160 protein-coding genes, 11 tRNA genes, 1 pseudogene and 1 riboswitch are annotated in these 192,529 nt (G+C 66.1%); of the genes and pseudogenes, 62 read left to right on the top strand and 110 right to left on the bottom strand.

Translation table 11 applies throughout. The annotated features are described in order from the left end of the window. From ACWCIA_RS13045 to ACWCIA_RS13025, 5 genes and pseudogenes are all read left to right on the top strand, one after another. Nucleotides 1-404, top strand: a pseudogene (locus ACWCIA_RS13045) (hypothetical protein); the annotation flags it as partial. A 90-nt stretch (nucleotides 405-494) separates the two neighbouring features. Next, entirely contained in the window at nucleotides 495-950 is a 456-nt protein-coding gene (locus ACWCIA_RS13040; protein ID WP_454163845.1) for a hypothetical protein, read from the top strand. Beyond that, nucleotides 947-1,627 carry a C39 family peptidase gene (locus ACWCIA_RS13035; RefSeq protein ID WP_454163844.1) on the top strand — a complete coding sequence of 227 codons (681 nt, stop codon included), beginning with the start codon at nucleotides 947-949 and terminating at the stop codon, nucleotides 1,625-1,627. Before ACWCIA_RS13040 ends, ACWCIA_RS13035 begins: the two co-directional genes overlap by 4 nt. Before the next feature lie 11 nt (nucleotides 1,628-1,638). Then, nucleotides 1,639-2,157 carry a hypothetical protein gene (locus tag ACWCIA_RS13030; protein WP_454163842.1) on the top strand — a complete coding sequence of 173 codons (519 nt, stop codon included), beginning with the start codon at nucleotides 1,639-1,641 and terminating at the stop codon, nucleotides 2,155-2,157. 24 nt (nucleotides 2,158-2,181) lie between these two features. After that, nucleotides 2,182-3,645 carry an acetate kinase gene (locus ACWCIA_RS13025; protein ID WP_454163840.1) on the top strand — a complete coding sequence of 488 codons (1,464 nt, stop codon included), beginning with the start codon at nucleotides 2,182-2,184 and terminating at the stop codon, nucleotides 3,643-3,645. A gap of 118 nt (nucleotides 3,646-3,763) precedes the next feature. Here ACWCIA_RS13025 and ACWCIA_RS13020 read toward each other — a convergent pair whose 3' ends face one another. Continuing rightward, nucleotides 3,764-5,665 (bottom strand): glycosyltransferase family 2 protein, encoded by a 1,902-nt coding sequence (locus ACWCIA_RS13020; protein ID WP_454163838.1) that lies wholly within the window; start codon nucleotides 5,663-5,665, stop codon nucleotides 3,764-3,766. Between the two features lie 419 nt (nucleotides 5,666-6,084). Between ACWCIA_RS13020 and ACWCIA_RS13015 the strand changes: the two genes are divergently transcribed. Beyond that, entirely contained in the window at nucleotides 6,085-6,768 is a 684-nt protein-coding gene (locus ACWCIA_RS13015) for a hypothetical protein (RefSeq protein WP_454163836.1), read from the top strand. A 24-nt stretch (nucleotides 6,769-6,792) separates the two neighbouring features. Here the strand turns inward: ACWCIA_RS13015 and ACWCIA_RS13010 are convergent, their stop codons facing one another. The 29 genes from ACWCIA_RS13010 to ACWCIA_RS12870 form a co-directional block, all read right to left on the bottom strand. Continuing rightward, nucleotides 6,793-7,044: a hypothetical protein gene (locus tag ACWCIA_RS13010; RefSeq protein ID WP_454163834.1), complete on the bottom strand. Its 252-nt coding sequence runs from the start codon at nucleotides 7,042-7,044 to the stop codon at nucleotides 6,793-6,795. 71 nt (nucleotides 7,045-7,115) lie between these two features. Further along, nucleotides 7,116-7,189 (bottom strand) — tRNA-Cys (locus ACWCIA_RS13005). Between the two features lie 76 nt (nucleotides 7,190-7,265). Next, nucleotides 7,266-7,341: transfer RNA gene (locus ACWCIA_RS13000), tRNA-Gly, on the bottom strand. A gap of 28 nt (nucleotides 7,342-7,369) precedes the next feature. Further along, a tRNA-Gly gene (locus tag ACWCIA_RS12995) sits at nucleotides 7,370-7,445 on the bottom strand. A gap of 49 nt (nucleotides 7,446-7,494) precedes the next feature. Continuing rightward, a tRNA-Gly gene (locus ACWCIA_RS12990) sits at nucleotides 7,495-7,570 on the bottom strand. Between the two features lie 87 nt (nucleotides 7,571-7,657). Beyond that, a tRNA-Gly gene (locus ACWCIA_RS12985) sits at nucleotides 7,658-7,733 on the bottom strand. An 88-nt stretch (nucleotides 7,734-7,821) separates the two neighbouring features. Continuing rightward, nucleotides 7,822-8,400 carry a CDP-diacylglycerol--glycerol-3-phosphate 3-phosphatidyltransferase gene (gene pgsA, locus ACWCIA_RS12980; RefSeq protein WP_454163832.1) on the bottom strand — a complete coding sequence of 193 codons (579 nt, stop codon included), beginning with the start codon at nucleotides 8,398-8,400 and terminating at the stop codon, nucleotides 7,822-7,824. A 355-nt stretch (nucleotides 8,401-8,755) separates the two neighbouring features. Continuing rightward, nucleotides 8,756-10,648: an excinuclease ABC subunit UvrC gene (gene uvrC, locus ACWCIA_RS12975; protein WP_454163853.1), complete on the bottom strand. Its 1,893-nt coding sequence runs from the start codon at nucleotides 10,646-10,648 to the stop codon at nucleotides 8,756-8,758. Between the two features lie 367 nt (nucleotides 10,649-11,015). Next, nucleotides 11,016-11,417 carry a holo-ACP synthase gene (gene acpS, locus ACWCIA_RS12970; protein ID WP_454163830.1) on the bottom strand — a complete coding sequence of 134 codons (402 nt, stop codon included), beginning with the start codon at nucleotides 11,415-11,417 and terminating at the stop codon, nucleotides 11,016-11,018. Further along, nucleotides 11,414-12,202: a pyridoxine 5'-phosphate synthase gene (locus ACWCIA_RS12965; protein WP_454163828.1), complete on the bottom strand. Its 789-nt coding sequence runs from the start codon at nucleotides 12,200-12,202 to the stop codon at nucleotides 11,414-11,416. Before ACWCIA_RS12965 ends, acpS begins: the two co-directional genes overlap by 4 nt. A gap of 16 nt (nucleotides 12,203-12,218) precedes the next feature. Continuing rightward, nucleotides 12,219-13,103 (bottom strand): DNA repair protein RecO, encoded by an 885-nt coding sequence (gene recO, locus ACWCIA_RS12960; RefSeq protein ID WP_454163827.1) that lies wholly within the window; start codon nucleotides 13,101-13,103, stop codon nucleotides 12,219-12,221. Nucleotides 13,104-13,127: 24 nt separating this feature from the next. After that, nucleotides 13,128-14,144: a GTPase Era gene (era, locus tag ACWCIA_RS12955; protein ID WP_454163825.1), complete on the bottom strand. Its 1,017-nt coding sequence runs from the start codon at nucleotides 14,142-14,144 to the stop codon at nucleotides 13,128-13,130. Nucleotides 14,145-14,147: 3 nt separating this feature from the next. Next, nucleotides 14,148-14,948, bottom strand: coding sequence for a ribonuclease III (gene rnc, locus ACWCIA_RS12950; RefSeq protein ID WP_454163851.1), 801 nt, complete (start codon nucleotides 14,946-14,948; stop codon nucleotides 14,148-14,150). A gap of 213 nt (nucleotides 14,949-15,161) precedes the next feature. Then, a complete protein-coding gene (locus ACWCIA_RS12945; protein WP_454163823.1) occupies nucleotides 15,162-15,572 on the bottom strand; it encodes a DUF4845 domain-containing protein in 411 nt (136 codons plus the stop codon). A gap of 27 nt (nucleotides 15,573-15,599) precedes the next feature. Next, the gene (gene lepB / locus ACWCIA_RS12940) at nucleotides 15,600-16,514 is read right to left on the bottom strand and encodes a signal peptidase I (protein WP_454163850.1); all 915 of its coding nucleotides are present in this window, start codon (nucleotides 16,512-16,514) and stop codon (nucleotides 15,600-15,602) included. After that, nucleotides 16,511-18,304 (bottom strand): translation elongation factor 4, encoded by a 1,794-nt coding sequence (gene lepA / locus ACWCIA_RS12935; protein ID WP_454163821.1) that lies wholly within the window; start codon nucleotides 18,302-18,304, stop codon nucleotides 16,511-16,513. The genes lepB and lepA overlap by 4 nt, the downstream gene beginning before the upstream one ends. A 507-nt stretch (nucleotides 18,305-18,811) precedes the next feature. Continuing rightward, nucleotides 18,812-19,087, bottom strand: a complete 276-nt coding sequence (locus ACWCIA_RS12930; RefSeq protein WP_454163819.1) for a glutaredoxin family protein — start codon at nucleotides 19,085-19,087, stop codon at nucleotides 18,812-18,814. Then, the gene (locus ACWCIA_RS12925; protein WP_454163817.1) at nucleotides 19,084-20,538 is read right to left on the bottom strand and encodes a DegQ family serine endoprotease; all 1,455 of its coding nucleotides are present in this window, start codon (nucleotides 20,536-20,538) and stop codon (nucleotides 19,084-19,086) included. Before ACWCIA_RS12925 ends, ACWCIA_RS12930 begins: the two co-directional genes overlap by 4 nt. 405 nt (nucleotides 20,539-20,943) lie before the next feature. Continuing rightward, nucleotides 20,944-21,387 carry a sigma-E factor negative regulatory protein gene (locus tag ACWCIA_RS12920; protein WP_454163815.1) on the bottom strand — a complete coding sequence of 148 codons (444 nt, stop codon included), beginning with the start codon at nucleotides 21,385-21,387 and terminating at the stop codon, nucleotides 20,944-20,946. 85 nt (nucleotides 21,388-21,472) lie between these two features. Continuing rightward, a complete protein-coding gene (gene rpoE, locus ACWCIA_RS12915) occupies nucleotides 21,473-22,078 on the bottom strand; it encodes an RNA polymerase sigma factor RpoE (RefSeq protein ID WP_454163813.1) in 606 nt (201 codons plus the stop codon). A 194-nt stretch (nucleotides 22,079-22,272) separates the two neighbouring features. Further along, nucleotides 22,273-22,761, bottom strand: a complete 489-nt coding sequence (locus tag ACWCIA_RS12910; protein WP_454163811.1) for a protein YgfX — start codon at nucleotides 22,759-22,761, stop codon at nucleotides 22,273-22,275. A 259-nt stretch (nucleotides 22,762-23,020) separates the two neighbouring features. Next, nucleotides 23,021-24,268 (bottom strand): beta-ketoacyl-ACP synthase II, encoded by a 1,248-nt coding sequence (gene fabF, locus ACWCIA_RS12905; RefSeq protein WP_454163809.1) that lies wholly within the window; start codon nucleotides 24,266-24,268, stop codon nucleotides 23,021-23,023. Nucleotides 24,269-24,294: 26 nt separating this feature from the next. Continuing rightward, a complete protein-coding gene (acpP, locus tag ACWCIA_RS12900; RefSeq protein WP_020653257.1) occupies nucleotides 24,295-24,534 on the bottom strand; it encodes an acyl carrier protein in 240 nt (79 codons plus the stop codon). A gap of 191 nt (nucleotides 24,535-24,725) precedes the next feature. Further along, nucleotides 24,726-25,463 carry a 3-oxoacyl-ACP reductase FabG gene (gene fabG / locus ACWCIA_RS12895; RefSeq protein ID WP_454163807.1) on the bottom strand — a complete coding sequence of 246 codons (738 nt, stop codon included), beginning with the start codon at nucleotides 25,461-25,463 and terminating at the stop codon, nucleotides 24,726-24,728. A 45-nt stretch (nucleotides 25,464-25,508) separates the two neighbouring features. Then, the gene (gene fabD / locus ACWCIA_RS12890) at nucleotides 25,509-26,447 is read right to left on the bottom strand and encodes an ACP S-malonyltransferase (RefSeq protein ID WP_454163805.1); all 939 of its coding nucleotides are present in this window, start codon (nucleotides 26,445-26,447) and stop codon (nucleotides 25,509-25,511) included. 86 nt (nucleotides 26,448-26,533) lie between these two features. Continuing rightward, on the bottom strand, nucleotides 26,534-27,517 hold the full coding sequence (locus ACWCIA_RS12885) for a beta-ketoacyl-ACP synthase III (RefSeq protein WP_454163803.1): 984 nt from the start codon (nucleotides 27,515-27,517) through the stop codon (nucleotides 26,534-26,536). A 49-nt stretch (nucleotides 27,518-27,566) separates the two neighbouring features. Then, on the bottom strand, nucleotides 27,567-28,589 hold the full coding sequence (gene plsX, locus ACWCIA_RS12880; RefSeq protein WP_454163801.1) for a phosphate acyltransferase PlsX: 1,023 nt from the start codon (nucleotides 28,587-28,589) through the stop codon (nucleotides 27,567-27,569). A 209-nt stretch (nucleotides 28,590-28,798) separates the two neighbouring features. Next, nucleotides 28,799-28,981: a 50S ribosomal protein L32 gene (gene rpmF / locus ACWCIA_RS12875; protein ID WP_028104096.1), complete on the bottom strand. Its 183-nt coding sequence runs from the start codon at nucleotides 28,979-28,981 to the stop codon at nucleotides 28,799-28,801. Between the two features lie 167 nt (nucleotides 28,982-29,148). After that, the gene (locus ACWCIA_RS12870) at nucleotides 29,149-29,646 is read right to left on the bottom strand and encodes a YceD family protein (RefSeq protein ID WP_454163798.1); all 498 of its coding nucleotides are present in this window, start codon (nucleotides 29,644-29,646) and stop codon (nucleotides 29,149-29,151) included. Nucleotides 29,647-29,875: 229 nt separating this feature from the next. Between ACWCIA_RS12870 and ACWCIA_RS12865 the strand changes: the two genes are divergently transcribed. Both ACWCIA_RS12865 and ACWCIA_RS12860 read left to right on the top strand, forming a co-directional pair. Further along, a complete protein-coding gene (locus ACWCIA_RS12865; RefSeq protein ID WP_454163796.1) occupies nucleotides 29,876-30,484 on the top strand; it encodes a Maf-like protein in 609 nt (202 codons plus the stop codon). A gap of 10 nt (nucleotides 30,485-30,494) precedes the next feature. Then, a complete protein-coding gene (locus ACWCIA_RS12860; protein ID WP_454163794.1) occupies nucleotides 30,495-31,244 on the top strand; it encodes an SAM-dependent methyltransferase in 750 nt (249 codons plus the stop codon). 232 nt (nucleotides 31,245-31,476) lie between these two features. Here the strand turns inward: ACWCIA_RS12860 and ACWCIA_RS12855 are convergent, their stop codons facing one another. The 8 genes from ACWCIA_RS12855 to aceA all read right to left on the bottom strand — a co-directional run bounded on the left by ACWCIA_RS12855 (nucleotide 31,477) and on the right by aceA (nucleotide 39,523). After that, complete coding sequence (locus ACWCIA_RS12855) at nucleotides 31,477-32,748, bottom strand: EAL and HDOD domain-containing protein (RefSeq protein ID WP_454163793.1); 1,272 nt, start codon at nucleotides 32,746-32,748, stop codon at nucleotides 31,477-31,479. Nucleotides 32,749-33,015: 267 nt separating this feature from the next. After that, nucleotides 33,016-34,347: a 23S rRNA (adenine(2030)-N(6))-methyltransferase RlmJ gene (rlmJ, locus tag ACWCIA_RS12850; protein ID WP_454163791.1), complete on the bottom strand. Its 1,332-nt coding sequence runs from the start codon at nucleotides 34,345-34,347 to the stop codon at nucleotides 33,016-33,018. A gap of 145 nt (nucleotides 34,348-34,492) precedes the next feature. Further along, nucleotides 34,493-35,191, bottom strand: coding sequence for a hypothetical protein (locus ACWCIA_RS12845; protein ID WP_454163789.1), 699 nt, complete (start codon nucleotides 35,189-35,191; stop codon nucleotides 34,493-34,495). Further along, nucleotides 35,188-35,634, bottom strand: coding sequence for a hypothetical protein (locus ACWCIA_RS12840; RefSeq protein ID WP_454163787.1), 447 nt, complete (start codon nucleotides 35,632-35,634; stop codon nucleotides 35,188-35,190). Before ACWCIA_RS12840 ends, ACWCIA_RS12845 begins: the two co-directional genes overlap by 4 nt. 1 nt (nucleotide 35,635) lies before the next feature. Beyond that, nucleotides 35,636-36,802 carry a hypothetical protein gene (locus ACWCIA_RS12835; RefSeq protein ID WP_454163785.1) on the bottom strand — a complete coding sequence of 389 codons (1,167 nt, stop codon included), beginning with the start codon at nucleotides 36,800-36,802 and terminating at the stop codon, nucleotides 35,636-35,638. Then, complete coding sequence (locus ACWCIA_RS12830) at nucleotides 36,783-37,415, bottom strand: penicillin-binding protein activator LpoB (protein WP_454163784.1); 633 nt, start codon at nucleotides 37,413-37,415, stop codon at nucleotides 36,783-36,785. The genes ACWCIA_RS12835 and ACWCIA_RS12830 overlap by 20 nt, the downstream gene beginning before the upstream one ends. Nucleotides 37,416-37,430: 15 nt before the next feature. Further along, nucleotides 37,431-37,946 (bottom strand): hypothetical protein, encoded by a 516-nt coding sequence (locus ACWCIA_RS12825; RefSeq protein WP_454163782.1) that lies wholly within the window; start codon nucleotides 37,944-37,946, stop codon nucleotides 37,431-37,433. A gap of 278 nt (nucleotides 37,947-38,224) precedes the next feature. Then, nucleotides 38,225-39,523, bottom strand: a complete 1,299-nt coding sequence (aceA, locus tag ACWCIA_RS12820) for an isocitrate lyase (RefSeq protein ID WP_454163780.1) — start codon at nucleotides 39,521-39,523, stop codon at nucleotides 38,225-38,227. 443 nt (nucleotides 39,524-39,966) lie between these two features. Between aceA and ACWCIA_RS12815 the strand changes: the two genes are divergently transcribed. Further along, nucleotides 39,967-40,674 carry a PEP-CTERM sorting domain-containing protein gene (locus ACWCIA_RS12815; RefSeq protein WP_454163778.1) on the top strand — a complete coding sequence of 236 codons (708 nt, stop codon included), beginning with the start codon at nucleotides 39,967-39,969 and terminating at the stop codon, nucleotides 40,672-40,674. Nucleotides 40,675-40,720: 46 nt separating this feature from the next. Here ACWCIA_RS12815 and ACWCIA_RS12810 read toward each other — a convergent pair whose 3' ends face one another. The 8 genes from ACWCIA_RS12810 to ACWCIA_RS12775 all read right to left on the bottom strand — a co-directional run bounded on the left by ACWCIA_RS12810 (nucleotide 40,721) and on the right by ACWCIA_RS12775 (nucleotide 52,540). Next, a complete protein-coding gene (locus ACWCIA_RS12810; protein WP_454163776.1) occupies nucleotides 40,721-41,929 on the bottom strand; it encodes an MFS transporter in 1,209 nt (402 codons plus the stop codon). Between the two features lie 265 nt (nucleotides 41,930-42,194). Continuing rightward, nucleotides 42,195-44,456 carry an aldehyde oxidoreductase molybdenum-binding subunit PaoC gene (paoC, locus tag ACWCIA_RS12805; protein WP_454163774.1) on the bottom strand — a complete coding sequence of 754 codons (2,262 nt, stop codon included), beginning with the start codon at nucleotides 44,454-44,456 and terminating at the stop codon, nucleotides 42,195-42,197. 3 nt (nucleotides 44,457-44,459) lie between these two features. Beyond that, nucleotides 44,460-45,422, bottom strand: a complete 963-nt coding sequence (locus ACWCIA_RS12800; protein ID WP_454163772.1) for an FAD binding domain-containing protein — start codon at nucleotides 45,420-45,422, stop codon at nucleotides 44,460-44,462. Continuing rightward, nucleotides 45,419-46,078: an aldehyde dehydrogenase iron-sulfur subunit PaoA gene (gene paoA, locus ACWCIA_RS12795; protein WP_454163770.1), complete on the bottom strand. Its 660-nt coding sequence runs from the start codon at nucleotides 46,076-46,078 to the stop codon at nucleotides 45,419-45,421. The genes ACWCIA_RS12800 and paoA overlap by 4 nt, the downstream gene beginning before the upstream one ends. Nucleotides 46,079-46,222: 144 nt before the next feature. Continuing rightward, nucleotides 46,223-48,262 carry a hypothetical protein gene (locus ACWCIA_RS12790; protein ID WP_454163769.1) on the bottom strand — a complete coding sequence of 680 codons (2,040 nt, stop codon included), beginning with the start codon at nucleotides 48,260-48,262 and terminating at the stop codon, nucleotides 46,223-46,225. Between the two features lie 149 nt (nucleotides 48,263-48,411). Next, entirely contained in the window at nucleotides 48,412-51,024 is a 2,613-nt protein-coding gene (gene clpB, locus ACWCIA_RS12785; protein WP_454163767.1) for an ATP-dependent chaperone ClpB, read from the bottom strand. A gap of 130 nt (nucleotides 51,025-51,154) precedes the next feature. After that, nucleotides 51,155-51,589 (bottom strand): inner membrane protein YiaA, encoded by a 435-nt coding sequence (yiaA, locus tag ACWCIA_RS12780; protein WP_454163765.1) that lies wholly within the window; start codon nucleotides 51,587-51,589, stop codon nucleotides 51,155-51,157. A 90-nt stretch (nucleotides 51,590-51,679) separates the two neighbouring features. After that, a complete protein-coding gene (locus ACWCIA_RS12775; protein WP_454163764.1) occupies nucleotides 51,680-52,540 on the bottom strand; it encodes an oxygenase MpaB family protein in 861 nt (286 codons plus the stop codon). A 161-nt stretch (nucleotides 52,541-52,701) separates the two neighbouring features. Between ACWCIA_RS12775 and ACWCIA_RS12770 the strand changes: the two genes are divergently transcribed. Continuing rightward, entirely contained in the window at nucleotides 52,702-53,325 is a 624-nt protein-coding gene (locus ACWCIA_RS12770; RefSeq protein WP_454163762.1) for an exopolysaccharide biosynthesis protein, read from the top strand. Between the two features lie 26 nt (nucleotides 53,326-53,351). Here the strand turns inward: ACWCIA_RS12770 and crcB are convergent, their stop codons facing one another. The 5 genes from crcB to ACWCIA_RS12745 form a co-directional block, all read right to left on the bottom strand. After that, nucleotides 53,352-53,735, bottom strand: a complete 384-nt coding sequence (gene crcB, locus ACWCIA_RS12765) for a fluoride efflux transporter CrcB (RefSeq protein WP_454163760.1) — start codon at nucleotides 53,733-53,735, stop codon at nucleotides 53,352-53,354. Next, nucleotides 53,732-54,190: a molybdopterin synthase catalytic subunit MoaE gene (gene moaE, locus ACWCIA_RS12760; protein WP_454163758.1), complete on the bottom strand. Its 459-nt coding sequence runs from the start codon at nucleotides 54,188-54,190 to the stop codon at nucleotides 53,732-53,734. The genes crcB and moaE overlap by 4 nt, the downstream gene beginning before the upstream one ends. After that, the gene (locus ACWCIA_RS12755; protein WP_454163756.1) at nucleotides 54,187-56,958 is read right to left on the bottom strand and encodes a DUF349 domain-containing protein; all 2,772 of its coding nucleotides are present in this window, start codon (nucleotides 56,956-56,958) and stop codon (nucleotides 54,187-54,189) included. The genes moaE and ACWCIA_RS12755 overlap by 4 nt, the downstream gene beginning before the upstream one ends. 99 nt (nucleotides 56,959-57,057) lie before the next feature. Then, complete coding sequence (locus ACWCIA_RS12750) at nucleotides 57,058-57,597, bottom strand: hypothetical protein (RefSeq protein WP_454163754.1); 540 nt, start codon at nucleotides 57,595-57,597, stop codon at nucleotides 57,058-57,060. A gap of 303 nt (nucleotides 57,598-57,900) precedes the next feature. After that, a complete protein-coding gene (locus ACWCIA_RS12745) occupies nucleotides 57,901-59,139 on the bottom strand; it encodes a winged helix-turn-helix domain-containing protein (RefSeq protein ID WP_454163752.1) in 1,239 nt (412 codons plus the stop codon). Between the two features lie 130 nt (nucleotides 59,140-59,269). Here ACWCIA_RS12745 and ACWCIA_RS12740 point away from each other — a divergent pair, with 130 nt between their 5' ends. The 9 genes from ACWCIA_RS12740 (at nucleotide 59,270) to ACWCIA_RS12700 (ending at nucleotide 69,875) form a co-directional block, all read left to right on the top strand. Next, nucleotides 59,270-60,511: an exonuclease SbcCD subunit D C-terminal domain-containing protein gene (locus ACWCIA_RS12740; RefSeq protein ID WP_454163751.1), complete on the top strand. Its 1,242-nt coding sequence runs from the start codon at nucleotides 59,270-59,272 to the stop codon at nucleotides 60,509-60,511. Further along, nucleotides 60,508-64,269, top strand: coding sequence for an AAA family ATPase (locus ACWCIA_RS12735; RefSeq protein WP_454163749.1), 3,762 nt, complete (start codon nucleotides 60,508-60,510; stop codon nucleotides 64,267-64,269). The genes ACWCIA_RS12740 and ACWCIA_RS12735 overlap by 4 nt, the downstream gene beginning before the upstream one ends. Nucleotides 64,270-64,420: 151 nt before the next feature. Further along, nucleotides 64,421-64,630, top strand: coding sequence for a hypothetical protein (locus tag ACWCIA_RS12730; protein WP_454163748.1), 210 nt, complete (start codon nucleotides 64,421-64,423; stop codon nucleotides 64,628-64,630). A 1-nt stretch (nucleotide 64,631) separates the two neighbouring features. Then, nucleotides 64,632-65,771, top strand: a complete 1,140-nt coding sequence (locus tag ACWCIA_RS12725) for a methyltransferase (protein ID WP_454163746.1) — start codon at nucleotides 64,632-64,634, stop codon at nucleotides 65,769-65,771. A gap of 65 nt (nucleotides 65,772-65,836) precedes the next feature. Further along, nucleotides 65,837-65,913, top strand: a tRNA-Met gene (locus ACWCIA_RS12720). A gap of 67 nt (nucleotides 65,914-65,980) precedes the next feature. Continuing rightward, the gene (locus ACWCIA_RS12715) at nucleotides 65,981-66,229 is read left to right on the top strand and encodes a hypothetical protein (protein ID WP_454163745.1); all 249 of its coding nucleotides are present in this window, start codon (nucleotides 65,981-65,983) and stop codon (nucleotides 66,227-66,229) included. 33 nt (nucleotides 66,230-66,262) lie between these two features. Further along, nucleotides 66,263-67,669 carry an ATP-dependent RNA helicase DbpA gene (dbpA, locus tag ACWCIA_RS12710; protein ID WP_454163743.1) on the top strand — a complete coding sequence of 469 codons (1,407 nt, stop codon included), beginning with the start codon at nucleotides 66,263-66,265 and terminating at the stop codon, nucleotides 67,667-67,669. A gap of 133 nt (nucleotides 67,670-67,802) precedes the next feature. Further along, the gene (locus ACWCIA_RS12705; protein WP_454163741.1) at nucleotides 67,803-69,353 is read left to right on the top strand and encodes a hypothetical protein; all 1,551 of its coding nucleotides are present in this window, start codon (nucleotides 67,803-67,805) and stop codon (nucleotides 69,351-69,353) included. A gap of 9 nt (nucleotides 69,354-69,362) precedes the next feature. After that, nucleotides 69,363-69,875: a TssQ family T6SS-associated lipoprotein gene (locus ACWCIA_RS12700; protein WP_454163739.1), complete on the top strand. Its 513-nt coding sequence runs from the start codon at nucleotides 69,363-69,365 to the stop codon at nucleotides 69,873-69,875. Between the two features lie 207 nt (nucleotides 69,876-70,082). Here the strand turns inward: ACWCIA_RS12700 and ACWCIA_RS12695 are convergent, their stop codons facing one another. The 14 genes from ACWCIA_RS12695 to apbC all read right to left on the bottom strand — a co-directional run bounded on the left by ACWCIA_RS12695 (nucleotide 70,083) and on the right by apbC (nucleotide 83,157). Next, complete coding sequence (locus ACWCIA_RS12695; protein WP_454163738.1) at nucleotides 70,083-71,684, bottom strand: amidase; 1,602 nt, start codon at nucleotides 71,682-71,684, stop codon at nucleotides 70,083-70,085. A gap of 152 nt (nucleotides 71,685-71,836) precedes the next feature. Then, entirely contained in the window at nucleotides 71,837-72,412 is a 576-nt protein-coding gene (locus ACWCIA_RS12690) for an elongation factor P (protein WP_136218665.1), read from the bottom strand. A gap of 48 nt (nucleotides 72,413-72,460) precedes the next feature. Then, nucleotides 72,461-73,648 (bottom strand): elongation factor P maturation arginine rhamnosyltransferase EarP, encoded by a 1,188-nt coding sequence (gene earP / locus ACWCIA_RS12685; protein ID WP_454163737.1) that lies wholly within the window; start codon nucleotides 73,646-73,648, stop codon nucleotides 72,461-72,463. 76 nt (nucleotides 73,649-73,724) lie between these two features. Further along, nucleotides 73,725-73,800, bottom strand: a tRNA-Glu gene (locus ACWCIA_RS12680). Between the two features lie 43 nt (nucleotides 73,801-73,843). Next, nucleotides 73,844-73,919, bottom strand: a tRNA-Glu gene (locus ACWCIA_RS12675). A 29-nt stretch (nucleotides 73,920-73,948) separates the two neighbouring features. Then, nucleotides 73,949-74,024: transfer RNA gene (locus tag ACWCIA_RS12670), tRNA-Ala, on the bottom strand. 99 nt (nucleotides 74,025-74,123) lie between these two features. After that, nucleotides 74,124-74,199: transfer RNA gene (locus ACWCIA_RS12665), tRNA-Glu, on the bottom strand. Nucleotides 74,200-74,228: 29 nt separating this feature from the next. Then, nucleotides 74,229-74,304, bottom strand: a tRNA-Ala gene (locus tag ACWCIA_RS12660). A 173-nt stretch (nucleotides 74,305-74,477) separates the two neighbouring features. Then, entirely contained in the window at nucleotides 74,478-75,881 is a 1,404-nt protein-coding gene (gene gltX, locus ACWCIA_RS12655) for a glutamate--tRNA ligase (RefSeq protein ID WP_454163735.1), read from the bottom strand. A gap of 95 nt (nucleotides 75,882-75,976) precedes the next feature. Beyond that, nucleotides 75,977-77,407 carry an aminotransferase class I/II-fold pyridoxal phosphate-dependent enzyme gene (locus ACWCIA_RS12650; RefSeq protein WP_454163734.1) on the bottom strand — a complete coding sequence of 477 codons (1,431 nt, stop codon included), beginning with the start codon at nucleotides 77,405-77,407 and terminating at the stop codon, nucleotides 75,977-75,979. 42 nt (nucleotides 77,408-77,449) lie between these two features. After that, nucleotides 77,450-80,002, bottom strand: coding sequence for a diguanylate cyclase (locus tag ACWCIA_RS12645; RefSeq protein ID WP_454163732.1), 2,553 nt, complete (start codon nucleotides 80,000-80,002; stop codon nucleotides 77,450-77,452). Nucleotides 80,003-80,221: 219 nt separating this feature from the next. Then, nucleotides 80,222-80,863 (bottom strand): uridine kinase, encoded by a 642-nt coding sequence (udk, locus tag ACWCIA_RS12640; RefSeq protein WP_454163730.1) that lies wholly within the window; start codon nucleotides 80,861-80,863, stop codon nucleotides 80,222-80,224. A gap of 66 nt (nucleotides 80,864-80,929) precedes the next feature. After that, complete coding sequence (locus tag ACWCIA_RS12635; protein ID WP_454163728.1) at nucleotides 80,930-81,952, bottom strand: RNA methyltransferase; 1,023 nt, start codon at nucleotides 81,950-81,952, stop codon at nucleotides 80,930-80,932. A 116-nt stretch (nucleotides 81,953-82,068) separates the two neighbouring features. Beyond that, nucleotides 82,069-83,157: an iron-sulfur cluster carrier protein ApbC gene (gene apbC / locus ACWCIA_RS12630; protein WP_454163727.1), complete on the bottom strand. Its 1,089-nt coding sequence runs from the start codon at nucleotides 83,155-83,157 to the stop codon at nucleotides 82,069-82,071. A gap of 147 nt (nucleotides 83,158-83,304) precedes the next feature. On the opposite strand from apbC, the gene metG reads away from it, so the two are divergent. The 7 genes from metG (at nucleotide 83,305) to ACWCIA_RS12595 (ending at nucleotide 92,800) form a co-directional block, all read left to right on the top strand. Further along, entirely contained in the window at nucleotides 83,305-85,428 is a 2,124-nt protein-coding gene (gene metG, locus ACWCIA_RS12625; protein WP_454163726.1) for a methionine--tRNA ligase, read from the top strand. A 144-nt stretch (nucleotides 85,429-85,572) separates the two neighbouring features. Continuing rightward, on the top strand, nucleotides 85,573-86,889 hold the full coding sequence (locus tag ACWCIA_RS12620) for an enoyl ACP reductase FabMG family protein (protein WP_454163724.1): 1,317 nt from the start codon (nucleotides 85,573-85,575) through the stop codon (nucleotides 86,887-86,889). A gap of 74 nt (nucleotides 86,890-86,963) precedes the next feature. Beyond that, nucleotides 86,964-87,164 (top strand): DUF3460 family protein, encoded by a 201-nt coding sequence (locus ACWCIA_RS12615; protein ID WP_454163722.1) that lies wholly within the window; start codon nucleotides 86,964-86,966, stop codon nucleotides 87,162-87,164. Nucleotides 87,165-87,176: 12 nt separating this feature from the next. After that, nucleotides 87,177-88,058, top strand: coding sequence for a segregation and condensation protein A (locus ACWCIA_RS12610; RefSeq protein ID WP_454163720.1), 882 nt, complete (start codon nucleotides 87,177-87,179; stop codon nucleotides 88,056-88,058). A gap of 43 nt (nucleotides 88,059-88,101) precedes the next feature. Beyond that, nucleotides 88,102-88,941 (top strand): pantoate--beta-alanine ligase, encoded by an 840-nt coding sequence (panC, locus tag ACWCIA_RS12605; protein WP_454163718.1) that lies wholly within the window; start codon nucleotides 88,102-88,104, stop codon nucleotides 88,939-88,941. 123 nt (nucleotides 88,942-89,064) lie between these two features. Beyond that, nucleotides 89,065-89,820: a PilZ domain-containing protein gene (locus ACWCIA_RS12600; protein WP_454163716.1), complete on the top strand. Its 756-nt coding sequence runs from the start codon at nucleotides 89,065-89,067 to the stop codon at nucleotides 89,818-89,820. Nucleotides 89,821-89,962: 142 nt separating this feature from the next. Next, entirely contained in the window at nucleotides 89,963-92,800 is a 2,838-nt protein-coding gene (locus ACWCIA_RS12595) for a M16 family metallopeptidase (RefSeq protein WP_454163715.1), read from the top strand. A 177-nt stretch (nucleotides 92,801-92,977) separates the two neighbouring features. On the opposite strand, the gene ACWCIA_RS12590 is transcribed toward ACWCIA_RS12595, so the two are convergent. From ACWCIA_RS12590 to flhD, 16 genes are all read right to left on the bottom strand, one after another. Then, nucleotides 92,978-94,609: a methyl-accepting chemotaxis protein gene (locus ACWCIA_RS12590; protein ID WP_454163713.1), complete on the bottom strand. Its 1,632-nt coding sequence runs from the start codon at nucleotides 94,607-94,609 to the stop codon at nucleotides 92,978-92,980. A 332-nt stretch (nucleotides 94,610-94,941) separates the two neighbouring features. Continuing rightward, nucleotides 94,942-96,147, bottom strand: a complete 1,206-nt coding sequence (locus ACWCIA_RS12585; protein ID WP_454163711.1) for an EAL and HDOD domain-containing protein — start codon at nucleotides 96,145-96,147, stop codon at nucleotides 94,942-94,944. A gap of 56 nt (nucleotides 96,148-96,203) precedes the next feature. Continuing rightward, nucleotides 96,204-96,839, bottom strand: a complete 636-nt coding sequence (gene cheZ / locus ACWCIA_RS12580; protein WP_454163709.1) for a protein phosphatase CheZ — start codon at nucleotides 96,837-96,839, stop codon at nucleotides 96,204-96,206. Nucleotides 96,840-96,841: 2 nt separating this feature from the next. Beyond that, nucleotides 96,842-97,234, bottom strand: a complete 393-nt coding sequence (gene cheY, locus ACWCIA_RS12575; protein ID WP_379785642.1) for a chemotaxis response regulator CheY — start codon at nucleotides 97,232-97,234, stop codon at nucleotides 96,842-96,844. A 153-nt stretch (nucleotides 97,235-97,387) separates the two neighbouring features. After that, entirely contained in the window at nucleotides 97,388-98,449 is a 1,062-nt protein-coding gene (locus tag ACWCIA_RS12570; protein WP_454163707.1) for a protein-glutamate methylesterase/protein-glutamine glutaminase, read from the bottom strand. Nucleotides 98,450-98,460: 11 nt separating this feature from the next. Beyond that, nucleotides 98,461-99,063, bottom strand: coding sequence for a chemoreceptor glutamine deamidase CheD (gene cheD / locus ACWCIA_RS12565; protein WP_454163705.1), 603 nt, complete (start codon nucleotides 99,061-99,063; stop codon nucleotides 98,461-98,463). A gap of 12 nt (nucleotides 99,064-99,075) precedes the next feature. Next, nucleotides 99,076-99,942, bottom strand: a complete 867-nt coding sequence (locus ACWCIA_RS12560; protein WP_454163703.1) for a CheR family methyltransferase — start codon at nucleotides 99,940-99,942, stop codon at nucleotides 99,076-99,078. A gap of 176 nt (nucleotides 99,943-100,118) precedes the next feature. After that, a complete protein-coding gene (locus ACWCIA_RS12555) occupies nucleotides 100,119-100,613 on the bottom strand; it encodes a chemotaxis protein CheW (protein WP_454163701.1) in 495 nt (164 codons plus the stop codon). Nucleotides 100,614-100,640: 27 nt separating this feature from the next. Beyond that, nucleotides 100,641-102,782 carry a chemotaxis protein CheA gene (gene cheA, locus ACWCIA_RS12550; RefSeq protein WP_454163699.1) on the bottom strand — a complete coding sequence of 714 codons (2,142 nt, stop codon included), beginning with the start codon at nucleotides 102,780-102,782 and terminating at the stop codon, nucleotides 100,641-100,643. Between the two features lie 54 nt (nucleotides 102,783-102,836). Beyond that, nucleotides 102,837-103,202, bottom strand: a complete 366-nt coding sequence (locus tag ACWCIA_RS12545; protein WP_136218645.1) for a response regulator — start codon at nucleotides 103,200-103,202, stop codon at nucleotides 102,837-102,839. A 57-nt stretch (nucleotides 103,203-103,259) separates the two neighbouring features. Then, nucleotides 103,260-103,808: a chemotaxis protein gene (locus ACWCIA_RS12540; RefSeq protein WP_454163848.1), complete on the bottom strand. Its 549-nt coding sequence runs from the start codon at nucleotides 103,806-103,808 to the stop codon at nucleotides 103,260-103,262. 26 nt (nucleotides 103,809-103,834) lie between these two features. Next, on the bottom strand, nucleotides 103,835-104,785 hold the full coding sequence (gene motB / locus ACWCIA_RS12535) for a flagellar motor protein MotB (protein ID WP_454163697.1): 951 nt from the start codon (nucleotides 104,783-104,785) through the stop codon (nucleotides 103,835-103,837). Nucleotides 104,786-104,825: 40 nt separating this feature from the next. Then, entirely contained in the window at nucleotides 104,826-105,686 is an 861-nt protein-coding gene (gene motA / locus ACWCIA_RS12530; protein ID WP_454163696.1) for a flagellar motor stator protein MotA, read from the bottom strand. A gap of 150 nt (nucleotides 105,687-105,836) precedes the next feature. Further along, nucleotides 105,837-106,601, bottom strand: a complete 765-nt coding sequence (locus ACWCIA_RS12525; protein ID WP_454163694.1) for a class I SAM-dependent methyltransferase — start codon at nucleotides 106,599-106,601, stop codon at nucleotides 105,837-105,839. Between the two features lie 28 nt (nucleotides 106,602-106,629). Beyond that, nucleotides 106,630-107,232, bottom strand: a complete 603-nt coding sequence (gene flhC / locus ACWCIA_RS12520) for a flagellar transcriptional regulator FlhC (RefSeq protein ID WP_454163692.1) — start codon at nucleotides 107,230-107,232, stop codon at nucleotides 106,630-106,632. Between the two features lie 102 nt (nucleotides 107,233-107,334). Next, a complete protein-coding gene (gene flhD / locus ACWCIA_RS12515; RefSeq protein WP_379748362.1) occupies nucleotides 107,335-107,652 on the bottom strand; it encodes a flagellar transcriptional regulator FlhD in 318 nt (105 codons plus the stop codon). A gap of 618 nt (nucleotides 107,653-108,270) precedes the next feature. On the opposite strand from flhD, the gene kynU reads away from it, so the two are divergent. The 4 genes from kynU to ACWCIA_RS12495 all read left to right on the top strand — a co-directional run bounded on the left by kynU (nucleotide 108,271) and on the right by ACWCIA_RS12495 (nucleotide 112,165). Beyond that, a complete protein-coding gene (gene kynU, locus ACWCIA_RS12510) occupies nucleotides 108,271-109,530 on the top strand; it encodes a kynureninase (RefSeq protein WP_454163690.1) in 1,260 nt (419 codons plus the stop codon). Nucleotides 109,531-109,537: 7 nt separating this feature from the next. Further along, complete coding sequence (gene kynA / locus ACWCIA_RS12505; RefSeq protein ID WP_454163688.1) at nucleotides 109,538-110,380, top strand: tryptophan 2,3-dioxygenase; 843 nt, start codon at nucleotides 109,538-109,540, stop codon at nucleotides 110,378-110,380. 39 nt (nucleotides 110,381-110,419) lie between these two features. Beyond that, entirely contained in the window at nucleotides 110,420-110,965 is a 546-nt protein-coding gene (locus ACWCIA_RS12500) for an RBBP9/YdeN family alpha/beta hydrolase (RefSeq protein WP_454163687.1), read from the top strand. Between the two features lie 75 nt (nucleotides 110,966-111,040). Further along, entirely contained in the window at nucleotides 111,041-112,165 is a 1,125-nt protein-coding gene (locus ACWCIA_RS12495) for an acyltransferase family protein (protein ID WP_454163685.1), read from the top strand. Between the two features lie 163 nt (nucleotides 112,166-112,328). Here ACWCIA_RS12495 and htpG read toward each other — a convergent pair whose 3' ends face one another. The 3 genes from htpG to ACWCIA_RS12480 form a co-directional block, all read right to left on the bottom strand. Next, nucleotides 112,329-114,248: a molecular chaperone HtpG gene (htpG, locus tag ACWCIA_RS12490; protein WP_454163684.1), complete on the bottom strand. Its 1,920-nt coding sequence runs from the start codon at nucleotides 114,246-114,248 to the stop codon at nucleotides 112,329-112,331. 120 nt (nucleotides 114,249-114,368) lie between these two features. Further along, complete coding sequence (locus ACWCIA_RS12485; protein ID WP_454163682.1) at nucleotides 114,369-115,025, bottom strand: DUF3592 domain-containing protein; 657 nt, start codon at nucleotides 115,023-115,025, stop codon at nucleotides 114,369-114,371. A 2-nt stretch (nucleotides 115,026-115,027) separates the two neighbouring features. Continuing rightward, on the bottom strand, nucleotides 115,028-115,816 hold the full coding sequence (locus ACWCIA_RS12480; protein WP_454163680.1) for a hypothetical protein: 789 nt from the start codon (nucleotides 115,814-115,816) through the stop codon (nucleotides 115,028-115,030). 172 nt (nucleotides 115,817-115,988) lie between these two features. Here ACWCIA_RS12480 and ACWCIA_RS12475 point away from each other — a divergent pair, with 172 nt between their 5' ends. The 4 genes from ACWCIA_RS12475 (at nucleotide 115,989) to ACWCIA_RS12460 (ending at nucleotide 120,640) form a co-directional block, all read left to right on the top strand. Further along, nucleotides 115,989-117,173, top strand: a complete 1,185-nt coding sequence (locus ACWCIA_RS12475) for a hypothetical protein (protein WP_454163679.1) — start codon at nucleotides 115,989-115,991, stop codon at nucleotides 117,171-117,173. 109 nt (nucleotides 117,174-117,282) lie between these two features. Next, entirely contained in the window at nucleotides 117,283-117,744 is a 462-nt protein-coding gene (locus tag ACWCIA_RS12470; protein ID WP_454163677.1) for a RidA family protein, read from the top strand. A gap of 93 nt (nucleotides 117,745-117,837) precedes the next feature. Then, complete coding sequence (locus ACWCIA_RS12465; protein WP_454163676.1) at nucleotides 117,838-119,031, top strand: aminotransferase-like domain-containing protein; 1,194 nt, start codon at nucleotides 117,838-117,840, stop codon at nucleotides 119,029-119,031. 253 nt (nucleotides 119,032-119,284) lie between these two features. Beyond that, nucleotides 119,285-120,640, top strand: coding sequence for a diguanylate cyclase (locus tag ACWCIA_RS12460; protein WP_454163674.1), 1,356 nt, complete (start codon nucleotides 119,285-119,287; stop codon nucleotides 120,638-120,640). An 88-nt stretch (nucleotides 120,641-120,728) separates the two neighbouring features. On the opposite strand, the gene ACWCIA_RS12455 is transcribed toward ACWCIA_RS12460, so the two are convergent. The 4 genes from ACWCIA_RS12455 to ACWCIA_RS12440 form a co-directional block, all read right to left on the bottom strand. Further along, nucleotides 120,729-122,480, bottom strand: a complete 1,752-nt coding sequence (locus ACWCIA_RS12455; protein ID WP_454163673.1) for a hypothetical protein — start codon at nucleotides 122,478-122,480, stop codon at nucleotides 120,729-120,731. Nucleotides 122,481-122,733: 253 nt separating this feature from the next. Continuing rightward, nucleotides 122,734-123,333 carry an SCO family protein gene (locus ACWCIA_RS12450; RefSeq protein ID WP_454163671.1) on the bottom strand — a complete coding sequence of 200 codons (600 nt, stop codon included), beginning with the start codon at nucleotides 123,331-123,333 and terminating at the stop codon, nucleotides 122,734-122,736. A gap of 49 nt (nucleotides 123,334-123,382) precedes the next feature. Next, nucleotides 123,383-125,098, bottom strand: coding sequence for a multicopper oxidase family protein (locus ACWCIA_RS12445; protein WP_454163669.1), 1,716 nt, complete (start codon nucleotides 125,096-125,098; stop codon nucleotides 123,383-123,385). A gap of 751 nt (nucleotides 125,099-125,849) precedes the next feature. Further along, nucleotides 125,850-127,436, bottom strand: coding sequence for an FGGY-family carbohydrate kinase (locus ACWCIA_RS12440; protein ID WP_454163667.1), 1,587 nt, complete (start codon nucleotides 127,434-127,436; stop codon nucleotides 125,850-125,852). A gap of 176 nt (nucleotides 127,437-127,612) precedes the next feature. Between ACWCIA_RS12440 and dapC the strand changes: the two genes are divergently transcribed. From dapC to ACWCIA_RS12405, 7 genes are all read left to right on the top strand, one after another. After that, nucleotides 127,613-128,857 carry a succinyldiaminopimelate transaminase gene (gene dapC, locus ACWCIA_RS12435; RefSeq protein WP_454163665.1) on the top strand — a complete coding sequence of 415 codons (1,245 nt, stop codon included), beginning with the start codon at nucleotides 127,613-127,615 and terminating at the stop codon, nucleotides 128,855-128,857. A gap of 16 nt (nucleotides 128,858-128,873) precedes the next feature. Beyond that, nucleotides 128,874-129,698: a 2,3,4,5-tetrahydropyridine-2,6-dicarboxylate N-succinyltransferase gene (gene dapD / locus ACWCIA_RS12430; RefSeq protein ID WP_454163664.1), complete on the top strand. Its 825-nt coding sequence runs from the start codon at nucleotides 128,874-128,876 to the stop codon at nucleotides 129,696-129,698. 143 nt (nucleotides 129,699-129,841) lie between these two features. Continuing rightward, complete coding sequence (locus tag ACWCIA_RS12425) at nucleotides 129,842-130,975, top strand: PilT/PilU family type 4a pilus ATPase (protein ID WP_454163663.1); 1,134 nt, start codon at nucleotides 129,842-129,844, stop codon at nucleotides 130,973-130,975. A gap of 287 nt (nucleotides 130,976-131,262) precedes the next feature. Further along, on the top strand, nucleotides 131,263-131,622 hold the full coding sequence (locus ACWCIA_RS12420; protein WP_454163662.1) for an ArsC family reductase: 360 nt from the start codon (nucleotides 131,263-131,265) through the stop codon (nucleotides 131,620-131,622). After that, nucleotides 131,619-132,758 (top strand): succinyl-diaminopimelate desuccinylase, encoded by a 1,140-nt coding sequence (gene dapE, locus ACWCIA_RS12415; RefSeq protein ID WP_454163661.1) that lies wholly within the window; start codon nucleotides 131,619-131,621, stop codon nucleotides 132,756-132,758. Before ACWCIA_RS12420 ends, dapE begins: the two co-directional genes overlap by 4 nt. 45 nt (nucleotides 132,759-132,803) lie before the next feature. Beyond that, the gene (gene prmB, locus ACWCIA_RS12410; RefSeq protein ID WP_454163660.1) at nucleotides 132,804-133,694 is read left to right on the top strand and encodes a 50S ribosomal protein L3 N(5)-glutamine methyltransferase; all 891 of its coding nucleotides are present in this window, start codon (nucleotides 132,804-132,806) and stop codon (nucleotides 133,692-133,694) included. A gap of 18 nt (nucleotides 133,695-133,712) precedes the next feature. Then, the gene (locus ACWCIA_RS12405; RefSeq protein ID WP_454163659.1) at nucleotides 133,713-135,710 is read left to right on the top strand and encodes an ATP-binding cassette domain-containing protein; all 1,998 of its coding nucleotides are present in this window, start codon (nucleotides 133,713-133,715) and stop codon (nucleotides 135,708-135,710) included. A gap of 126 nt (nucleotides 135,711-135,836) precedes the next feature. Here the strand turns inward: ACWCIA_RS12405 and ACWCIA_RS12400 are convergent, their stop codons facing one another. From ACWCIA_RS12400 to ACWCIA_RS12390, 3 genes are all read right to left on the bottom strand, one after another. Further along, complete coding sequence (locus ACWCIA_RS12400; protein ID WP_454163658.1) at nucleotides 135,837-136,307, bottom strand: chemotaxis protein CheW; 471 nt, start codon at nucleotides 136,305-136,307, stop codon at nucleotides 135,837-135,839. A gap of 96 nt (nucleotides 136,308-136,403) precedes the next feature. After that, nucleotides 136,404-138,287 (bottom strand): flagellar assembly protein A, encoded by a 1,884-nt coding sequence (locus tag ACWCIA_RS12395; protein WP_454163657.1) that lies wholly within the window; start codon nucleotides 138,285-138,287, stop codon nucleotides 136,404-136,406. Between the two features lie 210 nt (nucleotides 138,288-138,497). Further along, nucleotides 138,498-138,920: a hypothetical protein gene (locus tag ACWCIA_RS12390; protein ID WP_454163656.1), complete on the bottom strand. Its 423-nt coding sequence runs from the start codon at nucleotides 138,918-138,920 to the stop codon at nucleotides 138,498-138,500. A gap of 281 nt (nucleotides 138,921-139,201) precedes the next feature. On the opposite strand from ACWCIA_RS12390, the gene ompR reads away from it, so the two are divergent. From ompR to ACWCIA_RS12365, 5 genes are all read left to right on the top strand, one after another. Then, nucleotides 139,202-139,903 (top strand): osmolarity response regulator transcription factor OmpR, encoded by a 702-nt coding sequence (ompR, locus tag ACWCIA_RS12385; RefSeq protein ID WP_229425647.1) that lies wholly within the window; start codon nucleotides 139,202-139,204, stop codon nucleotides 139,901-139,903. A gap of 65 nt (nucleotides 139,904-139,968) precedes the next feature. Beyond that, the gene (locus ACWCIA_RS12380; protein ID WP_454163654.1) at nucleotides 139,969-141,294 is read left to right on the top strand and encodes an ATP-binding protein; all 1,326 of its coding nucleotides are present in this window, start codon (nucleotides 139,969-139,971) and stop codon (nucleotides 141,292-141,294) included. Nucleotides 141,295-141,317: 23 nt separating this feature from the next. Continuing rightward, nucleotides 141,318-142,277, top strand: a complete 960-nt coding sequence (locus ACWCIA_RS12375; protein ID WP_454163652.1) for a threo-3-hydroxy-L-aspartate ammonia-lyase — start codon at nucleotides 141,318-141,320, stop codon at nucleotides 142,275-142,277. A gap of 10 nt (nucleotides 142,278-142,287) precedes the next feature. Beyond that, on the top strand, nucleotides 142,288-142,671 hold the full coding sequence (locus ACWCIA_RS12370; protein WP_454163650.1) for a RidA family protein: 384 nt from the start codon (nucleotides 142,288-142,290) through the stop codon (nucleotides 142,669-142,671). A gap of 159 nt (nucleotides 142,672-142,830) precedes the next feature. After that, on the top strand, nucleotides 142,831-143,232 hold the full coding sequence (locus ACWCIA_RS12365; RefSeq protein ID WP_454163648.1) for a DUF4124 domain-containing protein: 402 nt from the start codon (nucleotides 142,831-142,833) through the stop codon (nucleotides 143,230-143,232). Nucleotides 143,233-143,352: 120 nt separating this feature from the next. Here the strand turns inward: ACWCIA_RS12365 and ACWCIA_RS12360 are convergent, their stop codons facing one another. From ACWCIA_RS12360 to ACWCIA_RS12345, 4 genes are all read right to left on the bottom strand, one after another. Continuing rightward, nucleotides 143,353-146,295, bottom strand: coding sequence for an EAL domain-containing protein (locus tag ACWCIA_RS12360; protein WP_454163646.1), 2,943 nt, complete (start codon nucleotides 146,293-146,295; stop codon nucleotides 143,353-143,355). A gap of 97 nt (nucleotides 146,296-146,392) precedes the next feature. Beyond that, complete coding sequence (locus tag ACWCIA_RS12355; protein ID WP_454163644.1) at nucleotides 146,393-147,157, bottom strand: N-acyl amino acid synthase FeeM domain-containing protein; 765 nt, start codon at nucleotides 147,155-147,157, stop codon at nucleotides 146,393-146,395. Between the two features lie 176 nt (nucleotides 147,158-147,333). After that, entirely contained in the window at nucleotides 147,334-148,185 is an 852-nt protein-coding gene (locus ACWCIA_RS12350; RefSeq protein ID WP_454163642.1) for a PhzF family phenazine biosynthesis protein, read from the bottom strand. Nucleotides 148,186-148,454: 269 nt separating this feature from the next. Next, a complete protein-coding gene (locus ACWCIA_RS12345; protein WP_454163640.1) occupies nucleotides 148,455-149,375 on the bottom strand; it encodes a pirin family protein in 921 nt (306 codons plus the stop codon). Nucleotides 149,376-149,830: 455 nt separating this feature from the next. Here ACWCIA_RS12345 and ACWCIA_RS12340 point away from each other — a divergent pair, with 455 nt between their 5' ends. After that, nucleotides 149,831-150,403, top strand: coding sequence for a manganese efflux pump MntP (locus ACWCIA_RS12340; RefSeq protein ID WP_454163638.1), 573 nt, complete (start codon nucleotides 149,831-149,833; stop codon nucleotides 150,401-150,403). Between the two features lie 41 nt (nucleotides 150,404-150,444). Here the strand turns inward: ACWCIA_RS12340 and ACWCIA_RS12335 are convergent, their stop codons facing one another. Together ACWCIA_RS12335 and ACWCIA_RS12330 are read right to left on the bottom strand one after the other, a co-directional pair. Further along, nucleotides 150,445-150,909 carry a VOC family protein gene (locus ACWCIA_RS12335; RefSeq protein ID WP_454163636.1) on the bottom strand — a complete coding sequence of 155 codons (465 nt, stop codon included), beginning with the start codon at nucleotides 150,907-150,909 and terminating at the stop codon, nucleotides 150,445-150,447. Nucleotides 150,910-151,047: 138 nt separating this feature from the next. Next, nucleotides 151,048-151,944 carry a LysR family transcriptional regulator gene (locus ACWCIA_RS12330; RefSeq protein WP_454163634.1) on the bottom strand — a complete coding sequence of 299 codons (897 nt, stop codon included), beginning with the start codon at nucleotides 151,942-151,944 and terminating at the stop codon, nucleotides 151,048-151,050. Between the two features lie 102 nt (nucleotides 151,945-152,046). Between ACWCIA_RS12330 and ACWCIA_RS12325 the strand changes: the two genes are divergently transcribed. Both ACWCIA_RS12325 and dkgB read left to right on the top strand, forming a co-directional pair. Then, the gene (locus ACWCIA_RS12325) at nucleotides 152,047-153,264 is read left to right on the top strand and encodes an MFS transporter (protein WP_454163632.1); all 1,218 of its coding nucleotides are present in this window, start codon (nucleotides 152,047-152,049) and stop codon (nucleotides 153,262-153,264) included. A gap of 18 nt (nucleotides 153,265-153,282) precedes the next feature. After that, nucleotides 153,283-154,083: a 2,5-didehydrogluconate reductase DkgB gene (gene dkgB / locus ACWCIA_RS12320; protein WP_454163631.1), complete on the top strand. Its 801-nt coding sequence runs from the start codon at nucleotides 153,283-153,285 to the stop codon at nucleotides 154,081-154,083. A 1-nt stretch (nucleotide 154,084) separates the two neighbouring features. Here dkgB and ACWCIA_RS12315 read toward each other — a convergent pair whose 3' ends face one another. Then, nucleotides 154,085-154,783, bottom strand: coding sequence for a glutathione S-transferase family protein (locus ACWCIA_RS12315; protein ID WP_454163630.1), 699 nt, complete (start codon nucleotides 154,781-154,783; stop codon nucleotides 154,085-154,087). 305 nt (nucleotides 154,784-155,088) lie between these two features. On the opposite strand from ACWCIA_RS12315, the gene ACWCIA_RS12310 reads away from it, so the two are divergent. Together ACWCIA_RS12310 and ACWCIA_RS12305 are read left to right on the top strand one after the other, a co-directional pair. Further along, on the top strand, nucleotides 155,089-156,048 hold the full coding sequence (locus ACWCIA_RS12310) for a DUF535 family protein (RefSeq protein WP_454163629.1): 960 nt from the start codon (nucleotides 155,089-155,091) through the stop codon (nucleotides 156,046-156,048). 72 nt (nucleotides 156,049-156,120) lie between these two features. Further along, nucleotides 156,121-156,219: riboswitch (TPP riboswitch) on the top strand. An 86-nt stretch (nucleotides 156,220-156,305) separates the two neighbouring features. Then, on the top strand, nucleotides 156,306-158,429 hold the full coding sequence (locus tag ACWCIA_RS12305; protein WP_454163627.1) for a TonB-dependent siderophore receptor: 2,124 nt from the start codon (nucleotides 156,306-156,308) through the stop codon (nucleotides 158,427-158,429). A gap of 136 nt (nucleotides 158,430-158,565) precedes the next feature. On the opposite strand, the gene ACWCIA_RS12300 is transcribed toward ACWCIA_RS12305, so the two are convergent. Both ACWCIA_RS12300 and pnuC read right to left on the bottom strand, forming a co-directional pair. Next, nucleotides 158,566-159,093, bottom strand: a complete 528-nt coding sequence (locus ACWCIA_RS12300; protein WP_454163626.1) for an AAA family ATPase — start codon at nucleotides 159,091-159,093, stop codon at nucleotides 158,566-158,568. Further along, a complete protein-coding gene (pnuC, locus tag ACWCIA_RS12295; protein WP_454163624.1) occupies nucleotides 159,090-159,683 on the bottom strand; it encodes a nicotinamide riboside transporter PnuC in 594 nt (197 codons plus the stop codon). The genes ACWCIA_RS12300 and pnuC overlap by 4 nt, the downstream gene beginning before the upstream one ends. A 255-nt stretch (nucleotides 159,684-159,938) precedes the next feature. On the opposite strand from pnuC, the gene ACWCIA_RS12290 reads away from it, so the two are divergent. The 8 genes from ACWCIA_RS12290 (at nucleotide 159,939) to ACWCIA_RS12255 (ending at nucleotide 169,810) form a co-directional block, all read left to right on the top strand. Continuing rightward, nucleotides 159,939-161,186: an efflux RND transporter periplasmic adaptor subunit gene (locus ACWCIA_RS12290; protein ID WP_454163623.1), complete on the top strand. Its 1,248-nt coding sequence runs from the start codon at nucleotides 159,939-159,941 to the stop codon at nucleotides 161,184-161,186. A 22-nt stretch (nucleotides 161,187-161,208) separates the two neighbouring features. Further along, entirely contained in the window at nucleotides 161,209-161,871 is a 663-nt protein-coding gene (locus ACWCIA_RS12285) for an ABC transporter ATP-binding protein (protein ID WP_454163621.1), read from the top strand. Nucleotides 161,872-161,884: 13 nt separating this feature from the next. Further along, entirely contained in the window at nucleotides 161,885-163,132 is a 1,248-nt protein-coding gene (locus ACWCIA_RS12280; protein ID WP_454163619.1) for an ABC transporter permease, read from the top strand. Continuing rightward, the gene (locus ACWCIA_RS12275; RefSeq protein WP_454163617.1) at nucleotides 163,132-164,328 is read left to right on the top strand and encodes an ABC transporter permease; all 1,197 of its coding nucleotides are present in this window, start codon (nucleotides 163,132-163,134) and stop codon (nucleotides 164,326-164,328) included. The genes ACWCIA_RS12280 and ACWCIA_RS12275 overlap by 1 nt, the downstream gene beginning before the upstream one ends. Nucleotides 164,329-164,343: 15 nt before the next feature. Beyond that, the gene (locus ACWCIA_RS12270) at nucleotides 164,344-165,804 is read left to right on the top strand and encodes a sigma-54-dependent transcriptional regulator (RefSeq protein WP_454163616.1); all 1,461 of its coding nucleotides are present in this window, start codon (nucleotides 164,344-164,346) and stop codon (nucleotides 165,802-165,804) included. Next, nucleotides 165,801-167,210, top strand: a complete 1,410-nt coding sequence (locus ACWCIA_RS12265; RefSeq protein WP_454163614.1) for a sensor histidine kinase — start codon at nucleotides 165,801-165,803, stop codon at nucleotides 167,208-167,210. The genes ACWCIA_RS12270 and ACWCIA_RS12265 overlap by 4 nt, the downstream gene beginning before the upstream one ends. Nucleotides 167,211-167,460: 250 nt before the next feature. Next, nucleotides 167,461-169,059, top strand: a complete 1,599-nt coding sequence (locus ACWCIA_RS12260) for a BCCT family transporter (protein ID WP_454163612.1) — start codon at nucleotides 167,461-167,463, stop codon at nucleotides 169,057-169,059. Nucleotides 169,060-169,108: 49 nt separating this feature from the next. Next, nucleotides 169,109-169,810, top strand: coding sequence for a MarC family protein (locus tag ACWCIA_RS12255; protein ID WP_454163610.1), 702 nt, complete (start codon nucleotides 169,109-169,111; stop codon nucleotides 169,808-169,810). A gap of 63 nt (nucleotides 169,811-169,873) precedes the next feature. Here ACWCIA_RS12255 and ACWCIA_RS12250 read toward each other — a convergent pair whose 3' ends face one another. Then, the gene (locus tag ACWCIA_RS12250) at nucleotides 169,874-172,021 is read right to left on the bottom strand and encodes a S46 family peptidase (protein WP_454163608.1); all 2,148 of its coding nucleotides are present in this window, start codon (nucleotides 172,019-172,021) and stop codon (nucleotides 169,874-169,876) included. Nucleotides 172,022-172,201: 180 nt separating this feature from the next. Between ACWCIA_RS12250 and ACWCIA_RS12245 the strand changes: the two genes are divergently transcribed. Continuing rightward, a complete protein-coding gene (locus tag ACWCIA_RS12245; RefSeq protein WP_454163606.1) occupies nucleotides 172,202-173,191 on the top strand; it encodes a bile acid:sodium symporter family protein in 990 nt (329 codons plus the stop codon). Between the two features lie 216 nt (nucleotides 173,192-173,407). On the opposite strand, the gene ACWCIA_RS12240 is transcribed toward ACWCIA_RS12245, so the two are convergent. Both ACWCIA_RS12240 and ACWCIA_RS12235 read right to left on the bottom strand, forming a co-directional pair. After that, nucleotides 173,408-174,049, bottom strand: coding sequence for a redoxin domain-containing protein (locus tag ACWCIA_RS12240; RefSeq protein ID WP_454163604.1), 642 nt, complete (start codon nucleotides 174,047-174,049; stop codon nucleotides 173,408-173,410). A gap of 52 nt (nucleotides 174,050-174,101) precedes the next feature. After that, nucleotides 174,102-176,213, bottom strand: coding sequence for a protein-disulfide reductase DsbD family protein (locus ACWCIA_RS12235; RefSeq protein WP_454163603.1), 2,112 nt, complete (start codon nucleotides 176,211-176,213; stop codon nucleotides 174,102-174,104). A gap of 301 nt (nucleotides 176,214-176,514) precedes the next feature. Between ACWCIA_RS12235 and ACWCIA_RS12230 the strand changes: the two genes are divergently transcribed. Beyond that, nucleotides 176,515-178,371, top strand: coding sequence for an ABC transporter ATP-binding protein/permease (locus ACWCIA_RS12230; protein WP_454163601.1), 1,857 nt, complete (start codon nucleotides 176,515-176,517; stop codon nucleotides 178,369-178,371). A gap of 110 nt (nucleotides 178,372-178,481) precedes the next feature. On the opposite strand, the gene ACWCIA_RS12225 is transcribed toward ACWCIA_RS12230, so the two are convergent. From ACWCIA_RS12225 to ACWCIA_RS12200, 6 genes are all read right to left on the bottom strand, one after another. Beyond that, on the bottom strand, nucleotides 178,482-179,894 hold the full coding sequence (locus ACWCIA_RS12225) for an efflux transporter outer membrane subunit (protein WP_454163599.1): 1,413 nt from the start codon (nucleotides 179,892-179,894) through the stop codon (nucleotides 178,482-178,484). A 7-nt stretch (nucleotides 179,895-179,901) separates the two neighbouring features. After that, on the bottom strand, nucleotides 179,902-183,201 hold the full coding sequence (locus ACWCIA_RS12220) for an efflux RND transporter permease subunit (RefSeq protein ID WP_454163597.1): 3,300 nt from the start codon (nucleotides 183,199-183,201) through the stop codon (nucleotides 179,902-179,904). After that, the gene (locus ACWCIA_RS12215) at nucleotides 183,198-186,296 is read right to left on the bottom strand and encodes a multidrug efflux RND transporter permease subunit (protein ID WP_454163595.1); all 3,099 of its coding nucleotides are present in this window, start codon (nucleotides 186,294-186,296) and stop codon (nucleotides 183,198-183,200) included. Before ACWCIA_RS12215 ends, ACWCIA_RS12220 begins: the two co-directional genes overlap by 4 nt. A gap of 28 nt (nucleotides 186,297-186,324) precedes the next feature. Beyond that, on the bottom strand, nucleotides 186,325-187,695 hold the full coding sequence (locus tag ACWCIA_RS12210) for an efflux RND transporter periplasmic adaptor subunit (RefSeq protein ID WP_454163593.1): 1,371 nt from the start codon (nucleotides 187,693-187,695) through the stop codon (nucleotides 186,325-186,327). 467 nt (nucleotides 187,696-188,162) lie between these two features. Continuing rightward, the gene (sppA, locus tag ACWCIA_RS12205) at nucleotides 188,163-190,019 is read right to left on the bottom strand and encodes a signal peptide peptidase SppA (protein ID WP_454163591.1); all 1,857 of its coding nucleotides are present in this window, start codon (nucleotides 190,017-190,019) and stop codon (nucleotides 188,163-188,165) included. Between the two features lie 35 nt (nucleotides 190,020-190,054). Next, nucleotides 190,055-191,524 carry a sodium:solute symporter gene (locus ACWCIA_RS12200; RefSeq protein ID WP_454163589.1) on the bottom strand — a complete coding sequence of 490 codons (1,470 nt, stop codon included), beginning with the start codon at nucleotides 191,522-191,524 and terminating at the stop codon, nucleotides 190,055-190,057. 266 nt (nucleotides 191,525-191,790) lie between these two features. Between ACWCIA_RS12200 and ACWCIA_RS12195 the strand changes: the two genes are divergently transcribed. Then, nucleotides 191,791-192,360 (top strand): PEP-CTERM sorting domain-containing protein, encoded by a 570-nt coding sequence (locus tag ACWCIA_RS12195; protein ID WP_454163588.1) that lies wholly within the window; start codon nucleotides 191,791-191,793, stop codon nucleotides 192,358-192,360. A gap of 74 nt (nucleotides 192,361-192,434) precedes the next feature. Here the strand turns inward: ACWCIA_RS12195 and ACWCIA_RS12190 are convergent. Next, nucleotides 192,435-192,529: IS3 family transposase (locus ACWCIA_RS12190; RefSeq protein WP_454161710.1), on the bottom strand; the 95-nt coding region annotated here is incomplete at its 5' end.

Here is a 192,529-nt window from a genome sequence, read left to right as displayed (position 1 = left end):
CGGGCGGCTCGACCGGCCTGGCCTCGAACACCGGCGGCGCAGGCGCGGCCGGCGGCGCGGCCACCTCGGGCAGCGCCACCAACGGCTCGACCACCTCGGGCGCGGCGACGGCCGGTGACGGCGGCGCGGGCGGTACCGGCGGCACCGGCACCGGCGGCGCGGGCGGCACCTCGGGCGCCAACACTGCAGGCACCGGCACCGGCGGCGCAGGCGGCGCGGCCACCGGCGGCGCAGGCGGCACCAACACCATCAATGCCGGCGCCTTCGACATGTCGAACGCCATGACCAGCGTCGGCCAGTCGGCGGCCGGTGTGATGGTGATCAGCCAGAACAACGGCTTCTCGTCCCTGATCCAGCAGAGCGTCAACGTGCAGAGCAACCTGGCGGTCGGCAGCGGCCAGTAATCCCCTGCCTGCAAGCCGTACTGTGTAAGAAGTGACTCCCGAAGACGGCCGCGCCCTCCGGCGTGGCTGTCTTCGGCTTCAGGAGAGACGATGAACAAGACTTTTGCACATGCCCGCCCGGGCCGGGCCTGGGCCCTGGCGCTGGCCGCTACCCTGGCCTTACCCGCCGTCGCCTCCGAGCCCGTCGCGCCCGCCGTGCTGGACGCGGACGAACTGAGCGTGCCTGCCGTGGACGCGTCGCGCGAACTGCGCACCCTGCCTGCCGTCCAGACGCGCGCTCCGGTATTGGCCATCGGCGGCGCCGCCGTCGAAGCGGTCGACCTCGAGCAGCTGGAGCACGAACGGGGACGCGCCGACACGGTCGTCAACGACACCAAACTGAACGGCGACGTCGCCAACAACAGCGCGGTCAACGTCCAGACCGGCTCGAACACGATCGACGCCGGCTCGTTCGCCAACATGTCCGGGATTCCGGTCGTGATCCAGAACAGCGGCGCCAACGTCCTGATCCAGAACGCCACCGTCATCAATTTGCAATTCCAATGAAACTACGCGCACTCGTCCTCCCCGCAGCGCTGCTGCTGGCCCCCGCTGCGGCCGGGGCCGCCGAGCTGTCCCTCCCGAGCGGCATGCGCGTCGGCATGCCGGTCAAGAGCATGAAGGACCTGCGCTTCCAGGCGACCCTGCGCCAGCAGTACGACTTCAGTTGCGGCTCGGCTGCGCTGGCCACGCTGCTGACCCACCACTACGCCACGCCGACGAGCGAGCAGGATGCTTTCCAACATATGTTCACCAGCGGCGACCAGCAGAAAATCCGCCGCGAGGGTTTTTCGCTGCTGGACATGCAGCGCTTCCTGAAGAGCCGCGGCTTCACCGCCAACGGCTTCCAGCTGCCGCTCGACAAACTGATCGAGGCAAAGCTGCCGGCCATCGTCCTCATTTCCGACAACGGCTACCACCATTTCGTGGTCATCAAGGGTTTCGACGACGGACGCATCCTGCTGGGCGACCCTTCGCGCGGCACGCGCGTGATGCCGCGCGAGCGCTTCGAGGCGATCTGGGCCAACCGCATCCTGTTCGTGGTCCATGAAGGACCGATCCAGCCGGGCTTCAACCTGGCCGCCGACTGGCGCAACGCGCCGCGCGCACCGATCGGCGAAGGCGTCAGCCGGGCCGTCGAAAGCACCTACGGGCTGCCGAAATTCGGCCCCTCCGATTTTTAAGGAACTGCACCATGCCGCTTCATCTTTCCCTGCCGTTCCTGCCGCTCCTGTTATTGCCGCTCGCCGGGCTGGCCATGGCCGCGCCGGAATCCGGTGCGCAGCCGGACCCGTTCCAGTCGGCGAACGCGGTCGACAGCGCCACGCTGGACGCAGCCCGCGGCGGCTTCATCACCCCGGGCGGCCTGGTCGTGACCCTGGGCCTGGAGCGCCTGGTCAGCATCAACGGCAACGTTGTCGAGCGTACCGAAATGCAGCTGGGCGACATCGGCAAGCTGGCCAACGGCGAGGCCAGCCTGTCCAGCGAAGCGCTGGGACAATTACGATTGATCCAGAACGGCGAGTCCAGCCTGGTCACGCCGAATACGCCCAACCTGCTGGGCGGCACCCTGATCCAGAACACCCTGAACGACCAGTTGATCAAGAACCAGACGTCCATCAATGCCACGGTGAACACCGCAGGAATGTTACGTGCGCTCAATTTCGGCACGAGCCTGAATAATGCTTTGTCAACAGCCGTCGCACCCCGCTGACGGCTCCTCACCATGGAGCGATTTATGCAGAAGATTCCGGCGCTGTGTGTGGGCGCCCTGGCCGTCAGCGCGGCGTTTGCCGTCCTGCCGGCCAAGGCGCAAACCGTTGCCGAACTGGTCGAGCAGGTCAAGGCGATGCGCCAGCAGCTCGAATCGCAGCGCGCCCGTATCGACGAACTCGAACGCGACGTGCGCAGCGCGCGCCGCACCGAGCCCGTCCCCGCGCCGGCTGCGCCGGCCTCGCCCGCACTGGCCGGCACGCAGCTTCCTGCCGCTACCCCGGACGAGCTGGCGGCCACGCGCGGCGCGGGCGCGGCGCCGCCGAATCCGGCCGCGGCCTCGCCGCTGGCGGCCGGGCTGGCGCTGCCGGCGCCAAGCGCCCGGCTCGAGCTGCTGCGCGGCACCGGGGGCGCTCCTGCCGGCGCCCCGCAGACCCCGGCCGCACCGGCCGCCCCCGTCGGCGGCCCGGCCAGCGCCCCGACGGCGGCCACCAACACGGCGGCGGTCGGCCGTGCCCCGGCGCGCGACAGCCGTACGCCCGAGGTCGCTCCAATTTTCGAACAACCCGGCGTGCTGACGCCGCGCGGCAAATATGTGTTCGAGCCGGCCATCCAGTACGGCTATTCGTCGAGCAACCGGGTGGCCCTGGTCGGCTACACGGTGATCCCGGCGCTGTTGATCGGCCTGATCGACGTGCGCGAAGTCAAGCGCAACACCACCACCGCCACCGTCACCCTGCGCCGCGGCCTGAGCAACCGCTTCGAGGTCGAGGCCAAGCTGCCCTACGTGTACCGCAGCGACGCCACGGTAAGCCGCGAGGTATTCACCGGCACCGCGGTCGAGCGTGCTTTTGAAACGAGCGGCAAGGCGGTCGGCGACGTCGAGCTGGCTGCTCGCTACCAGTTCAACGACGGCGGTGTCGACAAGCCCTACTTCATCGGCGGCCTGCGCTTCAAGTCGCGCACCGGCAAGGATCCCTTCGAAGTCGTCACGGATTGCCAGCGGCGCTGCATCGGAGAAAACATCACCGGCAGCGGCCTGCCGCTCGAACTGCCGACCGGTTCCGGCTTCTATTCCCTGCAGCCCAGCCTGACCTGGCTCTTCCCGTCCGACCCGGCCGTGTTCTTCGGCAGCTTCAGCTATCTGCACAATTTCAAGCGCGATGTCTCGCGCACCGTGCTCGGCGGGGTACTGGAGTCGCTGGGCGAAGTCGCGCCCGGCGGCGTGTTCGGCTTCAATTTCGGCATGGGCCTGGCGCTCAACGACAAGGCCTCGTTCAGCGTCGGCTACGACCACAACTCGGTGGCGCGTACCAAGCAGTCGGGCCGTACGGTGCCGGGCTCGGTGCGCACCCAGCTCGGTACTTTGCTGATCGGCTACTCTTACCGGCTGAGCGACAAGAAAACGCTGAGCGTCGCCGTTGGCGCAGGTCTCACCCGCGACACGCCGGACGTGACGCTGATGGTGCGCGTGCCGATGTCGTTCTGATCGGGCTTTTGCCGGCAGTGTCGCGCCGACGCGTGTGGTGTGGCGCAGCCCAGCCGTCGCAGCGGCATGGACAGTCGTGTCCATGCCGTTTTTTTTCGCGCGTCCGCTCTGTGCCGTTTCAGAACGCGACCCCGGGCCGCTCCACCTCGCGCCGCCTGTCCGTGCGCGGGCCGGCGCGCGCCCAGGCGATCGTCTGGCGGAAGAATGCGACCAGTTCGGGCACGTGCGGATCGAAGGTGAATCGGTCCCGGCTGGCCTCCACCCGCGCGCGGACGGCGTCGAGCGCGGGACGGTCGCGCAGCCTTGCGGCCAGCTCGGGGATGCTGTCGTAGAACACGCCGATGCCCAGGGCCTGCGCCAGCGACTGGGTGGCGACGATCGCGCCCGTGTTGTCGCGCTGGATCATCGGCAGTCCGGCCGCCGCCAGGGTTGCCACGCGCGCCGGCGTGTTCAGGTCGTCCCAGTTCGCGCGGCGCAGCTCGCCCTCGTTGCTGCTGGCAAAGGCGTGCAGCCAGCCGGCGTCGTAGCGCGAGAATTCGCTGCGCCAGGCCGCCTGGTCGACGTTGGCATGCAGGTGCAGGTGGCGCGGGGCCAGCTTCTGCGCATCCGCTATCCAGCCGCGCCACTGGCCCTGGGTGAAGTCGCCATAGAAATGCAGGTGGATGCCCTCGCCCGCCAGTTCCGCCACCGTGTGCGGATGCAACCCGATCGGGCGGCCGGGGACGACCGTGTGGAGTTCGCCATCGCCCTCGGACAGCCGCGGCGAGCGCGCGCCGGCGACCGAGGCCGCCAGCGGCAGATCGCCGTCGAGGACGTGCGCGGGGCCGCTGCCGGACAAGCCCGGCACCGCCGTATCGAACCAGTCGCGCATTTCCGGGTTGCTGAACAGGCGCCCGTCGGCCTCGCGGTACAGATCGACCAACTGCGGCCAGAGCCCCTTCTCCAGGCAGATGAAGGGCCCTTCCTTGAAATGCCAGGCGAAAGGAATGCCGGGCGTGGCCCGCATGACTTCGTGCACAAAGGCGACCGCCTGCCAGTTCAGGAGGCCGTAGATGATGTCGGGCTGGAGCCGCTCGATCGCGGCGCGCCAGTCGTCGGCCGGCAGGTCTTCGACATGGCCGAAGGGCAGCGGCCCCACGGTGTTGAACCAGTAGGGCCGGGGCGTCCAGAGGCCGTACAGGCGGTGCCCCGCCTGTTCCAAGGCCAGCACGCGCTCGGCGTTGTAGGCCAGCTCGCCCACCAGCAGGATGCTCAGCCCGTTGGCGGCGCGGGGCGCGGCGGCGCGCTCGCGCGCCTCCCGGTACTGGCCGACCTCGTCGATGGCATTGCCGACCGAGGTGCGGAAGCGCAGCGGCGTGGCGATCCGGTAATGCCGGCGGAAGGGATTGATGCCGCCCAGCGGCTCCTGCATCAGCTTGTGGCGCTGCAGCGGATGGTCGACCCACTCGCAGCTGACGAGGCCGCTGCCGGCGAAGTCGCCGAACGCGCGCAGGCGCTGCCAGAACAGTTGCTCCAGGTCGTCGGACTCGCACTCGCCGCGCTCGGTCCAGCGCGCGGCATTGCGCCGGTGCAGGCATTGCACGAGCTGCAGCCAGGAGCCGGGCAGCTGGCCGGGCGCGCTGCGGTTGGTGTGGTGGCGCAGGCCCGAATAAGCCAGCACGGCGCCGGGCCGGGCGTCGAGCACGGCGCACAGCCCGGCCAGGTGGTCGCGGTAGTAGACGTCGTCGCTCGGCAGGTAGGCGATCAGCGGCGTACGGGCGTGCTCCAGGCCGATGTTGAGCGCGCGGCCCAGGCCTTCATTGCGCTCGTTGCGCAGGTAGTGAATGCGTGAGTCCGGAGCGTGCAGGCCGGCGCGCCAATGGAGCAAGGTATCGCGTGTCGCGCTGCCGGAACCGTCATCGATGACGATCGCTTCCCACTCGGTCATGGATTGCGCGATCAGGCTGTCGAGCGCCCGCGGCAGGAAGGCGGCCTGCTCGTAACTCGGGATCAGCACGCTGACGCGCGGCGCGGGGCTCATCGCCGCTCTCCAGGCCGGGATGCGCCACGCCGCCACGGTTCGGCCTCGCCGTGAAGGAACTGGTGCAGGGACTGGTGCAAGGGCTGGTACCTGGTCGCGTGCATGGTCTCGGTTCGCCGTCAAGGGACTACGTCAGGAGATTCGCCTAGCTTATGGCCGGGCGACCGGCATCGTTTGCGCGAAATCAGGCGTGTTCGAGGAACTGTTCAGTTGCTTGCGACTCTGACTTGACAGGCTGATCCACTTTCATGACGCCCGGCGGGAAAGTCCCGCGAGGATCGCCTGACACGGCACATGCCGTTACGTGGAGCCTCGGCCCTGCCCTGCAATCCTTCAGCCGGCGGCCCTTTGCGGGACAACCGTTCCAGCGCCTGACATGAGGATAACTTATGGAAACGCCTGAACTATTTGCAAAGCTGATGGATCGCGCACGCGTCGTGGCGCAACTAGCGCGCCTGCCGGTGGCCCGGCTCCGTTTCGAGCAGCGCCTGCACCCGGAAGACATCCGCCGCGCCCACGCCAACTTCACCCGGCGCCATCCGCGCCTCAAGATATTCCGCAACAAGACCATGGGCATCGCGCTCATCGACCTGGCGGCCTTCGGCGGCGAACCCGGCAACTACCTGCACAGCGTGCGCCGCGACGGCTACGCCGGGTCGAAGAGCAGGAAAGCGACCGCGCGCGGCTACCGCCTGCGCCCGATCGACCGCAACGAGCACATCGACGAGATCCACGCCATCCATACCTCCTGCGAGGAACGCCAGGGCCGTCCAATGGACGGCGCCTACCGCATCCGGAAAACGCACTACGACAACCCGCCCCACAGTGCGTGCTACGGCGTGTTCGACACCCACGGCCGCCTGTCGGCCTATTGCAGCGTGCTGCGCTACGGGAATTTCGTGTCGACCGATCAGTTGATGGGCTACAAGAACAACGACGGCATCATGTATTTGCTGCTGTCGGCCATCGTTTGCCGCCTGATAGAGGAGCGCGATGTCGATTACTTCATGTACGACACCTTCCTCGGTGCCCAGCCGGGCCTGCGCGACTTCAAGCGGCGTATCGGATTTCGCCCCTACCGGGCGCGTTACGAGCTGGTGTGATTGCCCGGGTTCCGGGCGCTGCGCTCAGATGAAGGGCCAGCTGAGGATGCGCTTGACGTGCAGCACCGAGCGGGTGACGACGTAGGCGATTGCAAAGCCGAAGGCGAGGACGCTGCGTCCATCGCCCAGGGCGGCGAGCCACACGCCGCCGACGGTGGCGCCGGCGACCAGCACCATCAGCCAGAGTTCGATGCTGAGGAAGAAATGAATGGCCTCGCGCCAGACGCGCAGCGTGAGCGCTCCGGCTTCCTTGATGGTCTTGATGTCGTGACCCATGGTCTGTTCGCTAAGAAGTGGAGCCAGAAATGCAAAATCGCCGGCGGGCGGCGATTTTGTGTCATGCATTCTGGAGGCGAGGACGGGAGTCGAACCCGTCTAGACGGCTTTGCAGGCCGCTGCATAACCGCTTTGCTACCTCGCCAGAGTATATAGTACGACTGCTGAGCTGGAGGGTTATGTTCCAAATCAACATGAGAAGCAATGTCTTCTCTGAATTCTGGAGCGGGAGAAGAGTCTCGAACTCTCGACCTCAACCTTGGCAAGGTTGCGCTCTACCAACTGAGCTACTCCCGCTTAGGAGTCCTGCTATCGACACGCCTGATGGAGCGGGAGAAGAGTCTCGAACTCTCGACCTCAACCTTGGCAAGGTTGCGCTCTACCAACTGAGCTACTCCCGCACGGAGTGTGTTCCAACTAGTTTTACACCTTACTGCTGCCCCAGAGAACTGGAGCGGGAGAAGAGTCTCGAACTCTCGACCTCAACCTTGGCAAGGTTGCGCTCTACCAACTGAGCTACTCCCGCATTCTGGAAACATCGATTATCGCAGAAATTGTTTCAACTTCCAAGACAACCCGTACTGCATCTGTTACTGCCGACTTCTTGCAAACTTGGAGCGGGAGAAGAGTCTCGAACTCTCGACCTCAACCTTGGCAAGGTTGCGCTCTACCAACTGAGCTACTCCCGCTTTGTCTGTCGTTTGCTGCGATGTCGTCGCAACAGGCAAGCATTATAGATGATCTGATCCGTACGTCAAGGATGCGAAAGAATTAATCTTACGAATTCCCGCTCTTTTCCTTGATCAGCGGCCACGCACGGCGCAGGTAGTAGAACATCGACCACACGGTCAGCACGCCCGCCACCCACAGGAAGACCTGGCCCCAGTAGTACATGTCGATGCCGAGCAGGCGGTCATGGAAGAGCAGCATCGGGATCGCGGCCATTTGCGCGGCGGTCTTCACCTTCCCCAGCGAGCTGACGGCCACCGACTTGCGCGCGCCGATTTCGGCCATCCATTCGCGCAGGGCCGAGATCGTGATCTCGCGGCCGATGATGATGAAAGCAATGATGGCGTTGACGCGGTCGAGCTGGATCAGCACCAGCAAGGCGCCGGCCACCATCAGCTTGTCGGCGACAGGGTCGAGGAAGGCGCCGAAGGCCGAGGTTTCGTTCCAGCGCCGCGCGAGGAAGCCGTCGAACCAGTCGGTGACGGCCGCCACGATGAAGACCAGGGTCGCCGCCAGGTTGCGGTCGGCCAGCGGGAGCCAGTGGGTGGGAAGGTAGTAAACGCCGACAACGAGAGGAATCAGTGCTACACGTAACCAGGTCAGGAGAATCGGGATGTTAAAAGGCATAGGGGCTTGAACTGGCTTACCGTTGGAAAAATGCGTGCGCCGCTAGTCTACATGGGTATTGCTTTTTAAACCAGTTGAGCTCAGCGGTGGAGAACGGGAGCCCGATCGAGGGGATGCGCAGACCCGTAGGGTGGACGGCTATACCTTCACAATTTGCATATGGCAGGTGTTTGTGCCGTCCACGCGTTCAATGGGCGGGTGCGCTGTCGCGTGGTTTCTTCTGATGGTTGAACGCGTGGACGGCGGTCAGGCAGCTGGTCCGCACGCGTTCGGGTGGAGCCGACTACCCTACGTCCCTTGCCGATGTCGCAGGACGTGTCGAGCGAGGCGGACTGGCCGGCCTCGCTACCGGACCTCAATGCAGCTGGCGATAAATCTCTTCCGCCAGCGCCGTCGAGATGCCTTCGACCTGGCACAGGTCTTCGACGCTGGCGTCGATCACGCCGCGCAGCCCGCCGAAGCGGGCGAGCAGGCGCTGGCGGCGCTTGGCGCCGATGCCTTCGATTTCCTCCAGGCGCGAGGCCTGGCGGGCCTTGGCGCGCTTGGCGCGCATGCCGGTGATCGCGAAGCGGTGCGCCTCGTCGCGGATCAGGGCGACGAGCATCAGGGCGGCCGATTCCTTGCCCAGTTCCTGCGGCGCGCGGCCGTCGGCGAAGATCAGGGTCTCGAGGCCGACCCGGCGCCCCTCGCCTTTTGCCACGCCGACGATCAGGCCGATGTCGAGGCCGAGCTCGGAAAACACCTGGCGCGCCATTTCGACCTGGCCCTTGCCGCCGTCGACGAGCACGACGTCCGGCATGACGCCGTCGCCGCCGGCGACCTTCTCGTAGCGGCGCATCAGCACCTGGCGCATGGCCGCGTAGTCGTCGCCGGGCGTGATGTCGTTGATGTTGTAGCGCCGGTACTCCGAGTTCTGCATCGTGTGGTGGTGGAACACGACGCAGGATGCCTGCGTCGCCTCGCCCGCCGTGTGGCTGATGTCGAAGCATTCGATGCGCAGGCTTTCGAGGTCGGTCGCGTCCAGCGACAAGGCCTCGGCCAGCGCGCGCGTGCGCGACTGCTGCGACCCTTGTTCAGACAACAGACGTGCCAGCGAGATCTCGGCGCCCTTTTGAGCGAGCTCAAGCCATTGGCGGCGCTGGCCCTGGGGCTGGAAGATCAGGTTGATGCGGTGCCCGCACTGCTCGGTCAGCGCCACCATCAGTTCCGGCTGGTCGAATTCGATGTTCAGGATCAGGGTGCCGGGGATAAACTTGTCGGTGTAATGCTGCACCAGGAAGGCCGCCAGCACCTCGCATTCGATCGAGGCCTCGGCGATCGCCTCCCCGACCTGGGTCGGAAAATAGGCGCGGTCGCCCAGGTGGCGGCCGCCGCGCACCATCGCCAGGTTGACGCAGGCACGCCCGCCCTGCACCACCACGGCGATCACGTCGACGTCGGCGTCGCCGGTCGTTTCCATGCTCTGCTGGTGCAGCACACGCGAGAGCGACTGGATCTGGTTGCGCACGCCGGCTGCCTGCTCGAACATCAGCTTTTCGGCAAACCCGTGCATCTTTTGCTGCAGGTCTTCCATGACCTCGGTCTGGCGCCCGCGCAGGAACTTCGCGGCGTTCTCGACATCTACCTTGTACTCATCCTTGTCGATGAGGTTCACGCAGGGCCCGCTGCAGCGTCCGATCTGGTGCAGCAGGCAGGGGCGCGTACGGTTGGTGAACACGCTGTCCTCGCAGGTGCGCAGCTGGAATACCTTTTGCAGGATCTGCATCGATTCCTTCACCGCCCAGGCGCTCGGGAAAGGACCGAAGAACTGGCTCTTCTTGTCGAGGGCGCCGCGGTAATAGCCCATGCGCGGGAAGTCGCCGCCCGACAGTTTGAGATACGGATACGATTTGTCGTCGCGGAACAGGATGTTGTAGCGCGGCTTGAGGGCCTTGATCAGGTTGTTTTCCAGGATCAGGGCTTCGGCTTCGCTGTGCGTGATCGTCGTTTCCAGGTTGGCGATCTGCGACACCATCATCGCAATGCGCGGGCTCGACAGGTTTTTCTGGAAATAGCTCGAAACCCGCTTTTTCAGGTTGCGCGCCTTGCCGACGTAGAGCACGTTCTGGTTGGCGTCGAAATAGCGGTACACGCCGGGCAGGTCCGGCAGCTTGGCCACCGTCGCCAGCACCTGCTCCCTGGCCGAGGGGCTGGGCTGGACGGGGTCGGCCGCGTCCCCTTTCAGGGTCGCGGTCAGCTCTTCCTTCATCACCTGCCAGGTGTCGGGACGCGCGCGGGGCGCCGGCGCCTCGGAGGCCTTGGCCCTGGTTTTGCCCGTGCGGGCCGGCTTGCCCTCGACCGGATGCGGGGCGGGCATGGCAGCTCCGCCGGCTGCCACATAAGCCACCGGCGCTTCCGCCACCTGATTGGCGACGCTGTTGTCTGGCGCCGGGGTCTCCGGCAGTTCGGGGGATTGCACTTCCTTGGTCACTGGCGTATCGCTTGCGTAGTAGTTACTGGCTGATTAAAGCGTCAAATAAAACCCGGGTGGCGAGGCCTCGGGACGATGGCGACATCGTCGAAGACAGTACGCCTGTTCGGCGGAGCAAGGCGCGCGTGCAAGGCGCGGCAGGTTGTCAGGCGCCCAACGGCTCCTGCGTCACGATCACGAAGGCGACGCCGTAGTCGGCTTCGTCGCTGATCGTCACCTGTGCGCTCAGGCGGTTCTGGCGCATGAATTCTTCCAGCGCGCCGCTGCACACGATGACCGGCTTGCCGCTGGGCGCATTGAGCATCTGCGCCGAGCGCCAGGTCATCGGCATGCGCATCCCCAGGCCGATGGCCTTGGAAAACGCTTCCTTGGCCGAAAAGCGGGTGGCCAGGAAACGCAGGCCGCGCACTTCGCTGCGCGCGCGCCGGGCGCGGAATTTTTCCAGCTCCTCGGGGCCAAGGATTTTCTCGGCGAAGCGCTCGTTGCGCGCCAGCGCCGCCTCGACACGCGAGATCTGAACGATGTCGGTGCCGATTCCGTAAATCATTGCGCCCCCTGTGCCAGGGAGCCCCCCAGCGACACGCCCAGGCGGGCCGCCACCATGATCGCCTTCATCTCGCGCACCGCATTTTCCCAGCCGGCGAACAGCGCCTGGGCGACGATCGCATGGCCGATGTTGAGTTCGGCGATCTCGCGGATCGCGGCCACCGGCTGCACGTTCGTGTAATGCAGGCCATGGCCCGCATTCACCACCAAACCATGGCGCATGCCCGCGAGCGCGCCGGCCTTGATCCGCTCCAGTTCATGCGCTGCCTCCGCGCCTTCCGCTTCCGCGTAACGGCCCGTGTGCAGCTCGATCACGGTGGCGCCCGTACGGCCCGCCGCTTCGATCTGCGCCTCGTCGGCATCGATGAAGAGCGACACGCGGATGCCCTCGTCTTTCAGCTGTTTCACCGCCGTCTCGACTTCCTTGAAGTAACGGATGACGTCGAGTCCGCCTTCGGTCGTGACTTCCTCGCGCCGCTCGGGCACCAGGCACACGTCCTGCGGGCGCACCTGGCAGGCGAAATCGATCATCTCCTGCGTGACGGCCGCTTCCAGGTTCATGCGCGTGGCCAGCTGCGGGCGCATCGCCAGCACGTCGGCATCCTTGATGTGGCGGCGGTCTTCGCGCAGGTGCAGCGTGATCAGGTCGGCGCCGGCCTGCTCGGCCAGCAGGGCCGCGCGCAGCGGGTCCGGATAGACGGTGCCGCGCGCATTGCGCACTGTGGCGATGTGGTCGATGTTCACGCCCAGGTCGATGACCGGGCCGGCGGGTTGCAGGAAGCTCATGGTTTTTTGGGAAATGTTATAACTGCATCAAATCGATCAAAATCTGCCGGGTATTGAGCGGCGTGCCGCCCAGGTGGTGCGCCAGCAGGAAGCGCATCAGCTGCTTGCTCTGTGCCTGGGTCGCCGGATCGCCATAATCCTCGCGCTCCATGTCGAGCAGGGTTTTGCCGGAGACCACGGGCCAGACATCCGAAACCCGCGCCTCGCGCGCGCCGCGCTCCGGGTCGACAACGTAATCGCTGGCGGCGACCACCGCCTCGCGCGTGGTCGTCGAGCGGCCCAGGTCGGCGGCGACGCCTGTTTCCTTAAGTAAGGCCCGTTCGAATTTTCGCAAGGCGATTTGTGCCGGTTCGCCGTGCGCCAGCTCGTTAAGCGTGGAAATGTAATGGTCGAACAGGGCGCGGTGCGGGTCGTCGCGGGCCAGCAGCTTGACCAGCAATTCGTTCAGGTAAAAGCCGCACAGCAGCGCGGTGCGCTCCAGGGGCAACATGCCGCCCACCCATTCGGCGTCGATCAGGGTGCGCAGCTCGGACTTGCCGCTCCAGGACACCGACAGCGGCTGGAAGGTCTGCAGCACGCCGCGCAGCTTCGAGAGCGGCCGCTTGGCGCCCTTGGCCACGACCGCGATGCGGCCATGGTCGCGCGTAAACAGGTCGACGATGAGGCTCGTTTCCTTGTAGGGATAGCTGTGCAGCACGAACGAGGGCTGGCCGTTGATGCGGACGTTGCCGACCGGGGCGCGGTTGCGCCGTACCGGCGCCGGCGGGCCGGGGGGCACGACCGCAGAAGGAACGGCGGGGGCTGCCACGGCCGGCACGGCCACGACGGGCATGTCCGCATCCGGCGCCCCGGCTTGCGCCTGGGCGTCCTGGGGCTTGAGGTCGGCGTCGGGGCTCGTCATGCGGGCTGGCTGTGCTCCGGGCGCTTACTCGTAGCCGTAGGCGCGCAGGCCCGCTTCGTTGTCGGCCCAGCCGGACTTGACCTTCACCCAGATCTCCAGGTACACGGGTCCGCCGAACAGCTTTTCCATGTCCAGGCGCGACTGGGTCGAGATTTCCTTCAGGCGGGCGCCCTTGTTACCGATGATCATCGATTTATGGGTGTCGCGCTCGACCAGGATGGCCGCGAAGATGCGGCGCAGGTTGCCTTCCTGGAGGAACTGCTCGATCAGCACCGTGCTCGTGTAGGGCAGCTCGTCGCCCAGCAGGCGGAACACTTTTTCGCGCACGATCTCGGCGGCGAGGAACTTCTCGCTGCGGTCGGTGATGTCGTCCGGGCCGAAGACCGGCGGATTTTCCGGCAAGTGGTTGCGGATCTCGCGCTCGAGGGAGTCGACCTGGAAACGCAGCTTGGCCGACACCGGCACGATGGCCGTGAAGTCGCGCAGCGCCGCCACTTTCTGGGCGAACGGCATCAGGGTCGCCTTGTCCTTCATGCGGTCCGACTTGTTGATCACCAGGATGACCGGGACGTTCTTCGGCAGCAGGTCCAGCACCTGCTGGTCGGCCGGGCCGAAAGTGCCGGCCTCGACCAGGAAGAGGACGACGTCGGAGGCGGTCAGCGTGTTCGCGACAGTCTTGTTCAGCGTTTTGTTCAGCGCATTTGCATGACGCGTCTGGAAGCCCGGCGTATCGACGTAGATAAACTGGGCGTCGTCATGGGTCTGGATGCCGGTGATGCGGTGGCGCGTGGTCTGCGCCTTGCGCGAGGTGATCGACACCTTGGCGCCGATCAGCACGTTCATCAGCGTCGACTTGCCCACGTTCGGGCGGCCGACGATGGCGATGTAGCCGCAGCGGAAGCCTTCGGCCGAGGCGCCGCCGCTGGCGTCGCGCCGGTCGGCGAAGAAGGCGTTGACGTCGACCGCCGGCTTGTCGCTGGAGGAGGTATGTTCAGCCGGATCGTTGTCGTCTTGTTCGGCGGGGTTGTGTTCGTTATTCATGCTTCATGCCTGTTTGGTGGGGGCGGCGGCTTGCGCATCGGCTGCGTCCTCGCCCTGGATGGTGGCGATGCCCGCCAGCTTGAGCTGGGCGGCGCGCGGCTTGGCCTTGCGTCCGGCCACCGGGGTCTTGCGCAGCGCCTGTTCGGCCGTCTCGAGCGCGAGGCGGGCCGCGGCCTGCTCGCCGGCACGGCGGCTACCGCCGCGGCCGAAGACCTGGATGCCCAGTTTCGGCACCAGGCATTCGATCTCGAATTCCTGGTTGTGGGCGGCGCCGTGGGTAGCGATCACGTTATAGGTCGGCAGCGCGATGCGGCGGCTTTGGAGGAATTCCTGCAGCAGCGTCTTGGCGTCCTTGCCGAGCGTGCGCGGATCGACGGTGTCGAGCAGCGGGATGTAGAAAGCGCGGATGACGTCGCGCGCGGCTTCGAAACCGGCATCGAGGAAAATCGCGCCGAGCAGGGCCTCGAGGGTGTCGGCCAGGATCGACGGGCGGCGGAAGCCTCCCGACTTCAGCTCGCCCTCCCCCAGGCGCAGGAACTGCGACAGTTCCAGCTTCTGGGCGATCTCGAACAGCGACTGCTGCTTGACGAGGTTGGCACGCAGGCGCGACAGGTCGCCCTCGTCGAGGTGGGTGAAGCGCTCGTACAGGATCGAGGCGACCACGCAGTTGAGGATCGAATCGCCGAGGAATTCGAGGCGCTCGTTATGCAGGGCGCTGTGGCTGCGGTGCGTCAGGGCCTGCTGCAACAGGGCGGCATTCCGGAACGTATAACCTAAGCGCGTTTGCAATAACTGAAGATTCATCATGGGTTCATTCTAGTACGAACGCCGCAGTCGGCGGCGCTTGCCCCGCCGGAGCGGGCCGGTATGGCCGCGCCGGCGGGGCACGGGGTGGCGCGCAATGAGGGGGCCGGCACGCGGCGGACCGCGCTTGCGAGGCGCCGTGTTGCAGTCGGACGGACATCGGCGGCGGCCCGGCGCGGCGGCCGGGTCACCTGCCGTTGCGGCCTGCCCGGCTCAGTCGGCCGTGGCAGACTTGGCTGCGACGACGCCGCCGGCTTCGGTGGTGCCGTCGTAATCGATGACCAGGGTGGCGCGCTCCGTCAGTGGAATGCGCTTTTCGTAGGCGAAGCTGATCTCGGGATTGGCGCCGTCACGGGTGATGACGAGGTCGCGGCCGCGCACGACTTCGACGTTGTTGACTTCGGCAAACTTATCGAAGGCCTGTTGCATTTCAGCATTTGAACCGCCCGCCGCCTTGGCGCGGACGATGCCGTCCTGCACCGACCGGAACTCTAGCCAGGACGGTACGATCTTGATGGCCAGCACCGCGAGCAGGCCCAGCACCATCAACACCAGGATCAGCCCGGTCAGCGACATGCCCCGCTGCCGCGCCAGTCCCATTTCCTTATGCATATTCACTCGCATCTTGCCTCCTCAGCGACGACGGCGGCGTTACTTGATGCTGCCGATGCGCTTCGGATCGCCGAAGTTCATCCACACCAGGAACGCCTTGCCGACGATATTTTTGTCGGGAACAAAACCCCAGTATCGGCTGTCCGCACTGTTGTCGCGGTTGTCGCCCATCATGAAGTAATTGCCTTCCGGTACGATACAGGTAAATTTATCGTACGAATAGTCGCAGGCTTCGCGCATCGGGAAGTTCTCGACGGCGTCGAGGTTGAACGAGCGCGCCGGTTCCGAATTGAGGATGCGGTGCTGGCTGCCCGGCAGCTTTTCGATGAACTGCTTGTGGTAGACCGGCTTCTCGTCGTCGAGGTAATCGTCGAGCGGCGTGTAGTCGACCGGGGTGCCGTTCACCGTCAGGCGCTTGTTTTCATAGACGATCTTGTCGCCTGGCACGCCAATGATGCGCTTGATGTAATCCTGGCTCATGTCCTTCGGATACTTGAACACCATGACGTCGCCACGCTGCGGATCGTTCACCTCGATGATCTTCTTGTTGATGATCGGCAAGCGGATACCGTAGGTGTACTTGTTCACGAGGATCAGGTCGCCCACCAGCAGGGTCGGCACCATCGAGCTCGACGGGATCTTGAAGGGCTCCCACAGGAAGGAGCGCAGGAAGAACACGAGCGCGATGACCGGGAAGAAACTGCCCGAATACTCGACCCAGGTCGGCTGGCGCAGGTGCGCCGCTTCGATCGCGGCGCGCTTGTTGCTGTCGACCTTGATGCCTTCGCTGGTGAGCTTGGCCATGCGTGCATCGTACTCGGCCAGTGCGGCGTCGGCCGCGGCGCGGCGCCGTTTGGACAGGACCAGGACATCCCAAAACCAGATGACGCCCGTGATCACCATGAGCACGAGCAGAATGAGCGCAAAATTCGCCAGGATTGGTTGCATCGTTATTTGTCTTCCACTTGAAGGATCGCGAGGAAGGCTTCCTGCGGAATTTCCACCGAGCCCACCTGTTTCATGCGTTTCTTACCGGCTTTTTGTTTCTCAAGCAGTTTCTTCTTACGGCTGATGTCGCCGCCATAGCACTTCGCCAGCACGTTCTTGCGCAGCGCCTTGACGTTTTCGCGCGAGATGATGGTGGCGCCGATCGCCGCCTGGATCGCCACGTCGAACATCTGGCGCGGGATCAGTTCGCGCATCTTGGCCGCCACCTGGCGTCCGCGGTAAGGCGCGTTGGCGCGGTGCACGATGATCGCCAGCGCATCGACCTTCTCGCTGTTGATCAGCATGTCGACCTTCACCACGTCGGCCGCGCGGTTTTCCTTAAACTCGTAGTCCATCGAGGCGTAGCCGCGCGAGGTCGATTTCAGGCGGTCGAAGAAGTCGAGCACAATTTCCGCCATCGGGATTTCGTAGTGCAGCTTGACCTGGCGGCCGTGGTAGGCCATGTCCATCTGGATGCCGCGCTTGCCGTTACACAGCGTCATCACCGAGCCGACATATTCCTGCGGCATGTAGAGATTGACGTCGACGATCGGTTCGCGCACTTCGTTGATCTTCGACGGTTCCGGCATCTTCGACGGGTTGTCGACGCGGATGACGCTGCCGTCGCGCATCTCGACCTCGTACACCACGGTCGGGGCCGTCGTGATCAGGTCCATGTCGAATTCGCGCTCGAGGCGTTCCTGCACGATCTCCATGTGCAGCAGGCCGAGGAAACCGCAGCGGAAGCCGAAGCCCAGCGCCTGCGACACTTCCGGCTCGTACATCAGGGCGGCGTCGTTCAGCTTCAGCTTCTCCAGCGAGTCGCGCAGCGCGTCGTACTGGTTGGCTTCGACCGGGAACAGGCCGGCGAACACCTGCGGCTGGACTTCCTTGAAGCCCGGCAGCGGGCTTGGGGCCGGCTTGGAGGCCAGGGTGACGGTATCGCCCACCTTGGCGGCGGTCAGTTCCTTGATGCCGGCGATGATGAAGCCGACCTGGCCGGCCTTCAGTTCCGGCAGCGAGACCGAGCGCGGGGTGAAGACGCCGATGTTCTCGACCAGGTTCACGGAACCGGTCGCCATCAGCAGGATCTTGTCCTTCGGGCGCAGCGTGCCGTTGACGACGCGCACCAGCATCACGACGCCAACATACGGGTCGTACCAGGAGTCGACGATCAGCGCCTGCAGCGGGGCGTCCGGATCGCCCTTCGGCGGCGGCACCTTGGCGATCAGGGTTTCCAGCACGTCCTCGACGCCCAGGCCGGTCTTGGCCGAGCAGACGGTCGCGTCGGACGCGTCGATGCCGATGACGTCCTCGATTTCCTTCTTCGCGTTGTCCGGGTCGGCGTGCGGCAGGTCGATCTTGTTCAGGATCGGCACGACTTCCACGCCCAGGTCGAGCGCGGTGTAGCAGTTGGCCACCGTCTGCGCCTCGACGCCCTGGCTGGCGTCGACCACCAGCAGCGCGCCTTCGCAGGCCGACAGCGAGCGCGAGACTTCGTAGCTGAAGTCGACGTGGCCGGGCGTGTCGATCAGGTTCAGATTGTAGACCTGGCCGTCGCGCGCCTTGTATTGCAGGGCGGCGGTCTGCGCCTTGATGGTGATGCCGCGCTCGCGCTCCAGGTCCATCGAGTCGAGCACCTGTGCGTCCATCTCGCGGTCCGACAGGCCGCCGCACAACTGGATGATGCGGTCGGCCAGGGTCGATTTGCCGTGGTCGATGTGGGCGATGATGGAGAAGTTACGTATGTTGTTCATTAGCAAAGCTCAAAACCAAAAAGGGGCGAAGCCGCAGGCGGGTGGCCGGCCGGCGCCGAACTGCCGGCGCAATACGAAAAAAGCGCTGCGTCGGGGCGTGTCTACCCCAAGCGAGCGCCTTAGTTCCAACTGAGTTCAAGCGAGTTCAACTGAGTGCAACCTGGCTCAACGTGCAGAGCTCCCGGGACAGCGACGGAAGCTTTTTTCAAACCAGGCATTTTACCGGATTTCAGGGTAGAAAGCCCGGTTTCTGAGGGAAATTGGCCAGCAGGTGGGCGGTTTTCGGCGTCGCAGCCCATGATTGAGCGCCGGCGCGTGCCGAAGGGACGTAGGGTGGACGGCTTTGCCGTCCACGCGTCGATAGGCGAAGGTGGTCCATTCGCATCCGCACTGGTGAACCCTGTCGCCTGCATTGCGTGACGGCCGAGGTGGCGGGTTACGTTCTGGATGTGCGGCTGCGCATCGGCTGGTTGAACGCGTGGACGGCAGAGCCGTCCACCCTACGTCCTACGCAGCGTTGGCTGACTCCCGGTCGAGGTAGCGCCGCACCGCCGCCTCATCGAGGAAGTAATGGCACAACTCTGGTTCGTCGAGCCGGCCGTACAGCACCGGCACCAGCTCGTCGAAGCGCTCCACCAGGGCCGGGTCGGCGTCGACGTCGATCACGGCGACCTCGAACGGCTGCCCGCCTGGTGCAAGCGCCTGCAAGGCGGCCAGCATGTCCTCGCAGAGGTGGCAATAACTGCGCGAGTAGAGCGTAAAACGCGGAGCCAATGCGGTCATCGGGCCGCCACCGGCTTGATGACGAGATACTGGGTGACGTTGTCGCGCCGCACCAGCACGGCCACGCTCTTCTTCGGGTCGAGCTTGGCTGCGAGGGCGTTGAACTGGGCCGCGTCCTTGATCTCGACGTTGTTCATTTGCAGGATCAGGTCGCCGGCGCGGACGCCGGCCGTGGCCGCCCTGCCCTCGGCGGCGTCGACTGCGACGCCGCCCTCGATGCGCATCGCCTTGCGCTGTTCGGCGCTCAGGTTCGATACGTGCAGGCCGAGCGGATTGGGCGCGGCGCCGGGCGTCGGCTTGTTCGGCTGCGGCTTGGCGGTGGCCGTCTTTTCGTCCTCCAGGGCGACGATGGTGACCGGCACGTCGAGCTGGGCGCCGCGGCGCCATACGGTGACGCTGGCGCGGGTGCCGACCTTGGTGGCGCCGACCAGGCGCGGCAGGTCGCGCGTGGTCTCGATCGGCTGGCCGTTGAATTTCAGGATGATGTCGCCGACCTTGATGCCGCCCTTCTCCGCCGGACCGCCGGGCTCGACCATCGACACTTCGGCGCCGCGCGCCTTGCCCAGGCCCAGCGATTCGGCGACGTCGCGCGTCACCTCGCTGATCTGCACGCCGAGGCGCCCGCGCGTGACGGTGCCGGTTTTCTTGAGCTGGTCGGCAACGCGCATGACTTCGTCGATCGGCACGGCGAACGAAATGCCGTTGTAGGCGCCGGAAAGCGTGGCGATCTGCGAATTGATGCCGATGACTTCGCCGCGCATGTTGATCAGGGGGCCGCCCGAATTGCCGGGGTTGACGGCGACGTCGCTCTGGATCAGCGGCAGGTATTCGCCGGTGTCGCGCGACTTGGCCGAGATGATGCCGGCGGTCACCGTATTGTCGAGGTTGAAGGGCGAGCCGATTGCGATCACCCACTCGCCGACCCGGATCTTGCTCGAGTCGCCAGTGCGCAGGTAAGGCAGGTTGCCGGCGCTGACTTTCAGCAGGGCGACGTCGGAACGGCGGTCCGCACCCAGCACCTTGGCCTTGAATTCGCGGCGGTCGGTCAGCGTGACAGTGACTTCGTCGGCGCCCTCGACCACGTGGGCGTTGGTCAGCACGTAGCCGTCGTCGGAAATGATGAAGCCGGAACCGACGCCGCGCTGCACTTCCTGTTCTCCCTGCGGCTGCTGGGGCGAGCGCCGGCGCGGGATCGGCTGGCCGAAGAAGCGGCGCAGGAATTCCTGCATTTCCTCCTCGCCCGGACCGCCCTGCCCCATGCGCACCCGCTCGGTCGTGCGGATGTTGACGACCGCCGGCCCGGCCTTGTCGATCAGGTCGGAAAAGTCCGGCAGGCCGGTGACCACAGGCGTGGGAACCGGCGCCGCGCCGATCGCCGCGCCAGGGAGGGACAAACCGGCACACGCCAACAGCAGGGCCGACAGGACTACGCTACGGGTTTTGCTTGTCATGGGAGTCAGGAATGAGGACGGAATTGACGTTATGGTAAGCCAAAATAGGCCGGTTTGTCGCGTCGTCCTGTTGCGCAGCGAAGGCGATGAAAAAAGACGGAGCTGAAGGGCAGCCGAGGGGTGGCTGCGGGGTGGCTGCGGGGTGGCCGGGAGCTAGCGTTGGGCCAGCCGAGGCAAGGCCTGGGAGACCGCCGGGAGACATCTGTGGTGAGCCAGGGCGGCAGCCGGAAAGCAATTGAAAGGCAGCCTAGGCGCCTACGAGACGCGGCGGGCACGGACCCCAATCAACGCTGTGCCTGCCGGGACAACCGGCAACCTGAGCCGGCGTGCGCAGAAGGCCGGCATCGGCCGACAGCGGGGCCGTGGCCGCGCGGCGCGCGGTCTACGGGTCGGCGCGTGGCCGCGTCAGGAGGATGGAGAGGAGGCGGCGAGCGCGGCCGGCTTGGCGTGCTCGACCTCGATGCCGGCCGGGCGCCGCGGGTGCAGCGGCTCGGCGGCCAGACGGGCCGCCAAGCGGCTGGAGAAGCCCGGCGAGAGATCGGCGGACTCTCCCGTGCGCAGCATGTCGCCAATGAGGTGGTAGACTTCCCACGCTGCCTGGCCCTCGTCCGTGCGGAGCGCGGCGCTGGCCAGTTCATGGTCATCTTTTGGCAGCGCGTCGTCGCACAGGGCGGAAATACGCTCGCGGTTTTTTTTGTTCGTGTCCATCTGTGGTTCCATCACAGTAGCTGCGTGATCCAAATTACCAAAAATACCCAGGTTGCCGAGCACCTCTGAAGAGCGCCTAACAAAACTTCCATGGCTGCGTTGCGGCGTCTTGCCGTACAGGCGTACTGTCTTCGACGCCACGCTTTGCTTCGAGGGCCCCGCCCTCAAAGCTCCTGAAAATTTTGTTAGGCCCTCTAAAGACGAGGCGCCCGCCTTGCGATCATCGCTACTGCCGACGTTTGTCAGCCGGAAAGTCAAGCAAGGGCTTCAACTTCTCGGCTATGACTTCGCGCGCCCGGAAGATCCGGCTGCGCACTGTGCCAATTGGACAAGCCATCACTTCGGAGATTTCCTCGTAGCTCAAACCCTCAATCTCGCGCAGGACGATCGCTGTCCGCAATTCCAGCGGTAGCGCTTCCATTGCTGCATTGACCGTGTACGCGATTTGCTTGCTCGCCAACACCGACTCAGGTGTATTAATGTCGCGCAAGCTGTCCGCATCGTCAAACCCTTCAGCGCGTTCCGTATCTGCCTCGGTCGAGGTCGGTGCGCGCCTACCCTGTGTGACAAGAAAATTCTTTGCTGTGTTAATTCCTATTCGATACAGCCAGGTATAAAACGCAGACTCGCCGCGGAAATGGCGCAGGGCGCGGAAGGCCTTGATAAAGGTTTCCTGCACCACGTCTTCCGCTTCGGCGGGGTCATGCACGAGGCGCGACACCAGCCGCATCAGCCTGCGCTGATACTTTGCCACCAGCAGATCGAACGCCTGCCGGTCACCGGCCTGGACGCGTTCAACCAGCAGTTGATCACCCTCGCGTTCTGTCGTCACTGACGGCGCCCCTTGGGCCTGCTCCTTTCGGGGCACCTCGATCCACCTGCCGGGCGTCGACTGTTCGGCCTGCGATGCTCGCCGTACCTGAGTAAGGCAAGCGGCGCCCCGTCGGGGGCTCGGCCAAATTCACTTCAGCTCGCTGCGGTTTCTCGAGGCCTTCCCATCCTAAGAGTTGGCCTGCTGCAATAAGTTCAAAGTATTTTATTTGTCGTTTCTGCTGGCGCCACCTGCCTGGCGTGGCGGCCCAGCGCGACCCGCAGGGCCCGGTACTCGGTTGGCGCCAGGCTGTCGCGCAGCACCGGCACCACCGTTTTCCTTCCGTGCACATCGGCGAGATGCAGCAACAGGAGGTGCGACCAGACCAGCGTTTCGGGCAACACCGTGACGGCGATCGATTCCGGCGCCACCGCATCGGCTTCCATCTCCTGTTGTACCGTCAGGCGCACGGTGCCGGTTCCAGATACATCAATCCGGTGCGTCTTTGTCGCGCTAACGCATCCATGCAGGGAAAACAGGCCTGCAAGGAGGAAAAACGCGGCACAAAAAGGGGCTGAAATGAAGCGTTCAGGCAACACAAAGGCAATGGTGCCGGCGGCACCAAAAGCGGCGAGCGCGGACAGCGCAAGAATCGCGCGCAGGCTGCGTGACGGCGCGACAAGCGCGGACACGGCGATCGACATAAAAGGAGGAAAAGAGAAGCGGAACGCCTGCCACGCGCGGAATGCGGCAGGGTCAGGCGTCCAGTTCGTTAGACACGACCGGGCGCGACAGGTTCAGCGAGCGTGTGAAAAAGCTCTATAGCTGCGTTGCGTCGTCTCGCCGTACCAACGTACTGTCTTCGACAACGCGCCTTGCTCTAGAGCTTTTTCACAAGCTCGCGGTTGAACGTGAAAAAGCCTCCATGGCGAACCATGGAGGCTTCCTTCCTTAGCCAGCGTCTCAGACCTTGGCGAAGACCAGCGTACCGTTGGTACCGCCGAAGCCGAACGAGTTTTTCACGGCGTAGTCGATCTGCATGTCGCGGGCGGTGTTCGCCACAAAATCCAGATCGCAGGCCGGATCCTGGTTGAACAGGTTGATCGTCGGCGGCGAGACCTGGTTGTGGATCGCCAGCACCGTGAACACCGACTCGAGGCCGCCGGCGCCGCCCAGCAGGTGGCCGGTCATCGACTTGGTCGAGTTGACCACCAGCTTGTGCGCATGGTCACCGAAGGTGCGCTTGATGCCCTGCACTTCCGCGAGGTCGCCCAGCGGGGTCGAGGTACCGTGCGCATTGACGTAATGCACCTGGTCGGCATTGATGCCGGCATTCGCCATCGCCGAGACCATGCAGCGGCTCGCGCCACTGCCGTCTTCCATCGGCGCGGTGATGTGGTTCGCATCCGCGCTCATGCCGAAGCCCAGCAGCTCGGCGTAGATCTTCGCGCCGCGCGCCTTGGCGTGCTCGTACTCCTCGAGCACCATGACACCGGCGCCCTCGCCCAGCACGAAGCCGTCGCGGTCGCGGTCCCAGGGACGCGAAGCCGTAGCCGGATCTTCGTTGCGCGACGACAGCGCACGTGCCGAGGCGAAACCGCCCAGGCCCAGCGGCGAGATGGTCGACTCGGCGCCGCCGGCGATCATCACGTCGGCATCGCCGTACTCGATCAGGCGGCCGGCCGCGCCGATGCAGTGCAGGCCGGTGGTGCAGGCCGTCACGATGGCGAGGTTGGGGCCGCGCAGGCCGTATTTGATCGAAAGATCGCCGGAGATCATGTTGATGATCGAAGCCGGCACGAAGAACGGCGAAATGCGGCGCGGGCCGCGCTTGTCGTACTCGTCCTTCTGCTCTTCGATCCGCGGCAGGCCGCCGATGCCCGAACCGACGATCACGCCGATGCGGTCGGCGTTTTCTTCAGTAACTTCGAGGCCCGAATCCTGCAGCGCCTCAATGCCCGCTGCCATGCCGTAATGGATGAAGGTATCCATGTTGCGGGCTTCTTTGGCGGGGAGGTAATCCTCGATATTGAAGCCTTTGACTTCGCCCGCAAAACGGGTCGAAAACGGCGATGCATCGAACTTCGTGATATTGGCAATGCCTGACTTGCCGGCCAGTGCCGCGCTCCACGCGTCGGCAATCGTGTTGCCGATTGGTGAAATGCAGCCCAGGCCGGTAATGACAACGCGGCGGTTGCGTGAACGGCTCAAGCGAATCTCCCGAAAACTAAAACTGCTTAGGCCTTGACGTGCGCGGTCGCGTAGTCGATGGCTTGCTTGACGGTGGTGATCTTTTCAGCCTGCTCGTCAGGGATTTCCATTTCGAACTCGTCTTCCAGGGCCATCACCAGTTCAACGGTGTCCAGGGAATCTGCGCCGAGGTCGTCAACGAACGAGGACTCGATTTTGATGTCGGCTTCTGCAACACCCAGTTGCTCAGCGACGATTTTTTTAACGCGTTGTTCGATATCCGACATGTTATGGCTCCATTAGGTATGTGTTGCGGAAAGTGCGCGCATTTTATCAGGTTTGCGCGCTGAAAAACTATTTTCGGCGTCTGACGCTAATTCGGCCGAAACTCCTGCTAAAAGATGAGATTCTGCCGCCATTCAAAACAGGACATAAGCAATCGTACGCCCATTCCAGCTCGACCGGCGCCAGCTCGGCATTAATTCATGTACATGCCGCCGTTCACGTGCAGCGTCGTGCCCGTGACATAGGCGGCCGTCGGACCGGCCAGGAAGGCCACCGCATGGGCGATGTCTTCCGGCTGGCCGAGGCGGCCCAGCGGAATCTGCGTGAGCAGCGCTTCGTGCTGGCCTTCGCCAAGCCCTTTGGTCATGTCGGTGTCGATGAAGCCCGGCGCCACGCAGTTGACGGTGATGTTGCGGCTGCCGATTTCGCGAGCCAGGGCGCGCGTCATGCCGGCCACGCCGGCCTTGGCGGCGGCGTAGTTCATCTGGCCCGGGTTGCCCGAGGAGCCCACCACCGAGGTGATGTTGATGATGCGGCCGTGCTTGGCCTTCATCATCCCGCGCAGGACCAGGCGCGACAGGCGGCCGACGGCCGTCAGGTTGGTCGCGATCACGCTGTCCCACTCCTCGTCCTTCATGCGCATGGCCAGGTTGTCCTGGGTGATGCCGGCATTGTTGACCAGGATGGAGAGGTTGCCGACAGTCTTTTGCACGTCGTCGATGACGGCCGCGCAGCCTGCCGCGTCGGTGACGTTCAGCACGATGCCCTTGCCGCCGAATTCGGCCAGGTAGGCGCCAATCGCCTCGGCGCCGGCTTCGCTGGTGGCGGTGCCGACGACCTTGGCGCCCTGGCGGGCCAGTTCGAGTGCGATGGCCTTGCCGATGCCGCGCGAGGCGCCGGTGACGAGGGCGACTTGGTTTTGCAGATTCATGTGATTCCTGTTCCTCTTAAAACAAATGGGTCGTGCGTCCGGCGCTCAGGCGCCTTTGACGCTGGCCAGCACGCGCTCGAGCGAGGCCTGGTCGACCAGTGCCTCGCCGACGAGCACCGGATCGATGCGCTTGGCCATGCCGATCAGGGTCTTGCTCGGGGCGCATTCGATGACTTGCGTGACGCCGCTGGCGGCCATCTTCTGCATCGTCTCGACCCAGCGCACGGCGCCGGCGGCCTGGCGCACCAGGGCGTCCTTGATCGCTTCCGGATCGTTCACGATGGCGACGTCGACATTGTTGATCAACTCGATCTGCGGCGCATGGAAGGTGAGCTTGGCCATGTAGTCGCGCAGGCGGTCCGAAGCAGGCTTCAACAGCGACGAGTGGAATGGCGCGGAGACGGCCAGCTTCATGGCGCGCTTGGCGCCTTTCGCCTTGGCGATCTCGCAGGCGCGGTCGATCGCGGCGGCATGGCCGGCGATCACGATCTGGGTCGGCTCGTTGAAGTTCACGGCCTCGACCACTTCACCTTGGGCCGCCTCGGCGCAGACGGCGCGCACGTCGTCGGCCTGCAAGCCCAGCACGACGGCCATGCCGCCCTGCCCGACCGGCACCGCTTCCTGCATCGATTGGGCGCGAAAGCGCACCAGCGGCACGGCGTCCTTGAAATCGATGACGCCGGCGGCGACCAGGGCCGAATATTCTCCCAGGCTGTGGCCTGCGACCAGGCTCGGCGCCGGGCCGCCCGCGGCGATCCAGGCGCGGTACACGGCCACCGCCGCGGTCAGCATGACCGGCTGGGTGTTGGTGGTGAGGTCGAGTTCTTCCTTCGGGCCTTCGGCGATCAGCTTGCCGATGTCCATGCCCAGCGCTTCCGACGCTTCGGCAACGGTCTGGTCGACGACCGGGTTGCCGGCGAAGCCGTTCAGCATGCCGACCGCCTGGGCGCCCTGGCCGGTGAACACGAATGCGAATTTGCTCATCTTGTTGTTGTCCTTCTCTGGTGATTGCCGGCCCTGCGCGGGCCTGGTTCGTATCGACGCCGGGTTCGGCTCCTGGTACGCAGCGCTTACATGCGCGCGAGCACTGCGCCCCAGGTAAAGCCGCCGCCCACGCCTTCCATCAGCACATTGTCGCCCGGCTTGACGCGGCCGTCGCGCACGGCAAGGTCGAGCGCCAGCGGGATCGAGGCCGCCGACGTGTTGCCGTGCTCGTCCACCGTCACGACCATGCGCTCGATCGGCAGGCCGAGTTTCTTGGCGGTGCTCTTCATGATGCGGATGTTGGCCTGGTGCGGGATCAGCCAGTCGACCTCGGAGGCCTGCACCTGCGCCGCATCCAGCACCTCGCTTGCCACTTCCTCGAGCACGGTGACGGCCAGCTTGAAGACGGCCTGGCCATCCATGTGCAGGAAGCCGCCGCTGGCCGCGCTGCCGGCCGGATTCGCCGGGATCGACAGGATGTCGGCATGGGTGCCGTCCGCATGCAGCTTGGTGGCGAGGATGCCCGGCTCGCTCGATGCGCTCATGACGACGGCGCCGGCGCCGTCGCCGAACAGCACGCAGGTGGTGCGGTCCTCGAAATTCAGGATACGCGAGAACACTTCGGCGCCGATCACCAGCACGGTCTTGTGCATGCCCGACTTGATGAAGGCGTCGGCGGTGGCGACCGCGTACACGAAGCCGCTGCAGACGGCCTGCACGTCGAAGGCCGCGCTGTGGTTGAGCATGCCCAGCTTTTGCTGGACGATGCAGGCGGTGCTGGGGAAGCTGCCCTGGAAATCGGGGGTGGAGCTGGCCACGATCACCATGTCGATGTCGGCCGCCGTCTTGCCGGCCATCTCGAGCGCCTGGCGCGCCGCATGCACCGCCAGGTCCGAGGACTTCTCGTCGGCCGCGGCGTAGTGGCGCGCGGAGATGCCGCTGCGCGAAACGATCCACTCGTCCGAAGTCTCGATGCCCTTGGCGGCCAGTTCGGCCGCCAGCTCGTCGTTGGTGACCCTGCGTGCCGGCAGGTAGCTGCCGGTGCCGATGATTTTGCTGTAGACAGTCATTGCATCTCCACCCATCTTGCGTCGTATTTCAGCCGCGTTCCGTGATCTATCAACCCTGGCGCTCGGCGCCGGGCGTGTCTGGCATCAAATCGGCGATCATCGTCGACAGTTGCTCTTGTACATTATATTTCGCCGCGTCGAAAGCGCGCCGGATTGCCCATTCGAAGGCATAGGCATTCGCGCCGCCGTGGCTCTTGAATACCAGGCCCTTCAGGCCCAGCAGGCTGGCGCCGTTGTAGCGTTCCGGGTTCAGCTTTTTCAGGGCGCCGCGCGCCAGCAGCGCGCCCATCATCGACAGCGCGTTCTGCTTGAACACCGACTTGAACAGGCGCGACAGCCCTTCGATGGCCTTCAGGGTGACGTTGCCGACAAAACCGTCGCAGACGACGACGTCGGTGGTGCCCTTGAAGATATCGTTGCCTTCGACGTTGCCGTAGAAATTCAGGGCGCCGCGTTCGTGGTCGGCACGCAGCAGGACTGCGGTTTCCTTCACGACTTCGTTGCCCTTGATCTCTTCGGTGCCGACGTTGAGCAGGCCGATGGAGGGCTTCCTGCCTTCCATGGCCGAGAACAGGACCGCGCCCATGATCGCGAACTGGTGCAGGTGATGCGGGGTGCAATCGACGTTGGCGCCGAGGTCGAGCATGTAGGTCGGGCCGTTCTTCTGGTTCGGCAGGATCGAGCAGATCGCCGGGCGGTCGACGCCGGCCATCGTTTTCAGGATATAACGCGAGACAGCCATCAGGGCGCCGGTATTGCCGGCCGAGACGCACACATGGGCGTCGCCCTCCTTGACCAGCTCGACCGCGACCCGCATCGAGGAATCCTTCTTGCGGCGCAGGGCGACCTCGATCGGATCGTCCATCGCCACCACTTCGGAGGCGTGGCGGATCGACAGGCGTGGGGTGGCCTCGGCGTGGTGTTTTTTCAGTTCGGCACGCAGCACGTCTTCGAGGCCGACCAGGATCAGTTCGGCTTCGGGCTGCTGTTTCAGGAACGATAACGCTGCAGGGATCGTAACGGAAGGACCGTGGTCTCCGCCCATGCAGTCGATGGATATTTTAATTGTCATCTGTGGGGTATTGCCGCGGCGCGCACAACCTGTACGAGGTGGGCGACTGGATGCGTGCGTCCCGGGACGCGATGCCGGTGTCAGCGAAGATCCACCGGGACGGCGCACGCAAGGTGCTGCCAATTACAAAGGGACTGCGAAAGAAAAAGCGGCGCCACGCACTCAACATACGTTGCACCGCTTTCATGGTACGAAAAACAAGACGGCGATTACTCGTCGTTCTTGGTCTTCAGGACTTTGCGACCACGGTAGAAGCCGTTCGGGCTGATGTGGTGACGCAGGTGGGTTTCACCGGTGGTTGGCTCGACTGCCAGGTTTGGGGCAACCAGGAAATCGTGCGAACGGTGCATACCGCGCTTCGATGGGGACTTCTTATTCTGCTGAACTGCCATGATGACTCCTAATACTAAAGTTCTAAAATTCTAACACAATCGATTTGCAAAAACATGCACATCGAGTATCCCACCGGCAATCTTCCGATTGCCGGCATGTTTTAAAACGCTGCCCTGACATACTCGACTGTGCACGCGTTTGACTACAACTGCTCAACTACAATTGCTTATTCGGATTTCAGGTTCTTCAAGCCGGCGAAGGGCGAGACCTTTTCAGACTTCAGGCTGTCCAGCAGCTCGGTGCTCGGGCAAACCTCGTGTTTCGGCGCCTGCGGCAGGGCCAGCAGGGCTTCGTCCTCGAGCAGCTCGCGGATATCGGCAGTGTGGCTGCCGACGATCACGTCGATGCTGTCGTCGTCGAGGACTTCCTCGAACTGATCGGCTTCCTCGTCGTCGCGTCCCAGCACCAGCTGGGTCGACGAATCGATATGGTAGTCGAACGGGGCCAGGCAACGCTGGCATACCAGCTGGACCGGGCCGGCCACCGACAGGGTCATGGTCGGATAACCTTGCGGGGTGCTGCCGCCCTGGATGGACCAGGAAATCTCGCCACTATTGTTGGCGCAATCGGCTGCCAGGCGGGTCATTTCCGTGACCGGGGTCACCCCTTCGCGATAGCCACCCGTGCGGCAGAATTCAAAGGCGTCGATGACAAAAGCGCTCATTGCAGAAAACGTCCCCGGAAAACCTGCGATAATAACAGGCTTATCCCCGCGTAGTCAAAGACTTGGCGCGTTTTTTTGCCCCGCGGCGGCCCAGCCGTTGCAGGAGCACGAAACCTGGCCCGACCTATCGGCTTTGCTTGCCGGGATGCCATATCTATCTGTTTTACTTATACTTTATCGACGACGGCCCGACATGATACCAAGTTCTGCCCCGCCGCGCCCGCCTTCCATGCATTCGACTTCGCGCTTGATCCTGGCCTCGAGCTCCGCCTACCGCCGCGAATTGCTGGGCCGCCTGCAACTGCCCTTCGAAGCCATCGCCCCGCACATCGACGAAACCCCGCTGCCCGGCGAGGCGCCCGAAGCGACGGCGCTGCGCCTGGCGCGCGCCAAGGCCGGGGCGATCGCCGCCCTGCATCCGGGTGCGCTCGTGATCGGCTCGGACCAGGTCGCCACGCTCGACGGCGCCCAGATCGGCAAGCCCGGCGACCACGCACGCGCGCTGGCGCAATTGCAAACGATGCGCGGGCGCGAAGTCGTGTTCCATACGGCGCTCTGCCTGTGGGACGGCCGCGGCGCCGAGCCACAGGTACAAGTGGAAAACGTGCAGGTCTTCGTGTGTTTCCGCGACTTGCCCGATGCCGAACTCGACGCCTACCTGCGCATCGAGCAACCCTACGACTGCGCCGGCAGCGCCAAGAACGAAGGCCTCGGCATCGCCCTGCTCGAACGCATCGAGTCGAGCGACCCGACCGCCCTCACCGGCCTGCCCCTGATCGCCCTGACCGGCATGCTGCGCCGCGCCGGCGTGGCCTTCTTCGGCACCCAGAACAATTAACCAGAATCCTATGCCCGGCACCCTCTACCTGATCCCGAATACCCTCGGCCCCACCGAAGCCGTCCCGAACGCCCTGTCCCACGTCCTGCCCGGCCAGGTGCAGGCGATTACCTCGCAGCTTGGCTATTTCGTCGCCGAAAACGCGAAGACCGCGCGTGCCTTCCTGAAGCTGGTCGCGATCGACCATCCGCTCGCCAGGCCGCTGCAGGAAATCCGCATCGCGGAACTGAACGTGAACACGCCCGCCTCGGCCCTGGCGCAATTGCTCGAACCGCTGCTGAACGGCGAAGACGCCGGGCTGGTCTCGGAAGCGGGCGTGCCCGCGGTGGCCGATCCCGGCGCCGACCTGGTGCGCCTGGCGCACACGCACGGCATCACGGTCCGCCCGCTGGTCGGCCCCTCCTCGCTGCTGCTGGCCGTCATGGCGAGCGGCCTGAACGGCCAGAGCTTCGCCTTCAACGGCTACCTGCCCACCGACGCGGCGGCCCGCACCAAGCGCATCCGCGACCTGGAGGCGCGTTCGCGCAGCGAGAAGCAGACGCAGTTGCTGATCGAGACGCCTTACCGCAACGGGCAGATGCTGGAAGCCCTGGTGGCAAGTTGCCAGCCGGGCACGCTGGTGTGCGTGGCGACGGATTTGTCGCTGACCAGCGAATCGGTGCGCACCTTGACGGCGGCGAAGTGGAAGGCGCAGCTGGCGGCCGGGAAGGTGCCGGATTTTCACAAGAAGCCGACGGTGTTTTTGTTTTTGGGACAGTAGCAACGCTCTAAGCCGGCCTGTGCGCTAGTAGGGTGGACGGCTCCGCCGTCCACGCGTCGATCGTTAGCGGCAAGATCATCCGGATCGAAAACGGAGCCGCCAACGATCGACGCGTGGGCAGCGCATGCCGCACGACGGCTCGCCGGCTCGCCGGCCTCGGGTGGAGCTGACCACCCTACCGATTGCCTCCGCAGCAGCGGACCCTTCCGAACAGGTTGCGGGCGACCGCGTCTTACCCTTCGCTCACCAGCTCCCTCACCCAATCGAACGCCGCCAGCTCGATCTCGCGCACCTGCTTCGAGGTCAGCTTGAGCTTGCGCAGCGCGCCCGTGAACTGGCGGCCGGTGTCGGCTTTTTCCAGGCGCTCGACGACCTCAAGCATGGTACCGAGGTCGCCCGTGCGGCCCAGCAGGGCGGCGCGCACGTCGTCGGCGAGCTCGACGTTGTCGAGGATGTCGGCCATCGGCATCGAGAACAGCGCGTCGGCCAGCGACATGATCCCCACCGTAAAGGCGCGCTCGGCGCCGACCACGTCGCCCGGGCGTACCTGCAGCGACATCAGTTCCAAAAGCTTGCCACGGGTCGTGGCAAGCTGTAACAACGGCGAGGCCAGTTCGACCGGGTTGCCGGCCGTCGTGTAGAGCAGGATCTGCAGCCAGCGCCGCAACTGCTTGCGGCCGAGCTTGTTCAGCGCCTCGGCGACCGATTCGATCCGCTCGCCCGGCCCCGCCGCGCGGCTGTTCACGAGGCGCAGCAGGTTCAGGCTGATCAGCGCGTCGCGCTTGACCGCCGTCTCGATGGCGGTATTGTCGGCCTCGCTGTTGATCAGTTCGAGCAGGCGCAGGGTCACCTGTTCCGAAGGCGTGATCTTGCGCCCACTGAGGATCACGGGCCGCGCAAAGTAATAGCCCTGGAAATAATCGAAGCCCAGCTCCATGCAGAGCCGGCATTCGCTCTGGGTTTCGACCTTTTCGGCGAGCAGCTTCTTGCCGGCCGCATGCATGGACGCGACCAGGGGGCCGAGGGCCGCCTTCTCCACGCCTTGCAGGTCGATCTTGACCACGTCTACCAGGTCGAGCAACTGGCGCACCTCGTCGGTGTGGTCGACGACATCGTCGAGCGCGAATTTGAAGCCGAGTTTCTTCAGCTCGGCCACGCGGGCCAGCAAGGGCTGTGTCGGCTTGACGGTTTCGAGAATTTCGAGGATAACCTTATTTGGAGGCAGGAAACGGACAAAATCGCTCATCAGGACGACTTCATCCACGTTGACGAATGCCAGTTTTTCCCCCACCACTTGCGCCAGCCCGAGTTGCGACGCATGTGAAATGACGGCCGCGGTCGCGGCGGCGCCATCGGTGAGGCGGGCGTCCTCGTGCTCGCCCGCAGCGCGGAACAGCAGCTCGAAGGCAACCAGGTGCTGGTCGCGTCCGAGGATGGGCTGGCGCGCCAGGAAAAATTCGTCGGACGGTATCGTGGCCGATACTGCCCTTACTTCGGCATGCATGTAAGCTCCTGAAAACAATTGCTGCGCAGCAGGCGCGGCAACAGGCGCGCGCATTCGCGCACCTTCTCCGACTATACACCAACTGCTCAATCTTTACATTTTTACATCGAAACGAACGTGGGATGCGTGCGCGGTGTTGCGCGCACGCGCCGCATTTCATGCAGTGTGTTTAGCCGCGGCAAAAACATTCGCCGGCCGTTTTACCTGGGGTCAAGTTTGATGGGGACGCGGCCACCGGGCAGGCCGGCGGCGCGCGTCCGAAGCGCCTCAGCGCGGTTTGCGCGAGCGCGCCGGACCGTTGCCGGTGCGGGCGGTGCCGGCGCCATCCGGCCGGGTCGCCGATGGGCGGCCGCTGGCGGCCTGAGGACGGCTGCCGGCGCCGCGCGGACGCTCGTCGGCATAACGCGCACGCGGCGCTGCCGGGCTGCGGTTCGGATCGAAGCGCTCGTCCGGACGGTTGCTGCTGCCCTCGCCCGCGGGACGCGAAAAGCGCTTGGCGCGCGCCGCGGCGCCGACCTTGGCGGCCACCTTGCCATCCGACGCAGCCTCGCCAGGACGGCGTGCGGCGCCCTCCCCGCCTTCGGCAGTACGCGGAACCGCGGCCTGGCCCGGCAGGCGCAGGCTGCCCGCGCCCGACAGCGGGCTGGCGCGGCGCGCATTGCCGACCGGCTGGCGCGCGCTGCCGCCGGCGCCCACGCGACCCGCGGCCGCGCCGGTCACCTGGGTGCCGCGCTCGATCACGAAGGTCGCGCCCGCATCCTTGCCCAGCACCTTGACCAGGTAAGGCAGGGTTTCGCGCAGCAGCGGCTCGAGCGTGTACGGCGGGTTGAAGATGAACATGCCGCTGCTGTGCAGGCCGAAGCCGTCCGGGCCCGGGGTCGACACCGTCAGCGTCACGTTCAGCCATTCCTTGGCCGGCAGGCGCTTGAGGCGGTCGGCGAACTGGCGCGACTCCATGCGCTGCAGCAGCGGATACCAGACCGCGTAGATGCCTGCCGGGAAGCGCCCGAGCGCCTCCTCCAGTGCATCCTTCACCTTGCGGTAGTCGTCCTTCATCTCGTAGGGTGGATCGACCAGCACCAGCGCGCGGCGCGAGGGCGGGGGCAGCAAGGCCTTCAGGCTGAGGAAGCCGTCGCCGCGCTCGATCATCACGCGGCGTCCGCGCGCGCGTTCGCCCTGCTCGGCCTTGTGCGCCTCGGCCTTGCGGAAGTTTTCCGCCAAAATCTTGCTGTCGGCCGGGTGCAGTTCGAACAGGCGCAGGCGGTCTTCCATGCGCGTCATCTGGTCGGCGACGTAGGGCGAGCCCGGGTAGTAGCGCATCTTGCCGCTCGGGTTCATGGCTTTCACCAGGTTCACGTACTCGGCCAGGGCCGGTGGCAGGTCGGTGCGGGTCCACAGCGGGCCGATGCCGGTATCGAACTCGGCATTCTTGGAAGCGAACGAACTGTCGAGCGCATACACGCCGGCGCCCGAGTGGGTGTCGATGTAGGTGTAGGCGGTGTCCTTCTGGTTCATGTACAGGTGCAGTTGCACCTGGACGAAATGCTTGAGGACGTCGGCATGATTACCCGCGTGAAAGGCGTGGCGGTAGCTCAACATAATTGGGGAATCCTAAAATAAAAAGCGCCGGCACGGAGCCGGCGCAGGGGCGCGGTTCCGGGAAACGGCTTTGACAGCCGCCATTATCTCCCAGAACCGCCGGGCCGCCCAAATCGGCGGCCGCGTAGCGGGTTTCACCCGGTCTTCAGGCCACGTTCGAGGCCAGCAGGCGCGCCACCAGCATACGGCTGAGGCGGTCCATCGTGGTGCGCGAGTCGATGCCGTCGACCGGCAGCGTGACGGTGGCGACCAGGGCGCCGCTATGGATGTCCTTCAGCGCGCCGACCAGCTCGACCTTGCCGTTCAGGCTCAGCAGCTCGACTTCGAAGACCAGGCGTGCCGCGCCCTTGAGCGACTTGTACTCGACGTCGCCGCCGGCGCCGCCGCTCGAGAGCTTGCGCTGCAGTACCGAGCCGTCGAGCACCGTGAATTGCTGGCGCTTCATCTCCTGCTGCAGCGACTGCTGCAACAGGGCGACGAATTGCGGCACCGGGCCGGCCGTTTCGGCATTGCGCTCGACGCCGACGGTGACGCTGCGGCTCGATTCCTTGCCGTCCACCAGGCGCTTGTCCTCGATGTGCAGGCGGCTGGAACCGCGCCAGCCCGGCGGCAGCGCTTCGAGCTTGCGCTCGACATACAGCACCACGCCCGGACGGCGCTGGGCGGCATACCACTTGCGCAGGCTGCCCGCATCGCTTGGTGCAGCCATGACGCCGGTGTCGGCCGGATCCGAGACGCTCACCGGCGCCTGCACGGCGCCGATGGCGCGCGGGGCTTCCAGGTGCTGCGCCGAAGCGATCGCGGATGCCGCCATCCATGCGGCGAACAGGCAAGGCTTGATCACCGCGCCTCCCGCACTTCGACGTAGTAATGGGCGACGTTGGCGGCGCCCATCGAGCTTTCCTGGTAGTGGCCGACGCCGTTGCCGTCCAGGTGCAGGCGGCTCCAGGCCGACGGCTTCTCGGTCGGCCCGAAGCCGCTGTCGAAGTAGCTGGTGCGCAATTCCAGCACCTGCGGGAAGTCGGTGCGGTTGCGCACGGCGACGGTCACCTTCAGGGTGCCGGTCGGAGTGCGCGAAGCGCCCTGGCCTTCGATGGCGATCTTGCCGGTCTTGCTGTTCTGCAGAACCTTGTCGATGATGACGACCTGGTCGTACATGATGCGGGCGGTCGGCGCATTCGCGTCTTCCACGCGCACGCCCATCTGGGCGCCTTCCTGCGACACGGTCTGGCAGCCTGCCAGCAGCACGAGGCAGCCAGCGGCGATGACGGTTTTAAAGTGGTTCATTTCAATTCCTCGTTTTGATCCAGACGAGCACGTTGCCGCGCTTGTCGATCCATTTGTGTACTTGCACCGCGTTCGAGTCGACCGGCTGGCCGGCTTCGTCGAACAGCGCGACCTTGACCTGTTGCGGCAGGCCGTTGTGGCGCAGCGTCGCCATGTGCATGGTTTCCGGCAGGTTGTTCCAGTAGCGCACGTCCGCGCGCGGCTTGACGTTGGCCGAGAAGATCCCGGCGATGGCGCCCACGGCCGCCACGGCGCCCAGCGCATTGCCGCTGCCGCCACCCGCCGCCGCATTCCACACGCTCAGGTCCGACGCGAGCGTGCCGGCCACGTCGGCGATGCCGCCGGTGACGTTCTGGAACTGGACCTTGCCTGCGATCAGGCGGTCGACCGGGCGTCCGCCGCGGGTCGCGGCCTGGTAGAACAGGTCCTCGGCCAGCACCGGGGTCACCGGCTTGCCGTCGAGCTCGATGCGGATGCTGCGCTCGGGCATGCGCTTGGCCTTGCGGTAGACGATCTCGTGGTTGCCGATGCCGTCGCCGACCTTGCGCGGGCTGCCGCCCAGCTCGGCGATGACGAGCAGGTTGGCATCCTTCTGCGGCGCCTTCCAGTTCGGGCGCAGGCGCGCCACGTCCTTGTACGCGTCCTCGGCCAGGCCCTTGTCGCCGTTGAGCTGGCTGGCCCAGCCGTCGAGCATCATGAGCGAGGCGAAATCGCTGCGGTGCTGGTCTTCCTCGACGAAGGCGTCCTGCAGGATGCCGCCGCGGAAGGAGGCACGCGCGTTCTCGTAGTCGCCGCCGGCCAGGTACAGCAGGCCGCGGTACCAGAAGGCCATCGCGCGCTCGTAGGGTTCGCCCTTGTAATCCTTGGCGCCCTCCTCGTACCACAGCGAGCGCGCCTTGGCGGCGTTCTCGGTGTTGGCGTACAGGTCTTCGATGCTGTCGAGCGCTCCGTCGAACAGCTCGCCCGATTCGGCCTGGCGGTTCTCGGCCAGCGCCGCGACGCCGGCCTGCAGCTTGTGCAGGGTCGCGTCCTTGGCCGGCGCGGAACGCAGCTTCGCGGCTTCCGCCGCGAAGTCCGCATGCGCGGGCGCGGCGCCGGCGCATGCCAGCGCCAGCAGCAGCGCTTTCAGACGGGGCGTCGGCTTCCGCTTAGCGGTAGAGGACGTCATCCTGTCCTTCTTTCTTGAATTCGAACAGGCCGCCCCAGGCGATCGTTTCGTATTCGAGGTCGATCAGCTCGAAGTTGATCTGGTGATGGCGCGACACGGTGCCGTTCGAACGCGAGCTCGCATCCGCCGAGGTGATGCGTCCACCCAGGCGGAAGTCGGCGCCGGCCTTGGCCTTCGTGCTGCGGATAGTGCCGCGGTCGGTCTCGCCGCTGCGCTTGGCGTCGCGCTCCTTCGAGACCATGTCGCCGTAGTGGCGGGCGACGAACACGAGACGGCCCTGGGCTGCGCGGGTCAGTTCGGCGCGCAGGCGGTCGGTGATCATGTTCTTGTTGATGCGCGACGAGCTTTCGTTCTGGAAGTAGTCGGAATCGATGATGATGCGCGGCGGCGTGGCGCGGCCCGCGATCTGCGGCGTGGCCAGGATCTCGCGCACCATGCGGTCGGTCATCGACACGATGTCCTGCGACTCGACGCCGACGCCGGCGACGCGCTGCGAGGTGGTCGACACGTCCTGGTAGACGACGCGGCGGCCGGCCGAGTTATCCAGGTTCGGCGTGGCGCAACCGGCCAGCGCCAGCGCGGCGAAGGCCGCGGCAAACAGTTTGATGGTCATGAACGGCCCCTCTTCTTACTTGCCGGCCGAGGCGTTGATGATCGCCGGGTAGTAGGCGGTCTTCAGTTCCGGGTAAATGTCCTGGGCCAGCTTCAGGGCCTGGGCGAAATCCTTGTGGGTCGAGTTCTTGGCGTACATGTAGACGGCCATGTCGTTGATGTTGTTGAACGACAGGTCCGAATTGGCGCGGATGAATTCTTCGCCGCCAGCCATCTTGATGGCGAGCGCGCGGCCGGCGGTTTCGCCGATCTTCTGGCCGAGGAAGCCGCCGACGAACGGGATGTTCTCCGCCACTTTCTGGCCGGCCTGGGCGCCCACGAAGCCGCCGATGTTGGCGCCGATGCCGGCGTTGCGGCCCTTCTCGACCCAGGCGGCGACGGTGCCGTCTTCGGTGTACGGCGACATGTACTTGCCGGTGTTGCCGACGATCGGCTGCGGGGCCTTGATCAGGTTCGGGGCGGCGATGCGCGGGCCGCTGGTGGCGCAGGCGGTCAGCATCAGGGCGAAGAGGATGGCGGAGATTTTTTTCATGGGAAATCCAAAGTTTGGGAAAGGCGTGCCCGTCGATTGCGGGCCGCTCATTTATGCCAGGAGGCGGAGCGCCTCCATCTGTATGCAAACAAAATATTTTGTTTGCGAAGCGGCAATTTACATAAAGAAACTTTGGAAAGCAAATTGATATTTTTACGATGTTGTAATGGAACAACCGACAACTTCTGATGCCTTAGGGATATGTTTAGCGCAAAAAAAAGCACCCGCGAACGGGTGCTAGGATGGGCATTTCGTTCCCGCTGCTGCAGGAGCTTGTTTTAGGCCACTTTCTTCTCGTCGAAGAACTGTTCATCCTCGGTCGAGCCGTGCAGCGCGGTGGTCGAGCTCTGGTTTTGCTGGATGGTCTGGGTCACCGCATCGAAATAGCCGGTGCCGACTTCGCGCTGGTGCTTGACAGCCGTGAAACCCTTCTCGGCGGCGGCGAATTCCGCTTCCTGCAGCTCGACGAAGGCCGACATCTGGCGGCGCGCATAGCCGTGGGCCAGGTTGAACATGCCGTAGTTCAGCGCGTGGAAGCCGGCCAGCGTGATGAACTGGAACTTGTAGCCCATCGCGCCCAGCTCCTTCTGGAACTTGGCGATCGTCGCATCGTCCAGGTTCTTCTTCCAGTTGAAGGATGGCGAGCAGTTATAGGCCAGCATCTTGCCCGGGAACTTGGCATGCACCGCGTCGGCGAACTGCTTGGCGAAGTTCAGGTCCGGCTTGCCGGTCTCGCACCAGACCAGGTCGGCATACGGTGCATAGGCCAGCGCGCGCGAAATCGCCTGCTCCAGGCCCGGACGCACTTTATAGAAACCTTCGACCGTGCGCTCGCCGGTGCAGAACGGCTGGTCGATCGGGTCGACGTCCGAGGTCAGCAGGTCGGCCGCTTCGGCGTCGGTGCGGGCGATGACCAGGGTCGGGGTGCCCATCACGTCGGCCGCCAGGCGCGCCGCGGTGAGTTTCTCGACGGCTTCGCGCGAAGGCACCAGCACCTTGCCGCCCATGTGGCCGCATTTCTTCACGGATGCCAGCTGGTCCTCGAAGTGCACGCCGGCGGCGCCCGCCTCGATCATCGACTTCATCAGCTCGAAGGCATTGAGCACGCCGCCGAAACCGGCTTCTGCATCGGCCACGATGGGCGCGAAGTAATCGATGTCGTCCTTGCCCTCGGACCACTGGATCTGGTCGGCACGCTGGAAGGTGTTGTTAATGCGGCGCACCACCATCGGCACCGAATTGGCCGGGTACAGCGACTGGTCCGGATACATTTCGCCGGCCACGTTGGCGTCGCCGGCGACCTGCCAGCCCGACAGGTAGATCGCCTTCAGGCCGGCTTTGACCTGCTGCATGGCCTGGTTGCCGGTCAGGGCGCCGAGGGCGTTGACGAAGGGTTCGTTGTTGACGAGGCCCCACAGCTTTTCGGCGCCGCGCTTGGCCAGCGTGTGCTCGATCTGGAGGGAACCGCGCAAGCGCACCACGTCTTCGGCGGTGTAATTGCGCACGACACCTTTCCAGCGTGGATTGGTGTCCCAGTCGGTTTGCAGGGCTGCGATCTGCTGTTCACGAGTTGCCATTTGATTCTCCTGATTGGATAAGAAAACTGGTTTAAAGCTGAGCTGCGAAACGAAATCCGTTAGACAAATCATAGATCAGGTTGTGCAGAGCACAATCACTCTTATATAAGACATCTGATTATTTTTATTCGCTGTGAAAACAATGGCTTGCGCGCCATGTCTCATGATGTGGAATGAAATTTCTTAAAACGGAAGCCGACTGGCCATCCTTTGTGCTGCAGCTTCCCATCCAATGAGAACTGCATTTCATATGGTGAAAAATCGAACAGGAAATTCGTGTCCTGTTTCATCCGTCGAATTTGCAAAACGTTGCAAACCAGCTCAATTTCTTTCTTTCGTGCATAATTTATTTACTGATAGCATTAAAACAGGCACCATCCCTTCCTGATGTCATTACAAACAACAAAGCGCCCGCCATTGCCGGCGCACAGAGGGAGTGTGTTTTGAAAACGACTTTTCGCAAACTGGCCTTGGTGCTTGCCGCAAGCGCCGCATTGAACCCTGCACAGGCGGGCATGTTGACTTTCCAGGACGTGGTCTTCACGACCGACTGGACCAATAACATCCTGACGCTGGAGATCGATGCGGCCAAGCCGGGCGGCAACTGGGCCGGGACCACCGGGCTCGGCGCCATCGGCATCAAGGACTTCGGGCAATTCGACAGCGTGTCGCTGCTCTCCGCACCAGGCGGCCCGTCGGCCTGGAAGCTGGACTCGCACGAACTGACCGCCAACGGCTGCGACGGCGGCGGCAACGGCAACTCGGCCACGAAAGTGCTGTGCCTGTACGGCCGCGGCGCCCCGCTGGCGGACAACATGGTGTTCCGCTTCGCCCTTACCGGTCTGACGAACTACAGCGAGCCGCACCTGAAGGTGAATTTTCTTAGCAGTACTGGCCAGCAGACCGGCGACCTGATGTCGGAAGACGTCCTGGCGTCGACCACGGTCGTGGTGCCGCCACCGGGAACCCCGCCGGGAACGCCGGGCGGAACGCCAGACACGCCGCCGCCGGTGGTCGTGCCACCACCGGTCGTCGTCCAGCCGCCGCTGCCGGAAGTGCCGGCCTCGAACCAGGTGCCGGAGCCGCAGACCATCGCGCTGACCCTGGCCGGCCTGTTTCTGATGGGCACGGTGCTGCGCAAGCGGCGCTAAGGAAAGAAGTTTTAATAAAAAACGCGGGCTCACGGCCCGCGTTTTTTTATGCCTTGTGCGGCACCGGCGCCCGTCCGTTGGCCCCCGCCCCCACCGCGGTGGCGATGGCCAGCGTCTGGAACAGCGCCACGCCGATAAAAAGCGCGGCCGGGTGGCCGTCGTCCATCAGGGTGCCGAACAGCAGCGGGCCCATGGCCATGCCGCTGTCGAGGCCCGAATAGACGATGCCGAATACCCGTCCGCTCGCACCCGGCGGCGCGGCGGCGCGGATCAGGAGATCGCGCGAGGGACCGGCGACGCCCATCGCCAGTCCCATGGCGCCCATCACCAGGATCACCATCGCGCCCGGCACCAGCGAGGCCGAGACCAGCAGCGCCAGACCGGCCGCGAACAGGAAGGCAATTGCGATCGTGCGTCCGTGGTTGTGGGCACGCGCCGCGAGGAAGCCGCCGGCCACCATGCCCGCGGCCGAGGACAGCATGAAGGTCGTGTAGGCGGTCGCGGCGGTGGCCAGCGAAATGCCGTACAGGGCCGTCAGGCTGGTCGACGAAAAGGCCTGGATGCCGCCCAGCGCCACCGAAGTCAGGAAGAAGAAACCGAAGCACAGCCACACCTGGGGCAGGCGCAGGAAGGCGAAGGAGCCGCCCTGGGCGCTCCCGGCCTGGGGCTGGGGCGCGGCGGCCACGGCCAGGGCCTTGCGGTTGAGCAGGAGCACGGTCAGCATGCAGAACGGAATCGCGGCGGCGGACAGCAAGGCGATGCGCCAGCTGGCGAGCGTGGCGACCGCCGCCAGGAACAGCGGCGCCGCGGCCCAGCCGATATTGCCGGAGATGCCGTGCACGGAAAACGCGTGCGGCAGGCGCTCCTTCGACACGTTCTGGTTGAGCAAGGTGTAGCCGGCCGGGTGGAACACGGCGTTGCCGCAGCCGGCCAGCAGCGAGCCCAGCATCAGCATCGCGTAATTCGGGGCGCTCGCCAGCAGCAGGGCCGCGATTCCCAGCAGCGCATGCCCGGAAAACAGCACGCGGCGCGCGCCGACGCGGTCGACGATAAAGCCCGACAAGGCCTGGCCGATGCCCGAGACCACGAAGAACACCGTCATCAGGAGGCCCAGCTCGGCATACGAGAGCGCAAAGGCGGTCTTGAGCCAGGGGAACAGGCCCGCCAGGATCAGGTGGAAGAAGTGGGACACCCCGTGCGAGACGCCGACCAGGCCGATCACGCGCGCATCCTGGCGCAGGCTTGTTGTGCTCATTGTGTTGCCGGCCATGAAAAGCCGTTGAAAGCTGGAGAGCAGCCAGTGTAGTCAAAAGCGCGCGACCTTGCTGGCGGGCTGTCGCCGATGACCTGTAGGGTGGACGGCTCCGCTCGGCGGGGAGAACCCATGCGGCTTGTGCGCCGTCCACGCGTTCAACGCGCGGTCGATCCGGCGCGAGGTTTCCAAGGCCGGTTGAACGCGTGGACGGCGTCCAGGCAGCGTGACCGCCAAGACCCGGGTATAGCCGTCCACCCTACCGGGTTCAGACCGACAGCGGCATCTTCGTGATCAGCTTGTCAAGCGTGATCGGATAGCTGCGCACGCGCACGCCGGTGGCGTTGTAGACCGCGTTGGCCACTGCCGCCGCGACGCCGCAAATGCCCAGCTCCGCGATGCCCTTGGCCTTCATCGGCGAGGACATCGGATCGGTCTCGTCGAGGAAGATCACTTCCTGGTGCGGGATGTCGGCATGCACCGGCACCTCGTAGGTGGCGAGGTCGTGGTTCACGAAAAAGCCCAGGCGCGTGTCGACCGCCAGTTCCTCCATCAGCGCCGCGCCCACGCCCATCGTCATCGCGCCGATCACCTGGCTGCGCGCCGTCTTCGGGTTCAGGATGCGCCCGGCCGCGCACACGGCCAGCATGCGGCGCACGCGCACCTCGCAGGTGGCCGCATCCACGCCCACCTCGACGAAGTGCGCCCCGAAGGTCGACTGCTGGAAGCGCTTGTTGATGTCGCCGTATTCGATCATGTCTTCGGCCACCAGCTCGCGCTCGCCCACCGCCTGGGCCAGCGGCAGGCTCTGGTCGCCGGCGCGCACCAGGCCGTCGGCGAAGATGGCGCGTTGCGGATCGAACCCGGCCTGCCGCGCCACCGCTTCGCGCAGTTTCATGCAGGCGGCGTAGACGCCCGCCGTCGAGTTGTTGCCGCCCCACTGCCCTCCCGAACCGCAGGACGCCGGGAAGCTCGAGTCGCCCAGGCGCACCTTCACCCGCTCGAGCGGAATGCCCATCATCTCGCTGGCCGTCTGCGCGATGATGGTGTAGCTGCCGGTGCCGATGTCGGTCATGTCGGTTTCCACAGTCAGGAAGCCGCGCCGGTCGAGACGTACGCGCGCCGCCGATTTCGTCAGCAGGTTGTCGCGGAAGGCCGAGGCCATGCCCATGCCGACCAGCCAGCGCCCGTCGCGCACCTGTCCCGGTTTCGCGGAACGCTTGTTCCAGCCGAAGCGCTCGGCCCCGAGCTGCAGGCACTTGACGAACTGGCGCTGCGAGAACGGCGGATGCGGGTTGTGTTTCGTTTTCTCCTCGGGCTTCTTCGACTGCGGATCGGTCGCGTCGGGCTTCTCGGGATTGTCCGGCACCACCTGGGTGTCGTTCAGGATGCGGAACTGGACCGGGTCGATGCCGAGTTTTTCCGCCATCTCGTCCATCGCGATCTCGAGCGCCGCCATGCCCGGCGCCTCGCCCGGCGCGCGCATCGCGTTCGCTTCGGGCAGGTCGGTCAGGGCGACCTTGTTCGCCGTCATCCGGTGCTCCCCCGCGTACAGCGAGCGGGTCTGGGTCGCGGCATTTTCCGGGCTCCCTTCCGGGAGGTTGCCCGACGCGCTTTCATGGGCGATGGCGGTGATCTTGCCCTCGCGCGTGGCGCCGATGCGGATGCGCTGGTAGGTTGCCGAGCGGTGGGTGGTGTTGTTCGGGATGAGGGCGCGCTGCAGGCTCACCTTCACCGGGCGCCGCGCAGCGCGCGCGCCGAGGGCGGCCATCAGGGCGTCGGCGCGTGTAAACAGCTTGGAGCCGAAGCCGCCGCCGATGTAGGGCGACATGACGTGCACCTTCTCCTTCTTGATGCCGAGCGTCTTGGCCAGGTCGCTCGCATTCCAGCCGATCATCTGGTTCGAGGTCCAGACCGTCAGCCGGTCGCCGTCCCAGGCGGCGATGCTGGCATGCGGTTCCATCATCGAATGCGATTCGTAGGCGGTGTGGTATTCGGCGTCGAGCCGTACGGGCGCTGACGCGTAAGCGCCGGTAAAATTGCCGACCTTGCTCTCCGCGGCTTCCTTCTTCGGCGCCGTGGCCTTGTTGCGCGCCGCATGGAGGTCGAAGGTTCCCTTGTCGCGCTCATACTGGATGCGCACCAGGTGGGCTGCGTCGCGGGCCTGCTCGAAGGTCTCGGCCACGACCAGCGCCACCGCCTGGTGGTAATGCTCGATGCGCCGGCCCGCCAGCAGCATCGCGGTATTGAAATTGCCCTTGTTGATCTTGCCGGCATTCTGCTCGGTGACGATGGCGATCACGCCCGGCGCGGCCTTTGCCGCCGCCAGGTCCATGGACACGATGCGCCCCTTCGGGATCGCCGAACCGATGATGTAGCCGTGGGCCTGGTTCGGCACCACGTCGTGGCGGTCCATCGCATAGGGCGCGGTGCCGGTGGTCTTGAGGGGGCCGTCGATCCGGTTGACCGGCTGGCCCACGACCTTCATCTGGTCGATCGGGTTGGTGGTGGCTGGTTCGTTGAATTTCATGGCTTACCCTTTTTTTGCAGTCTGAGCCTCGGCGATGATCGACGCCAGCGTGCGTTCCACCAGCGGCAGCTTGAAGGCGTTGTCTTCGGTCGTGCGGGAACCGGCCAGCAAGGCGCCGGCGAAGGCCTGGGCGCCGCGCGGCATGGCGGCTTCCGCGCTTTCCACGCGCCAGGGCTTGTGCGCGACGCCGCCCAGCGCGGCGCGGCCGCTGCCGTCGGGCTGCACGATGGCGGCCACCGACACCAGCGCAAAGGCGTAGGAGGCGCGGTCCCGCACCTTGCGGTAGACCTGCATGCCGCCCACCGGCGGAGGCAGGGTGACGGCCGTGATCAGTTCGCCCGGCGCCAGGTTGTGGTCGATGTGCGGGGTCTTGCCGGGCAGGCGGTGGAAGTCGGCGATCGGGATCACGCGGGTGGCGCCCTTCGGGTCGATGGTTTCGACCTGGGCGTCGAGCACCCGCATGGCCACCGCCATGTCGCTCGGGTGGGTGGCGATGCACATGTCGCTCTGGCCGACGATGGCGTGCAGGCGTGAGAAGCCGCCGATCGCGCCGCAGCCGCTGCCCGGTTTGCGCTTGTTGCAGGGCTGGTTGGTATCGTAGAAATAGGGACAGCGGGTGCGCTGCAGCAGGTTGCCGGCGGTAGTCGCCTGGTTGCGCAGCTGGCCCGAGGCGCCGGCCACCAGGGCGCGGGTCAGCACGCCGTAGTCGCGCCGCACGCGCGGGTCGCTGGCGAGGTCCGCGTTCCTCACCAGGGCGCCGATGCGCAGGCCGCCATTCGGCGCCGCCTCGATGCGGTCGAGCGCGAGGTCGTTGACGTCGATGAGGTGGGCCGGCGTTTCGATCTGCAGCTTCATCAGGTCGAGCAGATTCGTGCCGCCGGCAACGAAGCGGGAATTCGGGATGCGTGCGGCCGTGGCGGCAGCTTCGGCCGGCGATTTGGCGCGCTCGTAAGTAAATGCTTTCATGACTTCACTCCTGCCACTTCCGCAATCGCTTCCTGGATATTGGAATACGCCCCGCAGCGGCACAGGTTGCCGCTCATGCGCTCGCGAAACTCGATCGGGGTCGGCTGGGGCGCGGCGTTCAGGTCGGCCGTTACGTGGCTAGGCACGCCGGCGCGCATCTCTTCCAGCATGCCCACGGCCGAGCAGATCTGGCCGGGCGTGCAGAAGCCGCACTGGAAGCCGTCGTGCTTGATGAAGGCGGCCTGCAGCGGATGCAAACTGTTCGGCGTACCCAGGCCTTCGATGGTGGTGATCTCGTGGCCTTCCTGCATCACGGCCAGGGTCAGGCAGGAGGTGACGCGGCGGCCGTCGACGATGACGGTGCAGGCGCCGCACTGGCCCTGGTCGCAGCCCTTCTTGCTGCCGGTGAGGTGCAGGCGCTCGCGCAGCGCGTCGAGCAGGGTGGTGCGCGGATCGATCATCAGCTGGTGCTCGGCGCCGTTCACGCGCAGGCGGATGCTCATCAGGGCCGGGGTGGCAGCGGTGGCCGGGGTGGCCGGCTGCGCAACGGCGGCGGCCTCGGCATTGGGGGCAAGCTGGGCGGCAGCAGCGACGCCGCCCACGGCCACGGCGGAGGCTTTCAGGAGCTGGCGCCGGTTCGAATCGAAGTCGGACATCGTTCTTCCTTCTCGGAGAATTGGGGCATGTCAGATCGTAACGGCATCCGCCGAACCCGAGCGCGCATTAGCCGATTGCGCCGCCGGCATGAAAAAAGGGCGCATCGCTGCGCCCTTCCCCCTTCCTTGCCCCCGCGAACCGGCTTACTTCTCCAGCCAGACAACCGTGGTGGTCAGTTGACCGCCGACGCTGTTGCCGAGCAGCAGCAAGCGATTTCCCAGCTTCACGATGGAAACCAGCTGACCGGTCGGCTCGCGCAGGCGCGCCAGCAGCACCGGCTCGCGTGCCGCCAGCGCGCCGCCGGCGCTGTCGGTACGCAGGACCGTCGTGAAGCCCGACTCGAATTCGCCGGGCCAATACGGCGCGTACTGGCCGACGGTAACGTAGAGCTCGCCCGCACCGCCGCTTGCCAGCGCACCGCCGCTGACCCTGGTGAGCCAGGGCGCCTTGAAAGCCTCCCCCGCCAGCGTCGTGCCGTTGGCCAGCACCGGCTGGCCGTTCGCGCCGATGCGCGCGCCGCCCAGGGACGTGAGCGTATTGTTCCAGCAGGTGATGGCCAGTCCCGGCTGCAGGCCGAGCATGCCGGCGTTGAGGCAGGTTTCAGGCGGGAGGTCGAGCGTGCCGCGCGACAGCGCCGTGCTCGCGGTGTCGATCGTGGCCAGGCGGCGGATGGTGGACGGAAGGTTGCCCTCGTACCACGAGAGTCCGACCCGGCCGCCGTCGACGGCCATGCTGAAGTCGTGGATGTCGGCATTGACGGGCTCGATCACGAACCGCGCCGGCGCTTGCATCTGCCCGTTGCCGTCCACGCGGGCCACCATGGCCGACCTTGGGTAGCGCCCGTCCGCTTCCTGGGTCGTGCGCAGCCAGGCGATCCAGAAATTGGCGCCATCGGCCGCCACACGGTAGCTGGTGCTGTCGCTGGCGGGATACAGTGCGGTGTCGGTCACCATGGCGACCGCCGGGCGCAGGATGCGCTGGCCCGTGGCGTCGAGCGACGCCATGCCCACGGCCTGGCCGACGCGCGCGAACAGGCGCAGCTCGTCGCCGCTGCGTACCAGGCGCGGTTCGGTGACGTAGCTTGCGCCGGGGAAGAGCTCGGCCATCGCATAGTTACGCGCGGCCACCATCGCGCCGCGCGCGTCGAGCTGGGCCAGCATGATGCCGTTCGCCATCGGGGTGCCGGCCTGGTGTCCGGCCACGACCGCGTGGGTGTCGAAGCCGACGGCCGCCGAGGCGTACTGCAGCGCGTTGCCCGCGGCGGGCGACGACGCCGGCGCGACCGTCGTTTGCGTCGGCAGGTAGCCCAGGCCCTCGCTCAGGCCGTCCCAGTTTTCCAGCACCTCGGTGACCACGCGGTTGGGGAGGCCCGCCGTACTGTTTGGCTCTTCCAGCCGCTGCTTGACCACGCCGATTCCCGGCGCATACCAGTAGCTGCGCACGGACTCGTAGACAGGCAAGGCGGTGCGGGCGGCGCTGGTAGTCACGCGCACGCGCATCGTCATGTCCACGCGCACGGCCTCGAGGCCGCGCCGGTTCGGCAGGTCGAGGCTCTCCCTGCCCACCACGCGCGAGTACATCGCGACGCTGGCTGTCTCGTTGATGCGGTCGCCGTCGAAGTCGGTGCCGGTATCGACATTCCTGCGTTCGACGATGCCGTACAGGTCGTTGACCCTGACCGGCGAGCGCAACTCGGCCATCCGTTCGGAGACGCGCGAACCCGATCCCGAAAATTCGACGTTGGCCCCGGTCGTCCAGGCGCCCCCTTCGAACCGCAGCTCAGGATACACACTGGCGCCCAGGTTGAACTCGTTCGTGTGCTGCTGCGCATAAGCCTGCCCGTCCGGGCCCGTGATGCTGACCTTGTTGGCGTAGACGATGTTGTCGGTGCCGGCGCTGCCCTGGGGCTGGACGGTTCCGCGATAGGTCCACGTCGCGCCGGGGCGCAGGACACGCAGCGGCGCCGCGTCCGCGTAGAGGATGGCCCCGACCGGGCCCGCATCCGGAACCAGCGAGGTTTCGGCAGGGAGCGGGGTCGACGGCGCCGGGTTCGCGGGCGCCGGGCTCGATCCAGCCAGGGGCACCACGACGGCTGGATTGACCTCTCCGCCCCCGCCGCCGCAAGCGCCCAGCAGGGACAGGCAGGCCCAGGCAAGAACCGGCACGATACGCTGTTGATTCATCGAGAGTTTCCGAGTCGAGGGTTAATTTCAGAAGGGCAACAGCCTACCCGAAATCGGCTCGTCAATTCTCTCCATTTCCCACATCCCTTCTGCACACAAAAAAAGGGCGCATCGCTGCGCCCTTCCCTGCTGCTTCCTTGCGAGCCCGCTTACTTCGCCAGCTCTACCTGCGGCTCTTCGCCGAACACCAGCTGGCCGTGCCGCACGCGCACCGGGATCGTGTCCTTGGGCCCGAAGCGGCCCGAGAGGATCGCTTTCGACAGCGGGTTCTCGATCTGCTGCTGGATCGCGCGCTTGAGCGGCCGCGCGCCGTACACCGGATCGAAGCCGGCTTCCGCGATCTTCTGCAGCGCTTCCTCGTCGATGTCGAGCGTCATCTCCATCTTGCCCAGGCGCTCCTCGAGGCTGCGCAGCTGGATGCGGGCGATCGCGCCGATGTTGCGTTCGTCGAGCGCATGGAACACGACGATGTCGTCGATGCGGTTGATGAACTCCGGACGGAAGTGTCCGCGCACCTCGGCCATCACGGCCAATTTGACCACTTCGGGCTCGTCGGTGTCCATCGACTGGATCTTGTGCGAACCCAGGTTTGAGGTCATCACGATCACCGTGTTCTTGAAGTCCACGGTGCGGCCCTGGCCGTCGGTCATGCGGCCGTCGTCCAGCACCTGCAGCAGCACGTTGAACACGTCCGGGTGCGCCTTCTCGATCTCGTCGAGCAGGATCACGCTGTAGGGCTTGCGCCGCACCGCCTCGGTCAGGTAACCGCCCTCCTCGTAGCCGACATAGCCCGGCGGCGCGCCGATCAGCCGCGCGACCGAATGCTTCTCCATGAATTCGCTCATGTCGATGCGGATCATCGACTCCTCGGTATCGAAGAGGAAGCTTGCCAGCGCCTTGCACAGCTCGGTCTTGCCGACGCCGGTCGGGCCCAGGAACATGAAGGAGCCATAGGGGCGGTTCGGGTCGGACAGGCCGGCGCGCGAGCGCCGAATGGCGTCCGACACGGCTTCGATCGCCTCGTCCTGGCCGACCACGCGCTCGTGCAGCTTTTCCTCGATGTGCAGCAGCTTGTCGCGCTCGCCCTGCATCATGCGCGAGACCGGGATGCCGGTCGCGCGCGAGACCACTTCGGCGATCTCCTCGGCGCCCACTTGCGTGCGCAGCAGCTTGGGTTTGTCAAGCTCCCCATCGTCGCGGCCGGCAGCTTCCTCGGCGTGCCGCAGCTGGGCTTCGAGTTCCGGCAGGCGGCCGTACTGCAGCTCCGAGACCTGCTGCCAGTTCGACTGGCGCTTGGCTTCCTCCATCTGGTGGCGGATGCGCTCGATCTCTTCCTTGATGTGGGTCGTGCCCTGCACCGCCGCCTTTTCCGCCTTCAGGATTTCCTCGAAATCGTTGTACTCGCGCTCGAGGCGGGCGATCTCCTCGCCGATCAGCTCGAGGCGGCGCAGCGAGGCCTCGTCGGTCTCCTTGCGCACGGCTTCGCGCTCGATCTTCAGCTGGATCAGGCGGCGCTCGAGCTTGTCCATCACTTCCGGCTTGGAGTCGATCTCGATCTTGATTTTCGAGGCCGCCTCGTCGATCAGGTCGATGGCTTTATCGGGCAGGAAGCGGTCGCTGATGTAGCGGTGCGAGAGCTCGGCCGCGGCGATGATGGCCGGGTCGGTAATCTCGACCTTGTGGTGCAGCTCGTATTTCTCCTGCAGGCCGCGCAGGATGGCAATCGTCGCCTCCACGCTCGGCTCGTCGACGATGATCTTCTGGAAGCGGCGCTCGAGCGCGGCGTCCTTCTCGACATACTTGCGGTACTCGTCCAGGGTGGTCGCGCCGACGCAGTGCAGCTCGCCGCGCGCCAGCGCCGGCTTGAGCATGTTCCCCGCGTCCATCGCGCCCTCGGCCTTGCCGGCGCCGACCATGGTGTGGATTTCGTCGATGAAGACGATGGTCTGGCCCTCGTCCTGGGCCAGTTCCTTCAGCACGGATTTGAGGCGCTCCTCGAACTCGCCGCGGAACTTGGCGCCCGCCAGCAGCGCCGCCATGTCGAGCGAGAGCACGCGCTTGCCCTTCAGGGAATCGGGCACCTCGCCGTTGACGATGCGCTGGGCCAGGCCCTCGACGATGGCGGTTTTGCCGACGCCCGGCTCGCCGATCAGCACCGGGTTGTTCTTGGTACGGCGCTGCAGGACCTGGATTGCGCGGCGGATCTCGTCGTCGCGGCCGATCACGGGGTCGAGCTTGCCCATGCGGGCGCGCTCGGTCAGGTCGAGCGTGTATTTCTTGAGCGCCTCGCGCTGGCCTTCGGCGTCCTGCGAGTTGACGTTCTCGCCGCCGCGCACGGCCGAAATCGCGGATTCGAGCGATTTGCGGGCCAGGCCGTGTTCGCGCGCCAGGCGTCCGGCGTCGGATTTATCTTCCGTCAGCGCCAGCAGGATCATTTCGCTCGAGAGGAACTGGTCGCCGCGCTTCTGCGACTCGCGGTCGGCCAGGTTCAGCAGGGACATCAGCTCGCGTCCCGGCATCACTTCGCCGCCCGTGCCGGAGACTTTCGGCAGGCGCTCGAAGGCGCTGTTCAAGGCATTGGTGAGCCCGCCGACATTCACGCCGGCGCGCTGCAGCAGCGAACGCGCGCCGCCGTCGTCCTGGTTCAGCAGGGCCTTGAGCAGGTGCACCGGCTCGATGTACTGGTTGTCGTTGCCGACCGCCAGGCTCTGGGCATCGGCCAGCGCTTCCTGGAGTTTGGTCGTCAATTTGTCTTGCCGCATATTCTTGCTCCCTGAAAGAAGAAGAGGATTCTTAACTAGGAAACAAAATTGGGACGGGCGCACCTTTTTCAAGATGCGCCCGTCCCGCGGTAAGGATTCTCCTACATCGGCTGCCCTGCCAGGCCAACGCTCAGGCGTGGTCCGCCACCGGCGCCTTCGGTTCGGCCGTGCCCAGGTCGCGCACGTTCTTCTGGACGGCGACCACCGCAAACAGGCTCAGCACGAAAGACATCGCATAAAAGCCTTTCTCGCTGGCCGCCAGCGTCGCATTCCAGAGGCCGATGGTCAGCAGCACGAGCACGGCGCACAGCGACACCCAGCACAGCCCGAAATACAGGCCGGTCACGGCGATGCCCTCGCTGCGGTCGCGCACCGATTTCTGCAGGGAGATGGCGGCGAACAGGCCGTAGAGCAGCAGGCTCAGGTAATAGCCCTTTTCGTTGAGCTGCATTTGGGCATTCCACAGGCCCCACAGGAAGGCAAAGGCGCCGATCAGCAGCGCACCCCAGGAAGCGCCGACGAAGGCGGCGGTCGGGCGTTGAACGGTTGTCGCAGCAGGTGTCATGCCAGGCTCCACAAAGTTGTCCAGCGGAAAATGTAGCACTGGGCGGACGCGGCGAATTGCGAAACGGCAGAGTCTGCTTCGGAAGGCGCTTCACTTCCTTCCGGCACCCGCCGCCAGCCGCCGCGCGGCCTGCAGCGGCGGGGTATCGCCCAGCGGCAGCAGCGGGGCCGCCCGTGCCAGCCCACGCACCAGTCCCGCTTCGCCGAAGCGCAGGCCCCGTCCGCGCAGTTGCGGCAGGGAGCGTACGGGCTCCGGCACGATGTCCACGGCGGCGCGCACCAGCAGGCGCTGGAGCGGGCGCAGAAGCGCGGGAACGATGGGCGTGTCGGTCATGATCGCCAGGAACTCGGCCAGGATGCCTGAACCCTCCAGCACGGGCGCGGTGGCGCCGAGCAGCGCTTCCCAGCCGGCCCACGAGCGCGGCAGGCCGGTCGCGCCGTACAGCCGGGCGGAAGCTTGCGCTTCGACGAAGATGGCATCCTTGTCAAACGCCGACAACGGGCGCACGTAGCGATGGAACGCCTCGGCGAATCCGAACACGGCGGTGGCCTGCACCCAGTCGAGCAGGCGCGGGTCGTTGGCGTAATAAGGCGTGCCGTCCGGCGTGGTGCCGCGCACGTGTTCGTGCATCCGCACTACCCTGGCGATCAGCTGTTCCGCCGCCGGGCGCGGGCCGTAGACGGTCATCATGGCGGCAAAGCCGGTGCGCCGCAGGCGCATGCCGGGATCGCGCTGGAAGCCGCCCTGGCTCCACACGCCCGAGCGCACCATGGGTTCGGCCAGCTCGAGCAGCACCGCCGCCACCCCGCCGATGAACAGGGCGACCGGATTGGCGAACACCTGCCAGGACACGCCGTCGGGCGGCGCCAGCGCCGGCTCTCCCGGCGGCTGGCTGAAGTCGAAGGCCATCCCCGGGGGCGGGCGCATCAGCTCGCGTAGCGCTTCCAGCATCCTTCCTCCCCGATTGTTTGCCGCTGCGCGCCTGCGGCGCCGAGTCGCATTTTTACCTCATGCGGGCACATTTTCTCCGGTACACGCTATCTGAGGCGCCGCGGTCGTTATACTGTCGCGCCGGCGCCCTAGTTAACCCCATGCCCTACCTGAAGAACACCATGCACAGTGAACCCATTTCCCAGCGGCTCCGCTCCCTGGTCCGCGCCCTGCCGCCGACCGGCATCACGCTCAGCGAACTGATCCACCGCGTGGGCAACGACGGCCTGCTGCTGCTGACCGCCTTGCTCACCCTGGTGTTCCTGATCCCGGTGTCGATCCCCGGCGTGAGCACGGTGTTCGGCGCGGCCATCCTGCTGATCGGCCTCTCCCGCCTGTTCGGGCGCGAGCTGTGGATTCCGGCGAAGATGAAGCACCGCACCATCGGCACCAGGAAACTGCGCCCGCTGCTGCGCAAGGCCCTGCCCTGGCTACAGAAGATCGAACGCGTGAGCCGCCCCAACCGCATCCAGTGGCTGGTCGCCAACGGCCCGATCGACCGCCTGAACAGCGCCTCGCTGGTGCTGGGCGCCGTGCTGCTGATGATGCCCTTCGGCCTGATCCCGTTCAGCAATACCTTCCCGGCCGTGGCCCTGCTGTTCTTCGCCATCGGCCTCCTGCAGCGCGACGGCGTCTGCGTGCTGCTGGGCCACATCAGCAACGTCGCCACCATCGTCTATTTCGCCGTGCTGATCGGCGGCGGGGGGCTGGCGGCGCGCGAGGTGTTCCAGCGCATCACAGGTTGACCAGCGGCTGACCAGCGGCTGACCAGCTATCCCCGAAGCGCGCGCCAGGTCGCAAAGCCGGCGACGCACAGCAGGATCGACCCGAGCAGGTGCAGCAGCGTGTGGGCGAGCGCCCAGCCGTATTCCCCGCGCTGCAGCAGCAGCACCGATTCGCCCGAAAAGCTGGAGAAGGTGGTCAAGCCGCCGAGGAAGCCGGTGATCGCGAACAGGCGCCACTCGGGTGACAGCTGCGGCGCGTCCGAGAAAAAGCCGAGCGCGATGCCGACCAGGTAGCCGCCGGCCAGGTTGGCCGCCAGCGTGCCGGCCTGCACGTGGGCATGCGCGTTCGCCAGCCACAGGCCGAGTCCCCAGCGCAGCCAGGCGCCGAGCGCGGCGCCGGCGCCCACGGCTCCCACCGCGAGCCAGCTCAAGCCGCTGCCCACTTGGCCTTGGCGCTGTCGTCGCTCAGGCGGGCGTCGACCCAGCGCGCCCCCTCGGGGGTCTGCTCCTTCTTCCAGAACGGGGCGTCCGTTTTCAGGTAGTCGATGATGAACTCGCACGCGGCGAAGGCTTCGCCGCGGTGCGCCGCGCTGCAGGCGACCAGCACGATCTGCTCCATCGGCGCCATCGGGCCGACGCGGTGGATCACCAGCGCGTTGTAGAGCGGCCAGCGCGCCCTCGCCCGCTCGACGATCTCTTCCAGCGCGCGCTCGGTCATGCCGGGGTAGTGCTCGAGCTCGAGCTCGGAGACCTCGGCGCCCTCGTTCATGTCGCGCACGGTGCCGACGAAGCTCACCACGGCACCGACGCGCGCGTCGCCTTCGCGCAGGCGTGCCAGTTCCCGGCCGAGGTCGAAGTCCCCGGTTTGCACTCGGACCATGCTCATTTGGCCCCCTGGACGGTGCGCATGACGAGTTGCTCGACGCGCAGCGCCGTGCGTTCGTCGACCAGCGCCGGCAGCGCGCACAGGGCGTGCAATGCGCCCTGGGGGCGGCCCCCGCCGTGATCGCCGTGCTTGCCGGCGCCCGCCTGCAGGGTCGACTGCAGGGCTTCGACCTGCAATTTCAGGCGGTCGCGGGCGAACTCGGCGCCGCTGTCGATGCCGGCCGCCACTTCCTGGCGCAGCAGTTCGCTCAGCAAAGTGGCGCGGTTGGCTTCCAGCAGGCGCGCATAGCCGGCGCGGTCGGACGCGAGCGCACCCAGGGCCGCCTCGAAGCGGGCGTCGAGCACCGGGTCGTATTCCCGCCCGGCGGGCAGCAGCGCCGCCCAACGATTGCGCCAGTCGTTTTCGGATACCTGCTGGCCGGCGTCGGCCAGCGAGGCTTCCAGTTCCTGGCAGGCGCGCAGCTTGTCGCGCACGGCGCCCGCCAGCGCCATGCCGGCGGCGCGGCGCGCAATGTCGGCGTGGTGCTGCACTTTCGCGATCGCCTCGTGGTAGCGCTTGTCGACGCGGGCTTCATGGGCGCGCGGCACCGGGCCGATCGCATGCCATTCGGCCGCCGCTTCGCGCAGCAGCTTGCCGGCGGTGGCCGGGGTGGCGTCCGGCGCGGCCGCTTCGAGGCGCGCGCTGATCGCTTCCTTGGCCGCCTCGTGGGCGCGGCGTTCGGCATCGAGCGCGTGGGCGCTGTCCTTGCGGCTGGCAAACAGCTTGTCGCACTCGGCCCGGAAGCGCGCCCACAGCGCCTGCTCGGCCTTGCGTTCGAGCGGCAACGCGCGCGCATGCTCCTGCCAGCGCGCCTGGATGTCGCGCAGGCGGTCGATCGCATGGCGGTCGTGCGGGTCGAGCGCGGCCACCTCGTCGATGAGTTCCTCGCGGCCCGTCACCTCTATCTTGCGCTGCTCTTCCAGCGGTCCCTGCAGCGTGGTGAGGGCGGCGGCGAACTGCTGGTCGAGGCGTTTCTTGTCCTTGCGGTCGATCGCGCCCAGGTGGCTCCAGGCCAGGCGCAGGCGCTGCACGGTGCCGGCCACGTGCTTCCAGTCGGCTTCCCCGGCCTGCAGGCGCGCGATCTCCGCGTTCGCCTCCTGCACCAGGGCCTCGCCGCGCGCGGCATTCGCATGGCGCTCGTCGGCCAGGTGCTTGAAGTGGGCCGCCGCCGGGGCGTAGGCCACCGTGCAGGCATGGTCGAAACGCTCCCACAAGCTTTTCGGGGCGGCGCCGGACAGGCTGTCGAGCGCCTTCCAGCGTTCGCGCATGCTGCCGACCTTCTTCGCCAGCTCGGCCATCGCCAGGTTCTGGGTCGGCAGCGCTTCCACAGTCTTGATCAGTTCCTCGCGCGAGACGTTGCCGCCCCAGCGCGCCCAGTCCGACAGGCGCTTGAGTTCGGCGCGCAGGTGGGCCAGGCGGTCCGCCTGCGGGCTTGTGAGGCGCATGCCCTTGCCCTTGGTGTCCTTCAGGGTCTTGTCGAGTTCGGCGGCGTGGGCGAGCGAGCCCTGCTGCAGGGCCGCTTCCAGCGCATCCATCGTGTCGAGGAAGGCCTGGTCGGCGCCGCGCGGGGGTTTCGGCTGGCTGGGGCGTGCTTCGGCGGCCGGCGTGCCGGTTTCGCCTGCGTCACTGACGGCAGCGGCGCCGGCCGGGACAGCTTGTGGAGGAGCGCTGTCGCGTGCACCTTCGCGCGGCTTGCGCACCGGCTGCGGCAAACTCGCCAGCAAGGCGTCGAAACGCGCCTGCAGGGCTGCCGAGGCCGCCCCTTCCGGCAATGCCGGCAGTTTCTGCCAGGCCTTGCGCAGGGTTTCCGCATGCAGTTCTTCGACCGGCTGGGCCTGCCATTCGGTCAGGGCCGCTTCGCGCGCGGCCAGCGCCGCCTGCGCCTGTTCGAGCGTGCCCAGCAGTCCGGACAGGCGCGCGTGCTCGGCGGCGAACTCGGCCACCAGGGCGCGCGGCAGCGAGACCCGTTCCGCGTGGCCGAGCGCAGCCTCCTGTTCCTGCGCCATGCGCTCCAGGCTGGCCGCCAGCTTGGCCGCGTTCAAGGTACCGGGGTCGAGGCGGCGCAATGCAGCGAGGCGGTCGATCATGGCGCGCTGCAATTGCACCTGCGCTTCCAGGCGCGCGCCGAGGGCGGCGCGTACCGGGGCGAAGTCCTCGGCCAGTTCGGGCGCAGCGATGACCGACCATTTGCGGTCGAGATCGGCCACCTGGTTCGGGGTCAGGTGTTCGTCCTGCAGCAGGGCGCGTGCGCCGTCGAGCGCCGCCTGGCCGCGCGCCAGTTCGGCGTCGTGGTGGCGGATCGCGTCCAGGCGCGCCTGCGTCAGCTTGGCGACACGGCGGTCGATGTTGCGCATCGCCGTGTGCACGCGCTCGAGGGCGGCGCGGCTGTGCACCAGCTCGGCCGCGGCGAGGCGCAGTTCGGAGTATTCGGATTGCAGGATGAAGTCGACCGCGCGCGCCTCGTCGCCGTCGAGCGACTTGAGCTGTTCGGCCTGCTGCTCGCGCGCTGCCTTGGACGGGCGATCGCCGCCCGCGCCGCCATTGCCCTGGCCGGGCGCGGCGCTTCCCGCCCCGGCCGAGGCGGCGGGCGCAGTCGCTGCCTTGCCGTCCGGCTTGCCGGTGGGCTTGCCGGCGGGTTTACTGTCCGGCTTGCCGGCGGGCTTGCCGTCAGCCTTGGCGGCCTGCTTGCCGGCGTCCTTGCCCTGCCGCTTGAAAAGAAATTCGAACATGATGAAGTCGCATTTCCAAAACCCCCATCATAGCAAAGAACGATGAGGGCTTTTCTGCCGCACCCGGCAGGCGCGCTCGCAAGTGCCGGTGCGCGAACGTCAGTGGGCGAAACTCAGCGGCGGTCCCTGCCGATGCGCATGGTCGGCGCGGGCGGCGCGGCTCGCCGCGGGCACATGGCGGCCGCGGTGTTCCTCGACGTAGGCGTCGTGGGCGAGCATCTGGTTGGCCACCGCGAACCAGGCGTCGCCGGCGATGGCGGCACGCGCGACCGGGAACAGTTCGCGCTCTTCGCGCTCGAAGCGCAGCGTCAGCGCCGCGCAGAAGCGCTCCACCGCGATGCAGAAGGCGTCCACGCGCTCCTCGTTGTCGACGCCTTCGCGCAGCAGGCCGCAGGCAGTCTCGAGCGCTTCGGCCGCGCCGCGGCTGAGCATGTCGAGTTCGCACAGGAGCGGGTTGGCCCCGGCGCCGGCGCGGCGCAGCGCCGGCATCAGGAACTTGTCGAGCTTGCGGCGATGACACTGCTCGTACAGGCGGCGCAGGGTGTCGCAGACGTATTCGGCCTGGCCCGCCGTGAGCGCGCTCTGGCGCATGAAGCCTTTATGCACGAGTTGCTGTACGGCGTGCAGGCTGACACGCATGTTTGTTTGCTCAACAGAAAGCGCAACGAGCGTGTAGGTCGCGGTAAGCATTCGGTCTCCTCTCGACGTCGTCAACGCAGGCGCACGGCTCCATTGCAGGAAACCGCAATAAAGGCGGCCTGGCTGGACATACTGGTTTTTGGAACAGGCTCTTGTCTGTTTTTCTATTCTTCAGCCTGAAAGAACTAGTAGTTTAGGGAGCGCTGGCGTGCCGGGTTTGATCTGGCACAAACTCTTGGGATAGCGTCGAGCGGCGCGCGTCAACCGCCCGGAGCGCCGTGCGTTGGCGCCCGCGGGGCAGACTCATGCCGCGGCCGGGGTGTCGGGAAGGCTCTCGGCAGCGCCCAGCGCCGCCTCCAGCCCGGCAGGCTCGGTGCGTCCGATCTGGACAACTGGGCAGCCGTGCCAGCGCGCGCAGCGCTGCAGCGCCTGCGCCACGTCGCGCAGCAGCGCTTCACCCAGCCGCACGCCCGGCTCGAACCACACCGCCTTGACCTCGAAGATGCCGGTGCGCCGGTGCGCCTTGGCGTCGATGCGCCCGACCAGCCGCCCGCGGCGCAGCAGCGGCAGCGTGAAGTAGCCGTAGCGGCGCTTGGGTGCGGGCGTATAGCATTCGAGCCGGTAGTCGAAATCGAACAGTTCCAGCGCGCGGCGCCGGTCCCAGACCACGGGGTCGAAGGGCGACAGGATGGTGGTGAGCGTCGGGTTCAGCGTGCCCGCCGCGGCCTGGCCGGCCAGCGCGGCATGGTCGGCGTGGATGTAGACCGGATCGTCCCAGCCCTCGACGCGGGCCGTCAGCAGCAGGCCCTCCTCGACCAGCGGCGCCAGGTCGAGGTGCGGGCGCCGGGTGCGGTGATAGTCGGGAATCCAGCCGGCGCGGGCCACACCCAGGGCCTTGACCGCCTGCAGCGCGAAGCTGCGCCGCACCTGCGGCAGGCTGGGCATGCGGGCGTCGTCCCAGCCTGGCAGCACGCGCTCGGCCAGGTCGTAGACGCGCTGGAAGTTGTGGCGGCGCGCGATCATCAGCGCGCCCGAGGTAAACAGGACTTCGAGCGAGCGCTTTTCCGGCTTCCATTCCCACCAGCCTCCCGCCTTGCCGTCGGTGCGTTCGAAATCGGAGGAGCGCACCGGGCCGCTGGTGCGGATGTGGGCCAGCAGCGCCGCCACTTCGCCGGCGCGCTCGCGCATCCAGGTACTCGAGTATTTCCAGCCCATCGCGGCCGGGTCGAGCATGCGGTGGCGGTAGAGGCCGTAGTCTTCGGTCGGGATGAAGCAGGCTTCGTGGGCCCAGTACTCGAACAGCCGCCCTTCGGCCAGCAGCTCGTCCAGCCACGCGGGCGTGTAGTCGCCGAGCCGGCTCCACAACACAAAATACGGGCTGCGCGCCACCACGTTGATGGTGTCGATCTGCAACAGTGCCATGCGGCGGATCGCATCCAGCACATCGGCCTTGACCGCCTTGCGCCGGCGCGGCTGCAACACTCCCTGGGCCGCCAGGTGCAGGGCGCGCGCGGCGCCAATCGACAGGTTTAGTTCGCTCATGCAATGATTGTAATGACATTCCGGCATGCCGCAGCCTAGGGCGGGATTTTTTTTGAAGCGCGGGCACGGCTGCGTTATAGTGCAGCCGGTTGTTCGTTCTCCCCTCTTTCATTTCCGGCTACTCACTTCCATGCGGCTGTTGCACACTTCCGACTGGCACCTCGGCCAGACCCTGCACAATTACGACCGGACCTACGAGCACGAGTGCTTCCTCGACTGGCTGCTCGACACCATCGTGGCCGAGGAGATCGACGCGCTCCTGATCGCGGGCGACATCTTCGACAACGCCAACCCCTCGTCCGCCGCCCAGCGCCAGCTCTACCGTTTCCTGCAGCGGGCCAAGGCGCGCACGCCGCACCTGCAGATCGTCGTGATTGCCGGCAACCACGATTCGCCGGGCCGGCTGGAAGCGCCGGGCCCGCTGCTGGAAGCGCATGGCACCGTCGTCATCGGCAACGTGGTGCGCACCCGCGAAGGCGCGATCGACCTCGAACGCCTGGTGGTGCCGCTGCGCGATAAGGCGGGCGAGATCAAGGCCTGGTGCCTCGGCATCCCCTTCCTGCGCCCGGGCGACGTGCCCAAGGCCGAGGTCGAAGGCGACGCCTACCTGAACGGTATCGCCCTGCTCTACAACCAGGCTTTCCAGCTGGCGCAGGCGCGCCGCGAACCCGGCCAGGCCATTCTCGCCATGGGCCACTGCCACATGGTCGACGGCCAGTCGTCCAGCGACTCCGAGCGCCGCATCGTGATCGGCGGCACCGAGGCGCTGCCGGCCTCGATGTTCGATCCGGAGATCGCCTACGCCGCCCTCGGCCACCTGCACCTGGCCCAACGCGTCGGCAAGAAAGAGCACCTGCGTTATTGCGGCAGCCCGCTGCCCCTGTCCTTCGCCGAAGTGGGCTACCAGCACCAGGTGCTGCGCATCGACCTCGACGGCCCGATTGCGCGCGAGGTCACGCCGCTGCTCGTTCCGCGCGCGGTCGAGCTGCTGCGGGTACCGGCCAAGCCGGAACCGCTGGCCGAAGTGCTGACCGCGCTCGAAGCGCTGGAACTCGACGCCGAGCTGCCGCCCGAGTGCCGTCCCTACCTGGAGGTGCGGGTGCTGCTCGACGGGCCCGAGCCCGGCCTGCGTGCCCAGGTCGAGGCGGCCATCGCCGGCAAAGCGGTGCGGCTGGCGAAGATCGAGCCGACCCGCAAGCTGGTCGCCGCCCAGGATGGCGCGAGCGCGCTGACGCTCGATCAGCTGGCCCAGCTGCAGCCGGACGACATCTTCCGCCGCCTGTGGCAGCAGCGCTTCGGCGAGGATGCGCCCGACGACCTGTTGTCCGCCTTCTCCGAACTCATGCTGCCTGGCGATGGGGAGGCGGCATGAGGATCCTGCGCATCGGCGGCCGTAACCTGGCGTCGCTCGCCAACGAATTCGAGGTCGATTTCGAGAGCGAGCCGCTGGCTTCGAGCGGCCTGTTCGCCATCTGCGGGCCGACCGGCGCGGGCAAAAGCACCCTGCTCGACGCCCTCTGCCTGGCCCTGTACGGCAACACGCCGCGCCTGCAACTCAAAAGCAGCCGCGGCGCCCTGCCCGACGCCGGCGGCGAAAGCGTCTCGACCACCGACGCCCGCAACCTGCTGCGCCGCGGCGCCGCCGAAGGCCACGCCGAGGTCGACTTCGTCGGCAACGACGGCATCCGCTACCGCGCGCGCTGGAGCGTGCGGCGCTCGCGCAACAAGGCCAGCGGCCTGCTGCAGGCCTCGAACATGACCCTGCACCGGCTGCCGGAACTGGCGCAGCTGGGCAGCACCAAGACCGAGACCCAGGCCGAGATCGCGGCGCGCATCGGCCTTTCCTTCGAGCAGTTCACGCGCTCGGTGCTGCTGGCGCAGAACGAGTTCTCCGCCTTCCTGAAAACCGACGAGAACGAGCGCGGCGAGCTGCTCGAGACGCTCACCGGCAGCGCCGTCTACAGCGCCATCTCGAAGCGTGCCTACGAGCGCTACAAGCAGGAACAGGACGCCGTGCGCCGCCTCACCGCTCGCCTGGCCGACCACGCGCCGCTGACCCAGGAAGCGCGCGAACAGCTCGACGCCGAGCGCGCCGCGGCCGAAGTCGCCCTGCAGGCGGTCGACGTGCGCCGCGCCCTGCTGGAAGCGCAGCTGCGCTGGCACCAGGAACGCGAACGGCTGCGCCAGCGCGAAGCCGAGGCCGAGGCCCTGCTGCTGGACGCCCGCGCCCAGGCCGAGTCGGCGCAGGCGCGGCGCATCCGCCTCGCCACCCTCGACGAAGTGCAGGCCGCGCGTCCGCTGATGGCGGAACTGGCCCGCCTCGACGCCGAGCGCGCCCAGCTGGAAGCGACCCTGGCCAACGGCCAGGGCGAACTCGCACGCGCCGCCGAGGCCGCGCGCCTGGCGCTCGAAGGGGTGCAGGCCGCCACCGATGCGCTGCACAGCGCCGAGGCGGGCCAGCACGCCGCCGCCGCCCAGCTCGACGCGGCCAAAGCACTCGACGCCACCATCGTCACGCTGGCGGGCGCCCATGCGCAGCTGGGCAGCCGGCGCGACGAGACGCAGGCCGAAGCGTCACGCGCGCAAGCCCTGTTGCTCGAGGCCGGCAGGCGCCTGGCCCAGACCCGCGAGGCCGAGCAGCGCAGCGCGCTCTGGCTGACCGAGCACCAGCGGCACGAGGCGCTCGCCGCCCAATGGCCGCGCTGGGACAAATTGTTCTCGCAGGCGGCGCAGGCTGCCGGCCAGGAGGCGGAGAACGGGGCCGCCCTGGCCAGGGCCGAGCGGGCCCGCGTGAACGCGGCCGCCACTGTCGAGGCAGCCCTCGAAGCGGCCGGGCGCGCCGCCGCGCGCATCGCCGAACTCGATGCCGCGCGCCAGGCCGCCGCCGCGGCGATGGCCGGTTTCGACCTCGACGCCCTGGACGCCGAACGCCGCCAGCTTGACGCCCGGCGCGAGCAGCTGGCGGCAGCGGCCAGGATCGCCAAGGGCTTGCAGGCAGCGCGCGTCCACCTGGCGCGGACCGACGCCGCCATCGAGAGCACGCGCACCGCGCGCACCGCCGCCGACACCGAGCTGGCCGCCCTGGCCGCCGCCGCCCCTGCCCTCGCCAGCGCGAGCGAACAGGCCGAGCACGCGCTGGCCGGCGCCGAACGCGCCTGCGGCGAGAAGGTCGAGAGCCTGCGCGCCACCCTGATCGACGGCGAAGCCTGCCCGGTCTGCGGCAGCGAAGCCCACCCCTACACCCACCAGGACGTGCGCCTGCACGCGGTGCTGGAGGTGTTGCGCGGCCAGGTCGGCGAACGCCGCGCCGCGCAGCAGCGCAACCTGTCCGAACAGGCCGCGCGCCGCGCCCAGATCGGCGCCGCCGACGAGCGCCTGGCCACACTGGCCGGCGAACGCGCCGCCCTCGCGCAGGACGTCGAGGAGCTCGAAGCCGCGTGGAATGCGAATCCGGTCGCGCCAGATGCGCCGCCGGAGGGCGAGCGCCAGCCGTGGTTCGAGGCCCAGACCACGGCCGTGCGCGAAGCCCTGCTTGCGGTGGACACGCGCCAGCAGGCGGCACGCCGTGCCGCCCAGGCACGCGAGGCGGCCCAGGCGGCCTTCGATGCGGGCAATGCCGAACACCAGCGCCAGCGCGATCTGGCGCACAAGGCGCAGGCGGCGCTGGGCACGCTGGAGAGCGAACACAAGACCCTGCTTGCCCAGCTCGAACGCGACCGTGCCGCGCTGGAGGCCCTGCTGGCCGAACTCGACCAGGCCGTGGCCGGCGCCTGCGGCGACGGCTGGCAGATCGCCTGGCGCCGCGATCCGCAGCGCTGGCAGGCTGCGCGTGCGCTGGAAGCGAAGACCTGGACCGAGCAATCGGCGCGCCTGGCCGAACACCGCGCCGCACTGGCCGCACTCGAGGCGGCGCAGCGCGAAGCGGCGGTGCGCGCCGAACACGCGGGAGGCGCCGCCACGGCGGCAAGCGACGCCTTTGCCCGCAGCGAGGCCGAACTGCGCGAACGGCGCGCCGGCCGCGCCGCCCTGTTCGAAGGGCGCGCAGTGGGCGAGGTCGAACAGGCCCTGCGCCAGGCCGTCACGAGTGCGCGCGAGCTGCTCGCCGCGCGCCAGGCGGCCGCCGGCGAAGCCGCGCAGCGTGAAACGCGGGTGCGCAGCACGCTCGCCCAGGCCCAGGAACGCATCGGCGCCCTGCAGGACAACGCGCGCGACGCCGCCGCCCGCCTCGCGGACTGGATCGAGGACTACGCCGCCCACCACGGCGACCTGGAACCGGTGGCCAGCCAGGCCGAGCTTTCCAGCCTGCTGGCGGTCGGCGCCGCCTGGCTGGCCCAGGAACGTAGCGCGCTGGCCGAACTCGACGCGGCCCTGGCCAGGGCCACCGCCGTGCTGGCCGAGCGCAAGAGCCAGCGCGACCTGCACGAGCAGAGTGCAGCGCCCGATGGCGCGATGCAGGACGGCGCCATGGTTGCCGAGGCCCTCGAAGCCGTGCTGGAAGAACGCAGCGCCGTGCACGAACGCGCCACCGGCCTGCGCCTGCAGGCGGCGCAGGACGACGAGCGCCGCGTCAGGGCGCAATCGATGCTGGCGGAGATCGAGCGCCAGCAGGCCATCGAGCAGCGCTGGGGCAAGCTGTCGGAGCTGATCGGCTCGGCCGACGGCAAGAAGTTCCGCAACTACGCCCAGCAGTTCACGCTCGACGTCCTGCTCGGCTACGCCAACAGCCACCTCGCCCAGCTGGCCAAGCGCTACCGCCTGGAGCGGGTCGACAACGCCGGCGCGCCTTCGCTCGGCCTGATGGTGCGCGACCAGGACATGGGCGGCGAGATCCGCTCGGTCAATTCGCTCTCGGGCGGCGAATCCTTCCTGGTCTCGCTGGCCCTGGCCCTGGGCCTGGCCTCGCTGTCCTCGAACCGGGTGCGGGTCGAGTCGCTGTTCATCGACGAAGGTTTCGGATCGCTCGACAGCGACACCCTCGGCATCGCCATGGACGCCCTCGACGCGCTGCAGTCGATGGGCCGCAAGGTCGGGGTGATCTCGCACGTGCACGAGATGACGGAGCGGATCGCGGCCAAGATCCAGGTACGGCCGACCGGGGGTGGAAGCAGCGCCGTGAGCGTCGCAATGTAGGGTGGACGGGTTCCCCGTCCACGCGTTCAACCACATTCCGATCCTCTACACCGGCGTTCATGCCGACACTGTTTGAACGCGTGGACGGGAGGCCCGTCCACCCTACGAAACCCGGTACAATGCCGCCTTTGTTTATCCTTACACACTGCACATGAAACCCGCCCGCACCCTCACCTTCAAATGCGCCAAGTGCGCCAAAAACGTCACGGTCTACCTGCAGAAAGTCTCGGCCTGCTCGCACATCCAGCCTTACCAGGGCATCTGCGGCTGCGGCGAAGTGCGGCGCCACGCGACCGGCAACCCGGACGCGGTGAAGTCCTTCCTCGAGTCGGGCGACGGCAACTGGCACCACCACCACTGATATGACGCGCATCGAATGGGAAGAAGGCGGCCAGGCCCGCTCGGCGCTGTGGCGCTCCGAGAGCGGCTGGCCGGCGCCGAAAAAGGTCGTGGTCGCCGACGACACGATGGCGGCCGATACCGCCTACCGGCTGGCGCTCGACGGCACCGCCCTGCTCTGGCGCGGCGACTTCCAGAACGCGCGCCAGCTGCTGCAGGCACTGGCGCGGCGGATCGACCATAAAGGTTCCCGTACAAAGCGCGCCAAGGCCGGTGCGACGCCTCCCACGCTGACCGAGCAGTTCCACCGCCACCGCCTGGCCCAGCTGCAGCGCGCCCGCACGCTGGCCATGCTGGTGATCCCCTTCGATGCCGACTACACGATTCCCCTGCGCCGCGCGCCCGACATGCGCCAGGCCTGCAACGAAGCCTATGGCGCGGCGACCGAAGCCTTCGTCGTCTCGCTGCGCGAGCTGCTGGGCCTGATCGGCGCCCACGAATGGCGCAGCAAGGGCGTCTTCATCCCCGCGCTCGACGATCGCATCCACCCCTGGTATGGCGTCTTCTCGCCGGTGCGCGGCGAATACGTGGAGCTGGCGGCGCAGGCGCCGCTGCCGCAGCATGCTGCCCTCGCCTTCGACATCGGCGCGGGTACGGGCGTGCTGTCGGCCGTGCTGGCGCGCCGCGGCTTCAAGCGCATCGTCGCCACCGACATGGACGAGCGTGCGCTGGGCTGCGCGCGCGAGAACATCGCGCGCCTCGGCGTGGACAGCCAGGTCGAGATCATCAAGGCCGATCTGTTCCCCGAGGGCCAGGCCGACCTCGTCGTCTGCAACCCGCCCTGGCTGCCGGGCAAACCCAGTTCGGCGATCGAATACGCGATCTACGACCCGGACAGCCGCATGCTGCGCGGTTTCCTCTCCGGCTTGACGTCGCACCTGACGCCGGCCGGCGAAGGCTGGCTGGTGCTGTCCGATCTCGCCGAGCACCTCGGCCTTCGCTCGCGCGAACAGCTCGAAGGCTGGATCGCCGCGGCCGGGCTGGCCGTGGCGGGCCGCCACGACGTGCGTCCGACCCATCCGAAGGCGACGGACCTTGACGATCCGCTGCATGCGGCGCGCTCGCAGGAAGTGACGTCGCTGTGGCGGCTGCGCGCCTTGTAAGTGAAAGGAAATGACGCAGCAACGCCTGCATTTGCATCCTGGCGCGCGAAGCAGTACAATAGCGCTGCGGGGTGGAGCAGTCTGGCAGCTCGTCGGGCTCATAACCCGAAGGTCACAGGTTCAAATCCTGTCCCCGCAACCAAATACTAGTGTTAAACGAGCCCGACTCTTGCAGTTGGGCTTTTGTTTTCTGGGCCCAGCGACGCCGGATGAGAGACAAGAAAGACAACGCCACGATCGACCTGCCTGGCTTCGAAGAAGCCGCGCCGCTCGCCACACCCGTTGCCGCCGATGTCACCCGTCTGGACACCAAACGCGCTCCGCGTCCCCGCCGCCCCACCATGAAGCAGGAACAGATTTCCCTGCTTGAAGAAACCGATACCACCGGCCTGCCTGTCTGGCGCCGCGACGATAACCTTGATCTGACCGGGCTGCCGGTCTGGGCGCCGGATGCCTGATCGACCGTCCGGCCTGAACGGCTGGAGGGCCACATGACCACATCATTCAATACGCTGCCGCTGGCACCGCAATTCCTCGCCAACCTGGGCACCCTCGGCTACCACGAGATGACCCAGATCCAGGCCGAAAGCCTGCCGGCCGTCCTCGAAGGGCGCGACCTGATCGCCCAGGCCAAGACCGGCAGCGGCAAGACAGCGGCCTTCGGCATCGGCATCCTGAACAAGCTCAATCCGGCCTGGTTCGCGATCCAGGGCCTGGTGCTGTGCCCGACGCGCGAGCTGGCCGACCAGGTGGCCGGCGAACTGCGGCGCCTGGCGCGCGGCGTCGGCAACGTCAAGATCCTGACCCTGACCGGCGGCGTCGCCATGCGCCCGCAGATCGCCTCGCTCGAGCACGGCGCCCACATCGTGGTCGGCACGCCCGGCCGCATCCGCGACCACCTCGGCCGCGCGACGATCGACCTCTCCAAGGTGCAAACGCTGGTGCTCGACGAAGCCGACCGCATGACCGACATGGGTTTCTACGACGAGATCGCCGGCATCGTCAGCGCCTGCCCGCAGCGCCGCCAGACCCTGCTGTTCTCGGCCACCTACCCGGACGACATCCGCCATGCGACCGCCGGCTTCCTGAACGAGCCGCTCGAGATCGCGGTGGAGTCGCAGCACGACGCCAGCAAGATCGAACAGCGTTTCTATGAAGTCGGTTTCGACAACCGCGACGACGCCGTGGCGCGCCTGCTGCGCCACTACAAGCCGGTCTCCACGCTCGCCTTCTGCAACACGAAAGCCCATTGCCGCGAGCTGGCCGACACGCTGCGCGAGCAGGGTTTCTCGGCCCTCGCCCTGTACGGCGAACTCGAACAGCGCGAACGCGACGAGATCCTGATCCTGTTCGCCAACCGCAGCTGCTCGGTGCTGGTGGCAACCGACGTCGCCGCGCGCGGCCTCGACATCGCCAACCTGGAAGCCGTCATCAACGTCGACGTCTCGCGCGACAGCGAAGTGCACGTGCACCGCATCGGCCGCACGGGCCGCGGCGCCGAGACCGGCCTGGCCCTGTCGCTGTGCGCACCGAACGAAAAGAAATGGGTGCGCCTGATCGAGGAATACCAGAACACCGAGGTTTCCTGGTACAAGCTCGACGACCTGGGCGACAGCGTTCTGCCGGCCGAACCGGCGCCGATGGTCACCCTCATCATCGCCGGCGGCAAAAAGGACAAGCTGCGCCCGGGCGACGTGCTGGGCGCCCTCACCGGCGACGCCGGCCTCACGAAGGAGCAGGTCGGCAAGATCAACGTGACCGAATTCCAGACCTATGTCGCGCTCGCGCGCGAGGTGGCCGACGGTGCTTTCCGCAAGCTCAATGCCGGCAACCGCCTCGGTCCGGACTTCGGCAACTTCAAGGGACGCAGCTTCAAGATGCGCTTCCTGGAAGTCTGAGCAACCGGCAATCTACGCAATTGCGGCGGACGCCACATCGTTCGTCGCGCACGGTTGACTCAACAGCGACACGCTTGCTGTAAATCTGGCATAGTTTTGCTAAAAATAAATGTTTAGCAAAATGACCAGCCAAATGACAACTATCTACACCCCGTTTGCGGACGGGCGCACGGTTCGCGACATCGTCGAACACACTCCAGCGCTGGTCAACGAGACCTGGTGCCGCGACCTGCTGCGCCACCTCCTCGATTCGCTCGAACGCCAATACGAGACCGGCGCGCCGCACCGCCCGATTTCGCCGGACACCATCGTCATGCTCGCCAATAACGAGCCGCTGCTGTTGCCCGCGCCCGAGGAAGTCGGCGCGGCCGGTGCGGCGCAGCTGCCGGCCGACCTGCATGCGCTGGCGGTGGTCGTCCATTACGCCATCACCGCCGAACTGCCGCCGGACGGACCGCTCGGCCCGCGCCTCTACGACGACTACAGCACCGAACTGACCAATGGCCTCGACCGCTGCCTCGGGCCGAACCAGCGCCTGCGGCCGAAAACCATTTCCGACATGCGTACGCTGCTAGGCATTGCGGCGCCCGCGGCCGACCAGCCGGTGCACGCCTCGACCCTGGCGGAGGCGGCGCCCGTAGCAAACGAAGCGGCCGTGCAGCCGCAGCCCGACATGCCGACGGCCGCCGAGACGGTGCTGCCCGCGTTCACGGCCGAGCCGCAAGAATCCGCCCCAGTGCCGGATGCGCCGGCGCCCGACTACAGCCAGCCGGTTCCGGCGCCGGTAATGCAGGAAGTCCACCCGGCGCCCGTCGCAGCAAGCGCGCCCGACCTGTCCGAGCCGCGCCTGCATACGCCGTCCGCGACCGAGGCCGCGCCGGACGCCACGCCAGCGCAGGCGGCCATGCCCGAACGGCGCGTCGAGCCGCCGCAGCCGGCAAGCCCGCCCGTTACCGAACCCCTTCTGCGCACACCGGCTGCCGCCACCACCGCATCCTTCGCCGCCGGCGACAGCACGCCGACGCGCAAGCCGACCGCCCTGGAAGCGGCGACAGCCGCCCGTCTACACGAAGAGGCGGCCCGCAAGCTGGCCGTGCCGGCCGCGCCGCCGCCGCGCCCCAAAAAATCGAACAGCGTCCAGCGCTGGGGCTGGATCGCCGGCGCCGCCGTCGTGCTGCTCGCCGCCGGCAGCGCCCTCGTCTCCTACCTGCAGCAGAGCGATTCGAGCGACATGGTGGCCGTCTCGCTGCCTCCCGCCGAACGCGCCGCGAACGGACTCGATGCCGGCGAAACGGTGGTGGCGCCGCGCGCCGACGAGAACAACGCCGCCGCACCGGTCGAAGCACCCGCGACCGATGCGGACGCAGGGCTGCTGTCCGGGGCGACGGAGGACGCCGCCGCCGCGCCGGACGAGCTCGCGGCCCCTGGCGCCGTGCCCGGCAAGGCCGGCGAAGCCATCGTCAATGGCGTCACCTACAAATTGCTGATCAAGCCCTGGGGCACGGTCTACGTGGACGACGTCGACCGCGGCGTCAGCCCGCCGGTGAAGCGGCTGACGCTCAGCCGCGGCAAGCATACGATCCGGATCGTCAATCCGAACTTCCCCGAGCACGTGCTGAACGTGAACGCGGGCTCGCGCGAATCGACGACGATCGCCCATGATTTTACGGCCAAGGCCGAGTAAGGAGTTGCCATGACCCGTATCCTCCCTCCACGCCTGCTGTGCGCCCTGCTCGCCGCCGGTGTGCTCAGCGGCTGCGCCCAGCTGGAGTCCCTGCTGGAGACCAAGCCGCAGCGCGAGCACAGGAATGCCGTCAAGCGCGAGGCCGAGCGCGACCACAACCGCGCCGTGCAGCGCGAGGCGGAACGGAGCGACAAGAGCGAGCGCACCGAAGCGCGCGCCGAAGCCCAGCCCGGACGCGAACAGGCGGCGCTGCGCGACGGGATCCGCTTGTACAACGAGGGCGATTTCAACGGCGCGATCCGGCGCCTGAGCTCGAACGACATCCGCAGCAGCTCGCCCCTGAAGACCCGGGTGACGGCGCTGAAATACACGGCCTTCAGCTATTGCGTGACCTCGCGGCCGAAGCAGTGCGAGCAGGCGTTCGAGCGGGCGCTGAAGCTGGATCCGGACTTTACGCTGGAGCCGGGGGAACAGGGGCATCCGTTGTGGGGGCCGGTGTTCGAGCGGGCGAAGGGCGGATGAGCGCAGGGTGGACGGCTATGCCAGGGTGAGTGCAAACCTCGGGCATTGAAGCCGTCCACGCGTTCAACGTTCGTTTGCAATACGCGAAATTCTGGAGCTGGTTGGACGCGTGGACGGGAAACCCGTCCACCCTACGGAACTGCTGCAACATCTCGGACTTCGAAAAAACGGCCCGGCGATCATGAACTGACCCCAGGCCGTTTCCATTTACGCCTTGACGTTGACCGAGGCCGGATAGGTCGGCGCGCGGCGGCGTTTGCTGGCCTGCTCGTAGGCGTAGGCCATGCCGATCAGGGTCGCTTCGCTGTAGGCGCCGCCGACGAAGGAGATCCCGACCGGCAGGCCGCGCGTGAAGCCGGCGGGCACCGTGATGTGCGGGTAGCCTGCCACCGCGGCCGGCGACGAGAAGCTCATGCCGTAGTGGTCGCCGTTGATGTAGTCGGTCAGCCAGGCGACGCCGCCGGTCGGGGCGACCAGCGCGTCGAGCTTGTGTTCGCGCATGACCTTGTCGATGCCCTCTTCGCGCGAATAGCGCAGGTTGTTGGCCAGCGCCTCGCGGTACACCTTCGCGTCCAGCCCCGACTTCTCCTCGGCGGCGATCAGGTGTTCCTGGCCGAAGTAAGGCATCTCGCGCTCGGCGTGCTTCTCGTTGAAGGCGATCACGTCGGCCATGTTCTTCACGGGCGCGTGCGGCGCGTAGGCAGCGAGGTAGGCGGCCAGGTCCGGCTTGAATTCGTGCAGCAGCACTTCGATTTCGGACTCGTTGTACTTGTCGGTATTGGGCACTTTGACGTCGACCAGGATGGCGCCCTGCGCCTTGAGCACGGCGAGTTCCTGTTCGACGATGGCGTCGATGGCCGTGCTGCCGCCGAAGAAGTTGCGCGCCACGCCGATGCGCTTGCCGCGCAGGCCGTCAGAGCGCAGGGCGCCGGCATAGTCGGCGGTCTTGCCCTGGCTTTCTTTCGTGACGGCGTCGGATGGGTCGACGCCGGTCATGGCGGCCAGCATCAGGGCGGCGTCGGCGACGCTGCGCGTCATCGGGCCGGCCGTGTCCTGCGAGTGGGCGATCGGGATGATGCCGCTGCGGCTGAGCAGGCCGAGCGTGGGCTTGAGGCCGACGATGCCGCAGCTCGACGAGGGCGAGACGATGGAGCCATCGGTCTCGGTGCCGACCGCCAGCGTGGCCAGGCTGGCCGCGATCGCCGCGCCGGAACCGGAGCTCGAGCCGCTGGTGTTGCGGTCGAGGGCGTAGGGGTTCTTCGTCTGGCCGCCGCGGCCGCTCCAGCCGCTGACCGAATGGGTCGAGCGCATGTTCGCCCATTCAGACAGGTTGGTCTTGCCGATGATGACCGCGCCGGCGGCGCGCAGGCGCTCGACGATGAAGGCGTCGCGGGTGGCGCGTACGCCGTTCAGGGCCAGGGAGCCGGCGCTCGTGCTCATCTTGTCGCCGGTGGCGATGTTGTCCTTGAGTAGGACCGGGATGCCGTGCAGCGGGCCGCGCAGCTTGCCGGCCTTGCGCTCACGGTCGAGTTCAGCGGCGATGGCCAGGGCCTCGGGATTGAGTTCGATGACCGAATTGATGCGCGGACCGGCCTTGTCGACGGCGGCGATGCGGGCCAGATAGCGTTTCACCAGCTGCTGCGAGCTCAGCTTGCCGGCGGCCATCGCCGCGGCCTGCTCGCGCACGCCGGCGTCGAGCAATTCATCGGCGGTAATGCCGGCCGCTTTCGGTGCGGCAGTGGCCGTGGCGGCGCCGCCGGCAACCGCGCCGGCGGCCACGCCCAGTCGAACAAAATCCCTGCGATCCATGCGTCTCCCCTTCTTTATAGTAAAGCAATAGCATATCAGTGCTTGCCGCTCGACACCATTTGCACACGGCGGACGCGACAGGCGAAAAAAAACGCTGCCGGATCAGGGCAGCGTTTTTTCGCAGAACTTTTACAAGTCCGGTCGGCAATAACTTAGTTACGGACGACGCGCTTGTATTCGTTGGTGCGGGTGTCGATTTCGATCGTGTCATCCTGGCTCACGAACAGCGGCACCATGACGATGTGCTGGTGGGCTTCGATGGCGTTCTCGATCTTGGCTTCCTTCAGGACGTTGCCCGAAGTGTTGCCCTTGACGGCCGGCTCCGAGTAGACAACCTGGCGTGCGATCGTGGTCGGCAGTTCGACCGAGATGGCCTTGCCGTCGTAGAACACGGCTTCGCATTCCATACCGTCTTTCAGGTAGTGCAGCGCGTCGCCCAGGTTTTCTTCTTCGATTTCGAACTGGTTGTACTCTTCGTCCATGAAGACGTACAGCGGATCGGCGAAGTACGAGTAGGTCACCGGCTTCTTGTCCAGCACGACGACGTCGAACTTGTCGTCGCCGCGGAACACGTTTTCCAGCGGAGCGTTGGTCAGAAGATTCTTCATCTTCCACTTGTAGGTGAAGCCCGTGCGGCTCGAGCCGTTGACGTCAGAACGCAGCACGATAAAAGGCTTCTCATCAACCATGATGATGTTGCCGACACGGATCTCTTTTGCGGGTTTCATAGGAGTCTGAGTAATCTAAAAAAGGGGTTGCAGTAACCGGGCATGATATCACGTAACGGATGCCGTGCCTATCGAAGTGAAGCGAAGTGAGGATGCAAAGGCGAGCAGGTTCGAGGCAAGGTCGCCGTTTTCCAGCATGCGCGCTTGCCATTCGTTGGAACGGGCTTCGATCCGGGCGCCGTCCCGGCGCAGGGCCGGCCACAGCGCGGCCCAGTCGCCCCCTTCCAGCGCCCCGTTCCAGTGCAGCGAAAACGCCTCCAGGCTGTCGATGCCGGCGGCGTAGCGGCCGAGGAAGGCGCGCAGTTTCTTGTGGTGCAAGTTCTCGTCCTGGGGATAGATGTGCCAGATAAAGGGCTTGCCGGCCCACTGGGCGCGCACCCAGGAATCCTCGCCGCGCACGAAGTTCAGGTCGCAGGCCCACAACAGGCGGTCGTAATCGGGCTGCGGGACGAAAGGCAGCACGCGCAGGGTCAGCGCGCCATGGGTCGCCGCCATCCCGGCCTTGCCCGGCTGGCCGAGAAAGTGCGCGACCGCGTCCGGCGCCACGCCTTCGGGCACCAGGCAGGTGATGACTTCACTGCCCATGCACCAGGCGTCGAACAGCGCGGCTACCTGCGCGTGCGGGTAGCAGAACAGCGACACGGTGAAGGCGTCGATGTCGTGATCAGGCAGGCCGAGACCACGCAGGAAGGCGCGCCGCGCGGCCGGATCGGACTGGAACTGCGTCCGCTCATGCTCGAGCCCGCCTTCGCGCAGCAGGCCGCCGGTGTTTGCCGTGAAGCCGGGGAAGAAGAAATGCTTGGTCAGCCTCAGGCGCGGATGCATCGAAGGGAGCTTGTGGCAGCCTTCGACCCACTCTTCCGCCGTCAGGCCCTCGAGGTTGAGCCAGACGGGACGCGGCTCGCACTGCGCCATCGCTTCGATATAACCGGGCGGAATGTCGCAGGCGAAAAATTCGATGACGATGTCGGCGATGTCGGCAGGGACAAAACTGCCATCCTGGTTGCGCCAGTGACGTACCATGACGTCCTGCACGGCTTGTTCGTCGGCCGCCACGTTCACTTCCGGGCAAATCCGGCGGAAGCTGACCAGGTCGTCGACCCACAGCGTGACGGCGACGCCATGTTCGCGCTGCAACTGGCGCGCCAGGCGCCAGCAGATGCCGATGTCGCCGTAGTTGTCGACGACCTTGCAGAAGATTGCGAGCGTGAGCGGGGATTCCGGGAGTGCTGGCATAGTCATGGAGGATAAGCGCAAAAAAACAAAAAGCCGCTATGAGCGGCTTTTTGCTTGATATTTCTACTTCTATATCTGGCGTCCCCACGGGGATTCGAACCCCGGTACTCACCGTGAAAGGGTGATGTCCTAGGCCTCTAGACGATGGGGACCTAAAACTGTTCCGATACTACTATACTGCTGCTGCCGAATTCTTGGCGTCCCCACGGGGATTCGAACCCCGGTACTCACCGTGAAAGGGTGATGTCCTAGGCCTCTAGACGATGGGGACCCGGACTGCTATAACAATGTTTTCCGACGTGGTGGAGGTAAGCGGGATCGAACCGCTGACCTCTTGCATGCCATGCAAGCGCTCTCCCAGCTGAGCTATACCCCCTACGGGAAAACAACATTATAACATACTGCTTTTGCTTCTACTACCGCTGCCGCTGGCGCAGCTTCTGGCACAGTTCCTGACGAACTTCCGCCAAAACCTTGGCGTCCCCACGGGGATTCGAACCCCGGTACTCACCGTGAAAGGGTGATGTCCTAGGCCTCTAGACGATGGGGACCCTGGAACTACCGTACTACCTTCAGGACTTGGTGGAGGTAAGCGGGATCGAACCGCTGACCTCTTGCATGCCATGCAAGCGCTCTCCCAGCTGAGCTATACCCCCCTGTACTGCTGAAGTGCGAGCATTATAGCGGGGGTTCTTGCATTACGCAAATAGCGTTTTGCGGGAATCACGAGTGTGCGACAAAGCTTCAGGGCAAAGCGCGTCGTCGAAGACAGTACGCTAGTACGGCGAGACGATGCAACGCCGCCATGAAGCTTTGCCGCACGCTCGAATTAAAGGCCCTTCGCGACACGGTCCAGCACAGTCTCGCGACCGAACAGTTCCAGCACCGCGTCGATGGCCGGCGTCTGCAGCTGGCCGGTGACCAGCAGGCGCAGCGGCATGGCGATCTGCGGCATCTTCAGTCCATGCGCCGCCAGCACTTCCTTGAGCATGGCGGCAATCGCAGCCTTGTTCCACTCGACCGTCCGGCAGCGCTCGGCGAAGGCTGCCAGAGCGGGACGCACGGCATCGGTCAGGTGCTGGGTCATCAGGGCCGCGTCGGGCTGCGGCTGGCGGAAGAACAGCATCGATGCGTCGGCCAGTTCGTTGATCGTGTTGACGCGGTCCTTGACCAGGGCCAGCACTGCCGGCAGAGCCGGGGCGCCGTCGAACTGCGCGCCCTGCTCTTCCATCTTCGGGCGCACCAGCGCGGCCAGGCGCTCGTTGTCGGCCGCCTTGATGTAGTGGTTGTTCAGCCACGCCAGTTTTTCAGGGTTGAACTGGGCCGCCGACGCGGTCAGGTGCTCGAGGTTGAACCACTCGGTGAACTGCTCCATCGAGAAGATCTCGTCGTCGCCGTGGCTCCAGCCCAAACGTGCCAGGTAGTTCAGCATCGCTTCCGGCAGGTAGCCCTGCTCCGGATACTGCATCACGCTGACCGCGCCGTGGCGCTTCGAGAGCTTCTGGCCGTCCGGGCCCAGGATCATCGGCAGGTGGCCGTACTCCGGCAGTTCGGCGCCGAGCGCGCGCAGGATGTTGATCTGGCGTGGCGTGTTGTTCACGTGGTCGTCGCCGCGCAGCACGTGGGTGATGCGCATGTCCCAGTCGTCCACGGACACGCAGAAGTTATAGGTCGGGGTGCCGTCCGGACGCGCGATGATCAGGTCGTCGAGCTCCTTGTTGGCGATCGTGATCGGGCCTTTTACGACATCGTTCCAGGTCACTTCGCCGTCCAGCGGATTCTTGAAGCGCACGACCGGCTTCACGCCTTCCGGCACGCCTGGGAGGGTCTTGCCCGGCTCCGGGCGCCAGGTGCCGTCGTAGCGCGGCTTTTCCCCTAGAGCGCGCATGCGCTCGCGCATCGCTTCGACTTCTTCCGGCGAGCAGTAGCACAGGTAGGCGGTGCCGGCTTCCAGCATGCCCTTGATCACCTCGCGGTAGCGGTCCATGCGCTGCATCTGGTAGAACGGGCCTTCGTCGTGCGACAGGCCGAGCCACTGCATGCCGTCCAGGATCGCCTGCACCGCTTCCGGCGTCGAGCGTTCGAGGTCGGTGTCCTCGATGCGCAGGATGAAGGTGCCGCCGAAGTGGCGGGCATAGGCCCAGGAATACAGCGCGGTGCGCGCGCCACCGAGGTGGAGGTAGCCGGTCGGGCTGGGGGCGAATCGGGTACGGACGGGGGTGCGGACGGTCATGGTGAAAGCCGAAATGATAAAGCGGCTATTTTACCGCGATGCGCCCGGCGCAGGCGGCGCTTGCGCCTCTCCCTGCCCTGCCGCTTCGTTGCGCTTCAGCGACGGCGGCGCTCGTGGCTGGGCGGCGCGCCGGCCGGCTCCACCCCGAGCGCGGCGCCGGCGCCGGCCACCGCCGCGCCGATGCTGCGCGCCCCATGGCGCAACTGGGCCGGGCGGTGCGCGGCCGTCACCTGCAGGCGCAGGCGCGCCGTGCCCGCCGGGGCGGGATCGACCGCATCGTCCTGCAGCACCGGGGGCAAGCCGGCCGGCAGGTCGACGAACTCGCCGCCATCGACGAACACCCCTTCGCGCGCGAGGGTTCGACCGGCCAGGCGCGCCACCTGCTCGCTGCCGACCCACAGCGGCACGGTCGGCGCGGGCACCCCGAGGCAGCGCATCCCCGTCTCGGCCAAGTGTGCACGCAGCGTCAGGGCGTTGTGCAGCAGCGCCGCACGCAAGCTGTCTCCCTCCGTGCTGCGGACGATGCGCAGGGCCTCGAGCGCGCAGGCCGCTGCCACCGGCGACAGCGCGCTCGATGCCTGCCAGGGTCCGGCGAACACCTGTACCTGGCGCTTGAGCGCGCGCGAGCCGCTGGCCACGAAGCCGCCGTTGGCGGCAAAGGTCTTCGCCAGGCTGCCGAGCACGATGTCGACCTTGCCCAGCATCGCCTGCTCGCCCAGCGTGCCGCCGCCCCCGGGGCCGAGCGCGCCCAGGTCCTGGCCCGCGTCGACCAGCAGGGTGGCGCCGTACTCGCGGCACAGGTGATGCATCAGCGGCAGGTCCGGCTGGTCGGCATCCATCCCGAACAGGCCCTCGGTCACGACCAGGATGCCGTTCTCGGCATCGCGCGCCCGGATCGCCGCCAGGATCTCGCGCACGTGGCCGGTGTCGAGGTGGCGGTGCGGCACGACCTTGCGGGTGGCGGCCAGCGCGCCCTGGCGCAGCGCCGCGTTCGCCTGGGCGTCGAGCAGCACATAGTCGCGGCCGTGCACCAGCGCCGTGATGGCGCCGAAGGCCGCGCTCCAGCCGGACGGGAACAGGGTCACGTGTTCGAGCAGCAGCAGCGCGCCGAGCGCCGCCTCCAGCGCCAGCGACAGGCGGCCGTTGCCGAGCAGGCCGGCCGGCCCGGCGCTGTGCGGCCCGGCTTCGAGCAGGGCTGCAGCACCGGCCTCGCGCACCCCCGGGTGCGCCGCCAGCGCCAGCGCATCGTGCGAGGCGAAGTTGACGCCGCGGGTGGCCGTGCTGAAGGCCGCGCCCTCTTCCCGCACGCAGGCTTCGGGGGCGGGAGCGCCGGCTAGCATGCGCCCATGCTGCCACAGGCCGTGGGCGGCGCGCAGCGCGCACCAGTCGTCGAGCGCCTTCGCGCGGCGCAGCAGGTCCGGCCCGCGCGGCTGCGCGAAACCGGACACGCTGCCGCGCATGGCGCCGCAGGCCAGCAGGGCCTTGAGCTCGTCGCCGCCCTCGAAAACGATCGTGTCCTCGCGCACGGTGGTCTCCTCGAAAAAATGAAAGGTGAATACAAGGGCCGCTCAGGCCGGGACCGGCGCCGGCGCCGCCTGCCCTCCGGCCTCGGCCGCCTGGCGGGCCAGCAGCATGCTGATGCTTTCCGCCGGCAGCGGGCGATGGAACAGGTAGCCCTGGGCCTCGTCGCAGCGCATCGCGTCGAGGTCGGCCAGCTGCTCGGCCGTCTCGACGCATTCGGCGATCACTTTCAGCTCGAGCCGGTGCGCCATCGCCACGATCGTCTCGGCGATCGCATACGGCCGCGCGCGCAGGCTGGTGCCGAGGCGGCGCACGAACAGGCCGTCCATCTTGAGGATGTCGACCGGCAGCTCGGACAGGTAGTTCAGGCTCGAGTAGCCGGTGCCGAAGTCGTCGATCGACACCAGCACGCCGGCCGCGCGCAGTTCGCCCAGCACCTTGCGGTTGGCCTCGAGGTCGTCGATCAGCACGCCCTCGGTGATCTCGAGGTCGAGGCAGCCGCAGGGCAGCCCGGTGGCGGCGACGATCTCCATCACGCGCGCCGCGATTTTCGGCACGCGCAGCTGGCGCGCCGACAGGTTCACCGCCGTCTTCACGCCAGGCAGGCCGGCGTCGCGCCAGGCCCGGTTCTGGGCGCAGGCGGTGCGCAGCACCCAGTCGCCGATCGGCACGATCATGCCGGTTTCCTCGGCCAGCGGGATGAAGCGGCCCGGATCGATGCGCCCATAGACCGGATGCTGCCAGCGCAGCAGCGCTTCGACGCCGACGATGCGGCGCGTGGCCAGGTCGACCTGCGGCTGGTATTCGAGGAACAGCTGGCCGCGTGTGAGGGCGTCGCGCAGGCCGTTCTTGAGGGCGAGGCGCTCGCTCTTGGGCTGGCAGGCGGCACTCGAATACAGGTGGATGCTGTTCTCGCCCCAGGCACGGGCGCTGCGCATGGCGATGTCGGCGCGCTTGAGCAGTGCGTCGAGGTCGCAGTCCTCGGCCGGGTACAGGGCGATGCCGACCGACAGCGTGATGAAGCATTCGCGTTCGGCCACCGTCATCGGCAGGCCGAAGCGGTCGAGGATCTTTTCCGCCACCTGGCGCGCATCGCCCTCGCCGCCGAGGTCTTCCAGCAGGGCCACGAATTCGTCGCCGCTCCAGCGCGCCACCGTGTCGCAGTCGCGCAGGCAGCGCCGGATCACGGCGCCCGCCTGCACCAGCAGCGCGTCGCCGGCCTCGTAGCCGAGGGCGTCGTTGACTTCCTTGAAGCCGTTGATGTTCAGGAGCAGCAGCGCGACCAGGTGGCGGTTGCGGTCGGCGCGGTCCATCGCATGGCGCAGGCGGTCGCGCAGCAGGCGCCGGTTGAGCAGGCCCGTGAGCTGGTCGCAGTGCACGCTGTCGAGCATGCGCCCGACGCTCGCGCCAAGATCCTGTAGATCGGGAACCCCGGGTGCGCTGTCGCGCAGCGCAAGCGCACCCGGGTCCTCGTTCTGCCCGTGGCAGATGACCCGGTTGCGCCCGCTCGACTTGGCCAGGTAGAGCGCCTCGTCGGCGCGCCCGACGGTCAGGCCGATCGCCTCGCCCATGCGGTACTCGGCCACGCCGATCGACACCGTCAGCGCGATCTCGCTGCCCGCTTCCAGGCAGCGCAGCTTCTCGATGGCGTCGCGCACGCGCTCGGTCAGCACCAGGGCGTCGGAGGCGTAGGTCTCGGGCAGCATCAGCAGGAATTCCTCGCCGCCGTAGCGGCCGAAGCAGTCGCTGCCGCGCACCTGCCCCTGCACCGTGCGGGCGACGGCGCGCAGGACGGCGTCGCCGGCGCTGTGGCCGTAGGTGTCGTTGACGCGCTTGAAAAAGTCGATGTCGAGCAGGCACAGGCAAAACGCGCGGCCGTTGCGGTCGCTGCGTTCCTTTTCCTTTTCGATCAATCCCATCAGGTAGCGCCGGTTATGCACGCCGGTCAGTTCGTCGCGGATCGCCAGTTCGTTGATGGTGCCCAGCGCCTGCTCGAGCTTGACGAAGCCCTGGGTCTTGGTCATTTCGACCAGCAGGGCGAACACCAGCACCACGATGAACAGCCCCAGGTGGCAGGCCAGGTAGAGCAGCGCCATGTCCGACACCGGATGGCCAGGCAGGGCGTACCCCGCCCCCGGCAGCGCCCAGATCGCGATGGCGGCGATGCAGCTGAGCACCAGCCAGGACAGTGCGCTGGCGACGCCGCCCAGGAACATCGCCACCAGCGGCGGGGTGATCAGCCAGCTGGCGGTCGGCGCGCCGATTCCGCCCAGGTAATAGCTCAGCCACGTAAAGTTGAAGAACAGCGCGCACAGGAACAGTTCGCGCGCGGCCCGCACGCTGCCGGTGGCGCGCAGCAGCAGCGGCGAAGCGAGCATGCAGAGGCAGCACAGCAGGATCTCGACGGCCGCGGCGGGAAAGCCCAGCAGGTAATAGGCCAGCGCGTAGAACGGGCCCGCCGTGCCCGCCAGGAGCGCCGCGTTGACGACGTTTTCGGCCCGCGAACGGGCCGCCGCCGGCCCGTTCAGCGAGTCGGCGGGAATGAACCAATGGGTCGCGACCAGGTAGTGGTCGCTCCATCGCGCGCAGGTGCTGTTCATGTGTGTTCGGTCGGGCTTGAGGCAGCCCCGGCGAGTGAGTCCAAACGCCAGTGTAGGAAGCAAGTTTCCTACAGACCTTATTTTTAAGCAGAAACAAAGCCGAAAAGCATGCACCACGCTTGACGGCGGCGCGCGCAATGCCGGGCGCGGCTATCCCGCCGGCGCCCCCTGACGGCCAGGAAGCCGGTCCTGTTCATGGACCGCAGGCGCCGTGCCAGCTCAGGACCGCTTCAACTGGCCGATGACGCTCGCCACCTTGGTCGTGATCACGTCGACCGCCGGGCCATTCGCGCCGTGGGGCAGGATGACGTCGGCGTGGCGCTTGGTCGGCTCGATGAACTGTTTGTGCATCGGGCGTACCGTTTCCAGGTACTGGCCGACGATGCTCTCCGTCGTACGGCCGCGTTCGGCAATATCCCTTTGCATGCGGCGGATGAAGCGGACGTCGGCGGCGGTGTCGACGAAGATCTTCAGCGACATCATGCTGCGCAAGTCGGCGTCGTACAGGGCAAACAGGCCTTCGATCACGATGACCGGGGCTGGCTTGACGGGAATGGTCTTGTTCGAGCGGTTGTCGATCGTGAAGTCGTACTCCGGCATCTCGATCGCCTCGCCGTTGCGCAGGGCGCGGACGTGTTCTACCAGCAATGGCCAGTCGAAGGCCTCCGGGTGGTCGTAATTCTGCTTGCGGCGCACTTCCGGGGTGAGATCGGATTGGTCGCGGTAGTAATCGTCCTGCATCACGACCGAGACCATGTCGGCGCCGAACGACGCCAGCACCTGCTGGGTCACCGTCGACTTGCCGCTGCCGCTTCCGCCAGCGACGCCAATGACAAACGGGTGGTAAGAAATCTCATTCATCCGCCCATGATACCGGAGCGGCGAGCGAACCGACAGGGGCGGTTCCAAAATGCGGTGTCCGGCAGGCTACGGCAGAGGCGCGATCGCGATCGTCCGCCCCGCCCTCGCCCGCAACTGGCCGCAGCCGCCCTCCACGTCCTGCCCCGCCGAATCGCGCAGCTTGGTCAGCACGCCGCGCCCGTGCAGGTGGGCCGCGATCTCCCTGGCACGCTCCCAGCTCGGGCGGCGGAAGGCCAGGCTGGGGATCATGTTGTAGGGAATCATGTTCAGGATCGCGTACTTGCCGCGCAGTAGCGCGACGATGCCGTCGAGCTCGTCCTGGCCGTCGTTCACGCCCTCGAGCAGCGTCCACTGGTATTGGATCGGATAGCCGGAGAGGCGCGCATAGCGTTCGCCGAATTCGACCAGCTCGAGCGGCGCCAGCTTCGGCGCGCGCGGCAGCAGCTCGGCGCGCAAGGCCGGTTTCGTGGTGTGCAGGGACAGGGCCAGCGCCGGTTTTACACGCCCCAGCGGCAGGCGCTCGAAGACGCGCGGGTCGCCGACGGTAGAGAACACGAGATTTTTATGGGGGATGTTGCCCTCGACGCCCAGCAGCTCGATGGCTTCCAGCACATTGTCGAGGTTGTGGGCCGGCTCGCCCATGCCCATGAACACGACTTTCTTCACGGGACGGCGGGCACGCGCCAGCACCACCTGGGCGACGATTTCGCCGCTGCTCACCTGGCGCAGCAGCCCCTCGCGCCCGGTCATGCAGAAGGTGCAGCCGACCGCGCAGCCAACCTGGCTCGACACGCAGACGCCGTCGCGCGGCAGCAGCACGGTTTCGACCGCCTGGCCGTCGTTCAGCCCCACCAGCAGGCGGGCCGAGCCGTCTTCGGCCGGGTGCTCGCTGATGACGCGCGCCAGCCCGGCCAGCTCGGCGTCGAGCTGGGGCAGCGCTTCGCGTACGGGTTTCGGCAGGTAGTCGGCCGGACGGCGCCGGCCGCGTTCGTGCGGCGCGCCCTGTACCCAGTCGCGCAGGACGCGCGCCTGGTGTTCCGGCAGCGCGCCCAGGCTGGCCAGGCGCTCGCGGATGGCGCTAAGACGCATGCTCAATCAGTTACTGAGAGCGACTCACAAGCCCCGTGGCGAGGCGCATGCGTCGAAGACAGTACGCTGGTACGGCGAGACGCATGCAACGCAGCCATGGGGCTTGTTAGTCGCTCTCAGTCGTTCTTGACGACGATCGAAGGAAACTTGCTGGTCATGTCCTTCGCCTTCTCCGCGACCTTGACCGCCACCTTGCGCGCGATCTCTTTATAGACAGCAGACACGGCGCCGTCCGGATCGGCCACCACGGTCGGGCGGCCCGAGTCGGCCTGCTCGCGGATCGCCATCGTCAGCGGCAGCGCGCCGAGGAAGTCGACGCCGAAGTCCTCGCACATCTTCTCGCCGCCGCCCGCACCAAAAATGGCTTCGGTATGGCCGCAGTTCGAGCAGATGTGGGTGCTCATGTTTTCCACGACGCCGATGATCGGGATGCCGACCTTCTCGAACATCTTGAGGCCCTTGCGCGCGTCCAGCAGCGCGATGTCCTGCGGCGTGGTGACGATCACGGCGCCGGTGACCGGCACTTTTTGCGACAGGGTCAGCTGGATGTCGCCGGTGCCCGGCGGCATATCCACAATGAGGTAATCCAGGTCGCGCCAGTTGGTCTGGTCGAGCAGCTGCTGCAGGGCTTGCGTGACCATCGGGCCGCGCCAGACCATTGGCTCGTCCGGATCGATCATGAAGCCGATCGAGGATACCTGCACGCCGTGGTTTTCCAGGGGCTCCATGGTCTTGCCGTCCAGGCTTTCCGGACGCGCGTTAATGCCGAGCATGGTCGGTTGCGACGGTCCGTAGATGTCCGCGTCCAGCACGCCGACGCTGGCGCCCTCGGCGGCCAGGGCCAGGGCCAGGTTGACGGCCGTGGTCGACTTGCCGACGCCGCCCTTGCCCGAGGCCACGGCAATGATGTTCTTCACGTTCGGCATGACCTTCAGGCCGCGCTGCACGGCGTGCGACAGGATCTTGACCTGCACGCTGACGCTGACGTTGCCGACGCCGGGAATCGTTTTGACGCCGTTCACGACCGCCGCGCGCAGCGAAGCGATCTGGCTTTTGGCCGGGTAGCCCAGTTCCAGGTCCAATGCGACGTCGCCGCCGTCCACCTGGATGTTCTTGACCGATTTGGAGGACACGAAGTCCTTGCCCGTATTAGGATCGATGACCTTTGACAGTGCCGCCTTGACGTCGTCCGCAGTGATGCTCATGTGTTTCTCCGAATGTGATGGGCGCAGTGTAGCAAAAACGCAGGAAACTCTCTTGCCCTTCTGGCAAATCCCGGCCATACCCATTAAACACTTGGGACCTTCCGCTGGTAAAATGCCTTTTTTCCTTCCACTAATAGCGTTTCGACCATGACCCGCAAGCTGTTCGTCACTACCGCACTGCCCTACGCCAACGCCGCCTTCCACATCGGCCACATGATGGAATACATCCAGGCCGATATCTGGGTCCGCTTCCAGCGAATGCAGCGCGATGCGGACGGCCAGCGCCAGGTGCACTTCGTCTGCGCCGACGACACTCACGGCACGCCGATCATGATCGCCGCCGAGAAGGAAGGCATCACCCCGCAGGAATTCGTGGCAAAGATCGCCGCCGGCCGCGCCCAGTACCTGGACGGCTTCCACATCGCCTTCGATAACTGGTATTCGACCGACTCGCCGGAAAACGTCGAGCTGTCGCAGGGCATCTACCGCAAGCTGCGCGACGCCGGCCTGATCGTCACCAAGACCGTCGACCGCTTCTTCGACCCGGTCAAGGGCATGTTCCTGGCCGACCGCAACATCAAGGGCGAGTGCCCGAAGTGCGGCGCCAAGGACCAGTATGGCGACAACTGCGAAGTCTGCGGCGCCGCCTACCAGCCGACCGAACTGGTGAACCCGTTCTCGGTCTTCACCGGCTCGACCCCGGTGCTCAAACCTTCGGAGCAGTATTTCTTCAAGCTGTCCGACCCGCGCTGCTTCCACTTCCTCAAGGAGTGGCTGAACACGCCTGGCCGCCTGCAGTCCGAGATGGTCAATAAAGTCTCCGAGTGGCTGGGTGAATCCGGCGAAAAGCTGGCCGACTGGGATATCTCGCGCGACGCGCCCTACTTCGGCATCCCGATTCCTGACGCGCCGGGCAAGTTCTTCTATGTGTGGCTGGACGCGCCGGTCGGCTACCTGGCCTCGCTGAAGAATTACTTCGACAAGCAGGGCCTCGACTTCGAGGCCTTCCTGAAGGATCCGAACGCCGAGCAGGTTCACTTCATCGGCAAGGACATCGTTTCCTTCCACCTGCTGTTCTGGCCGGCGATGCTGAATTTCTCAGGCCACCCGATCATCGACAAGCTGAAGGTCGCGGTGCACGGCCACCTGACGGTCAACAACGAAAAGATGTCGAAGTCGCGCGGCACCGGCATTTCGCCGCTGCGCTACCTGGAACTGGGTATGAACCCGGAATGGCTGCGCTATTACCTGGCCTTCAAACTGAACTCGAAAGTCGAAGACCTCGACTTCAACGGCGAAGACTTCGTCGCCCGCGTCAACAGCGACCTGATCGGCAAGTACGTCAACATCGCCAGCCGCTGCGCCGGCTTCATCGCCAAGAAGTTCGACGGCAAGCTGGCATCGAACCTGTCGGATAACGCGAAGTCGTGGATTGCGCGCGCGCTGACCGTGGACGGCGCCGAGCGCCAGGCCAGCATCGCCGCCAGCTTCGAAGCCCGCGAATACGGCCGTGCGCTGCGCGAAATCATGGAGATCGCCGACGTCACGAACCAGTTCGTCGACGAGAACAAGCCATGGATCCTGGCCAAGGACGAGAGCAAGGTTGCCGAGCTGCACGAGGTGTGCACGGTCGCCCTGATCCTGTTCCGCCAGCTGACCATCATGCTGTCGCCGGTGCTGCCGCAAGTCGCCGCGCGCGTGTCCGAATTCCTGAACGACAAGGATGTCAGCTGGGCCGATACCCAGGGCGACGCCGTCTACAGCATGCTCGGCCGCACCATCGGCGCCTACAACCACCTGATGCAGCGCGTGGATGCGAAGATGGTCGAGAACCTGTTCGACAAGCCGGCCGCGCCTGCAATCGCAGCGCCCGCTGCCGCCGCCGCCCCGGTTGCTGAAGCCGGCGCAAGCGACATCGAGGAACTCGCCCCGGAAATCACCATCGACGACTTCACCAAGATCGACCTGCGCGTCGCCAAAATCGTCAACTGCGAACACGTCGAAGGCTCCAGCAAGCTGCTGCGCCTGACACTGGACGTGGGCGAAGGCCGCCACCGCAATGTGTTTTCGGGCATCAAGTCGGCCTATCAGCCGGAAGACCTGATCGGCAAACTCACGGTGCTGGTGGCCAACCTGGCGCCGCGCAAGATGAAGTTCGGCGTGTCGGAGGGCATGGTGCTGTGCGCATCAAGCGCCGACGAAAAGACCAACCCGGGCCTCTACTTGCTTGATCCGATGCCGGGCGCGACCCCGGGCATGCGGATTCGCTAAGCACATTCCCTCGCTGTTCCCTGCCCCGCAGGGAGCAGCCCCCGGGAGCCGTTTCCCGGGGCAATCGACGGCGTTATAATGCCGTTTTTTTGAAGAAACATGCGCCTGACGCCCCTTCAAACTCTTTGATAGGTAGCTAATAAAATGACCGAATTGACTCCCCTCCGCCACATCCCGCAAGCCAACGTGTTCCGCAAGGGCGACGTCTTCGTCCTGTTCGGCGAACTGTTCGGCCGCGGCTATGTGAACGGCCTGATCGATGAGGCACGCAAGGCGGGCATGACCATCGTCGGCATCACCGTCGGCCGCCGCGACGAGACCGGCGCCCTGCGCGCCCTGACCGCCGAAGAACATGCCGAAGCCGAAGAGAAGCTGGGCGGGCGCATCATCAACGTGCCGCTGATGGCCGGCTTCGACATGGATGCGCCGGAAGGCGAGCAGAATCCGACCGAAATGCTGTCGGGTATCACCCTGAAGAGCTGGCAGGAAGACAAGCTGGACTGGGAAAAGATCGAGCGCTGCCGCGACGCCGGCGTGCGCCGTTTCACCACCTCGGCCGCCCAGGTGATGGGCGAGATCGACAAGCTGGTCCCGGAAGGCGCGAACGTCTTCTTCGCCCACACCATGGCCGGCGGCATCCCGAAGATCAAGGCCTTCCTGGCCATCGCCAACCGCATCTATAAAGGCCGCGGCGAGCGCTTCATGTCTTCGCGCGCCCTGCTCGACAGCGACCTGGGCAAGCTGATCCTGATGAACTTCGACGAAGTCAGCGCCAACACGCTGAAATACCTGATCGATGCCTCGGCGCCGATCCGCGAGCGCGTGACCAGGGCCGGCGGCGAAGTGCGCTACACGGCCTACGGCTACCACGGCACCGAGATCCTGATCGGCGGCGAATACCAGTGGCAGACCTACACGAATTACACCCAGGGCTACGCCAAGATGCGCCTGGAAAGCATCGCCCAGGCGGCCTGGGGCCAGGGCGTCCTGGCCACCGTCTTCAACTGCCCGGAAATCCGCACCAACTCGTCGGACATCTTCGTCGGCGTCGAGCTGTCGCTCTTCCCGCTGCTGACGGCACTCAAGAAGGAAGGCGGCGGAGAATGGGCCGACCAGCAATGGCAGATCTGCCAGGACCTGCTGGGCGAAGGCACCTCGCTGCAGTCGCTGCTCGACCAGATCGAGCAGTACAACAACGACGCGACCAGCGCCCAGTTCCGTAACTTCGAAGCCTGGCCGATGGACAACACCCCGGCCCTGGCCGACGTGATGATCGGCACCTCGGAAGCCATCACCGCCCTGCACAAGGACAGGAAGGCCCTGATCACCGACCACCTGTCCTCGCTGGTGCTGGAAGGCGCGGGCCCGCTGATGTTCCATGGCGCATCCGAAAAGATTGCACCGGTGCTGTGGCTGAACCACGACATCATCGCTCGCCAACTGAACGCGCTGCACCCTTAAACCTTGACGCCGGGAGGCCGTGGGCAGAACAATCTGCCTCGCCGTCCCGGCATCTCTTTTTTCAGACTAAAACAATGCCTAAATTCACCGGTTACGTATCCGACCATACCAAGTTCATCGATGAACTGAAAACCAAGACCCCTGGCATGGAACAGCGCCAGCAAGAAGGCCGCTCCCTGCTGTGGGACAAGGCACCGATCTCGCTCGAAGAAGAAGAGCGCGTCAAGCAATCGCGCCTGCGCCAGGCTGCCTATCCGTACCAGAGCAAGTTCTAAAGGCCGACGGGCATGATGCCGGAACAGGTCGCGCCGGATGGGCCGGCCGCCAGTGCGATCGACGACGGTGCCCTGCCGTCCGATCCCTCCGGCCTCGACGCCGCGGCAGCCACGGTGGAAGCAACTGCGCGCCTCTACGGCGAGCCGCTGCTGCGCATGCCCAACGACCTGTACATCCCGCCCGACGCCCTCGAGATCTTCCTCGACGCCTTCGAAGGGCCGCTCGACCTGCTGCTCTACCTGATCCGCAAGCAGAACTTCAATATCCTCGACATCCCGATGGCGCAGGTGACCCTGCAATACCTGGAATACGTCGAGCAGATCCGCAAGAGCAACCTGGAACTGGCGGCCGAGTACCTGTTGATGGCCGCGATGCTCATCGAGATCAAGTCGCGCATGCTGCTTCCCAAGCGGCAGGACGACCTGGTCGAGGATGTCGGCGACCCGCGGGCCGAACTGGTGCGCCGCCTGCTGGAGTACGAGCAGATCAAGCTGGCCGCCGTGCAACTGGGCGCCCTGCCCCAGGAAGGACGCGATTTCCAGCGTCCCTCGCTCACGGTCGAGCAGAGCCTGACGCCGGTGCTGCCGCAGGTCGACCCGCACGATCTGCAGCGCGCCTGGCTCGACGTGATCCGGCGCGCCAAGCTGACCCAGCACCACCGCATCGGGCGCCAGGAGCTGTCCGTGCGCGAGCACATGTCGGCCATCCTGCGCACCCTGCAATCGCAGCGCTTCGTCGAGTTCGGCGAGCTGTTCGCGGGCTCGGCGTCGGTGCCGATCGTGGTCGTCCATTTTGTCGCCCTGCTCGAGCTGGCCAAGGAAACCCTGGTCGAAATTACCCAGGCCGAACCGTTCGCGCCGATTTATGTAAGACTGGCTTACTCGCCGGCATAAGCTGGCGCACAAGCCATGTGCACCCAACCTACGCATCCAACCCATGAAAATCATTACGACCATTGAGGAACTGCGCGACCAGATGCGCGGCCAGCTGCGCACCGCTTTCGTGCCGACGATGGGCAACCTGCACGAAGGCCACCTGTCGCTGATGCGCCTGGCGCGCAAGCACGGCGACCCGGTGGTGGCCTCCATCTTCGTCAACCGCCTGCAGTTCGGCCCGAACGAAGACTTCGACAAATACCCGCGCACCTTCCAGGCCGACGTCGAGAAGCTGGAAAAGGAAGGCGTATATGTGCTGTTCGCGCCGACCGAGAAGGACCTGTATCCGGAGCCGCAGGAATACCGCGTGCAGCCCCCTGACGCCCTCGGCAATACCCTGGAAGGCGAATTCCGCCCGGGTTTCTTCGGCGGCGTCTGCACGGTCGTCACGAAACTTTTCTCCTGCGTGCAGCCGCGCGTGGCCGTGTTCGGCAAGAAGGATTACCAGCAGTTGATGATCGTGCGTAACATGGCGCGCCAGTTCGCCCTGCCGACCGAAATCATCGGCGCCGAAACCTACCGTGCCGAAGACGGCCTGGCCCTGTCCTCGCGCAACATGTACCTGTCGCCCGAGGAGCGCGCCGAGGCGCCGGCCCTGCACCAGGGCCTGAACTTCGTCGCGAACGAGATCCGCGGCGGCCACCTTGACCTGTTCTCGGTCGAGCGCGAGGCGATGGCGCAACTGTCAGCACGCGGCTGGAAGCCGGACTACATCTCGGTGCGCAAGCGCGCCGACCTGCAGCCGCCCTCGGCCGGCGACCTGGCCGAAGGCGCACCGCTGGTCGTGCTCGCAGCGGCCAAGCTCGGCACCACCCGCCTGATCGACAACCTGGAAATCTGACCCGGGGAACTGCTGCCTTTTTGCAAATCGTTCTTGACGTTTTGCAACGGCATGCGCGGCGGGCTATACTGCCGGCTGCCCGGCGCTCAGGCCGGGCAGCTTTCCCCAGCAAGGACCGCCGCCGTGACCGATTCCCCTTCCCGTCCGCCCCGCAAGGGCTCGCCTCGCCCCAGCGACCAGCTGGCGCGCATCGGCCCGGACCTGTCGCCGCACGCCATGTGCGACCCCTACGACATCGGCGAAACCTTCACTGCACTGGCCGCGTCTGGCGAGCCGCTGACCATCTACCCCGAGGGACAGGCTGAACCGATGCTGGCGCGCATCGAATCGGTCGATCCGGAAGAACCCCATTTCGTGCTCGACCTCGTCGGCGAGTTCGGGATTCCCCCCGGCCGCGCGACCTTCGTCGCGGCGCTGGGCGGCAACGCCAAGCTGCAATTCGACCTGGAGAGCGACTGGACAGCCCTGTCCGGCCAGCAGAACCTGGTCCCGGCCGTCTTCCCGGAAACCTGCCTGGTCCTGAACCGGCGCGCCGCACCGCGCCTCGACACCCCCATCAACGGCAATTACGCCGCCACCTTCACGCTGCTCAACAAGCAGTTCGAACTGCCCTTGTGCGACTACTCGACGGGCGGCGTCGGCCTGCGCGCCTCGCCCGACCAGGCGGCCGAGCTGTATCTCGGGCGCAAGCTCAAAAGCGTGCGCCTCCAGCTGGGGCCAGCGCTCTCCATCGTTGCCGATCTGGAAATCCGCCTCCTGCGCCCTTTCCGCAGCTTCCTGCTGGGCGAGCAGGTACAGATCGGCTGCAGCATCGACAATATCGAGATGCAGATGCAGCAGTCGCTGGAGCGGCTGGTGACGAGCAGCCGCAAGCGCTAGCAGGGCCGGGTCCGGCCATGCCAAGGCCGGCGAAACACTGAAGTTGTAGCAATCAGGAAATTGCAATACTATCCAGAGCCTCAGGTGGTTCGCACCGACCGTTCGGCCCAGACTCGCTGGCCTATTGTAAGGATCTGATTGCATGAAGATTTCGCCCCCGTCCCTCTTGCTGGCCGCGTGCCTCGCGTCGACCGCCGCAGTGCCGGCCTATTCCGCGACACCCAAACCGGCTGCGTCGAAAACGGCATTGAAAGTGGACTTCCAGAAGTTCACGCTGCCGAACGGCATGGACGTCATTTTCCACATCGACCGCTCCGATCCGGTCGTCGCCGTCAACCTGACCGCCCACGTGGGGTCGTCCCGTGAAAAGTCCGGCCGCACCGGTTTCGCCCACCTGTTCGAGCACCTGCTGTTCCTGGAGTCCGAGAACCTGGGCAAGGGCGGCCTCGACAAGATGACGGCGCGTATCGGGGGCTCCGGCGCCAACGGCTCGACCTCGCAGGACCGCACCAATTACCTGCAGACGGTCCCGAAAGACGCGCTCGAGAAGATGATCTGGGCCGAAGCCGACAAGCTCGGCTGGTTCATCAACACGGTCACCGATCCGGTGCTGGCCAAGGAAAAACAGGTCGTCAAGAACGAGAAACGCCAGGGCGTGGACAACGCGCCCTACGGCCACACCTCCTACGTCATCAACAAGGCCCTGTACCCAACGGATCACCCGTACAACTGGCAAGTCATCGGTTCGCTCGACGACCTGCAGAACGCGACCCTGGACGACGTGAAGGAATTCTTCCGCCTGTGGTACGTGCCGAACAACGTCACCCTGGTACTGGCCGGCGATTTCGATCCGGTGCAGGCGCGCAAGTGGGTCGAGAAGTATTTCTCCGAGATCAAGCGCGGTGACACGATCAAGCCGATGGCCAAGCGTCCGGGCGTCGTGAAACAGACGGTCAAGCTGGCCCACGAAGACAATTTCGCCAAGCTGCCCGAACTGACCATGACCTGGCCGACCGTCGCGGACCTGCACGACGACGCCTATGCGCTGGAAGTGCTGGCCGAATACCTGTCCCAGACCAAGCGCGCGCCCTTCTACCAGGTGCTGGTGGAAGAGGACAAGCTGGCGCCGAACGTCCAGATGGTCAACTTCACCTCCGAGCTGGCCGGCCAGTTCCGCATGCGCATCCGCGCCTTCGAAGGCAAGCCGCTCGACGAGGTCGCCGCCTCGGTCGACCAGGCCTTCGCCAAGTTCGAAAAGGAAGGCATTTCCGAGAAGGACCTGAACCGGATCAAGGCCGGCCTCGAGACCCGTTTCTACAACTCGGTCTCCAGCGTGCTCGGCAAGTCGGCGCTGCTGGCCGAATACAACTACCTGACCGGCAATCCGGGCTACGTCGCAGAAGGCGTCAAGAAGACGCTGGCGGTGACGACGGCCGACGTGCGCCGCGTGTACGACACCTATATCAAGAACAAGCCGTATGTGGCGACCAGTTTCGTCCCGAAAGGCAAGCTGGCGCTGGCCCTGAGCGGCTCGGCCAAGGCCGAGGTTGTCGAAGAGAAGGTCGTGCAAGGCGCGGAAAACGCGGTCGATCCGAGCCAGAACGCGAGCTACACGAAGACCCCGTCCTCGTTCGACCGCAGCAAGGAGCCGCCATACGGCCCGTCGCCTGCGGTCAAGGTGCCGCAGGTCTGGGATACGAAGCTGTCGAACGGCATGCGCGTGGTCGGCATCGAGAACAAGGAAGTGCCGCTGGTCCAGTTCGATATCGCCATCGACGGCGGCCTGCTGCTCGACCGGCTCGACAAGGTGGGCGTCGCCAACCTGATGGCGCGCCTGATGACCCAGGGCACCGCCAACAAGACCCCGCAGGAACTGGAAGAGGCGATCCAGCAGCTGGGCGCGACGATCAACATGTCGGCGCGTACCGAGGACGTGCGCATCAGCGTCACCACCCTCGCCCGCAACTATGACGCCACCCTGGCCCTGGTCCGGGAAATCCTGCTGCAGCCGCGCTGGGACGAGAAGGAATTCGCGCTGATCAAGCAGAGCGTGCTGAGCCAGATCCGCCAGCAGGAAGCCGACCCGAACGCGCTGGCCAGCATCAACTTCGCCAAGCTCATCTACGGCAAGGACGACATCCGCTCGCGCAACATCCTCGGCACTGCCGAGACCGTGAACGCGATCACGATCGACGACCTGAAGGACTACTACCGCGCCAACCTCTCGCCCTCGGTCGCGCGCATGCACGTGGTCGGCGCCCTGCCGAAGCCCGACATTACGCGTTCGCTCGCCCAGCTCAACCGCGAGTGGAAGGCCAAGCCGGTCAAGCTGCCGGCAGCGTCCAACGCAGCCGGCCCGACGCCTGCCAAAGTCTATTTCGTCGACGTGCCGGACGCGAAGCAGTCGGTGCTGCACGTGGGCTACCGCGCATTGGCCGTCACCGACCCGGACTATTACCCGGCGACTGTCATGAACTACATCCTGGGCGGCGGCGGCTTCGCGTCGCGCCTGACCCAGCAGCTGCGTGAAGGCAAGGGCTACACCTACGGCATCAACTCGAACTTCTCCGGAAGCAAGAGCGCCGGCCCCTTCGTCGTCGCCAGCGGCGTGCGCAGCAACGTCACCCTCGAGTCGACCCAGCTGGTGAAACAGATCCTGCAGGACTACCCGGCGACCTACACGGCGGCCGACCTGGAGACGACGAAAAACTTCCTCGTCAAGAGCAACGCGCGCGCCTTCGAGACGGCCTCGGCCAAGCTGGGCATGCTCGACAACATCAGCAAGTACGGCTGGCGCCCGGACTACGTCAAGGAGCGCGAACAGATCGTCAAGGCGATGACCCTGCCGCAAATCCAAGCCCTGTCGACCAAGTACCTCGATCCGTCGAAGATGGTGTGGCTGGTGGTGGGCGATGGCAAGACGCAGCTGCCGCGGATGAAGGCGCTGGGCTTCGACGAGCCGGTTGTGATCGGCAAGTAAGCTTGGGGCCGGCGGGTCCGCTAGACGGACCCGCCATAGCCTCCCCCTTTGGTTTCGCCAACTGCGCGTGCCTGGCTCCGGGCACCGCTGGGGCGCGTATCGGTCCTGACCAGGGATACTGACGAACGGAGCGTTCGTCCCTTGGACCGTTCACGCCGGCAGGTGCCGGCCGAACCCTTATTGCAGTGCCAGTCGACGCGAGGCAGCCGGCGTCGATGCCGTGCCGAGTGCAGGCGCAGCCATGCGCTTGCCACTGACGCCATCGCTCTCAAGCTTGAAAGTGCTGACCAGTTGCGCCAACGATGCTGCCTGGTCTTCGAGCGAGCTTGCAGCAGCCGCCGCTTCCTCGACCAATGCGGCATTCTGTTGCGTCACTGCGTCCATCTGCGTGATCGCGGAATTGACCTGCTCGATCCCCAGCGTCTGTTCGACACTCGCGCTTGCGATTTCGGACATGATATCGGTCACGCGCGTAATCCCGTGGACGATCTCCTGCATCGTTTTGCCCGCTTCCTGCACGAGTGTACCGCCGACATCGACCTTCTCCACCGAGTCGCTGATCAGCGTGCGAATCTCTTTTGCTGCAGCCGCCGAGCGCTGTGCCAAATTCCTCACCTCCGACGCGACGACGGCAAAGCCGCGCCCCTGTTCACCGGCGCGTGCCGCTTCGACAGCGGCGTTCAGCGCCAGGATGTTCGTCTGGAAGGCAATCCCGTCGATGACGGCGATAATGTCGGCGATCTTTTTGGAGGACTCGTTAATCGACGCCATCGTCTGGACAACCTGCGACACCACCTCTCCGCCGCGCGTTGCGATGCTCGAGGCATTTTGTGCCAGGGTATTTGCCTGGCGTGCATTATCGGCATTCTGGCGCACGGTTCCGGTCAGCTCTTCCATCGATGAAGCAGTTTCTTCGAGCGAACCTGCCTGCTGTTCAGTACGTGAAGACAGATCGAGATTGCCGGCGGCAATCTGTTGAGAAGCAGTGACGATGGTATCCGTACCGGAGCGCACCTCCGCGACCGTTGCAAACAGGCTGCCGTTCATCTCCTTGAGCGCGGACAGAAGGACGCCGACTTCGTCTTTGGACGTCACCCGGATATCCGCCGTCAGGTCGCCGGAGGCCACCTGCTGGGCGAGACCGACGGCGCGCGCAAGGGGTCGCGTGATGCTGCGGGTAAGCGTCACGCCGAGGGCGACTCCGCATGCCAGGGCAATGACTCCGAGGGCGATCAGGAACTTCTTGGAGTCAGCATAGACCTCGTCGATGTTGCGATTGGCGTCTTCGAAAAGCGTGTCCTGGAAAGCAGCGACATCGTCGACCTTGGCAAGGTACTTCTTCATTTCAGGGACCATCTTGTCGGTCACAGCCGCCTTGAATGCCGGGCTGACGCCCTCGTCCGCCTTGCGTTTGAAGGTGTCGTTACGAACAGCCGTATAGATCGTGCGCTGCTCTGCCACTGCCTTGAGGTTGGCTTTACCTTTTTCGCTCGACACCAGCCCTTCGAGTTCCTTCTGCACTTTATTGACCTGCGCGCTGACCTCCTTCATCTCGGCGTCGATCGCCTGCTCCTCCACCGGATCGGTACTGCGTGCCTTTTCCAGGGTGCGCACGCTGTTCGTGGCCACGCCCTCGCGCCAGGCGGCGGCCAGTTTGGCCTTATGGTGCGCTTCCACCATCGTCGATTTCGCGACGTCGATTCGTTGGAGCTGCCATAGCGCACTGGCAAGCACGATGCCAAGCAACAAAAGGATCAGGGCGAATGCGCCGGTCAGCCGGGTGCCGATTTTTAAGTTCGAAATTTTCATGATGTACAGAGCCGCTGTGGATGGGTCATGACGTGTAACGCCTCTCCCGGGCGCACCACGCAACATGTTTCCGTAGGATAACTCCTACGAAACGTTAAAAATCGGCTGAGGAATGAAAAATCGACATACTGTAGCAGGACAGGCAATAGATGGTCGCCGATTTACAACGTCCGATAGCAGTCTTGCAAGCAATCGCCTGCGCCGGTCATGCCAGCGCCGGCAAACATGCGTGCGTGCCAGCGCATCCTGGCAAAAGGAAGGTTCAGAATAGGGTGTGGAGAGCCGGTGATTGGACAATCACCGGCATCGCTGAGCAGGTGGGTTGACCTTGCTTACTGCGTCACCGCCTGCGCCCACGCCAGCGCCGACAGGTGCGCCTTGTTGACCTCGAACGGGCTGATGTCGAGCGAGCCGGCCAGCGAACCGACCAGGTTCGAGCTGAGCTCGCAGGCTTCGGCCAGGGCCAGGTAAGGCCCGTACATGCCTTCGCGACGCATCAGCGCGCGCACGACTTCGGGCGGCAGCGGGATCGTTTCCAGCACCTGCTGCATCGGCAGCCCGAGCAGGCGGTCGAGCAGGGAGAACATGCCGGCGACGAACAGGTTCTCGCCCTCCCCCTTCGGCAGCGTATGCAGGCCCAGCAGTTCGGTGAGGCGGCCGCGCACGACGGCCGTTTCCATCAGCACCGGCGAGTAGCCGCTCTCGCTGGCGCCGGCCAGCAGCAGGGTCAGCCAGCGGTACAGGGGGGCGTAGCCCATCAGGCTGATGGCCTGGCGGATAGTCTGCACTTCGCGGCCGGCGCCGAAGCCGGCCGAGTTGATGTTGCGCAGCAGCTTGTAGGTCAGCGCCGGGTCGCGCTTGAGCACGCTTTCAAGCTTGGGGATGTCTTCGTTGTTCTGCACCATCTGCATCAGTTGCAGGATGATGGTCTGGGCCGGGTTCAGGCCCTTGACCTGGTTGCCGGGGCGCGGGGTCAGGTGCAGCTTGCCGACGAAAGCGTCGAGGCCGAGCGTGGCGCAGGCGTCGTAGTCGATCCAGTTGCTCACCGGGCGCCCCACCATGCGCAGCGCCGACTGCTTGGCGGCCGCGTAGCTGCGCGCCTGCTCGGCGACGTTGATGCCGGCGAAGCGCATCTCGACGTGCGAGGCGTAGGGAGTCAGTGCCTTGGTGATGTGCTTGGGTTCGAGGCCGCGGATCGAGATGCCGACCCCGCCGGTGCGCACGGCCTGGATGGCGGCGCGGGCATTCGGGTCCATCAGGTGGCGCGCCTGCAGGCTCAGCACGGTGCGTTCGGGCGGCAGCGCGAACAGCGCGTCGGTCGAGAGCATGGCCGGCACGGCGTCGAGATACAGCTGCTTGTCGCGCAGCAGCCAGCCGTGGTCCTCGTCCTGGACGTGCTCGGCGACGAAGCCGACGAGCGCTTCCAGTTCGGCATCGGGGACGGGCTGGGCGCCCCGCTGCCACAGCAATTCGTAACCGATGACCCGCTGCGCAGGATCGAGCAGCGGTTCGCGAACAATGTAATTAGTGTGATGCATGGAAAGTCGCGCGAAGAAATCGGATGGCGGCCTGGCGCCGCCCTGGCTTTGGCGCCTTAAAACCCCAGGCTGTCGAGCAGGTCGTCGACCTGCCCCTGGTTCGCCACGACTTCGACGTTGCCCTCGGGCTTGATCTGCGGCCCGTTCAGCAGGCCGTTGTCGAGGTCGCGCCGGATTTCGCTCGGGGCGAAATCGATCAGTACCTGTACCAGCTGTTTTTCGAGGTCCTGGGCGATCGAGGTGATCTTGCCGATCACCTGGCCGGTCAGGTCCTGGAAGTCCTGCGCCAGCATGATGTTCATCAGCTCGGCGCGGGTGGCGGTCGCCGCGCGCTCGGTTTCAAGCATGGCAGCCACGGTGCGTTCCGCCAGTGCACGCCAGGGCGCGTCGCCGGTGGTATCGCTGTCCAGCAGCGCCTGCCACTGGGTGCGCACCTCGGCGCTGCGGCTCTCGATCGCGTCCTGCAGCGGGCTGGCCGCGTCCGTTGCATCGAGCACGCGCCGGGCAGCCTGTTCGGACAGCCGCGCCACGTAGTCGAGACGGTCGCGCGCATCGGGGATGTCGCTTGCCGCCTTCTCGACCAGCTTGTCCAGTCCCAGGCCGCGCAGGCTGTCGTGCAGCGTGCGCGTCATGTGACCGACCCGGCTCAGGACTTCCTCGTGCGACGCAAGCTCGGCGCTGGACTGGAGCATGATTACGCCTTTTCCATTTTCTCGAAGATCTTGTTCAGCTTTTCGTCGAGCGTGGCGGCCGTGAACGGCTTGACCACGTAACCGCTGGCGCCGGCCTGGGCGGCCGCGATGATGTTTTCCTTCTTCGCTTCCGCGGTCACCATCAGCACCGGCAGCTTGGCCAGCGCGGGATCGGCGCGGATGTTCTGCAGCATGGTCAGACCGTCCATGTTAGGCATGTTCCAGTCCGAGACCACGAAGTCGAAGGTCTCGCTGCGCAGCTTGGCCAATGCCATCACGCCGTCTTCCGCTTCGTCGACATTGGCGTAGCCCAGTTCTTTCAACAGATTCCGGACGATGCGGCGCATCGTCGAGAAATCGTCTACAACCAGGAAACGCATCTTTGGATCAGCCATGAATTACTCCGTTGATTCTTTTACTATGGTTAGTGTGGCTTGAGTCGCTGCGATCAGCAGCATCAGCAGCATCGAGCAGACCCAAGAATAGCAGTTTTGTTTCTGTACGGCTATAAAACGGGCCAAAAAGGGACACTCGCGAGTCGATCCGGATCAAACGCGCAACGCTCGGCCGCCGTGGGCCGACATGTGGCCGAGCACCAGGCCCGGCAGCGCGGTCAACGGGGCCACTTCGTGGGTGGCACCGATGGCAATGGCTTCGCGCGGCATGCCGAACACGACGCAGGACGCCTCGTCCTGGGCGAAATTCTGCGCGCCCGCGTTTTTCATTTCAAGCATACCAGCAGCGCCGTCTTTTCCCATTCCTGTCAGGATGACGCCGACCGCGTTCTTGCCGGCGGCAATCGCCGCCGAGCGGAACAGCACGTCGACCGATGGCCGGTGCCGGTTGACCGGTTCGCTCTGCTCGATCCTGGTCATGTAGTTGGCGCCGGAACGCGCCAGCAGCAGGTGCGAGTGGCCCGGGGCGATGTAGGCGTGGCCGGGCAGCACGCGCTCGTTGCCGGCCGCTTCCAGCACGCGGATCTTGCACAGCGCATCGAGGCGCTTCGCGAACGAGCTGGTGAAACCTTCCGGCATGTGCTGGGCAATCAGGATGCCGGGGCAGTCCGAGGGCATCTGCATCAGGAATTCGCGGATTGCCTCGGTGCCGCCGGTCGAGGCGCCGATGATGATCAGTTTTTCCGACGAGGTGAGCGGGCTGCGCAGTTGCGGCAGGCTGGTCGTCGGCGCCGCGCTCGCGCTGACACGTTTCACGCGCGCACGGGCGGCGGCGCGGATCTTGTCGGCGATGAGCTCGGTGTACTCGCGCATGCCGGCCTGGATCGAGAGCTTGGGCTTGGTCACGAAGTCGACCGCGCCCAGTTCCAGCGCGCGCATCGTGATTTCCGAGCCGCGCTCGGTCAGGCTCGACACCATCAGCACCGGCATCGGGCGCAGGCGCATCAGCTTTTCCAGGAAGTCGAGCCCGTCCATCTTCGGCATCTCGACGTCGAGCGTCAGCACGTCGGGATTGTGTTTCTTGATCAGTTCGCGCGCGACGAGCGGATCGGGCGCCGTGGCGACCACTTCCATGTCGGGCTGCGAATTCACGATTTCGCTCATCACGCTGCGGATCAGGGCCGAGTCGTCGACGATCAGGACCTTCGTTTTCATTCTCTATCCCTTCAGAACAGGTCAATCTCGCCGCCCACCGGCTCGACCTTGAGGCGCTTGGCGTAGTCGAGTTCGCGCTTGGCGAGGGTATCGTTCCGGGTTTGCATCAGTTTCTTGACCAGCACCTTGCCCGTGCGCGGGAAGAAATACACCTTGCGCGGGTGGATGTCGTTCAGGTCTTCGGCCAGCACCGGGATGCGTTCGGTCTTCAGGAAATTCATCACGAAGGCGGCGTTGCGCTCACCTACGTTCATCGCCGTGAAGCCGCGCAGCACGGCGCCGCCGCCGAACACCTTGGCTTCCAGGTGCTCGCGGCGCGCGCCCGCCTTCAGCAGGTCGTTGATCAGGACTTCCATCGCGTAGGTGCCGTAGCGCATCGAGGCCGACACCGGGCTGCCGGCGTCGCCGCCGCCGTCGGGCAACATGAAGTGGTTCATGCCGCCCAGGCCCATCACGCGGTCGCGGATGCAGGCCGACACGCAGGAACCGAGCACGGTCACGATCAGCATGTTCTTGCCGGTGTAGTAGTACTCGCCCGGCAGGATCTTCGCCGCGTCGCAGTCGAAGGTGCGGTCGTAGTAGACGTTGGTGGCGAACTGGTTGTTGGTGTGCATGTCAAATCCTGCTTAAGCGCGACGGTCATTCAGTTCGTAGACGGTCTTGCCGCGCAGGCGCAGCGAGTTGGATACGTACAGGAAGTTTTCGGAATGACCGGCGAACAGCAGCGCGTGCGGCTTCATCAGGGGCACGAAGCGCGACAGGATCTTGCGCTGCGTTTCCTTGTCAAAATAAATCATCACGTTGCGGCAGAAGATGGCGTCGAATTGCCCGCCATGCTGTCCGCCCAGCGCCCAGCTGTCGTCCAGCAGGTTGAGCTGGCGGAAGGTCACCAGCTGGCGCAATTCCGGGCGCACCCGCACCATGCCTTCGTGGCGTCCCTTGCCGCGCAGGAAGAAGCGCTTGAGGCGCTCCTGCGACATCTTTTCCACGCGCTCGATCCCGTACACGCCTTCGCTGGCGGTGGCCAGCACATTGGTGTCGATGTCGGTCGCGATGACCTGCACCGGCGGGGTCAAGGTATTGAAGGCCTCGCACAGGGTCATGGCGATCGAGTACGGTTCTTCGCCGGTCGAACTGGCCGAGCACCAGATGGTCAAAGGCGCATTGTCACGGGCGCGCAGCGCCTGCACGTGCTCCGCCAGCAGCGGGAAATGATGGGCTTCGCGGAAGAAGGACGTCAGGTTGGTCGTCAGCGCGTTCGTGAACGACTCCCACTCCTCCTTCATGCGCCCTGCTTCCAGGTCGTCGAGGTATTTGGCGAAGGACTGGATGCCGGTCGCGCGCAGGCGCCGCGCCAGGCGGCTGTAGACCATTTCCTGCTTGCTGTCGGCCAGCGAGATGCCGGCGCGGCTGTAGATCAGGGCGCGCACGCGCTCGAAGTCGGCGCGCTTGAAGTCAAATTCCTTGACCGTATCGGATTTCTGTAACGGCACGTTGCCTGCCTTCGTTTCTACCAGTGGAATGGCATTTGTTTTGCGCCGTGCTGTCTCGAAAGCTCGAGAAACCGTAGCGAGCGGAAGGAGTTTTGTCCGAGAAGCGCAGCTGTACTCTGGTACAGCGAGCATCGCAGGGCAAAAATCCGACGCGCAGTAGGTTTATCGGGCTTTCCTCAGGCTGCCAGTTTATTATCGATCAGACCCATTTCGGCCGACGACATCAGGCGGTCGATGTCGACCAGGATCAGCATGCGCTCGTCGACCGTGCCGAGGCCGATCAGGTAGTCCGAGCTGAAGGCCGTGCCCATGTCCGGCGCAGGCTTGACCTGGTCCGGCGTGAGCGTGGTGACGTCGGAGACGCTGTCGACCACCATGCCCATCACGCGGCCGGCGATGTTCAGGATGATGACGACCGTGAACTGGTCGTAGGTCGGCGTGCCGAGCTTGAACTTGATGCGCATGTCCACCACCGGGATGATGATGCCGCGCAGGTTGATCACGCCCTTGATGAATTCGGGCGCGTTGGCGATGCGGGTCACGGCTTCGTAGCCGCGGATTTCCTGCACCTTCAGGATGTCGATGCCGTATTCTTCCGAGCCCAGCGTGAAGGCAAGGTATTCGCTGCCGGCGCCGTCGTTGGCATGGGAGATGGTTGGGGTCATGGACATGGGAATTTCCTCGTTTTCAGTTAGATATCAGGCAGCCGCTTCGTCGGCCACCTGGCGCGACGAGCGCACCAGCGCCGCCACGTCGAGAATCAGCGACACGCCGCCGTCGCCCAGGATCGTCGCCCCGGAAATGCCGGCTACCTTGCGGTAGTTGGCCTCCAGGTTCTTCACGACCACGTGCTGCTGGCCGACCAGGTCGTCGATCAGCAGGGCGGCGCGCTTGCCCTCGGACTCGAGGATGACGACGATGCCGTCGGCCGGGTCCTGCACGCGGGCGGCAATCCCGAACACGCCATGCAGGGCAATCAGCGGCAGGTATTCGCCGCGCACCTTCAGCACCTGGCCGCGGCCGGCGATGTCGCGGATGTCTTCGCGCCGCGGCTGCAGCGACTCGACGACATAGCCTAATGGAAGGATATAGATTTCCTCACCGCAACGTATAGTCATCCCGTCCAAAATGGCGAGTGTCAGCGGTAAAGAGATCGAAATCGTGGTGCCGAAACCACGGGCGGAGCGGATGTCGACCGAGCCGCCCATGGAAGTGATATTACGTTTGACAACATCCATGCCGACGCCGCGGCCCGACACGTCGGTGACCACGTCGGCCGTCGAAAAGCCCGGCGCGAAGATCAGCTGCCAGACTTCGGCGTCCGTCATGTTGTCGGACACGGCCAGCCCGTTCTGCGCCGCTTTCGCCAGGATGCGCTCGCGGTTCAGGCCGGCGCCGTCGTCGGCTACCTCGATGACGATGTTGCCGCCCTGGTGGCCGGCCGACAGGAACAGGCGCCCGGCGTCCGACTTGCCGGCGGCGCGGCGCGTTTCCGGCATTTCGATGCCGTGGTCGATGCTGTTCCTCACCAGGTGGGTCAGCGGGTCGACGATGCGCTCGATCAGGCCCTTGTCCAGTTCGGTGGCGGCGCCGTGGGTGATGAAGTCGACCTTCTTGCCGAGCTTGCCGGCCAGGTCGCGCACCATGCGCGGGAAGCGCGAGAAGACGAAGTCCATCGGCATCATGCGGATCGACATCACCGCTTCCTGCAGTTCGCGCGTGTTACGCGTGAGCTGGCCGACCGAGGACAGCAGGCGTTCGTGCAGCATCGGGTCGAGCCCGCTGGAACGCTGCTCGATCATCGCCTGGGTGATCACCAGCTCGCCGATCAGGTTGATGAGCTGGTCAACCTTTTCGACCGAGACGCGGATCGACGAGGACTCGGCGCCCTTCTCGTCCTTCTTCACTGCCTTTTTCTCGGCGATCTCGATGACGTTGCTGGCCGCCGGTGCGACAGCGCCGTTCGGCGCCGCCGGCTCGACGCCGGCCAGGGCGCGGATCTGCTCGATCGGCTGGAAGAAACCGTAGCCGCGCTCGTCGTCGGACAGCTCGGCGGCGGGCGCCGGCTCCTCGTCGACCGGATCGAAGAAGCCGTAGCCCTGGTCGTCCTCGATGCGGGCGCGCTCGGCGGCCTCGATCGCGCGCTGTTCCGCCGTGAGCGGCGGCGCCTCGAAGATCTTCAGTTCGTCAGGATCGAGCACGAAGGAGCAGATCGCGACGATGTCTTCCAGGCTCTCGTGGGTGGTGATGACGAGCGCGCTGCGCCCGCCTTCGAGCGGCGTGACCGACACGCGTCCCATCAGGCCCAGCTCCTCGACCAGCGCGTTGACGTCGCGCTGGGGCACGCCGGGCAGTTCGATCTTGTAGCGGCGCGCGCCCTCGCCTGCCTGCGCCTGGGCCTTCGGCTCGGCATGCAAAAAGGAGGGCACGACCACGCTGGCCGCGGGCACCAGGCCTTCGGACAGGTCGTGCAGCACCATGCGCACGTTGGCCACGCTGTCCTGGTCGACGGGCGAACCGTTGCGGTGGCCGTCGAGCTGCATCTTGAGCGTGTCCTTGGCGGCCAGGAAGGCGTCCACGTGCTGCGAGGTGAGCGCCATCTCTCCCTTGCGGATGCGGTCCAGCAGCGACTCGAGCACGTGCGTGACTTCGCTCATGTCGGTGATGCCGAAGGTCGAGGCGCCGCCCTTGACCGAGTGCGCGGTGCGGAAGATCGCGTTCAGGTCTTCCGCGTCGGGCGCGGCCACGTCGACGGCGAGCAGCAGCCGCTCCATTTCGGCGAGCAGCTCTTCGGCCTCGTCGAAAAAGACCTGGTAAAACTGGCTGATGTCGATCGTCATGCTGAAACCCTGCGGATAAATCCAAGCCCGTGCATTCGGCGCTGCGTCATTGCGTTAGCCGATTACTTTTTTGACGACTTCGATCAGGCGCTGGGGATCGAAGGGCTTGACCAGCCAGCCGTTCGCACCGGCCGCGCGGCCTTTCGACTTCATTTCGTCCGACGATTCGGTGGTCAGCATCAGGATCGGTACCTTCTGGTACTCGGGCAGGCCGCGCAGGTGCTTGATCAGCGACAGGCCGTCCATGCGCGGCATGTTCTGGTCGGTCAGGACCAGGTCGACGACCTGGTTCTTGGCCTTGTCCAGGCCATCCTGGCCATCGACCGCTTCGACCACCTGGTAGCCGGCCGCCTTCAGGCTGAAGGCCACCATCTGGCGCAGCGAGCTCGAATCGTCGACTGCGAGAATTGTTTTAGCCATGTTGTGCTCCTGCTGTTTTTTCGTAGTGTTGGGGGGCGCCGAACCGACTGAACGCGGTCAGAACAGTTCGATGTCGCCGCTTTCGAGATGCTGTTGTTCGACCGACTTGCGCAAGACGCTGCGCAGTTCCAGCGACTGGACCGCCAGCGCCATGCTGACCTTGCCGAGGCGCTCGACGATTTCGTCGCTGCCCGTCTCCGGACGGATCGTCGAACCGTGTTCGTCGAGCGTGCCGAGGAATTCGCGCAGGCCCGTCACGCGTTTCAGGGTCCGGTCGATCAGCTGGCTCGTCATGTCCTGGAACTGCATGCTGGTGATCGCCGTGTTCACGTGGGTGCCGATGTCGCCCGACATCGCCGCCAGCTTGGCGCTGTCTTCCGGGGTCGGGGTGCCGCCGGCAAGCAGGCGGTCGATCGCTTCCTGGCGCGCGCCGACCGTGCTGTGGATCGCGATGAAGCTGGTGGTCAGCTTCTCGACCGCTTCCTCGAGCAGCAATCCGGTCTGCAGCAGGTCGGTCTCGACTTCGCTGAGGTGGCGCCGGCCATGCGTGGAGACGCCCGACAGCAGGCGCTTCACGTGCGATCCCAAAATTTTTTTTCTAGCCATCATGGTCCTCGATTCTGTCCCGCGCTTTACTTTGCCGTGCCGGCCGGTGACGGTACGGCGGCTGTCACGGCCTGTGCGGCGGCCGTGCTGTCATTGGCCGGCACGTCGAGGGTGGCCGCGTCCCGCATGACGGCGTCCTCGGTGCGCTTGTTCATCACGATGATGCTGATACGGCGGTTGATCGGGTTGAACGGGTCGGCGCGGTCGAGCGGCGCCGCCGCGGCCAGGCCCACCACGCGCAGGATCTTCTCGTCAGACAGGCCGCCAACGACCAGCGCGCGGCGCGAGGCGTTGGCGCGGTCGGCCGACAGTTCCCAGTTGCTGTAGCCGGCGTCGCTGAAGTACGGGGTCGAATCGGTGTGGCCGGACAGGCCGATCCGGTTCGGCACGTCGTTCAGGACAAAACCGAGCACGTTCAGGATCTCGCTGGTGTAGGGCTGCAGGGTCGCCTTGGCCAGCGCGAACATCGGGCGGTTCTGCTCGTCCACGATCTGGATGCGCAGGCCTTCGCTGGTGATGTCGAGCAGCAGCTGGTTCTGGTATTTCTTGAGCGTCGGATTGGCCTCGATGACCGCCTCGATCTTGGCCTTCAGGGTTTTCAGGCGCTCGCCTTCGGCGCGCTCGAGGGCTTCCTTGGCAGCGTTCAGGTCGTAGGTCTTGCGGTTGGTTTCGGTATCGCCCTTGTTGACCTGGCCGTTGCGGCGCGTCAGGTCGGTGCCGCCGCCCTTGATGACGGAGGAACTGTCGCCCGAGCCCGAGCCGCCTTCCATCGCGACCTTCAGCGGGTTCTTGAAGTGTTCCGCGATGCCCTCGAGGTCGCCCTTGGAGGTCGAGCCGAGCAGCCACATCAGGAGGAAGAAGGCCATCATCGCCGTCACGAAGTCGGCGTAGGCAATCTTCCAGGCGCCGCCATGGTGCCCGCCAGCGGTCTTCTTGATCCGCTTGACGATAATCGGGCGCATTCCTTCGTCAGCCATGCAGGTTCCGTACTGTGGTCAGGTTAAATGGCGGCGAAGCTTACTTGCTCTTCGATTTCTTGATGTGCTCTTCCAGCTCGGCGAAGGACGGGCGCTCGGTCGAGTACAGCACCTTGCGGCCGAATTCGACTGCCAGCGCCGGCGCGTAGCCGTTCAGGCTGGCGAGCAGCGTGACCTTCACGCACTGGAACATCTTCGACGATTCGTCCAGTTTCTGCTCGAGCAGGCTGGCCAGCGGCGCCACGAAGCCATAGGCGAGCAAAATGCCGAGGAAGGTGCCGACCAGCGCCTTGGCGATCAGGATGCCGAGTTCGGCCGGTGGAATGCCCACCGATTCCATCGTGTGCACCACGCCCATGACCGCGGCGACGATACCGAAGGCCGGCAGGCCGTCGCCCAGCTTGGCGATGACGTGGGCCGGCACCGCGCCTTCATGGTGGTGGGTTTCGATCTCGTTGTCCATCAGGTTCTCGATCTGGAAGGCGTCCATGTTGCCCGAGACCATAAGGCGCAGGTAGTCGGCCATGAATTCGATGATGTGGTGGTCCGCCAGCACCAGCGGGTACTTGGAAAACAGCGGGCTCGCTTCCGGCGCCTCGATGTCGCCTTCGATCGACATCAGGCCTTCCTTGCGCACCTTCGAGAGCACGTCGAACAGCAGCGACATCAGCTCCATGTACATCTCGCGCGTGTACTGCGAACCCTTGAAGACGGTCGGCAGCGCCTTCATCGTCGCCTTGATCGACTTGTTGTTGTTGCCGACGAAGAATGCGCCGACGGCCGCACCACCGATCATCAAGAGCTCGATCGGCTGGAACAGGATGGCTGCATGGCCGCCGGCCAGGATGAAGCCGCCGAACACCGAGGCGCAAACGATGACGTAACCGATAATGACTAACAAAAGCTGCTCCAGAAGGGGCCGGGGGTGGCTTGGCGAACGTGGAATCCGAGACAGAATGTCTCAGAGAAAATATTTATTCACGGAACTACTGCAGCTGGAACAATAGCTGGAGAATAGCCTCTGGGCAAGTAAAAAGGCCCGGATTGTCTCCTAAAAGTGCCATATATACAGAGTTCGACCCGTATCTTGTAGATAGAGAGATAAGGTCGGGGGATGGCCGTCGATCGCGAACTCGTAGCTCATCAAGATGCTGCCCGGACGCATCTCGCGTTGCGCCTTGTGCCACAGGGCGGTCATCGCGGCCGGCGACAGGTAGGCGAAGACGGCGTCGAAGCCGGCGAAATCAAGCTTTTCATAGTCGCCGAGGATGAAACGGGCGCGGCTGCGCGAGAAACGGGCGCGCAGCCAGCTGGCCAGCCAGGGCAGCGGCGCCAGCTCGATCCCGGTCACCTCGGCATCCGGACGGCGCCGCGCCAGGTCGAGCACCAGGCCGCCGAGGCCGCTGCCGATATCGATGACCTTGAGCGCCCTGCCCTCGGGAAGCTGCCCGGCCACCACGGCCCAGGCGGTCTTGCCGGACGGGTAATACGGCACCTGGGTGCGGAAGGTCGACCAGTACAGCACCAGCATGAACAGGAAGATGCCGAGGAAGAGGCTCGGCGGCACGTCAAGGCCGCTGGCGCCGTATAGCGCGAGCGGGAACAGCAGGCCGATGGCGATCCACCAGGGGGCGAGGCGCCAGCGCCAGGTCAGCAGCGCGGCGAAAACGCCCTGCAGCAGGGCGGCATGCAGGTAGGAGGGGCTGGCGCCGGCGCGCGCCAGCAGCCAGACGGCGGCCAGGGTCAGCGGGAAGGCGGCGAGCTGGCACAGCAGTGCGCGCAGAGAGGGCACGCGCAGCAGGCGGCCGCCCTTCATGGCTGCTTCAGGTGCATCGCTGGAAAACTCAGGTGCCGGATGCGGCATCGCCGCCCGCTTCCGCCCTGGCTGCGGCGGCGTCGGCTTCGGCCTGGGCATTGGCTGCGTCTTTCGCCTTGCGCGTCTTGCCGGCGCGCGAAGGCATGTGGCACAGGCCGCACAGGTAATCGCTGTTGAGGTCGAGCGCGTTGACGACGAATTTGCCCTTGCACTTGCCGCAAGGGACCAGCGCCAGCATATTGCTCTGGAAGAAACGCACCAGGGTCCAGGCGCGCGTGAGCGAGAGCAGCGGTTCTTCGCCGGGCGCGGCCGGCATCTGTTCGAGGTAGAGCTTGTAGGCTTTCATCACCGCCTGGACACCGGAGGCGCCGGCGTGTTCGACCAGGAAATGATAGATGTTGATGAACAGCGAGGAATGGATGTTCGGCTGCCAGGTCAGGAACCAGTCGGTCGAAAACGGCAGCATGCCCTTGGGGGGCGACACGCCTTTCAGTTCCTTGTACAGCTTGATCAGGCGCTCGCGCGACAGCGAGACTTCGCTCTCGAGGAGCTGCAGGCGCGCTCCCAGGTTGATCAGTTCGATCGCAAGCTGGATTTCCTGCGCTTCGGATACGACGCTTTTCTTGCTCATCCCACTACTCCGGCTTCAGTCTGCGGCCATCCTACACCATAGTCCGGAGCTCAGCGGGAATTTCCAACCCGCCGGCCAGCGGCAGGGTCGCCAGCGTGGTTCTTACGCGATTTCTTCGGCAGGCTGGCCGGCCATCAGGATGGCGGCGTGCGACTGCGCCAGGGCGCGGTCTTTGGTGTGGCTGGTGAGCATCGACAGGATGGCGGTGTCGTCGAAGCGGAAGCGGGCCAGCATCATGTTGCCGCCGGCAAGCTTCAGGATCTGGGCATTGCTCATGCCTTCAATCAGGTCGGCGATGTCGGCCGAGATGCCGAGACGGAAGATGGCGGTGACTTTGTCGCTGCGGATCATCTGCTGGGCCAGCATCAGGTAGCTCAGGTTAGCGTCCCGGATTTCAGCCATCATGTCGTTTGCAGTCATTTCCATTCTCCGTCGTATCGTTGTTCCTGGCGCTGTGTGTGTTGCCAGTGAGATAGATTCTGACTGTGTGGAAACTTTTGCGGAATCGGATGAACCCTGTATTTTGAGTCAGGAACGAGCGAAGACCGCTATAGGAGTTTGTCTGACAAACCCTTGCGGATGGGGGATGCGCTCCTATGACAAGGAGGCGATTTCGATGTTGTCGAGCGGGCCGTTTTTGCTGTCCGGATGATGTCCGGCGACTTGCTCGTTTGTTGCTTTGTGTTGGTTTACGTCAACCAAAACCGGAACTTGAGGGCTGGTTTGAACTATTTTTCAAGCCTGCTTCCTGCCCTTCTGCACCTTTAACGGCAACGCCGGCGGGAACTTTAGGGTTTTTGAAAAATATTTTTGAAATATTTTTTAGCCACCCGAAACCGCGCCTTCTGTACCCTTTACGGCGGCACTTCCGGGAACTTTAGGGTTGTTGCCAAAAAAATTTAAAAAAAGTTCAAACACAGCGCCGCGCCGGGCGAAGCGAGCGAAAAGAATGTCAAAGCGTCATCGACCGGCCATCTCCAGGCGCCCTTTTCTTGCTACACTGCCGCCCGACGAGACTCCCTACCGGACACGCTACCCATGACCGCAACCCCGATCACCCGCGCCGATTGCCTCGCGCGCGATGCGCAAGACCCGCTGGCGCCCCTGCGCGAGCGCTTCGACCTGCCGCAAGGCGTCATCTACCTGGACGGCAATTCGCTCGGCGCCCGCCCGCGCGCGGCCCTGGCCCGCGCTCACGAGGTGGTCGCCCAGGAATGGGGCAACGACCTGATCCGCAGCTGGAACACGGCCGGCTGGTTCGACATGCCGAAGCGCCTGGGCGACCGCCTGGCGCCCCTGATCGGCGCCGGCAGCGGCGAAGTCGCGGTGACCGACACCACCTCGCTCAACCTGTTCAAGGCCCTGGCCGCCGCCATCCGCATCCAGGCCGAGGGGCCGAACGCGGCCCGCCGGGTCATCGTCACCGAGCGCAGCAACTTCCCGACCGATATCTATATGGCCGAGGGCCTGGCCGGCTGGCTCGATCGCGGCTACAGCGTACGCCTGGTCGACTCCGTCGAGGAACTACCGGCCGCAATCGACGCCGACTGCGCGGTCGTCATGCTCACCCACGTCAACTACCGCACCGGCTACCAGCACGACATGGCGGCCCTGACCCGGCACGCCCACCAGAACGGCGCGCTGATCGTCTGGGACCTGGCCCACTCGGCCGGCGCGGTGCCGGTCGACCTGCGCGCCGCCGAGGCCGACTTCGCGGTCGGCTGCACCTATAAATACCTGAACGCCGGTCCCGGCGCCCCGGCCTTCATCTGGGTACCCGAGCGCCACCAGGCGCAGTTTAATCACCCGCTGACCGGCTGGTGGAGCCACGCCAAACCCTTCGCGATGGCGCACGGCTTCGCTCCCTGCGACGGCATCGGCCGCGCGCTGTGCGGCACCCAGCCGGTGGTCTCGCTGGCGCTGGTCGAATGCGGTCTCGAGGTGTTCGAGGAAACGAGCATGGAGGCGATCCGCGCGAAGTCGCTGGCGCTGACCGACCTCTTCATCGAGCTGGTCGAATCGCTCTGTGCAGGCCACCCGCTCGGCCTGGTGACGCCGCGCGAGCATGCGCGCCGCGGCAGCCAGGTCAGCTTCACCCATCCGCACGGCTATGCGGTGATGGCGGCCCTGATTGCGCGCGGCGTGATCGGCGACTACCGCGAGCCGGAGATCATGCGCTTCGGCTTCACGCCCCTGTACACGGGTTTCGCCGACGTCTGGGATGCGGTCGCGATCCTCAAGGACATCCTCGACCGCGAAGACTACGATGTCGCTGCCGCGCGCAGCAACGTGACCTGAGGCCAGGATGAGCGACCAACAAAACAAGGGCGCCGAGTGGCACGGCGCGAAGATGGACTTCAAGGAGTCGATGAGCTACGGCGACTACCTCGGCCTCGGCCAGATCCTGTCGGCCCAGCACCCGCTCTCGCCCAACCACAACGAGATGCTGTTCATCATCCAGCACCAGACCAGCGAGTTGTGGGTCAAGCTGATGCTGCACGAACTGGCCGCCGTGCGCGTGCAGCTGCGCGCAGGCGAACTCGATCCGGCCTTCAAGATGCTGGCGCGCGTGGCCCGCATCATGGACCAGCTGGTGCATGCCTGGGACGTGCTGGCGACGATGACGCCGTCGGAATACACGGCGATCCGGCCCTATCTGGGCGCCTCCTCAGGTTTCCAGTCGCACCAGTACCGCGAGCTCGAATTCATCCTCGGGAACAAGAACGCGGCGCTGCTGGCCGTGCACGAGAAGAACCTGGATGCGCACGCCATCCTCGAGCGCGAGCTGCACATGCCCTCGGTCTACGACGAAGCGATCCGGCTGCTGGCGCGCAGCGGCTTTGCGATCGCGCCCGAACGCCTGGCGCGCGACGCCACCCTGCCGACCGAGGCCGACGAGTCGGTCAAGGCGGCCTGGCTTGCCGTCTACCAGGAGCCGGACAAGCACTGGGCGCTGTACGAGCTGGCTGAAAAACTGGTCGACCTCGAGACCGCCTTCCGCTTCTGGCGCTTCCGCCACGTGACCACGGTCGAGCGCATCATCGGCTTCAAGACCGGCACCGGCGGCACGGCGGGCGTAAGCTACCTGCGCAAGATGCTGGACGTGGTGTTGTTCCCTGAACTGTTCGCGCTACGCACTGCGCTCTGACCCGGTAAAATGGCCCGAACGACAACGTGGAGGCCTCCCGTGGATAGCGACGTACTGATTCTTCCCGGCCTGTGGAACTCGGGCCCGCAGCACTGGCAGTCGCTGTGGCACGCGCGCCATCCCGAGTGGCGTCGCCTCGAGCACCGCGACTGGAACAATCCGGCGCGCGACGAATGGATCGCCGAAATGGACGGCGCCATCGCAGCGTGCGAAGGCCCTCCTGTGCTCGTCGCGCACAGCCTGGGCTGCATCCTCGCCGCCCACTGGGCTGCATCCGGCTCGCCGCTGCGCGCGGCAGGCGCCTTCCTGGTCGCACCGAGCGACGTCGAAGCCGCGTCCTATCCGATCGACGCCAACGGCTTCGCGCCGGTGCCGATGTCCCCGCTGCCCTTCCCCAGCATCGTTGTCGCCAGCACCAACGACCCCTTCGTCACGCGCGAGCGCGCGCAGGCCTTTGCCGCGGCCTGGGGCAGCGGCTATGTCGAGATCGGCGACGCCGACCACGTGAATACTGATGCCGGCTATGGCGAATGGCCGGAGGGCGAACGGATGCTGCTGGACTTTTGCGCGCAACTGCGCAAATAAGACACAGTCTTGCCGTTTTTGCAGCTTTTGTAAGGTCATGCAGGTATCATGGGGGCTGCTTAACCAGGCGCTACCATGGCACATCCGGCTCCACCGCTGACTCCACCACTGTCCCGACCGCTGTCGCTCTACCTCGACTGCTGCCGCTTCCTGGCGGCCGTGCTGGTCGTGGCCAGCCACCTGGCGCCCTACGGGATCATCGCGGGCAGCCGGGACGCCTGGCTGCTCGATCTCGGCCGCGAATCGGTGGTCGTCTTCTTCGTGCTATCCGGCTTCGTGATCGCCTACACGACCCAGCACAAGAACACCGACTTGCGCGGCTACGCCGTGGCGCGCTGCACCCGCATCTACTCGGTGGCCCTGCCGGTCCTGGTGCTGGCCTTCGCCGCAGCGGGCGCGCTGGCGGCATCCAACCTGGTGCCGGATGCCCAGTTCTACCAGCTGGGCAAGCCCTGGCTCTACCTGCCGCTGCACCTGCTCTTCATGGGCGAGCTGTGGACGATTTCCGAGCCGCCGCCGCTGCTCGCGCCCTACTGGTCGCTCGGCTACGAAGTCTGGTACTACGTGCTGTTCGGCGCCCTGTTCTACCTGCGCGGACGGCGCCGCATCCTGGTCGCCGCCTCCCTGCTGCTCCTGATGGGCCCGAAACTGTGGCTACTGCTGCCCGTGTGGGCGAGCGGCGTGCTGGTGTATCGCTGGCAGGAGCGGCTGAGCATCGCGCGGCCGCTGGCCCTGGCCGGCTGGGCCGCCACCCTGGCGCTGCTGGTGCTGTTCAAGGTGTCGGGGCTTGACGCGTCGCTGCGCGCCCTGGGCCATGCCATCTGGCCCTTCCCCGGCCTGCCCCTGAAAAGCGCAGACCGCTTCCTGGCTGATTATGTGGTCTGCCTGCTGGTGGTTGTGAACTTCCTGTGCGCGAAGAACGCCGGGTTCGCGGGCCTGCTGCGCGTCGAGCGGCCTGTGCGCGTGCTGGCCTCGTACACCTTCACGCTCTACCTGGTGCATACGCTGGTGATGCGGCTCTGGGGGCTGCTGTATCCGCACGACCGGACGAATGCCGTGGATGTAGTGGCGCTGCTGGCGGCGATTGGTGTCGCTACCTGGCTGCTGGGACGGGTGACGGAACAGCGCAAGGGGTGGTTCGGGGTGCAGTTCGAACGGCTGGCGGCGAGGTGGCCGGGAGGTGCGGCCACGTCGCGTTGAAAAGGCTCATTACGTAGCGTGGGCACTGGTGCCCACGCGGGTATCGTACTGCTGCGTTCTCCGGACGCTATTGGGACCACGACCGCCGCGTCCGCGTGGAGTCAGGACTCCACCCTACAAAAAACCAGGCTCGCGGCCTGGTTTTTTGTTTTAACGCGAATGCTTACCTGGCGGTTGCCAGCAGCATCTCGTTGAGGCGCTTCACGAAGCTCGCCGGATCGGTGAGGCTGCCGCCTTCGGCCAGCATCGCCTGGTCGAACAGGATGTGCGACCAGTCTGCGAAGCGGGCGCCGCTCGCGTCTTCGTACTTCAGGCGCGTGACCAGCGGGTGGTTCGGGTTGATCTCGAGGATGGGCTTGGACTCGGGCGCGTTCTGGCCGGCGGCCTTCAGCATGCGCACCAGGTTGGCCGACAGCTCGTGCTCGTCCGCCACCAGGCAGGCCGGCGAGTCGGTCAGGCGGAAGGTCACGCGCACGTCCTTGGCTTTATCGGCCAGCGCGGTCTTCATCTGCTCGACCAGTTCCTTGTACTGGGTCTCGGTCTCTTCGTGTTCCTTTTTCTCCGCTTCATCTTCCAGCTTGCCCAGGTCCAGGCCGCCCTTGGCGACCGAAGCCAGCTCCTTGCCTTCGAACTCGGTCAGGAAGGACAGCATCCACTCGTCGACGCGGTCGGTCATGAGCAGCACTTCGACGCCCTTCTTGCGGAAGATTTCCAGGTGCGGGCTGTTCTTCGCGGCGTTATAGCTGTCGGCGGCGACATAATAAATCTTGTCCTGGCCTTCCTTCATGCGCGCCACGTAGTCGCCCAGCGAGACGTTCTGCTCGTCGGACTCGTTGGCGGTCGAGGCGAAGCGCAGCAGCTTGGCGATGCGGTCCTTGTTGGTCGCGTCCTCGCCGATTCCTTCCTTGAGCACCTGGCCAAACTCCTTCCAGAAAGTCGAGTACTTGGCCTTCACCTCGGCCTCGTCCGCATTCGCCATTTCTTCCAGCATGCCCAGCACGCGCTTGGTCGAACCTTCGCGGATCACGCGCACGTCGCGCGACTCCTGCAGGATCTCGCGCGAGACGTTCAGCGGCAGGTCGGCCGAGTCGATCACGCCCTTCACGAAGCGCAGGTAGGTCGGCATCAGCTGCTCGGCGTCGTCCATGATGAAGACGCGCTTGACGTACAGCTTGATCCCGCCGCGCTTGTTGCGGTCCCACAGGTCGAACGGAGCGTGGCTCGGCACGTACAGCAGCTGGGTGTATTCGCTGCGGCCTTCGACGCGGTTGTGGGTGTAGGCAAGCGGCTCCTGGAAGTCGTGCGAGACGTGTTTATAAAACTCGTCGTACTGTTCCTTCGTCACGTCGGCCTTGTTGCGGGCCCACAGCGCGCTGGCCTGGTTGATGGTCTCGAACTCGTCCTTCAGGACGGTCTGCTTCTTCTCTTCGTCCCACTCTTCCTTCTGCATCACGATCGGCAGCGAGATGTGGTCGGAGTACTTGCGGATGATCGATTTGAGCTTCCAGCTCGAGAGCAGCTCTTCCTCGCCGGCGCGCAGGTGCAGGATGACGTCGGTGCCGCGGCTCGGCTTCTCGATGGTCTCGATGCTGTAGTCGCCCTCGCCGGCCGACTCCCAGCGCACGCCGTCGGAGACGAAGGCACCGGCACGGCGGGTGTTGACGATGATCTTCTCGGCGACGATGAAGCCCGAGTAGAAGCCGACGCCGAACTGACCGATCAGGGCCGCGTCGGCCTGCTGGTCGCCCGACAGCTTGCTGAAGAATTCCTTGGTGCCCGACTTGGCGATGGTGCCCAGGTGCGAGATGACTTCGTCGCGGCTCATGCCGATGCCGTTGTCGGAAATCGTGATCGTCTTCGCATCCTTGTCGAAGGTGACGCAGATCTTCAGCTCGTGGTCGTTGCCATACAGGGCATCGTTGTTGATCGCTTCGAAGCGCAGCTTGTCGGCCGCGTCGGACGCGTTCGAGATCAGTTCGCGCAGGAAGATCTCCTTGTTCGAATACAAGGAGTGAATCATCAGTTGCAGCAGCTGTTTTACTTCAGCTTGAAAGCCAAGGGTTTCTTTTTCGGCGACAGCCATCTTGTTCCTCGTGGTGTTACGGTTGGTTGAACGGATTGCAGCAATATGGGGAGGGTGCTGCTGGTTTCAAGAGGTCTGTTATACAAGAAGTCTTATAAAAACCTCAACACCGTTGCGCCCCTACTTGTTCTTGCGGCGCGCGGCCTGCGCGCGCAGGCGCTCGGCGATCTCGGCGTCCATCAGCGCGTCCGCGTGCGCCTTCGATTCCCAGGACCTTGGCGTGACGAGCGGGCGGCGCCGGCCGCGTGCCCGCAGGGAGCGCCACTGCGCCAGCTGTTCGTCGGCGGGCGTCCTGAGGAAATATGCCATCGCCGCGCTGTACAGCAGCATGAGGAATCCGATGAAGGGCAGCATCACGATAAGCGCGACGACATCCATCACACGCACGCCGCGCTCGAGCACGGAAGCCTCGCCACCTGGCGCGTGGTAGACCAGCACCTCGGCGCCGGCCGGAAACGCCTCGACGAAGCGGTAGGCATTGTCATAGGTCCACCAGTTGCCGGGGCGCCCGGACTCGATCACGCGTCCGCCCAGTTCATAGCGATAGCGCACGGCCGGTAACCGGGCCTTGCCGCTTTGCTCGACCTTCGACGTGAGCACCGTGCCGACTTTTGCAGGCCAGTCGCGGCTCGCCCATCCATAGTAAATTTTCTGGCCGGTGTCGACCACCAGGTCGGCGAACACGACCACGCTGCCGGCGATGACGGCCGCCATGACGGCGATGTGCGCCGCCTTGGCGAGGCGGGCCGCACGGTTCGACGCCGACGGAGCCGGCATCGCTACGCCCGCGGCGCCGGCACGGCCACGGGCGCCGGACTTGCCAGCAGCCGCCGCGCCGCCATGTGCACGACGAGCGCGCAGCCCAGCGCCAGCCCGAAGGCCGCGCCGACGGCGCCCTCGCGCAGCTGCATCGCCAGGATGAGGCAGAACACGGAGAAGCCGAAGTAGCCCGTCACCATGCCGCGCAGGAGGGAGACGGCGTTGCCGCGTCCGAGGCCGGCATGGGCGAAGCCGACCAGCACCGTGCTCATCACCGGGAACATGGCGAAGAAGCCGGACAGGCGCGCCCCGAGCCGGGTGGCGCCGGCGGTCACCGCCAGCACCAGCAGCGCTGCTGCCAGCATGCGCCATGGCAGGTCCTTGGGACGCGCGCCGCCTGACTCTGCCACGTCGCGCGGGAAGAGTCTCGAAGCCAGCAGGCAGGCGCCCCAGACCGCGCCGAAGGCAAGGCCCAGCGGCGGGCGCAGCGCCTGCAGCGCCGCCACTGCCAACCCATAGGCGAACAAGGCGAGCAGCATCGAGCCGGCCACGCCATGGCGGCTGGATGCCCAGGCATAGGCAAGACTGAAAACGAGGATGGCGACCACCGCCAGCAGCGTGCCTTCGGCGGCATTCGCGGCAAAGGCGGCGCCCTGCTCCAGGGTCAGCGTGAACAGGATGGGGCCGGCGACGATCGGAAAGGCGGAGAGCCAGCCGGCGACTGCCGGGCCCCAGCGCCTGCCGGCCAGCGTGACGAGCCAGATCAGGAGGGGAACCAGCAGCAACTTCAGTACGAGCACGGCATTCATGAGGCGTCCCGGCGAGCCGCATGGCGGCGATGCGGAATGATACCATTCGGAAATGCTAAGCTGACAATAAAACGCTGTCGCGAGCGCCCGGCCCGGTGTGACAATTCGTGATCTTCTGGCAAGATAGTTTCTCTATACTTCAGCGTGTCTTCATCCAGACAGGCCGCATGCCATGCCCGACGAATCGACGCCATCCCTCCGCTCCCGCTTCGCCGGCGTACTCGCTTTCGCCTTCCTGATGACCAGCAGTGCCACGGCTGCCGAGGAAGCGTTTGTTCCACGCGACCTGCAAGCCTGCGCCGCGAACAAACCGGCCGATGGCTACGACACCGTCTGCAAGCAGCCCCTGAATGCCGGGGAACGCGCACTCGCGCGCGAGAAGCTGAAGGATCGCGGCTTCGCCTACGGAGTCGAGGACGATGCGCTCACCGTCGTGATGCGGGCGGAGGCGGCCGACTTGCGGTATCCGGCCGGGCCACGCGTCTGCTGCGACATCCAGGCCTACCTGGACAAGGTCGAAGGGGATATCTATGCGGGTAAATTCCGCTGGAACCGCATGGCGCAGGCAATGCTCGACCTGCGCTTCTTCGGCATGGAGCACCGCAAGGATGCCCGTGCGCAAATCAATGGTTCGCCGCAATTTGCTGCTGTGAAGGAAAAGATCGACAAGGGCCTGTTCCTGGCTCACGGTGTTACCGTCAGCACCGAAAAACTGGCCGGTCCCGGCGCCATTGGCCAGCGCACAGTCACGGTTGCCACCGGCCCATTCTGCCGACGCAGCCTCGCGCACTGCTCGATCATCTACATGCCTGACGGAGACTCAACGCGCATCCTGGTCGGAAACGCCTTGATGAATGGCGTCGACATGCGCGACTTCGTGGTCGTCGGCGTGCACAATGCCGAGGTCAATGCCAACGAAACGCGCATGGAAGAACTGTTGCATCCCCATGGCGCCGCCCGTTATCCCCTGTTCATGCAATTCGTGACCGGCGACGTGCGCCGCCATGTCGAAGGCGCCCGCAAGCCGCTGCGCCGGCTCTCGGCGGGTTACTCGAACGGCGGCGTCTGGGCCACCGACGCCCTGCTGGCGCACCCGGACGTCTTCGACGGCGCGATCGTCATGTCGCCCGGAATACCCAAGCTCCGGAACGCAGCCAGGCTGCCCGCGCATCGCGTCTTCATCGGCGCCGGCTTCATGGAAAACCATTTCCATGCCAGCAGCCGGAAGATCGCGGCCGGCCTCGCGGCGCGCGGCGCCGCGGTCAGGGAGCTGTACATACCGAGCGGCCACAGCATGAACACCTGGATCAATGTCTGGAACGCCGCGATCAAGGACCTGGACGCCACCGCGCAATGAGCGCCGCACTGTCTTCTCCCGGCCCTGCCGCGACGCGGCCGTGCCGTGGTGTCCATCCGGCCTTTCAAGTCGTACAATACCGGCTTCATCCACCGCAACCGGAAATCCCATGTCCGTCTACGACAAACTCAACGAACTGAACATCACCCTGCAACCTGCCGCCGCACCGGCCGCCGCCTACGTCATGTACGTCCAGACCGGCAACCTGGTCTTCGTCTCCGGCCACATCGCCAAGAACGCGGACGGTTCGGTCAACGCCGGCCAACTGGGCAAGGACAAGACCACCGCCGACGGCCAGGCTGCCGCACGCGCCATCGCCATCGACCTGATGGGCACCCTGCAGGATGCCTGCGGCGGCGACCTGAACCGCGTGAAGCGCATCGTCAAGCTGATGAGCCTGGTGAACTCGACCCCGGACTTCACCGAGCAGCACCTGGTGACCAACGGCGCGTCGGAACTGTTCGGCGAAGTCTTCGGCGACGCCGGCAAGCACGCGCGCTCGGCCTTCGGCGTGGCGCAGATTCCGCGCGGCGCCTGCGTCGAGATCGAGATGATCGTCGAAGTGGCGTAAGCACACGCGACGCAGGTAATGAATGGGCTGCCAACACGGCGGCCTGACCTTATCGCCGGGTTCCGGGCGGCGACACCTTCCAGCGAGACCAGCATGACCATCGAACAATCCCGTCCCATCCAGTGGCAGTTTTCCGAGCGTGCGCAGGGGCTGCAAAGCTCGTTCATCCGCGAGATCCTGAAGATCACCCAGCGTCCCGAGATCATCTCGTTCGCCGGCGGCCTGCCCTCGCCCGCGACCTTCCCGGTCGAGCGCATGAAGGCGGCCTACGACAAGGTGCTATCCGAGACCGGCAAGGTGGCGCTGCAGTATGGCCCGACCGACGGCTATGCGCCGCTGCGCGAATGGATCGCCAACTCGCTGTCGACGGAAGGCACCAAGATCCTGCCCGAGCAGATCCTGATGACCTCGGGCTCGCAGCAGGCCCTCGACCTGATCGGCAAGGTGCTGATCGACGAAGGCAGCCGCGTGCTGGTCGAGACCCCGAGCTACCTGGGCGCCTTGCAGGCCTTCTCGGTGTACCGCCCGGAATTCGCCTCGGTCGCCACCGACGACGATGGCCTGGTGCCGTCCTCGCTCGCCGCCGTGGCCGAGGGTGCGCGCCTGCTCTACTCGCTGCCGAACTTCCAGAACCCGACCGGCCGCTCGTTATCGAAAGCGCGCCGGCATGAACTGGTCGAGACCTGCGCCAGCCTCGGCCTGCCGCTGATCGAGGACGATCCCTACGGCGCGCTGTCCTATTCCGGCGAGCCGATGCCGAAGATGGTGGCGATGAACCCGGAAGGCGTCATCTACATGGGTTCGTTCTCGAAAGTGCTCACGCCGGGCATCCGCCTCGGCTACGTATGCGCGCCGCTGCCGATGGTGCGCCGCCTGGAACTGGCCAAGCAGGCGGCCGACCTGCACACCGCCCAGCTCACCCAGATGGTGGTCTACGAAGTGGTCAAGGACGGCTTCCTCGACGAGCACATCCCGACCATCCGCACGCTCTACGGCAACCAGTGCCAGGCCATGCTCGATGCGATGGCCGAGCACTTCCCGGCCCAGGTCAGCTGGACCAAACCGGAAGGCGGCATGTTCATCTGGGTGACGCTGCCGAAATCGGTCGACGCCATGAAGCTGCTCGACCAGGCCATCGCCTCGCGCGTCGCCTTCGTGCCGGGCGCCCCGTTCTACGCCACCGATCCGGAAACGAATACCCTGCGCCTGTCCTTTGTAACGGTGCCGCCGGAACGCATCCGCGAAGGCATTGCGATCTTGGGCAAGCTGATTGCGGCGCAACTGTAAGGCCGGGCTAGCTGCGGGCGCGCGACAACGCGTGCCCGCAGCAGCGTTTTCGTAAGCAATTTGCTTTTTTAGCCACATTTTATGCGGGCTGAATAGTATTTTGCCAAAATACCTACAGTCACCACGTGTTCCTCGCTTTGCGGTTGCGGCGCCACCACAAACTGTACTAGCTTTTCGGCAACAAAAGTTACCGGGGGCGTCCACATCGGGTTATGATTTTGCAAGAGATCAAACCCGTCCCGCGACGCCACCGATGCCCACCCTCGCCCCCGCACCCGCAGTCACGCGCCAGGCCGCCGTCCTGATCGTCGACGACGCGCCCGCGCACCTGGGCGCGCTGCGCGCCATGATGCTCGAGCAGGGCTACCAGACCTTCGTGGCCAACAGCGGCGAGCGCGCGCTCGAGATCGCCCGGCGCGCCCTGCCCGACCTGATCCTGCTCGACATCGTCCTGCCCGGCATCGATGGCATGGAGGTATGCCGCCGCCTCAAGGCGCACCCGGCCACCTGCAACATCCCCGTGCTCTTCATGAGCGCGCGCACCGACACCGACGACATCGTCGCCGGCTTCGACGCCGGCGCGGCCGACTACATCCCCAAGCCGCTGCGCCTGGCCGAAGTCTGCGCGCGGGTGCGCAGCCAGCTGCAGTTCCGCCGCGCCGCGCTGTCGCAACAGCAGCAGAGCGAGCGCCTGCGCCTGATCGTCGACAGCATGGACGAAGGCCTGATGACGATCGAACCGGGCGGGCGCATCCAGTACGCCAACCCGGCCTGCGAGCGCTACCTCGGCTACACGCACGGCGAACTGGCTGGCCGCCCGCTCGGCGAGCTGCTGGTCGCCCCGGTGGCCCAGGAATGCCTGGACTTCTTCGACCAGCACCTGACCCGCGCGGCGCCGCAGGGCTGGCACGGCGCGCGCGAGGTGCTGATCCGCCAGCGCGACGGCGTCCTGCGCGCGATGGACTTCACGCTCACGCCGATGGAAAGCGAGCAGCCGCTCTTCATCGCCCTGCTGCACGACATCACCCACCACAAGCAGTCGGAAAACGCGCTGCAGCGCGCCGCCCTGCTCGACCCGCTCACCAAGATCGCCAACCGGCGCCACTTCGACAGCTTCCTGGAAAAGGAATGGCAGCGCGCGATCCGCTCGAGCCAGCCGCTGTCGCTGGTCGTGCTCGACGTCGACCACTTCAAGGGCTACAACGACAGCCTCGGCCACGCCGCCGGCGACGCCTGCCTGCAGCAGGTGGCGATGGCGCTGCAGTCGCACGCGCTGCGTGCCACCGACCTCGCCGCGCGCTACGGCGGCGAGGAATTCGTGCTGCTGTTCGGAGAGACCGGGCACGAGGCCGCCTGCGCCATCGGCGAGGCGATCCGCGCCCACATCGAATCGCTGAACATCCCCAACCCGCGCTCGACGACTTCGCCCTGGGTCACCGCCAGCCTGGGCGTCGCCACCATCGTCCCGACCCAGCTCGACGACATCAAGGACTTCTTCGTCTGCGCCGACCGCGCCATGTACGCGGTCAAGGAAGCGGGCCGCAATGGCGTGCGGGCGGTGCAGACGGGGGCGACGCTGGCCTTGATTCAGGCGGCGTTGCAGTCCTAGCGCGCCTGTCGACCGACGGCGCCGCCGTCATGCAGCCATTCGGAGTCGCCCCCGAATGACCACAAGACAGCGGCCGTGGTTTCTCCGATCAGGGAATGGCAACCGCAGCGTTACCCGGTGCCGGACAGCCGGACATCCCCGGACCACCCACTTCGCCGAACTCGGAGATCGTCAAGCCAAACCGGTCGCCGTTGCCATTGGTGGACAGCCAGGCCATGATGCGGTTTTGCCCCGCGAGGGCAAGCTGCATTTCGGTGGCGTTGAGCCCCTTGTAGACGGCGCGCCACTCATTACTCAGGCTGTCGCCCGTACGCAGCAGGGTACCGGTGCCGCCGGGGACATTGTCGACCCTCCCGCCATCGATATCGGCGCGAATGTCGCGGCGCCCGATGCGGGTATTGGCGAAATCCGGATTGATGATGCGTTGCTCCATGAATCGTAATGGCAGGGGCTGGCCATTGTCCGTCGCCGTCCCGTTGACCCGTATGTTGAGGCCGTCTGTAGTGACGAAGGCGCCTTTGGTGACCTTGGCATCGATCACCCGCTGTGTCTGGCCGGCAGAAAAACTTCCGCCTGCGAGTGCCAGCACATCGACCAGGTCGCCCGGGAGGATGTTCGGCGTTTGTCCGGTCCAGCAGACACCACCCGGATGGTTGACTTCGAAGACACCGCCCCTGGCGACGATGCCGCGGGCCGTGCCGATGACCGGCGTATCGGACGTTCCCCTGCGAACGACGACCTGCAGTTCCGTGCCCGGCGCAAACCCTTCGATCGAAATGAAGTCGCGCTCCGGGAACACGGTGACATCCTTCAGCGACGGCTGGTTGCCCTGGAACCCGGCGTCGAGCAGCGTGGCAGGCGTGTAGTGAACCGGCGGCGTTGGCGGCCCCGACACGAGGACACCTCCCGGCCCCGGAGGACAGCTGCCCATACCGGGGCCGCCGATCTCACCGACTTCGTAAATGGTCATGCCCAGCCGGTCGCCCGCCCCAGTGGTCTGCTGCCACCCCATGACACGCGTCTGTCCAGAAACGACCAACTGCCGTTCATCCGCGTTCAGCCCCCTGAAGGTAGCGGTGAACGACGTTCCCGTTGCCGCATCATAGGCAAGCGTTGCACTGGTACCCGGAATAGGGTTGCCATCAGTTCCATCGATGCGGCCGCCCAGACTGTCCGCGCGGATGTCCCGCTTCCCGATACGGCTGGTGTCGGTACCGATGAATTCGTCGTTGACAATCCGGACCTCGAGCCGGCTCAACGGGATGCGGCCGCCACCGGGGAGAACCGCCTTGCCCTTGACGACCACGGTACCATCGGCGAGCTCGACTGCCTGCGTCGCCGTGACATTCTGTGTGTTGGTTGCCGCGCCGGAGTCCTTCACGGGAGGGGGAACGAGATTGCGATTATTGGTCGTGTCCCGGTACGTCACGCGTACCGTGTCGCCGGCGGTAATGTCTGGCGTAAGATTTCTCCAGCAGATGCCACCCGGATGGTTCACCTCGATCGCACCGGTCGCGTCGGTACGTCCGACCGCATCGCTCACCAGCCCGCCGCGCCTCACTTGCACGAGCACATCGGCGTTCTTCGCAAAACCCTCGACCGATGTGAAATCACGCGACGGGAACACGGTAATATCCATCGGCAGTAATGGCGGATTACTGACCGTTTGGGCCGACGCCATCGCTGACGCCAGCAGCGTCAGGGCGGCGGCAAACCTGTGCAGTCCAACGGCGCGCGCATCCTTTGGGCCAGATCGGCTTTCCGCGCGCTTCGCCTCCACACACGGGTTCGCAGTGTTTTGCAGATAATGAAATCCGCCAGTTTCATCATTCGTTTTCATTATGCACTCCAACTTTTAATGAACACATCCCTAAGCGGTCGATACCGGCCAGCCGGCCGGGTTTTCGATGCTTGTCTCTTGTAATAGGTGACTTGGGTTATCCCGGTTCCAAAATATTTCCATAGGCAATCCAATAAAAATGCCGGGCCATGCCGGCAACGCAAGGGCATGGCCGGTCAGAATCCACATATGAAATCCCACGCGCTCGGACCAACTTTCCCGATACGGCTCGCGGTCGCTCTCCCGCAGCCGGTCAGGCCAACTCCTCGATCGACCTGACGATCTGGTGCGTCGCAGACAGGGCGGGCATCATGCACCACCGCTCGATCCGGTCGTTGCCGATGCTGAGCATTCCCGTATGCCGGAACACATCCTTGTCCGCGGCAGGATCGCTGTCGTAAAACCCGATCTTGCGGCGGACGATGTCCATGCTTTTCCGCGTGCCGGTCAGGAAGGTCCATCCTGGACCGATCTCGAAACGCTTCATGTAGGAACGTAATGCCGAGGGAGGATCGAGTTCCGGCAGCAGGCTGATCGACACCATATGGACGTCGCGCCCAATACGGTCGCCCAGCGCTTGCTGCACCCGCAGGAGGTTCGCGGTGTTACCAGGACAGATGCTGGTGCACGCGGTGTACATCATGTTCAGGACAACGACCTTGTCATGGATGATGTCCTGGTAAAACCTGACCGGCCTGCCCTCATGGTCGATGAACGGGCTGTTCGTGAAATAGGCCGCCCGCGGATCTGCTGCAGAACGCCGGTCCGCTTCCCATGCCATCGTCGATGCCGAGACAGCCGACGTCGCTGCACTGGCCAGGAGCGTCATCAAGGTCGTACGCTTCGAAGTCATTTTCATTTCTCCCTAGTTGGAAAGCCACTGCCTTTTGGCGAAAACACGCTCAGGCAACCACATCCCATCGGACCATCATCGCGTGGTCTTCGTGCGCCAGGTTATGGCAATGCATCATGTACTTTCCCGTGTAGTCCCTGAAATGCATGAAGAGCTGCAGCTCCTCGCCGGGCCCGATGACATACACGTCCTTGCGGCCGCGCTCATGCACGGGAGGCAGCCTGCCATTTCTCGACAGGATGCGGCCTTCCTCGAAATGGATATGTACCGGATGCGACCAGTTTCCACCGCCGCGCAATACCCAGACCTCCTTCGATCCCAGGCGGGGTTTGACCGACACCCTGCGCACATCGAACAACTTGCCGTTCACCGACCAGGCTCCATTGTTGCGGTCGAATTCCCAGACCCGCCTGGGCAGGTCTTTCAGCTCTTCCGGAGAAGGAATCGGCGGCTGTTCACGTAAGGTGGCCGGAACACGGCTGGCATCGGGGACCGCCGGATTGGCCTTGACATCGAAACGGAGAATCTGCGTTCCCGGGTTAAGGATCTTGCCGGACGGTCCGCGCCCGTCGAGCTGCTCGAGCCTATTGACCAGAAAGAGCTTGGTTCCCAGAGGGTATTGGGCAAAATCGATCACGATATCGGCTCGCTCGGCCGGAGCAAGGCGGATTTTCTTCATCGTGAGCGGAGCGGCGAGCAGATTGCCGTCGTTGGCAATATAGGTGAACGCCTGATCCGTCCCTCCATAACTCAGGTAGAACTCGTAGAAGCGTGAAAGACTGCCGTCGAGCAGGCGAAACCGATACTTGCGCCTTTCCACCTCGAAAAAAGGCTGGATTTTTCCGTTGACGCACATTTTATCGCCAAGGAAACCATCGGAATTGAACGGATCGAAAGCCATGATTCCTTTCGAATTGAACTGCTTGTCCTGAAAAACAAGTGGAATGTCGTACTTCCCGACTCCGCTCGGCAAACGTAATGCTTTGGCACTCGTATCATTTTCATTTCCCGAATCAATTTCGTCGAACAGCAGATAAAATCCGCTCAGGCCGCGGTACACATTCGGCCCGGTGAAATCCATGCGGTGGTCGTGATACCAGAGCGTTCCAAGTGCTTCCCGCGGATCGCCGTGTGTCTCGTAATACTGGTCGTAGCCTGCAAGGCAATTTGGATAAAGATGATCCTTGTATTTCCCGGGGCCAGACATGGTCGGCCCTGCCTTGACGGGACTATAGTAATCTCCCGTGAACCCGTCGCTTTCCGATCCGTTGTGCAGGTTGTGCAGGTGGGTGCTTATTTCTGGCGATCCGAATCCGACATGATTTTGCGGAAGATTGTTATGGATGCGGACAATGATCGGTTCGCCATATTTGGCGACGAACGTCGGTCCGGGACAGATGCCGTCGTAACCCCAGATTGGCTGCGTCGGCAAATCCCGGTGAAACGAATGCATCGCCTGGCAAACATTTAGTTCGTAAAATTTATTTGCAGGAAATTCCGCCCAGCGCTGATGCGTCTCCCTGCCGCACTCGTCTCCAGTAGCGACAGGGACAGGAGGAGGAACCAGTTCCTGCACCGCGGATTTGGGACCGTAGACCGGCAGACGTTCGACAAACGGCGTCGTACGTGGACTCACCAGATCGGACGCCGAAGCAGGCACCGAAGCCAGTTTCGCAGCGAGTAACCCGGAACCTGCTGCGGTAATACTCCCTTTCAGCAGATTTCTACGTCCGGTTGAAACACATGCCAAGCTATTTCGAGACATAATGAAGCCTCCTACACAGACAGGAAATAACGTACAAAAATTGATTTCGCTTCAGGAATGAAAGTACATCCATTCCCGGTGTGTGCCCACACCACGCAGCGGCGTAGAATGTTAACTGTTGACTGTCTCTGATTACACCCTGAAAGATCGATCCCTAGTCGTTTTATTTTATCGCCGAGCCGGGCGGAACTTTTATGCCCGCCTGTTCACTGCCGCGTACTCAGGAGAGATAGTATCCCGATGGTGGCCATGTCGATAAGTTCAAGATCTTTCGCCGATTTTCACTAACGGTCAAGAGGGTTGGACACATTTTTTTACAATTTCAACCGAACAACAAATAATTGATTTCAAAGGAGTAAATATTTTAATAAGTTCAGGAAACAAATATCGGCCGAATCTCAGCATTAATATTTACGCACGTGCAATTCAAAGATTATCTTCCGGTGGCCGAACCCTTTTAAAATCATGTATTTACGATTTAGCACAAGCGAGTTCAACAGGACGTCGGGACCCGCTGCCGGGATCAGCCAAGCATGTGTTTTTTTTGAAGTGGTATATATAAGCAGCGGGTCTGCGCCGACCTTCCAGTCGGGTTCATTCCGTGCAACGGTGCCCTGAAACGATGACGCGTCATGGACATCGATGGCGTCGCAAGGATAGGCCAGGTGTGAACGGCCGCCGTCTTGCACCGGCGCGATCGATGCGGACTGGACTAGCGACGTTCCAGGCTCCAAGCGTTAGCTGCAGGGGATCAGGGACGTTTTCGATAAGCTGTCGGATAGCCTGTAATGGCCGCAATCTCGCGGTACAAGGGCTGCAACTGCCCGTACATCCTGCGATACACCCCTTTATACAGCCGGTCATAGATCGCCCGATTCTGCTCGACCGGCTCGAATACCCTCCCCACTCGCGTCATCGCCGCCACCGCAGTCCCCGTATCCGGATGCAGCCCAAGCCCTACGCTGGCGATGATGGCGGCGCCCAGGCCCGAGGTCTCGTAGACGTGCGGGCGCGCGGTCGGCAGGCCGAAGATGTCGGCGGTGAGCTGCATCGCGCAGTCGCTCTGCGAGCCGCCGCCGGAGACGCGCAACTCCGTGATGCGCACGCCGCTGCGCCGTTCGATGCGCTCCCGGCCGTCGCGCAGCGCATAGGCCAGGCCCTCGAGGATGGCGCGGTAGACGTGGGCGCGCGTGTGGACGTCGCCGAAGCCGACGATCGCGCCTTTCGCCTCGCGTCCCGGCACGCGGATGCCGGGCGTCCAGTAGGGTTGCAGCATCAGGCCCATCGAGCCGGGCGGCACCGATTCGGCCAGCGCGTCGAACAGCGCTTCGGGGGCGCAATCCTCGCTGAGCGCCTGCAGCTGCTCGTGGTGGCCGAACTGCTCCTTGAACCAGTTGACCATCCAGTAGCCGCGAAACACCTGGACCTCCGTGCTGTAGGCGTGCGGGACCGCGGCCGGGTAAGGCGGCACGAAGGGCGTCACCTCGACATAGCGGGGACTGGTGGTGTTGATGGTGGCCGTGGTGCCGTAGCTGAGGCAGCCGACCTGCGGATCGAGGCAGCCGGCGCCCAGTACTTCGCAGGCCTTGTCGGCTGCCGCCGCGAACAGGGGCGTACCGGGCGGGATGCCGGTGGCCCCGGCCGCATCCGGCTCAATCACGCCCAGTTGCGTCCCAGGCGGCACCAGTTCGGGCAGCATGCGCGGCTCGATGGCCAGCGCCTGCCACTTCCAGTCGCGCCGGCCGGCCCAGCGGTGGCGGCGGTAGTCGAAGGGCACGTAGCCCACCTGCGAGCCGGTCGAGTCGATGAAGCGCCCGCACAGGCGCCAGTTCAGGTAACCCGAGAGCAGCAGGAACTTGTCGGTCGCTTCCCACACTGCGGGCTGGTGCGCGCGGATCCAGTTGATCTCGGCTTCGCCACGGAAGAAATCGATGGTGCCGGCCACGCGCGCCAGCCTGAAAGCGCTGCGCCAGAAGGGGCCGATCGGCGGCACGGTCTCGGTGCGGCGCTGGTCGAGCCAGGTGATGGCGGGCCGCAGCGGCCTGCCCTCACTGTCCAGGTTGACCACCGTGCCGCGCTGGGTGGTGACAGCCACCGCGCGCACGGCGCCACGGTCGACGCCCGCCTGGCTCCACAGGCCCTGGCAGGCGCGGCACACGGCCTGCCAGAAGTCCTCGGGCGCATGTTCGGCCCAGCCGGGCTGCGGCGACTGGTAGGCATCGAGCGGCACCTGGCTCTTGGCAACGATGTTCCCGCGCAGGTCGAACAGCAGCGCGCGCACGCTCTGGGTGCCGTTGTCGATGGCGAGGATCGTCGGTTCAGAGATGTGCGGCGTCATCGGGCGATACGGTGGAGGAAGTCAGCAACCTCCCATGATACTTGTACTTACGTTTGATTCCTACTGGAAATCTTGCAGCAACCGGCTGCCTGCGATTGGTACACTGGCAACTGCCTGAACGGCATGGTTATCGGCGCTATAATGGTTCTTTTCGCACTACCCTTCCTGGTACCGTCGTGAATCCACACCTCGAAAAACTCCATCCCTACCCGTTCGAAAAGCTGCGCGAACTGTTCGCGGGCGTCACGCCGAACGCCGAATTCAAAGCGATCAGCCTCGGCATCGGCGAGCCCAAGCACCCGACGCCGCCCTTCATCGAAAAGGCACTGATGCATGCCGTCGCCGGCCTGTCGAACTACCCGAGCACGGTTGGCGGCGAGGCGCTGCGCACCGCGATCGCGGGCTGGCTGGAGCGCCGCTATGGCGTGCCGCCGCTGGACGCGGCCACGATGGTGCTGCCGGTGAACGGCTCGCGCGAAGCCCTGTTCGCCATCGCCCACTCGGTGATCGACGCCCAGGCCGACGCGCTGGTGCTGTGCCCGAATCCCTTCTACCAGATCTACGAGGGCGCGGCCTACCTCGCCGGCGCTACTCCGTACTTCGTGAACTCCGACCCGGCGCGCAACTTCGCCTGCGATTACGGCACGGTGCCCGACGAGGTATGGAAGCGCGTGCAGCTGCTGTATGTCTGCTCGCCCGGCAATCCGACCGGCGCCGTGCTCGGGCTGGAAGACTGGCGCGAGCTGTTCGCGCTGGCCGACCGCCACGACTTCGTGATCGCCGCCGACGAATGCTATTCCGAGATCTACACGACGTCGATGCCGCCGCTCGGCGCACTGGAGGCGGCGCACCAGCTGGGCCGCAGCAGCGGTTCGCGTCCGTACCGCAACCTGGTCGTCTTTTCCAGCCTGTCGAAGCGCTCGAACGTGCCGGGCATGCGCTCCGGTTTCGTGGCCGGCGACCCGCAGGTCCTGAAAAAATTCCTGCTGTATCGCACCTACTCGGGCGGCGCCATGTCGCCGGTCGTGCAGGCCGCCTCGATCGCGGCCTGGGGCGACGAAACCCACGTGATTGATAACCGCACGCTCTACCGCGAGAAGTTCAACCTGATCACGCCGCTGCTGCGCGAGGTGATGGACGTCGAACTGCCCGACGCCGGCTTCTACCTGTGGGCCGACGTGCGCCGCACCGGCCTCTCCGACACCGAGTTCGCACGCCGGCTGTACGCCGAATATAATGTGACGGTTTTGCCCGGCTCCTACCTCGCGCGCGACGCGCACGGGACCAATCCGGGCCGCGACCGCATCCGCATGGCGCTGGTGGCAGGCGTCGACGAGGGGCTGGAAGCAGCCAACCGCATCGTCCAGTTCTGCCAGTCCCTCGGTACCGCGCACGGGCGCACCCAGCATTCCGATTCCTGAAAACGAGATCATCATCATGACCCAACAACTCCAGAACATCATCGACACCGCGTGGGAACAGCGCGCGGACTTCAGCCCATCGACCGCGCCGGCCGATGTGCGCAACGCCGTGGCAGAGGTCCTGGCCGGCCTCGACGCGGGCACCCTGCGCGTGGCGCAAAAAGAGGGTTCCGAGTGGATCGTCAACCAGTGGATCAAGAAGGCCGTGCTGCTGTCGTTCCGCCTGGAGAATAATGTCCCGGTCGAGGGTGGCGGGATGCAGTTCTACGACAAGGTCCCGACCAAGTTCGCCGACTACACGGCCGAAGACTTCGCCAAGGGCGGCTTCCGCGTGGTGCCGCCGGCCGTCGCCCGCCGCGGTTCCTTCATCGGCAAGAACGTGGTGCTGATGCCGTCTTATGTGAACATCGGCGCCTACGTCGACGAAGGCACCATGGTCGACACCTGGGCCACCGTCGGCTCCTGCGCCCAGATCGGCAAGAACGTCCACCTGTCGGGCGGCGTCGGCATCGGCGGCGTGCTCGAACCGATGCAGGCCAACCCGACCATCATCGAAGACAACTGCTTCATCGGCGCCCGCTCGGAGATCGTCGAAGGCGTGATCGTCGAAGAGAACTCGGTGATCTCGATGGGCGTCTACATCGGCCAGTCGACCAAGATCTACAACCGCGAAACCGGCGAAGTCACCTACGGCCGCATCCCTAGCGGTTCGGTCGTCGTGTCGGGCAGCCTGCCTTCGCCGGACGGCAAGTACAGCCTGTACTGCGCGGTGATCGTCAAGCAGGTCGATGCCAAGACGCGCGCGAAGACGGGGATCAACGAGCTGCTGCGCGGGATTTGATTCGGCGTTTCGACCGATCGAACGTGCGTTGAACGCGTGGACGGGGAACCCGTCCACCCTACCGGGTTTCGTAGGGTGGACGGCTCTGCCGTCCACGCGTTCAACGAACATCTGAATTACCGCACCACCCGGGAGACCACCACATGGCCATGGACCGCCTGTTCCAGCTAATGAAAGAAAAAAACGCGTCGGACATGTTCTTCGCGGTGAATTCTCCCGTCCACATCAAGATCAACGGGAACCTCATCCCGATCAACCAGCACCGGCTCGACCCGGACAACATCGCCTCGCTGCTGGCCGAGATCGCGTCCCCCGAGCAGCTTGCCGAACTCGAACGCGAGAACGAACTGAACATGGGCATCTCGGTGCCCAACCTCGGCCGCTTCCGCCTGTCTGCCTTCCGCCAGCGCGGCAGCGTTTCGGCCGTGTTCCGCTTCGTGCCGGCGACCATTCCGCCGCTGGGCGAACTCGGCCTGCCGCCGGTATTGTCCGAACTGATCATGGAAAAGCGCGGCCTGCTGCTGGTGGTCGGCGCCACCGGTTCCGGCAAGTCGACCACGATCGCCTCGATGCTCGACTACCGCAATGAGCACCGTACCGGCCACATCCTGACGCTGGAAGACCCGATCGAATACCTCTTCAAGAACAAGAAATCGATCGTCAACCAGCGCGAGATCGGCAGCGATGCCCTCGACTTCGAGCGCGCCCTGCGCAATTCCCTGCGCCAGGCGCCGGACGTGATCCTGATCGGCGAAATCCGCGACCAGGCGACGATGGGCGCGGCCCTGGCCTACGCCCAGTCCGGCCACCTGGTGGTCGCCACCCTGCATGCGAACAACAGCTACAACGCCCTGAACCGCATCATCGGCTTCTACCCGCTGGAGAACCGCGCCGCCCTGCTGCAGGACCTGGCCTCGGCCACCAAGGCGATCATCTCGCAGCGCCTGGTGAAGTCCGCCGCCGGCGGCACCCGCCAGCCCGCGGTGGAAATCATGCTCAACACCCGCTACATCGCCGACCTGATCGAAAAAGGCGAGCTGTCCGGGATCAAGGAAGCGATGGACAAGAGTCTGTCGCCGGGCTCGCAGTCCTTCGAGGCGGCGCTGCTGCAGCTGGTGCAGTCGGGGCTCGTCACGCAGGAAGAGGCGCTGGCGAATGCCGACTCGGCCACCAACCTGCTTTGGCTGCTCAACAACGGGCCGGCGCAGGGGGCGGAAGAGCAGAAGAAGGCGGACGAGCCGGCGACGACCTTCACCGAATTCACGCTCGATACCTGACATCCTTTAGCGGGGCTGTTGCCTGCCCTGTTATTGGTTTGCATCGTCCGCGTGGGCACAAGTGCCCACCCTACGGAAGAAGCCGCTGACTCCCGGTGGCTCACGACCGCCAATCCGGACCGTAGGGTGGGCTCTCGAGCCCACGCGGATTGCGCGGACCAGTAACAAAGCAGGCAACAGCCCCGGAATGCCTGTGCTATCCTCGCCGCTTCCCGAACGACCGCCACATTAGTAACCACGGGCAACCATGCGTTGCCTCGCCGCACTTACGTCCACGATTTACGCCCATGACCAAGACCCTCTACGGTATTCCCAACTGCGACACCGTCAAGAAAGCCCGCACCTGGCTCGCCGAGCACGGCATCGAGTTCACCTTCCACGATTTCAAGAAGCAGGGCCTGGACCGCGACACGGCCGCGCGCTGGCTGGAGCAGATGGACTGGGAAACCCTGGTCAACCGCAAGGGCCTCACATGGCGTAACCTGCCGGACGAGCGCAAGGCGGCCGTCACCGACAAGGCCGGCGCCCTCGAGCTGATGCTGGAAAACACCTCCGTCATCAAGCGCCCGGTGCTGGAAGGTGCGGGCCCGCTGTCGGTCGGCTTCTCGGCGGATCACTACTCCCGCCTGTTCGGGAGGGACGCATGATCGTCAAGCATTCGCGCACCCAGGACCTGTCGGCCGAACTGATCGCCCTCGATTCGATCACGCCCAACGACAAGGGCTGCCAGCAGCGCCTGGTCGAATTGCTGGCCCCATTGGGCTTCCGCTGCGAGACCATCGAATCGAACGGCGTCACCAACCTGTGGGCGCGCCGTGGCTCCGAGTCGCCGGTGTTCGTCTTCGCCGGCCACACCGACGTGGTGCCGACCGGCCCGGTGCAGCAGTGGACCTCCGAACCCTTCGCGCCCACGGTCCGCGACGGCAAACTCTACGGCCGCGGCGCGGCCGACATGAAGACCTCGATCGCGGCGATGGTCGTCGCCTGCGAGGAGTTCGTGGCGAGCCACCCGGACCACAAGGGTTCGATCGCCTTCCTGATCACGAGCGACGAGGAAGGGCCGGCCGTCGACGGCACGGTGATCGTCTGCGACATGCTGGAAGAGCGCGGCGAGACCCTCGATTTCTGCGTCGTGGGTGAGCCGACCTCGAATCACATCCTGGGCGACACGATCAAGAACGGGCGCCGCGGTTCGCTCTCGGGCCACCTCGTCATCAAGGGCGTGCAGGGCCACATCGCCTACCCGCACCTGGCGCGCAACCCGATCCACCAGGCAGCGCCGGCGCTGGCCGAACTGGCCGCCGAAGTCTGGGACGAAGGCAACGAGTACTACGCGCCGACCTCCTGGCAGATGTCGAACATCCACGCCGGCACCGGCGCCAACAACGTCATCCCGGGCCAGTTGACGATCGAGTTCAACTTCCGCTTCTCGACCGCGAGCACGGCCGAGGGCCTGGAAGCGCGCGTGCACGCCATCCTCGACCGCCACCTGCTCGAGTACGAACTCGAGTGGACCCTGTCGGGCCTGCCCTTCCTGACCCCGAAGGGCGCGCTGTCGGAAGCGATGTGCAGCGCCATCCTGGACGAGACCGGCGTCACGACCGAACTGTCGACCACCGGCGGCACCTCCGACGGGCGCTTCATCGCCCGCATCTGCCCCCAGGTGATAGAATTCGGCCCACCCAACGCCAGCATCCACAAGATCGACGAGCACGTCGAGCTGCGCTTCATCGACCCGCTCAAGAACATCTACCGCCGGACGCTGGCGAATTTGCTTACTTAAGTTGCTGGCGCACTGACATAACATCGGAACAAGCGAGGACACGCCATGACCACGACCACCTTCAGCACCCCGCGCGACCTGCTGCGCTACGCCGTCACCCGCTTCAATGCGGCCAGGCTGTTCTTCGGCCACGGCAGCGCCGAGGCCTTCGACGAAGCGGCCTATCTGGTCCTGCATACCCTCAAGCTGCCGCTCGACCGCCTCGATCCCTTCCTCGACGCCAAGCTGCTGCCGGAAGAAGTGCTGCAGGTGCTCGCCGTGATCGAGCGCCGCACCACCGAGCGCGTGCCGGCCGCCTACATCACCAACGAAGCCTGGCTCGGCACCTATGCCTTCTATGTCGACGAGCGCGTGCTGGTGCCGCGTTCCTTCATCGCGGAACTGATCCCGAATTACTTCAGCCCCTGGGTGAGCGACCCGTTCGCCGTCGAGAACGTGCTCGAACTGTGCACCGGCTCCGGCTGCCTGGCGATCATGATGGCCGACGTCTTCCAGAACGCGGTGGTGGACGCAGTCGACATCTCGCAGGACGCGCTGGCCGTGGCCGAGCGCAACATCCGCGACTACAAGCTCGAAGGCCGGGTCAATCCGATCGCCTCCGACCTGTACGAGAACGTGCCCTTCAAGAAGTACGACCTGATCGTCACCAACCCGCCCTACGTGAACGCCGGCTCGATGGCCAAGCTGCCGCCGGAATACCTGCGCGAGCCGCAGATCGCCCTGCATGGCGGCGAGGACGGCATGGACCTGGTACGCAAGATCGTCGCCGGCGCCGCCGAGCGCCTGACGCCGGAAGGCATCCTCGTCGTCGAGATCGGCAACGAGGCCGAATACGCGGAAGCGGCCTTCGGCCACCTCGGCCTGACCTGGCTCACCACGAGCGCCGGCGACGAAGCGGTATTCCTGCTCACCGCCGAGCAGCTCCAGAACGTATAAGACTGTAGAACTTCACGCATGATCCGTTTCCTGAACGTCAGCCTGATGCGCGGCACCAAGCCGCTCTTCGAAGGCACCGACCTGACCCTGAACCCCGGCGACAAGATCGGCCTGATCGGCGCGAACGGCGCCGGCAAATCGAGCCTGTTCGCCATGCTGCGCGGCGAGCTGCACGCCGACGGGGGTGAGATCGACTTCCCTTCCAAGTGGCGCCTGGCCTACGTGGCGCAGGAAACCCCTGCGCTCGACCGCCCTGCCCTCGACTACGCGATCGACGGCGACGTCGGCCTGCGCCGCCTGCAGGCCGAGCTGGACGCGCTGGAAGCGGCGCCCCACACGGAGGAGAACGGCATCGCGATGGGCAACGTGCACGCCGCGCTGATGGACGCCGATGCCTACACGGTGCAATCGCGCGCCGAGCAGCTTCTGCTGGGCCTGGGCTTCTCGCTCGACCAGATGCAGCAGCCGGTCGCCAGCTTCTCGGGCGGCTGGCGCATGCGCCTGAACCTGGCGCAGGCCCTGATGTGCCCGTCCGACCTGCTGCTGCTCGACGAACCGACCAACCACCTGGACCTCGATGCGATCATCTGGCTGGAAGACTGGCTGAAACGCTACCAGGGCACCCTGGTCATCATCTCGCACGACCGCGATTTCCTCGACGAGATCGTCAACGTCATCGTTCACATCGACGAGCGCAAGCTCAAGCGCTACTCGGGCAACTACTCGTCCTTCGAGCGCCAGCGCGCCGCGGCCATGGTGTTGGCAGCGAGCGCGTTGGAGAAGCAGCAGCGCACCCGCGCCCACCTCGAGTCCTTCATCAACCGCTTCAAGGCCCAGGCCACCAAGGCGCGCCAGGCCCAGAGCCGCATGAAGGCGCTGGCGAAGATGGAAGAACTGGCGCCGCTGCGCGCGGCCGCCGAATTCTCCTTCGAGTTCCGCGACCCGCTCGCCGCCCCGAATCCCCTGCTGGTGATGGAAGACGTCGACGCCGGCTACCCGATCCTCGACGAGCATGGCGACCGCATCGACGGCAAGACCATCGTCAAGCGCGTGAACTTCTCGCTGCAGATCGGCCAGCGCATCGGCCTGCTGGGCGTGAACGGCGCCGGCAAATCCACGCTGATCAAGACCATCGCCGGCGAGCTGGCGCCCCTGAACGGCAATGCCACCCTCGGCAAGGGCCTGTCGATCGGCTACTTCGCCCAGCACCAGGTCGAGATGCTGCGCCATGACGAGTCGCCCCTGTGGCACCTGGCGAAGATCGCGCCGACCGTGCGCGAGCAGGAGCTGCGCAACTTCCTCGGCAGCTTCAACTTCCCGGGCACGATGGTGACCAGCCCGATCGCTCCCTTCTCGGGCGGCGAAAAGGCGCGGCTGGCGCTGGCCCTGATCGTCTGGCAGCGCCCGAACCTGCTGCTGCTGGACGAACCGACGAACCACCTGGATCTGGAGACCCGCGAGGCCCTGACGCTGGCGCTGGCCCAGTTCGAGGGCACGCTGGTCGTCGTCTCCCACGACCGCCACCTGCTGCGCGCCACCACCGACCAGTTCATCATCGTTGCCGAAGGCCGCCTGCAGCCTTTCGACGGCGACCTCGACGACTACAAGGACTGGCTGTTCCAGACCAAGCTCGGCAAAGGGAACGAGGCGCTGCCGGGAACCGCGACCAAGCCCGCGGCGCCGGTTGCGGTGGCCGCCGCCGCTCCTTCGCCCGCCGCACCTGTGGCCGACCGCAAGGAACAGAAGCGCCTGGATGCAGGGGAGCGGCAGCGCATTGCCGCCCTGAAGAAGCCGATCGAGAACCGCATCAAGCGGCTGGAAGAGCAGATGGCCAAGCTGAACGCCCGCAAGGCCGACATCGACGCCAGATTGCTCGATTCAGGCATCTATGAAGCGGACAAGAAGGACGAGCTGAAGAACCTGGTCGCGGACCAGGCCTTCGTGGTGCGCGACCTGGGGACGCTGGAGAATGAGTGGCTGGAGTTGCAGGAGCAGCTGGAGGGGTTGGCGGCGTAACGCGGATGGTGTTGTAGGGTGGGCGGCTCCACCCATTACTCTGCGTCGACGCGACGCGTGCGCCGCTCACGCGTTCAAACCTAACATGCACCGACGCGAGGTTTCTGGAGCTGGTTGCTACAAAGGTCACGCCACTTGCCGCGCCCCCTTGTCGATCGACATCAGCCGGTCGATATCCACCAGGATCAGCCGCCGTCCATCGGCCACGCCCAGCCCCACCAGGTAGTCGATGGCGCCGCCGTCGGCGCCGGGAATCGGCGAGATCTGTTCCGGGCGCAGGGTCACCACGTCGGTGATGCCGTCCACCACCATGCCCATCACGCAGGTCGAGAGTTTCAGGATGATCACGTCGGTCATCGGCGTGGTGACCACCGGATGGCCGCAGAAGGCGGCGCGCATGTCGACGATCGGCATGATGACGCCGCGCGACACGGCCACGCCTTCGACAAGCTCGCCGTCGGAGGCGAAACGCTCGAGCGACTTCAGCACGCGCAGCTCCTGCACCTTGCCGAAATCGAGTCCGTATTCGAGGCCGCCCAGCTGGAAGCTGAGGAATTCCTTGCCCACCGGGCGCACTGCCGCTGTGTCCTTGTGCATGATGCTCCTTTCGGTAACAGCCACCATGCTAGGTCTTCGGGCACCTGCACTTGTTGAGTGCAGTCAATATTTCCTTACAACATTACTTCGGCGTCTTCAAGCGCTGTCCCAGCCGTAGCTGCCGTAGGCGCCGGCATAGAGCGGCGTGCCTTCAACGCCCCTCAAGCGCGCCTTCAACTCGCGCGGCGCCAGGCGATGCAGGACCGGCCCATCGGGATCGAAGGCGAGCTGGCGCACCAGGGTGTCGCCGCCCAGCTGGCGCAGCACCAGGCTGCTGGCGCCGGCGCGGGACGCACGCTGCGCCGCGAGGTTCGCGAGCAGGGCCTGGCCCTGCGCCATGTCCCCTTCGAGCGCCTTCCTGGCGGCCGACACTTCGCCGATCCGCTGCAGCTCGGGGGCGACGCCCTGCCCCATCTGGCGGAACTGCTGCGCCTGGGCCGGGCTCAGGGCAGCTTCGCCGCTGCGCACGCGGCCCGCGATCTCGAGGTACTTGCGCAGCGCCGGCTGGACGCACAGCTGGGCCAGTTCGTTCTTGTGGCGGACGATGACTGCTTCCAGCTCCACCAGGCGCGCCTTGACCTGGTCGCGCGCCTCGTCGATGCGGCTGCAATCGGCGCACAGGACATACACCAGCATCTCGCTGGCGTTGCGCGGCATGGCGGTGTCGATCGCGACGCGCACGCCAGCCACCGCGCAGCCTTCGGCCTGGCCGATCGATACCTCTTCGGCCAGGATCTCGCAGTTGATGGCATGCTCGATGCGCACCCGGTTGCCGGACACGATGCAGTTCTCGGCACGGCCCAGGATCACGCTGCCGTCCAGGGCCTGCACCACGGCGTTCGAGGTCACGCCGTCGACCTGGATGTCGCCGCGCCGGTTGTGGGCGCGCCCGCCGACCAGGTTGGCGCGCAGGCGCACCGTGCCGCCGCGCGAAACGATCTCGCCGTAGACGTCGGCGTGGACGGTGATGCCGTTGCCTTCGATGACGCGCTTTTCCTGCACCTCGCCGAATTCCTCGTAGTCGCCGGTGAGCTCCAGGTTGCCCGTGGTCTTGGCGCTGACGCCGTCGCGGCTGACGATCTTGTCGCCGACCGCGATCCGGCCGCTGGCCGACTCCACGTCGAGGTAGCCGGTGCGCGTGGCGACCAGGCAGTCGCCGGCGCTGGTGCGCTCGACACGGGTGCCCTCGCCCGCGTAGGCACTGAAATCGAGGTCGCGCGGCGCGGCGGGCTCGATGCGGATGCCCGACAGCTCGAAACCCGCCTGCCCCGGGCGCGGCGGCAGCTTTTGCAGCAGGCGGGTGCCTGCCTGCACTTGCGGGAAGCGGTTCTGGAAGCGCATCAGGTCGAACTTGCCGTTGGCAAGCTGGCGCGGGGCGTCGCTGCGGTGGATGTCGTCCGAGACCTCGACCACGGCCGCGTCCTCGCCCGGCACCGGCTCCAGGCGGCGCGCCACCACGCTGCGCCCGAGGCCGGGATTCGCCACGCCGGCGCGCACGGCCGCCATGTCGATCCCGAAGCGGATGCCCTTGAGCCACATGTCGGCCACGAACTCGTCGGCGTCCAGGCGCGTCGGGAGCTCGGGCTCGCCGTCGCGGGCGGCCAGGTACACCGGCTCGAAGCAGTATTCGGCCTGGCCGCCGTCGATGCGCACCGACTTGTACAGGGCGCGGCGTCCTTCGTCGAAGGACAGGATGGCGCGCGCCAGGCGCACCACGGGCAGGCCGTCCGGCGCCGGCGGCAGCGCCGGGCCGGTGCCGTAGATGGCCTTGATCAGGACCGGGTAGTCGAGGCCGGCCAGGTAGCTGCCGGCACGCAGCAGGCTGTCGAGCGCCGCCAGCACGGTGGTGCCGAGCACGGCAGGGTCGGCGTAGACGCCGTCCGGGCGCTGTTCGAGACAGTGCTCCGGGCCGCCGCCGGCGAAGCGGGCCGCCGGAACGGAAGGTAGGACGGGTGCAGCAACGGCGGCGGTATCGGACACGTTCGCGCTCCAGGGTAGGCGCCGGCCCCTGGCGGGGTCATGGCGTGCAGCACAGCTGCTGCACCCCTAGCGTAGCATGTTGTCATCAGTAAATAAATAATTGTTAACAACAATCTCACACATTCTCATCCATACGCCGGAAAAAAGACACAAAAAAGCCGGGACGAACCCGGCTTTGGCTGTGGCGATGTGCGTCCGATAAGCGGCCGATTAGCGGCGTTCGCGGTTCGGGTAGATGTCCATCCCGGCCTCGTTGACCTGGCGGCGCAGCTCGCGCCGCTCGTCCGGGGTCAGGCGCCCGCCGCGGCGGCCGCTGTCGCGCGCGCCTTCGTGCTGCATCATCTGCACGGCCTGGCGGCGCTCCTCGCGCTGCTGCTCGACCATGCGCTGATGGTCATATGCCCGCTGCTCGCGCGGCTGCTCGATTTGCGGCGGCACGGCGAGGCGCTCGCCGCGGGCCGATGGTGGAGGCTGGAGCTGGGCGTCGTCGCGGCGGCCATGGTATTGTGCCTGGGCGGCACCGATGCCGGCACAAGCCAGCACGCACACGGCGACACCACGGCGCGCCAGGCGGGCAAGCCGGTGGCCCGATGCCCCGGATGCTGCAATGGTTTTGATGTGCGCGTTTGTCATGGTGTTCCTCTTCCGCGATGCCGGATAAACAGATAAGCTGTACTTCATTGGTGCCCAGTGTATGTGGAACTGCGTCGGGGTATAAGGCTAATTGGGTAAAGTTTGTAACACAATGTAATGCCCCGTCAGTATTCCGAATGTTACGCGCGGAGAGAAGTTACCATAGCGACATGATTCTAACAAACTAACAGCACATGAATACATCTTCCACATCCAATTCGGGCACGAACCTGGGCAATAACGCAACATCGGCGGGTACCGGCGGACATAGCGCGAAGATCATGGTCGTCGACGACGACGTGCGCCTGCGCGACCTGCTGCGGCGCTATCTCACCGAGCAGGGCTTCCAGGTCGTCACGGCCGAAAGCGCGCCGGCGATGAACAAGCTGTGGCTGCGCGAACGCTACGACCTGCTGGTGCTCGATCTCATGCTGCCGGGCGAAGACGGCCTGTCGATCTGCCGCCGCCTGCGCGGCGCCGGCGACCAGACCCCGATCATCATGCTGACCGCGAAGGGCGAAGACGTCGACCGCATCGTCGGCCTCGAGATGGGCGCCGACGACTACCTGCCCAAGCCCTTCAACCCGCGCGAGCTCGTCGCCCGCATCGGCGCCGTCCTGCGCCGCAAGGGCCCGGACGAAATCCCGGGCGCACCGTCGGAGACCCCGCAGACCTTCGAGTTCGGCCAGTTCGTGCTCGACCTGGGCACGCGCACGCTCAAGAAGAACGGCGAAACGGTGCCGCTGACCACCGGCGAATTCTCGGTGCTGAAGGTGTTCGCGCGCCATGCGCGCCAGCCGCTCTCGCGCGAGAAGCTGATGGAACTCGCCCGCGGCCGCGAATACGAAGTCTTCGACCGCTCGCTCGACGTCCAGATCTCGCGCCTGCGCAAGCTCATCGAACCCGATCCATCGAGCCCGCTCTACATCCAGACGGTCTGGGGCCTGGGCTACGTGTTCATCCCTGAAGGACAGCCGCGCTAGTGCTCGCATCGCTTGCAACATCAACCCGGCCCGGCCCGGGCTCGGTTCCCGGCCGTCTGAGCTGGATGCGCAGCGGTCTGTTCTGGCGCACCTTCTTCCTGCTCTCGCTGCTGACCACCCTGTCGATGGGTTCCTGGATCGGCATGCTCAACGTCTTCCAGCGCGGCCCGCAGGTGCAGCAGACGGCCGCCCTGGTAGTCTCCGCGGTCACGCTGACCAAGGCGGCGCTGACCCACTCGGCGCCCGACCTGCGGCGCGAACTGCTGTTCGAACTGGTGTCGAACGAAGGCATCCGCATCTTTGCGCTGGAAGACACCGACCAGGTCGACCCGCCGCCCGCCACACCCCTGATGCCCGAAATCGCGGCGGCCGTGCGCGAAAAGCTCGGCCCGCAGACGCGTTTTTCGAGCCGCGTGAACGGCGTCGCCGGCTTCTACATCAGTTTCAATATCGAGGACGACCAGTACTGGCTGATGCTCGAGCGCGAGCGCCTGGCCGGGCTGACCCGCGTGCAGTGGCTCGGCTGGGCCAGCGTGGTGGGCGTGCTCTCGCTGCTGGGCGCGGCCTTCATCTCGAGCCTGATCAACCTGCCGCTGGCGCGCCTGACGGCCGCCGCGCGCGTGATCGCCAAGGGGGAGCGCCCCGCTCCCCTGCCCGAAAAAGGCTCGCAGGAGATCATCGAGGCGAACCGCAGCTTCAACCAGATGGTCGACGACCTGGCGCAGGTGGAAAAGGACCGCGCCGTGATCCTGGCCGGCATCTCGCACGACCTGCGCACGCCGCTGGCGCGCATGCAGCTCGAACTGGAGATGGCCAACCTGTCGACCGACGCCAGGGAAGGCATGCAGTCCGACATCGCCCAGATGGACGCGATCATCGGCCAGTTCCTCGACTACGCCAAGCCGACCGAGGCCGCAACCTTCGTGCCGGTCGACCTCTCAAGCCTGCTGCACGACTGCGCGATGCACGCCACGCGCCTGCCGAACGTGCGGGTGGCAACCAGCATCGAGGACGGGGTGCGCGTGATGGGCAACGAGATCGACCTGCGCCGCGTGATCAACAACCTGGTCGAGAACGCACGCCGCTATGCGCGCACGCCGGGTACCGACATCGTCGAGATCGACTTCGCCTGCCAGGTACGCGCCACGCCCCAGGGCCGGCGCGCCGTCGTCGTGATCGCCGACCACGGCCCCGGCGTGCCGGAAGACCAGATCAACCAGTTGCTTAAACCCTTCACGCGCCTGGACACGGCGCGCGGCCAGGCCAACGGCGCCGGTCTCGGCCTGGCCATCGTCGAGCGCGTGGTCAGCCGCCACAATGCCGACCTGGCCGTGCACAACCGCGAAGGCGGCGGCCTGCTGGTGCAGCTGGCGCTGCCGCTGGCTTCCTGATTTTTCTTTTTCCTTTTCGTCCCATGACCGCTCCCCTGCAATTCAACGATGTCGAACAGGCCGCCGCCCGCCTCGAAGGCGCCGCCCACCGCACGCCGGTGCTGACCTCGACCACCGCCAACGCGCGTACCGGCGCCCAGCTCTTCTTCAAGTGCGAGAACTACCAGCGCATGGGCGCCTTCAAGTTCCGCGGCGCCTTCAATGCCATCGCGCGCTTTACCGATGCCCAGCGCGCGGCCGGCGTGCTGACCTTCTCGTCCGGGAACCACGCGCAGGCGATCGCCCTGTCGGCGCGCCTGGCCGGCATCCGCGCCACCATCATCATGCCGCAGGACGCCCCCGCGCTGAAGGTGCAGGCAACGAAGGAATACGGCGGCGAGGTGATCTTCTACGACCGCTATACCGAGAACCGCGAAGAGATCGCGCGCCGGCTGGCGGAAGAACGCGGCATGACCCTGATCCCGCCCTACGACCACCCGGACGTCATCTGCGGCCAGGGCACGGCGGCGCTGGAACTGTTCCAGGACGTGGGCCCGCTCGACGTGCTGCTGGTGCCGCTGGGCGGCGGCGGCCTGCTGGCCGGCAGCGCCCTGGCCGCATCCGGCCTGGCGCCCGATTGCAAGGTGATCGGCGTCGAGCCGGAAGCCGGCGACGACGGCCGCCAGTCGCTGCGCAAGGGTGAGATCGTCCACATCGGCGTGCCGAAGACCATTGCCGACGGCGCCATGGTCACCCACGTGGGCGAGCACAATTTCGAGGTCATCCGGCGCCGCGTCGACGACATCGTCACCGTGAGCGACGCCCAGCTGGTCGACACCATGAAGTTCTACGCCGAGCGCATGAAGATGATGGTCGAGCCGACCGGCTGCCTGGGCGCGGCGGCCGCGCTGCACGGCGCTTATCCGGTAGCGGGCAAGCGCGTCGGCATCCTGATCAGCGGCGGCAACGTCGACCTGTCGCGCTTCGCCGCGCTCGTGGCGTAATGAGGTCGTAATGGAGCTCATCGACTCGAACGAGCTGCCGGCGCCCGCCGGGCATTATTCGCAGGCGGTCGCCAGCGGTTCGCTGGTCTTCCTGTCGGGCATCCTGCCGGCACGCGGCAGCGTGGAGCCGGACGCGGGCTTCGCGGCCCAGTGCGCGTCCGTCTTCGCGCAGTGCGAGAAAGTGCTGCGCGCGGCCGGCTGCGGCTTCGACGACGTGGTCCAGTGCACGGCCTACATCGTCGGCGTGGAGAACTGGCCGGCGTTTAACGAGGTGTATGCCGGCGTGTTCGGCAAGCACAAGCCGGCGCGCGCGGTGGTGCCGGTGCCGGGGCTGCATTACGGCTTCCTGGTCGAGGTGCAGCTGGTGGCGGAGCGGCCGGGGCCGGAGTTTTAGCTTTTACGGCTGGGCGACGGTTCCTGACTCCACGCGTTTTGAAACGCCGAGCTAACCCATCCGTGGTTTTTTTGACAATGTTTATGCACCGTGTGTCAGCGAACAGAGTGAGGCGGTCTCGGCCGGGACAATGGCTCCATCGTATTGATGGAGGTGACCATGAAGCGCCTAGCCTCTCGCTTGACTCTTTCCCTGGCGGTCCTCGCCGCCGCGCCTGCCGCCCTGGCGGGCTCCGAAGTATTGAAGTGCGTCGATAACGCCGGCCACGTCACGCTGACCGACCAGCCCTGTGAAGCCGGTGCCCGCGCGACGCGCCTGGTGAGCGCCGCCGAAGCGGACACCCCGACTGCCGACCAGTCCGCCGCCCAGCCGGCAGCCGTGCCCGTGACGCGCTACGAGGCACCGCCCGCGATGGTGCGCCAGCAGGACTGGCGCCCGCGCATGCCGAATCGCGACCGTCCCCTCGCACGCGATGTCGCGACCCTGAAAGCCGCCCGCGCCCAGCTGCTGCTGATCGACGCCGACCGCCACCCGCGGCCGACGCTGGCGACGATCCAGTAAGGGTCTTCGTAGGGTGGACGGGTCTCCCGTCCACGCGTTCAACGCACGTGTGCCATCCGAATCGCGAATCTCCATAGGGTGGTTGAACGCGTGGACGGCATAGCCGTCCACCCTACGGTTTCAGTGAAACCGCGCAATCCCCTGCAAATCCAGCGCGGCTCCATGCCCCAGGGTCGGCAGCAATTCCAGCAGATGCTTGTCCTGGATGAAGCTGGCCGACGACGGCGCCGTCAGCATGCGCTCCGGCGGCTGCGAGCGCGCCACGGCCCAGCCCTGCACGTAGTCGACGCCGATCTCGGCAAGCGTCTGCACGGTGGCGGCATCCTCGGCCCATTCGGCGATGGTCTTCATGCCCAGATTCACCGCAAGGCTGACGATGGCTTCGACGATGGCCACGTTGGCCGGGTGGGCGTTAATGTTGACGATGAAGTTGCCGTCGATCTTGAGCACGTCGGCGGGGAGTTCCTTCAGGTAGGAGAAGGAGGTGTAGCCGGCGCCGAAGTCGTCGAGCGCGACCTTGACGCCGAAGTTGCGCACCTGGTCGATGAAGCGGCGCGTGTTGTCGAGGTCGTGCAGGGCCACGCTTTCGGTGATCTCCATGCACAGGCGACTGGCCACGTGCACGTGGCGCGCCAGGATCTCGAGCGTGTCGGCCACGAAGCGTTCGTCGTTGAGCGAGGCGCCCGACAGGTTCATGCACACGAAGCGGGTGTTCGGCAGGCGCGTGATGTTCTCGGCGATCCAGCCCAGCGTGGTGCTCAGCACCCAGCGGTCGATCACCCCTGCCCGGCCGCTCTTCTCGGCCGCGCCGATCAGCGGGCCGGCCGGCATGATGCGCCCGTCCGGGCCGCGCATGCGCAGCAGCACCTCGAAATTGAGCGACTCGTGCGGCGTCTTCAGGGACATGATCGGCTGCATCTCGATGAACAGCCCGTCGGTGGCGCTCGGGCCCTGCAGCTTGGCGACCAGGTTCAGTTCGGCTTCGCGCTCGTGGAAGGCCGAGGCGTTGCGCTCGTAGATCACCAGGCCGTCGCTCGACTCCTTGGCTTCGCGGCAGGCGCGGTCGGCGGTCGAGATGACGTCGCGCATCGGCATGCCGGTCGACACTTCGATCAGGCCGATCGAGCCGCGCACGTGGAAGGCCTTGTCGCCGACCCGGTAGGCGACGTTGCCGATGCGCTCGACGATGCCGCGGCAGATCAGCGAGGCCAGCGGGATCGAGGTGTCGGGCATGACGATGACGAATTCGTCGCCGCCGACCCGCCCCAGGCGCTGGGCGCCGGTCAGGGTCATGGCGATGCGCTCGCAGACCTGTTTGAGCACCTCGTCGCCGGCCGAGTGGCCGAACAGGTCGTTGATCAGCTTGAAGCGGTCGAGGTCGATGTAGGCCAGCGCCATCGGCTTGCCCGCGGTGAGCGACACCGCCGCCTCTTCGAACATCTTTTCGATGCCGCGCCGGTTGAACACTTTCGTCAGCGGGTCGTTGTCGGCCATGAAGCGCAGCTGCTCGGTGGCCTTGACCTTTTCGGTGATGTCCTCGAGCACGCCTTCGATGAGGCCGTGGGCGAGCGTGGCGCGCACCAGGAAGCGGCGTCCGCCGTCATGATGCACCAGGTCGAGCTCCACGCTGGATTGCACGTGCATCTGCTCGCGCAGCTGGCGCCAGCTGGCGTCGTCGAAAAACTGCTGCCAGCGGGTCTGGCCGGGCACCAGGGCCTCGATGCCCAGCATCCGGCACAGCGCCGGGTTGACCGACAGGAAGCAGCCATTCAGGTCGAGCGTGAACAGCCCGACCGGCATCGCCTCGTAGGCGCGCTCAAGCTTGCGCTGGGCCTCCTCGCGTTTTTCGGTCTCGACGCGCATCTGCTCGGCCACTGCCAGCGCCGCCAGCAGGCTCGATGCGAGGGCGGCGGTAACGCTGTTGATGAAGCCGACCACTTCGCGCGCACCAAGCGCCGCCGAGACGATTTCGACCAGCGTGGCGAGCACGGTCAGGGCAAACGAAGCCGCGAACCAGGTCGCCACGCGGTCGCGCGACGCGGCGATGACCTTGAACAGGCCGCCCGTCATGAACAGCAGGTAGACGGCGCAGATCCCCCACAGGATAGGCAGGTAGACATGGTAAGGCAGCAGCACCGAGGCCGCCAGCAGCGGCAGGCACAGCCACTGCATGACGCGCATCGGGGCGGCATAGCGCGTGCCCTCGAGGCCGGGGCGCAGCAGGTTGTGGTACAGGACCAGGGTGGCGATGCCAAACAGGGTCAGCGTCACCGAGCGCGACAGCATCAGCCAGTCGGCGGGCACCGTTTGCCCCAACCACTGGATGTCCCAGCCGGCCGACAGCGCGGCGACCCGCAGGTTCAGAATCAGCCATCCCGAAAACAGCACGTACAGCGGCTGGCGGTTGATCAGCGCGGTCAGCAGGACGAACAGCGCGAGCACGATCATGCCGCCGTCGAGCAGGCCGGACTTGCGGTGGTACTGTTCCACCGACAAAGCATACTGTTCCGGCTGCCATTGCACCACGCTCACGCGCGCCGGGCCGGAGAAGGTGCCGCTGCACAGCATCTGCGCCGGCAGGCGCGCCATGTTCAGCGCAAAGCCGGCCTTGGCGGCACTGATCGCTCCGCCGTCATGGCCGCGGCTGGCTTCGCCCAGCGGACGCAGCGAGGCCGCGTCCCAGCACCTGATCGCGAGCGCATGGCGCGAGGGGAATTCGATGACGCCCTGCCCGGCCGCGCCGGGCGCCGGCGCGAAGCTGAACCAGATCGGGTGGCTGCTGAGGTTGGTGTCGAAACTGGCGGCCGCCGGCTGGCCGGCGAGGCGGGCCAGTACCTGGGCGGGAACGGGCGAGACGCCCGCCTCCTGCACGAGGAAGCGCGCGGAGACCGGCTCAGGCTCGCTGACCTTGTATTGGTTGTGCCAGAACAACAGCGCAACGAGGGAGAAGGCCCCGATCCCGATCGGGATCAGGTAATACGCGAACACCCGCAGCAGACGTTCGAGGGCCGCGTTGGCCGCCGACGTAAGAGATCTGTGCTGGTGAACGGTAGTATTTGGCATAAGCGGTATCGAGCGAACTGCAGCGCCGCGATATTCACCGCAGCCTGATCAGGCGCAAGGATACAGCTTTAGCGTGATACCGTCATGCAATATCTATTTATGCAAGGGCCATTTCGCGCATGTTGAAGGCAGGCGTTGCGGCCGGGGCACGCTGCGGGGCGCGCGCTGCACCAAAAAGCAACTCAGCCTTGCGCCCGACGTCGATGTCCGGATGGTGCGTTTCGCGGAAGAATTTGAGCAGCGGATGGCCCGCTGCGCGCCAGCGTGCTTCGCCGGTGGCGATTTCGAAGGCCATCACACGGTGCGGAATATTGCCGATGTGACGCATCGGCACCAGTTCCTGGTCACCAAACACATCGGTGAACATCAGCTGCTCGTACTGGCGGTCGACCGGGGTGCGTCCGGTGATGACGGCATAGTCGATGCCGTTGTTCTCGAAGTACTCGAAAAACGCCTTGACCAGCGCGACCTTGACCATCTGGCCCATCCGCCCCTGGCTCACGCCCAGGCGCTCGACTTCGCCGAGGCGGCGTCCCTGCAGCCACTGGGGCAGCACCACCGATTCCTCGATGTGCAGCGGATGGTGGATGTTGGTGCGAATACGGGCCGTGCCCAGCGAGGTGCCGTCGAGCTTGGATTCGGCGAGCAGGACGATGGTTTCGCTCTCGTAATCGGCTTCCTCCGGCAACTCCAGCGAGCGGGCGAAGTCGGGAACATGGCGGGCATAGGCTGCCTGGCGGATCGCGACCGCCTTCTTCAGGCTCTCTTCGCTGTCGACACGGCGGATGGTGAACGGCAGGCGCTCCGTGGCCATGTCGGGACGCGAAGCAGCGGAGAAGAACGAAGGGGTACGCATTTCCATGGCGGCGGTATTCCTTGAATTGATATTAGTGAAACGACTTTGATGTTGACTATTATCAATGTTCTAAAAGAAAGTTAAACGCCGAGAAAGAGTGTTTCTTACCCTCAATTCTTGAGTTTCGAACGCTCGTTCGATGAATTTAGGCAAGGCGACGCATGGCGCCGCCCGCGTGCTTGCTACATGGGGCGCGCCGTGCCCGACACCCGGATCGATCCGCCCTTGTCGGGTCCGATCTCGGCATGCAGGCGCGAACGCATGCCCATGTCCTCGCCCTGCACGACGTCGATCGCGCCGCCGTGCGGCCAGCCCAGGTCGCGCAGATAGCCGGCCAAGGCCGCCGTACCGGCGCCGGTGGCCGGGTCTTCGTAGACGCCGCCCGCAGCGAAGGGGTTACGGGTATGGAACAGCGTCGGGGTTTCCGCCCAAGCCAGCACCACGGTCACGATGCCCAGTTCGCGCATGAAGGTACGCCCGGGGTCAAGCTCGTAGCGCATCGCCGCCAGCAACTCCCGGCTGCGCAACGCCAGCACCAGGTGCGGCGCTCCGCCCTCGGCCAGGGCGGGCGGGATGCGCGGATCGAGGTCTTCCTGGCGGTAGCCGAACAGGGCCAGCGCGCGTTCGACGGCGGGCGCCGGCGCAGGGCGGCTCGCGGTCGGCGGCGACTGCAGCGCGGCCGATACCAGGCTTGTGCCGTCGGGGCCGCTCGTATGCCGCCCTTCCACTGTGATGGCGGCATCGTTCAGCGCCAGCGCATAGGTGCCGTCGCCATGGCCGGCGGCCAGCGCCGCGCCGAGGGCGATGGTGGCGTGGCCGCAGAAAGGCACCTCGGCTTCCGGCGAGAAATAGCGCACGCGCCAGGCATCGCCCTGGGGTGCGGCGAAGGCCGTTTCCGAATAGCCGATCTCGTGGGCGACGCGCTGCATCTCCGCCGCTTCCGGCAGGGCCGTGCCGATCCAGACTCCGGCCGGGTTGCCCCCTTGCGCGCCATCGGAAAAGGCGGCGATGCGCTGGACCTGATCGGCGTTCATGGGCGCACCATCGAGTGGGTCGCAGGACGCTGGAACGGGGTTTGCAAACCCTTCGAAGCTCGGGTTTTTACAATTTCCATGTGGAAATAATTTAGTTGTTTGGATGGCATGGATAATTCGAATTAACGTTGTTTTCCGGTCAATCTTGACATCGGGGTATCAGGGCCGAAAATGTGGCTGGATTGCTATCGACATACTTGCGCCGGGCGCGTGCAGGCAAGCCGGGCGACGCAGGAGCGCTGCCCGGCCGCCGGCGATGTGGCGCCGGGTCAGGGGTAGCGCACCGGCCTGCCCTTCTGCTCGGGCAGCGGAATGAATTCGGTTTCACCCGGCACCCGGGGGAAGGCGCCGGCCTGCCAGTCGCGTTTGGCCTGCTCGATGCGTTCCTCGGAACTGGCGACGAAATTCCACGACAGGTAGCGCGGGCCGTCCATCGGTTCGCCGCCCAGCAGCATCAGGCGCGTCTCGCCTGGTCCGGGCGCGGCCAGCACCACTTCCACCCCGGGTTTCAGCACGACCAGCTGGCCGGCGTCGAACACGCCGTCGCGCCCGAGGTCGAGGCGGCCGGCGACGACGTACAGCGCCTGTTCCGCATACTCGGCCGGCATGGCGATGCGCGAACCCGGCGCAAGGCGCAGGTCCACGTAGAACATGTCCAGCAAGGTCTCGACCGGGGCGCGCTTGCCCCAGTAGCTGCCGGCCACCACGCGCGCATGCACGCCCTCGCCTTCGATCACGGGCAAGGCGCCGGCGTCGAGGTGGGCGAAGGCGGGATCGGTTTCCTCGTGGCGGCTCGGGAGCGCCACCCAGCATTGCAGGCCGAACAGGTTGGAGGCGCCCTGGCGCAGGGCGGCGTCGGTGCGTTCGGAGTGGACGATGCCCTTGCCGGCCGTCATCCAGTTGACCTCGCCGGGCCGGATCGCCTGCACGCTGCCGACGCTGTCGCGGTGCAGGATCTCGCCGTCGAACAGGTAAGTGACGGTGGCCAGGCAGACGTGCGGATGGGGGCGCACGTCGAGGCCGGTGCCGGCGTCGAACACGTGCGGGCCCATCTGGTCGAGGAAGACGAAGGGGCCGACCATGCGGCGCTCGCGGCTCGGCAGCGCGCGCCTTACCTTGAAGCCGTCGCCCAGGTCGTGGGTGGGGGGCACGATCACGGTCTCGATTGCGCTGATGTCGTCTGGTTCCAAACTGTCCTCCTTCGGTGATCGATGGGTTGCTTGCTGCCGGGCCTGCGCGCGAGGGTGCCGGGGGGTGCGACGGCTGCGCACCGCCAGACCTTACGGTTGCGGCCGAGGCCGCCGTCCAAGGCCGTGGTTCAGGTCAGTTTCAGTCTACGTGGCGTGCGTTTGTTATGCAAATGCTCACGTGCGCGGGCAGGCGCCCCGGGTCTTATTGCTGAGCTCCCCGACCGCTCGGTTATAATGGGACTTCCATTGGGGAGTAGCCTGCTTCCGCACATGCATCTTCCGCACTCAGATGCTTGCGAGAAGTTCCCGTATCAACATACTCGGCGCGCGCCTGCGTGCCGTGGTGCGGGCAGCCGTCCGGTTGGCAAGACCTTTGGCATGCACGCGCGCAACCGGGCCGCGCGGGCCTGCCTCTGCGTTCGCCCGGCCACCCCGACACACCAACACAGCGCGCCATGAACTTCTTCGCCACCGCTTCGCTCGCCCTCGCCATGTCCACCGACGCCTTCGCCGCCGCCGTCGGCAAGGGCGCCGCCCTGCAGCGGCCGCACTGGCGCGAGGCCTTGCGCACCGGCGCCATCTTCGGCGTCATCGAAGGGCTCACGCCCCTGCTCGGCTGGGCGCTCGGGAATGCGGCGGCGCCCTACGTCGAAGCCTGGGACCACTGGATCGCCTTCGTGCTGCTGGGCGTGCTCGGCCTGCGCATGATCCGCGAAGGCTGCAGCGCGCCTGAAGCCGAGGAAGACCGGCCGAACAGCCACTCCTTCCTGCGCCTGGCGCTGACCGGCATGGCGACCAGCATCGACGCGCTGATCGTCGGCGCCGGCCTGGCCTTCATCGACGCCAACATCCTGGTCACGGCGGCCGCGATCGGCTTCGCCACCTTCGTCATGGTCACCCTGGGCGTGATGCTGGGACGCGGCCTGGGCGCGCTCGTGGGCAAGCGCGCCGAACTGGTCGGCGGCATCGTCCTGATCGCGATCGGCAGCCTGATCCTCTACGATCACCTGGGGCTGGCGGCAGCGTAACAGCCGGCGGCGTTGATGCCGCCTGCTTCGTTACTTTCGTTTTAAGCGCATTCGCGCTTCATCGCCTCTTCCATCTCCTCCGGCGACACGTCGCGGATATGCGTGGCCAGCGACCAGCGGTGGCCGAAGGGGTCGTCGAGCTGGCCGTAGCGGTCGCCCCAGAACATGTCGGCCAATTCCATGCGCACGGTGGCGCCGGCGGCCTTGGCACTGGCCCACAGCTCGTCCACGTTCGGCACCGACAGGTGGATCGTCACCGGCGAGCCTTTCAGGGACAGCGGGCCGAAGGAGCCGTAGTCGGGGAATTCGTCGGCCAGGAACAGGGGCGAGTCGCCGATGCGCAGCATGGCGTGGCCTACCTTGCCGTCGGGCATGGGAGAGCGCATGACTTCCACCGCGCCGAAGGCCTTCTTGTAGAACTCGATCGCCTCGTGGCAGTTTGCGCAGACCAGGTGCGGGGTGATGGTGTGCATGCCCTCTTCGACTGGCTTGACTTCTGAACTCATGACGCTTTCCTTTCAGGATGTGTTGGACGGGTTGCCGGCGCGGCGCGCCCTGTTATCGATTTGTACTGCTTTATTGAGCGTAGCGTTCGCCAGAAGTTCGCGCAACCAATGTCGATGCTGCGCCGCGCCAAGGCGCCCTTACTCTTCCAGCCGTGACGCGAGCTCGCGCGCCAGGAAATCGACCAGCGCCCCTACCCGCGGCGCCAGCGCTCCCTGCCTGTAGAACACGGCCCAGATCGGCTGCGACCACGGCAGGGCCGCGTCGGGCAACACCGGCACCAGGCGCCCGGCGGCGATGTCTTCGCGCGTCATGAAGCTCGAGAGCGAAGCGATGCCGGCCCCGGCCAGCGCCAGGTGGCGCACCGTTTCGCCGCTCGAGGCCGTCACGGCGGGCGCGACGGTGTAGCCCTCGCCTCCCGCGTGCTGGAGCGGCCAGGTATTGAGCGAGGCCGGCGCCGAAAAGCCCAGCAGGCGGTGCCCGGCCAGATCGATCACGCTGGCAGGGGTGCCGTGGCGCGCCAGGTATTCGGGCGCGGCCAGCACCCGCACCCGGCTGCTGCCGAGGCGGCGTGCGTTCAGCGTCGAATCCGGCAGGTTGCCGATGCGGATCGCCAGGTCGGCGCGCTCTTCGATCAGGTCGACGACGGTTTCGCCGCTCGTCAGTTCCAGCTGCACCAGCGGATAGGCGTCGAGGAAGGCCGGCACCAGCGGCGCGAGCAGGTGGTCGAAAGCGGGCGTCGCCGCGTTCACGCGCACCAGGCCCGCGGGCTGGGAACGGCGCGCGGCGGCTTCGGCTTCCGTGTTGGCCAGGTCGGCCAGCAGGGCGCGCGCCCGCGCCAGGAACCAGGCGCCTTCGTCGGTCAGGTGCAGGCGGCGCGTGGTGCGCAGCAGCAGCGTCAGGCCGAGGTGCTTTTCCAGCCGCGCGATGGTGCGCGAGACGCCCGAAGGCGTTTGCCCCAGGCGCTCGGCGGCGCCGGAAAAGGAGCCTGCATCCATGACGGCGGAAAAGGCAATCAAGGCCTCGACATCGATCATTCGTGACTCCGAGTCAAAAGTGTATTCTACGCCAGGGCCTGTTTCTCCAGGCCGGCGGCGCGCACACTGCAGCTCCTTTTCGCCCGGCTACAGGAGAAACCCATGCCACTTGCCCTCTGGGCGCTCACCTTGAGCGCATTCGCCATCGGCACCACCGAATTCGTCATCGTCGGCCTGATTCCCGACGTCGCCGCCAGCCTCGGCGTGTCTGTCCCTTCCGCCGGCCTGCTGGTGAGCGTGTATGCGCTCGGCGTCGCGGTCGGCGCGCCCATCCTCACCGCCCTCACCGCCGGCGTGCCGCGCAAGCGGCTCCTGATCGCGCTGATGCTGCTGTTCACGATCGGCAACCTGGTCGCTGCAAACGCGCCGGGCTACGCTTCGCTGATGGCGGCGCGCGTGCTGACCGGCCTGGCGCACGGCGTGTTCTTCTCGATCGGCTCGACCATCGCCACCAGCCTGGTGCCCAAGGCCCAGGCGGCACGTGCCATCGCATTGATGTTCACCGGTCTGACGGTGGCGCTGGTCACCGGCGTGCCGCTCGGCACCTGGATCGGCCAGCAGTTCGGCTGGCAATCTACTTTTCTGGCCGTGGCCCTGCTCGGCGTGGTTGCCATGGTCGGCAGCTGGCTGCTGGTCCCGGCCGCGATCGGCTCGGCAGGCGCAACTAAGCCGGTCCGCCTGGCCGAGCAGTTCGCGGTCTTCGCCAAGCCGCGCCTGCTGCTGGTGTATGCGATCACGACGCTCGGCTACGGCGGCTCCTTCATCGCCTTCACCTATCTCGCGCCCATCCTGCAGGAGGTGGCCGGTTTCGCGCCGGCGAGCGTGGGCCTGGTGATGCTGGTGTATGGCGTGTCGGTCGCGGCGGGCAATATCTGGGGCGGGCGCCTGGCCGACCGCAAGGGACCGGTGCGCGCCCTGCAGATCGTCTTCTCGCTGCTGGCCGCCGTGCTGGCGCTCCTGACCTTCACCGCGCCGCATCCGGTGCTGGTGGTGGCCACGGTACTCGCCTGGGGCGCGGTCGCCTTCGGCAACGTGCCGGCACTGCAGCTGTACGTGGTCCAGCGCGCCGAACGCGACGCGCCGGGCGCCCTCGACATGGCATCCGGCCTGAACATCGCTGCCTTCAACCTCGGCATCGCCCTCGGCGCCTGGGGCGGTGGCCTGGTGCTGGAACACCTCGGCCTGATGGCGACGCCGCCGATCGGCGCCGCCATCGTCCTCGGCGCGCTGGCCCTGAGCACGCTAGCCGGCCGCCTCGACCGGCGCGACGCCCGAACTGCTGCGGCGCCTGCGCCGCAACCCGCCCACGAACTCGTTTAACACCACAAGGACACCCACATGAACATGCCATCCATCGGCGCCGGCACCTTCCGCCTGCAGGGCCAGCAAGCCATAGCCAGCGTCGCCCACGCCCTCGACCTGGGCTACCGCCACATCGACACCGCCCAGATCTACGGCAACGAACTCGAAGTCGGCCAGGCGCTCGCCGCCAGCGGCCTGCCGCGCGACCAGGTCTTCGTCACCACCAAGGTCTGGACCGAGCACCTGGCCGGCGACGCCCTGATACCGAGCCTGAAGGAGAGCCTGCACAAGCTGCAACTGGACTCGCTCGACCTGGCCCTGATCCACTGGCCCTCTCCCGGCGGCAAGGTGGCCGTGCCCGAATCGATGGCGGCCTTGCTCGAAGCGCGCACACTCGGCCTGACGCGCGCCATCGGCGTCTCGAACTTCACCATTCCCCTGATGCGCGAGGCGATCGAGGCCGTGGGCGCGGCGAACATCGCCACCAACCAGGTCGAGCTCCATCCATGGCTGCAGAACCGCGCGGTCGCCGCCTTCTCTCGCGCGCACGACATCCGCGTCACGGCCTACATGCCGCTCGCCTATGGCAAGGTGCTGCACGACCCTGTGCTGCGGGCCATCGCGGCGCAGCGCCAGGCAAGCCCGGCGCAGGTCGCCTTGGCCTGGTCGCTGGCCAAGGGGCACGCGGTGATCCCCTCGTCGACGCAACGGGCCAACCTGGCCGCGAACCTAGAGGCTGCCCAACTGGTACTGGAGCCGGCCGACATCGCCGCCATCGACGCCCTGGACCGCGGCGAGCGCCTGGTGAATCCGGATTTCGCCCCGGCCTGGGACTGAGCTATTCGTCGAGCTCGGGGTAGCGCCGGAAGATGCCTTCCTCGTTGAACGGCAGCCGGCGCGGCGAGCCCAGGTAGGCGGCGATGCGCGGACGGGCCGCAATCCGCGCGCGCAGGGCCGCCAGGTTCGGATGCTCGGCCAGGATGCGCGCAGTCGCCTTTGGGAAGGCGTAATCCAGGCCTTCGAGCACCTGGAACAGGGACAGGTCGGCGTAGCTGAGCTGCGCTCCCGTCAGGAAGTCCTGCTCGCCCAGCACGTGCGCGAAATAGCTGAAAAACTTCGGCATGCGCGCGGCCGTGAACTCGGCGGCGCGGCGGCGCGCCTCCGGCTTCTGGTCTTCGTAATACAGGCCGGCGCCGACCGGATGGTGGGTCTCGTGGGCTTCCGCGACCAGGTCGGCGATGGTCAGCTGCAGCTGGTGGGTCCAGAGCCGGCCGGCCGTGTCCTGCGGCGCCAGCCCGTGGCGCTCGCCGAGGTACATCAGTATTGCCGCCGTCTGGCCGATCGTCATGCCGCCGCTGCGCAGGAAAGGCGGCGCGAAGGCCGGCGTCTGGCCTTCCTTCAGCGCGGCCATCATGGCATCGCTGCCGCCCGGCCCGCGCGCCACATCCTCGTAATCCTCGCCCGCTTCCTCTAAGGCCAGGCGGACGAATTCGCCGCGTCCCTGGATGCCCGGCCAATAAAACAGTTGGTAAGCCATCGTGCCCTCCGCCGTGGTGGAGCCACGAGTATGGAACAGAATCCGGCGGGGCTGCGCGCGCCTCGGATCGGTGCCATGCGTCGGGGATATGGTATCTTTCAGGAAACGAACGGTGACGTTCGATCATAAAAACAGACCGAACTGAAGGAAGAACGATGTTGCGAGGACGCGTCCGCGGCGGGGAACATGCCGGCAAAAATATTGCCTCAAAGAATTTATTTCCCTTGAGCAATCTCACCGCCCGAGCGCCCCAGGTAGGACAACATGAGCCTGTCCGCAACCCGACGTCTCCGAAGGAAGGCTCCATGATCTTCTCTCACCTGACCCGTCACTGGCTGGCCTACCGCCGGCGGCTGCCGCTCTCCTCCTGGCTGCTGTCGACCCTGCGCAGTGCGCGCGTGCTGCTGTTCTACCGCGACCACGCCGCCCTGTGCCAGCTCGATGTCTACCGCAACTACGTGATGGCGGCGCCGCACGACGATCCCTTCCACCATCTCAGCCACCGTGGCTACCTGGTCGAGGGCCTGAGCGCGCGCCAGCGGGTGCAGTGCGTGCTGTCGCACTACCGTTTCGAGGAGACCACCTTCGACGCCGCCTACAAGCAGGCGGTTTACGCGGCCGGCGGCCTGACGCTGTGGCGGCATGCGGCCGAGGGCAGCGAGTTCCTGATCCGGCTCGAGATGGCCTCGCGCATGAATGCCGAGGGCGACCTGACCATCGCCCTGGTCGCCGACGGCAAGGTGCTGCAGCGGCTCTCCTTTTCCTGGGTCGACGGCGCCATTGCCGGCGTGCCGGTGCCGCTGGTGCCCTTCATCGCGCGCAACCAGGGACGCTGGACCGATTCGACCGAAGCCTTCGAGGCTTTCGAGCGCTGCTTCCCCAACAATTCGCCGAGCTTCTTCTGCTTCGCCGCGATGCAGGGCGTGGCCCAGGCGGTCGGCATGGAACAGGTGCTGGCCGTGAAGTGCGAGGCCCACATCGCCTACGACCCGGCGGACGCCAAGCACTTCGCCAACGCCTACGACGGCTTCTGGAAGGTCCTCGGCGGCGTCGAAATGCCGGGTTCGGCCTGGCTGATCGCCTTGCCCTTCTACCTCAAGCCGCTGGCCGACATGCCGTCCAAGCACCGCAAGCGCGCGGCCCAGCGCCGCGAGTACTGGCGCGCGATCGGCGACGGTGCGCGCGGGACACTGCAGCGGCACCTGCTGCATGCGCGCTCGCATCATGAGCATGCGGCGCCCTTGCGCGAAACCGCCGAGGTGTAAGCGGTTTCGTATCGCGCCTTCCCGCCCTGCATTGACAGAACCACCACGGCTCGAGCAGGCCGTGTTACACTCGCGCCTCGCTAGGGGTCCTGGAATTCGCGTTCCGGGTGAGAGATACCCTTCGTACCTGATCTGGATAATGCCAGCGAAGGAAAGCGCAACGCAGTCCCTTTCTTTGTGTGCCCTTCCCCCACGTTGGCTCCGGCTTTTTGTTTAAAAGCGGCGCCTCCGTGCGCCGCTCAAATCCTGAGCAAGCAATGAACCCTGTCTTCAAGCATTCCCTCCTCGCCTGCGCCCTGGCCCAGGCTTTCGCCGTCCATGCGTCTGAACAAACGGCCGAGCCGATCGCCTCGGTCCACGTCAGCGGCAGCAAGTGGGCCGCGAGCGAGCGCGCCAGCGTCGGCGGCTTCGCCGACATGGCGATCATCGACACCCCGGCCTCGATCAGCGCCTTCAGCCGCGAGCAGATGCAGGACCTGTCGATCCGCAGCGCCAGCGAAGCCGTGGCCTACGATGCCTCCGTCGGCGACGCCTACAACGCCGTCGGCTATGCCGAGCAGTTCTCGGTGCGCGGCTTCATGTTGAACAACAACTCGGGCTACCGCAAGGACGGCTTCGCCATTCCGGCCGACACCCAGATCCCGCTCGAAAACAAGGAGCGCTTCGAGCTGCTCAAGGGCGTGGCCGGCATGCAGGCGGGCCTCGCCGCCCCCGGCGGCCTGCTGAACTTCGTCACCAAGCGCCCGACGAATGCGCCCCTGCGTTCGGTGACGGTCGAGGCGCGCGAGCGCGGCACCCTGTACGGCGCCGTCGACCTCGGCGGACGCTTCGAGGACCGCCGCTTCGGCTACCGCGTGAACGCCGCCGCCGAGCGCCTGCGCTCCTACGTGGAAGGCGCCGACGGCAAGCGCCAGTTCGCATCCGGCGCCTTCGACTGGCAGATCACGCCGGACGCACTGCTGCAGCTCGACATGGACATCCAGCACAAGGAGCAGGTCACCGCGCCCGGCTACCAGCTGATCCGCGGCGTGGCGCTGCCGGCCAATGTGTCGCCCAAGACCCTGCTCAACGACCAGCCATGGACCAGGCCGGTCGACACCGACAGCGCCAACCTCGGCCTGCGCTTCGACTACCGCTTTGCGCCCGACTGGCGCGCCACCTTCTCCGCCAACAAGCACTGGTTCAAGCGCGACGACTTCACCGCCTTCCCCTACGGCTGCAGCAACGAGGGCGAGGGCTTCTATCCGGGCTACTGCTCGAACGGCGACTACGACGTCTACGACTACCAGAGCACGGGCGAGCGCAAGACCCCGTTCGGCGTCCAGGCGCAGGTCCAGGGCCGCTTCGCGACCGGCGCCCTGCGCCACCTGCTCACCGCCGGCATCGGCTACAGCGAACGCCACAACAGCTACGGCGACTATGTCTACGACTACGCCGGCTCCAGCAATATCTACGTGAACCAGGTCGTCGATCCTGCGCCGGGCAACCCGAGCACCGGCCCGGTCAGCGAACGCTTCAGCGAGCGCGAACGCTCGCTCTTCGTGCAGGACATCATGACCCTCACGCCGGACCTCGCCCTGCACACCGGCCTGCGCTACGTGAAGATCGCCAGCGAGCAGCTGCCGGAACCGGAGCTCGGCTGGACCTCGAGCCGCGCATCCTTTCTGCTGCCGAGCGTGTCGCTCGTCTACAGCCTGAACCCAGGCTGGAACGTCTACGGCACCGTCGCCCACGGGCTGGACGCCGGCGGCGTGGCCGAGATGGAGACCACCAACCAGAACCAGGACCTGGGCCCGAACCGCTCGAAGCAGTTCGAGCTCGGCACCAAGGGCGAGGTCGGCGGCGTGGCGCTGAGCGCGGCGCTGTTCCAGATCACCAAGGGCTTCGAGTACACGAACGCGGAGAACACGTTTGTCCGCAACGGCAACCAGCAGCACCGCGGCATCGAGCTGGCCGCCCAGCGGAGCAGCGGCGCGCTGACCTACGGCGCCTCGCTGATGGCACTGCGCGCGCGGCAGGAAAACACGGGCGATGCGCTGTACGACGGCAAGCGCGTCACCAATGTGCCGGAGCTGAAGTCGACGCTCTGGGCCGATTACGCGGTCCCCGCCGTGCCCGGCCTGAAGGTCGGCGGCCAGTGGCAGTACGCCGGCGAGAAGTCCTTCGATCCGGAGAACACGGTCAACGTCCCGGGCTACCACGTGTTCGGGCTGAATGCGTCGTATGGGCTGAAGATGGGAGCGACGAACGTGACCCTGCGTGCGCGTGTCGACAACGTGGCGGACAAGTTCTACTGGCGCGACGTGACGCAGCAGCTGGGCGGTTACCTGCTGCCGGGGGCACCGCGTACCTTCCGGTTGTCGGCGCAGGTGGATTTCTGACGGCAAAAGTGTGCTGAGGTCCTGAACGCGTGGAGTCAGGAGGCTCGGCGCCCCCCTCACACCCTACGTCTGGCGCGATGCGTAGGGTGGAGTCCCCGACTCCACGCGTTGCTGCGCCACCGGAACCCGCGGCCGTCTACACCGCGGCGATGACTTTCAACGCCGCTTCCACCTGCCGCACCCGCTGCGCCAGGTCTCCCTGCACCAGCACGAAGGGGATGCCGCGCGCGTCCAGTTCCTCCACCACCATCGCGTACACCCGCGCGCGCACCGCTTCCGATTCGCGCATCAGGCCGTCCGGCACCCAGGGCAGGTCGGGCGCCGTCACCAGCGTCAGCGCGTAGTCGTGCCTGGCCGCCAGCGCGTCGAGCTGCGCATCCACCCTTCCCCAGTACACGCGGCTGTAGAGCGCCGTCATCAGCGGCGTCGTGTCGCAGAACAGCAAACGCCTGGCGCGTGCCGCCGCCGCGTCCTCGCGCTCCTGCTGGGTGCGCGCAATCCCGAACTGGTCGGATTCGCAGGGCACGCGCCCATGCGTGTCCACGAACTCGCGCAGGTACTCCGGCACCCAGAGCGTATCGTGGGCCCGGGCCAGCACTTCGCACAGGGTCGACTTGCCGGAGGACTCGGCGCCCAGCACGGCGATGCGCAGCACGCCGCTCATTTGTCCACCCCTGCGATATTGCTCCACGCCCGCAGCCCACGCGCGGCCAGCAGCACGAACACCGCGTACAGCACCGCCGTCACGTACAGGTCCTTGTAGACGTACAGGCCCACATAGAGCACGTCGACGATGATCCACACATGCCAGTTCTCGACTTTCTTACGCGCCAGCAGGAGCTGGCCGACCAGGCTGCCGGCCGTGAGAAAACCGTCGGTGTGCGGCACGTCGGTGTTGGTGTACGTCGCCAGGAACCAGGACAGCGCCAGGTAGGCCGCGCCCCAGGCTGCGATCGCCCAGGCCCAGCCGGCGCCGCCCAGGCGCGTCACCGTCAGGCGGGTCTCGCCGGCGCCGCGCAGCCACTGGCTCCAGCCCCAGATGGATGCGGCGATGAACACCAGTTGCAGGCCGCTGTCGCCGTACAGGCGGGCGTCGAAGAAGACGACGGCGTAGGTGCCTGAAGACGCGATCGAGAACAGCCAGGCCCAGTGGTTCTGGCGGATGTTGAGGAGGACGGTCGTCACCGCGAGGGCAAACGAGATCAGTTCCAGCGGGGTGGTGCTCAGGCCAAGTACGGCAATGGTGTCGTTCATGCGCGGTGTGAGGGAAAGGCGGGGCCGCCGCGGGCGGCGGCGGCATCGGTTGCGACGCGGCGTTTGCAAGCAACAGGCGAAGGTCAGCAGGCGATTATCCGAGAGCAGGCCCGATTGCGCAAGCGCCACTGTCCGGATCCGGACACGATTGCCCGCCGCCGGGCAGCCAGCCCCCTTCCCAACCCGCGCCCACGGGGCAAAACGGGCTGGCACGGCCCTTGCAATAGAAGGGGCAAGACTACTGACCCGATCACCATGGACCAAGCCCTCGATCCCGCCTTCCTGCGCCGCCGCCGGCACATCCGCCTGGCGTCCAGCCTGCTGCTGCTCGCCGGCCTCCTCGGCGCCGCCTGGGGCCTGAACCGCGTGCTGCGCCCCAGCCTCGACGCCGCCGACGTCAACGTCTCGGTCGTGCGCCGTGCCGACATCGCCAACACCGTCAATGCGGCCGGCGTCGTCATCCCCGTGCACGAGGAAGTCGTCGCCAGCCCGGTGGCGAGCCGCGTGTCCCGGGTCCATGCCAAGCCCGGACAGCAGGTGGCCAAGGGCGAGCTGCTGCTCGAACTCGACGACCGCGAAATCCGCCTCGCGCTCGACGCCCTCCAGGAGCAGCTCGCGCAACAGGAAAACCGCATCGACGCGCTGGCGGTCGATCTCGACCAGAAGCGCAAGCAGCTCACCAGCAGCATCGAACTGCTCGAACTCGACCTGCTCTCGGCGCGCGCCCGCCACGAGCGCAACCAGAAGCTGCGCCAGAGCGGGCTGGTGTCGGGCGAAGACCTGCTGGGCGCGGAACTGAACGTCAAGCGCACCGAGATCCAGCTGCGCCAGCAGCGCGAACTGATCGCGGACAGCCGGCGCGCCACGGCCGGCAGCGTCGACGCGGCCAACCTGCAGAAAGCCATCCTGAAAAAACAGATCGCCCAGAAGGAGCGGATGCTGGCCCAGGCGCGCGTGGTCGCGCCCTTCGCCGGCATGCTGACCTCGCTGGTGCAGGAAGAAGGCGCCAGCGTCGGCGCCGGCCAGCTGCTGGCGCGCGTCTCGGAGCTGAGCAACTACCGGGTCGAGGCCACGCTGTCGGACTTCCATGCGCGCCTGCTGGCGCCGGGCCAGCAGGTCCGCGTCGAACAGAACGGCGAGGTCCTGGCCGGCCAGGTCGCCACCATCCTGCCCGAGATCCAGAACGGCACCGTCAAGCTGCTGGTCGACCTGGCGCAGCCGCACAACCCGCTGCTGCGCAACAAGATGCGCGTCGACGTCAACATCGTCACCGCGAAAAAGAGCGGCGCGCTGGTGCTCGACGCCGGCGCCGCCTTCAACGGCAGCGGGCGCCAGGCGGCCTTCGTGGTCGAGGACGGCCTCGCCCGCAAGACCACGCTGCAGCTGGGCGGCGGCGACGGCCAGCTGGTCGAGGTAGTGGCCGGCGCCCGCGCGGGCGACCGCTTCATCGTCTCCGACACGCGGGCATTCGCCGACCGCGACAGCATCCGCATCGCGAACTAACAACATACAACAAGGGAACGCCATGATTCGACTGAGCAAAGTGAGCAAGACCTACCGCACCGACAAGGTGGAAACCCTGGCGCTCAAGGACGTCGACCTGCACGTGAAGCAGGGAGAATTCGTCGCCATGATGGGCCCCAGCGGCTGCGGCAAGAGCACCCTGCTGAACCTGATCGGCCTGCTCGACCGGCCGGGCCAGGGCAGCATCGAGGTGCAGGGCACGCCGATTACGCGCTACCGCGACAAGCAGGTGGCCCAGCTGCGCAACAGCACCTTCGGCTTCATCTTCCAGAGCTTCCACCTGATCCCGGACCTGCGCGTGATCGACAACGTCGAACTGCCTCTGCTGTACAGGAAGATGGACCGTGCGGAGCGCCGCCGCCTGGCGCGCGAGGCGCTGGAACGGGTCGGCCTGGGCGCGCGCATGGACCACTACCCGAACCAGCTCTCGGGCGGCCAGCAGCAGCGCGTGGCGATCGCGCGCGCCATCGTCGGCCGGCCGCAGGTGCTGCTGGCCGACGAGCCCACCGGTAACCTCGACAGCAAGATGGGCGAGGAAGTCATGGACATCCTGCTCAAGCTGAACCAGGAAGGCACGACGGTGGTCATGGTCACCCACGACGAACGCGAGGCGCGCCGCACCAACCGCATCGTGCGCGTGTTCGACGGCCAGCTGGTCGCCTGATCCGGGGGCCGCCATGTTCCGCAACTACCTGCTGACCGCCTGCAAGGTCTTCATGCGCCGCAAGCTGTTCACCCTCATCAACCTGCTGTGCATCGTGATCACGCTGGTCGTGCTGATGGTGATCGCCTCGCTGCTGGAGACGGCCTTCCGCCCGTCCGGCGTCGAGGGCAGAAGCGACCGCTTCCTGCAAGTGTTCATGATGCGCATGGACAGCCCGGGCGGCGACAGCCGCAGCAATACCCCGCTCGGCTACAAGCTGATCGACAAGTACCTCAAGCCGATGCCGGGCGTCGAGCGCGTCGCCGCCGTCACCCTGCCCTCGCCGGTGTCGGTCTACCAGGGCGGCGGCGTGAGCGAACTGCAGATGCGCCGCGCCGATGCCGATTACTGGAAAATCCTCGACTTCCGCCTGCTGGCCGGGCGCCTGCCCACCAGCGCCGACGACGAGGCCGGGCGCATGGTCGCGGTGCTCAACGAGAGCAGCGCACGGCGCCTGTTCCCGGGCCGGGCCGGCGCCGCCATCGGCCAGCGCCTCGACGTCGGTGGCCAGCAGTTCGAGATCGTCGGCGTGGTCGAGGATGCGATGCACCTGAACGCCTTCGCCGACATCTGGGCGCCGATCACCACCTTCGCCTCCAGCGACTACCGCAACGACCTCACCGGCATGTTCACCGCGCTGGTGCTGGCTGCGCACCCGGACGACCTGCCGCGCATCCGCGAACAGGTGGCCCGGATCGCGAAGGGCGTGGTGCCCGACGACCCGAAGCAGTGGAAGACGATCCGCTTCTGGGCCGACAGCAAGCTCGATCTGTTCGCCCGCCTGACGGTCGGCAGCGACGAGGTGGCCGAGTCCGGCGCCGGCCTGCTGCTGACGGTCATCGCCGTGGCGATGGTCGTGTTCATGCTGCTGCCGGCGCTGAACCTGGTCAACCTGAACACCGGGCGCATCATGGAGCGGCGCGCGGAGATCGGCGTGCGCAAGGCCTTCGGCGCCACCAGCCGCCAGCTCGCCGTGCAGCTCGTGATCGAGAACATCCTGCTGTGCCTGGCCGGCGGCCTGCTGGCGCTGGGCGCCACCGCCGGCGTGCTGGCGTGGATCGAGAACGCCGGCCTGATCCCCTACCTGCAGGTCGACCTGAACCTGGCCGTCTTCGGCTGGGGCATGCTGATCGCCACCGTTTTCGGCCTCGTCTCGGGCGTCCTGCCTGCCTGGAAGATGTCGCGCCTCGACCCCGTCCACGCCCTGAAGGGAGCCCGCTGATGTTCCGCCACCTGCTGCAACTGACCTGGAAGCGCAAGTCCAGGAACCTGATGCTGAGCCTCGAGATCCTGCTCGCCTTCTGCATCGTCTTCGCCGTCGCCGCCTTCGGCGTGCGCTACAGCCAGCTCTACGACATGCCGCTCGGCTTCGACGGCGCCGACGTCTGGTCGGTCACGATCCAGGCCGGCGACAACGGCAAGACGCGCTTCGACGAGGGCGTCTACGAGGGCTTCCGGCGCAGCCTGGCCGAGCTGCCGGAAGTGCGCGGGGTCGCGTTCGCCGGCTTCGAGCCGTACGCGATGTCGACCCATTCCAGCGACCTGCGGCGCGGGAACGACAAGTCGGTCGACACCGAGCTGCTCGAGGCCGACGACAGGCTGGCCTCCGTGCTGGGCCTGAAGCTGGTCGAGGGCCGCTGGTTCTCGCAGCTGGACAACGGCGCCGCCGAGCGCCCGGCCGTGATCAACCGGCGCATGGCCGAAGCCATGTTCCCCGGCGAGCGCGCGCTCGGCCAGCAGTTCCGCGACGGCGAAGGACCGAAGCAGGAGACGCGCTACCGGGTGGTCGGCATCGTCGACGAGTTCCGCCAGAAGGGCGAGCTGGCGGCCCCGGTCAACTTCGCCTTCCTGCGCTTCGAGGCCGGCAAGAACGAGCGCGACATCCGCACCATGCTGCTGAAGGTACAACCCGGCACCGAGCGCAGTTTCGAGACGCGCCTGAACCGCCGCCTGAAGCTGGTCAGGAACGACTGGTCGTACCAGATTTCCCCGCTGTCCTCGCAGCGCGCGACCATGCTGCGCAACCAGACGACGCCCCTGCTGGTGGTCGCCGTGATCGCCGCCTTCATGCTGCTGATGGTCGCCTTCGGCCTGTTCGGCGCGCTCTGGCAGAACACCACCCAGCGCATCCCCGAGATCGGGCTGCGGCGCGCGATCGGCGCCAGCGCCGGCCAGATCTACCGCCAGATCATCGCCGAACAGTTCATGCTCAGCTCCGCCGCGATCCTGCTCGGCCTGGTCCTGTTGGTGCAGCTGCCGCTCACGGGCGCCCTCGGCGAGAGCCTGAACTGGACGGTCTTCGGCGGGGCCGCGGCACTGGCGACGGCCGTGATCTATCTGATATCCTCCGTGTGCGCGGTGTATCCGGGTTGGCGCGCCAGCCGCCTGAGCCCGACCGAAGCGCTGCACTACGAATAGGATCCATCACCACCGATGCAAGCTTCCCCCTCCCCGCGTATCCTGGTCGTCGACGACGACGCGGCCGTCCAGGCCTCGCTCGCCCTGCTGCTCAAGCAATCGGGTTACGAACCGCTGCGCGCCGCCAGCGCGCCCGACGCCCTCGCGCTGCTGGCGCGCGAGGAAAGCGAAGGACGGCTGGTCGACCTGGTCCTGCAGGACATGAACTTCTCGCTGCAGACGGGCGGCGAGGAAGGCCTGGCCCTGTTGGCGCAGCTGCGCGAACGCCACCCGGCGCTGCCGGTGCTCCTGATGACGGCCTGGGGCTCGATCGGCCTGGCGGTGGCCGGCATCAAGGCCGGCGCCGCCAACTTCTTTACCAAGCCCTGGGACAACGCGCAACTCGTGGAGCTGGTGCGCGCCACGCTGGACTTGGCCGGCGATGCGCTGGCATCGGACGATGCGAGCCCATCGCCGGCTACCAAAAAATCGCGGCGCACGCTCGACGCCAGCTTCGATTTCGGCGACATCGTCGGCGAACACCCGAAGCTGCTGCGCGTGCTTTCGACCATCGGCCAGGTCGCGCGCACCCGCGCCTCGGTGCTGATCCTGGGCGAAAGCGGCACCGGCAAGGAACTGGTGGCCGACGCGATCCACCGCAACAGCCCGCGCGCGGCGCGCCCCATCGTCAAGATCAACATGGGCGCGATCACCTCGTCCCTGTTCGAGAGCGAGATGTTCGGCCACGTGCGCGGGGCCTTCACCGATGCACGCAGCGACCGCCAGGGCCACGTCGCCAGCGCCGAGGGCGGCACGCTCTTCCTCGACGAGATCGGAGAACTGAACCGCGGCGACCAGGTCAAGCTGCTGCGCGTGCTGCAGGACGGGCGCTACCAGCCGGTCGGCGCCAGCCGCAGCGAGCAGGCGGACGTGCGCGTGGTCTCGGCCACCAACCGCGAACTGGCCGAACTGGTCGCCGCCGGCGAATTCCGCGAAGACCTGTTCTACCGCCTGAACCTGATCACCATCCGCCTGCCGCCGCTGCGCGAGCGGCGCGGCGACATCCCGCTGCTGGCGCGGCACATCGTGGGCAAGGTCGCCGAGAGCTACGGTCTGGGCGAGGTCACGCTCACCGGCCAGGCGCTCGACTGGCTGGTGGCCCAGCCCTGGCCGGGGAACATCCGCCAGCTCAAGCAGACCCTGGAACGCACCCTGCTCCTGGTCGACAAGGCGCAGCTGACCCAGGCCGATTTCATCGCCGCCGGCCAGCTCGAGGAAGGCGGCGCAGGCAACGGCGCGGCGCGCCTGGGCGTGGACGGCATGACGCTGGAACAGGTGGAGCGCCACATGATCGAGCAGGCCCTTGGCCAGCACGCCGGCAACATCTCGCGGGTAGCCAAGGCGCTCGGCCTGTCGCGCACGGCGCTGTACCGGCGGCTGGAACGGCACGGCCTGGGAGAGTACGGCGGCGAGCCGGGCGCCGGGACCGACGCGTGAGCCTGCGCCGGCGGCTGGGCGCCTACATCCTCGCGCTGCACCTGGTGCCCTTCGCCTGCGCCGGCCTGCTGCTTCCCGAACAGCCGGCCCTGTTCGTCGGCGCCGAGCTGCTGCTCTTGATCAGCCTGGGCATCGGCCTGCGGCTGCTGCGCCATGCCCTCGAGCCGCTCGACTACACCCGGCGTTTCCACGACCTGCTGCAGGACCAGAACTACGCCAACCGCCTGGCCTCGCCGCGCTCGGGCGAACTGGGCGAACTGGTCGCGATGTTCAACACCATGCTCGCGGCCCTGCACCGCGAGCGCCTGGCCGCCGGCGAGCAGCAGGCGCTGCTCGACCGTTTGCTGGAAGCGACGCCGAGCGCGGTGCTGGTGTTCGACTTCGACGGCGCCATCAGCCTGGTGAACGCCAGCGCCGCCGCGCTGCTGGGACTGGACCAGCCGCAGGGCAAGACGCTGGCACACTTGCTGGGAGCCGAATCGGCCTCTCCGCTCCCGCGTACGCACGAACGCCAGCGCGACCTGGTCGCCCAGCTCGACACCCTGGCGCCGGGCGAAAGCCGCCTCCTCACCGACCTCGATGCGCGCCGCTACCGCGCCCAGCGCGGGCAGTTCTACGACCGCGGCTTCGCGCGCCACTTCCTGATCGTCGAGGAGCTGACCGCGGAACTGGAAGACTCGGAACGCGCCACCTACGCCAGGCTGGTGCGGGTGCTCGCGCACGAGGTCAACAACACCGTCGCCGCCACCTGCTCGGTGCTCGATTCGCTGCTGTTCTACCGCGACCAGCTGCGCGAGCAGGACGCCGCCGACTTCTCGACGGCCGTGGTCGCGGTCCGGCGCCGCAACGCCAGCCTGGGCGAATTCATCGACCGCTTCACGCGGGTGGTCAAGATGCCGGAGCCGGACCTGCGCCCCGCCAGCCTGCGCGCCATCGTCGACGACATCCTCTGGCTCAACCGCGAAGGCTGCGCCAGCCGCGGCATCGACCTGCGCTGGCAACGCTGCGACGACATCGAACCGCTGCCGATGGACGCCCAGCTGATCGAACAGGCGCTGCTCAACATCGTCAAGAATGCGATCGAGGCAGTGGCGGCGCGCCAGGCCCAGGGCGTCCCCGGCGGCCACGTGCACCTGGCCCTGGCGGCCGAGGACGGCGAGGTGCTGCTTTCGGTCAGCGACTCGGCCGACCTGCTCGGCGAAGTGGCGCCGCGCCAGCTGTTCACGCCCTTCTTCACCACCAAGCCGGGCGGCCAGGGCATCGGCCTGATGTTCGTGCGCGAGGTGCTGACGCGGCACGGCTTCGCATATGCATTGGGCTCGACCGGCGAAGGTGAAACGCGCTTCACTGTCCGCTTTGCCGGCGCGTCCGCGCCGGCCCCGGCACACCTCCACGACGGCCGATAAGGTTCAGGAAGACCGTTTCCGCTGCATACCCCCCGTGGCCGTCCGCGCACGACAGCCGGCGCCCCGGAAGCGGCATTCTTGCGATAAATGCTATTCTTTTAAAACATCCATCCTGCATGGTGGCCGGTGGCGGCTTGCGTCCCCATCGTTTTACCGTTTCGCTTGCGGCACACGCTGCGGGCCTGGGAAGGCCGCTTTCACTGCCAGGTCTGCCTGTCCGGACTGCAACCAAACTCCGTCAGGAACACATATGGTTTTTCGTATTTCACTGTTATTGATCTTCGCGCTGGCAGTAGCCGCGGGACTCGCGCCGAAACCCTTCGAAGCGGCCAGCGATGCGGCGCTTGCCGCCATCATCCAGAACGCCGGCTGGCTCTACCTGCTGATCGTTTTCCTCACCCTGGTCTTCCTCGGCTGGCTCGCCTTCGGCCCCACGGCGCGGCTGCGCATCGGCGGGCGCGACGCCGAGCCCCAGTTCTCGAATGCCGCCTGGCTGGCGATGCTGTTCGCCGCCGGCATGGGCATCGGCCTGGTGTTCTGGGGCGCCGCCGAGCCGATCTCGCACCTGACCAAGCCGCCGGAGCGGCTGCCGCCGATGACGCCCCAGGCGGCCAGCGCGGCGATGCGCTACACCTTCTTCCACTGGGGACTGCACCCCTGGGCCATCTACGGCCTGATGGGGCTCGCCATCGCCTGGTTCCAGTACAACCGCAATGGCCGCGGCATGATCAGCGACCTGCTGCAGCCCCTGATCGGCGACCGCCACCTCGGCTGGATCGGCAAGCTGGTCAACATCGTCGCCGTGGTGGCGACGGCGATCGGCGTGGCCACCACCCTCGGTTTCGGCACCATGCAGATCAGCGCCGGCATGACCCGGGTGTTCGGCCTGCCCAGCGGCCTGGGCATGCAGCTGACGGTGATCGGCGTGTGCTTCGTCATGTACATGGCCTCGAGCGCCAGCGGCGTCGAGCGCGGCGTCAAGTGGCTCTCGAGCGCCAACCTGGCGCTGGCCGCGTTCCTGCTGGTGGCCGTGGCGATCCTCGGGCCGACCGGATTCATCTTCGATGCCTTCACCACCTCGCTGGGCAGCTACCTCGACCACCTGATCGAAATGAGCCTGCGCATGGCCCCGTACTCCGCCAACCCCTGGGTGGCCGAGTGGACCATCTTCTACTGGGCCTGGTGGATCTCCTGGTCCCCGTTCGTGGGCTCGTTCATCGCGCGGGTGTCCTACGGGCGCACGGTGCGCGAGTTCGTGCTGGGCGTGGTGGTCGCACCGAGCCTGCTCGGCTTCGCCTGGTTCGCCACCTTCGGCGGCACCGCGCTGTGGGCGCAGCTGTTCGGCGGCGTCGACATGGCCGGGGCGCTGGCAGCCGGCTATGAGACGGTCCTGTTCCGCATGTACGATGCCCTGCCGCTCTCCGGCATCCTGTCGGGCCTGAGCATCGTGCTGCTGGTGATCTTCTTCGTGACCTCGGCCGATTCCGCGGTGCTGGTGCTCGGTTCGATGTCGAGCGAGACGGCCGGCGATCCAACGCTGGGACGCAAGTTCGCCTGGGGCATCGCGATCGCGCTGATCGCCGCCGCCATGCTGATGGCCGGCGGCCTGGACGCCCTGCAGACCCTGATCACGGTCGCTGCCCTGCCCTTCGCGCTCTTGATGATCGCGGTGATGGTGGGACTCTACCGCGTGCTCAGCCTGGAAGCCCTGCGCGAGAAGGCCACCGAAAGGCGCGCGCGCCGCGCGATCGAGGACTGGATTGCGCGCGAGCAGAAACAGCGCGCACTGGCCCGGCGCACTGGCGACGCCGCCGGAGGCCGTTCCGGCGCCCCGGATCGACGACCTTGAGCCGCCGCCCCCCGGGATTTTCCATGCAAGACAAACGAGCGCATCGACTGTGACAACCGAGCTCCTGTTGGCAGCCGGCAAGGCCTTCCTCTTCGTCCTGGCGACCATGCTGCCCATCCTGAACCCGGCGGCGACGGCGCCGATCTTCCTGAGCCTGACCGATGGCGCATCGCCGGCGACGCGCACCCTGCTCGCGCGCCGCATTGCGCGCAACATGTTCTGGCTGATGACGGGTTCGATGCTGGTCGGGTCCTATGTCCTCGATTTCTTCGGCATCTCCCTGCCCATCGTGCGCGTCGGCGGCGGCCTGCTGCTCGCTTCGGTGGCCTGGCGCCTGCTCAGCGCCTCGCCCAGCACGCCCGACAGCCGGGTCGCCCTCGCCGAAAGCTTCACGGCGGACCATGCCCACCGCCAGGCCTTTTATCCACTGACCTTCCCGATCAGCTGCGGCCCGGCCTCGATCTCGGTCGCCATCACGGTCGGCGTCTCCCTGCACGACGTCCGGCTCGTGATCTCGCTGGCGCGCATGAGCGGCGCCCTGCTCGCGCTGGCCATCATCGGGGTGCTGCTGTATCTCGCGTTTCGCTACGGCGAACACTTCCTGCGCCTGATCGGCGACGCGGGAACGGCCGTCTTCCTGCGCCTGACCGCCTTCATCCTGCTCTGCCTCGGCGTGCAGATCGTGTGGGATGGCTTGAGCGAGCTGATGATGGACGTGCTGGCGATGGCGGCCCAGTTGCGTGCCGTGTAGGCCGCGCCGTCGCAAAAAAAACGGCGCCCGAAGGCGCCGCTGTGGTGTCAACGATCCCGCCGCTTACTTCTTCGGATACTTGATCGTCATTTCCTTGAGCAGGTTGTCGGCGCCGTCGACTTCCTTCATCACCCACAGCATGTAGCGGATGTCGACGTGGATCGCGCGCGTGATCGCGGTGTCGAAGTACCAGTCCTTGGTGATCGACTCATAGGTCGAATCGAAGTTCAGGCCGACCAGTTCGCCGCGCTTGTTCATGACGGCCGAACCGGAGTTGCCGCCGGTGGTGTCGGCGCTCGACAGGAAGTTGACCGGCACCGTGTTCAGCACCGGGTCCTTGAACACCCCATAGCGCTTTTCCAGGACGGCTTTCTTCAGCGTTGCAGGGACCAGGAACGGGTCCTTGTCGGTTTCCTTTTCGACGATGCCCTCGACCGTCGTGAACGGACCCTTGACCAGGCCGTCGCGCGGCGAGTACGGCGAGACGGTGCCGTAGGTGACGCGCAGGGTCGAGTTGGCGTCCGGGTAGACCGGCTTGCCCTGCGACTTGCGGTAGGCGATCACGGCCGACATGTATTGCGGGATGGTGCGGTCGAGGTTGCCGTCGACTTCCTTGCGGCGCTCCTCGAGCTTCGCCGCGACGTCGTTCAGGCGCACGGCCAGCTGGATGAACGGGTCGTTCGACTTGCGGAAGGCTTCCACGTCCTGGCCCATCCAGGCGAGGCGCCTGGCGGTGTCGGCCAGTTCGGTGCCCTTGTAGAAGCCGTCGAGCTGGTTCGGGCTCGGGACCAGGCCGTCCAGGCCTTGCGGATGCAGCTTCCCGTCGATCTTCGCGTAGCGGGTCAGCGCCGCGGCCCAGCGGGCGCGGTCGACGGCCGGGACGAAGGACTGCTCGAGGCGGGTCAGGCGGGCCTTGATGAAGGACAGGTCGCGTTCCTGGTAGCCGGTCTCGCGCTGGGCGTCCGGCTTCTGGCGTTCCTGCGCCAGGCGGTACAGGGTGCGCGCGCTCTTCAGGAGGTCGCTGTGGGTGGCTTCACCGTAGGCGCCCTCTTCGCGTGCGAGCGCCATGTCGAGCGCGATCACGGCATCGAGGTCGGCCAGCAGCGTCTTGCCGTTGCCGTTGCGGGCGCCGTTCTTCTCGTACCAGCTGCGGAACTCGGCGTCCTGCACGTCCTTGATGGACGCAATGTCCTTGCGCGCGAAGCCGTCGAGCAGGCCCTGGCTCTTCTTGAGGACGTTGTTCAGGCTCTTGGCGACGCTGGCATAGCGCACCTCCCAGGCGGCGTTGCCGCGGGTAGCAGCGGCGATCGTTTCCAGGTCGGCCGTGATGGTCGCGGCCTTGCCCGGCAGGTCGACGTCGCGCGCGAAGCGGATTTCGGACGGCAACTTGTAGCGGCTGGTGCGGCCCGGGTAGCCGGCCAGCAGGATCGGGTCGCCGTTCTTCAGGCCTTCGGCGGAGACCACCAGGAAGTCCTTCGACTTATACGGCACGTTGTTCGGCGACGGGTCGGCCGGGCGGCCGTCCGGGCCGACGTAGGCACGCAGGAAACTGTAGTCGCCGGTCTGGCGCGGCCACTCGTAGTTGTCGATGTCGCCGCCGAAGTTGCCGATCTTGTCCGACGGCGCATGCACCAGGCGCACGTCGCGGATCATCAGCTGCTTGATGCGGTAGTACTCGAGGCCGCGGTGGAAGGCCGGCACCGAGCAGCGGTAGGCCTTGTCGCTCTCGCACTCGGCGATCAGGGCCTTGATGCGCGAGGAGATCGCCTCGTTGCGCTCGCGGCCGGACATGTTCGCGCCCAGGTCCTTCAGCACGCGGTCGGTCACATTCTCGACCTTCTCGGTGACGTACACGAGGGTGTTCGGGCCGCCCGGCAGTTCTTCGGCGCGGGTCTTCGCGAGGAAGCCGTCGACGATGTAGTTCTTTTCCGGGGTCGCGTTGCGCTGGATGGCGCCGTAGGCGCAGTGGTGGTTGGTGACCACCAGGCCGTCGGGCGACACGAAGGAGGCCGAGCAGCCGCCCAGCGACACGATCGCGCTCATCGGGTGCTTCGACAGGTCCGCCAGCTTCTCGGCCGGCATCGTGATGCCGATGCGTTTGAGTTCGGATTTCAGCTGCGGCAGCTGGTGCGGCTGCCACTGGCCTTCGTCGGCGACGGCATGGCCGGCCACGCCCAGGAGGGCAACGGGAAGGACGATCGATTTGAACAAGGTAGGACCCCGGATGAGTGAAAACAAAACGGCGAGTATAGCCCGGTTGCCGGAGGGCGAAAACGGTTTTTTTGGCGTCAATACGGGTCGCGCCGATGCTGCGATGCCGCAGCCGGCGCCGCGCCGCGCTTACCGCTAGAATGGGCGATTCGCCCGTTGGGCATGCAACGAAAGAACGCCATGGGACGCCTCGCCACCCTCCTCTCCACCGCCATGCGCCGCCTCGCGCTGGACGCCTTCACGATCGCCCTGCTGGGGATGGTCCTGCTGGCGAGCCTGCTGCCCGCCAGCGGCCAGGTGGCCGAGGTGCTGGGCGACGTCACCACCGTGGCCATCGGCCTGCTGTTCTTCCTGCACGGCGCCAAGCTCTCGCGCGAAGCGCTGCTGGCCGGGATCGCGCACTGGCGCCTGCACCTGCTGGTGCTGGCCTCGACCTTCGTCATGTTCCCGCTGATGGGATTGGCGCTCAAGCCGCTGGCGCTGTCGCTGCTCACGCCCGAGCTGTACATGGGCATCCTGTTCCTGTGCGTGCTGCCCTCGACCGTGCAATCCTCGATCGCGCTCACCGCCCTCGCGCGCGGCAACGTCGCCGCGGCCGTCTGCAGCGCCTCGGCCTCGAACTTCATCGGCATCTTCCTCACGCCCCTGCTGGTGGGCGCCCTCATGCTGCAAAGCGCGGGCGCCAGCGGCGGCTTCGATCAGGTCATGAAGATCGTCCAGCAACTGCTGCTGCCCTTCATCGCCGGCCAGCTGCTGCGCCCCTGGATCGGCGCCTTCGTCGACCGCCACAAGCCGGTGCTGCGCTACGTCGACCAGGGCTCGATCCTGCTGGTGGTCTACACCGCCTTCAGCGAATCCGTGGTCGAGGGCCTGTGGCAGCACATCTCCGGCGCGACGCTCGCCACGCTGATCGCAATCAGCTGCCTGATGCTGGCCGTCGCGCTGGGCCTGGCCACCTGGACCAGCCGCCGCCTCGGCTTTTCAAAAGAGGACGAGATCACGATCGTGTTCTGCGGCTCGAAGAAAAGCCTGGCCAGCGGCGTGCCGATGGCGAAGGTGCTGTTCGCGCCCTCGGCGCTGGGGATGATCATCCTGCCGGTGATGCTGTTCCACCAGATCCAGCTGATGGTGTGCGCGGTGCTGGCGCAGCGCTGGGCGCGCCGGCCTTGACCGGATCGTCCTTGGGCGCGGCGACCAGCACGTTCGGGCAGGCTTCGCGCGCCACCTTCTGCTGTACCACCTGCACAGCAACGGCGCGGCCGTCGACGACGGGCCTGGGATGACGGGGAAAGAGCATGGCGGATCCGCTTGAATTGATGACAACACAAGCTGGGGCCGGAGCCTGGCTCTTCAAGAGAGGCGCCGGCCCACCGTCCCGCTGCCGCCTCAGGACTTGTACTTCACGTTGCAGCCATACGGCCGCGTGACGGCTTGCGCGACGTTCTCGCCCTTCAGCACCGATTCCAGCGCAGTCTTGAAGAGCGGATCGGCCTTCTCGATGTCCGCCGCCTTGGCCGACGCGATGCTGTCGATGCCGCCCGCGTAGCGCAGGATGCCCTTGGCGTCGATCACGAACATGTGCGGCGTGGTGCGCGCGTCGTAGGCCTTGCCGATGGCGCCTTGCGGGTCCAGCAGGACCGCGGTCGGCGCCGCATTGCGGCTGGCGGTCAGCTCGTCGGCCTTGGCGCCGGTGACATGGCCCTGCTCGCCGGGCGCCGAGGAGATCACGCTCAGCCAGACGACGCCCGCGCCCTTCGCCTGCTTCTGCAGGTTCTGCATGTTCGACGCGCCGTAGTGCTTCTTCACGTAGGGGCACTCGTTGTTGGTCCATTCCAGCACGACGACCTTGCCCTTCAAATCGGCCAGCTTGTGCTGCTGGCCCTTGCTGTCGACCGCCGTGAAGGCAGGCGCGGGTTGGCCGACCGCGGGTGCGGCCATGGCCGGGGCGGCGAACATCAGGCCGGCGCCGGCCAGGGCTGCCGTCAGTGCGGTGGTGCGCAGCATCGCGCGGCGTGGAAGACTATTCATGAAACCCCTCCTTGAAAAGTACGTGGTTAACGACCGGGAAAAGCTATTTGGCTTACTTCCTGGATGACTGCTTGAACGACTCGGTAACGATCGCCTGCGTCAGCACCGGCGGCAGCACCACCGGTTCCCTGCCGGGCGCGTAAAACGCGTAGAACGGCAGGCCGTCGCGCTGGAACGATTGTAAAAAAGCGGTGATGGCCGGATCGCGCTTGGTCCAGTCGCCCTTCATGTAGACCACGCCGCCGTCCTGCATGGCCTGCTGCACGGCGGCAGTCGACAGGGTCGTGCGCTCGTTGACCAGGCAGGTGATGCACCAGGCGGCGGTCATGTTGACGAACACCGGCTTGCCCTCGGCCCGCAGTCTGGCAAGCCGCTCGGCGCTGTACGGTTCCGCATTCTTAGCCTGCGGAGCCGACGCCGCCGCCGGCTCCGTCACATGCAGGGCGGTCATCAGGCCAAGCAGTCCGGCGACGCCTACCAGCGCCGCGCCACGCGGCCACCACGGCCTCTTGGCGCCATGCTGGCTCAGGCCGGCCAGCCACGCCACCAGCCCGACCAGCACGGTGCCGGCCAATGCCATGCGCAGGCCCGCTTCGCCCGCCTGCTGGGCCACCACCCACAGCAGCCAGGCCGCCGTGGCGTACATCGGGAAGGCCATGGCCTGGCGCAGCCTGACCATCCACAGGCCGGGCCGCGGCAGGCGCCCCGCCACGGCCGGGAAGAGTCCCAGCAAGAGGAAAGGCAGGGCCAGGCCAAGGCCCATCATGGCGAACACGACGAGGCTGACGTAGGCCGGCGCCACCAGCGCCGAACCGATGGCTGCGCCCATGAAGGGCGCGGTGCAGGGCGTCGCCACCACCACCGCCAGCAAGCCGGTAAAGAAGCTGCCCGCGTGGCCCTTGCGTTCGGCCAGGCCCTGGCCCGTGCCGGCCAGCGAGCCGCCCACCTCGAACACGCCGGACAGATTCAGGCCGATCGCCAGCATCAGCCAGCACATGGCCGCGACGAACAGCGGCGACTGGAACTGGAAGCCCCAGCCGACGGCGCTGCCGCCCGCGCGCACCGCGAGCAAGGCCAGCGCCAGCGCCATGAAGGCGGCCAGCACGCCCAGGGTATAGAACACGCCGGACAGGCGCACGGCGCGGCGGTCGCCGCCGGACATGCCTGCCACGGCCGTGGCCTTGATCGCCAGGACGGGAAACACGCAGGGCATCAGGTTCAGGATCAGCCCGCCGAGGAAGGCAAAGGCGGCCATCTGCCACAGCGGCAGGCTGGCGGGTGTGTCGGCAGCGGTGGCGGGGGCGGCGTCAGGGGCGGCAGCGGCCGGGAGCTCCAGCGCGAACCAGCGTTTCTGCCCGCCGCCGTCGGTCACCGCCAGCAGTCCCGGCGCCGGCCCGGGCGCATAGCCCTGGCCTTTTTGCAGCGTCAGGGTCATCGCGCCCTGCTCCACCTTCAGCGGCTGCTCGGCGACGTGGTCGACCACGCCCCAGCCTTCCGGGAAATACAGGGCCGACTGCACGGACTGCGGGGAGATGCCCGCGCCCTCGACGCGAAGCTGCAGCGCCGTCCCGCCGGCGGCAAGCGTGGCCTTCCAGGGTGCCGCTTGCGGCTGGCGTGCATCCGTCGCGGCGAAGGATGCGCGGACCGCGTCGCCGGCCGGGCGTGCGCTCGCTTCCACGGGCAGGGTCAGGCGGAACTTGCCCTCTTCGGGAATGCACTCCTTCTCGCAGACCACCCAGTCAGCCTTCGCCTCGATGACGAGCTCACTGCCGGGCCGCGCATCCTGCGGGACGGTCAGGCTCATCGGGAAGACGACCTCGTTCTCGTAGCCATAGCTGGCCACCGGCCCGACGATGAAGCGGTCCGGTCCCGGCCAGGCAATCTCGCCGACGCTAACCCCTTGAGGCAGGCTGAAGTCGATCGTCGGCGGCGAGCCCGCATCGCCGGGATTTTTCCAGTAGGTGTGCCAGTGCGGCGCCAGGCGCTGGCGCAGGCCGATGCGCAGCTGCTGCCCCGGGCTGACGGCGGCATGGTCGCTGACCAGCGACACCGTGGCGCGCGGGCTCTTCTGCACGTTACTTTCTTCGGCAAGGGCCAGCGCCGGCAGCCAGAAGGTCAGCAACAGCGCCAGCGCCAGGGCGGCGACGGGAACGGATCGGTGCATGAAGTTGTCGATCATGGTGATGTGGGGGTCAGGCTCACTCAGGTTCAGTGTGGTTTCCAGTGCGAAAAAAACCGAACGCAGCTCCGCTTATGCACTGCCAACGATAAGGCAATTGCGCTGCGAGCGCAGCAGGCTGAGCGATGGGCGGTCGAAAAACAGGACAGGCTGCACGTTGCGCCGACTGGACGGCAACGCCGCTATGTCTGTTTCCGCACTGAACGGTTTAATTCCCAGCCCTATGCTGGGGGCGTGGCTCAGGCAGACGTGACCCGCCTGGCCCGCCAGACAAGGGCAACACGACATGACTACGACGACCTCCGCTCCTCCCGCCACCGCCCCCCACGAGGTCCCCGGCTCGCCGGACGCCAAACCCCGCGCCGCGCCCCTGTCCCTCGCCGCCTGGAAGCAGTTCGTCAAGGTCGCCAAACCGTACTGGCTGGGGGAGGAACGGAAAACGGCCTGGAGCCTGCTCCTGCTGCTGATCGTGCTGATGCTGGTCGAGACCAAGCTGGCCGTCATGCTGAACGACCAGGCCGGCGAGATGACCTCGGCGCTCGCGGCCAAGAACGGCGACCGCTTCTGGACCGCCGTGCGGGCCTGCCTGTTCGTGCTCGTCTTTGCGGTCCCGGTCTACGCCTTCTACTACTACATGCGCGACCTCTTCGCCAACCGGTGGCGGCGCTGGCTCACCGGCCGCTTCCTCGACGGCTACCTGAAGGGGCGCAAATACTATGCGCTCGGTTCGAGCAGCGAGATCGACAACCCCGACCAGCGCATCAGCGAGGACATCAACACCTTCACCGGCAGGTCGATCCACTTCCTGCTGATCTTCCTGGGCTCGATCATGCAGCTGGTGGCTTTCAGCGCCGTGTTGTGGTCGATCTCGCACCTGCTGGTCGGGGTGCTGGCGGTGTATGCGCTGGCCGGCACCGTGGTCGCCCTCTACGTGTTCGGCAACCCGCTGATTCAGCTGAATTTCTGGCAGCTGCGGCGCGAAGCGGACTTCCGCTTCAGCCTGATGCGCCTGCGCGAGAATGCCGAGTCGATCGCCTTCTACCGCGGCGAAGCCCAGGAGCGCGCCCACATCGACGGCAAGTTCGACAAGGTGATCCGGAATTTCGCCGGCTTGATCAAGAAGCAGCGCTCCCTCAACCTGTTCCAGCGCACCTTCAGCCAGCTCACCCTGGTGCTGCCGGGCGTGATCCTGGCCGAGGGCGTGCTGTCGGGCGAGCTGGAAGTGGGCCGGGCGATCCAGGCGACCGGCGCGTTTACGGCCGTGCTCTCGGCCGTGGGCGTCATCGTCGACAACTTCGAAAGCCTGAGCCGCTTCGTGGCGGGTATCGGCCGCCTGGAGGGCCTGGCCAAACTGGTGCTGCCCGAGCCACGATCCGAGGCCGAAGGCAGGCACCCGCGCATCGAGACCCGTCCGGGCGAGCACCTCGCGCTGGACGCGCTGACGCTGCATCCACCGCAGTCCGAGCGGGTGCTGGTCAAGGAGCTGAGCCTGGTCCTGAAGCCGGGCGACGCGCTCCTCATCACCGGCGACAGCGGCTGCGGCAAGAGCTCGCTCCTGCGCGCAATCGCCGGCCTGTGGCGAACGGGCAGCGGCACCATCCATCGCCCGCCGCTCGAAGACTTCTTCTTCCTGCCCCAGCAGCCCTACCTGCAGCCGGGCACCCTGCGCAGCCAGCTGATCTACCCGAGTGCACAGTCGGATCTGAGCGATGAACAGCTGCTGGCCATCCTCGACCAGGTCCACCTGCCCCAGCTGGCCGCGCGCGTGGGCGGCCTGGACGCGGTCCAGGACTGGGACAAGCTGCTCTCGGTCGGCGAGCAGCAGCGCCTGGCGTTCGCACGGGTGCTGGTGCACGAGCCGGCCATCGTGATCCTGGACGAAGCGACCAGCGCCCTCGACAGCGGCAACGAAGCCTCGCTGTATGCGCGCCTGCGCGCCGGCGGCGCCACCCTGGTCAGCATCGCCCACCGCCCCGCCGTGCTGCGCCACCACACGCACGTGCTGCACCTTCTGGGCGAAGGCGCATGGGAACTGCACGAGGCCAGCGGTTACCGGTTCGAGGAGCCGGCGGCCGACGCGGCCCATGGCGCTGCCCCTGCCGTGCATGCGCCCCTGATTCGCCCGCTGTCGGTAGCGGGGTAAACACGCAGGGTGTGCGGCTGCACCCGTCCGGCTGCAGTTACGCGACGGGTGCGCCGCGCAAGCCGGCGGGTCGAGCCGCCCACCCTACGGGCCGCAGCCTCCGGCCGAGGTCAAGGCTGGGCCCCAACCTGCCAGCCGCCGCCCAGCGACTGGATCAGGGCCACGGCCACCGTCTGCCGGTCGCTCTGCACCTGCACCAGCGAGCGGCGCGCATTGAGCGCCGTCACCTGCGCCTGCACCACCTCGGTATAGCCCACCTGCCCCGCGCGGTAGCGGTTCATGACCTGCTGCTCGACCAGGTCCGCCGCCTCGGAAGCCTGGCGGCGCAGTTCCTGCTGCTGGCCGAGGATGCGGGTGGCGCTCAACTGGTCCTCAACGTCGGCGAAGGCGGCCAGCACCGTCTGGCGGTAGCGCGCCACGGCTGCCTGGTGGCGCGCCTCGGCGCCCTGCACGCTGGCGCGGGTGGCGCCGGCGTTGAAGAGCGACTGCGCCGCCGACAGGCCGAAGGACCAGGCTGCGTTCGAGACCGAGAACAAATCACCCACGCGGCTGCCCGCCGTGCCCAGCGAGCCTGATAAGCCGATGTTGGGAAAATAGGCCGCGCGCGCGATGCCGATTTCCGCGTTGGCGGCGGCCACGTCGCGCTCGGCGGCGGCGATGTCGGGACGGCGCTGCAGCAGCGTGCTCGGCACGCCGACCGGGACCTCGGGGACAGTCACGCGCCATTCCTCGCGCGGCGCCAGCGCGAATTCGCCGGGTGCCTTGCCGACCAGGACCGCGATCGCATGCTCGAACTGGGCGCGCTGGCGGTCCAGCGAGAGGGCGTCGCCGCGGGCGCTGGCGAGCTGGGTCTGGGCCTGCAGCACGTCGGTGCGGGCGACGATCCCGACGTTGAAACGGTTCTGCGTGATCTGGAGTTCGCGCTCGTAGCCGGTGATCGTGCGTGCCAACAAGGCGCGCTGCGCGTCCAGGGCGCGCAGGCTGAAGTAGTTGGCGGCCAGTTCGCCCTGGGCCGACAGGCGGGCGCTGGCCAGGTCCGCCGCCGAGGCCTCGGCGCCGGCGCGGGCGCTGGTGACGCCGGCGCGCAGCCGGCCCCACACGTCCGGTTCCCAGCTGCCGCCAAGATTCAGGCGGTAGCTGCTGTCGGCGCCCTCCCCGCGCACGCCGGCACGGTCGCCGGAGAGGCCCAGCGAGACCGTCGGGAACAGCGCCGCGCGCTCCTGCGCGACCAGTGCGCGCGCCTGGGCGTAGTTGGCCACTGCCACGGCCACGTTCTGGTTCGACACCTCGACGCTCGCCGCCAGCTCGTTCAGGAGCGGATCCTCGAACAGCTGCCACCACGGCCCGCGCTCGAGCGCGTCCGCGGGCGCGGCAGGCACCCAGCCGGCGAGCTCCTTGAACGCTGCCGGCTCCGGCGTGCCGGGGCGCTGGTAGGCGGGGCCGACGGCGCAGCCGGCGAGGCTCAGGGCAAGCAGGAGCAAGGACAATCGGAAGGGCTTGGTGTTCTGCATAAGGGTACTCATCGCTTGTTTATTTGGACATGGCCGGTGCGGCCTCTTCGTCGAGGGGATGGCGCGCCAGTTCGCGCTCGCCCGGCGTCTTGCGGCGCAGTTTGTCGAGCAGGACGTAGACCACCGGCGTGGTCAGCAGGGTCAACACCTGGCTCGCGATCAGGCCGCCGATGATGGCGATGCCCAGCGGCTGGCGCAATTCGGAACCCTCGCCGAAGCCGATCGCGAGCGGTAGCGCGCCCAGGGCGGCGGCCAGCGTCGTCATCAGGATCGGGCGGAAGCGCAGCAGGCAGGCTTCGCGCACGGCCGCCAGGGCCGACACGTCCTTCGAGCGTTCGAGTTCGAGCGCGAAGTCGATGATCAGGATCGCGTTCTTCTTGACGATGCCGATCAGGAGGAACACGCCGATGAGCGCGATGATCGAGAACTCCATGTTGAACATGAGGAGCGCGAGCACCGCGCCCACGCCCGCCGACGGCAGCGTGGAGAGCACCGTGATCGGGTGGATCAGGCTTTCGTACAGGATGCCGAGGACGATGTAGATGACCACGATGGCGGCCAGGATCAGCAACGGCTGTTCCTTGTTCGACTCCTGGGCCGCGCGCGCCGTGCCCTCGAAGCTGCCGCGCACGTTGGACGGCATGGCGATGTCGGCCTCGGCCTGGCGCACGGCGGCCTGGCCGTCTTCCAGGTTGAAGCCTTCGGCGAGGTTGAAGGAGACGGTCGTCGCCAGCTCGCCGTCCTGGTGGTTGACGGAGGTCGGGGTCGAGCTTTCGGCGAAGCTGGCGATGGCGGACAGGGGCACCATGGTGGTGGCGCTGCTGGACAGGGCCGAGCCGCTCGACGCATCGCGGGTGGCGGTCAGGCTGGAGGCCGGGGCCGGCGTGCTGCCGCCGGTCGTGGCGCCGCTAGTGGAACCGGTCGTGGCCGATGCGGAGGACGCCGTGCCGCCGGTATTGCCGCCGCCGGTACTGTTACCGGTACTACGGGCCGGCACGTACACGTCGTTCAGCGCCACCGGCGACTGCGCATACTTCTGCGCCACGCCCATGATCACGTTGTACTGGTTCAGCTCATCGTAGATCTTGGCGACCTGGCGCTGGCCGAAGTTGTTGTAGAGCGCGTTGTTGACGTCGCGCGTGTTGATGCCCAGGCGCGCGGCGCTGTCCTTGTCGATGGTGACGAACATCTCGACGCCGTTCTCGGCCTGGTCGGTGTCGACGTCGACCAGCGCCCGCTGGCGCCGCATGGCGTCGGCCAGCTTCGTGGCCCACTCCTTCAGGTCTTCGCTGCTGTCGCTTTTGAGGGTGTACTGGTAGGTCGAATTGCTCGAACGCCCGCCCATGCGCAGGTCCTGCACCGGGTTCAGGAACATGCGCACGCCAGTGACTTTCTCCAGTTGCGGCCGCAGGCGCGCGATCACGGCCTGGCCCTTGTCGCTGCGCTCGGAAACGGGCTTGAGGTCGATGAACATGAAGCCGCCGCCGGCCCGCCCGCCGCCGGTGAACCCGACCACCGTATTGACCGCCGGATCGCGCCGGATGATATCGACGATCTGGCGCATCTTGCCCTGCATGGCCTGGAAGGAGATGCTCTGGTCGGCGCGGATGCCGCCGCTGATCTGGCCCGTGTCCTGCTGCGGGAAGAAGCCTTTCGGGATCGCCGTGAACAGGTAAACATTCAGGCCGATCACGAAGACGAACATCACCATCACCAGGCCCATGCTGCCCAGCGCCCAGTCGAGCGAGCGCTCGTAGCCGCGCAGCAGCCAGTTGAAGCCACCCTCGGCCCAGCGCGACAGGCGCCCCTGCGGACGCTCGATGGTGTGGCCCTTTTTCAGCAGCCAGGCGCACATCATCGGCGTCGTGGTCAGCGAGATCACGAGCGAGATCATCACGGCCGCCGACAGCGTGACCGCGAACTCGCGGAACAGGCGGCCCACCTGCCCGCCCATGAACAGCAGCGGAATGAAGACGGCCACCAGCGACAGGCTGATCGACAGCACGGTGAAACCGACTTCGCGCGCACCCAGCAGCGCGGCGGCCATGCGGTCCATGCCCGCTTCCACATGGCGCGCCGTATTCTCCAGCACCACGATGGCGTCGTCGACCACGAAGCCGGTGGCCACCGTCAACGCCATCAGCGATAGGTTGTTCAGCGAAAAGCCCAGCATCCACATGACGCCGAAGGTGCCCAGCAACGAGACCACAGTGGCCACCGCCGGGATGACGGTGGCGCGCGCGCTGCGCAGGAACACGCTCACCACCAGCACCACCAGCAGGATCGAGAGCATCAGCGTGAACTCGATCTCGTGCAGCGAGGAGCGGATGGAGTTGGTGCGGTCGGAGGCCACCTGCAATTTGATGTCGCCCGGCAGCTGGGCCTGGAGGGACGGCAGCAGCGCGCGCACGCCGTCGACCGTCTCGATGACGTTGGCCGCCGGCTGGCGCGTGACCAGCACCACCACCGCCGGTTCGCCGTTGAACAGGCCCAGGGTGTTGATGTTTTCCGGGCCGTCGATGACCTCGGCCACGTCCCGCAGGCGCACCGCGGCGCCATTGCGCCATGCGACCACCAGGCCGCGGTAGTCGGCGGCGGTGCGGCCATTCGTCGGGGTATCGGCCTGCGAATATATCTGCAGGCGGTTGCCGTTGCCCTCGATCGCGCCCTTCGGGCGGTTCGGATTGCTCGACTGGATGGCGGCGCGCACATCCTCGGCCGAGACGCCGAGCCGGTTCAGGGAGTAGGGATTGAGCTCGACGCGCACCGCCGGCAGCGAGCCGCCGCCGATCTCGACTTCGCCCACGCCCGGCACCTGGGCCAGGCGCTGCTGCACGATGTTCGAGACCGCGTTGTAGATCTGGCTGGGGCTGCGCGTCTGCGAGGTCAGCGCGAGGATGATGACCGGCGCATCGGACGGGTTGGCCTTGCGGTAGGTCGGGTTGCTGCGCAGCGTGGACGGCAGGTCGGCGCGCGCGGCGTTGATGGCGGCCTGCACTTCGCGCGCGGCCGAATCGATCTTGCGGTTCAGTTCGAACTGCAGGCTGACGCGGGTCGAGCCGCTGCCCGAGTTCGAGGTCATTTCGTTGACGCCGGCGATCACGCCCAGCCTTCGCTCGAGCGGCGTGGCGACGCTGCTGGCCATGGTCTCGGGGCTGGCGCCCGGCAGCGAGGCCGACACCGAGATCGTCGGGTAGTCGACCTGGGGCAGCGGCGACACCGGCAGCACGAAGAAGGCGGCGATGCCCGCCAGCGCCAGGCCGAGCGTCAGCAGGACCGTCGCGATCGGACGCCGCACGAATGGCGCGGACAGGTTCATGCGCCGACCTCGCGCGGCTTGGCCGGTGCCTTGCCGCTCCAGCGGCGTGCAGTGCGGTCAAAGGCCAGATAGATCACCGGCGTCGTGAACAGCGTCAGCAGCTGGCTGACGATCAGGCCGCCGAAGATGGCCAGGCCCAACGGACGGCGCAGCTCGGCGCCCTCGCCCCAGCCGAGCATCAGCGGCACGGCGGCGAAGAGCGCGGCCAGGGTCGTCATCAGGATCGGGCGGAAGCGCAGCAAGGCCGCCTGGCGGATCGCGTCGAGCGGCGCCATCCCCTGGTCGCGTTCGGCCTCGATGGCGAAGTCGATCATCATGATTGCGTTCTTCTTGACGATGCCGATCAGGAGGATGATGCCGATGATGCCGATCACGCCCAGCCCCTGCCCCGTGATCCACAAGGCGAGGAGCGCGCCGACGCCGGCCGAAGGCAGCGTGGACAAGATGGTCAGCGGGTGGATGTAGCTCTCGTAGAGCACGCCGAGCACGATGTACACGCAGACGACGGCGGCCAGGATCAGCCACAGCTGGTTCGACAGCGAGTTCTCGTAGGCGCCGGAAGCGCCGAGGAAGCTGAGCGTCACCGAAGGCGGCAGCTTGATGTCCTCGGCGGCGGCGCGGATCGCGTTCACCGCCTGGCCGAGCGAAGTGCCCGCGGCCGTGTCGAAGCCGATGGTGGTGGCCGGGTATTGCGCCACGTGGGTTACCTGCAGCGGCGCTTCTTCTTCGCGGATGGTGGCGACCGCCGACAGCGGCGTCGGCTGGCCGGAACTGGTGCGCAGCTGCAGGCGCCCAAGGCTGGCCAGCGACATTGCCTCGTCCTGTTGCGCTTCGAGGATGACGCGGTACTGGTTGGTCTCGGTGAAGATGGTCGAGACGATGCGCTGGCCGAACGCGCTGTAGAGGGCGTCGTCGATGCTCGATGCGGTCACGCCCAGGCGCGAGGCGGTGTCGCGGTCGATGTGGACCACGGCGGCCGCGCCGACGGCGCCGGCGTCGGTGGTCACGTTGCGCAGCTGCTCCTGCTGGGCCATGCGGGCGACCAGCTTTTTCGCCCAGGCGACCACGGTGGCGTTGTCGGCGCCCTCGAGCGAGACGCGGTACTGAGTCGGGCCGCTCTCGGCGTCGATCGTCAGGTCTTGCGTGGGCTGCAGGTAGAGGGTGATGCCGGCCACGTTCGCCACCCGGTTCTTCAGGCGCGTCATGATCTCGTCGACGTCGCTGTCGCGGTCCTGCTTCAGGTTGATCAGCATGGTGCCCGTGTGAAGCATCGTGTTGTTCGCGGCATCGACTCCAACATTGGAGGCCAAAGACTCCACTTCCGGATCCTGCAGGATGGCCCTGGCGGCGGCCTGCTGCATCTGGGCCATCGCGGAGTAGGAAATCGCCTGGCGCGCCTGTACCCGCGCCTGCAGCTGGCCCGTGTCCTGGGTCGGGAACAGGCCTTTCGGGATCACCACCCATAACAGCGCGGTGAGGGCCAGCGTGCCGAGGGCGACGATCAGGGTCAGGCCCTGGCGCGCCAGCACCCAGTCCAGGCCGCGGTCGTACTTGGCGATCACGCGATCGAAAAAGGCCTGGGTCTTGCGGGCCAGCTTGCCCGGCTTTTCCTCTTCATGGCTGCGCAGCCAGCGCGCCGACATCATCGGCACCAGGGTCAGCGACACCAGGCCGGAAATCAGGATCGTGATCGCCAGCGTGACGGCGAACTCGCGGAACAGGCGGCCGACGACGTCGCCCATGAACAGCAGCGGGATCAGCACCGCAATGAGGGAGACGGTGAGCGAGATGATGGTGAAGCCGATCTGCGCCGCGCCTTTTATCGCCGCCGCCATCGGCTTTTCGCCCTCTTCGATGTAGCGCGCGATGTTCTCGATCATGACGATCGCGTCGTCGACCACGAAGCCGGTCGCAATCGTCAGGGCCATCAGCGACAGGTTGTTCAGGCTGTAGCCGAGCAGGTACATGATGCCGAAGCTGCCGATCAGCGAGATCGGCACCGCCAGGCTGGCGATCACGGTCGCGCGCACGCTGTGCAGGAAGGCGAAGATCACCAGCACCACCAGCACCACGGCCAGCAGCAGTTCCAGCTGCACGTGGTGGACGGAAGCGCGGATGCCGGTGGTGCGGTCGCTCAGCACGTCCAGGCGCAGGGCGCTGGGCAAACCGGCCTGCAGTTCGGGGAGGCGTTCCTTGATGGCGTCGACGGTGGCGATCACGTTGGCACCCGGCTGGCGCTGGACGTTGAGGATGATCGCCGGCTTCAGGTTGGCCCAGGCGCCCAGGCGCACGTTCTCGGCGCTGTCGACGACCTGGGCGACGTTATCCAGGCGGACCGGCGCCCCATTCCGATAGGCGACGATCAGGTTCTTGTAGTCCTCGACGGTGACCAGCTGGTCGTTGGCATTGATGGCGTAGGCGCGCGTCGGGCCGTCGAAGCTGCCCTTGGCGCTGTTGGCGTTGGCGGCGGTGATCGCGGTACGCAGCGAGTCGAGGCCCAGTCCGTAGGAAGCCAGCGCTTCGGTATCGGCCTGGATGCGCACGGCGGGCCGCTGGCCGCCCGAGAGCGTCACCTGGCCCACGCCCGTCACCTGGCTGATCTTCAGTGCCAGGCGCGTGTTGACCAGGTTCTGGACCTCGGTCAGGGGCATGGTATCCGAGGTGATGGCCAGGGTCAGCACCGGCGCGTCGGCCGGGTTGACCTTGGCGTAGACCGGCGGCGCCGGCAGGTCGGCCGGCAGCAGCGAGCCGCCGGCATTGATCGCGGCCTGCACTTCCTGCTCGGCGACGTCCAGCGTCTGGCCGAGGCCGAACTGCAGCGTGATGACCGAGACCCCGGCGGCGCTGGTGGAACTCATGCGGCTCAAGCCCGACATCTGGCCGAACTGGCGCTCCAGCGGCGCCGTGACGGTGCGCGACATGACCTCGGGGCTGGCGCCCGGGTACAGGGTCTGCACCTGGATGGTCGGGAAGTCGACCTGGGGCAGCGCGGAGAGCGGCAGGAATTTGTAGCCGACCAGCCCGGCCAGCACGATGGCCAGCATCAGCAGGGCCGTGGCGACCGGACGGCGGATGAATGGGCCGGAGGGGCTCATGAAAGCACCTCGTACCCTGCGATGAACATCATTGCGGCGTCCCCTCGCGCTGGCGGCGTGGACGTTCGCCTTGCGTGCCCTCACCCTGCGCACCCTGGCGGCCCTGGCGTCCGCCCGCCCCACCCTGCGCCGGCCGGTCACCCGGCAAGGTCACCTTCGCCCCGTCCTTCAGGCGGTCGGCGCCTTCGGTGATCACGCGCTCGCCCGGCTTCAGGCCGGTCTTGACCTCGATCCGGTCGGCCGTCGCATGCCCGCGCGTGACCGGGCGCAGCGACACGGTGCGCGCCTGCTCGTTGAGCACGTAGACGAAGTCGCCGTCGGCGCCGTGGCGCAGGGCGTTCACGGGCACCACGACGGCGTCCTCGATCGTGCGCACCTGCAGGCGCAGGTTGACGAACTGGCTGGGGAACAGCTTGTTGTCGGCATTCTGGAAACGGGCCTTGGCGCGCACGGTGCCGGTCTGGGTGTCGACCTGGTTGTCGAGCGCGGCGAAGCGGCCGTTGGCGAGCACCGTGCTGCGCGTGCGGTCCAGGGCTTCGGCCGGCAGCTTCGCGTTCTCGGCGATGCGGCCTTGCAGTTCCGGCACCTGGTCCTGGGGCACGGCGAATTCGACGTCGATCGGCGAGAACTGGGTGATCACCGCGATGCCGTTGGCGTCGTTGCTGCCGACCAGGTTGCCGATGTCCACCGTGCGCAGGCCGACGCGGCCGGAGATCGGCGCCTTTACCTGCGTGTAGCCCAGGTTCAGGCGGGCCAGGTTCTCGGCCGCGGTATCGGTCTTGACGGTCGCCTGCAGCTGTTTCACCAGCGCGGCCTGGGTGTCGACTTCCTGGCGCGCGATCGAATCCTGCGCCAGCAGCGTCTGGTAGCGCGACAGCAGCAGGCGCGCGTTTTCGAGCTGGGCTTCGTCGCGCTGGCGCTGGCCGGTCGCCTGCAGGAGCGCGATTTCCGACTGGCGCGGATCGATGGTCGCCAGCACCTGCCCGGCACGCACGATCTGCCCTTCGGTGAAATTGATCTTTTGCAGGACGCCCGACACCTGGGGCCGCACGGTCGCCACCGCGGCCGGCGTCACCGTGCCGAGCGCCTCGAGCGTGACCGGGATATCGACCTGTTCGGCAGTGGCGACACCGACCGTCGTCGCCGGCCCGCCGCGCCCGCCGCGGCCTCCCCCGCCTCCTCCTCCGCCCGGACCGCCGCCGCCGCCGGGCCGCGCTCCCGCCGCCGCACCCGCCGCGCCCGGCCCGCCCGCGCCCTCGGGAGTGCGGTGGGTCAGGTACCAGGCCAGCGCCGCCAGAGCCGCCATCGCCAGCACCGCGACGATGCCGCCGACCCACTTGCCGCGGCGGCGCCCTGCTTCGGTGGTCGGAGGTTTTTTGGGAGTAACGGTGGAATCCATGCTCATCCTTGTTGTTCGAACTGCTGACAAATGCATAAGGTAATCAGCTTGGAATGTAGCACGCGAGTACAGGGAGATATGTTTCGTAACGTACATAGCACCAAGGCTAAGCGTGACGACTCCGGGTCATCCAAACGGCGTCTTTACACCGATTTACACCGTAGGGCGCAGAAGGTGGAACATGGATGAAAAAAGGGCGCCGGATCATCCGGCGCCCTTCCCTGTCGCTGCAAAAACTGTAACAGGCAGATACAAACCCGCTACATAACTTAACCCTCAGCTCAATCGCTCACGCATCCGTAGGGTGGACGGCTATGCCGCTCCGCGTAACTCAGACCCCCAGCCTGAGTTACTCCACGCGTCCAACCATCGTATGCAGATTCATGATTTCGGATAGCCCACGTGCGTAGAACGCGTGGACGGGAAACCCGTCCACCCTACAAATTAGCGATTGGCTGCATTTCTCCTCAAGGCAGCTCGCACAAGCAGTGCGTCACGGCCGCGAACGGCTTCTTGCCGTCGGCCAGCTCCGCGAGCCAGCCCAGGTCTTTCGCCACCTCGCCCACGGCGCCGGCGGGCAGCGCGTCGGGCAGCAGGCCCAGCTTGACCTGGATGTTGATCGCCTGCGCGTTTGAGACGCCCAGCAGCGAGACGAAACGCTCGAAGGCGGTGCCCGGACGCTCGACGTAGGCGACGCGGAAGTCGTCGCCCAGTTTCGCGCGCCTGGCCGCCGAACGCAGCGCGTCGCCGTAGCTGCCGAGGCGGTCGACCAGGCCGCGCTCCCTGGCCTGGGCGCCGGTCCAGACACGGCCCTGGCCGACTTCGTCGATCTTCGCCGGCGTGGTCTTGCGCGCGGCGGCGGCCTTGGTGGTGAACTCGCGGTAGACGTTGTTGATGCTGGACTGCACCAGCTGGCCGAAGCGCGGGTCGAGCGGGCGCAGCGGGTTGTAGGCGTCGGCCAGCCAGGTGGTGGTGACGCCGGCGGTGTTCACGCCCAGCTTGTCGGCCACGCGCTCGGCGGTCGGCAGGATCGCGAACACGCCGATCGAGCCGGTGATGGTGGACGGGTCGGCGATGACTTCGTCGGCCGCCATCGCGATCCAGTAGCCGCCCGAGGCCGCCACGCTGCCCATCGACACCACGACCGGCTTGCCGGCGGCGCGCGTCAGTTCCAGCTCGCGGCGGATGAGTTCCGAACCGTAGGCGCTGCCGCCGGGCGAATCGACGCGCAGCACGACGGCCTTGACGCTGTCGTCTTCGCGCGCGCGGCGGATCATGTTGGCGGTCGAGACGCCGCCGACCACGCCCGGGCCGCCCTGGCCTTCGGTGATTTCGCCGGCGGCCACGATCACCCCGACCGCGTCGCCGAAGGCTTTTTGCGGATTGCGCACGAGGTAGTCGCCGAACGCCACCTGGCGGAAGCTCTTGATCGACTCGTCATACGCGCCGCGCTTGACCATCATCGCGCGCACTTCGTCCTTGGTCTTGATGCCGTCGACCAGCCTGGCCTGCAGCGCCACCTGGGCCGCGTTGCCGCCGGTCGCTTCCATCAGCTGCGGCAACTGCTCGATGCTGCGCGCCACGGCGCCGGCCGGCAGCTTGCGGTTCTTCTCGACGGTCGCCGTGTAGTTCTGCCACAGCGCGCCGTACAGGAAGGCGTCCGCCTCGGTGGCGGCCTGCGAGGGGCCATTCGCGATGAAGGGCTCGGCAAAGCTTTTATAGGTGCCGACCTTCATCAGGTTGACCGTCACGCCGAGCTTGTCGAGCGCGTCGCGGTAGTAGTTCTTGCGGCGCCCGAAGCCTTCGATCAGCACCATGCCCATCGGGTGGACGTAGACTTCGCTGGCATGCGAGGCCAGCAGGTAGCGCTTCTGGTCGAAGCTGCCGCCCCAGGCGATGACCGGCTTGCCGGCCGCCTTCACGCGGTCGATCGCCGCGCCGACTTCGTGCAGCATCGCCATCCCGCCGCCGTCGAGCTCGTCGAGCAGCAGGTAGACGCTGCCGATGTTCTTGTCCTTGGCGGCCGCGTCGAGCACGACCAGCAGGTCGCGCAGCTCGACGGCGCGGCGCACTTCGCCGCCGACGTTGGCCAGCAGCGAATCGCGCAGCCCGCTGGTGTGCTCTTCCACCAGGTCGCCGCGCAGTTCCAGCACCAGCGAGGTCTTCTCGCCAAGCGGCTTGGCGCCGCCGCCGAAGATCGCCACCAGCAAGGCGATCACGATGATCAGGAACAGGACGTTCAGCACGAAGCGCCGGGTGGCGTCCAGGCCGCGCCAGAGCATGCCGATACCGCGGCGCAGGGAAGTCAGGGGCTTGAAGGACATCGAAACTCCACTCAGGAAGAGAAAGGCATGGAAAATCAGGCTGTGACGGTGAGCTTGCCTGCGTTCTCCTTGTGCGAGATCGCAAACAGGCCGGCGAATACGAGTATGCCATTGACCATCAGCAGTTCAAGCCCGAGACGGTAGCTTCCGAGCAAGTATTGCTGATTGAACTCAAGGAGGGCGCAAAGAATCGGCGCGCCGATCGTGACAAAAGGCACCAGCCTGTCGGTCAGTGTGCGGCGGGTCAGCATGCCGAAGGCGAACAGGCCCAGCAGCGGTCCATAGGTATAGGCAGCCAGTTTGAGGATCACGACGATCATGCTCGGCTCGTCGATCCACTTGAAGCCCAGCACCAGCAGCAGGAACAGCGCGGCGTAGCCGAGGTGGACACGGCGGCGCAGGACTTCCTTCTGTTCCTGCGACAGGTCGCCACGGCGCTGGATGCCCAGCAGGTCGATGCAGGTGGTCGAGGTCAGCGCGGTGATCGCACCGTCCGCGCTCGGGAACAGCGCCGACACCAGGGCGATCAGGAAGATGATCTGCACGGCGGCGGGCAAGTGTCCCATCACCACGGCCGGGAAGATCTTGTCACCCGTCTCCGCCACGCCGGCCAGCGGCGCGTACAGGTACAGCAGGCCGCCCAGGAACAGGAAGGACGAGAGCACGACGACCAGCACCGCGGTCAGGCTCAGCAGGTTTTTCTGCGAATCCCCGAGGGTCTTCACCGAAATGGTCTTCTGCATCATCTCCTGGTCCATGCCGGTCATGGTCAGCACGATGAAGATGCCGGCGACAAACTGCTTCCAGAAGAAGTTGGGGCTGTCGAAGTCCCAGGTGAAGATGCGCGCCAGGCCTTGCGACTGCATCGCGTCCAGGCTTTCCGGCACCGACATGCCCAGTTCGTTCAGCAGGAACCAGGCGCAGGCGAACAGGCCGAACAGCATGCAGCTCGTCTGCAGGGTGTCGGTCCAGACGATGGTCTTCACGCCGCCCTGGTAGGTGTACATCAGGATCATGGCCAGGATCACGAGCGTGGTGACCCAGAACGGGATGCCGAGGCTGTCGAGGATGATGGCCTGCAGGATGTTGACGACCAGGTAAAGCCGCGCGGTCGAGCCCAGCAGGCGCGAGACGATGAAGAAGCCCGCCCCGCTCTGGTAGGCGCGCCGGCCCAGGCGCACGTCCAGGTAATGGTAGATCGAGGTGAGTTTCAGGCGGTAATACAGCGGCAGCAGGATGTAGGCCACGGCGATGTAGCCGAACACGTAGCCGATCAGGATCTGGCCATAGCCGAAGGCATCCTTGCCGACCGCGCCAGGCACGCTGATGAAGGTCGCGCCGGAGAGCGTGGTGCCGACCATGCCGAAGGCGACCAGCATCCAGTTGCTGCTCTTGTTACCGATGAAGAAGCTGTCGTTGGTGGCGTTGCGCGAGGTGGCCCAGGCCACGCCGAGCAGCAGCGCGAAATAGGCGATGAGGATGCAAAAGAGAAGAACGGGGGACATGTGCTTTGTGGGTGTTGATGATTCGCCCAGCAATATACACGGAGAAGGCAGGGGGAGCCACCGCCAGGGCTGCGATCGTCCTTACGTGAAATGCGCACCAAAGGAGATCCCATTCAATCTGCCCCCATTAAAAATTTGTCGAATTTATTTACATTCCTTAATAACGATATCTAAATGAAAACATTCTAAACGCATACAATCAATAACTTGCAGAATCTGGCACGCTCCTTGCTTAACGGTATTTACACCCACCTGAAAGGACTACCATGCTGAAACGTGTTCTGATCGCTGCACTTGCCGCAACCGGTTTCGCAGCAGCCAATGCCATGGCCACCCCAACCGCAGACAGCTTCCTCGAGGCCTATGACAGTGACAGATCGGGCAAGGCTGCCGAAATCGCTTTGTTCGAAGATGCAACGGGACTCGATTTCAACAAGAAAGACCTGCGCAAAATCAGTGGCAATGGCGGCGCTACCTTCGACGAGGCAAGCCAGTTGTGGGTCATCGACATTGCGCCTTTCCAGCCTGGCTACTTCCTGCTGAAGTTTGGCGTAGGTCCCAACCTGAACACCAGTCTCAACAGCTACATCTTCAAAAATACCGCCGACATGACCCAGCTCGTCTGGAGCAACAGCCAGGTGAACTTCCTTACCGGCGGCGACTGCTCGCGCCGCAATGACGCTAGCTGCAACATCGGGCGCCTGAGTCATATCAGCTGGGTGCCGGGCATGGACGACGGCGGCGGCAATCCTGGCGGCGAAGTGCCGGAACCGGCCTCGCTGGCCCTGCTGGGCGTAGGCCTGGCTGGCCTGGCGCTGCGCCGCCGCCGCCGCTGATCACCGCGTCGGGAAGCACAAGAAAAACAAATGGCGCCCGCGTGAACTGACCCCGTAAAGTTGGACGGTTGGATCTAGTGAAGTGCTAAGGGCTGGGTTCTGTATTGGACAGGACTCAGCCCTTTTAGCTTCATCTTGATGCGGTCGTGATTATAGTAATGGATATACT

It is taken from the genome of Massilia sp. SYSU DXS3249, assembly GCF_053668055.1.
The sequence above is the reverse complement of the archived record's forward strand: the minus strand, read 5'-3'. Positions and strand labels throughout refer to the sequence as shown.

What these genes read in the sequence shown, in the direction of transcription:
- ACWCIA_RS13040 (WP_454163845.1), top strand. Translation starts at nt 495, where the DNA reads ATGAACAAGACTTTTGCACATGCCCGCCCGGGCCGGGCCTGGGCCCTG.
- ACWCIA_RS13035 (WP_454163844.1), top strand. Translation starts at nt 947, where the DNA reads ATGAAACTACGCGCACTCGTCCTCCCCGCAGCGCTGCTGCTGGCCCCC.
- ACWCIA_RS13030 (WP_454163842.1), top strand. Translation starts at nt 1,639, where the DNA reads ATGCCGCTTCATCTTTCCCTGCCGTTCCTGCCGCTCCTGTTATTGCCG.
- ACWCIA_RS13025 (WP_454163840.1), top strand. Translation starts at nt 2,182, where the DNA reads ATGCAGAAGATTCCGGCGCTGTGTGTGGGCGCCCTGGCCGTCAGCGCG.
- ACWCIA_RS13020 (WP_454163838.1), bottom strand. Translation starts at nt 5,665, where the DNA reads ATGAGCCCCGCGCCGCGCGTCAGCGTGCTGATCCCGAGTTACGAGCAG.
- ACWCIA_RS13015 (WP_454163836.1), top strand. Translation starts at nt 6,085, where the DNA reads ATGGATCGCGCACGCGTCGTGGCGCAACTAGCGCGCCTGCCGGTGGCC.
- ACWCIA_RS13010 (WP_454163834.1), bottom strand. Translation starts at nt 7,044, where the DNA reads ATGGGTCACGACATCAAGACCATCAAGGAAGCCGGAGCGCTCACGCTG.
- pgsA (WP_454163832.1), bottom strand. Translation starts at nt 8,400, where the DNA reads ATGCCTTTTAACATCCCGATTCTCCTGACCTGGTTACGTGTAGCACTG.
- uvrC (WP_454163853.1), bottom strand. Translation starts at nt 10,648, where the DNA reads ATGAAGGAAGAGCTGACCGCGACCCTGAAAGGGGACGCGGCCGACCCC.
- acpS (WP_454163830.1), bottom strand. Translation starts at nt 11,417, where the DNA reads ATGATTTACGGAATCGGCACCGACATCGTTCAGATCTCGCGTGTCGAG.
- ACWCIA_RS12965 (WP_454163828.1), bottom strand. Translation starts at nt 12,202, where the DNA reads ATGAGCTTCCTGCAACCCGCCGGCCCGGTCATCGACCTGGGCGTGAAC.
- recO (WP_454163827.1), bottom strand. Translation starts at nt 13,103, where the DNA reads ATGACGAGCCCCGACGCCGACCTCAAGCCCCAGGACGCCCAGGCGCAA.
- era (WP_454163825.1), bottom strand. Translation starts at nt 14,144, where the DNA reads ATGAATAACGAACACAACCCCGCCGAACAAGACGACAACGATCCGGCT.
- rnc (WP_454163851.1), bottom strand. Translation starts at nt 14,948, where the DNA reads ATGAATCTTCAGTTATTGCAAACGCGCTTAGGTTATACGTTCCGGAAT.
- ACWCIA_RS12945 (WP_454163823.1), bottom strand. Translation starts at nt 15,572, where the DNA reads ATGCGAGTGAATATGCATAAGGAAATGGGACTGGCGCGGCAGCGGGGC.
- lepA (WP_454163821.1), bottom strand. Translation starts at nt 18,304, where the DNA reads ATGAACAACATACGTAACTTCTCCATCATCGCCCACATCGACCACGGC.
- ACWCIA_RS12930 (WP_454163819.1), bottom strand. Translation starts at nt 19,087, where the DNA reads ATGACCGCATTGGCTCCGCGTTTTACGCTCTACTCGCGCAGTTATTGC.
- ACWCIA_RS12925 (WP_454163817.1), bottom strand. Translation starts at nt 20,538, where the DNA reads ATGACAAGCAAAACCCGTAGCGTAGTCCTGTCGGCCCTGCTGTTGGCG.
- ACWCIA_RS12910 (WP_454163811.1), bottom strand. Translation starts at nt 22,761, where the DNA reads ATGTCGATCGCCGTGTCCGCGCTTGTCGCGCCGTCACGCAGCCTGCGC.
- acpP (WP_020653257.1), bottom strand. Translation starts at nt 24,534, where the DNA reads ATGTCGGATATCGAACAACGCGTTAAAAAAATCGTCGCTGAGCAACTG.
- fabG (WP_454163807.1), bottom strand. Translation starts at nt 25,463, where the DNA reads ATGAATCTGCAAAACCAAGTCGCCCTCGTCACCGGCGCCTCGCGCGGC.
- fabD (WP_454163805.1), bottom strand. Translation starts at nt 26,447, where the DNA reads ATGAGCAAATTCGCATTCGTGTTCACCGGCCAGGGCGCCCAGGCGGTC.
- ACWCIA_RS12885 (WP_454163803.1), bottom strand. Translation starts at nt 27,517, where the DNA reads ATGACTGTCTACAGCAAAATCATCGGCACCGGCAGCTACCTGCCGGCA.
- plsX (WP_454163801.1), bottom strand. Translation starts at nt 28,589, where the DNA reads ATGACAATTAAAATATCCATCGACTGCATGGGCGGAGACCACGGTCCT.
- rpmF (WP_028104096.1), bottom strand. Translation starts at nt 28,981, where the DNA reads ATGGCAGTTCAGCAGAATAAGAAGTCCCCATCGAAGCGCGGTATGCAC.
- ACWCIA_RS12870 (WP_454163798.1), bottom strand. Translation starts at nt 29,646, where the DNA reads ATGAGCGCTTTTGTCATCGACGCCTTTGAATTCTGCCGCACGGGTGGC.
- ACWCIA_RS12865 (WP_454163796.1), top strand. Translation starts at nt 29,876, where the DNA reads ATGCATTCGACTTCGCGCTTGATCCTGGCCTCGAGCTCCGCCTACCGC.
- ACWCIA_RS12860 (WP_454163794.1), top strand. Translation starts at nt 30,495, where the DNA reads ATGCCCGGCACCCTCTACCTGATCCCGAATACCCTCGGCCCCACCGAA.
- ACWCIA_RS12855 (WP_454163793.1), bottom strand. Translation starts at nt 32,748, where the DNA reads ATGCATGCCGAAGTAAGGGCAGTATCGGCCACGATACCGTCCGACGAA.
- rlmJ (WP_454163791.1), bottom strand. Translation starts at nt 34,347, where the DNA reads ATGTTGAGCTACCGCCACGCCTTTCACGCGGGTAATCATGCCGACGTC.
- ACWCIA_RS12840 (WP_454163787.1), bottom strand. Translation starts at nt 35,634, where the DNA reads ATGAACCACTTTAAAACCGTCATCGCCGCTGGCTGCCTCGTGCTGCTG.
- ACWCIA_RS12835 (WP_454163785.1), bottom strand. Translation starts at nt 36,802, where the DNA reads ATGACGTCCTCTACCGCTAAGCGGAAGCCGACGCCCCGTCTGAAAGCG.
- ACWCIA_RS12830 (WP_454163784.1), bottom strand. Translation starts at nt 37,415, where the DNA reads ATGACCATCAAACTGTTTGCCGCGGCCTTCGCCGCGCTGGCGCTGGCC.
- ACWCIA_RS12825 (WP_454163782.1), bottom strand. Translation starts at nt 37,946, where the DNA reads ATGAAAAAAATCTCCGCCATCCTCTTCGCCCTGATGCTGACCGCCTGC.
- aceA (WP_454163780.1), bottom strand. Translation starts at nt 39,523, where the DNA reads ATGGCAACTCGTGAACAGCAGATCGCAGCCCTGCAAACCGACTGGGAC.
- ACWCIA_RS12810 (WP_454163776.1), bottom strand. Translation starts at nt 41,929, where the DNA reads ATGAGCACAACAAGCCTGCGCCAGGATGCGCGCGTGATCGGCCTGGTC.
- paoC (WP_454163774.1), bottom strand. Translation starts at nt 44,456, where the DNA reads ATGAAATTCAACGAACCAGCCACCACCAACCCGATCGACCAGATGAAG.
- ACWCIA_RS12800 (WP_454163772.1), bottom strand. Translation starts at nt 45,422, where the DNA reads ATGAAAGCATTTACTTACGAGCGCGCCAAATCGCCGGCCGAAGCTGCC.
- paoA (WP_454163770.1), bottom strand. Translation starts at nt 46,078, where the DNA reads ATGTCCGACTTCGATTCGAACCGGCGCCAGCTCCTGAAAGCCTCCGCC.
- ACWCIA_RS12790 (WP_454163769.1), bottom strand. Translation starts at nt 48,262, where the DNA reads ATGAATCAACAGCGTATCGTGCCGGTTCTTGCCTGGGCCTGCCTGTCC.
- clpB (WP_454163767.1), bottom strand. Translation starts at nt 51,024, where the DNA reads ATGCGGCAAGACAAATTGACGACCAAACTCCAGGAAGCGCTGGCCGAT.
- yiaA (WP_454163765.1), bottom strand. Translation starts at nt 51,589, where the DNA reads ATGACACCTGCTGCGACAACCGTTCAACGCCCGACCGCCGCCTTCGTC.
- ACWCIA_RS12775 (WP_454163764.1), bottom strand. Translation starts at nt 52,540, where the DNA reads ATGCTGGAAGCGCTACGCGAGCTGATGCGCCCGCCCCCGGGGATGGCC.
- ACWCIA_RS12770 (WP_454163762.1), top strand. Translation starts at nt 52,702, where the DNA reads ATGCACAGTGAACCCATTTCCCAGCGGCTCCGCTCCCTGGTCCGCGCC.
- moaE (WP_454163758.1), bottom strand. Translation starts at nt 54,190, where the DNA reads ATGAGCATGGTCCGAGTGCAAACCGGGGACTTCGACCTCGGCCGGGAA.
- ACWCIA_RS12755 (WP_454163756.1), bottom strand. Translation starts at nt 56,958, where the DNA reads ATGTTCGAATTTCTTTTCAAGCGGCAGGGCAAGGACGCCGGCAAGCAG.
- ACWCIA_RS12750 (WP_454163754.1), bottom strand. Translation starts at nt 57,597, where the DNA reads ATGCGTGTCAGCCTGCACGCCGTACAGCAACTCGTGCATAAAGGCTTC.
- ACWCIA_RS12745 (WP_454163752.1), bottom strand. Translation starts at nt 59,139, where the DNA reads ATGAGCGAACTAAACCTGTCGATTGGCGCCGCGCGCGCCCTGCACCTG.
- ACWCIA_RS12740 (WP_454163751.1), top strand. Translation starts at nt 59,270, where the DNA reads ATGCGGCTGTTGCACACTTCCGACTGGCACCTCGGCCAGACCCTGCAC.
- ACWCIA_RS12735 (WP_454163749.1), top strand. Translation starts at nt 60,508, where the DNA reads ATGAGGATCCTGCGCATCGGCGGCCGTAACCTGGCGTCGCTCGCCAAC.
- ACWCIA_RS12730 (WP_454163748.1), top strand. Translation starts at nt 64,421, where the DNA reads ATGAAACCCGCCCGCACCCTCACCTTCAAATGCGCCAAGTGCGCCAAA.
- ACWCIA_RS12725 (WP_454163746.1), top strand. Translation starts at nt 64,632, where the DNA reads ATGACGCGCATCGAATGGGAAGAAGGCGGCCAGGCCCGCTCGGCGCTG.
- ACWCIA_RS12715 (WP_454163745.1), top strand. Translation starts at nt 65,981, where the DNA reads ATGAGAGACAAGAAAGACAACGCCACGATCGACCTGCCTGGCTTCGAA.
- dbpA (WP_454163743.1), top strand. Translation starts at nt 66,263, where the DNA reads ATGACCACATCATTCAATACGCTGCCGCTGGCACCGCAATTCCTCGCC.
- ACWCIA_RS12705 (WP_454163741.1), top strand. Translation starts at nt 67,803, where the DNA reads ATGACAACTATCTACACCCCGTTTGCGGACGGGCGCACGGTTCGCGAC.
- ACWCIA_RS12700 (WP_454163739.1), top strand. Translation starts at nt 69,363, where the DNA reads ATGACCCGTATCCTCCCTCCACGCCTGCTGTGCGCCCTGCTCGCCGCC.
- ACWCIA_RS12695 (WP_454163738.1), bottom strand. Translation starts at nt 71,684, where the DNA reads ATGGATCGCAGGGATTTTGTTCGACTGGGCGTGGCCGCCGGCGCGGTT.
- ACWCIA_RS12690 (WP_136218665.1), bottom strand. Translation starts at nt 72,412, where the DNA reads ATGAAACCCGCAAAAGAGATCCGTGTCGGCAACATCATCATGGTTGAT.
- earP (WP_454163737.1), bottom strand. Translation starts at nt 73,648, where the DNA reads ATGCCAGCACTCCCGGAATCCCCGCTCACGCTCGCAATCTTCTGCAAG.
- gltX (WP_454163735.1), bottom strand. Translation starts at nt 75,881, where the DNA reads ATGACCGTCCGCACCCCCGTCCGTACCCGATTCGCCCCCAGCCCGACC.
- ACWCIA_RS12645 (WP_454163732.1), bottom strand. Translation starts at nt 80,002, where the DNA reads ATGAACAGCACCTGCGCGCGATGGAGCGACCACTACCTGGTCGCGACC.
- udk (WP_454163730.1), bottom strand. Translation starts at nt 80,863, where the DNA reads ATGAATGAGATTTCTTACCACCCGTTTGTCATTGGCGTCGCTGGCGGA.
- ACWCIA_RS12635 (WP_454163728.1), bottom strand. Translation starts at nt 81,952, where the DNA reads ATGCGTCTTAGCGCCATCCGCGAGCGCCTGGCCAGCCTGGGCGCGCTG.
- apbC (WP_454163727.1), bottom strand. Translation starts at nt 83,157, where the DNA reads ATGAGCATCACTGCGGACGACGTCAAGGCGGCACTGTCAAAGGTCATC.
- metG (WP_454163726.1), top strand. Translation starts at nt 83,305, where the DNA reads ATGACCCGCAAGCTGTTCGTCACTACCGCACTGCCCTACGCCAACGCC.
- ACWCIA_RS12620 (WP_454163724.1), top strand. Translation starts at nt 85,573, where the DNA reads ATGACCGAATTGACTCCCCTCCGCCACATCCCGCAAGCCAACGTGTTC.
- ACWCIA_RS12615 (WP_454163722.1), top strand. Translation starts at nt 86,964, where the DNA reads ATGCCTAAATTCACCGGTTACGTATCCGACCATACCAAGTTCATCGAT.
- ACWCIA_RS12610 (WP_454163720.1), top strand. Translation starts at nt 87,177, where the DNA reads ATGATGCCGGAACAGGTCGCGCCGGATGGGCCGGCCGCCAGTGCGATC.
- panC (WP_454163718.1), top strand. Translation starts at nt 88,102, where the DNA reads ATGAAAATCATTACGACCATTGAGGAACTGCGCGACCAGATGCGCGGC.
- ACWCIA_RS12595 (WP_454163715.1), top strand. Translation starts at nt 89,963, where the DNA reads ATGAAGATTTCGCCCCCGTCCCTCTTGCTGGCCGCGTGCCTCGCGTCG.
- ACWCIA_RS12590 (WP_454163713.1), bottom strand. Translation starts at nt 94,609, where the DNA reads ATGAAAATTTCGAACTTAAAAATCGGCACCCGGCTGACCGGCGCATTC.
- ACWCIA_RS12585 (WP_454163711.1), bottom strand. Translation starts at nt 96,147, where the DNA reads ATGCATCACACTAATTACATTGTTCGCGAACCGCTGCTCGATCCTGCG.
- cheZ (WP_454163709.1), bottom strand. Translation starts at nt 96,839, where the DNA reads ATGCTCCAGTCCAGCGCCGAGCTTGCGTCGCACGAGGAAGTCCTGAGC.
- cheY (WP_379785642.1), bottom strand. Translation starts at nt 97,234, where the DNA reads ATGGCTGATCCAAAGATGCGTTTCCTGGTTGTAGACGATTTCTCGACG.
- ACWCIA_RS12570 (WP_454163707.1), bottom strand. Translation starts at nt 98,449, where the DNA reads ATGAAAACGAAGGTCCTGATCGTCGACGACTCGGCCCTGATCCGCAGC.
- cheD (WP_454163705.1), bottom strand. Translation starts at nt 99,063, where the DNA reads ATGCACACCAACAACCAGTTCGCCACCAACGTCTACTACGACCGCACC.
- ACWCIA_RS12555 (WP_454163701.1), bottom strand. Translation starts at nt 100,613, where the DNA reads ATGTCCATGACCCCAACCATCTCCCATGCCAACGACGGCGCCGGCAGC.
- cheA (WP_454163699.1), bottom strand. Translation starts at nt 102,782, where the DNA reads ATGACGATCGACATCAGCCAGTTTTACCAGGTCTTTTTCGACGAGGCC.
- ACWCIA_RS12545 (WP_136218645.1), bottom strand. Translation starts at nt 103,202, where the DNA reads ATGGCTAAAACAATTCTCGCAGTCGACGATTCGAGCTCGCTGCGCCAG.
- ACWCIA_RS12540 (WP_454163848.1), bottom strand. Translation starts at nt 103,808, where the DNA reads ATGGCTAGAAAAAAAATTTTGGGATCGCACGTGAAGCGCCTGCTGTCG.
- motB (WP_454163697.1), bottom strand. Translation starts at nt 104,785, where the DNA reads ATGGCTGACGAAGGAATGCGCCCGATTATCGTCAAGCGGATCAAGAAG.
- ACWCIA_RS12525 (WP_454163694.1), bottom strand. Translation starts at nt 106,601, where the DNA reads ATGAAGGGCGGCCGCCTGCTGCGCGTGCCCTCTCTGCGCGCACTGCTG.
- flhC (WP_454163692.1), bottom strand. Translation starts at nt 107,232, where the DNA reads ATGAGCAAGAAAAGCGTCGTATCCGAAGCGCAGGAAATCCAGCTTGCG.
- flhD (WP_379748362.1), bottom strand. Translation starts at nt 107,652, where the DNA reads ATGACTGCAAACGACATGATGGCTGAAATCCGGGACGCTAACCTGAGC.
- kynU (WP_454163690.1), top strand. Translation starts at nt 108,271, where the DNA reads ATGACCGCAACCCCGATCACCCGCGCCGATTGCCTCGCGCGCGATGCG.
- kynA (WP_454163688.1), top strand. Translation starts at nt 109,538, where the DNA reads ATGAGCGACCAACAAAACAAGGGCGCCGAGTGGCACGGCGCGAAGATG.
- ACWCIA_RS12495 (WP_454163685.1), top strand. Translation starts at nt 111,041, where the DNA reads ATGGCACATCCGGCTCCACCGCTGACTCCACCACTGTCCCGACCGCTG.
- htpG (WP_454163684.1), bottom strand. Translation starts at nt 114,248, where the DNA reads ATGGCTGTCGCCGAAAAAGAAACCCTTGGCTTTCAAGCTGAAGTAAAA.
- ACWCIA_RS12485 (WP_454163682.1), bottom strand. Translation starts at nt 115,025, where the DNA reads ATGCCGGCTCCGTCGGCGTCGAACCGTGCGGCCCGCCTCGCCAAGGCG.
- ACWCIA_RS12480 (WP_454163680.1), bottom strand. Translation starts at nt 115,816, where the DNA reads ATGAATGCCGTGCTCGTACTGAAGTTGCTGCTGGTTCCCCTCCTGATC.
- ACWCIA_RS12475 (WP_454163679.1), top strand. Translation starts at nt 115,989, where the DNA reads ATGCCCGACGAATCGACGCCATCCCTCCGCTCCCGCTTCGCCGGCGTA.
- ACWCIA_RS12470 (WP_454163677.1), top strand. Translation starts at nt 117,283, where the DNA reads ATGTCCGTCTACGACAAACTCAACGAACTGAACATCACCCTGCAACCT.
- ACWCIA_RS12465 (WP_454163676.1), top strand. Translation starts at nt 117,838, where the DNA reads ATGACCATCGAACAATCCCGTCCCATCCAGTGGCAGTTTTCCGAGCGT.
- ACWCIA_RS12460 (WP_454163674.1), top strand. Translation starts at nt 119,285, where the DNA reads ATGCCCACCCTCGCCCCCGCACCCGCAGTCACGCGCCAGGCCGCCGTC.
- ACWCIA_RS12455 (WP_454163673.1), bottom strand. Translation starts at nt 122,480, where the DNA reads ATGAAAACGAATGATGAAACTGGCGGATTTCATTATCTGCAAAACACT.
- ACWCIA_RS12450 (WP_454163671.1), bottom strand. Translation starts at nt 123,333, where the DNA reads ATGACTTCGAAGCGTACGACCTTGATGACGCTCCTGGCCAGTGCAGCG.
- ACWCIA_RS12445 (WP_454163669.1), bottom strand. Translation starts at nt 125,098, where the DNA reads ATGTCTCGAAATAGCTTGGCATGTGTTTCAACCGGACGTAGAAATCTG.
- ACWCIA_RS12440 (WP_454163667.1), bottom strand. Translation starts at nt 127,436, where the DNA reads ATGACGCCGCACATCTCTGAACCGACGATCCTCGCCATCGACAACGGC.
- dapD (WP_454163664.1), top strand. Translation starts at nt 128,874, where the DNA reads ATGACCCAACAACTCCAGAACATCATCGACACCGCGTGGGAACAGCGC.
- ACWCIA_RS12425 (WP_454163663.1), top strand. Translation starts at nt 129,842, where the DNA reads ATGGCCATGGACCGCCTGTTCCAGCTAATGAAAGAAAAAAACGCGTCG.
- ACWCIA_RS12420 (WP_454163662.1), top strand. Translation starts at nt 131,263, where the DNA reads ATGACCAAGACCCTCTACGGTATTCCCAACTGCGACACCGTCAAGAAA.
- dapE (WP_454163661.1), top strand. Translation starts at nt 131,619, where the DNA reads ATGATCGTCAAGCATTCGCGCACCCAGGACCTGTCGGCCGAACTGATC.
- prmB (WP_454163660.1), top strand. Translation starts at nt 132,804, where the DNA reads ATGACCACGACCACCTTCAGCACCCCGCGCGACCTGCTGCGCTACGCC.
- ACWCIA_RS12405 (WP_454163659.1), top strand. Translation starts at nt 133,713, where the DNA reads ATGATCCGTTTCCTGAACGTCAGCCTGATGCGCGGCACCAAGCCGCTC.
- ACWCIA_RS12400 (WP_454163658.1), bottom strand. Translation starts at nt 136,307, where the DNA reads ATGCACAAGGACACAGCGGCAGTGCGCCCGGTGGGCAAGGAATTCCTC.
- ACWCIA_RS12390 (WP_454163656.1), bottom strand. Translation starts at nt 138,920, where the DNA reads ATGACAAACGCGCACATCAAAACCATTGCAGCATCCGGGGCATCGGGC.
- ompR (WP_229425647.1), top strand. Translation starts at nt 139,202, where the DNA reads ATGGTCGTCGACGACGACGTGCGCCTGCGCGACCTGCTGCGGCGCTAT.
- ACWCIA_RS12380 (WP_454163654.1), top strand. Translation starts at nt 139,969, where the DNA reads ATGCGCAGCGGTCTGTTCTGGCGCACCTTCTTCCTGCTCTCGCTGCTG.
- ACWCIA_RS12375 (WP_454163652.1), top strand. Translation starts at nt 141,318, where the DNA reads ATGACCGCTCCCCTGCAATTCAACGATGTCGAACAGGCCGCCGCCCGC.
- ACWCIA_RS12370 (WP_454163650.1), top strand. Translation starts at nt 142,288, where the DNA reads ATGGAGCTCATCGACTCGAACGAGCTGCCGGCGCCCGCCGGGCATTAT.
- ACWCIA_RS12365 (WP_454163648.1), top strand. Translation starts at nt 142,831, where the DNA reads ATGAAGCGCCTAGCCTCTCGCTTGACTCTTTCCCTGGCGGTCCTCGCC.
- ACWCIA_RS12360 (WP_454163646.1), bottom strand. Translation starts at nt 146,295, where the DNA reads ATGCCAAATACTACCGTTCACCAGCACAGATCTCTTACGTCGGCGGCC.
- ACWCIA_RS12355 (WP_454163644.1), bottom strand. Translation starts at nt 147,157, where the DNA reads ATGGAAATGCGTACCCCTTCGTTCTTCTCCGCTGCTTCGCGTCCCGAC.
- ACWCIA_RS12350 (WP_454163642.1), bottom strand. Translation starts at nt 148,185, where the DNA reads ATGAACGCCGATCAGGTCCAGCGCATCGCCGCCTTTTCCGATGGCGCG.
- ACWCIA_RS12340 (WP_454163638.1), top strand. Translation starts at nt 149,831, where the DNA reads ATGAACTTCTTCGCCACCGCTTCGCTCGCCCTCGCCATGTCCACCGAC.
- ACWCIA_RS12335 (WP_454163636.1), bottom strand. Translation starts at nt 150,909, where the DNA reads ATGAGTTCAGAAGTCAAGCCAGTCGAAGAGGGCATGCACACCATCACC.
- ACWCIA_RS12330 (WP_454163634.1), bottom strand. Translation starts at nt 151,944, where the DNA reads ATGATCGATGTCGAGGCCTTGATTGCCTTTTCCGCCGTCATGGATGCA.
- ACWCIA_RS12325 (WP_454163632.1), top strand. Translation starts at nt 152,047, where the DNA reads ATGCCACTTGCCCTCTGGGCGCTCACCTTGAGCGCATTCGCCATCGGC.
- dkgB (WP_454163631.1), top strand. Translation starts at nt 153,283, where the DNA reads ATGAACATGCCATCCATCGGCGCCGGCACCTTCCGCCTGCAGGGCCAG.
- ACWCIA_RS12315 (WP_454163630.1), bottom strand. Translation starts at nt 154,783, where the DNA reads ATGGCTTACCAACTGTTTTATTGGCCGGGCATCCAGGGACGCGGCGAA.
- ACWCIA_RS12310 (WP_454163629.1), top strand. Translation starts at nt 155,089, where the DNA reads ATGATCTTCTCTCACCTGACCCGTCACTGGCTGGCCTACCGCCGGCGG.
- ACWCIA_RS12305 (WP_454163627.1), top strand. Translation starts at nt 156,306, where the DNA reads ATGAACCCTGTCTTCAAGCATTCCCTCCTCGCCTGCGCCCTGGCCCAG.
- ACWCIA_RS12300 (WP_454163626.1), bottom strand. Translation starts at nt 159,093, where the DNA reads ATGAGCGGCGTGCTGCGCATCGCCGTGCTGGGCGCCGAGTCCTCCGGC.
- pnuC (WP_454163624.1), bottom strand. Translation starts at nt 159,683, where the DNA reads ATGAACGACACCATTGCCGTACTTGGCCTGAGCACCACCCCGCTGGAA.
- ACWCIA_RS12290 (WP_454163623.1), top strand. Translation starts at nt 159,939, where the DNA reads ATGGACCAAGCCCTCGATCCCGCCTTCCTGCGCCGCCGCCGGCACATC.
- ACWCIA_RS12285 (WP_454163621.1), top strand. Translation starts at nt 161,209, where the DNA reads ATGATTCGACTGAGCAAAGTGAGCAAGACCTACCGCACCGACAAGGTG.
- ACWCIA_RS12280 (WP_454163619.1), top strand. Translation starts at nt 161,885, where the DNA reads ATGTTCCGCAACTACCTGCTGACCGCCTGCAAGGTCTTCATGCGCCGC.
- ACWCIA_RS12275 (WP_454163617.1), top strand. Translation starts at nt 163,132, where the DNA reads ATGTTCCGCCACCTGCTGCAACTGACCTGGAAGCGCAAGTCCAGGAAC.
- ACWCIA_RS12270 (WP_454163616.1), top strand. Translation starts at nt 164,344, where the DNA reads ATGCAAGCTTCCCCCTCCCCGCGTATCCTGGTCGTCGACGACGACGCG.
- ACWCIA_RS12260 (WP_454163612.1), top strand. Translation starts at nt 167,461, where the DNA reads ATGGTTTTTCGTATTTCACTGTTATTGATCTTCGCGCTGGCAGTAGCC.
- ACWCIA_RS12245 (WP_454163606.1), top strand. Translation starts at nt 172,202, where the DNA reads ATGGGACGCCTCGCCACCCTCCTCTCCACCGCCATGCGCCGCCTCGCG.
- ACWCIA_RS12240 (WP_454163604.1), bottom strand. Translation starts at nt 174,049, where the DNA reads ATGAATAGTCTTCCACGCCGCGCGATGCTGCGCACCACCGCACTGACG.
- ACWCIA_RS12235 (WP_454163603.1), bottom strand. Translation starts at nt 176,213, where the DNA reads ATGCACCGATCCGTTCCCGTCGCCGCCCTGGCGCTGGCGCTGTTGCTG.
- ACWCIA_RS12230 (WP_454163601.1), top strand. Translation starts at nt 176,515, where the DNA reads ATGACTACGACGACCTCCGCTCCTCCCGCCACCGCCCCCCACGAGGTC.
- ACWCIA_RS12225 (WP_454163599.1), bottom strand. Translation starts at nt 179,894, where the DNA reads ATGAGTACCCTTATGCAGAACACCAAGCCCTTCCGATTGTCCTTGCTC.
- ACWCIA_RS12220 (WP_454163597.1), bottom strand. Translation starts at nt 183,201, where the DNA reads ATGAACCTGTCCGCGCCATTCGTGCGGCGTCCGATCGCGACGGTCCTG.
- ACWCIA_RS12215 (WP_454163595.1), bottom strand. Translation starts at nt 186,296, where the DNA reads ATGAGCCCCTCCGGCCCATTCATCCGCCGTCCGGTCGCCACGGCCCTG.
- ACWCIA_RS12210 (WP_454163593.1), bottom strand. Translation starts at nt 187,695, where the DNA reads ATGGATTCCACCGTTACTCCCAAAAAACCTCCGACCACCGAAGCAGGG.
- sppA (WP_454163591.1), bottom strand. Translation starts at nt 190,019, where the DNA reads ATGTCCTTCAAGCCCCTGACTTCCCTGCGCCGCGGTATCGGCATGCTC.
- ACWCIA_RS12200 (WP_454163589.1), bottom strand. Translation starts at nt 191,524, where the DNA reads ATGTCCCCCGTTCTTCTCTTTTGCATCCTCATCGCCTATTTCGCGCTG.
- ACWCIA_RS12195 (WP_454163588.1), top strand. Translation starts at nt 191,791, where the DNA reads ATGCTGAAACGTGTTCTGATCGCTGCACTTGCCGCAACCGGTTTCGCA.